Annotated in this window: 216 protein-coding genes, 1 tRNA gene and 1 riboswitch (2 of these 218 cut by a window edge); of the genes, 65 read left to right on the forward strand and 152 right to left on the reverse strand. The window is 70.7% G+C overall.

Annotated features, from left to right (window positions below; genetic code table 11):
- The 21 genes from IFU40_RS09310 to infC form a co-directional block, all read right to left on the reverse strand.
- A protein-coding gene (locus IFU40_RS09310; protein WP_191926149.1) for a DUF4184 family protein crosses the window boundary here: on the reverse strand, window positions 1-628 show its 5' portion. 161 nt of this gene lie to the left of the window's left edge; the window shows 628 of its 789 coding nt (coding positions 1-628); its start codon is at window positions 626-628; its stop codon lies beyond the left edge, outside the window.
- 1 nt (window position 629) lies between these two features.
- Window positions 630-1,943, reverse strand: a complete 1,314-nt coding sequence (gene tyrS / locus IFU40_RS09315; protein ID WP_191926150.1) for a tyrosine--tRNA ligase — start codon at window positions 1,941-1,943, stop codon at window positions 630-632.
- 116 nt (window positions 1,944-2,059) lie between these two features.
- Window positions 2,060-2,770 carry a hypothetical protein gene (locus IFU40_RS09320; protein WP_191915366.1) on the reverse strand — a complete coding sequence of 237 codons (711 nt, stop codon included), beginning with the start codon at window positions 2,768-2,770 and terminating at the stop codon, window positions 2,060-2,062.
- Entirely contained in the window at window positions 2,767-3,414 is a 648-nt protein-coding gene (locus IFU40_RS09325) for a SatD family protein (protein WP_191926151.1), read from the reverse strand. Before IFU40_RS09325 ends, IFU40_RS09320 begins: the two co-directional genes overlap by 4 nt.
- A gap of 51 nt (window positions 3,415-3,465) precedes the next feature.
- On the reverse strand, window positions 3,466-4,896 hold the full coding sequence (gene argH / locus IFU40_RS09330) for an argininosuccinate lyase (RefSeq protein ID WP_191926152.1): 1,431 nt from the start codon (window positions 4,894-4,896) through the stop codon (window positions 3,466-3,468).
- 22 nt (window positions 4,897-4,918) lie between these two features.
- Complete coding sequence (locus tag IFU40_RS09335; protein ID WP_191926153.1) at window positions 4,919-6,043, reverse strand: heparan-alpha-glucosaminide N-acetyltransferase domain-containing protein; 1,125 nt, start codon at window positions 6,041-6,043, stop codon at window positions 4,919-4,921.
- A complete protein-coding gene (argF, locus tag IFU40_RS09340) occupies window positions 6,022-6,945 on the reverse strand; it encodes an ornithine carbamoyltransferase (RefSeq protein ID WP_055835270.1) in 924 nt (307 codons plus the stop codon). The genes IFU40_RS09335 and argF overlap by 22 nt, the downstream gene beginning before the upstream one ends.
- On the reverse strand, window positions 6,942-8,159 hold the full coding sequence (locus tag IFU40_RS09345; protein ID WP_055835267.1) for an acetylornithine transaminase: 1,218 nt from the start codon (window positions 8,157-8,159) through the stop codon (window positions 6,942-6,944). Before IFU40_RS09345 ends, argF begins: the two co-directional genes overlap by 4 nt.
- Window positions 8,156-9,058, reverse strand: coding sequence for an acetylglutamate kinase (gene argB / locus IFU40_RS09350; protein ID WP_191926154.1), 903 nt, complete (start codon window positions 9,056-9,058; stop codon window positions 8,156-8,158). Before argB ends, IFU40_RS09345 begins: the two co-directional genes overlap by 4 nt.
- Window positions 9,055-10,212 (reverse strand): bifunctional glutamate N-acetyltransferase/amino-acid acetyltransferase ArgJ, encoded by a 1,158-nt coding sequence (argJ, locus tag IFU40_RS09355; protein WP_191926155.1) that lies wholly within the window; start codon window positions 10,210-10,212, stop codon window positions 9,055-9,057. The genes argB and argJ overlap by 4 nt, the downstream gene beginning before the upstream one ends.
- Window positions 10,209-11,258, reverse strand: coding sequence for an N-acetyl-gamma-glutamyl-phosphate reductase (gene argC / locus IFU40_RS09360; protein ID WP_191926156.1), 1,050 nt, complete (start codon window positions 11,256-11,258; stop codon window positions 10,209-10,211). The genes argJ and argC overlap by 4 nt, the downstream gene beginning before the upstream one ends.
- Window positions 11,259-11,605: 347 nt before the next feature.
- Window positions 11,606-14,116 (reverse strand): phenylalanine--tRNA ligase subunit beta, encoded by a 2,511-nt coding sequence (pheT, locus tag IFU40_RS09365; protein ID WP_191926157.1) that lies wholly within the window; start codon window positions 14,114-14,116, stop codon window positions 11,606-11,608.
- Entirely contained in the window at window positions 14,116-15,156 is a 1,041-nt protein-coding gene (gene pheS, locus IFU40_RS09370) for a phenylalanine--tRNA ligase subunit alpha (RefSeq protein WP_055835237.1), read from the reverse strand. The genes pheT and pheS overlap by 1 nt, the downstream gene beginning before the upstream one ends.
- Window positions 15,157-15,211: 55 nt before the next feature.
- Window positions 15,212-16,111, reverse strand: a complete 900-nt coding sequence (locus tag IFU40_RS09375; protein ID WP_191926158.1) for an amino acid ABC transporter permease — start codon at window positions 16,109-16,111, stop codon at window positions 15,212-15,214.
- Complete coding sequence (locus tag IFU40_RS09380) at window positions 16,108-16,758, reverse strand: ABC transporter permease subunit (protein WP_191926159.1); 651 nt, start codon at window positions 16,756-16,758, stop codon at window positions 16,108-16,110. Before IFU40_RS09380 ends, IFU40_RS09375 begins: the two co-directional genes overlap by 4 nt.
- Before the next feature lie 78 nt (window positions 16,759-16,836).
- On the reverse strand, window positions 16,837-17,754 hold the full coding sequence (locus IFU40_RS09385; RefSeq protein WP_191926160.1) for a glutamate ABC transporter substrate-binding protein: 918 nt from the start codon (window positions 17,752-17,754) through the stop codon (window positions 16,837-16,839).
- Window positions 17,755-17,887: 133 nt separating this feature from the next.
- Window positions 17,888-18,646 carry an amino acid ABC transporter ATP-binding protein gene (locus IFU40_RS09390; RefSeq protein WP_055835228.1) on the reverse strand — a complete coding sequence of 253 codons (759 nt, stop codon included), beginning with the start codon at window positions 18,644-18,646 and terminating at the stop codon, window positions 17,888-17,890.
- 76 nt (window positions 18,647-18,722) lie between these two features.
- Entirely contained in the window at window positions 18,723-19,520 is a 798-nt protein-coding gene (locus tag IFU40_RS09395) for a TrmH family RNA methyltransferase (protein WP_055835225.1), read from the reverse strand.
- Between the two features lie 102 nt (window positions 19,521-19,622).
- Window positions 19,623-20,006: a 50S ribosomal protein L20 gene (gene rplT / locus IFU40_RS09400; protein ID WP_055835222.1), complete on the reverse strand. Its 384-nt coding sequence runs from the start codon at window positions 20,004-20,006 to the stop codon at window positions 19,623-19,625.
- Window positions 20,007-20,035: 29 nt separating this feature from the next.
- Window positions 20,036-20,230 carry a 50S ribosomal protein L35 gene (gene rpmI / locus IFU40_RS09405; RefSeq protein ID WP_055835219.1) on the reverse strand — a complete coding sequence of 65 codons (195 nt, stop codon included), beginning with the start codon at window positions 20,228-20,230 and terminating at the stop codon, window positions 20,036-20,038.
- A 47-nt stretch (window positions 20,231-20,277) separates the two neighbouring features.
- Window positions 20,278-20,928 carry a translation initiation factor IF-3 gene (gene infC / locus IFU40_RS09410; RefSeq protein ID WP_374754282.1) on the reverse strand — a complete coding sequence of 217 codons (651 nt, stop codon included), beginning with the start codon at window positions 20,926-20,928 and terminating at the stop codon, window positions 20,278-20,280.
- A 245-nt stretch (window positions 20,929-21,173) separates the two neighbouring features.
- On the opposite strand from infC, the gene IFU40_RS09415 reads away from it, so the two are divergent.
- Window positions 21,174-21,599 (forward strand): DUF1844 domain-containing protein, encoded by a 426-nt coding sequence (locus tag IFU40_RS09415; RefSeq protein ID WP_374754276.1) that lies wholly within the window; start codon window positions 21,174-21,176, stop codon window positions 21,597-21,599.
- Between the two features lie 309 nt (window positions 21,600-21,908).
- Here IFU40_RS09415 and IFU40_RS09420 read toward each other — a convergent pair whose 3' ends face one another.
- Genes IFU40_RS09420 through IFU40_RS09445 form a run of 6 tightly spaced genes read right to left on the reverse strand, consistent with a single transcriptional unit; the run spans window position 21,909 to window position 26,288 of the window.
- Window positions 21,909-22,763, reverse strand: coding sequence for an SseB family protein (locus tag IFU40_RS09420; RefSeq protein ID WP_191926161.1), 855 nt, complete (start codon window positions 22,761-22,763; stop codon window positions 21,909-21,911).
- Window positions 22,747-23,493, reverse strand: a complete 747-nt coding sequence (priA, locus tag IFU40_RS09425) for a bifunctional 1-(5-phosphoribosyl)-5-((5-phosphoribosylamino)methylideneamino)imidazole-4-carboxamide isomerase/phosphoribosylanthranilate isomerase PriA (protein ID WP_055835208.1) — start codon at window positions 23,491-23,493, stop codon at window positions 22,747-22,749. The genes IFU40_RS09420 and priA overlap by 17 nt, the downstream gene beginning before the upstream one ends.
- A gap of 46 nt (window positions 23,494-23,539) precedes the next feature.
- Entirely contained in the window at window positions 23,540-24,190 is a 651-nt protein-coding gene (gene hisH / locus IFU40_RS09430) for an imidazole glycerol phosphate synthase subunit HisH (protein WP_191926162.1), read from the reverse strand.
- Window positions 24,187-24,801 (reverse strand): imidazoleglycerol-phosphate dehydratase HisB, encoded by a 615-nt coding sequence (gene hisB, locus IFU40_RS09435; protein WP_055937123.1) that lies wholly within the window; start codon window positions 24,799-24,801, stop codon window positions 24,187-24,189. The genes hisH and hisB overlap by 4 nt, the downstream gene beginning before the upstream one ends.
- A complete protein-coding gene (locus tag IFU40_RS09440; RefSeq protein WP_191926163.1) occupies window positions 24,798-25,892 on the reverse strand; it encodes a histidinol-phosphate transaminase in 1,095 nt (364 codons plus the stop codon). Before IFU40_RS09440 ends, hisB begins: the two co-directional genes overlap by 4 nt.
- Window positions 25,893-25,937: 45 nt before the next feature.
- A complete protein-coding gene (locus IFU40_RS09445; protein ID WP_191926164.1) occupies window positions 25,938-26,288 on the reverse strand; it encodes a LysM peptidoglycan-binding domain-containing protein in 351 nt (116 codons plus the stop codon).
- A 257-nt stretch (window positions 26,289-26,545) separates the two neighbouring features.
- Between IFU40_RS09445 and lexA the strand changes: the two genes are divergently transcribed.
- From lexA to IFU40_RS09460, 3 genes are read left to right on the forward strand one after another with little or no spacing between them, the layout of a single operon-like run.
- A complete protein-coding gene (lexA, locus tag IFU40_RS09450) occupies window positions 26,546-27,235 on the forward strand; it encodes a transcriptional repressor LexA (protein WP_191926165.1) in 690 nt (229 codons plus the stop codon).
- A gap of 38 nt (window positions 27,236-27,273) precedes the next feature.
- The gene (locus IFU40_RS09455) at window positions 27,274-28,305 is read left to right on the forward strand and encodes a hypothetical protein (protein ID WP_191926166.1); all 1,032 of its coding nucleotides are present in this window, start codon (window positions 27,274-27,276) and stop codon (window positions 28,303-28,305) included.
- Window positions 28,305-30,191, forward strand: coding sequence for a S9 family peptidase (locus IFU40_RS09460; protein WP_191926167.1), 1,887 nt, complete (start codon window positions 28,305-28,307; stop codon window positions 30,189-30,191). Before IFU40_RS09455 ends, IFU40_RS09460 begins: the two co-directional genes overlap by 1 nt.
- Window positions 30,192-30,366: 175 nt before the next feature.
- Here the strand turns inward: IFU40_RS09460 and hflX are convergent, their stop codons facing one another.
- Complete coding sequence (hflX, locus tag IFU40_RS09465; protein ID WP_055835183.1) at window positions 30,367-31,884, reverse strand: GTPase HflX; 1,518 nt, start codon at window positions 31,882-31,884, stop codon at window positions 30,367-30,369.
- Window positions 31,885-31,983: 99 nt separating this feature from the next.
- Between hflX and IFU40_RS09470 the strand changes: the two genes are divergently transcribed.
- Window positions 31,984-32,628, forward strand: coding sequence for a class I SAM-dependent methyltransferase (locus tag IFU40_RS09470; RefSeq protein WP_191926168.1), 645 nt, complete (start codon window positions 31,984-31,986; stop codon window positions 32,626-32,628).
- 85 nt (window positions 32,629-32,713) lie between these two features.
- Here the strand turns inward: IFU40_RS09470 and dapF are convergent, their stop codons facing one another.
- Window positions 32,714-33,568 carry a diaminopimelate epimerase gene (gene dapF, locus IFU40_RS09475; RefSeq protein WP_055835177.1) on the reverse strand — a complete coding sequence of 285 codons (855 nt, stop codon included), beginning with the start codon at window positions 33,566-33,568 and terminating at the stop codon, window positions 32,714-32,716.
- 138 nt (window positions 33,569-33,706) lie between these two features.
- On the opposite strand from dapF, the gene IFU40_RS09480 reads away from it, so the two are divergent.
- On the forward strand, window positions 33,707-34,369 hold the full coding sequence (locus tag IFU40_RS09480) for a pentapeptide repeat-containing protein (protein WP_191926169.1): 663 nt from the start codon (window positions 33,707-33,709) through the stop codon (window positions 34,367-34,369).
- Between the two features lie 77 nt (window positions 34,370-34,446).
- Here IFU40_RS09480 and IFU40_RS09485 read toward each other — a convergent pair whose 3' ends face one another.
- Genes IFU40_RS09485 through miaB form a run of 3 tightly spaced genes read right to left on the reverse strand, consistent with a single transcriptional unit; the run spans window position 34,447 to window position 37,372 of the window.
- Complete coding sequence (locus IFU40_RS09485; RefSeq protein WP_342343509.1) at window positions 34,447-34,896, reverse strand: GNAT family acetyltransferase; 450 nt, start codon at window positions 34,894-34,896, stop codon at window positions 34,447-34,449.
- The gene (miaA, locus tag IFU40_RS09490) at window positions 34,893-35,828 is read right to left on the reverse strand and encodes a tRNA (adenosine(37)-N6)-dimethylallyltransferase MiaA (RefSeq protein WP_191926171.1); all 936 of its coding nucleotides are present in this window, start codon (window positions 35,826-35,828) and stop codon (window positions 34,893-34,895) included. Before miaA ends, IFU40_RS09485 begins: the two co-directional genes overlap by 4 nt.
- Window positions 35,825-37,372, reverse strand: a complete 1,548-nt coding sequence (gene miaB / locus IFU40_RS09495) for a tRNA (N6-isopentenyl adenosine(37)-C2)-methylthiotransferase MiaB (protein WP_070408220.1) — start codon at window positions 37,370-37,372, stop codon at window positions 35,825-35,827. The genes miaA and miaB overlap by 4 nt, the downstream gene beginning before the upstream one ends.
- A gap of 267 nt (window positions 37,373-37,639) precedes the next feature.
- Between miaB and IFU40_RS09500 the strand changes: the two genes are divergently transcribed.
- Window positions 37,640-40,204 carry a helix-turn-helix transcriptional regulator gene (locus IFU40_RS09500; protein ID WP_191926172.1) on the forward strand — a complete coding sequence of 855 codons (2,565 nt, stop codon included), beginning with the start codon at window positions 37,640-37,642 and terminating at the stop codon, window positions 40,202-40,204.
- Window positions 40,205-40,413: 209 nt separating this feature from the next.
- Here IFU40_RS09500 and IFU40_RS09505 read toward each other — a convergent pair whose 3' ends face one another.
- From IFU40_RS09505 to IFU40_RS09555, 11 genes are all read right to left on the reverse strand, one after another.
- Window positions 40,414-41,376 carry a regulatory protein RecX gene (locus tag IFU40_RS09505; RefSeq protein ID WP_191926173.1) on the reverse strand — a complete coding sequence of 321 codons (963 nt, stop codon included), beginning with the start codon at window positions 41,374-41,376 and terminating at the stop codon, window positions 40,414-40,416.
- Window positions 41,376-42,431: a recombinase RecA gene (gene recA, locus IFU40_RS09510; protein WP_055835155.1), complete on the reverse strand. Its 1,056-nt coding sequence runs from the start codon at window positions 42,429-42,431 to the stop codon at window positions 41,376-41,378. The genes IFU40_RS09505 and recA overlap by 1 nt, the downstream gene beginning before the upstream one ends.
- A 250-nt stretch (window positions 42,432-42,681) precedes the next feature.
- The gene (locus IFU40_RS09515; protein WP_055835152.1) at window positions 42,682-42,906 is read right to left on the reverse strand and encodes a DUF3046 domain-containing protein; all 225 of its coding nucleotides are present in this window, start codon (window positions 42,904-42,906) and stop codon (window positions 42,682-42,684) included.
- 21 nt (window positions 42,907-42,927) lie between these two features.
- On the reverse strand, window positions 42,928-43,236 hold the full coding sequence (locus IFU40_RS09520; RefSeq protein WP_055835145.1) for a helix-turn-helix domain-containing protein: 309 nt from the start codon (window positions 43,234-43,236) through the stop codon (window positions 42,928-42,930).
- A gap of 202 nt (window positions 43,237-43,438) precedes the next feature.
- Complete coding sequence (locus IFU40_RS09525) at window positions 43,439-43,966, reverse strand: CinA family protein (RefSeq protein ID WP_055835141.1); 528 nt, start codon at window positions 43,964-43,966, stop codon at window positions 43,439-43,441.
- A complete protein-coding gene (gene pgsA, locus IFU40_RS09530; protein ID WP_191926174.1) occupies window positions 43,963-44,550 on the reverse strand; it encodes a CDP-diacylglycerol--glycerol-3-phosphate 3-phosphatidyltransferase in 588 nt (195 codons plus the stop codon). Before pgsA ends, IFU40_RS09525 begins: the two co-directional genes overlap by 4 nt.
- Complete coding sequence (locus IFU40_RS09535; protein WP_191926175.1) at window positions 44,550-47,285, reverse strand: FtsK/SpoIIIE family DNA translocase; 2,736 nt, start codon at window positions 47,283-47,285, stop codon at window positions 44,550-44,552. Before IFU40_RS09535 ends, pgsA begins: the two co-directional genes overlap by 1 nt.
- Window positions 47,286-47,335: 50 nt before the next feature.
- A complete protein-coding gene (locus IFU40_RS09540) occupies window positions 47,336-47,827 on the reverse strand; it encodes a GNAT family N-acetyltransferase (RefSeq protein ID WP_070408222.1) in 492 nt (163 codons plus the stop codon).
- A 100-nt stretch (window positions 47,828-47,927) separates the two neighbouring features.
- Window positions 47,928-49,604, reverse strand: a complete 1,677-nt coding sequence (locus IFU40_RS09545; RefSeq protein ID WP_055835128.1) for a ribonuclease J — start codon at window positions 49,602-49,604, stop codon at window positions 47,928-47,930.
- A 76-nt stretch (window positions 49,605-49,680) separates the two neighbouring features.
- The gene (gene dapA, locus IFU40_RS09550; RefSeq protein ID WP_055937074.1) at window positions 49,681-50,658 is read right to left on the reverse strand and encodes a 4-hydroxy-tetrahydrodipicolinate synthase; all 978 of its coding nucleotides are present in this window, start codon (window positions 50,656-50,658) and stop codon (window positions 49,681-49,683) included.
- Window positions 50,659-50,766: 108 nt separating this feature from the next.
- The gene (locus IFU40_RS09555) at window positions 50,767-51,567 is read right to left on the reverse strand and encodes an endonuclease domain-containing protein (RefSeq protein ID WP_206754872.1); all 801 of its coding nucleotides are present in this window, start codon (window positions 51,565-51,567) and stop codon (window positions 50,767-50,769) included.
- 275 nt (window positions 51,568-51,842) lie between these two features.
- Here IFU40_RS09555 and IFU40_RS09560 point away from each other — a divergent pair, with 275 nt between their 5' ends.
- Window positions 51,843-52,379, forward strand: a complete 537-nt coding sequence (locus IFU40_RS09560) for an NUDIX domain-containing protein (protein ID WP_191926177.1) — start codon at window positions 51,843-51,845, stop codon at window positions 52,377-52,379.
- A 51-nt stretch (window positions 52,380-52,430) separates the two neighbouring features.
- On the opposite strand, the gene IFU40_RS09565 is transcribed toward IFU40_RS09560, so the two are convergent.
- From IFU40_RS09565 to IFU40_RS09575, 3 genes are read right to left on the reverse strand one after another with little or no spacing between them, the layout of a single operon-like run.
- Window positions 52,431-53,186 (reverse strand): SDR family NAD(P)-dependent oxidoreductase, encoded by a 756-nt coding sequence (locus tag IFU40_RS09565; protein WP_191926178.1) that lies wholly within the window; start codon window positions 53,184-53,186, stop codon window positions 52,431-52,433.
- 1 nt (window position 53,187) lies between these two features.
- A complete protein-coding gene (locus IFU40_RS09570; protein ID WP_191926179.1) occupies window positions 53,188-53,688 on the reverse strand; it encodes a dihydrofolate reductase in 501 nt (166 codons plus the stop codon).
- Complete coding sequence (locus IFU40_RS09575; protein WP_249404162.1) at window positions 53,685-54,545, reverse strand: thymidylate synthase; 861 nt, start codon at window positions 54,543-54,545, stop codon at window positions 53,685-53,687. Before IFU40_RS09575 ends, IFU40_RS09570 begins: the two co-directional genes overlap by 4 nt.
- 93 nt (window positions 54,546-54,638) lie before the next feature.
- Between IFU40_RS09575 and IFU40_RS09580 the strand changes: the two genes are divergently transcribed.
- From IFU40_RS09580 to IFU40_RS09595, 4 genes are all read left to right on the forward strand, one after another.
- On the forward strand, window positions 54,639-55,076 hold the full coding sequence (locus IFU40_RS09580) for a TlpA family protein disulfide reductase (protein ID WP_055835104.1): 438 nt from the start codon (window positions 54,639-54,641) through the stop codon (window positions 55,074-55,076).
- Window positions 55,069-55,602: a DUF4395 domain-containing protein gene (locus tag IFU40_RS09585; protein WP_070408226.1), complete on the forward strand. Its 534-nt coding sequence runs from the start codon at window positions 55,069-55,071 to the stop codon at window positions 55,600-55,602. The genes IFU40_RS09580 and IFU40_RS09585 overlap by 8 nt, the downstream gene beginning before the upstream one ends.
- 105 nt (window positions 55,603-55,707) lie before the next feature.
- Window positions 55,708-56,133, forward strand: coding sequence for an OsmC family peroxiredoxin (locus IFU40_RS09590; RefSeq protein WP_055835097.1), 426 nt, complete (start codon window positions 55,708-55,710; stop codon window positions 56,131-56,133).
- On the forward strand, window positions 56,126-57,046 hold the full coding sequence (locus IFU40_RS09595) for a TIGR01777 family oxidoreductase (RefSeq protein ID WP_191926180.1): 921 nt from the start codon (window positions 56,126-56,128) through the stop codon (window positions 57,044-57,046). Before IFU40_RS09590 ends, IFU40_RS09595 begins: the two co-directional genes overlap by 8 nt.
- A 72-nt stretch (window positions 57,047-57,118) precedes the next feature.
- Here IFU40_RS09595 and IFU40_RS09600 read toward each other — a convergent pair whose 3' ends face one another.
- The 5 genes from IFU40_RS09600 to IFU40_RS09620 form a co-directional block, all read right to left on the reverse strand.
- Window positions 57,119-57,571 carry a hypothetical protein gene (locus IFU40_RS09600; RefSeq protein WP_055835091.1) on the reverse strand — a complete coding sequence of 151 codons (453 nt, stop codon included), beginning with the start codon at window positions 57,569-57,571 and terminating at the stop codon, window positions 57,119-57,121.
- The gene (dapB, locus tag IFU40_RS09605) at window positions 57,568-58,380 is read right to left on the reverse strand and encodes a 4-hydroxy-tetrahydrodipicolinate reductase (protein WP_070408229.1); all 813 of its coding nucleotides are present in this window, start codon (window positions 58,378-58,380) and stop codon (window positions 57,568-57,570) included. The genes IFU40_RS09600 and dapB overlap by 4 nt, the downstream gene beginning before the upstream one ends.
- 65 nt (window positions 58,381-58,445) lie before the next feature.
- Window positions 58,446-59,048 (reverse strand): histidine phosphatase family protein, encoded by a 603-nt coding sequence (locus tag IFU40_RS09610; protein WP_055835084.1) that lies wholly within the window; start codon window positions 59,046-59,048, stop codon window positions 58,446-58,448.
- A 78-nt stretch (window positions 59,049-59,126) separates the two neighbouring features.
- Window positions 59,127-60,152, reverse strand: coding sequence for an aldo/keto reductase (locus IFU40_RS09615; RefSeq protein ID WP_055835081.1), 1,026 nt, complete (start codon window positions 60,150-60,152; stop codon window positions 59,127-59,129).
- 225 nt (window positions 60,153-60,377) lie between these two features.
- Window positions 60,378-62,675: a polyribonucleotide nucleotidyltransferase gene (locus IFU40_RS09620; protein WP_191926181.1), complete on the reverse strand. Its 2,298-nt coding sequence runs from the start codon at window positions 62,673-62,675 to the stop codon at window positions 60,378-60,380.
- Between the two features lie 301 nt (window positions 62,676-62,976).
- Here IFU40_RS09620 and IFU40_RS09625 point away from each other — a divergent pair, with 301 nt between their 5' ends.
- Window positions 62,977-64,302, forward strand: a complete 1,326-nt coding sequence (locus IFU40_RS09625) for an aggregation-promoting factor C-terminal-like domain-containing protein (RefSeq protein WP_191926182.1) — start codon at window positions 62,977-62,979, stop codon at window positions 64,300-64,302.
- 109 nt (window positions 64,303-64,411) lie between these two features.
- Here the strand turns inward: IFU40_RS09625 and IFU40_RS09630 are convergent, their stop codons facing one another.
- On the reverse strand, window positions 64,412-66,376 hold the full coding sequence (locus IFU40_RS09630) for a glycosyltransferase (RefSeq protein ID WP_342343510.1): 1,965 nt from the start codon (window positions 66,374-66,376) through the stop codon (window positions 64,412-64,414).
- Between the two features lie 133 nt (window positions 66,377-66,509).
- Here IFU40_RS09630 and IFU40_RS09635 point away from each other — a divergent pair, with 133 nt between their 5' ends.
- Both IFU40_RS09635 and IFU40_RS09640 read left to right on the forward strand, forming a co-directional pair.
- On the forward strand, window positions 66,510-67,121 hold the full coding sequence (locus tag IFU40_RS09635) for a DedA family protein (RefSeq protein WP_191926183.1): 612 nt from the start codon (window positions 66,510-66,512) through the stop codon (window positions 67,119-67,121).
- A 114-nt stretch (window positions 67,122-67,235) separates the two neighbouring features.
- Window positions 67,236-68,018: a DNA/RNA non-specific endonuclease gene (locus IFU40_RS09640; protein WP_191926184.1), complete on the forward strand. Its 783-nt coding sequence runs from the start codon at window positions 67,236-67,238 to the stop codon at window positions 68,016-68,018.
- A 108-nt stretch (window positions 68,019-68,126) separates the two neighbouring features.
- Here the strand turns inward: IFU40_RS09640 and IFU40_RS09645 are convergent, their stop codons facing one another.
- The 3 genes from IFU40_RS09645 to IFU40_RS09655 all read right to left on the reverse strand — a co-directional run bounded on the left by IFU40_RS09645 (window position 68,127) and on the right by IFU40_RS09655 (window position 70,825).
- Window positions 68,127-68,729 (reverse strand): class I SAM-dependent methyltransferase, encoded by a 603-nt coding sequence (locus tag IFU40_RS09645; RefSeq protein ID WP_191926185.1) that lies wholly within the window; start codon window positions 68,727-68,729, stop codon window positions 68,127-68,129.
- Window positions 68,730-68,976: 247 nt separating this feature from the next.
- On the reverse strand, window positions 68,977-69,621 hold the full coding sequence (locus IFU40_RS09650) for an FMN reductase (protein ID WP_055835059.1): 645 nt from the start codon (window positions 69,619-69,621) through the stop codon (window positions 68,977-68,979).
- 1 nt (window position 69,622) lies between these two features.
- The gene (locus IFU40_RS09655; protein ID WP_191926449.1) at window positions 69,623-70,825 is read right to left on the reverse strand and encodes an LLM class flavin-dependent oxidoreductase; all 1,203 of its coding nucleotides are present in this window, start codon (window positions 70,823-70,825) and stop codon (window positions 69,623-69,625) included.
- 180 nt (window positions 70,826-71,005) lie between these two features.
- Here IFU40_RS09655 and IFU40_RS09660 point away from each other — a divergent pair, with 180 nt between their 5' ends.
- Complete coding sequence (locus IFU40_RS09660; RefSeq protein ID WP_191926186.1) at window positions 71,006-72,058, forward strand: acyltransferase family protein; 1,053 nt, start codon at window positions 71,006-71,008, stop codon at window positions 72,056-72,058.
- A 45-nt stretch (window positions 72,059-72,103) separates the two neighbouring features.
- Here IFU40_RS09660 and efeB read toward each other — a convergent pair whose 3' ends face one another.
- The 3 genes from efeB to efeU are packed head-to-tail and all read right to left on the reverse strand — an operon-like array spanning window position 72,104 to window position 75,641.
- Window positions 72,104-73,408 (reverse strand): iron uptake transporter deferrochelatase/peroxidase subunit, encoded by a 1,305-nt coding sequence (gene efeB, locus IFU40_RS09665; protein ID WP_342343520.1) that lies wholly within the window; start codon window positions 73,406-73,408, stop codon window positions 72,104-72,106.
- Between the two features lie 2 nt (window positions 73,409-73,410).
- Window positions 73,411-74,640 carry an iron uptake system protein EfeO gene (gene efeO / locus IFU40_RS09670; protein ID WP_191926187.1) on the reverse strand — a complete coding sequence of 410 codons (1,230 nt, stop codon included), beginning with the start codon at window positions 74,638-74,640 and terminating at the stop codon, window positions 73,411-73,413.
- Complete coding sequence (gene efeU / locus IFU40_RS09675) at window positions 74,637-75,641, reverse strand: iron uptake transporter permease EfeU (RefSeq protein ID WP_191926188.1); 1,005 nt, start codon at window positions 75,639-75,641, stop codon at window positions 74,637-74,639. Before efeU ends, efeO begins: the two co-directional genes overlap by 4 nt.
- Window positions 75,642-75,892: 251 nt before the next feature.
- Here efeU and IFU40_RS09680 point away from each other — a divergent pair, with 251 nt between their 5' ends.
- Window positions 75,893-76,909, forward strand: a complete 1,017-nt coding sequence (locus IFU40_RS09680) for an isopenicillin N synthase family dioxygenase (RefSeq protein WP_191926189.1) — start codon at window positions 75,893-75,895, stop codon at window positions 76,907-76,909.
- Between the two features lie 511 nt (window positions 76,910-77,420).
- Here the strand turns inward: IFU40_RS09680 and rpsO are convergent.
- Window positions 77,421-77,690 carry a 30S ribosomal protein S15 gene (gene rpsO, locus IFU40_RS09685; RefSeq protein WP_055835040.1) on the reverse strand — a complete coding sequence of 90 codons (270 nt, stop codon included), beginning with the start codon at window positions 77,688-77,690 and terminating at the stop codon, window positions 77,421-77,423.
- A 179-nt stretch (window positions 77,691-77,869) separates the two neighbouring features.
- Between rpsO and IFU40_RS09690 the strand changes: the two genes are divergently transcribed.
- The 3 genes from IFU40_RS09690 to IFU40_RS09700 all read left to right on the forward strand — a co-directional run bounded on the left by IFU40_RS09690 (window position 77,870) and on the right by IFU40_RS09700 (window position 80,532).
- Window positions 77,870-78,091, forward strand: a complete 222-nt coding sequence (locus IFU40_RS09690; protein ID WP_191926190.1) for a DUF167 family protein — start codon at window positions 77,870-77,872, stop codon at window positions 78,089-78,091.
- A complete protein-coding gene (locus IFU40_RS09695; protein ID WP_055835034.1) occupies window positions 78,088-79,389 on the forward strand; it encodes an MFS transporter in 1,302 nt (433 codons plus the stop codon). The genes IFU40_RS09690 and IFU40_RS09695 overlap by 4 nt, the downstream gene beginning before the upstream one ends.
- A 222-nt stretch (window positions 79,390-79,611) precedes the next feature.
- Window positions 79,612-80,532, forward strand: a complete 921-nt coding sequence (locus IFU40_RS09700; protein ID WP_082509310.1) for a DMT family transporter — start codon at window positions 79,612-79,614, stop codon at window positions 80,530-80,532.
- A gap of 123 nt (window positions 80,533-80,655) precedes the next feature.
- On the opposite strand, the gene IFU40_RS09705 is transcribed toward IFU40_RS09700, so the two are convergent.
- The 3 genes from IFU40_RS09705 to IFU40_RS09715 all read right to left on the reverse strand — a co-directional run bounded on the left by IFU40_RS09705 (window position 80,656) and on the right by IFU40_RS09715 (window position 83,038).
- Window positions 80,656-81,216, reverse strand: coding sequence for a YceI family protein (locus tag IFU40_RS09705; protein ID WP_055835027.1), 561 nt, complete (start codon window positions 81,214-81,216; stop codon window positions 80,656-80,658).
- Window positions 81,217-81,366: 150 nt separating this feature from the next.
- Window positions 81,367-81,732, reverse strand: coding sequence for an FKBP-type peptidyl-prolyl cis-trans isomerase (locus IFU40_RS09710; RefSeq protein WP_055835024.1), 366 nt, complete (start codon window positions 81,730-81,732; stop codon window positions 81,367-81,369).
- A gap of 145 nt (window positions 81,733-81,877) precedes the next feature.
- On the reverse strand, window positions 81,878-83,038 hold the full coding sequence (locus IFU40_RS09715; RefSeq protein ID WP_055835021.1) for a PrsW family intramembrane metalloprotease: 1,161 nt from the start codon (window positions 83,036-83,038) through the stop codon (window positions 81,878-81,880).
- A gap of 83 nt (window positions 83,039-83,121) precedes the next feature.
- Between IFU40_RS09715 and IFU40_RS09720 the strand changes: the two genes are divergently transcribed.
- Window positions 83,122-83,988: a fumarylacetoacetate hydrolase family protein gene (locus tag IFU40_RS09720; RefSeq protein WP_070408244.1), complete on the forward strand. Its 867-nt coding sequence runs from the start codon at window positions 83,122-83,124 to the stop codon at window positions 83,986-83,988.
- Window positions 83,989-84,136: 148 nt separating this feature from the next.
- Here the strand turns inward: IFU40_RS09720 and IFU40_RS09725 are convergent, their stop codons facing one another.
- The 4 genes from IFU40_RS09725 to IFU40_RS09740 form a co-directional block, all read right to left on the reverse strand.
- Entirely contained in the window at window positions 84,137-85,600 is a 1,464-nt protein-coding gene (locus tag IFU40_RS09725; RefSeq protein WP_055835015.1) for an aspartate ammonia-lyase, read from the reverse strand.
- A 159-nt stretch (window positions 85,601-85,759) separates the two neighbouring features.
- Window positions 85,760-86,659, reverse strand: a complete 900-nt coding sequence (locus tag IFU40_RS09730) for a phosphodiesterase (protein WP_055835012.1) — start codon at window positions 86,657-86,659, stop codon at window positions 85,760-85,762.
- A gap of 78 nt (window positions 86,660-86,737) precedes the next feature.
- Window positions 86,738-87,067, reverse strand: coding sequence for a peptidase (locus IFU40_RS09735; protein WP_191926191.1), 330 nt, complete (start codon window positions 87,065-87,067; stop codon window positions 86,738-86,740).
- A complete protein-coding gene (locus tag IFU40_RS09740; protein ID WP_191926192.1) occupies window positions 87,064-88,278 on the reverse strand; it encodes an inorganic phosphate transporter in 1,215 nt (404 codons plus the stop codon). The genes IFU40_RS09735 and IFU40_RS09740 overlap by 4 nt, the downstream gene beginning before the upstream one ends.
- A gap of 195 nt (window positions 88,279-88,473) precedes the next feature.
- Between IFU40_RS09740 and IFU40_RS09745 the strand changes: the two genes are divergently transcribed.
- Together IFU40_RS09745 and IFU40_RS09750 are read left to right on the forward strand one after the other, a co-directional pair.
- Window positions 88,474-90,588 carry a prolyl oligopeptidase family serine peptidase gene (locus tag IFU40_RS09745; protein ID WP_191926193.1) on the forward strand — a complete coding sequence of 705 codons (2,115 nt, stop codon included), beginning with the start codon at window positions 88,474-88,476 and terminating at the stop codon, window positions 90,586-90,588.
- A gap of 386 nt (window positions 90,589-90,974) precedes the next feature.
- Window positions 90,975-91,868, forward strand: coding sequence for a hypothetical protein (locus tag IFU40_RS09750; protein ID WP_191926194.1), 894 nt, complete (start codon window positions 90,975-90,977; stop codon window positions 91,866-91,868).
- 239 nt (window positions 91,869-92,107) lie between these two features.
- Here the strand turns inward: IFU40_RS09750 and IFU40_RS09755 are convergent, their stop codons facing one another.
- From IFU40_RS09755 to IFU40_RS09765, 3 genes are all read right to left on the reverse strand, one after another.
- Window positions 92,108-93,136, reverse strand: coding sequence for a 6-phosphofructokinase (locus IFU40_RS09755; RefSeq protein ID WP_055834994.1), 1,029 nt, complete (start codon window positions 93,134-93,136; stop codon window positions 92,108-92,110).
- 156 nt (window positions 93,137-93,292) lie between these two features.
- A complete protein-coding gene (locus tag IFU40_RS09760; RefSeq protein ID WP_070408250.1) occupies window positions 93,293-95,452 on the reverse strand; it encodes a DEAD/DEAH box helicase in 2,160 nt (719 codons plus the stop codon).
- 276 nt (window positions 95,453-95,728) lie between these two features.
- Complete coding sequence (locus IFU40_RS09765) at window positions 95,729-98,233, reverse strand: heavy metal translocating P-type ATPase (protein WP_191926195.1); 2,505 nt, start codon at window positions 98,231-98,233, stop codon at window positions 95,729-95,731.
- Between the two features lie 199 nt (window positions 98,234-98,432).
- Here IFU40_RS09765 and IFU40_RS09770 point away from each other — a divergent pair, with 199 nt between their 5' ends.
- Window positions 98,433-99,800, forward strand: coding sequence for an MFS transporter (locus IFU40_RS09770; protein WP_191926196.1), 1,368 nt, complete (start codon window positions 98,433-98,435; stop codon window positions 99,798-99,800).
- Window positions 99,801-99,904: 104 nt separating this feature from the next.
- Here the strand turns inward: IFU40_RS09770 and IFU40_RS09775 are convergent, their stop codons facing one another.
- The 5 genes from IFU40_RS09775 to IFU40_RS09795 all read right to left on the reverse strand — a co-directional run bounded on the left by IFU40_RS09775 (window position 99,905) and on the right by IFU40_RS09795 (window position 103,230).
- The gene (locus IFU40_RS09775; protein WP_191926197.1) at window positions 99,905-100,849 is read right to left on the reverse strand and encodes a bifunctional riboflavin kinase/FAD synthetase; all 945 of its coding nucleotides are present in this window, start codon (window positions 100,847-100,849) and stop codon (window positions 99,905-99,907) included.
- Entirely contained in the window at window positions 100,846-101,265 is a 420-nt protein-coding gene (locus IFU40_RS09780; RefSeq protein ID WP_055936972.1) for a hypothetical protein, read from the reverse strand. The genes IFU40_RS09775 and IFU40_RS09780 overlap by 4 nt, the downstream gene beginning before the upstream one ends.
- A gap of 203 nt (window positions 101,266-101,468) precedes the next feature.
- The gene (locus IFU40_RS09785; RefSeq protein ID WP_191926198.1) at window positions 101,469-101,837 is read right to left on the reverse strand and encodes a hypothetical protein; all 369 of its coding nucleotides are present in this window, start codon (window positions 101,835-101,837) and stop codon (window positions 101,469-101,471) included.
- Complete coding sequence (gene truB / locus IFU40_RS09790; RefSeq protein ID WP_070408255.1) at window positions 101,834-102,727, reverse strand: tRNA pseudouridine(55) synthase TruB; 894 nt, start codon at window positions 102,725-102,727, stop codon at window positions 101,834-101,836. Before truB ends, IFU40_RS09785 begins: the two co-directional genes overlap by 4 nt.
- Window positions 102,727-103,230, reverse strand: a complete 504-nt coding sequence (locus IFU40_RS09795; RefSeq protein ID WP_191926199.1) for a hypothetical protein — start codon at window positions 103,228-103,230, stop codon at window positions 102,727-102,729. Before IFU40_RS09795 ends, truB begins: the two co-directional genes overlap by 1 nt.
- A 194-nt stretch (window positions 103,231-103,424) precedes the next feature.
- Here IFU40_RS09795 and IFU40_RS09800 point away from each other — a divergent pair, with 194 nt between their 5' ends.
- Window positions 103,425-104,303, forward strand: a complete 879-nt coding sequence (locus IFU40_RS09800; RefSeq protein ID WP_191926200.1) for an A/G-specific adenine glycosylase — start codon at window positions 103,425-103,427, stop codon at window positions 104,301-104,303.
- 91 nt (window positions 104,304-104,394) lie between these two features.
- Here the strand turns inward: IFU40_RS09800 and rbfA are convergent, their stop codons facing one another.
- From rbfA to IFU40_RS09835, 7 genes are all read right to left on the reverse strand, one after another.
- Complete coding sequence (gene rbfA / locus IFU40_RS09805; RefSeq protein ID WP_191926201.1) at window positions 104,395-104,895, reverse strand: 30S ribosome-binding factor RbfA; 501 nt, start codon at window positions 104,893-104,895, stop codon at window positions 104,395-104,397.
- Window positions 104,896-105,112: 217 nt separating this feature from the next.
- Window positions 105,113-107,926 (reverse strand): translation initiation factor IF-2, encoded by a 2,814-nt coding sequence (gene infB / locus IFU40_RS09810; protein WP_181015974.1) that lies wholly within the window; start codon window positions 107,924-107,926, stop codon window positions 105,113-105,115.
- A gap of 93 nt (window positions 107,927-108,019) precedes the next feature.
- Window positions 108,020-108,271 (reverse strand): YlxR family protein, encoded by a 252-nt coding sequence (locus IFU40_RS09815; protein ID WP_082509308.1) that lies wholly within the window; start codon window positions 108,269-108,271, stop codon window positions 108,020-108,022.
- Between the two features lie 33 nt (window positions 108,272-108,304).
- Window positions 108,305-109,294, reverse strand: coding sequence for a transcription termination factor NusA (gene nusA / locus IFU40_RS09820; protein ID WP_055834956.1), 990 nt, complete (start codon window positions 109,292-109,294; stop codon window positions 108,305-108,307).
- A 256-nt stretch (window positions 109,295-109,550) separates the two neighbouring features.
- On the reverse strand, window positions 109,551-110,153 hold the full coding sequence (locus IFU40_RS09825; protein ID WP_055834953.1) for an HD domain-containing protein: 603 nt from the start codon (window positions 110,151-110,153) through the stop codon (window positions 109,551-109,553).
- Window positions 110,154-110,351: 198 nt separating this feature from the next.
- Window positions 110,352-112,847, reverse strand: coding sequence for a glycogen/starch/alpha-glucan family phosphorylase (locus IFU40_RS09830; RefSeq protein ID WP_191926202.1), 2,496 nt, complete (start codon window positions 112,845-112,847; stop codon window positions 110,352-110,354).
- Window positions 112,848-112,959: 112 nt separating this feature from the next.
- Complete coding sequence (locus IFU40_RS09835) at window positions 112,960-114,798, reverse strand: lipase family protein (RefSeq protein WP_191926203.1); 1,839 nt, start codon at window positions 114,796-114,798, stop codon at window positions 112,960-112,962.
- 189 nt (window positions 114,799-114,987) lie between these two features.
- Between IFU40_RS09835 and IFU40_RS09840 the strand changes: the two genes are divergently transcribed.
- On the forward strand, window positions 114,988-115,797 hold the full coding sequence (locus tag IFU40_RS09840) for a DUF1206 domain-containing protein (protein WP_191926204.1): 810 nt from the start codon (window positions 114,988-114,990) through the stop codon (window positions 115,795-115,797).
- Between the two features lie 3 nt (window positions 115,798-115,800).
- On the opposite strand, the gene IFU40_RS09845 is transcribed toward IFU40_RS09840, so the two are convergent.
- From IFU40_RS09845 to IFU40_RS09855, 3 genes are all read right to left on the reverse strand, one after another.
- The gene (locus IFU40_RS09845) at window positions 115,801-116,622 is read right to left on the reverse strand and encodes an aldo/keto reductase (RefSeq protein ID WP_191926205.1); all 822 of its coding nucleotides are present in this window, start codon (window positions 116,620-116,622) and stop codon (window positions 115,801-115,803) included.
- Window positions 116,623-116,722: 100 nt separating this feature from the next.
- On the reverse strand, window positions 116,723-118,519 hold the full coding sequence (locus IFU40_RS09850; protein ID WP_191926206.1) for a proline--tRNA ligase: 1,797 nt from the start codon (window positions 118,517-118,519) through the stop codon (window positions 116,723-116,725).
- Between the two features lie 37 nt (window positions 118,520-118,556).
- On the reverse strand, window positions 118,557-119,147 hold the full coding sequence (locus tag IFU40_RS09855; RefSeq protein WP_070408265.1) for a TetR/AcrR family transcriptional regulator: 591 nt from the start codon (window positions 119,145-119,147) through the stop codon (window positions 118,557-118,559).
- 63 nt (window positions 119,148-119,210) lie between these two features.
- Here IFU40_RS09855 and IFU40_RS09860 point away from each other — a divergent pair, with 63 nt between their 5' ends.
- Window positions 119,211-119,774 carry an NAD(P)H-dependent oxidoreductase gene (locus tag IFU40_RS09860; protein ID WP_191926207.1) on the forward strand — a complete coding sequence of 188 codons (564 nt, stop codon included), beginning with the start codon at window positions 119,211-119,213 and terminating at the stop codon, window positions 119,772-119,774.
- A gap of 194 nt (window positions 119,775-119,968) precedes the next feature.
- The gene (locus tag IFU40_RS09865) at window positions 119,969-120,274 is read left to right on the forward strand and encodes an antibiotic biosynthesis monooxygenase (protein WP_249404189.1); all 306 of its coding nucleotides are present in this window, start codon (window positions 119,969-119,971) and stop codon (window positions 120,272-120,274) included.
- 185 nt (window positions 120,275-120,459) lie between these two features.
- Here the strand turns inward: IFU40_RS09865 and IFU40_RS09870 are convergent, their stop codons facing one another.
- The 4 genes from IFU40_RS09870 to IFU40_RS09885 all read right to left on the reverse strand — a co-directional run bounded on the left by IFU40_RS09870 (window position 120,460) and on the right by IFU40_RS09885 (window position 123,051).
- On the reverse strand, window positions 120,460-120,849 hold the full coding sequence (locus IFU40_RS09870) for a type II toxin-antitoxin system VapC family toxin (protein ID WP_342343511.1): 390 nt from the start codon (window positions 120,847-120,849) through the stop codon (window positions 120,460-120,462).
- Complete coding sequence (locus IFU40_RS09875; RefSeq protein ID WP_070408268.1) at window positions 120,846-121,082, reverse strand: type II toxin-antitoxin system Phd/YefM family antitoxin; 237 nt, start codon at window positions 121,080-121,082, stop codon at window positions 120,846-120,848. Before IFU40_RS09875 ends, IFU40_RS09870 begins: the two co-directional genes overlap by 4 nt.
- A 326-nt stretch (window positions 121,083-121,408) precedes the next feature.
- Entirely contained in the window at window positions 121,409-122,524 is a 1,116-nt protein-coding gene (locus IFU40_RS09880) for a hypothetical protein (protein WP_191926210.1), read from the reverse strand.
- The gene (locus IFU40_RS09885; protein ID WP_191926211.1) at window positions 122,521-123,051 is read right to left on the reverse strand and encodes a sigma-70 family RNA polymerase sigma factor; all 531 of its coding nucleotides are present in this window, start codon (window positions 123,049-123,051) and stop codon (window positions 122,521-122,523) included. The genes IFU40_RS09880 and IFU40_RS09885 overlap by 4 nt, the downstream gene beginning before the upstream one ends.
- A 169-nt stretch (window positions 123,052-123,220) precedes the next feature.
- Between IFU40_RS09885 and pcp the strand changes: the two genes are divergently transcribed.
- On the forward strand, window positions 123,221-123,859 hold the full coding sequence (gene pcp / locus IFU40_RS09890; RefSeq protein ID WP_070408271.1) for a pyroglutamyl-peptidase I: 639 nt from the start codon (window positions 123,221-123,223) through the stop codon (window positions 123,857-123,859).
- A gap of 21 nt (window positions 123,860-123,880) precedes the next feature.
- Here the strand turns inward: pcp and IFU40_RS09895 are convergent, their stop codons facing one another.
- Both IFU40_RS09895 and ispG read right to left on the reverse strand, forming a co-directional pair.
- A complete protein-coding gene (locus tag IFU40_RS09895) occupies window positions 123,881-125,065 on the reverse strand; it encodes a benzoate/H(+) symporter BenE family transporter (protein WP_191926212.1) in 1,185 nt (394 codons plus the stop codon).
- Window positions 125,066-125,140: 75 nt separating this feature from the next.
- Window positions 125,141-126,292: a flavodoxin-dependent (E)-4-hydroxy-3-methylbut-2-enyl-diphosphate synthase gene (ispG, locus tag IFU40_RS09900; protein WP_191926213.1), complete on the reverse strand. Its 1,152-nt coding sequence runs from the start codon at window positions 126,290-126,292 to the stop codon at window positions 125,141-125,143.
- A 207-nt stretch (window positions 126,293-126,499) separates the two neighbouring features.
- On the opposite strand from ispG, the gene IFU40_RS09905 reads away from it, so the two are divergent.
- Window positions 126,500-128,440 carry an anthranilate synthase family protein gene (locus IFU40_RS09905; protein WP_191926214.1) on the forward strand — a complete coding sequence of 647 codons (1,941 nt, stop codon included), beginning with the start codon at window positions 126,500-126,502 and terminating at the stop codon, window positions 128,438-128,440.
- 114 nt (window positions 128,441-128,554) lie between these two features.
- Here IFU40_RS09905 and IFU40_RS09910 read toward each other — a convergent pair whose 3' ends face one another.
- Window positions 128,555-129,871 (reverse strand): M50 family metallopeptidase, encoded by a 1,317-nt coding sequence (locus IFU40_RS09910; RefSeq protein ID WP_070408274.1) that lies wholly within the window; start codon window positions 129,869-129,871, stop codon window positions 128,555-128,557.
- 87 nt (window positions 129,872-129,958) lie between these two features.
- On the opposite strand from IFU40_RS09910, the gene IFU40_RS09915 reads away from it, so the two are divergent.
- Window positions 129,959-131,623, forward strand: a complete 1,665-nt coding sequence (locus IFU40_RS09915) for a Mur ligase family protein (protein ID WP_191926215.1) — start codon at window positions 129,959-129,961, stop codon at window positions 131,621-131,623.
- A 107-nt stretch (window positions 131,624-131,730) separates the two neighbouring features.
- Here the strand turns inward: IFU40_RS09915 and dxr are convergent, their stop codons facing one another.
- Entirely contained in the window at window positions 131,731-132,813 is a 1,083-nt protein-coding gene (gene dxr, locus IFU40_RS09920) for a 1-deoxy-D-xylulose-5-phosphate reductoisomerase (protein WP_191926216.1), read from the reverse strand.
- A 9-nt stretch (window positions 132,814-132,822) separates the two neighbouring features.
- Complete coding sequence (locus IFU40_RS17195; protein ID WP_191926217.1) at window positions 132,823-133,785, reverse strand: FKBP-type peptidyl-prolyl cis-trans isomerase; 963 nt, start codon at window positions 133,783-133,785, stop codon at window positions 132,823-132,825.
- A 211-nt stretch (window positions 133,786-133,996) separates the two neighbouring features.
- On the opposite strand from IFU40_RS17195, the gene IFU40_RS09930 reads away from it, so the two are divergent.
- From IFU40_RS09930 to dhaM, 4 genes are all read left to right on the forward strand, one after another.
- A complete protein-coding gene (locus IFU40_RS09930) occupies window positions 133,997-134,698 on the forward strand; it encodes a lysophospholipid acyltransferase family protein (RefSeq protein WP_194717045.1) in 702 nt (233 codons plus the stop codon).
- Window positions 134,699-134,785: 87 nt separating this feature from the next.
- The gene (gene dhaK, locus IFU40_RS09935) at window positions 134,786-135,781 is read left to right on the forward strand and encodes a dihydroxyacetone kinase subunit DhaK (protein WP_191926218.1); all 996 of its coding nucleotides are present in this window, start codon (window positions 134,786-134,788) and stop codon (window positions 135,779-135,781) included.
- Complete coding sequence (gene dhaL / locus IFU40_RS09940; RefSeq protein WP_191926219.1) at window positions 135,778-136,416, forward strand: dihydroxyacetone kinase subunit DhaL; 639 nt, start codon at window positions 135,778-135,780, stop codon at window positions 136,414-136,416. Before dhaK ends, dhaL begins: the two co-directional genes overlap by 4 nt.
- On the forward strand, window positions 136,413-137,177 hold the full coding sequence (gene dhaM, locus IFU40_RS09945; RefSeq protein WP_191926220.1) for a dihydroxyacetone kinase phosphoryl donor subunit DhaM: 765 nt from the start codon (window positions 136,413-136,415) through the stop codon (window positions 137,175-137,177). Before dhaL ends, dhaM begins: the two co-directional genes overlap by 4 nt.
- A 10-nt stretch (window positions 137,178-137,187) precedes the next feature.
- Here dhaM and IFU40_RS09950 read toward each other — a convergent pair whose 3' ends face one another.
- Entirely contained in the window at window positions 137,188-138,153 is a 966-nt protein-coding gene (locus IFU40_RS09950) for a sugar-binding transcriptional regulator (protein WP_055834901.1), read from the reverse strand.
- A 109-nt stretch (window positions 138,154-138,262) separates the two neighbouring features.
- On the opposite strand from IFU40_RS09950, the gene IFU40_RS09955 reads away from it, so the two are divergent.
- The 3 genes from IFU40_RS09955 to glpK all read left to right on the forward strand — a co-directional run bounded on the left by IFU40_RS09955 (window position 138,263) and on the right by glpK (window position 142,467).
- Complete coding sequence (locus IFU40_RS09955) at window positions 138,263-139,981, forward strand: glycerol-3-phosphate dehydrogenase/oxidase (RefSeq protein ID WP_191926221.1); 1,719 nt, start codon at window positions 138,263-138,265, stop codon at window positions 139,979-139,981.
- A gap of 123 nt (window positions 139,982-140,104) precedes the next feature.
- Window positions 140,105-140,860: an MIP/aquaporin family protein gene (locus IFU40_RS09960; protein WP_055834894.1), complete on the forward strand. Its 756-nt coding sequence runs from the start codon at window positions 140,105-140,107 to the stop codon at window positions 140,858-140,860.
- A gap of 95 nt (window positions 140,861-140,955) precedes the next feature.
- Window positions 140,956-142,467: a glycerol kinase GlpK gene (gene glpK / locus IFU40_RS09965; protein ID WP_055834891.1), complete on the forward strand. Its 1,512-nt coding sequence runs from the start codon at window positions 140,956-140,958 to the stop codon at window positions 142,465-142,467.
- Window positions 142,468-142,716: 249 nt separating this feature from the next.
- Here glpK and IFU40_RS09970 read toward each other — a convergent pair whose 3' ends face one another.
- Window positions 142,717-143,196, reverse strand: coding sequence for a hypothetical protein (locus tag IFU40_RS09970; protein ID WP_070408282.1), 480 nt, complete (start codon window positions 143,194-143,196; stop codon window positions 142,717-142,719).
- Window positions 143,197-143,240: 44 nt separating this feature from the next.
- On the reverse strand, window positions 143,241-143,711 hold the full coding sequence (locus tag IFU40_RS09975; RefSeq protein WP_055834885.1) for an OsmC family protein: 471 nt from the start codon (window positions 143,709-143,711) through the stop codon (window positions 143,241-143,243).
- A gap of 145 nt (window positions 143,712-143,856) precedes the next feature.
- Between IFU40_RS09975 and IFU40_RS09980 the strand changes: the two genes are divergently transcribed.
- Window positions 143,857-144,840 (forward strand): asparaginase, encoded by a 984-nt coding sequence (locus tag IFU40_RS09980; RefSeq protein ID WP_055834882.1) that lies wholly within the window; start codon window positions 143,857-143,859, stop codon window positions 144,838-144,840.
- A 127-nt stretch (window positions 144,841-144,967) separates the two neighbouring features.
- Here the strand turns inward: IFU40_RS09980 and IFU40_RS09985 are convergent, their stop codons facing one another.
- The 17 genes from IFU40_RS09985 to prmC form a co-directional block, all read right to left on the reverse strand.
- Window positions 144,968-146,500, reverse strand: coding sequence for an APC family permease (locus IFU40_RS09985; protein WP_191926222.1), 1,533 nt, complete (start codon window positions 146,498-146,500; stop codon window positions 144,968-144,970).
- A 46-nt stretch (window positions 146,501-146,546) separates the two neighbouring features.
- Window positions 146,547-147,320 (reverse strand): protein phosphatase 2C domain-containing protein, encoded by a 774-nt coding sequence (locus IFU40_RS09990; protein WP_191926223.1) that lies wholly within the window; start codon window positions 147,318-147,320, stop codon window positions 146,547-146,549.
- A gap of 100 nt (window positions 147,321-147,420) precedes the next feature.
- The gene (locus IFU40_RS09995) at window positions 147,421-148,401 is read right to left on the reverse strand and encodes an aldo/keto reductase (protein WP_055936902.1); all 981 of its coding nucleotides are present in this window, start codon (window positions 148,399-148,401) and stop codon (window positions 147,421-147,423) included.
- Window positions 148,402-148,555: 154 nt separating this feature from the next.
- Window positions 148,556-149,251: a large exoprotein gene (locus IFU40_RS10000; protein WP_191926224.1), complete on the reverse strand. Its 696-nt coding sequence runs from the start codon at window positions 149,249-149,251 to the stop codon at window positions 148,556-148,558.
- A 102-nt stretch (window positions 149,252-149,353) separates the two neighbouring features.
- Window positions 149,354-150,103, reverse strand: coding sequence for a YaaA family protein (locus IFU40_RS10005; protein WP_191926225.1), 750 nt, complete (start codon window positions 150,101-150,103; stop codon window positions 149,354-149,356).
- 72 nt (window positions 150,104-150,175) lie between these two features.
- On the reverse strand, window positions 150,176-150,436 hold the full coding sequence (locus IFU40_RS10010) for a F0F1 ATP synthase subunit epsilon (RefSeq protein ID WP_055834867.1): 261 nt from the start codon (window positions 150,434-150,436) through the stop codon (window positions 150,176-150,178).
- A 1-nt stretch (window position 150,437) separates the two neighbouring features.
- On the reverse strand, window positions 150,438-151,886 hold the full coding sequence (atpD, locus tag IFU40_RS10015) for a F0F1 ATP synthase subunit beta (RefSeq protein ID WP_055834865.1): 1,449 nt from the start codon (window positions 151,884-151,886) through the stop codon (window positions 150,438-150,440).
- Between the two features lie 21 nt (window positions 151,887-151,907).
- On the reverse strand, window positions 151,908-152,807 hold the full coding sequence (locus IFU40_RS10020) for a F0F1 ATP synthase subunit gamma (RefSeq protein ID WP_055834862.1): 900 nt from the start codon (window positions 152,805-152,807) through the stop codon (window positions 151,908-151,910).
- Window positions 152,808-152,830: 23 nt separating this feature from the next.
- Window positions 152,831-154,462 carry a F0F1 ATP synthase subunit alpha gene (atpA, locus tag IFU40_RS10025; protein WP_055834859.1) on the reverse strand — a complete coding sequence of 544 codons (1,632 nt, stop codon included), beginning with the start codon at window positions 154,460-154,462 and terminating at the stop codon, window positions 152,831-152,833.
- Window positions 154,463-154,523: 61 nt separating this feature from the next.
- A complete protein-coding gene (locus IFU40_RS10030; protein ID WP_055834856.1) occupies window positions 154,524-155,315 on the reverse strand; it encodes a F0F1 ATP synthase subunit delta in 792 nt (263 codons plus the stop codon).
- Window positions 155,315-155,869: a F0F1 ATP synthase subunit B gene (locus tag IFU40_RS10035; RefSeq protein ID WP_070408289.1), complete on the reverse strand. Its 555-nt coding sequence runs from the start codon at window positions 155,867-155,869 to the stop codon at window positions 155,315-155,317. Before IFU40_RS10035 ends, IFU40_RS10030 begins: the two co-directional genes overlap by 1 nt.
- A 29-nt stretch (window positions 155,870-155,898) precedes the next feature.
- On the reverse strand, window positions 155,899-156,138 hold the full coding sequence (atpE, locus tag IFU40_RS16815) for a F0F1 ATP synthase subunit C (RefSeq protein WP_055834851.1): 240 nt from the start codon (window positions 156,136-156,138) through the stop codon (window positions 155,899-155,901).
- Between the two features lie 43 nt (window positions 156,139-156,181).
- A complete protein-coding gene (atpB, locus tag IFU40_RS10045) occupies window positions 156,182-156,988 on the reverse strand; it encodes a F0F1 ATP synthase subunit A (protein WP_194716997.1) in 807 nt (268 codons plus the stop codon).
- A 153-nt stretch (window positions 156,989-157,141) separates the two neighbouring features.
- Window positions 157,142-157,603, reverse strand: coding sequence for a hypothetical protein (locus tag IFU40_RS10050; RefSeq protein ID WP_055834849.1), 462 nt, complete (start codon window positions 157,601-157,603; stop codon window positions 157,142-157,144).
- The gene (locus IFU40_RS10055) at window positions 157,600-158,754 is read right to left on the reverse strand and encodes an MraY family glycosyltransferase (protein WP_055834846.1); all 1,155 of its coding nucleotides are present in this window, start codon (window positions 158,752-158,754) and stop codon (window positions 157,600-157,602) included. The genes IFU40_RS10050 and IFU40_RS10055 overlap by 4 nt, the downstream gene beginning before the upstream one ends.
- Complete coding sequence (locus IFU40_RS10060; protein ID WP_191915291.1) at window positions 158,751-159,536, reverse strand: L-threonylcarbamoyladenylate synthase; 786 nt, start codon at window positions 159,534-159,536, stop codon at window positions 158,751-158,753. Before IFU40_RS10060 ends, IFU40_RS10055 begins: the two co-directional genes overlap by 4 nt.
- Window positions 159,537-159,575: 39 nt before the next feature.
- The gene (gene prmC, locus IFU40_RS10065) at window positions 159,576-160,463 is read right to left on the reverse strand and encodes a peptide chain release factor N(5)-glutamine methyltransferase (RefSeq protein ID WP_191926227.1); all 888 of its coding nucleotides are present in this window, start codon (window positions 160,461-160,463) and stop codon (window positions 159,576-159,578) included.
- Between the two features lie 98 nt (window positions 160,464-160,561).
- Between prmC and cysK the strand changes: the two genes are divergently transcribed.
- From cysK to IFU40_RS10080, 3 genes are read left to right on the forward strand one after another with little or no spacing between them, the layout of a single operon-like run.
- Window positions 160,562-161,500 carry a cysteine synthase A gene (gene cysK, locus IFU40_RS10070; RefSeq protein ID WP_191926228.1) on the forward strand — a complete coding sequence of 313 codons (939 nt, stop codon included), beginning with the start codon at window positions 160,562-160,564 and terminating at the stop codon, window positions 161,498-161,500.
- A gap of 1 nt (window position 161,501) precedes the next feature.
- A complete protein-coding gene (gene epsC, locus IFU40_RS10075; protein ID WP_191915289.1) occupies window positions 161,502-162,071 on the forward strand; it encodes a serine O-acetyltransferase EpsC in 570 nt (189 codons plus the stop codon).
- A gap of 16 nt (window positions 162,072-162,087) precedes the next feature.
- Window positions 162,088-163,491 carry an amidase gene (locus IFU40_RS10080; protein WP_191926229.1) on the forward strand — a complete coding sequence of 468 codons (1,404 nt, stop codon included), beginning with the start codon at window positions 162,088-162,090 and terminating at the stop codon, window positions 163,489-163,491.
- 120 nt (window positions 163,492-163,611) lie between these two features.
- Here IFU40_RS10080 and prfA read toward each other — a convergent pair whose 3' ends face one another.
- The 6 genes from prfA to lysA form a co-directional block, all read right to left on the reverse strand.
- Window positions 163,612-164,688 (reverse strand): peptide chain release factor 1, encoded by a 1,077-nt coding sequence (gene prfA, locus IFU40_RS10085; protein ID WP_191915381.1) that lies wholly within the window; start codon window positions 164,686-164,688, stop codon window positions 163,612-163,614.
- Window positions 164,689-164,720: 32 nt separating this feature from the next.
- Window positions 164,721-167,030, reverse strand: a complete 2,310-nt coding sequence (gene rho, locus IFU40_RS10090) for a transcription termination factor Rho (protein ID WP_191926230.1) — start codon at window positions 167,028-167,030, stop codon at window positions 164,721-164,723.
- Between the two features lie 153 nt (window positions 167,031-167,183).
- Window positions 167,184-168,116: a homoserine kinase gene (thrB, locus tag IFU40_RS10095; RefSeq protein ID WP_191915286.1), complete on the reverse strand. Its 933-nt coding sequence runs from the start codon at window positions 168,114-168,116 to the stop codon at window positions 167,184-167,186.
- Window positions 168,113-169,195, reverse strand: a complete 1,083-nt coding sequence (gene thrC / locus IFU40_RS10100; RefSeq protein ID WP_055834824.1) for a threonine synthase — start codon at window positions 169,193-169,195, stop codon at window positions 168,113-168,115. The genes thrB and thrC overlap by 4 nt, the downstream gene beginning before the upstream one ends.
- 2 nt (window positions 169,196-169,197) lie before the next feature.
- Entirely contained in the window at window positions 169,198-170,523 is a 1,326-nt protein-coding gene (locus tag IFU40_RS10105) for a homoserine dehydrogenase (RefSeq protein ID WP_055834822.1), read from the reverse strand.
- A complete protein-coding gene (gene lysA / locus IFU40_RS10110) occupies window positions 170,520-171,950 on the reverse strand; it encodes a diaminopimelate decarboxylase (RefSeq protein WP_191926231.1) in 1,431 nt (476 codons plus the stop codon). The genes IFU40_RS10105 and lysA overlap by 4 nt, the downstream gene beginning before the upstream one ends.
- A 436-nt stretch (window positions 171,951-172,386) precedes the next feature.
- Here lysA and IFU40_RS10115 point away from each other — a divergent pair, with 436 nt between their 5' ends.
- From IFU40_RS10115 to IFU40_RS10125, 3 genes are all read left to right on the forward strand, one after another.
- Window positions 172,387-175,101, forward strand: coding sequence for a hypothetical protein (locus IFU40_RS10115; RefSeq protein WP_191926232.1), 2,715 nt, complete (start codon window positions 172,387-172,389; stop codon window positions 175,099-175,101).
- Window positions 175,102-175,250: 149 nt separating this feature from the next.
- On the forward strand, window positions 175,251-176,360 hold the full coding sequence (locus IFU40_RS10120; RefSeq protein WP_191926233.1) for an ATP-binding protein: 1,110 nt from the start codon (window positions 175,251-175,253) through the stop codon (window positions 176,358-176,360).
- A 151-nt stretch (window positions 176,361-176,511) separates the two neighbouring features.
- Window positions 176,512-177,660 carry a hypothetical protein gene (locus IFU40_RS10125; RefSeq protein ID WP_191926234.1) on the forward strand — a complete coding sequence of 383 codons (1,149 nt, stop codon included), beginning with the start codon at window positions 176,512-176,514 and terminating at the stop codon, window positions 177,658-177,660.
- A 64-nt stretch (window positions 177,661-177,724) separates the two neighbouring features.
- Here IFU40_RS10125 and IFU40_RS10130 read toward each other — a convergent pair whose 3' ends face one another.
- From IFU40_RS10130 to IFU40_RS10160, 7 genes are all read right to left on the reverse strand, one after another.
- Window positions 177,725-181,975, reverse strand: a complete 4,251-nt coding sequence (locus IFU40_RS10130) for an RCC1 domain-containing protein (RefSeq protein WP_191926235.1) — start codon at window positions 181,973-181,975, stop codon at window positions 177,725-177,727.
- Window positions 181,976-182,196: 221 nt separating this feature from the next.
- Window positions 182,197-182,967: an LmeA family phospholipid-binding protein gene (locus IFU40_RS10135; RefSeq protein WP_191926236.1), complete on the reverse strand. Its 771-nt coding sequence runs from the start codon at window positions 182,965-182,967 to the stop codon at window positions 182,197-182,199.
- A gap of 3 nt (window positions 182,968-182,970) precedes the next feature.
- Window positions 182,971-184,635: an arginine--tRNA ligase gene (gene argS, locus IFU40_RS10140; protein ID WP_191926237.1), complete on the reverse strand. Its 1,665-nt coding sequence runs from the start codon at window positions 184,633-184,635 to the stop codon at window positions 182,971-182,973.
- 116 nt (window positions 184,636-184,751) lie between these two features.
- The gene (locus IFU40_RS10145; RefSeq protein WP_070408301.1) at window positions 184,752-185,561 is read right to left on the reverse strand and encodes a transglutaminase-like domain-containing protein; all 810 of its coding nucleotides are present in this window, start codon (window positions 185,559-185,561) and stop codon (window positions 184,752-184,754) included.
- A gap of 185 nt (window positions 185,562-185,746) precedes the next feature.
- Complete coding sequence (locus tag IFU40_RS10150; RefSeq protein WP_191926238.1) at window positions 185,747-186,280, reverse strand: hypothetical protein; 534 nt, start codon at window positions 186,278-186,280, stop codon at window positions 185,747-185,749.
- Window positions 186,277-187,401 (reverse strand): serine/threonine-protein kinase, encoded by a 1,125-nt coding sequence (locus tag IFU40_RS10155; RefSeq protein ID WP_191926239.1) that lies wholly within the window; start codon window positions 187,399-187,401, stop codon window positions 186,277-186,279. The genes IFU40_RS10150 and IFU40_RS10155 overlap by 4 nt, the downstream gene beginning before the upstream one ends.
- A gap of 34 nt (window positions 187,402-187,435) precedes the next feature.
- Entirely contained in the window at window positions 187,436-187,690 is a 255-nt protein-coding gene (locus IFU40_RS10160; protein WP_055834791.1) for a DUF6458 family protein, read from the reverse strand.
- 207 nt (window positions 187,691-187,897) lie between these two features.
- Between IFU40_RS10160 and IFU40_RS10165 the strand changes: the two genes are divergently transcribed.
- Window positions 187,898-189,019, forward strand: coding sequence for an ATP-binding protein (locus IFU40_RS10165; RefSeq protein ID WP_191926240.1), 1,122 nt, complete (start codon window positions 187,898-187,900; stop codon window positions 189,017-189,019).
- 336 nt (window positions 189,020-189,355) lie between these two features.
- On the opposite strand, the gene IFU40_RS10170 is transcribed toward IFU40_RS10165, so the two are convergent.
- From IFU40_RS10170 to IFU40_RS10190, 5 genes are all read right to left on the reverse strand, one after another.
- On the reverse strand, window positions 189,356-189,940 hold the full coding sequence (locus tag IFU40_RS10170) for a hypothetical protein (protein ID WP_191926241.1): 585 nt from the start codon (window positions 189,938-189,940) through the stop codon (window positions 189,356-189,358).
- Between the two features lie 2 nt (window positions 189,941-189,942).
- The gene (locus tag IFU40_RS10175) at window positions 189,943-190,515 is read right to left on the reverse strand and encodes a helix-turn-helix domain-containing protein (RefSeq protein WP_055834781.1); all 573 of its coding nucleotides are present in this window, start codon (window positions 190,513-190,515) and stop codon (window positions 189,943-189,945) included.
- Between the two features lie 547 nt (window positions 190,516-191,062).
- Window positions 191,063-191,138 (reverse strand) — tRNA-Arg (locus IFU40_RS10180).
- A 90-nt stretch (window positions 191,139-191,228) separates the two neighbouring features.
- On the reverse strand, window positions 191,229-191,402 hold the full coding sequence (locus IFU40_RS10185; protein WP_191926242.1) for a hypothetical protein: 174 nt from the start codon (window positions 191,400-191,402) through the stop codon (window positions 191,229-191,231).
- Window positions 191,403-191,486: 84 nt separating this feature from the next.
- Complete coding sequence (locus tag IFU40_RS10190) at window positions 191,487-191,936, reverse strand: hypothetical protein (RefSeq protein WP_191926243.1); 450 nt, start codon at window positions 191,934-191,936, stop codon at window positions 191,487-191,489.
- Window positions 191,937-192,047: 111 nt separating this feature from the next.
- Between IFU40_RS10190 and IFU40_RS10195 the strand changes: the two genes are divergently transcribed.
- Complete coding sequence (locus IFU40_RS10195) at window positions 192,048-192,443, forward strand: DUF5684 domain-containing protein (protein WP_191926244.1); 396 nt, start codon at window positions 192,048-192,050, stop codon at window positions 192,441-192,443.
- Window positions 192,444-192,520: 77 nt separating this feature from the next.
- On the opposite strand, the gene IFU40_RS10200 is transcribed toward IFU40_RS10195, so the two are convergent.
- The 5 genes from IFU40_RS10200 to IFU40_RS10220 form a co-directional block, all read right to left on the reverse strand.
- On the reverse strand, window positions 192,521-192,808 hold the full coding sequence (locus IFU40_RS10200; RefSeq protein WP_206754873.1) for a hypothetical protein: 288 nt from the start codon (window positions 192,806-192,808) through the stop codon (window positions 192,521-192,523).
- A 234-nt stretch (window positions 192,809-193,042) separates the two neighbouring features.
- On the reverse strand, window positions 193,043-194,212 hold the full coding sequence (locus IFU40_RS10205) for an RtcB family protein (RefSeq protein WP_191926246.1): 1,170 nt from the start codon (window positions 194,210-194,212) through the stop codon (window positions 193,043-193,045).
- A 340-nt stretch (window positions 194,213-194,552) separates the two neighbouring features.
- Window positions 194,553-194,912 (reverse strand): hypothetical protein, encoded by a 360-nt coding sequence (locus tag IFU40_RS10210; RefSeq protein WP_191926247.1) that lies wholly within the window; start codon window positions 194,910-194,912, stop codon window positions 194,553-194,555.
- 70 nt (window positions 194,913-194,982) lie between these two features.
- Complete coding sequence (locus IFU40_RS10215) at window positions 194,983-195,162, reverse strand: hypothetical protein (RefSeq protein WP_055834758.1); 180 nt, start codon at window positions 195,160-195,162, stop codon at window positions 194,983-194,985.
- A complete protein-coding gene (locus tag IFU40_RS10220) occupies window positions 195,159-195,713 on the reverse strand; it encodes a MarR family transcriptional regulator (RefSeq protein WP_191926248.1) in 555 nt (184 codons plus the stop codon). Before IFU40_RS10220 ends, IFU40_RS10215 begins: the two co-directional genes overlap by 4 nt.
- Window positions 195,714-195,824: 111 nt before the next feature.
- Here IFU40_RS10220 and IFU40_RS10225 point away from each other — a divergent pair, with 111 nt between their 5' ends.
- The 3 genes from IFU40_RS10225 to IFU40_RS10235 all read left to right on the forward strand — a co-directional run bounded on the left by IFU40_RS10225 (window position 195,825) and on the right by IFU40_RS10235 (window position 196,850).
- On the forward strand, window positions 195,825-196,208 hold the full coding sequence (locus IFU40_RS10225; RefSeq protein ID WP_191926249.1) for a DUF7882 family protein: 384 nt from the start codon (window positions 195,825-195,827) through the stop codon (window positions 196,206-196,208).
- A 1-nt stretch (window position 196,209) separates the two neighbouring features.
- Entirely contained in the window at window positions 196,210-196,551 is a 342-nt protein-coding gene (locus tag IFU40_RS10230; RefSeq protein WP_055834749.1) for a hypothetical protein, read from the forward strand.
- A 149-nt stretch (window positions 196,552-196,700) separates the two neighbouring features.
- Window positions 196,701-196,850, forward strand: coding sequence for a hypothetical protein (locus IFU40_RS10235; RefSeq protein WP_156458740.1), 150 nt, complete (start codon window positions 196,701-196,703; stop codon window positions 196,848-196,850).
- Between the two features lie 133 nt (window positions 196,851-196,983).
- Here the strand turns inward: IFU40_RS10235 and IFU40_RS10240 are convergent, their stop codons facing one another.
- From IFU40_RS10240 to IFU40_RS10255, 4 genes are all read right to left on the reverse strand, one after another.
- Window positions 196,984-197,808 (reverse strand): Fpg/Nei family DNA glycosylase, encoded by an 825-nt coding sequence (locus IFU40_RS10240; protein WP_191926250.1) that lies wholly within the window; start codon window positions 197,806-197,808, stop codon window positions 196,984-196,986.
- Window positions 197,809-197,810: 2 nt separating this feature from the next.
- Window positions 197,811-199,292 (reverse strand): phytoene desaturase family protein, encoded by a 1,482-nt coding sequence (locus IFU40_RS10245; protein ID WP_191926251.1) that lies wholly within the window; start codon window positions 199,290-199,292, stop codon window positions 197,811-197,813.
- Window positions 199,289-199,792: an SRPBCC family protein gene (locus IFU40_RS10250; RefSeq protein WP_070408313.1), complete on the reverse strand. Its 504-nt coding sequence runs from the start codon at window positions 199,790-199,792 to the stop codon at window positions 199,289-199,291. The genes IFU40_RS10245 and IFU40_RS10250 overlap by 4 nt, the downstream gene beginning before the upstream one ends.
- A 132-nt stretch (window positions 199,793-199,924) precedes the next feature.
- Complete coding sequence (locus tag IFU40_RS10255; protein ID WP_070408314.1) at window positions 199,925-201,106, reverse strand: sensor histidine kinase; 1,182 nt, start codon at window positions 201,104-201,106, stop codon at window positions 199,925-199,927.
- A gap of 110 nt (window positions 201,107-201,216) precedes the next feature.
- On the opposite strand from IFU40_RS10255, the gene IFU40_RS10260 reads away from it, so the two are divergent.
- Window positions 201,217-201,507, forward strand: coding sequence for a hypothetical protein (locus tag IFU40_RS10260; RefSeq protein ID WP_191915250.1), 291 nt, complete (start codon window positions 201,217-201,219; stop codon window positions 201,505-201,507).
- Between the two features lie 69 nt (window positions 201,508-201,576).
- Here the strand turns inward: IFU40_RS10260 and IFU40_RS10265 are convergent, their stop codons facing one another.
- The 5 genes from IFU40_RS10265 to IFU40_RS10285 all read right to left on the reverse strand — a co-directional run bounded on the left by IFU40_RS10265 (window position 201,577) and on the right by IFU40_RS10285 (window position 206,028).
- A complete protein-coding gene (locus tag IFU40_RS10265; protein WP_191926252.1) occupies window positions 201,577-202,812 on the reverse strand; it encodes a hypothetical protein in 1,236 nt (411 codons plus the stop codon).
- Window positions 202,813-203,019: 207 nt separating this feature from the next.
- A complete protein-coding gene (locus tag IFU40_RS10270) occupies window positions 203,020-203,343 on the reverse strand; it encodes a DMT family transporter (RefSeq protein ID WP_055834729.1) in 324 nt (107 codons plus the stop codon).
- A gap of 10 nt (window positions 203,344-203,353) precedes the next feature.
- A riboswitch (guanidine-III (ykkC-III) riboswitch) is annotated at window positions 203,354-203,418 on the reverse strand.
- A gap of 86 nt (window positions 203,419-203,504) precedes the next feature.
- Window positions 203,505-204,371 (reverse strand): CPBP family intramembrane glutamic endopeptidase, encoded by an 867-nt coding sequence (locus IFU40_RS10275; protein WP_191926253.1) that lies wholly within the window; start codon window positions 204,369-204,371, stop codon window positions 203,505-203,507.
- Entirely contained in the window at window positions 204,368-205,090 is a 723-nt protein-coding gene (trmB, locus tag IFU40_RS10280; RefSeq protein ID WP_070408316.1) for a tRNA (guanosine(46)-N7)-methyltransferase TrmB, read from the reverse strand. The genes IFU40_RS10275 and trmB overlap by 4 nt, the downstream gene beginning before the upstream one ends.
- A 104-nt stretch (window positions 205,091-205,194) precedes the next feature.
- The gene (locus IFU40_RS10285) at window positions 205,195-206,028 is read right to left on the reverse strand and encodes a DUF3097 domain-containing protein (protein WP_191915246.1); all 834 of its coding nucleotides are present in this window, start codon (window positions 206,026-206,028) and stop codon (window positions 205,195-205,197) included.
- 123 nt (window positions 206,029-206,151) lie between these two features.
- On the opposite strand from IFU40_RS10285, the gene IFU40_RS17050 reads away from it, so the two are divergent.
- The 4 genes from IFU40_RS17050 (at window position 206,152) to IFU40_RS10305 (ending at window position 210,410) form a co-directional block, all read left to right on the forward strand.
- Window positions 206,152-208,233, forward strand: a complete 2,082-nt coding sequence (locus IFU40_RS17050; RefSeq protein WP_191926254.1) for a TPM domain-containing protein — start codon at window positions 206,152-206,154, stop codon at window positions 208,231-208,233.
- Between the two features lie 92 nt (window positions 208,234-208,325).
- A complete protein-coding gene (locus tag IFU40_RS10295) occupies window positions 208,326-209,078 on the forward strand; it encodes a PspA/IM30 family protein (protein ID WP_055834714.1) in 753 nt (250 codons plus the stop codon).
- 67 nt (window positions 209,079-209,145) lie between these two features.
- Window positions 209,146-209,958, forward strand: a complete 813-nt coding sequence (locus IFU40_RS10300; protein WP_191926255.1) for an arginase family protein — start codon at window positions 209,146-209,148, stop codon at window positions 209,956-209,958.
- Window positions 209,955-210,410 carry a Fe-S oxidoreductase gene (locus IFU40_RS10305; RefSeq protein ID WP_191926256.1) on the forward strand — a complete coding sequence of 152 codons (456 nt, stop codon included), beginning with the start codon at window positions 209,955-209,957 and terminating at the stop codon, window positions 210,408-210,410. Before IFU40_RS10300 ends, IFU40_RS10305 begins: the two co-directional genes overlap by 4 nt.
- A gap of 61 nt (window positions 210,411-210,471) precedes the next feature.
- Here the strand turns inward: IFU40_RS10305 and IFU40_RS10310 are convergent, their stop codons facing one another.
- From IFU40_RS10310 to IFU40_RS10320, 3 genes are all read right to left on the reverse strand, one after another.
- Window positions 210,472-210,936 carry an SIP domain-containing protein gene (locus IFU40_RS10310; protein WP_191926257.1) on the reverse strand — a complete coding sequence of 155 codons (465 nt, stop codon included), beginning with the start codon at window positions 210,934-210,936 and terminating at the stop codon, window positions 210,472-210,474.
- A gap of 97 nt (window positions 210,937-211,033) precedes the next feature.
- A complete protein-coding gene (locus IFU40_RS10315) occupies window positions 211,034-211,777 on the reverse strand; it encodes a tyrosine-protein phosphatase (RefSeq protein WP_191926258.1) in 744 nt (247 codons plus the stop codon).
- Window positions 211,774-212,304: a carboxymuconolactone decarboxylase family protein gene (locus tag IFU40_RS10320; RefSeq protein ID WP_249404164.1), complete on the reverse strand. Its 531-nt coding sequence runs from the start codon at window positions 212,302-212,304 to the stop codon at window positions 211,774-211,776. The genes IFU40_RS10315 and IFU40_RS10320 overlap by 4 nt, the downstream gene beginning before the upstream one ends.
- Window positions 212,305-212,460: 156 nt before the next feature.
- Here IFU40_RS10320 and IFU40_RS10325 point away from each other — a divergent pair, with 156 nt between their 5' ends.
- The 8 genes from IFU40_RS10325 (at window position 212,461) to IFU40_RS10360 (ending at window position 220,066) form a co-directional block, all read left to right on the forward strand.
- Window positions 212,461-213,378 carry an alpha/beta fold hydrolase gene (locus IFU40_RS10325; protein WP_191926259.1) on the forward strand — a complete coding sequence of 306 codons (918 nt, stop codon included), beginning with the start codon at window positions 212,461-212,463 and terminating at the stop codon, window positions 213,376-213,378.
- Between the two features lie 170 nt (window positions 213,379-213,548).
- Complete coding sequence (locus tag IFU40_RS10330) at window positions 213,549-215,060, forward strand: ABC transporter substrate-binding protein (RefSeq protein WP_191926260.1); 1,512 nt, start codon at window positions 213,549-213,551, stop codon at window positions 215,058-215,060.
- Window positions 215,057-216,007, forward strand: a complete 951-nt coding sequence (locus IFU40_RS10335) for an ABC transporter permease (protein WP_070408325.1) — start codon at window positions 215,057-215,059, stop codon at window positions 216,005-216,007. The genes IFU40_RS10330 and IFU40_RS10335 overlap by 4 nt, the downstream gene beginning before the upstream one ends.
- Window positions 216,004-216,873 (forward strand): ABC transporter permease subunit, encoded by an 870-nt coding sequence (locus IFU40_RS10340; protein ID WP_191926261.1) that lies wholly within the window; start codon window positions 216,004-216,006, stop codon window positions 216,871-216,873. Before IFU40_RS10335 ends, IFU40_RS10340 begins: the two co-directional genes overlap by 4 nt.
- The gene (locus IFU40_RS10345; protein ID WP_191926262.1) at window positions 216,870-217,772 is read left to right on the forward strand and encodes an ATP-binding cassette domain-containing protein; all 903 of its coding nucleotides are present in this window, start codon (window positions 216,870-216,872) and stop codon (window positions 217,770-217,772) included. The genes IFU40_RS10340 and IFU40_RS10345 overlap by 4 nt, the downstream gene beginning before the upstream one ends.
- Window positions 217,769-218,557 carry an ABC transporter ATP-binding protein gene (locus IFU40_RS10350; protein WP_191926263.1) on the forward strand — a complete coding sequence of 263 codons (789 nt, stop codon included), beginning with the start codon at window positions 217,769-217,771 and terminating at the stop codon, window positions 218,555-218,557. The genes IFU40_RS10345 and IFU40_RS10350 overlap by 4 nt, the downstream gene beginning before the upstream one ends.
- A 137-nt stretch (window positions 218,558-218,694) precedes the next feature.
- Window positions 218,695-219,753, forward strand: a complete 1,059-nt coding sequence (locus IFU40_RS10355; protein ID WP_191926264.1) for a M4 family metallopeptidase — start codon at window positions 218,695-218,697, stop codon at window positions 219,751-219,753.
- On the forward strand, window positions 219,740-220,066 hold the full coding sequence (locus IFU40_RS10360) for a protealysin inhibitor emfourin (protein WP_191926265.1): 327 nt from the start codon (window positions 219,740-219,742) through the stop codon (window positions 220,064-220,066). Before IFU40_RS10355 ends, IFU40_RS10360 begins: the two co-directional genes overlap by 14 nt.
- A gap of 30 nt (window positions 220,067-220,096) precedes the next feature.
- Here IFU40_RS10360 and IFU40_RS10365 read toward each other — a convergent pair whose 3' ends face one another.
- From IFU40_RS10365 to IFU40_RS10375, 3 genes are all read right to left on the reverse strand, one after another.
- The gene (locus IFU40_RS10365) at window positions 220,097-220,708 is read right to left on the reverse strand and encodes a GNAT family N-acetyltransferase (protein WP_055835940.1); all 612 of its coding nucleotides are present in this window, start codon (window positions 220,706-220,708) and stop codon (window positions 220,097-220,099) included.
- A 62-nt stretch (window positions 220,709-220,770) separates the two neighbouring features.
- Window positions 220,771-221,457, reverse strand: coding sequence for a uracil-DNA glycosylase (locus tag IFU40_RS10370; RefSeq protein WP_191926266.1), 687 nt, complete (start codon window positions 221,455-221,457; stop codon window positions 220,771-220,773).
- Window positions 221,454-221,939 (reverse strand): phosphoribosyltransferase, encoded by a 486-nt coding sequence (locus IFU40_RS10375; RefSeq protein ID WP_055834678.1) that lies wholly within the window; start codon window positions 221,937-221,939, stop codon window positions 221,454-221,456. The genes IFU40_RS10370 and IFU40_RS10375 overlap by 4 nt, the downstream gene beginning before the upstream one ends.
- 157 nt (window positions 221,940-222,096) lie before the next feature.
- Here IFU40_RS10375 and IFU40_RS10380 point away from each other — a divergent pair, with 157 nt between their 5' ends.
- Window positions 222,097-223,596, forward strand: a complete 1,500-nt coding sequence (locus IFU40_RS10380; RefSeq protein ID WP_191926267.1) for an MFS transporter — start codon at window positions 222,097-222,099, stop codon at window positions 223,594-223,596.
- A 199-nt stretch (window positions 223,597-223,795) separates the two neighbouring features.
- Here the strand turns inward: IFU40_RS10380 and IFU40_RS10385 are convergent, their stop codons facing one another.
- Complete coding sequence (locus IFU40_RS10385; RefSeq protein WP_191926268.1) at window positions 223,796-224,584, reverse strand: SDR family oxidoreductase; 789 nt, start codon at window positions 224,582-224,584, stop codon at window positions 223,796-223,798.
- Window positions 224,585-224,719: 135 nt separating this feature from the next.
- On the opposite strand from IFU40_RS10385, the gene IFU40_RS10390 reads away from it, so the two are divergent.
- Window positions 224,720-224,821, forward strand: partial view of a bifunctional o-acetylhomoserine/o-acetylserine sulfhydrylase gene (locus IFU40_RS10390; RefSeq protein WP_055936764.1) — the start only. Its footprint extends 1,221 nt past the window's final position; only the first 102 of its 1,323 coding nucleotides appear in the window; its start codon is at window positions 224,720-224,722; its stop codon lies off the right edge, out of view.

Below are 224,821 nucleotides of genomic sequence, written 5' to 3' on the forward strand. Positions count from 1 at the left end.
TGGACGCGACGACCAGCGCGGCCGGCAGCGACAGCCACCACGCGACGCGCACGGCATCCGGAAGCACGCGGTCGACGGGCGTCGCCGCGCGCCGCGACCACCACCACAGCCCGAACGCCGCCAGACCCGCCAGCCCGAACACCCCCGAGCCGTACTGCAGCCACTTCACGCCGAGCAGCGGCCCCCACTGCTGCTCCAGCGCGGGGAGCAGCGCCTCGCCCGCCCGTCCCTCGTGCGTGAAGAAGTCCCAGACGACGTGCGTGACGACCCCGATCGTGAGCGAGAGCACGAGCCACAGGATGCCGCGCACTCCCCCGCTCAGCGTCTCGCGGGCGGCGGCGCGAGCCCCGGCATCCCACCCGTCGGGAAGACGATCCGCGACGACGCGGGGTGTCAGCTCCCGCGTCGCGGGACGCAGGACGCACCTCCACACCAGCAGCAGCACGAACGCCATGACCACCGTCACCGGTAGCCACGCGAGATCGTGCGTCACCGCGTACGGGGGCACGATCCCGCGCAGGAACAGCGGAAGGTCGGGCGTCATCGCGCCGATCGCGATGGCCGCCGGCACGAGCGGTGTGCGCACGAACGGCAGCGCGACGACGGCGTGACTGACCGTGAACGGCATGTCAGTCGAGGAACAGGCCGGCGAGCGTCTTCTTGCCGCGCCGCAGCACCGAGACACCGCCCGGGAGCGTCCCCTCGACGACGGCGTCGTCGGAGGTCACCTTCTGGCCGTCGAGCGACACCCCGCCCTGCGCGATCGCGCGGCGGGCCTCGCTGAGGCTGCCCGACAGCTCGGTGGCGGTGAGCGCCTCGACCACGGTCGTGCCCCGGGCGACGGTCGCGTGCGGCAGCTCCTCGAGCGCGGTGCGCAGCACGGCGGCGTCGAGGGCGGTCACATCGCCCTGACCGAACAGGGCCTCGGTGGCGGCGATGACGGCCACGGTCGCCTCGTCGCCGTGCACGGTCGTGACGACCTCGCGGGCGAGACGCTTCTGCGCCGCGCGCCGGAAGGGCTCGGCCTCCACCTGGGCGGCGTACTCCTCGATCTCGGCACGCGTGAGGAACGTGAACACCTTGAGGCGCTCGAGCACGTCGCGGTCGTCGGTGTTGAGCCAGAACTGGTACATCGCCCACGGGCTGCACATCTCGGCATCCAGCCATATGGCGTTGCCCTCGCTCTTGCCGAACTTCGTGCCGTCGCTGTTGGTGATCAGCGGCGTGCCGATCGCGTGCACCGAGGCGCCCTCGGCGCGACGCACCAGGTCGGTGCCGCTGGTGAGGTTTCCCCACTGGTCGCTGCCGCCGGTCTGCAGCACGCAGCCGTAGGCGCGGTACAGCTCGAGGTAGTCGAGCCCCTGCAGGATCTGGTAGCTGAACTCGGTGTAGCTGATGCCCGCCTCGGAGTTCAGGCGCGCGCTCACCGCGTCTTTCTTGAGCATCGTGCCGACGCGGAAGTACTTGCCGATCTCGCGCAGGAAGTCGATGGCGCTCAGCGGCGCCGTCCAGTCGAGGTTGTTGACGATGCGGGCGGCGCTGTCGCCCTCGAAGCTCAGGAAGCGCTCGACCTGCGCCCGCAGGCTGGCGACCCATTCGGCGACGGTCTCGCGCGTGTTGAGCGTGCGCTCGGCCGTGGGGCGCGGGTCGCCCACCAGACCGGTGGAGCCGCCGACGAGGCCCAGCGGGCGGTGACCGGCGAGCTGCAGGCGACGCATCGTGAGCAGCTGCACGAGGTTGCCCAGGTGCAGGCTCGGCGCGGTCGGATCGAAACCGCAGTAGAACACGATCGGGTCTCCGCCGAGCAGTTCGCGCAGCTCGCCCTCGTCGGTCGACACGTGGATCAGCCCCCGATAGACCAGCTCGTCCCAGACGTTGTCGAAGGTCGGGTCGTTGGCGGGGGTGAGGGCGCTCACGGGCGCCGCGTCGATCGGTGCAGACACCGGCCCAGGGTATCAGCGGGGTCGTGGGACTCCGGATGCCGAGACCCCGCCGCCGCCGCGCTCACCCCGCGCTCGTCACCTGCCGCTCGGTCCGCACGCGCGGCCGCACGCCGCCGTCAGCCCGCGTGCACGCCCCACCACACGAGGAACGCCGCCGCCAACGACGTCACCCAGCTCACGAGGCTGCCGATCAGGAAGTACTCCGCGCGGTCTCCCCCGTCGCCGTCGCGCGAGATCTCGGGGAAGCGCACGATGCCCTTCGCGGCGAGCACCGCGGCGATGAGCGTGTACGCCCCGGCGAGCGTCAGCACGAAGACCAGGATGCGCTCCAACGGTCCGATGAGGCGTCCACCCTTGAGCGTCGGCGTCGCCGTCTCGTCGGGGGCGACGCGGCCACCCATCTCGGAGCGGAGCGCGATGCGCACGACCGCGTTGCCGGACTCGAGCAGGAACACCAGGCACCCGACGACCAGCACGATCACGTCGACCGACACGGCGTCGGCCGGTCGGTAGGTGGTCCACATCTCGCCCAGCATGCCGGGGCGGACGCGGCCCGGGGCGATGACCACGCAGGCCGCCGCGGCGAGCGCCAGCAGGGCCACGGGCCAGAGGCCCGCGCGCGCGGGACCGTGCTCGGGCACGACCCACGTCCAGATCGCGGCGACGGCGACGGCGAGCAGGCCTGCGATCACGGCATCCAGTCCCGCCGACACCACGACGAGCGCCACCGCCGCCGCAGCGAAGGCGATCCAGCGGCGGGAACGGATCATCTGGCGCACCAGGTCGACCGACCCGACGGCCAGCAGCAGGAGTCCCGCGGCGATCACGAGCGCGCTCCGCGGGTGAGGGCGGCGAAGCCCTCGACGATCGCGGCGGAGCCGGCGGAGGCCAGGGCCTGCGAGACGGCCGACTGGCTGACGCCCTCGGTCTCGGCCAGTTCGCGCTGCGAGCGACCCAGGCACCGGCCGTAGGTGAGGCGGCGCGTGCGTTCGCTCATCGTCGAGACCAGTTGGTCGCGGCTGAGCGCGTAGGCGTTGGCGAGCGAGATGGTGTCGACCATGGCGGCATCCTCTCCCTCGGCGGCCTCGATCCACGTGCGCGCGAACGGCGCGGCGCGTTGCTGCAGTCGTGCGGTTCTCTCGATCGCGGCACGGGCCGCCCACCAGGCCGGCCCCTCGGGCACGGTGCGTCCGTCGAGCTCGATGGGTCGTACCGCGCCGACACCGAGACCGAAGCGGCAGTCGATCCCGTCGGGGAGTGCCAGACGCACGAGTAGCAGCGACCCCAGCGCGTCGCCGAGTCGGTCGTACTCCCCCTGCAGTTCATCGCCCACGACGGCCTCGAGGGGCTGCCTCGCGACCGGCAGGTCGCGGTCGGCGTCGCCGACGACCCGCGCGATGCGTCGCTGTGCGGCGGCGCGGTCGGCGAGCTGCCTTGAGGCGACGATGTCGGCGATCACGGCGATACTCATGACATAAGCGTATCGCTTATCTTTACGGTTTGATAAGCGAAAAGCTGATACTCAGTCGATGAGTGTGCGAGCGGCGGCCTGCGCGCGCGAGACGAGCTCGTGACGCTGCTCGCTCACGCGTGCGGGCGCCGTTCCCCCCACGCCCGTGCGGCTCGACACCGACCCCTCGATCGAGAGCACCTCGCGCACCGCCGGAGTGAGACGGGGCGAGACCGAGGCCAGCAGAGCGTCATCGGCGTCTTCGAGGCCGATCTCGCGCTCCTCGCAGGCGCGCACGAGCTCCCCCGAGATCTCATGCGCGTCGCGGAAGGCCACGCCCTGACGCACGAGCCACTCGGCCACGTCGGTCGCGAGCGAGAACCCCTGGGGGGCGAGCTCGGCCATGCGCTCGGTGTGGAACCGCAGCGTCGCGATCATGCCCGAGAAGGCCGGCAGCACGAGCTCGAGCGTGCGCACCGAGTCGAACACGGGCTCCTTGTCTTCTTGCAGGTCGCGGTTGTACGCGAGCGGAAGACCCTTGAGAGTGGCCAGCAGGCCCGACAGGTTGCCGATCATGCGGCCGGCCTTGCCGCGCGCGAGTTCGGCGATGTCGGGGTTCTTCTTCTGCGGCATGATGCTCGAGCCCGTCGAGTAGGCGTCGTCGAGCGTGACGAAGCCGAACTCGCGCGTGTTCCACAGGATGACGTCTTCGGACAGGCGCGACAGGTCGACGCCGATCATGGCGGTGATGAACGCGAACTCGGCCACGACGTCGCGCGACGCGGTGCCGTCGAGGGAGTTCTCGGCAGGTCGGGCCAGGCCCAGGTGATCGGCGACCAGCTGCGGGTCGAGGCCCAGGGTCGCCCCGGCGAGCGCCCCGCCGCCGTAGGGCGACACCGATGCGCGCACCGACCAGTCGCGCAGGCGCTCGATGCCGCGCGTGAAGGCCCAGCCGTAGGCCTGCAGGTGGTGGGCCAGCAGCACCGGCTGCGCGTGCTGCAGGTGGGTGCGGCCCGGCATGATCGCGGTGTCGTGCGCCTCGGCCTGGGCGACGAGCGCGTCGATGAGGCGCAGCACCTCGCGGGTGATCGTGCGCGCGTGATCGAGCAGGTACAGCCGCACGAGGGTGGCGATCTGGTCGTTGCGACTGCGGCCGGCGCGGAGCTTGCCCCCGAGCGCGGGCCCCACGGTCTCGATGAGCACGCGTTCGAGGGCGCCGTGCACGTCTTCGTCGCCGGGAGCGGCGATCAGGGTGCCCGCGCGCAGGCGCACGGCCAGGTCGTCGAGACCGGCGTGCATGGCCGCGGCCTCATCAGCGTCGAGGTAGCCCGCCGCCTCGAGGGCGGCGGTGTGCGCGTGCGAGCCCGCGATGTCGTACAGGGCGAGATCCCAGTCGAAGTGCGTGGAACGGCTGAGGGCCGCCAGCTCGGGAGAGGGGCCGCCCGAGAATCGGGCCCCCCACAGGGCGCCCTCGTTCGTCGACTGACCGCTCTCGTGACTCATGCCCCCAGCCTACCGAGGCGTCTCAGCGAACCGCGGCCGGGGTCGTGGCATCCCGGCCCACGACGAAGCGCACCACGGCGTCGATGAGCGCCTCGAGGGGCCCGCGCCCCACCGTCAGCGCCCACGCGGTGCAGCCGACGACCAGGCCGAGGGTCAGCGGCCCGAAGAGGCCCAGGGCGCGGATCCCCCAGAGGTCCGACGTGTCGCCCAGCACCGCGAGAGCGACGAACGCCCACACGACCAGCTGCAGCACGTAGGCCGTGAGCGGCATGGAACCGACGGCGCGGAGCGGGATCGCGAGCCACCGCACCGGCGTCCGGCACAACAGCAGGCACAGCCCGATCGTCGCGATCGCGAAACCGCCCGATCCGATCACCTCCCACAGCCCCGCCGAATGGTCCTCGGCGGTGAGGACGGTGGACAGGTACCGATCGTCGGCGACGGCGGGTTCCGTCACCAGTGCCAGGCCGTAACCCGCGAGCATGAGAGCGCCACCCGACAGCAGCATCAGGGTCTGCTCGGGCAGCAGACGCAGGTCGAGGCGTCCGAGTCCCATGCCCGCCAGCAGGAACGCGATCCATACCGGGAACGGGTAGTTCCAGCCGAGCGCGGCGGAGATCTCTTCGCCGAACCGGCCGCTCCAGAGGGGGGCCGCATCGAGCACGGGTTGGATCCACGGCATGACGAGGGCGACGGCCCCCGCCGTGAGGAACAGCCCGCGAGGACGCATTCCCAGGAACGGCAGCGACAGCGCGAACAGCAGCGCGTACGCGGGAAGGATCACGTACACCGGCACCCCGGTGAACACCAGCAGCATGCCGATCACCCACAGCAGCGCCCCGCGCAGCGCCAACCGCGCGGCCGCGCGAGCGCGCCGGGGTCCTTCGAGCGGACGGGGACCGCCGGTCACCAGCGCGATCGACACGCCCGCCAGCACCGCGAAGAGGATGGACGAGCGCCCGTTGACCACGTCGAGCCACGACGACGGGTCGCGCGCGACGAAGTTCTCGGTGTCGAGCAGGTGCGCGGCCAGCATGCCCAGGACCGCGAGGCCCCGGGCCAGGTCGACACCGACCAGCCGCCCCGGCCCGTCGAAGCGGGTCCAGGTGCGGCCGATCCGCGTGGTCAGCCCTGGCGCAGAAGCCACACCAGCAACGCCTTCTGGGCGTGGAGCCGGTTCTCGGCCTCGTCCCACACCACGCTCTGGCGGCCGTCGATGACCTCGGCGTCGACCTCGTAGCCGCGGTCGGCGGGCAGGCAGTGGATGAAGATCGCCCCCTCGTCGGCGCGCGTCATGAGCTCGCTCGTGACCTTGAAGTCGCCCAGGTCGCGGATGCGCGCGAGCTTCTCTTCTTCTTTGCCCATCGACACCCACGTGTCGGTGACGACGACGTCGGCTCCGGATGCCGCGGCCTCGGGGTCGCTGGTGAGCGTCACCGATCCGCCGGTGGTGGCGGCGATGCGCTCGGCATCGGCGATGACGTCGGCGCGGGGCGCGTAGTCGGCGGGAGCTGCGACACGGACGTGCATTCCGGCCGTGACGCCGGCGAGCACGTACGAGTGGGCCATGTTGCTCTGCCCGTCGCCGAAGAACGACAGCGTCAGCCCCGCGAGCTCGCCCTTGTGCTCACGGATGGTCAGCAGGTCGGCGAGCAGCTGGCACGGGTGGAAGTCGTCGCTCAGCGCGTTGACGACGGGAACGCGCGTGCCGCGCGCCATCTCTTCGAGGCCCGCCTGCGCGTAGGTGCGCCAGACGATCGCCGCGACCTGACGCTCCAGCACGCGGGCGGTGTCGGAGGGGGTCTCCTTGCCGCCGAGCTGGCTGTTGGCCGTCGAGATGATGAGCGGCGAGCCGCCGAGGTCGGCGATGCCCACGGCGAACGACACGCGCGTGCGGGTCGACGACTTGTCGAAGATCACCGCGACGGTCTGGGGGCCGGCGAGCGGCTTCTGCGCCCAGCGGTCCTTCTTCAGCTCGATGGCGAGATCGAGGATCTCGGCCTGTTCGGCCGGGCTCAGGTCGTCGTCGCGCAGCAGGTGGCGGGTCACGCGGGGGCTCCTTCGAGGATGAGGGCGTCGGAAACGGTGGCGAGCGCGGCGCCGAAGAGCGAGAGGAACTCGGCCACTTCGGCATCGCCGATCGTGAGGGGCGGCGCGATGCGGATGGTGTCGTCGTTCGCCGCGTTGATGATGAGCCCGTGCTGCTGGGCCGCGGCGACGACGGCCTTCGCGACGGGGCTGGTGAGACCGATGCCGAGCAGCAGGCCACGCCCGCGGACGCCGGCGACCAGGGGCGAGCCCAGCCCGGCGATGCCCTCGCGCAGCTCGGTCTCGCGACGCGCGGCGTTCTCGACGAGGCCGGACGACTCGATCTCGTGCAGCACGGCGCCGCCGACGGCGGTCCCCAGCGCGTTGCCGCCGAAGGTCGAGCCGTGCGTACCGGGGAAGAACAGGTCGCTGGCCGCCCCGAAGGTGATGAGTGCGCCGATCGGGAAGCCGCCGCCGATGCCCTTGGCCACGGTGATGGCATCCGGAACGATCCCGGAGTGCTGGAAGCCGAACCAGGCACCGGTGCGGCCGGCGCCCGTCTGGATCTCGTCGATGATCAGCAGCGCGCCGTGGCGGGCGGTGATCTCGCGGGCCGCCTGCAGGTAACCCTCGGGCAGCTCGACGACCCCGGCCTCGCCCTGGATGGGCTCGACGAGCAGGGCGGCGACACGGTCGTCGACAGCGCTCTCGAGGGCCTCGATCGTCGCGTCGATGTGCTCGACCCCCGGGACCATGGGCAGGAAGTCGGCCTGCAGCGCGGGCTTGCCGGTGAGCGCGAGGGCACCCATGGTGCGCCCGTGGAAGCCGCCCTTGAGCGTCAGGATGCGGGTGCGTTCGGTGCCGCGACCATGCAGACGCGCGAGCTTGAGCGCCGCCTCGTTCGCCTCGGCACCCGAGTTGCCGAAGTACACCCGGCCCGATTCGCCCGTGCCCGCGAGACGCTTCAGACGCGCGGCGAGCGCGAGCTGCGGCGGCGTGGCGAAGTAGTTCGACACGTGCGCCAGGGTGGATGCCTGGGCGGTCAGCGCCTCGACGAAGGTGGGGTGCGCGTGACCGAGGGCGTTGACGGCGATTCCGGCCAGGAAGTCGAGGTACTTCGTGTCGTCGGCGTCCCAGACGTAGGCCCCCTCGCCGCGCACGAACAGCGCCATGCGGTCGCCGAAGCTACGGACGAGGTCGCGTCCGGCGTCTTCTTGCCAGGTTGCGGTGGTCATGCCACCACCTCCGTTCCGATTCCCTTGCTGGTGAACAGTTCGACGAGCACCGAGTGCGGCACACGACCGTCGATGATGGCCGCGGAGGGCACTCCCCCGTCGACCGCGTCGAGGCAGGCCTGCATCTTGGGGATCATGCCCGATTCCAGACGCGGCACCATCTCGCGCAGCTCGGTCGAGGTCAGGTGCGACACGAGCGAGTCGCGGTTGGGCCAGTCGGCGTAGAGACCGGGCACGTCGGTCAGCACCACGAGCTTCTTGGCGTTCAGCGCCACCGCGAGCGCCGCGGCCGCGGCATCCGCGTTCACGTTCAACGACTCGCCGGGGTGGTCGAGGTCGGGCGCGATGCTCGAGACGATGGGCACGCGGCCCGCGGCGAGGTGATCGAGCACCGGCTGCGGGTCGACCGTGACGACGTCGCCCACGCGGCCCAGGTCGTGCTCGACGCCGTCGACGACCACACCGCGACGACGACCGCCGAACAGGCCGGCATCTTCACCGCTCAGTCCCGTGGCCAGCGGACCGTGGGCGTTGACCTTCGCGACGAGCTGCGGGTTGATCTGTCCCGTGAGCACCATGCGCACGACGCCGATGGCCTCGGTGGAGGTCACGCGGTAGCCGCCGCGGAACTCGCTCGGAATGTCGAGGCGGTCGAGCATCGACGAGATCTGAGGTCCGCCACCGTGCACGACGACCGGCTTCACCCCGACGTAACGCAGGTAGGCGATGTCGGCCGCGAAAGCGTCCTGCAGCTCGTCGCTGACCATCGCGTTTCCGCCGTACTTCACCACCACGACCTGGTCGCGGTACTTGCGCACCCACGGCAGCGACTCGACGAGCGTGACCGCCCGGTCACTGGCCTGGGCGGGATCGGTGTCTTGAAGGTCGATGTGTGTCATGAGGAGTAGGCGCTGTTCTCGTGGACGTAGTCGTGCGTCAGGTCGTTGGTGCGGATCGTGGCCTCGGCCGAGCCGGCACGGAGGTCGACGACGAGGTCGAGCGCGCGCGGAGTGAGGTCGACGTCTTCGCGGGGGCGGTCGGGGCCGCCCGCCGTGCACACGCGCACGCCGTTCATCCACACGTCGACGTCGTACGGGTCGAACCGGGCCGAGGTCGTGCCGATCGCCGCGAGGACCCGCCCCCAGTTGGGATCGTTGCCGAACACGGCAGCCTTGAACAGGTTGTTGCGCGCGATCGAGCGGCCCACCTCGACGGCCTCGTCCTCGGAGGCGGCCTGGGTCACCCGAATCGTGATGTCGTGACTCGCCCCCTCGGCGTCGCCCTGCAGCTGCGCGGCGAGGTCGTCGCACACCGCGGCCAGCGCCGTGGCGAACTGCCCGGCGGGCACCCGGATGCCACTGGCTCCGCTGGCGAGCAGCGTCACCTGGTCGTTGGTCGACATGCAGCCGTCGGAATCCAGGCGGTCGAAGCTGACGCGCGTGGCCGCCCGCAGGGCCGCGTCGGCTTCGGCGGCGTCGAGCACGACGTCGGTGGTGACGACGACGAGCATGGTGGCGAGGCCCGGAGCCAGCATGCCGGCGCCCTTCGCCATCGCGCCGATGCTCCATCCGTCACCGACGTGCACGGCGCGCTTGGGGCGGGAGTCGGTGGTCATGATCGCCAGCGACGCGTCTTCTCCCCCGTCGGTCGAGAGAGCGGCGATACCCGTGTCGACACCGGCGAGCACCTTGGCGCGGAAGACCTCGTCGCCCGTGCCGATCAGACCGGTCGAGCAGACCACCACGTCTCCGGCGCCGACACCCAGCAGCTCGGCGGCACGCTCGGCGGTCTGGTGCGTCGTCTGGAACCCGAATGCGCCCGTGAAGCAGTTCGCCCCGCCCGAGTTGAGCACGACGGCCTCGATGACACCGTCCTTCACGACCTGCTCCGACCAGAGGATCGGATTGGCCTTGGCGCGGTTCGACGTGAAGACGGCCGCACCGACCTTGAGAGGGCCGCGGTTCACGACGACGGCGACATCGCGCGCACCGGTCGACTTCAGGCCCACGGCGACTCCGGCCGCCTCGAATCCTGCGGGGACGGTCACGCTCACGGGGCGACTCCGTTCAAGGGAAGGGCGGTGGTCTCGGCGAGGCCCAGCGCGATGTTCATGGATTGCACGGCGGCACCGGCGGTGCCCTTGACGAGGTTGTCGACGGCGGCGACCACGACCACGCGCTTCGCCGCGCGGTCGATGGCGAGACCGAGCGAGGCGACATTGGCGCCGAGCACGTCGGCGGTGCGCGGGAACACACCCTCGGGAAGCAACTCGACGAAGGGCTCGTCGGCGTAGGCCTGCTCCCACGCGGCGCGGATCTCGGCATCCGAGACCCCCTCACGGATCGGGGCCGACGACGTCGCGAGGATCCCGCGCGCCATGGGAACCAGGACGGGGGTGAACGAGATGCGGATGCCAGCGGCGGGCGTCCCCGCGGCGGCCAGCGCCTGGCGGATCTCGGGGATGTGACGATGTGTGCCGCCGACGGCATATGGGTTGGCGGTCCCGAGGATCTCGCTCGCGAGGAGGTTCGTCTTGGCCGACTTTCCTGCCCCGCTCGGGCCCACCGCGAGCACCGAGACGATGTCGCCGGGCTCGATGACCCCCGCCGCGATCCCCGGCGCGAGCGAGAGGGCGACGGTCGAGGCATTGCATCCCGGTGCGGCGATACGTGCGGCGCCCCGCAGCAGCTCACGCTGCTTGCGGCCCCCGACGGGCAGCTCGGGGACACCGTAGGCCCACGGCTCGGGGTGCGCTCCGCCATAGAACTCCGCCCAGTCGTCCGGCGAGGTCAGGCGGTGGTCGGCACCCGCGTCGATGACGAGCGGGGTGTCGGCAAGCGCGTCGGTGTACTGCGCGGACTGGCCGTGCGGGAGGGCGAGGAAGACGACGTCGTGACCGGCGAGCACCTCGGGTGTCGTCGGCTTCAGTTCGAGATGCGCGAGGGAGCGCAGGTGCGGCTGATGGGCGACGAGGGGCTGGCCGGCACTGGAGTGCGCCGTGACCGTTCGCACCTGGACGTCGGGATGATCGGCCAGCAGACGGAGGATCTCGCCGCCCGCGTAGCCGGAAGCGCCGGAAACGGCGACCGAGAGGGTCATGTGTCCACCTTAGGAGTCGGGGCTGGTGCTGAACTCAGCGATAACCGGGGCGGCGACGCCCGCATGCCCGACCGTCGGCGGGTTACGAGGTCGCCGAAACTCGGCGTGCGACCCGACGTCGACGCACGGCAACGGGGCTCACGGAGAGCTCCTCGGTGCACACGACGGTCGACGACATGAGGCGAGGTTATCCGCCGCGCCCGGGCAAGGGCAAATCAGCGACCGTGTGCACGCCCGCGTGAGAGCAGCGAATGACCGGCCGCGCGAAGGCGTCGCGTTCGCGGAGCCCGCCGAGACGACGAAGCGCCGCGCGGCGTGAGCCGGCGGCGCTCCGTTCGATCAGGGCGTCAGTCGCGAATGGCCGCGCCGAAGCGCTCGGCGGCCACCGCGACGCCGGCGAGCTTGGCCTCCGTCGCCTCGGCGGCGGTCAGGGTGCGGTCGTCAGCGCGGAAGCGCAGGGCGAACGTCAGGCTCTTCGTGCCGTCGGTCAGCCCGGGGCCGCGGTAGTCGTCGACCAGACGCGCCCCCTCGAGCAGCGGGGCTCCACCCTCGATGAGAGCGGCACGCACCGATCCCGCCGACACCTCGACCGGGACCGTCAGCGAGACGTCCTGCGTCGCCGCCGGGAAGCCCGAGAGCGATGCCGCGACCACGCGCGCCTGCGCCAGCTCGAGCATCGCGTCGAGGTCGAGTTCGGCCACGAGCACCCGGCCCGGCAGGTCGGCGTCGGCCGAGACGGCGGGCAGCAGCTCGCCGACGTAGCCGATGTCCTGTCCCGCGGCCAGGACGCGTGCGGTGCGGCCGGGGTGCAGGGCTGCGCGCTGGGCCTGCACGAGCTCGATGTCGAGGCCCGCCGCCGAGGCCAGCACGCGCACGGCGTCGACCGCATCGGCCAGGTCGGCCGCGACGGCCGGCTGCCCGGGCTGCTTGGCGACCGTGTTCCCGGCCAGCAGCACGGCGACGTGCCGGCGCTGCGGCGGGATCGAGGCGTCCAGAGCGGTGAGGGTCGCGGCATCCGGTCGCACCGCCAGCGGCGGAACCGACGTGGTGCCGTACTGCACGCCCGGCTTCGGCAGGAAGACGGTGCCCATCTCGAACAGCGCGAGATCGACGATGCCGCGCGAGACGTTGCGGTGCGCGACCTGCAGCAGCGCGGGCACGAGTGAGCGACGCAGGTACGGCGCGAGACCGTCGAGCGGATTGGCGAGCTTCACGCTCGGCAGCGCGTCGCCCGAGGGCGAGCCGTGCAGGGCGTTCTGCTCGTCGGTGGTGAACGGGAACGACGGCGTCTCGACGAAACCGGCCGCGGCCAGCGCGTTCGTCACCCGACGACGACCCTGCTGCGCGGCGGTGAGGCCCCGGCCCGAGGGAGGCGTCGGCAGCACCGAGGGGATGCGGTGGTATCCCTCGATGCGGGCGACCTCTTCGGCCAGCGTCCACTTGTCGGTGAGGTCGTGGCGCCACGAGGGGGCGACGACCGACCAGCCCGACTCGCGCTCGTCGACGGTGCATCCGATGAGCCGGAGCGCCGAGACGATCTCGTCGTCGGTGTACTCGACGCCGATCAAGCCCGAGACGAACCCGGCCGGCAGGGTGATCGCGTCGCGACGGTACGCCGACGAGAGCGAACCGCCGAGCTCGGTGTCGAGCGTGCCGCCGGCGAGCTCGACCATCAGCGACGCGACGCGCTCGGCGGCGACGTACGGCACGAGCGGGTCGACGCCGCGCTCGAAACGGCGCGACGCTTCGGAGGGCAGCTTGTGCCGCCGCGCGGTACGCGCGATCGAGACCTGGTCGAACGTCGCCGCCTCGATCAGCACGTTGCGGGTGGCGTCGCTCATCTCGGTGGGGCCACCGCCCATGACACCGGCCAGGCCGATGGGGCCCGACTCGTCGGTGATGAGCAGATCTTCGGCGTTCAGGGTGCGCACCTGGCCGTCGAGGGTCTCGAGCTTCTCGCCCGGCGCGGCGCGGCGCACCGTGATGCCGCCCTGCAGGCGGTCGAGGTCGTAGCCGTGGATCGGCTGGCCGAGCTCGAGCATGACGTAGTTCGTGATGTCGACCAGCACGCCCAGCGACCGGATACCGGCGAGCGAAAGCCGCGTGATCATCCACGGCGGAGTCGGACGCGAGGGGTCGACGTCGCGCACGATGCGCGCCACGAACTCGGTGGCGCCGTGACGACCTCGGATCGGCGCCTGATCGTCGACGGTGATCGCGAAGCCCGAGGGCGTGCGGGAGACGGCCTCGTCGTGACCGGCACCGGGGTCGCGGAAGTCCGCCCCCGTGGCGTGCGAGTACTCGCGGGCGACCCCGCGCAGCGACAGGGCGTAGCCGCGGTCGGGGGTGACGTTGATCTCGACCGCGAGGTCGTCGAGCCCCAGCAGCGCGATGGCATCCGTTCCCACGGGCGCGTCGATGCCGAGGTCGATCAGACGCAGGATGCCGGAGTGCTCACTGCCGAGCCCCAGCTCTTTCGCCGAGGCGATCATGCCGTCGGAGACGTGGCCGTAGGTCTTGCGCGCGGCGATGGGGAACGGGCCGGGCAGCACCGAACCGGGCAGGGTCACCACGACCTTGTCGCCCTCGAAGAAGTTGCCGGCACCGCAGACGACGCCGCGCACTCCCCCGTTGTCGGCACCGACGTCGACCTGGCACCAGCGGATGGTCTTGCCGTTGGACTGCGGTTCGGCGGTGAACTCCTTCACCTCGCCGACGACGATCGGGCCCGACAGTTCGAAGCGGTGCACGTTTTCTTCTTCGAATCCGACCGAGACCAACGCCGCGAGGACGTCTTCGGGCGTGGCCGTCGCGGGTACGTCGACGTACTCGCGCAACCAGGAGAGCGGGACGCGCATCAGACCACCATTCCGAACTGCTCGCTGAAGCGCACATCGCCCTCGGCCATGTCGCGCATGTCCTGCACGTCGCTGCGGAACATGAGCGTGCGCTCGATGCCCATGCCGAAGGCGAAGCCCGAGTACTCCTCGGGGTCGATGCCGGCGGCGCGCAGCACATTGGGGTTCACCATTCCGCACCCGCCCCACTCGATCCAGCGCGCCCCGCCCTTGAAGGTGGGGTGCCACAGGTCGAGCTCGGCGCTCGGCTCGGTGAACGGGAAGAAGTTCGCGCGGAAACGCGTCTTGGCCTCGGGCCCGAACAGCACGCGCGCGGCGTGGTCGAGGGTGCCCTTGAGGTGGGCCATCGTGATGCCCTTGTCGATGACGAGGCCCTCGAACTGCGTGAACACCGGCAGGTGCGTCGCGTCGAACTCGTCGGTGCGGTACACGCGGCCGGGGCACAGCACGTAGATCGGCAGATCGCGCTCGAGCATGGAGCGCACTTGCACGGGGCTCGTGTGCGTGCGCAGCACCAGGTGCCGCGCGACCGGGTCGACGAAGAACGTGTCCTGCATCTGGCGCGCCGGGTGGTCGACGTCGAAGTTGAGGGCGTCGAAGTTGAACCACTCGTGCTCGAGCTCGGGCCCCTCGGCGATCTCCCATCCCATGCCGACGAAGATGTCCGACACCTGCTCCTGCAGGAGCGAGATCGGATGCCGTGCCCCCACGCGCGCGCGCTGCGGCAACGCCGTGACGTCGATGCGCTCGGCTTCGAGCTGGGCGGCGGTCTCGGCTTCGGCCAGCTCGGCCTCGCGGGCGGCGAGCGCCTGAGTGACCTGGCCGCGGGCCTGACCCACGAGCTTGCCGAAAGCGGCCTTGTGCTCGGGTGCGACGGCGCGCATCTGGGCGTTCAGTCGCGCGAGGGAGGATTGCTCCCCCGTGTGCGCGGAGCGGGCGGCTTTCAGGTCGGCCGTGGTCGCGGCCGCGGCGATGGCCGCAAGTGCGGCTTCGACGGCGGAGGCGACGGCCTCGGGGGTGATCTCGGGTGCGTCGGACACGAGATGAGAGTCTACCGACGGGCGGGGACACTCCCCCGCCCGTCGGCGGATTCGATCAGATCGCCGGACCGCCGCGCTGGGCGACGATGAGTTCGGTGTCGGTGCCCGTCTGGCCCGCCGGCTCCGCCGGAGCGACGTTCCCGCCCTTGGGCGAGCGGCGCAGGCCGATTTCGACGCGGTGCGCCGCGTACGACAGGACCAGGCACATCGCGACGTAGATGACACTCGCGACCAGCGCGGCCTGGATCAGCGGCGAGCCGTATTCGCCGTTCGAGCCGAGGAGCCGCGCGAAGTAGAGCAATTCGGGGTAGGTGATGATGAAGCCGAGGGCGGTGTCTTTCAGCGTCACGACGAGCTGGGCGATGATGACCGGCAGCATCGCGCGGATTGCCTGCGGCAGCAGGATGAGCCGCATCACGCCGGCCTTGCGCAGACCCACGGCGTAGCCGGCCTCGCTCTGTCCTCGGGGCAGTGCCTCGATGCCGGCGCGGATCACCTCGGACAGCACTGACCCGTTGTAAAGGATCAGCGCGATCACGACGGCCCAGTACGACGACATCCTGATCCCAATGACGGGCAGACCGTAGTACAGCAGCAGCATGAAGACGAGAACGGGCACGGCGCGAAGGATTTCGACGACCCAGCCGACAGGAAGGCGTACCCACCGGTGGTCCGACATGCGGCCGACGGCCAGAATGAAGCCGAGGGCGATGGCGCCAACAGCCGCGACGGCGAAGGCCGCAAGGGTCGCCAGGGTCGCCTGGCCGAAACGCTCCCAGATCGCGCTGTAGCTGAAGACGTTCCACTTCGCCGCCGAGAACTGGCCAGTCTCGAAGAAGCGCCAGACGACGAAGCCGATGACGGCGGCGACAACAACGAGAGTGATGGCGCCGAGGATGCGATTGCGCAGCTGTGCGCGGGGGCCCGGCACGTCATACAGGACGGAGGAGCTCATCGGACGACCTTCCACTTCTTCTCAGCGGCGTTCTGCAGCGCGGCCAGCAGCAGCACCAGCGCAATGAAAACGGCCATGACCAGAACGATCGTGACGAGCTGGTTCTCGCCGTTCTCACTCATGGTGGCGCGGATGTTACCGAGGTTGACGACTGAGAACCCGGCGGCGACGGTGGTGTTCTTGAGCAGGGCAATGAAAACGCTCATCATTGGGGGGATCACAGATCGCGTGGCCTGAGGGAGGACGACGAGCGTCATGACCTGGCCGAAGCCGAGGCCGAGTGCTCGCGCTGCCTCCGCTTGTCCGACGGGCACGGTGTTGATACCGGAACGGAGCGTCTCAGCGACGTAGGTCGCGGTGTAAATGCCGAGGCCCGCGACAGCGAGCTGCAGAAAGCTCCCGCGCGGAACGTCGACGAGCAGGGGCACGCAGAAGGCGAAGAAGAACAGCACCAGCGTGAGCGGGGTGTTGCGGATCCAGTTGACGTAGACCGCGCCCACGGCACGCGCGATGGGTACCGGCGAGACGCGCATGGCCGCAACGATGAATCCAAGAACGAGGGCGATCACGCCGCCGCCCACGAAGAGGACCACCGTGCCCCACAGTGCCTGTGCCCACAGGTCGGGGTAGTCGAAGATCTGATTCACCGCGTGATGTCCGTTCTCTCTCGTGATCGCGGGGTGTGGTGCGGGCGGCGGCGTGCAACCGCCGCCCGCACCCGAGTGTCAGCTGACGGGGTCGACCGCGGGCTGCTCGCCGGAGACGCCCGAGGCGCCGAGGTTCGCTTCGAAGATCGCCTGCCAGGTGGTGCCGCCGTCGGTGAACATCGTGTTCACGAACTCCTGGAAGGCGGTGTCGCCCTTGGCGATCCCGACGCCGTAGCGCTCCTCACTGAAGGGCTCACCGGCGATCTTGAGGTTGTCGGGGTCCTGCGCTGCGTAACCGAGCAGGATGGCCTCGTCGGTGGTCACGGCATCCACTTCACCGTTCTTCAGCTTCTCGACGCACTGCGAGTAGGTGTCGAACTCGACGACCTGCGCGGGAGTCTGTTCGCGGATGCGCTGGATGGGGGTCGAACCGGTTACCGAGCACACGGTGGTTTCGGCGGTCAGCGAGTCCTTGCCCGTGATGGTGTCGTTGTCGGCGGCGACGAGCAGGCCCTGGCCCGTGAGGAAGTAGGGGCCAGCGAAGGCGATCTGCTCTTTGCGCTTGTCGGTGATGGAGTACGTGCCGACGTAATAATCGATGTCGCCGTTGATGATGGCCTGCTCGCGGTTCGCGGAGGCGATCGCCTTGTACTCCACCTTCGAGGAGTCGGCGGGGTCGAAGCCGAGTGAGGCGGCGATCCACCGCGCCACGTCGACGTCGAAGCCCTTGCGCTCACCGGAGACGGGGTCGAGGTAGCCGAGACCGGGCTGATCTTCCTTCACCCCGACGACGATCTTGCCGTCCGAGGTGATCTTGTCGAACGTGGGGCTGCCCTCGATGGTGACGTCGGTCGCGACCGCGCCGTAGACGGGCTCGGTGTCGGTGCCGCCCTCGGCGCCGGGAGCCGCGCCCGGGGTGCCGCTGTTACAGGCCGTCAGGGCCAGAAGGCCGGCGGCGACGATGCTCGCGCCGGCGAGAAAACGTGTCTTACGCATGTGATGTCTCCTTGGTTACGTGTGCTGTGCGGATAAGGGTCGTCGGTGACGGCGCGCGAGATAGACCGGGGGGAACGGCAACCAGGCGGTCGGCGGGAGAACCTCCTCGTTCATCGCCGTCAAGGGAAGAGCGTCAGTGGGTGATGAGCTTCGACAGGAAGTCCTTCGCCCGATCGGATTCGGGCTTCGTGAAGAACTGCTCGGGCGTCGCCTGCTCGACGATCTGCCCGTCGGCCATGAACACCACGCGGTTCGCAGCCTTGCGCGCGAAGCCCATCTCGTGCGTCACGACGATCATCGTCATGCCGTCCTTGGCGAGACCGACCATCACGTCGAGCACCTCGTTGATCATCTCGGGGTCGAGCGCCGAGGTGGGCTCGTCGAAGAGCATGACCTTGGGCTTCATGGCCAGAGCACGGGCGATCGCGACACGCTGCTGCTGACCGCCCGAGAGCTGGGCGGGGAGCTTGTCGGCCTGGTGACCGACGCCCACGCGTTCGAGGAGCGCGCGCGCCTCTTTCTCGGCATCCGCCTTCTTCATCTTGCGGACCTTGAGGGGGCCGAGCGTAACGTTCTCGAGGATCGTGAGGTGGGCGAACAGGTTGAACGACTGGAACACCATGCCGACGTCGGCGCGCAGTTCGGCCAGGCCCTTCCCCTCTTTGGGAAGCTCCTTGCCGTCGATGGTGATCGTCCCGCTCGTGATGGTCTCGAGGCGATTGATGGTGCGGCACAGCGTCGACTTGCCCGAACCCGAGGGTCCGATGACGACGACGACCTCGCCGCGGTCGACGGTGAGGTCGATGTCTTTCAGAGCCTGGAACTGTCCATAGTGCTTCTGGACGTCGCTGACGACGACCAGGGGCTCGGTCTTCGGGGGAACGGATGCCATGTCAACACCCTATGAGGATGCTGGGCGCCCGACCACATTCCGGCGCGCGCCTTAACCGATCTGTAACAGCAGGGGTTCAGCGATCGCGCTGCGCGAACGCCGTCTCGTAGAGGCAGACGCTGGCCGCGGTGGCGAGGTTGAGCGACTCGGCCCGCCCGTAGATCGGCAGCCGCAACGCGATGTCGGCGTGCGCCAACGCCTCGTCGTCGAGACCGCGCGCCTCGTTCCCGAACAGCCACGCCGTCGGTTCGGCGAGCATGTCGCGGGATGCCAAGAAGTCACCGCCTTCGACGTCGGCGGCCACCACCCGCATCCCCGCCTCGTGCACCCGCGCGACGACGTCGGCCAGTTCGAGGTCGACGGCGACGGGCAGGTGGAAGAGCGACCCCGTGGTCGAGCGGACCACCTTGGGGTTGTACGGGTCGACCGTGCGGCCGGTCAGGATCACCGCGTCGGCTCCCGCCGCATCGGCCGCGCGGATGATGGTGCCGAGGTTGCCGGGGTCGCGCACCTCTTCGCAGATGGCGATGAGGCGGGGGCCCGCTGCCAGAACGTCTTTCAGGGCGGTCGGCGACTGGCGGGCCACGGCGACGATGCCCTGCGGCGTGACGGTGTCGGCCATGGCATCCAGGACCGCTTCGGTCGTGTACTGCAGGTCGACGCCCGCGGCCTCGGCGGCCTCGCGCAGGTCGCCGTGCTTCTCGAGGGCTGTCGGGGTCGCGTACATCTCGATCACCGTCTCGGGTGCCCACGCCAACGCCTCGCGGGCTGCCTGCGGTCCCTCGAGGAGGAACAGACCGGTCTCTTGACGGGCGGCGCGCTTGCTGAGTTTTGCCACGGCGCGCACCCGGGGCGAACGGGGGTTCTCGAGCACGTCCTCAGTGTATGGCGTCTGCGGTATGCGCTCCGGACGCCGCGCAGGAACGACGAACGGGCGCCCTCCGAGGAGGACGCCCGTTCGACGAGGAACTGCGTATTACGCGGTCTTCGCGGCGTTGACGTCGCTGGGCAGCGCCGCCTTCGCGGTCGCGACGAGCGAGGCGAACACGGCCGGCTCGTTCACGGCGAGCTCAGCGAGCATACGACGGTCGACCTGCACACCCGCGAGGCCGAGGCCCTGGATGAAGCGGTTGTACGTCATGCCGTTCTGGCGGGACGCCGCGTTGATGCGCTGGATCCACAGACGACGGAAGTCGCCCTTGCGCTTGCGACGGTCACGGTACGCGTAGACGAGGGAGTGGGTGACCTGCTCCTTGGCCTTGCGGTACAGGCGCGAACGCTGACCGCGGTAACCGGACGCGCGCTCGAGGATGACGCGACGCTTCTTGTGGGCGTTTACTGCCCGCTTGACTCTAGCCATTTCTTCTTCTTCCTAACGTGCGTCGGCGCTCAGAGGCCGAGGAGCTTCTTGGCGACCTTGGCGTCACCCTTTGCCAGGACCTGCTCCTGGTTCAGGCGACGGGTGCGCTTGGACGCCTTGCCCTCGAGGTTGTGCCGCATGCCGGCCTGCTGCTTCATGAGCTTGCCGCTGCCGGTCAACTTGAAACGCTTCTTGGCACCGGAGTGGGTCTTCTGCTTCGGCATGTCTCTTCCTTCGTTGTGTTTCCCGCCGGGCGGGAGTCTGGGGGGCCTTACTCGGCGGGGGCCGAGGTGGGCTGGTCTGCGGGAGCCGCGGTGGGCTCGCCCTCGGAGTCCGAGTCGCCGCGGGCGGCGCTGCGTGCTGCTTCACGGTTCGCCGTGCGCTGCGCGTTCTGCTCGGTCTTGACCTCGGACTTGTTCTTGTGAGGCGCGACCACCATGACCATGTTGCGACCGTCGATCGTGGGGCTGGACTCCACGGTGCCGAACTCGGCGACGTCTTCCGCGAACTTGCGGAGCAGACGCACACCCTGGTCGGGACGCGACTGCTCGCGACCACGGAACAAGATCATGGCCTTGACCTTGTCGCCCGCCTGGAGGAAGCCCTCGGCGCGCTTCAGCTTGGTTATGTAGTCGTGCGCTTCGATCTTCAGGCGGAACCGCACCTCTTTGAGCACGGTGTTGGCCTGGTTGCGGCGCGTCTCTTTGGCCTTCTGGGCGGCCTCGTACTTGAACTTGCCGTAATCCATGATCTTGACCACGGGCGGCTTCGAGCTCGGCGCAACCTCGACCAGGTCGAGGTCCGCTTCCTGGGCCAGGCGCAGCGCAGCTTCGATGCGGACGATGCCGACCTGCTCGCCGTTGGGTCCGACGAGACGGACCTCCGGGACTCGGATGCGCTCGTTGGTGCGGGGATCGCTGATGCGGAACTCCTCTTGTCTACGGATGACGGCCGCCGCGATTCGAGGGAATCGCGGGCGAAGAGGAGAAACACGCCACCCGGCACAGTGCTACGAGCACCGGCTTCTGCACCCAGACGACCCCGTGGGAAACGGAGCGGAGTGCGGGAACCCGGTAGCCTGGAGCGGCAAGCGCGGGTGGGATGTCATCCTCTTTCGTCCGGAGTGAAGCACTCCGAAGCCCGCCATAGTCTAGCAGAGAGATTCACGTGGACACGATCCCCCCCGACCAGCCCGCCGACGACAGCGCCGCACACCGCCACGGAGCCGAAGACGAGCGCCTCGCCCGCTGGGAAGAGCAGGAGCGCGCCTCGGCCTCCGCCACCCGCGACATCGCCGACGTCCCCGCCGTCGAAGTCATCACCACCGCCGCCGTGCACCTCATGAGCGCCGCCGCGGTGAAGACCGGCCTGGCCGACAACCCCGCGCAGCAGCTCGACCTCGACGAGGCCCGCAAGCTCATCAACTCCCTCGCCGGCCTCATCACCGCCGGAGCCCCCGAGATCAGCGACATGCACGCCCGCTCCCTGCGCGACGGCCTCCGCTCCCTGCAGCTCGCGTTCCGCGAGGCGTCGGTGATCCCCGACCCCATCGGTAAGGGGCCGGGCGAGAAGTGGACGGGGCCCGTCACGTAGGTCGTTCGTTCTGGGGGGTACCGGGCTCCGGGATGCCATCCTCCCGAGGCAAGAACGGGGCCCCTTCCCCGATTGCCTCGGGAGGATGGCATCCCTGCGCCCTGCGCCGCAGGCCGACTCCACCGTGACACCCGTAGGGGTATGAGGTGGGGCCCCGCCCCCGATTGCTTCGGGAGGATGGCATCCCTGCGCCCTGTGCCGCAGCCCGACTGCACCGTGACACCCGTAGGGGTAGGGGGCAGTGGGCCCCTCCCCCGATGGACGACGCCGCCCACTCCCGGCAGGCAGGCTCCCGGAAGAACGCGCGACTCAGGCCTCGGTGCTGCGGTGCAGCTTGACCGTCAGGGAGTCGACGAGCACGGCGATGCGGTCGTCGGCGGCCCAGCGGCGGGCGACGCGGGCGAGCACGGCATCCAATTCCTCCTGCGCGAGACCCGACATCAGCTGCAGATGCACCACCAGCTCGGGACCCCGGAGGCGTCCGGTCGGGTCTCCCGCTTCGACGGCCAGATCGAGCACGGCCAGCTCGCCCGAGATGCTCTCCTGCAGGCCGGTGAAGATCGTGGGCGACGTGTGCGCGGGCTCCCACGCCTCACCCTGTGCGATCGCCCAGACGGCGGGGCGGCGGATGACGAACTCCGTCTCCGAACCCGGATCGACGACGATGAGCTCGGTGTCCTCGGAGGCTGCGGCCAGGGCCGTGCGTCGCCCGTCGGCGGGAACCGGTCGGGCCAGGGCGTCCCAGGTCTGCAGGGCCGTCACCGACGTGAACACCGGCAGCACCTTGCGGCCGTCGGGAGCCGCGACCGTCACGATCGACAGCTCCTGCGTCTTGTCGACCTCGAGGCCGTGCGCGCCGATGCCGTGGTCGCCCTTCTCGGCGACGAGCGGGATCAGCAGGCGCGCCTCGCGGTAGGCGTCGACCACCGCACGCGCGTCGCCCTCACCGGCGCGGAACGCCAGGAGAGCCGCGAGCAGGGCGGGGTCGGCAGAACCGTCGTCACCCGAGTGCGGGTTGGACTGGAAGCTGCGCCCCTCCCAGGGGACACCGGCGGAATCCGCGTTCGCGGCGTCCGAGTGGAGGGCGTCCGTGTGCGGAACGTGCGCGCGCTGGTCGTGCCCGTGCGCGCCGTGGCCGTGCGGACCGTCAGTGTCCGGCGACATCCAGTGCCTCAGCGAGGGTGAACTGCCCCGCGTACAGTGCCTTGCCGACGATCGCGCCTTCGACGCCGAGCGGCACCAGGTCGCGCAGCGCCGCGATGTCGTCGAGGCTCGACACCCCGCCCGACGCGACGATCGGCTTCGGGGTGCGCTGCGTCATCTCGCGCAGCAGCTCGATGTTCGGGCCGCGGAGCGTGCCGTCTTTGGTGACGTCGGTGACGACGTAGCGGCTGCAGCCGGCGTCTTCGAGCCGGTCCAGGACGGTCCACAGGTCGCCGCCGTCGCGGGTCCAGCCGCGCGCGGCGAGCGTGGTGCCGCGCACGTCGAGGCCGACGGCGATCGCCTCACCGTAACGGTTGATGACATCGGCGGCCCACTCGGGGTTCTCGAGTGCGGCCGTGCCGAGGTTGATGCGGCTCGCGCCGCTCTCGAGGGCGGCCTCGAGGGAGCGGTCGTCGCGGATGCCGCCCGACAGCTCGACCTGCACACCCTTGACCTGCTTGATGACCTTGCGCATCACGGCGGCGTTGTTGCCGCGACCGAAGGCGGCGTCGAGGTCGACGAGGTGGATCCACTGCGCGCCCTGGCGTGCGAAGTCCGCGGCGGCGTCGACGGGGTCGCCGTAGCTGGTCTCGGTGCCGGCCTCACCCTGGGTCAGGCGGACGGCTTTGCCGTCGGCCACATCGACCGCGGGAAGCAGGACAAGTTCGGGCGTCGACGCGAAATCGTTCATGGCTCCTCGCACCCGTCAGCGCACTTCGCCGAGCCTGGGCACGAGGTCACACAGTAGTCGTGCGCAGCCCGTCGATCCAATTGGCCAGGAGCCGGATGCCGGCTTCGCCCGACTTCTCGGGGTGGAACTGCGTCGCCGACAGCGGACCGTTCTCGACCGCCGCGAGAAACGGTGCGCCATACGTGCACCACGTCAGCACGGGCTCCGGGAACGGCGGCGTGACCTCGAGCGACCACTGCTGCGCCGCATACGAGTGCACGAAGTAGAAGCGCTCCTTCTCGATGCCCTGGAACAGGCGCGACCCGTCTCCGGACGCCACGGTGTTCCAGCCCATGTGCGGCAGTACGGGCGCTTCGAGCTCGTCCACCGTGCCCGGCCACTCACCGAGCCCGGGGGTGTCGGCACCGCGCTCGACTCCCCGCTCGAACATCACCTGCATGCCGACGCAGATACCGAGCACCGGGCGGCCTCCGGCGAGCCGCCGGTCGATGATCTCTCCCCCGCGGCTGGCGTTCAGGGCGCCCATGACCGCGCTGTACGCACCCACACCGGGCACGAGGAGCCCGTCGGCGTCGAGGAGCAGCGCGCGGTCGGAGGTCAGTCGCGCATCGGCACCGGCTTCGATGAGCGCCTTGACGGCCGAGTGGACGTTGCCGGAACCGTAGTCGAGGACCGCGACGACGGGCTTGCGCGTCACAACGCGCCCTTGGTGCTGGGGATGCCGTCGACCAGCGGGTCGAGGGCCTTGGCCTGACGGAAGGCGCGCGCGAACGCCTTGTACTCGGCCTCGGCGATGTGGTGCGGGTCGCGCCCACCCAGAACGCGCACGTGCACGGTGAGGCCGCCGTGGATCGAGATGGCCTCGAACGTGTGACGCACGAGCGAACCGGTGAAGTGTCCGCCGATGAGGTGGTGCTCGAAGCCCACGGGCTCACCGGTGTGCACGAGGTACGGGCGACCGCTGATGTCGACGACCGCCTGGGCCAGCGCCTCGTCGAGGGGAACGAGCGCGTCGCCGTAGCGGGCGATGCCCGACTTGTCGCCCAGGGCCTGACGAATCGCCTGACCGAGCACGATCGCGGTGTCCTCGACCGTGTGGTGGGCGTCGATGTGGGTGTCGCCCGTCGCGCGCACCCGCAGATCGGTCAGCGAGTGCTTGGCGAAGGCCGTGAGCATGTGGTCGAAGAACGGCACCGTGGTCTGGATGTCGCTGACCCCGCGACCGTCGAGGTCGAGTTCGAGTTCGATGCGCGACTCGCTCGTCTCGCGCGTGATCGAGGCGGTACGGGGCGTGGCGGGGCCGGTCATGACCGCGATCCTACCGAGGCGAGGGCGTCGAGGAACGCGGTGGTCTCGTCGTCGGTACCGGCCGTGACACGCAGGTGGTGCGCGATGCCGACGTCGCGGATGAGCACACCGCGGTCGTACAGCGCCTTCCACGTGGCGGCGGGGTCGTCGACGCCGCCGAAGAGCACGAAGTTCGTCCACGACTCGTGGGCGGTGTACCCGAGGGCGGCCACGGTGGCCGAGATGCGGTCGCGCTGCGCGACGATCTCGTCGACCATCGACAGCATCGTCTCGGCGTGCACGAGGGCCGCCGTCGCGGCGGCCTGCGTGAGCGCGCTCAGGTGGTACGGAAGACGGACGAGTCGCAGCGCGTCGACCAGCGCAGGATCGGCGGCCAGGTACCCCACGCGTGCGCCGGCGAAGGCGAAGGCCTTGCTCATGGTGCGCGACACCACCAGACGCGGGCGACCGGGCAGCAGCGACACGGCCGAGGGCTCGTCACGCGGAGCGAACTCCTGGTAAGCCTCGTCGACGATCACGATGCCGTCGGTCTCGGCGTATACGGCCTCGATGACATCGAGACGCAGCGGGGTACCCGTGGGGTTGTTCGGCGCGCAGAGGAAGACGATGTCGGGGCGGTGCTCACGCACCTGGGCCGCGGCGGCTTCGGCGCTCAGCGAGAAGTCGTGCGCGCGTTCCCCGGCGATCCATCGCGCGCCCGTCGCGCGGGTGAGGATCGGGTACATCGAGTAGGTGGGCGCGAAGCCCACAGCCGACCGGCCCGGTCCACCGAACGCCTGCAGGATGTGCTGGAGCACCTCGTTGGAGCCGTTGGCCGCCCAGATCTGCTCGCGCGTCAGGCCGTGACCGAGGTACGCGGCGAAGCTCTCTCGAAGAGCGGTGAACTCGCGATCGGGATACCGGTTGACGTCGCGCAGGGCCCGAGCCACGGCGTCGAGGATGTCATCGGCCACCTCGGGCGGAACCGGATGCGTGTTCTCATTCACGTTGAGAGCCACGGGCAGGGCGGCCTGCGGGGCTCCGTAGGGGGTCATCCCCCGCAGATCGTCGCGAAGAGGCAGGTCGTCGAGGCGTACGGTCACCCGACCCATCGTAGGCGGCGTGCCGGGGAGAGGCTCATCGCGCACCCGCGGAGGTCAGCCGGCCTGGATGTACTCGGTGGGGATCGCGATGCGCTGACCGGCCGCGAGCGAGCCGCCCTGGAGGGCGTTCAGACGCGTGATCTCGGCGACGACGTCGCGCGGATCGGCCGCGGGGGCGATGTCTTCGGCGATCGACCACAGGGTCTCGCCGCTCATGACGGTGATCTCTGTGAACGAACCGGCCGGTGCGCCGGCGTCGCCCGAGGCGAGCGCTGCTCCCCCGCCGACGGCGGCGATGCCGAGGGCGACGGCGAGCGGGAGGGCGACGACGAAGGCGACGACACGGCGCCCGCGGGCGGTGATGCGCAGGCGGGTCGTGGAGGCGGTGGAGGTGATGCTGCTCATGGTGTGCTCCTTGGTGGGGAGAGATTCGCACCCCGCCCTCGGCCGGGAGGGCGGCGTGCGAATCTGTATTCCGAATCTATCTTCGATACTGCGACGGTGTCAACACACCGGTTGTCGGAAACGAATCGAACGCGACACGCGTGCGGCTCCGTGTCATTCGTGTCCTCTACCGGATACGGTTTCGACACGGAGACCTCATCACCAACCTCCGACATTCGAATTTCCGCCGCCCTTCCCGCGGCGCGAGGGGAGCACAGATGACCGACGCGACGACCGCCTCCGGGCGCGAACGACCGCAGACGCGACGGCGCAAGAACCTCAGCGACAAGCAGCTCGCGATCCTCGAAGTCATCCAGCGATCGATCGCGCGGCACGGTTATCCGCCGAGCATGCGCGAGATCGGCGACGCCGTCGGCCTGAAGTCGCTGTCGAGCGTCACGCATCAGCTGAACCAGCTCGAGCTCAGCGGCTACCTGCGCCGCGACCCGGGTAAGACCCGCGCCATGGAGGTGCTGATCGACCTTCCCGGCACCGCCGCCGAGAACCCCGCCGACACCGCCCCCGCGGTGGGCGACGCCGCCCTCGTGCCCCTGGTGGGCCGGATCGCGGCGGGCGTGCCCATCACCGCCGACCAGCACGTGGAGGAGATCTTCCCCCTCCCCCGCCAGCTCGTCGGCAAGGGCGAGTTGTTCATGCTCAAGGTCTCGGGCGACTCGATGATCGACGCGGCGATCTGCGACGGCGACTGGGTGGTCGTGCGCTCGCAGGCGAACGCGGAGAACGGCGAGATCGTGGCCGCGATGCTCGACGGCGAGGCCACGGTGAAGACCTTCCGTCGCCGTGACGGCCACACCTGGCTTCTCCCCCGCAACAGCGCGTTCGAGCCCATCCTCGGCGACGAGGCCGTCGTGCTCGGGCGCATCGTGGCGGTGCTGCGCGCGGTGTGAACCGTGCGTCGTGGTGGCGGGCGCGCCACAATGGCGCCATGACCGCCGGCCCGCCCTCGACCGCATCGACCTCGACCAAACGCGTCGCGAAGCCGTCCGTCGTGGTGCGCGTCACGGCATCCGTGGTGGTGCTGATCGTGGTGGCCCTGCTCACGCCGCTGGCCCTCGTCGCCTCGTGGGCGCGCGTGCAGCTCGTCGATGAGGACTCCTTCGTCGCCACTCTCGCTCCCCTCTCGTCCGACCCCGCCGTGCAAGACCTCGTCATCGCCGAGTCGACGAGCGCCATCTCGGCGTCCGTCGACTTCTCGGCGATCGCGGGCGCGGGCGTCGACGGTCTCGTCGCCCTCGGCGTGCCGCAGGAAGCGGCGCGTGTCCTCGGCCTGGTCGCGCAGCCGTCCGCCGACTCGCTGCGCTCGATCACGCAGCAGGCGGTGACCGACGTGGTGCGCTCCGATCGGTTCTCCGACGTCTGGTCGGGGGTCGTGCGCACCGCGCACCGCGCCTTCGTCTTCGGAGCCACCTCCGACGGTGGCGGCATCATCGTGCAGACTCCGGACGGCCTGGGCGTGCAGATCGGCGGGGTGGTCTCGGCGATCGTCGCCGAGCTGGACCTGCAGGGCTCGCCCGTGGCCGCCCTGGTCCCCCCGATCGACCGGATCGTGGTCCTCGGCGACGGAACGACGCTGCAGGCCGTGCGGTCGGCGTACGCGGCCGCCACCACGGCGGGAGTGGCGGCACCCCTGCTCGTGGGCGTGCTCCTGGTCGGCGGGGTCGTCGTCGCTCCCCGTCGACGGCGCGCGCTGATCGGCGCCGGCATCGCGGTCGCCGTCGGCGCGGCCACCCTGCTCGTGGCGGTCGCCGTGGGCGCGGCGCAGGCGCACCGCACCGCCGTTCTGCGGGGCTTCGACGCCGCGGGGATCGACGCCGTGGTGCGGCAGCTGTCGTCCGGTCTCGTGGGCACGGCGAGCACGGTTCTGGGCATCGGCCTCGTCGCGGGCATCGCGGGCGTCCTGCTCGTCCGGCGTGCCCGACCCCGACGGATGTCGGAGCCCCGGCCTACGCTGGAGTGATGGCAGACACCCTCCCCTACGGTTCCTGGCCCTCCCCGATCACTCCCGAGTCGGTGGCGCAGTCCTCCCCTCGCATCGACGGCGCGCTGTTCGTCGGCGATGAGGTGTGGTGGGCGGAATCCGTGCCCGCCGAGGCGGGTCGCGTCGCGGTGAAGCGGCGCCGCACCGACGGTGCGGTCGAGACGGTGCTGCCCGCACCCGCCAACGCCCGTTCCGCCGTTCACGAATACGGCGGCGGGGCCTGGACCGCCTCCGACGACGGGGAGCTGTTCTATGTCGAGAAGACCGACCAGCGCGTCTACGCCCTTCGCCCGGGCGGCGAGGCGCGCGCGCTGACGCCGGCCGACGACACGGTGCGCCACGGCGGGTTGCGGTTCGAGCACGGCACCCTGCTCGCCGTCCGCGAGACGCACGGGAGCGCCCGCGTTCCCGCACGCGCCATCGTGCGCATCTCGCTCGACGGCGCCGTCGACGTGCTCGCCGAGGGCAGCGACTTCGTCGCGCAGCCCGCGCTGTCGCCCGACGGCCGGTCTCTCGCGTGGGTGGCGTGGAACCACCCCGACATGCCCTGGGATGCCACGACCCTGCGCGTGACCGAGATCGGCACCGGCGAGGTGCGCGAGATCGCCGACACCCCGCGCCAGGCCCCGCTGCAGCCCGTGTGGCTCGGCGACGACGAGCTGTTGTACGCCGACGACCCCGACGGCCGGTGGAACCTGTTCCGCCGTCCCCTCGACGGCGAGCCGCAGCCGGTGTCGCCGGTCGACGCCGACACGGGCGGCGGGCTGTGGGTGCTCGGGACGCGGTGGTTCGGAGCGACCGACGACGGGCGCATCGTCGCCGTCCGCACCGACGGTGCCGACGAGATCGTCGAGATCGCGCCGTCCGGCGTGCGCCCGGTGGACGTGCCCGTCGTGGCCGGCGCGGCGATCGATGACGTGCGCGGGCACCGCGTGCTCGTATCGGGCTCCGACGCCGGCGGCCGCTCGGGGCTGTGGGCGGTCGACCTCGACGCCGGCACCGTCGACCTGGTGACCGGTGGATCCGGGGCCTGGGGCGACGAGTGGATGCCGACGGCCCGCGCCCTCGAGACCGAGGGGCCGCACGGACCCGTGCACGCTTTCGCCTACGCGCCCACGAACCCCGACGTCGCCGCGCCCGAGAACGAGCGCCCGCCCTACGTCGTGCTCGTGCACGGTGGCCCCACCTCGCACGTGGGTCCGGCGCCGTCAGCCAAGACGGCGTTCTTCACGAGCCGCGGCATCGGCGTGCTCGACGTGAACTACGGCGGTTCCACCGGATACGGTCGCGACTACCGTGACCGGCTGAAGGGTCAGTGGGGCGTGGTCGATGTCGATGACGTCGCCGCCGCGGCCTCCGCCCTCGCCGAGGCGGGTCTGGCCGACCCCGAGCGCCTGGCGATCGCCGGCGGCTCCGCCGGCGGATGGACGGTGCTCGCCGCCGTGACGAACACCGACGTGTTCTCGGCCGGGATCTCGCGCTACGGCGTGGGCGACGCCCGTGCCCTCGCCGAAGACACTCACGACTTCGAGGCCCGGTATCTCGACGGCCTGATCGGACCGCTGCCCGAGGCCGAAGCGGTGTATGTGGAGCGCTCGCCTCTGAGCCATCCCGAGCGCTTCCGCGTTCCCCTGCTCATCCTGCAGGGAAGCGAGGACCGGGTCGTGCCGCCGTCGCAGGCCGAGGCGATCCGTGACGCCCTCGCGGCGCACGAGGTTCCCCACGCGTACGTCCTGTACGAGGGCGAGGGTCACGGCTTCCGCCGCGCCGAGACGGTGATCGACTCCCTGCGACGCGAACTGGGCTTCCTCGGGGCGGTCTTCGGCTTCGAGACCCCCGGTATTCCGCCGCTGGAGCTGAGCTGAGACTGTCGCGCGGCTGAAGCGGGCGAAGCAGGCTCTCGGTGCGGAAGAAGCCGAGGCGTCGGCGCGCGCGTCGGGAGAGCGTCGAGGGCGAGGTCGGCGTCGACGGTGCGCGCCCCCGAACCGCACGCCGACGGGCCCCCACCGCGATCGGAGGGGGCCCGTCGTGCGACGGCCGTCAGGCCGCGAACTGCTCCAGCTCGGCCGCCAGGCGCGCCCCCACGTGAGCGTGAAGGAACGTCCCCGTGTCGCGGTGCTCCTGCGCCACGATGAGTCCGCTCTCGTGCACGGCCGACACGAGATCACCACGGTCGTACGGGACGACCGCCTGCACTTCGACGGCGGGCAGGGGCAGAGCGTCCTCGATGGCGGCGCGAAGCTCCTCGATCCCCTCGCCCGTGCGCGACGAGACGAACTTCGCGTTCGGGGCGAGGCCGCGCAGCACCAGGCGTTCGTCCTCGGTCACGAGGTCGGCCTTGTTGAAGACGACGATCTCCTGACCGAAGTTCGCGTCGACATCGCCCATCACGTCGCGCACCGTCATCAGCTGCGCGGCCGGATCGGGATGCGACGCGTCGACGACGTGCAGGATGACGTCGGCGTCGCCGACCTCTTCCAACGTCGAGCGGAACGCCTCGACGAGCTGGTGCGGCAGGTTGCGCACGAAGCCGACCGTGTCGGTCAGCGTGTACACGCGCCCGTCGGTCGTCTCGGAACGGCGGACCGTGGCATCCAGGGTCGCGAACAGCGCGTTCTCGACCAGCACGCCCGCGCTGGTGAGGCGGTTGAGCAGGCTGGATTTTCCGGCGTTGGTGTACCCGGCGATTGCGACCGACGGGATGGTGTGGCGCTTGCGCTCGGCACGCTTGGCCTCGCGCGCCGGGGCGAAGTCGCGCAGCTGCTTGCGCAGCAGAGCCATCTTCGTGCGGATGCGACGACGATCGAGCTCGATCTTCGTCTCACCCGGACCGCGCGAGCCCATGCCCGCGCCTCCGGCACCGACCTGTCCACCGGCCTGGCGCGACATCGAGTCACCCCAGCCGCGCAGACGCGGCAGCAGGTATTCGAGCTGCGCGAGCTCGACCTGCGCCTTGCCCTCGCGGCTCTTGGCGTGCTGGCTGAAGATGTCGAGGATCACCGTGGTGCGGTCGATCACCTTCACCTTCACGACGTCCTCGAGCGCGCGACGCTGGCTGGGGGCGAGCTCGGTGTCGGCGATGACGGTGTCGGCGCCGACGGCGGCGACGATGTCGCGCAGCTCCGCCGCCTTACCCCGACCGACGTAGGTCGCGGGGTCCGGATGCGGCCGGCGCTGCAGAACGCCGTCGAGCACGACGGCCCCGGCGGTCTCGGCGAGCGCCGACAGCTCGCGCAGGGAGTTCTCGGCATCGGCCTGCTCGCCCTGCGGGTGCACGCCGACGAGAACGACGTTCTCGAGGCGCAGCTGGCGGTACTCGACCTCGGTGACGTCTTCGAGCTCGGTCGACAAACCGGCCACGCGGCGCAGCGCTGCGCGTTCCTCGCGGTCCCACTGGTCGCCGTCGGCGTCGCCGCCGTACGCCGTGGAGGCGTCTTGAAGCGCCTGCGCTGCACCGAAGACCCGGACCCCGCGGTGCGCTTCGGCGCGCGACAGCACGCGGTCCACCGGGTCGACCGGCGTCGCGTCCGTGCTCGGGGGTGTGGTCTGTTCGGTCATGTGTTCCTTCCGTCCGCGGGTGTTCCCGCGGTTTCTCCTGGTGTTCTCGCACTTTAGCCGCCCGCGGCGTCGCGCGGCCGGGTCGGATATTCTGTGGGGATGGGGAGCGAGCACTACTTCAGCGCGTCGCCGTCGAGTCCCGAACAGCTCCGCCGTATCCGAGTGACACTCGCGGGGCGCGAATTCGAGGCCGTGACGGCGGGTGGCGTCTTCAGTCCCGATCACGTGGATGCCGGAACCTCGGTGCTGCTGCACAACACCCCTCCCCCTCCCGCCGGCGGGGACTTCCTCGACCTGGGGTGCGGGTGGGGTCCGATCTCGTTGTCGCTCGCGCTCGCTTCACCGCACGCGACCATCTGGGCGGTCGACGTCAACGAACGTGCTCTCGATCTCGTGAGGCGGAACGCACAGTCCCTCGGCCTCACCAACATCAACGCGGTGCGACCGGAAGATGTTCCCGACGACGTGTCGTTCCGGACGATCCGGTCGAACCCGCCGATCCGCGTGGGCAAGAGCGAACTGCACGGCATGCTCGAGCACTGGATCCCTCGGCTCACCGAGCGCAGCGACGGGTGGTTCGTCGTGCAGCGCAACCTCGGCTCCGACTCGCTGCAGCGCTGGCTGTCCTCGACGTTCGAGAACGGCTACGGCGTGCAGCGGGCCGCCACCGGGCGCGGCTTCCGTGTGCTCCGGGTGCGCCGTCACGGCTCGCCGCCGAGCGAGCCGATCGACATCATCGCCTGAGTCGCCGTCGTTCAGGCGCAGCGACGATCCCGACCGTCGGCCCGATGCCCCTCGGCTCGCGCCGGACCGCGGCCCATCGACGGGCTCAGGCCAGTGCGACCTCGCCGGTGAACACCAGCGATGCCGGCCCCGACAAGAACACGCGCCCCTCGGCGACCCGCACCCCGAGCGTGCCGCCGGGGGTGTCCACGACCCACGAGTCGGGAGCAGCCGCCCCCGCCCAGTGCCGCACGGCCAGAGCGGCGGCCGCGACGCCGGTGCCGCAGCTGAGCGTCTCGCCGACGCCGCGTTCGAAGACGCGCAGGCGGATCGCGCCGACGCCGTCACGCACCAGCGGATCGGCGGGAACGACGAACTCCACGTTCGCCCCGTGCCGCGGCGCGGGATCGAGCACCGGCTGGAAGGCGAGCTCGAGGCCGTCGAGCTCGGCCTCGGACGACAGCGCGACGACGACGTGCGGGTTGCCCACGTCGATGCCCACGCCCGGTCGCGCCACCGGAAGCCCCTTCGCGCGGACGAGGGTCTCTTCCGCCTCGATCGCGTAGGCCCCCAGATCGACCTCGAAGCCGCGATCGCTGCGGGTGAGGGTCTTGACCCCCGCGCGGGTGCCGATGCGCAGGCCCCCCTCGATCGAGGCGAGGCCGGTGTCGGTGAGGTAGCGGGCGAACACGCGTGTGCCGTTGCCGCACATCTCTGCCGCGGACCCGTCGGCGTTGCGATAGTCCATGAACCACTCGGCGCCGGATGCCATGGCATCCGCCCCCTCGTCGATCGCCGAGGAGCGCACCACGCGCAGCAGACCGTCGGCACCGATGCCGAAGTGGCGGTCGCAGAGCGCGGCGATCTGCGCGGCGGACAGGTCGAGCTCGCCGTCGGGGTCGGCCACGACCACGAAATCGTTGCCGGTGCCGTGGCCTTTGGTGAACGCGAGAGTCGCCATGCGACCAGTCTAGGAGCGGGCGTCGGGGTCGCTTCCCGGGGCGTCTGCGAAACGGCACCGCGCGGGTGACGGCACGCGCTCCTCGCGGCGGTCGCTAGGCTGTCCCAGCCCTCCGCCCCGTCCGTTTCGAGGAGACCCATGCCCAAGCCCCCCGCCCTGGTCGCGCCCTCGTTCGATCGCCCTCCGCTGGACGATCTCGATCCGGGAGAGCCCGCGGCCCTCGCTCCCCGGGCGGCCCTGGAGGGGCTGTCGTTCCGCGACCTCCGCATCGACGGTCTCGACCTCGAGAGCGCGGAACTGACGCTGTGCCGCATCGAAGGCCTCCGCGCGCCCGAGGTCACGCTGCGGTACGCGCACCTGTCCGAATCCGCGCTGTCGGGCTGGGACGTGCCGATCGTCCGGTCGGCGCGGACCACGTGGCGCGACGTCGAGATCGAGGGTTCGCGTACGGGATCGCTCGAGGCCTACGAGTCGACCTGGAACGGCGTGCATTTCGTCAACTGCCGACTCGGATTCGTGAACCTGCGCGGGGCGCACCTGCAAGACGTCGCCTTCACCGACTGCACGATCGACGAACTCGACCTGGGGCAGTCCCGGGTCACCCGCTTCGCCGCGAACGGCACCCGGATCTCGCAGCTCATCGTCGAGCAGGCGACGCTGCAGCACACCGACCTCCGCGGCGCCGAGCTGGAAGGCCTCGCGGGTCTGTCGGCGCTGCGAGGCGCGACCATCTCGTCGATGCAGCTGCAGCAGCTGGCCCCGCTCCTGGCCGCGGACCGCGGCATCACCGTCCGGGACTGACACGAGCGGGCGCGGGTCGGCGATAGACCCGTGGGCCCGACGCGTGAGGCCCGCGCCGGGAACGCAGACCGCCGCGCTCAGCCGGGTGGCGGCGGTCCGCCCGGTCCGTCGACGACGAGCCTCTTCCCGGTGGCCCACGTCTCGAACGGTTCGTACCCCAGAGCGTCGTAGAAGCCCCGGGCGCCCGTGTTCTCGGGACGCACCATGAGCTGCACCTTCGGACAGCCGAGCGCCTCGAGCAGCCGCTCCGCCTCGGCCACGAGCAGGCGACCGACACCTCGACCGCGGTGCGACGCCGCCGCGGCCAGGTAATAGAGCCATCCGCGATGGCCGTCGTAGCCCGACATGACGCTGCCGACCACCGTGCCGCCGTCGACGGCCACGAGGAACAACTCCGGCTGCACCGTGAGCTTGCGGCGGATGTCGGCTCGGGGGTCGTTCCACGGTCGGGTGAGACCCGCCTCCTCCCAGAGGGCGACGACGGCGTCCTCGTCGTCGAGCTCGAAGCTCCGCACGACGATGCTCACTCCCCCACCTCCCCCGCGGACACCAGGGTCATGGCATCCACGGTGCGGGCGTCGACCCACCGAGCCTCGGCGTAGCGGCGGAACCATGACACCTGTCGCCGCGCGTACCGACGAGTGAGGGCTTGCGTCTCGGCCACCGCCTCGTCTCGTGTCAGGTCGCCGCGGAGCTGGGCGAGGGCCTGTGCGTACCCGATCGCCCGTGCGGCGGTGACCCCGCGCTCGAGCCCGTCGCCGCGCAACCGCTCCACCTCGTCGAGCATCCCGGCCGCCCACATGCCCTCCACGCGGGCGTCGAGGAGCGGCACGAGCTGCTCGCGGTCGACGGTCGTCGCGATGATCCGGGTATCGGGATGCCAGAACTCCGGCGCGGAGGGAAGGGCGCCGCCGTGCGTCTCGCCGCCCTGCGCCAGCACCTCGAGTGCCCGCACCACCCGGCGACCGTTGCGCGGATCGATGCGCTCGGCGGCAGCCGGATCGGCCTCGCGCAGGCGCGCGTACAGTGCACCCGCGCCGAGACGGTCGAGCTCCGCCTCGAGCCGCGCCCGGACGGCCTCGTCGCGCGGGGGGAACCGGAAGTCCCACAGCACTCCCGAGACGTACAGGCCGGAGCCGCCCACGAGGATCGCGTCGGCTCCGCGCCCGTGGATCTCGGTGATCGCCGCGCGGGCGGCATCCTGATACCAGGCCACCGCCGCCTCGTCGGTCACGGCGAGAGCGTCGAAGAGGTGATGCGCGATGCCGCGTCGGTCACCGACCGGGAGTTTCGCGGTCCCGATGTCCATGCCCCGGTACAGCTGCATGGCGTCGGCGTTCACGATCTCGGCCGCGCGTCCGCGGGCGGCGAGGGCCTCGGCGAGATCGAGGGAGAGCCCCGTCTTGCCGGTGCCGGTGGCCCCGACGACGGCCCACAGGCGCGGCGCGGCGGAACTCACACTCCGACGCGCAGGGACGGCAGACCGAGCGAGACCGCGCGCGGGGTCGCGGCGTCGCCCGCCGGCGCCGGGACGCCGCAGGACTCCGCCTGCGAACGGTCCCAGGCATCTCCCGCGCGCGTCCGACGGATGCGCAGGGGGGCGGCATCGGGCGCGTCGGCCAGCAGGTGGAAGGGCGCGGCGTGCGTCACGGTGACCGAGACCACGTCGCCGGGGCGTGGGACGGGAGAGCCCGCCGGCACCTCGAAGTGCACGAGACGATTGTCTTCGGCGCGACCGGTGAGGCGGTGCGTCGCGGCGTCCTTCTTGCCCTCGCCGGCCGAGACGAGCACCTCGAGCGTGCGTCCGAGCTGCTTCTGGTTCTCTTCGGCCGCGATGCGGTCCTGCAGCGCCATGAGCCGCTCGTAGCGCTCCTGCACGACGGCCTTCGGGACCTGGTCGGGCATGGTGGCCGCCGGCGTCCCCTCGCGGATGGAGTACTGGAACGTAAAGGCGGTCGCGAACCTCGATGCCTCGACGACCCGCAACGTCTCGAGGAAGTCCTCCTCGGTCTCGCCGGGGAAGCCCACGATGATGTCGGTCGTGATGGCCGCGTGCGGCATGCGCTCGCGCACCCGGTCCAGGATGCCGAGGAACTTCTCGCTCCGGTAGGACCGGCGCATCGCCTTGAGCACGCGGTCGGAACCGGACTGCAACGGCATGTGCAACTGCGGCATGACGGCGGGCGTCTCGGCCATCGCCGCGATGACGTCGTCGGTGAACGCGGCGGGGTGCGGGCTCGTGAACCGGATGCGCTCGAGGCCCTCGATCTCGCCGGCCGCGCGCAGGAGCTTGCCGAAGGCGAGACGATCGCCGAATTCGACGCCGTACGAATTGACGTTCTGGCCCAGGAGGGTGACCTCGATGGCACCGTCGTCGACCAGCAGGCGGATCTCGTTCAGGATGTCGCCGGGGCGACGGTCTTTCTCTTTGCCGCGCAGGCTCGGCACGATGCAGAACGTGCAGGTGTTGTTGCATCCCACCGAGATCGACACCCAGCCGCTGTGCACCGAGTCGCGCTTGGTGGGCAGGGTGGAGGGGAAGATCTCGAGCGACTCGAGGATCTCGAGCTCGGCCTCGCCGTTGTGGCGGGCGCGCTCGAGCATTCCGGGCAGCGATCCCATGTTGTGCGTGCCGAAGACGACATCGACCCACGGCGCCTTCTGCTGCACGGCGTCCTTGTCCATCTGCGCCAGGCACCCGCCGACCGCGATCTGCATGCCCGCGTGGGCGTCCTTGCGGGACTTCAGGTGCCCCAACGTGCCGTACAGCTTGCCGGCGGCGTTGTCTCGCACGGCGCACGTGTTGATCACGACGACGTCGGCCTCGGACCCGACATCGGCGCGGACGTATCCCGCGCTCTCGAGCGATCCCGACAGGCGCTCCGAATCGTGGACGTTCATCTGGCATCCGAAGGTGCGCACCTCGTAGGTGCGGGCGCCCGTCTCGCCCTGTGCGGCGGGAGAGGGAGCGATGAGCGTCGGGGAGGAAACGGGGGTCGTCATGATGCGAGCAAGTCTAAGCGCCGGGGCGGGACGAGCCTCGGGCGGGATCTCGGCGCCACGAGGACAGGATCGGAGCGACCTTCGTCGCCGGAGACTACTGGGGGGCACTACTGGTCTCGAGAGATGGGGACTACCTGTCTGCCGCCTTCGGCGCAAAAGGCGCAATACGCTGCGGATAGAGGCCGGAAGATGCTGCGCTCAGTAGGTAGCCTTTCGGTCTTACGCCATAACCCGTCCGCCTGCGGGTTTTTCCGGGGGGAGATGGGCATGCGGAAAGAACGATCGAGGGAGTGGGCGAAAGCCCTCGTGGGGGCAGACAGGAATGCCGGCGCGCTGGCATCCCGACTGCGAGAGGGGACCTCTCTCGTGGTGGCGGGGCCACGAGGAAGTGGACGGAGCTACCTGCTCCGCACCGTCGCCGCCGAGCTCGAACGCTGGGGGTCTGCGCCCGTCGTGCTGCGTCCGTCCACCCTCCTGAGCGACATCCCGTTCGGCGCGATCGACGCCAGCGACGATCCTCGGGCGGCCGCTCTGCGGGACGGCCCGCCACCCGACTCCGCCCGCACCATCGTGATCGTCGACGACGTCGACGCGCTCGATACCGCCTCCACGACCGCGATCGTCCGCGCGGCGGCCGCGCGGCGGGTCACCGTCCTCATCGGCGTGCGCACCGCGCGGGCACGGGCAGCCCGCCCCACCGCAGAATCCGACGCGCAGCGCCTCGCCCTGGGGCTGTGGCACGACGGCTTCGCGAAGCGGATCGATCTCGGCGAACTCACCTCCGTCGACGCCGAGGAGCTCGTGGCCCTCTTCCCCGGGAGCGAGGCTCTCGACAGCGCCACCCGCGCGGGGCTCGTGTGGCGCGCCGACGGCTCCCGCACGCTTCTGCGGCACCTCCTTCTCGAGGCCCTCTCGGCCGTGGCCGCGGGACGTGATCCCCTCCGCGCGCTCGAGAACATCGCACCGCAGAGCCGCCTGGCCGTCGCTGTCGAGAGTCACGTCGCCGACATCGCCCCCGACGACCTCATGTGCCTCGCCGTCGTCCACCGACTCCCCCACCTCGAGCTCAGCGTGGCGACACGCCTGTTCCCGGCCGACACCGTCGACGGTCTGGTGGCCGGCGGACTGATGCACGCCGACGGCACTCCGGCTCGGCGCCTCACGGCGAACGATCTCATCGCGCGCGAGGGCGAACGCCAACTCGGGTCGGCGTGCGTGCGCGCGGTCATCGACGCCGCCTGTGAGCGCATGCTGGCCGAGGCAGACGAATGGTGGAGCCTGCCGATCTCGCTCCACGTCGCCGAGAAGTGGCACCGTGACGGTTCCTCGTCGGCCGACGCCCCGCAGGTCGATCCCCTCGTCCGCGCACGGATCGCGCTCGACGCGGCGAGGATCGCCAACGATCGAGGCGATTCCGCTCACGCGGCCGCACACGCCGCACGGGGCCTGCGCGCCTACGATCACCCCGACCTCCGACTGGAGGCGGTGCTGGCCAGCGGCGGATGGAGCGATTCCGAGTCCGGCGTCGACGCGTCGGATCGCGACGTCCTTCGGCGACTCGCCCGGCTGCGCGCGCGACGGCGCGCGAGCGCCCCGGACTCCGCAGCCCCGCGTGCCGAGGGTGACGCGGACACCCGGATCGAAGTCTTGCTCGTGCGATCCGGCCAAGCGGGCGACGCCCTCGACTGTGCTGCGGCCGCCGACCTCGCGGCTCAAGCCGTGGCGGTGCAGGCCGCGTCGTCCGAGGCGCGTCTGCGCGCACTCATCACCGCCGGAACCTCGGCGGCCTTTCGCGGCGGGTGGAGCGCCGCCTACCGGTACTACCGCGCCGCGGAAAGACTCTTGGATTCCCGCCAGAAGGTCACGGGGATCTCCGCCAAGGACCGATTGTCAGCCGTGATGTTCATGCTCGCCGGATACCAGGTGGCGGGGGCCGATGGAAACGACGTGCGCCAGCGGCTCGACGAAGAGCTGCACACCGCGGCACGTGAGGGCGGGGCCGCCGAGCTGACGCTCGCGGGGGCTGCGGCCTCCATCGCCTTCGCCGGCGAGGGCCGACCGGTGGAGTCGCAGCGGGAGTTGGAGGCGGCGCTCGGCCGGCAGCCGCTCGCCGTCACGGATTCGAACGCCGCGATGATCGAGCTCGGCGTCGCCGAAGAACTCGCGATGAGCGGGCGCACGAAGGAGGCACGCGCCTCTTTGGCGAGTCTGGACCTGGAAGCCAGCCCGATGCTCCTCCACGGCATGCGGTACGTCGAAACGACCATCCTCGCGGCCGAAGGGCGAGACGAGGAGGCACGGGCGACCGCTCGCGCGGCGGCCGAAGTGACCGCCGGGACGACCGCCGCGGCGCTGCGGATCCGCGACCTCTTCCGCCTGTCGACCCTGGGAGCAGCCACCCGGGAAGAGACCGACGAACTGATCCAGCTCGCCGCCACCACAGACCTCCCCCTCGCCGCCGAGGCGGTGCGGCGGTTGTCGGCCCGTTCGGCGGAAGAGGAATCGACTCCCGTCGACGAGTTGCGCCTGCACAACCTGTGGACCGCGGATCACGGCGAGCGGTCGGCGGAACCGGGAGGGATCGAGCGGCTCCCCGCGCACTCCCCAGCCCTGGCCTCGGGCGAGGAACTGACCCGACGCGAGCACGAGATCGCCGTGCTGGTCGTCGAGGGCCTGACGAACCGGGAGATCGCGACGCGACTGTTCCTGTCGGTACGCACGGTCGAATCGCACGTGTACCAGGCGCGCTTGAAGGTGGGGGCAGCGAGTCGACGCGATCTGGGCCGCATGGTGGCCGCCGGCGTGGTGCCTGTGCCGCCCGGGGTGCGGTGAGCGGGCACGCCCGGGGGGGGGGGGGGGTGCGGTGTGCGGGCCCGCCCGGGGTGCGGTGAGTGGGCCCGCCGGCGGTGCGGTGCGCAGACCCGTCGGGAGTTTGGTGAGCAGACCCGCCGGGGGTTCGGTGAGCGGACCCGCCCGTGGGGGTGCGGTGAGCGGGCCCGCCGACACCCCGCGCCTGGGACCCGTCCGGCGACGGGCAGGGCTCAGTCGTCGGGTGTGAAACGAACGCTCGTGGACGGCGAAGACCGGAACGTCGAACGACCGCGACCCAGTCCGGCCTCGTCGAGCGCCGTCCGCGCCGCCGTCAACGCCACCGATGACGGGTAACCGCGTCGCGCGAGCTGGCCGACCAGGCGACGCAGATCGGTGTCGAAGTCTTTGCCGCCCACCGACCGCACCTTCGATCGCGCGAAGTCCAACGCCCGCTCGGCGTCGTCGTCGGGCATCTCGGCGATCGTCGCCTCGGCGACATCGCGCGAGATGCCGCGCTTGCGCAGAGTCTCGGCCACGGCACGACGACCCTGCCCGCGGCGTTCGGTCGCCGACATGGCCAGCTGCTCCGCGAACGAGGCGTCGTCGAGATAACGGAGGTCGAGGAAGTGATCGATGATCTCGGCCGTGATCGCGTCGTCGACACCGTCGACACCGCGCAGAACCGTCCGCGCCTCGGACAAGGACAGCGAGCGGGAGTTCAGCTTGCGCAGCAACACGGATTCGGCGCGCTCGCGGATCTCGTCGGGGCTCGGCGCAGCCTCTTCGGGGGCGAGCCCCTCGTCGGCGCCGCCGGGGTCGTCGACTCGTGACAACCCTCGTTTCGATCCTCGTGAGCCGCGCTGCGCCGGGTGCTCGTTCCGGTCGCGCCAGGACGACGATCCGGCGGGAGCGTCGTCCGATGCGCCTCGCGAGGGGTGCGGAGCCGATTTCGCTCCGCCGTTTCCGAAGAGCGGGATGACGGGAGCGAGGGTGTCGTCGTCCAGGGCGCGCAGCGCGGGCCGCGCACCCCGTGCGTCGTCGACGCCGAGCGAGGCCTCGTCGCTCGACGCGACCTCACCGACGGAGCCCGAGTCGACGGCGCCGAGCCCTCGGTCGTCGATATCGTCGGGGTTCTGGTCGCCGCCCGCCCGTCTGAACGGACGAAGACCAGAACCCGATTCGTGTTCCGTCATCAGGCCGGGCGGCGGGCAGCCAGCTCGTCGTCAGCGGGAGCTTCGGCAACAACGGGAGGTGCGCCGATGCCCGTCTTGTTCTTGATCTTCGTCTCGATGTCTCCGGCGATGTCGGGGTTCTTGATCAGGAAGTTTCGGGCGTTCTCTTTACCCTGACCCAGCTGCTCGCCGTCGTAGGTGTACCAGGCCCCGGACTTCTTGACGATGCCGTGCTCGACACCGAAGTCGATCAAGCTGCCCTCTCGCGAGATGCCCACGCCGTACAGAATGTCGAACTCTGCCTGCTTGAACGGCGGAGCCATCTTGTTCTTCACGACCTTGACGCGCGTGCGGTTTCCGACTGCCTCGGTGCCGTCCTTGAGCGTCTCGATACGACGGATGTCGAGGCGAACCGACGCGTAGAACTTCAGCGCCTTACCCCCGGCGGTCGTCTCGGGCGAGCCGAAGAACACACCGATCTTCTCGCGCAGCTGGTTGATGAAGATCATGGTCGTGTTGGTGGTGTTGAGCCCACCCGTGAGCTTGCGCAGCGCCTGCGACATCAGTCGAGCCTGCAGACCGACGTGCGAGTCGCCCATCTCGCCCTTGATTTCGGCCTCGGGCACGAGAGCGGCGACCGAGTCGATGACGACGAGGTCGATGGCTCCGGAACGGATCAGCATGTCGGCGATCTCGAGCGCCTGCTCACCGGTGTCGGGCTGCGAGACCAGCAGCGCGTCGATGTCGACGCCGAGCTTCTTGGCGTACTCGGGGTCGAGCGCGTGCTCGGCGTCGATGAACGCGGCGATGCCGCCGGCGCGCTGCGCGTTGGCGATCGCGTGCAGGGTCAGCGTGGTCTTACCCGAGGACTCCGGGCCGTAGATCTCGATGATGCGACCGCGGGGCAGTCCGCCGATCCCCAGAGCGACGTCGAGGGCGACGGAACCGGTGGAGATGGTCGCGATGGGCGCACGGTCGTCGCTGCCCAGGCGCATGACCGAGCCTTTTCCGAACTGCCGGTCGATCTGGGCAAGGGCTGACTCGAGGGCCTTTTCGCGCTCTGCGGGTGAGGGCATGACGTCTTCTTTCTGCTCGCGTTCCGGTCGCCTATAGGCTGTCGCGCTCCCCATCGACGATGGGGCTGCCCGACAAGGCGTTCAGAGTGTCGTTCGACGTTGTCCACGTTAGGGAGGGCCTCCGACATTGGCGGAGGAGAACCTCCCCGATGGGGATGAACGCGTCGCAATCGCTCTTGTGAAGAAGCCTACCGACAATCGAACGAAGATTCGATGACCGCCGCGCCCGGCGTGTCCGACTCCCGAAACCTCAGTGTCGTCGCGGCTCGAGGCGTCCGACGCCGTACCGACGGTCGGCGGGCACGTCGGTCTCGGCACACAACGCCAGCCAGACGTCGCGCGGGTCGACTCCCGCCGCCAATGCGTCGACGCTCGTGCGGCCGCCGACCGCGGACAGGACGAGGTCGGTCAGCAGAGAGCCGCCGCGTGCGCCGAATTCATCTGCCACGGCGCGATCGAACTCGCTACGACGCATGGAAGACGACGAGTCGGCTGCTCAGCGCAGCGAGAGCTCGGGTTCGACCGATGCGACGAGCTCGTCGGGAACGACGTCGGGGAACGTCTGGAGCCCCTCGAGGACGGAAAGTCGGTCTCCGACTTCGCGCATGATGGTGGAGATGGGAACGTCGAGGGCCTCGGCCACCGAGGCGAGGATCTCGCTCGACGCCTCTTTCTGGCCACGCTCGACTTCGCTGAGGTACCCGAGGGCCACGCTCGCGCGGCTCGCGACCTGGCGGAGGGTGCGACCCTTCTGCTGGCGGAGGTCACGCAGGACTTCGCCGATCTCTTGACGAACCAGGATCATTTCGGGCCCTCCTCACTGCTGATTCCGTCGCTGTCCGGGTGGACAACTGTAAACACCGTCTGTGTCACCCTAATGCCGCGCGCTGTGCACCGGATGGGAATCGATAGACGAAACCGGGATGTGCGACCATTTGTTCCCGCGAATTCGGGCGGGTTCTCGCGACGGCTCGCAGACGGTCTCGGCGTCCGGTCGCGAGTCGCCGTCACAGCGCCGCCAGAGCCCGTCGGATCGCCTGGTGGGCCGTCTCGTGACGGATGCGATCACGATCTCCCGCGATCACGAGCGAGTCGACTCGCGTTCCCAGGGGCGTGGAGACGGCGATATGCACGGTACCCACCGGTTGTCCGTCTTGCTCGTCGGGACCGGCGACGCCGGTGGTCGCGATCCCCACCTGAGCCGCCGCGCCATCGATGCCGAGCACGTCACGGACACCGCGAGCCATCTGGCGCGCTACGCGGGGATGCACGGCCCCGTGCGCCTCGAGCAGAGCCGCATCGACGCCCAGCACGCTGTGCTTCAGATCGGTCGCGTACGCGACGACTCCGCCCCGCACGACGCGTGACGCCCCCGGCACATCGACCAGCGACGACACCACGAGCCCACCCGTGAGCGACTCGGCGACCGCGACGGTCCACCCCAGCTCCACCAGCCGCTCGATCAACGACGCCGCACTCTCACGAGGGTCTCGGACGAAGGTCTCGTCGAAGTCCTCGGGAACGCCGTCGATCATCGGGCGACTCGGCCCTTGCGCGCCGCTCTGATCTCGGTGACGACGTAATCGAGGCCCGAGGCGATGGTCAGCACGACCGCGATCGTCATGGTGATCACGCTCACCCACCAGACGGTGTCCTGCCACGCGCTCGCGTCGGACAGACCGGCGAACGGAACCAACGCGATCGAGAGCGCCACGGCCTGGGCCACGGTCTTCAGCTTGCCCATCCACGCGGCCGCCAGCACGTGGTCGCTGACGACGATGAAGCGGTAGATCGTGATGCCGACCTCTCGGATCAGCACGATGATCGTCACCCACCAGGGCAGTTCGCCGAGCAGAGACAGACCGACGAAGGCCACGCCCGTCAGGGCCTTGTCGGCGATCGGATCGAGGAGTTTGCCGAGATCGCTGACGATGTCGTACCGACGGGCGATGTACCCGTCGATGCCGTCGGTCGCGATCGCCACGATGAAGACGACCGCGGCCCCCCACCGGAGTCCTCCGCCCCGTCCGTCATCGGCCAGCAGCAACCACAGGAACACCGGCGCGCACAGGATGCGCGCGATGGTGATCGCGTTGGGGAGTTGGGGGTGCACTGCCATCAGTCGCGTCCTGTCAGCTGCCAGGCGTCTTCCGAGCCTTCGTCGTCGTCGCTCTCGACGACCGGGAGGCCATCGTACTGAGACGCGATGGCATCGGTACCGTAGCGGTCGTCATCGGCGAGGGCCGATGCCGCCGACGGAGCCGCTGCCGCCGCGGGTGCCGACGGGGCGTCGTCGCCGCGCAGACGAGCGATCACCGCGGGAAGCTGCTCGTTGGTGACGAGCACGTCGCGGGCCTTCGATCCCTCGGACGGTCCCACGATCTCTCGGGATTCGAGCAGGTCCATCAGGCGGCCGGCCTTCGCGAAGCCGACGCGGAGCTTGCGCTGCAACATCGAGGTCGACCCGAACTGCGTCGAGACCACGAGCTCCGCCGCAGCGAGCAGCAGCTCGAGGTCGTCGCCGATGTCGGCGTCGATCTCTTTCTTCTCGGCGGCCACCTGCACGTCGGACCGGTACTCGGGCCGCGCCTGCTGGGTGACGTGCGCGACGACCTTCTCGATCTCTTGCTCGCTGACCCACGCCCCCTGCACGCGGACGGCCTTCGAGGCCCCCATCGGCAGGAAGAGCCCGTCGCCCTGACCGATGAGACGGTCGGCGCCCGGCTGGTCGAGGATGACGCGGGAGTCGGTGACGCTCGTCACGGCGAACGCGAGACGCGAGGGCACGTTGGCCTTGATGAGACCGGTGACCACGTCGACCGACGGACGCTGTGTGGCGAGCACGAGGTGGATGCCGCTCGCGCGGGCGAGCTGCGTGATGCGCACGATGGAGTCCTCGACGTCGCGGGGCGCCACCATCATGAGGTCGGCGAGCTCGTCGACGACCACGAGCAGGTACGGGTACGGCTTGAGCACCCGCTCGCTGCCCGCGGGCAGCGTGATCTCGTTGTTGACGACGGCCTTGTTGAAGTCGTCGATGTGACGGAAGCCGAACGATGCGAGGTCGTCGTAACGCATGTCCATCTCTTTCACGACCCACTGCAGCGCTTCGGCGGCCTTCTTGGGGTTCGTGATGATGGGCGTGATGAGGTGCGGAACGCCGGCGTACGAGGTCAGCTCGACGCGCTTGGGGTCGATGAGCACCATGCGCACGTCGGAGGGCTTGGCCCGCATCAGCAGGCTCGTGATCATCGAGTTGACGAAGCTCGACTTTCCGGATCCGGTGGAACCGGCCACCAGGAGGTGGGGCATCTTCGCGAGGTTCGCCACGACGAATCCCCCACCGACGTCCTTGCCGACGCCGATCGTCATCGGGTGCGTGGACGACGTCGCCGCATCGGAGCGCAGGATGTCGCCGAGCGTGACGATCTCGCGGTCGGCGTTGGGGATCTCGACACCGATCGCGCTCTTGCCGGGGATGGGGGCGAGGATCCGCACTTCGTTGGAGGCGACGGCGTAGGCGATGTTGTTGGTGAGCGCGGTGATGCGCTCCACCTTCACACCGTGTCCGACCTCGATCTCGTACTGCGTGACCGTGGGGCCGCGCGAGAAGCCCGTCACCCGGGCGTCGACCTTGAACTGCTCGAGGACGCTCTCGATGGCCTTGACGACCGCGTCGTTGGCGGCCGAACGGGCCTTCGGCGGGGTTCCGGCGGCCAACGCGGTGACCGCCGGCAGACGGTAGTTCGCCGCGGGCGGGGCCCCCGCATTGTCGCCGCCGAGGCCCGAGATGCCGGGCAGATCGTGGTCGGGTGCGTCGTCGACGGGCGAGTCGTCGTGCAGCCCTCGACCAGCCACGGCTCCGGCCAGGGCGCGCGCGTCGAACACCTCGGTGAGGGCATCGGGCGCGGGGGTCGACGGGACGGGCGGACGAAGGGGGGCGGTGACGGGCTCAGGTGCCACGACGGCGGATTCGAAGCCGCCCTGCGTGGTGCCGGGGCTGAGCAGGGTGGTGAGGTCGTCCGACCCCAGGGCGCCGTCGGCGTCTTCTTCGCGACCGGACTTGTTGCGCCGCCACCAGGGCAGCGACTTCTCGGCCGGCTCGTCGTCGTGGTCGTCGACGGGGAGCGCCTTGGTGGTCGTGTCGCGCTCGACGCGCTCGGCGCCGAACATCCAGGCGTAGAGGTCGCCGAGGCGGCGGCCGATGCGGTTGGGCGGTGTCTTGGTGAGGATGAGGATGCTGAGCACGGCCAGCAGGGACAGCGCGATGAACGCCCCCACCTCGGTCAGCAGGGTGAGCGGTTCTCCGACGATCCAGCCGGCGATCCCCCCGGCGCGGCTGAGGACCGGCGGTCCGCCCTCGTTGGGGGCTGGTCGGCCACCCGCGACGTGACAGAAGCCCGACACGGTGACGACGAACAGGCCGAAGCCGATGCCGACCCGGCCGTTGTCGTGGACAGAGGAGGGATGCCGGAAGAGCCATCCCGCCAGAAGCAGCAACAGCACGGGGAGCACGAAGGCGACACGCCCGAAGAGGAGCCCGAAGCTGTACGCGCTGATCAGCGCCGCCGCCTCGGTCCCGATGAAGAACCATTCCACGACGGCACCGACGACGGCGAGCACGACGAGGAAGAACGGGAAGCCGTCTCGACGCTGATCCCGCTCGAGGTTCTCGGGGCCGAAGGTGCGGAACATCCCGCCCACCCCGTGGGCGAGCGCCATCCAGGCGCGGACGGCGGCCGAGGGCTTCTCGGGCTCGTCGACGTAGCGCTTCGGCGCCGGAGCCGAGGCTTTCGATCGCGGAGACCCCTTCGCGGGGGCGCGACCGCCGGTGGGGGACGAACTGCGAGCCATGCCTCCACGGTAGGCGGGACCCCCGACATTCGCCCGCACCGACGCGGGGTTCAGCCCAGGCGCTTCACCATCACGTCGCGTCCGATCCCGGGGCGCGTGACCGCGAAGCCCTCGGATCGGTACAGGCTGACGGCGTAGTTCCCGCGCTCGACGCTGAGGCTGATCCGGGCGTAGCCCTGCGCACGGGCCTGATCGACGAGGCGCTGCAGGAGCGCGCGCCCGACGCCGTGGGCACGCCAGACCGGCCGGACGCCGATGATCAGCTCGGGCACCCCGGTGCCCACCCATCCGAATCCGGGTTCGTCGCGCGGCAGCATCCGGTACCAGGCCGCGCCGACGGCTTCTCCCCCGGGCGACTCGGCGATGAAGCCGGCGTCTCCGGGACGCATCCATCCCGCGATGTACCGGCGGTACTCGGGGCTGCTCACGATCTCGTGACGAGCACGTGCCGCTCCCGCGCGCCACAGGGCGGCCTCGACCGTCATGTCGGCGAGGAAGGCGCCGTCGGAGGCGACGGCCGCGCGGATCGGGAGACCGGGCATGCCCGAATGATAGCGGCGGCGCGCCGCTCCCGCGCCGGGTGAATCGACGAAGCGCCGCCGGCGAACCCGAGGGTCGTCCGGCGGCGCTTCGGAATGCGGATCAGGCCTCGATGACCATCGGCACGATCATCGGCCGACGGCGCAGCGACTGGTTGACCCAGCGACCGATCGTGCGGCGCACGACCTGCTGCAACGCGTGGTTGTCCCGGACGCCCGACTTGGCGGCTTCGGCCAGGGCCGCGGCGATCTTGGGCTTGACGCTGTCGAAGACCTTGTCGTCTTCCGCGAAACCACGGGCGTGGATCTCGGGACCCGAGATGATCTTGCCGGTCGCCGAGTCGACGACGACGATCACCGAGATGAAGCCCTCCTCGCCCAGGATGCGACGGTCCTTGAGGTCGGCATCCGTGATCTCGCCCACCGACGAGCCGTCGACGTAGACGAAGCCGATGTCGATCTGACCGACCACGCGGGCGACGCCGTCGCGCAGGTCGACGACCGTGCCGTTCTCGCCGAGGATCGTGTTCTCTTCGGGGATCCCGGTCTCGCGCGCGAGCTTCGCGTTGGCCATGAGGTGGCGGTACTCGCCGTGCACGGGCAGGACGTTCTTGGGCTTGAGGATGTTGTAGCAGTACAGCAGCTCGCCCGCGGCGGCGTGACCCGACACGTGCACCTTGGCGTTGCCCTTGTGCACGACGGTCGCGCCGAGCTTGGTCAGCCCGTCGATCACGCGGTAGATCGCGTTCTCGTTCCCCGGGATCTGGCTGGATGCCAGGATGATCGTGTCGCCCTCGCCCGGCTCGATCGCGTGGTCGAGGTTGGCCATGCGGCTGAGCACGGCCATGGGCTCGCCCTGCGAACCGGTCGACATGTAGACGATCTTGTCGTCGGGCAGGTCGCGGGCCTTCTTGTAGTCGATCAGCACGCCGTCGGGGACGTTGAGGTACCCGAGGTCGGCGGCGATGCCCATGTTGCGCACCATGCTGCGACCCAGCAGCGCCACGCGCCGACCGTTCGCGTGCGCGGCGTCGAGCACCTGCTGCACGCGGTGCACGTGGCTCGAGAAGCTGGCGACGACCACGCGGCGCGGAGCGCGCGCGATGACCTGATCGAGCACCGGACCGATGGCCCGCTCGGTGGGCGTGAACCCGGGGACGTCGGCGTTGGTGGAATCGACGAGGAACAGGTCGACGCCCTCTTCGCCCAGGCGGGCGAACGCGCGCAGGTCGGTGATGCGGCCGTCGAGCGGAAGCTGATCCATCTTGAAGTCGCCGGTGGCGAGCACGAGGCCGGCGGGCGTGCGGATCGCCACGGCGAGCGCGTCGGGGATGGAGTGGTTCACCGCGATGAACTCGAGGTCGAAGGGCCCGACCTTCTCGTGCTGCCCCTCTTTCACCGTCAGGGTGTAGGGGCGGATGCGGTGCTCTTTGAGCTTCGCCTCGATCAGCGCCAGCGTGAGTCCCGACCCGATGAGGGGGATGTCGCCCTTGAGCTTGAGCAGGTAGGGAACCGCGCCGATGTGGTCTTCGTGTCCGTGCGTCAGGACGACGCCGACGATGTCGTCGAGACGGTGCCTGATCGGCTCGAAGTCGGGCAGGATCAGGTCGACGCCGGGCTGGTGCTCCTCGGGGAACAGCACGCCGCAGTCGACGACGAGCAGCTTGCCCTCGTACTCGAAGACGGTCATGTTGCGTCCGACCTCGCCGAGACCGCCGAGCGGGACCACGCGCAGCGTGCCGGGCGCGAGTGCGGGGGGATCGTAAACAGTCGTGGGCATAAGTGCCTCCTCGGATGCCACCGCGTGGCATCCCCTCGTGTGGCGTCCCAGGCCGCGGATCGGCGGACGCCCATGTCTATCTCGTGGTGCCGTGCACCTTCGGCAGGGCACCGCCGGCGGCCGCGTTGCGGTCGGGGCGGAAGTTTGAGAAGTCGGCACCCGCGACGTCGGCGACCAGGGCGAGCTCGTCTTCGATCACCGCGGCCTCCCACTCTTCGGGACCGACCAGGGGCAGGCGCACGCGCGGGCTGGCGATGCGCCCGAGGCCGTGCAGGATGTACTTCGCGGCGACCGTGCCGGGCACGTGCGTCATGACGGCGCGCACGAGCGGCTCGAGGCCCCGGTGTGCGGCGGTGGCCGTGGCGAGATCGCCGGCGTTCACGGCATCCACGATCGTGCGGTAAGGCGCGGCGGCGATGTTGGCCGTCACGCCGATGAGCCCGCTCGCACCGATCGACAGGTGCGGCAGCACGTTGGCGTCGTCACCCGAGAAGTACATGAGGTCGGTCTGATTGAGCACCCGGCTGACCTCGCTGAAGTCGCCCTTGGCGTCTTTGATCGCGAGGATGTTGGGGTGCTTCGCCAGGCGCAGGATCGTCTCGTACTTGATGGGCACACCGGTGCGGCCGGGGATGTCGTACAGGATCACCGGGAGGTCGGTCGCGTCGGCGACGAGACGGAAGTGCGTCAGGATGCCGGCCTGGGTGGGCTTGTTGTAGTACGGCGTGACGATCATGATGCCGTCGGCGCCGGCCTTCTCACTGGCCTTGTAGAGCTCGATCGCGTGCGCGGTCTCGTTGGACCCGCCGCCCGTGAGGATCTTGGCGCGGCCCGCCGAGACGTCTTTGCCGACCTCGACCAGACGCAGCTTCTCGGGGTCGGTCAGGGTGGAGGTCTCACCGGTGGTGCCGGTGACGACGATGCCGTCGGCGCCCGCGGTGATGACGTCGTCCATGTGCTTCTCGACGGCGGGCCAGTCGACTTCGCCGTCGGCGGTCATCGGGGTGATGAGCGCGACGAGCACCTGACCGAAGGGATTGCCGGAGTGCGTCATGCACCCAGGATATCGGTTCGCGGCCCGCTCTCCGCGGCGTCCATCTGCATGATCGGTGGGGCAGCAGTGAACATCGGGCGTCGAACTGCCCCTGCTGCATGATGCCGGTCATGCATACCGACCACCGCGCGCGTGTGCGCGGCGCGCCAGGACCGCCGCCTCCACCAGATGCCATTCGTGCAGCACCATCGCGTAGTCGAAGCGCAAGGTCTCGAAGCCCTGCGCCGCGGCAATCGCGTCCCGGCGCAGATCTTTGTGCCGCAGCGACACCCCGTCATGATTCTCGCGGCCATCGACCTCCAGGATGATCCGCCCGTCGAGCAGGAAATCGACCACGCCGACGCCGGGAATGCGTACCTGACTCTCCAGGCGGATGCCGAGACGACTCAACCGCAGCCGAAGGATCGACTCGAGGCCGCTGTCGGCATCGGAACGCGCGAGATCGACGAGCCATCGTCGTCCAGCGCGCAGTCCCGCCCTCACTTCGGCCCGTTGTGCACGATCGATCAGCCCCTTGCGCCATGCGGACTCGAAGGCGGCGAAGAAGACCTCGTCTCCGAGGCAGGTCGCCACTTGCACGAGAGCCTGAACGATCGACACGACACCGAACGAGGCAGTCCCGGCATCGTGGTGGTTGACGCACCGGCATCCGGGATGACCGTGGCGGCGACCCGAGGTGCCCAGCCACACGTGGACGCGCGCATCGTCCTCCCACAACCAGACCCCGTACCGGCGGAGGGCGGAGGCGCACGCGACGGATCCGCCGTGCATCGCCGCCGTCGCGACGAGCGGATCGGTCTCGGGCAGGGCGAGCACGCCGTCGCGCAGGCGTTCGAACACCTCGCCTCGCACGAAGCGGCGGACGTCGGCATGCGTGGCACCGCAGCGGATCAGGTCGGCACGCCGCATCACGCCCCCGGCTCGCGCCACGAGTTCGATGGCCGTGGATGTGCGCACTCGTGCAGCGTGCCCGAGCGCGACCCGCGCTCGCGCACCTCCGGGCGCGGCTGTGGATAACAGCCCGCCCGCCCGCCCCGTCTGCCCGGCGGGCGGGGGGGGCGCGGTGGGCGGTCGATATGCATGATCGCTGGTGCGCGTGCGCACAGGTGTGGCGAATGGAGCCGTCGCTCTCAGCCCGCTCCTGCACCTGAACCACGACACGAGCCGCGCCGTAGGGTGACCTCATGGCCTGGACCACCCGCGCATCGCGCACCGTCTACGAGAACCGCTGGATCCACGTGCGCGAAGACGAGGTGACGGGTCCCCACGGCGACGGCATCTACGGGGTCGTCCGCGTGCAGCACCCGGCGGTGTTCGTGATCGCCCTCGACGACGACGAGCGCGTGTGCGTCATCGAGCTCGAGCGCTACACGACCGGGCGTTCGCTCGAAGTGCCCGCGGGCGGCTCCGACGGCGAGGATCCGCTCGAGGCCGCGAAGCGGGAACTCCTCGAGGAGACCGGGGTCACGGCATCCGAGTGGCACTACCTCGGCCGCATGAACGCCCTCAACGGCATCGCCGACGCCCCGGAGCATGTGTACCTCGCGCGGGGTCTCGAGACGACGGATGCCAAGGCGTCCCAGCACGAGGAGGGGATCGACCAGGTGCGATGGATCCCGTTCGCGGAGCTGCTGGCCCTCGTGGCCGACGGCACCGTCTCGGACGGCGAGACGATCGCCGCCCTCGCGTTCGCCGGCATCCACCTGGGACGCTTCCGCTGAGCAGCGACCCGGCCGTCGCGGTGGCCCGAGCCGGCCGCGGCTCAGGGAGTTTCAGCGCCCTCGGGCGGCGGCGCGCACGACCAGCCCGTCGGGCAGCAGCCGCGACGCGGCGACCAGCGCCTTGTACCGCAGCGACGGCACCGACACCGCGCGTCCGCGCGCGGCATCGCGGAGTCCTTCGCGCACGACGTCTGTGGCCGTCAACCACATTCCCGGCGGCACCCCCTCTTCGCCGGGAGGCAAGCCCAGACGCTCGTGGAAGTTCGTGTGCACGAACCCCGGGCACACCGCGGTGACGCTGACGCCCCGCTTACGGTAGGCGACGTTGGCCCAGCGGCTGAAGGAGATCAGCCACCCCTTCGCCGCGCCGTAGGTGCCGCGCGGCACGAAACCCGCCACCGAGGCGACGTTGACGATGCGTCCACTCCCCCGCGCGAGCATCGCCGGCAGCGCGGCGTGCGTGAGACGCAGGGCGACCTCGACGTGCAGACGCAGGTGACGCACCTCGTCGTCGACGGCGTTCTCGTCGAACGCGAGGTCGAGTCCGAAACCGGCATTGTTGACGAGGATGTCGACGCCCGCGGCCACCCGCCTCTCGACGAGGGCCACGGCGTCGTCGTCGAGAAGGTCGGCGACGACGACCTCGACCCCGACGCCGTGCGCGGCACGCACGTCGGCGGCGACGGCCTCGAGTGCCTCGCGATTGCGGCCCACGAGCACGACGTCGGCGCCGCGCGCGGCGAGCTGACGGGCGAACTCCGCGCCCAGACCGGAGCTCGCGCCCGTGATGAGAGCGGTGCGCGTCATCTCAGGCGCCCCGGCGCTCGTAGGTCTCGAAGCGGTACCGGATGCCGCTGCGCGACACGTGCCATCCCTCGACAGGGGTGGCGGCGGCCAGCGACCATCCGTCGAGGCTCGGAGCGTGGGTGTCCCCGTCGACGGCGACGTCGAGACGGGTGAGCTCGATGCGGTCGGCGTGGCCGATCGCCTCGGCGTAGAGCTGCCCGCCCCCGATGACCCACGCACGCTCTCCCTCGGCGCGGTCGAGTGCTGCGTCGAGCGACCCCGCGCGATCGGCACCCTCGGCGGACCAGTCGTCGGAGCGCGTGACCACGATGTTGCGCCGGCCGGGCAGCGGCCGGAAGCGCGGCGGGAGCGATTCCCACGTACGCCGACCCATGATGACGTCGGACGACCCGGTGACCTCGCGGAAGTGCGCGAGGTCTTCGGGGACGTGCCAGGGCATTCCTCCGTCGGCGCCGATGACGCCGCCGTGGGCCTCGGCCCAGACGAGCCCGATCGAGGTCATACCGCGACGGCTCCCCTGATGGCGGGGTGGTGCTGGTAGCCCTCGACGATCACGTCGTCGTAGCGGTAGTCGAAGATCGAGTCGGGCGTGCGAGCGAATCGCAGCGTGGGCAGGGCGTACGGCTCCCGCGTGAGCTGCTCCTGCACCTGCGCGCGGTGGTTGTCGTAGACGTGGCAGTCGCCGCCCGTCCAGATGAACTCGCCGGGCTCCAGGCCGGTCTGCTGAGCGACCATCAGGGTCAACAGCGCGTAGGAGGCGATGTTGAAGGGCACCCCCAGGAACATGTCGGCGCTGCGCTGATAGAGCTGGCACGACAGCTTGCCGTCGGCGACCGAGAACTGGAACAGCGCGTGGCACGGCGCGAGAGCCATGTCGGGGATGTCGGCGGGATTCCACGCCGACACGATCAGGCGACGGGAGTCGGGGTCCCGCCGGATCTGCTCGACGACCTGTGCGATCTGATCGATCGTGCCGCCGTCGGCGGTGGGCCAGGAGCGCCACTGCACGCCGTACACGGGTCCGAGCTCGCCGTCGGCGTCGGCCCATTCGTCCCAGATCGAGACGCCGTTCTCTTTCAGCCAGCCGACGTTGGACTCACCGCGCAGGAACCACAACAGCTCGTACACGATCGACTTGAGGTGCACGCGCTTGGTCGTGATGAGAGGGAACCCGTCGGCGAGATCGAACCGGATCTGTCGGCCGAAGACGCTCGTGGTGCCGGTGCCGGTGCGATCGGACTTGTGCGTGCCGTTCTCGAACACGTCGCGCAGCAGGTCTTCGTACGGGGTGAGGATGTCGGCGGTCACGCGCTTCACGATACCCGCGCGGGGCCCGCGACGACCCTGCCCGTACGGCATCGCGGACATCCGCTATCTGGGGAGGAGGGGTACTCCCGTCACGCGACGACTCATCCGCCCCGGTGTCGGTGGCGGCGGCTACCGTTGACGATCGTGGACCTGACCCTCGCCCTCGTGATCGCCGCCGCGCTTCTCGCGGCGACCGCCGCGGTGGGCCTGCTCCTGCGGCGCGGTCAGGGGCGCGTCCGCGCCGTCGACTCCGCCGAGTCGATCGACCCGCGCACGCTCGGCACGGGCCCCCTGGGCGAGGACGCGACCCTTCTGCAGTTCAGCACCGAGTTGTGCTCGCGCTGCCCGGGCGTCCATCGCCTGTTGTCGGCGGTCGCCGACGAGCGCACCGGTGTCCGCCACCTCGACGTCGATCTCACCCATCGCCCCGACCTCGCCCAGCGGTTCCGCGTGCTCCAGACCCCCACGACCCTCGTGCTCGACCGCACCGGCACCATCCGCACCCGTATCGCCGGCGCACCGACCCGCGCCGTCGTCGAAACCGAACTCGATCGTCTGCACGAAGAGGCCCCGCATGTCTGAGAACGCCCGCATCGACGTCCGCGGCCCCCGGTTCGCCGCGTCGATCACCGCCGTCCTGTTGCTGATCGCCACGGTGCTCAGCCTGATCGGCGTCGCGACGGCGCACGAGACGTCGTCCCCCGGCACCTGGCTGCTGCCGCAGGTCTCGGTCGGCGCGCGGATCGTCGACCCCGGCTTCCTCCTGCTGCTCGTCATCGCCCTGCTGTTCGTCTGGGGGGTCGCCTCCCCGCGCACCGCCCCCTGGGGTGTGCTCTTCCGCCGGGTCGTCCGACCGCGCCTGTCGCCGCCGACCGAGTTCGAAGACCCGCGTCCCCCGCGGTTCGCCCAGGGCGTCGGCCTGTTCGTCACCGCGGTCGGTCTCGTCCTGCACCTCGCCGGGGTCCCCTGGGCCCTGCCGATCGCCGCCGCCATGGCCTTCGTCGCCGCCTTCCTCAACGCCGCGTTCGGGCTGTGCCTCGGTTGCCAGCTCTACCTCGTTCTGCAGCGCGTCGGCCTCATCGGGCGCCGGGGCACGGCATCCGCCTGACAGCCACCTTCGCGGAGGCTGTCAAGACCCGAGCGGTGTGACAGACCCTCGTTAGGCTGGCCGCGTCGCGGTCGCTCCGGACCGCGCGTGATGATGGAGGTCCCCATGGCCGTCACGAGCGAAGCAGCCACCGCCTGGAAGGGCAGCCTGTTCGAAGGTTCGGGTGAGGTGACGTTCACCTCGTCCGGCATCGGCACCTTCGGTGTGAACTGGAAGGCCCGCAGCGAGGGGTCGAACTCGGTCACGACCCCCGAAGAGCTTCTCGCCGGTGCGCACTCGGCGTGCTTCAGCATGGCGCTGTCGAACGCCCTCGCCGAGAACGGCACCCCTCCCGAGTCGGTCGACGCCACCGCGTCGATCACGTTCAAGCCCGGCACCGGCATCACCGGCAGCCACCTGAACGTCAACGCCGTCGTGCCCGGTCTCGACGCCGCGACGTTCGAGAAGATCGCCGCCGATGCGAAGGCCAACTGCCCCGTGTCGCAGGCGCTCGCGGGCATCGACATCACCCTCGAGGCCACGCTTGCCTGAGTCTTCGGCCCGACGCGTCGTCATCGCCGGCGCGTCGGGCCTCATCGGCTCCGCTCTGGCCGATTCGCTGCGCTCCGACGGCGTCGAGGTCACCGCTCTCGTCCGACACGAGCCACGCGACGCGAACGAGGTGCAGTGGCTCCAGAACGCCGCCCCGCTCGATCCCGACGTGCTGGCCGGAGCCGACGCGGTCGTGTGCCTGAACGGCGCATCGATCGGGCACTTCCCCTGGACGCCGTCGTACAAGAGCCAGCTGCTGTGGTCGCGCGTCACGCCGACGCGCACCCTCGCCGCGGCCGTACGCGCGTTGGGCGACGACGCTCCGGCCCTGATCAACGCGAGTGCCACCGGGTTCTACGGCTCGCAGCCCGGCGTCGTACTGACCGAGACCTCTCGGTCGGGTCGGGGTCTGCTCGTCGACATCTGCGTCGAATGGGAGGCCGCGGCGCGCGGAGCGGGCGACAAGGCGCGCGTCGCGTTCCTGCGCACGGCTCCCGTCGTGCACGAGCAGGGGGTACTCAAGCCCCTGCTGCTGCTCACCAAGCTCGGCATCTCGGGTCCCATCGGCCGCGGCACTCAGGTGTGGCCGTGGATCACGCTCGAAGACGAGGTGCGCGCCATTCGGCACGTCATCGACTCCGACCTCGACGGCCCGGTCAACCTCACCGGTCCCACGCGGGCGACCGCCAACGATCTGGGGTTCGCCCTCGCCCGACGCATGAACCGGCCCTACGCCCTGCGCGCCCCGATCTGGGGCGTCAAGCTCGCTCTCGGCGCCGACGCCACCGAGGCGCTGCTGACCTCTGACGCCGACGTGCGTCCGACCGCCCTCGAGAACGACGGCTTCACCTTCACGCACCGCACGGTCGACGAGGCCGTCGCCTCGGCCGTCCCCGCCCACGACGCCGCCTGAGACGCCCGCGCCGGGCAGTGCTTCTCGCCCGGCGCGGTGCGGTCGCGGCGCCGTCGGCGCCCCGGCTGCGACTCAGCGCGCGCGGCGCTCCACGCCCTCGAGTCGGATCGCCGTGCGCACCGACTCGCGTGCACGGCGTCGATCACCTGCCGCGTCGTAGGCGAGGGCCAGGCGGTATCGGGCCCGCCAGTCTTCGGGGTGCGCCTCGACGTCGGCGCGGTACTGCGGAAAGAGGGCGTCGCCGTCTTCGCGCTCGATGCGCCCGCTGGGACGCACCGGCAGGTCTTCGTCGGGCAGCCCGCCCTCGGCATCGAGACGCTCCCCCAGGCGCTGCGCGCCCACGCCGAACCACAGCTCCCGGCCGATGGCCCAGAGCGCCAGCAGCGGAAGCACGAGGAGCGCGACGCCCATCGCGATCCCGACCCCGTCGCCGCTCGTGAGCAGCACGATCGCCCGCTGTCCGGCCAGGACCACGTACAGCAGGAGCAGCACCGTCATCACGGCGACGGCGATGCGCGTTTTCATGCGCTGGTGGCGCCCGCCACCTGGCCCGAGACGTCGCCGTCGGCGATCGGGGCCCCCGGCTCGATCGGGCGGGTGCGCACGCCGATGTCGATGAAGCTGTCGAGCCCGACGATGACGCCCCGCGCCTCGCGCGCCGCCGCGAGGGCGATGCGGATGCCGGGGGCATAGGCGGTGGCGGGCTCCACCGTGTCGTGCACGATCGTGAGCGACTCACCGGCCCCCGACAGCACGGTCTCTTGGCGAGCGACCACGCCCGGTCGCCGCAGCGAGTGGATCGGCACGGAGGCCACCCGCTGACCCCGTGCGCGCTGGTCGACGTGCGGCGAGTCGACGGGACCGACCTCGGCGCGCGCCGCGGCGATGAGCTCGGCGGTGCGTACGGCGGTTCCACTCGGCGAGTCGATCTTGGTCTCGCGGTGGGCCTCGACGATCTCGATCGACGGGAAGAACGGGGCGGCCGCGGCCGCCAGGGCGCTGCCGATGACGGATCCGAGCGAGAAGTTGGGGATGAACACGGCACCCGTGCCACTGGCTTCGACGAGCGAGCGGACGAGGGCGATGCGCTCGTTCGACCAGCCCGACGTTCCGACGAGTACGTTGATGCCGCGCTCGATCGCGGCGCGCACGACATCGATCGAGACGGCGGGGGTCGAGGCATCGACGACCAGGTCGGCGCCGTCGAGTTCGCTGAGGTCGGAGGTGGACGTCAGGATCGCCGAGACCTCGTACCCGTTCTCGGCCTCGACGACCTCGCGGATCACCCCGCCCAGTTTGCCGGTACCGCCCACGATGGCCACACGCGTCGTCATGCGTCCAGCCTAGGCGGCGCGCACACGTTCGACGCGCTGTCCACAGATGTACGGTGCGCGGTCCGTCAGACCGGGAGCGGGTCCATCAGCCCCGTGCGCAGCTCGACCGGCAGGTGCGCCAGGTCGTTGTGCGAGAGCAGCGTCCAGGGCCGGCCCTTCTTCTGCGCGATGACGGTCAAGCCGCAGTAGGCCTGATTGATCGTCATCCAACGCCAGTCCGGGGCCTGCAGCACCTCGCGGACGAACCACGAGATGACGAAGTTGTGGGTGATGACGAGCTCGTGCACCTCCCCCGCCTTGCGGGCGAGGAACTCGGCGGTGGCGTCGGCCATCTGCGCGCGGCCGGCCTCGATCTCGGCCTCGGAGACCGACCCGAAGAACGACTCGTATGCCGCGGGCGTTTCGGGCGTCATCCCCGTGGGCACGCAGTCGAACAGCAGGGCCGACGACTCCGGAGCCACCGACGGCAGACGCTCGGCGACGGCTCGCGCCGTCTGCGCCGCACGCTCGAGCGGAGAGTGCCACACCGCGTCGAGCGGAAGCCCCGACAGCCGGTCGGCGAGCAGGGCCGCCTGACGCTGACCACGCGGAGACAGGGGGCCGTCGGTGAGCCCGTGCTCGGCATCCTGGTGCTCGCCGTGGCGCACCAGATAGATGTAGTGCGTCACGTCAGCTCACCTCGTCGTCGATCTGCCGTCCCCCGGCCCCGTGTTCCAGCCTACGTCACGCTCTCGCGCGCGGACCGGTCACTCGGCGGCGCGTGCGATATCCGCCAGTTGGGCCCGGCTGAGGCGCACGCCCACGGCGCGCATGCATTCGACGACGTGACGAGGCGCGAAGGCGTTGACGATGGGGGCGGTGACGATCTTCTGCGCGAGCAGCCAGGCGACGGCCACCGCGGCATCCGGGATGCCGAGCTCGGTGCCGACGGTGTCGAGGGCGCGCAGCACACGAGTCCCCCGGCGGTTCAAGTTGGCGGCCAGTTGGAACCCCCGCACCGACTGCGACGACTGGTCGCGCGTGCGGGTCTCGCCGGAGAGGAAACCGTGCGCCAGGGCGTGCGACGGCGTCACGGCCATCCCCTGCGCCGACGCGATCAGTCGCAGGTCGCCGTCGAACTCGTTCCGGCGCAGCACGTTGTAGGGAACGTCGAGCACCGAGATGCGCGGGTAGCCCGCCGACGACAGGATGCGGGCCTCGACGAGCTGCGCGGCGGTGTACCCGTGCGCACCGATCGCCCGGACCTTGCCCGAGTCGACGAGCCACTCGCTGGTGGCGAGCGTGTCTTCGAGCAGGGCCGTGTCGCCGCGGGCGGCGTCGAGCGACAGCACGTCGATACGGTCGGTGCCCAGGCGCGTGAGCGACGCCTCGACGGCACGCACGAGGTTGACGGAGTCGAGCCCGGGGTTGTCGGGGTGTCCTCCGATGCGCACGGTGACCACGGCCTCGTCGCGCATGCGCCGGGTGCGCAGCCACTCGCCGATGATGAACTCGCTGCGGCCGGCCGCGTAGCTGTCGGCGGTGTGCAGCGCATTCCCACCGAGCTCGGCGTAGGCGTCGAGGATGTCGTGGCTGGCGCCGGCGTCGACGTTCCAGCCGAACTCCCCCCCACCGAGGAAGAGCGGGAAGACCTCGAAGCCGGTCTCACCGAGCGGAACCCGCACGTGGGAGCCCAGACCGGGCCCCTGCAGGGTGATCGGAGAAGAGGGGTGCGACGCGCGATCACGACGCAGGCGTGGCGAGGCCGTCTCGTCGACGCCCGGGCCGCTCATGGTGAATCCCCTCGATGCCGGGCGACGGTACGGCGAACCCGTAACTGCACGCCCCCCGACGTACTTCGAGGCTAAAGCTTCGCCCGCGGTGGGCCGCCGATTCGCCCGCCCCGGCGATAAACATTGCGTAACGCTTGTGCACCGATCACCCCATGCGTCACACCCGTCACACGACGGATGCCCGCCCCGCGAGAAGCGGGACGGGCATCCGATCAGACGAGAGGATCAGCCTTCGGCGGGAGCCTCGGGACCCTCGCTCGCGGCGGCCGAGCTCTGCGTGTCGGCCGGCTCGGTCGCGTCAGCGGCCTCGTCGACGACCGGCTCGAGCGACAGCTTGCCGCGGTCGTCGATCTTCGTGATGCGCACGAGGATCTTGCGACCGACCGACAGCACGTCTTCGACGTTCTCGACGCGCTTGCCACCGGCGAGCTTGCGGACCTCGCTGACGTGCAGCAGTCCGTCCTTGCCGGGCAGGAGCGAGACGAACGCACCGAAGGTCGCGATCTTGACGACCGTGCCCAGGAACTGCTCGCCGACCTCGGGGTTGGTCGGGTTGGCGATCGCGTTCACCTGCGCACGGGCAGCCTCGGCCGAGGGGCCGTCGGTCGCGCCGATGTACACGGTGCCGTCGTCTTCGATCGAGATCTGGGCGCCGGTCTCGTCCTGGATGGAGTTGATCGTCTTGCCCTTGGGTCCGATGAGCTCACCGATCTTGTCGACCGGGATCTGAACGCTGATGACGCGGGGCGCGGTGGGCGCCATCTCGTCGGGGGCGTCGATGGCCGAGTTCAGGACGTTGAGGATCGTCAGACGAGCCTCCTTCGCCTGGGTGAGGGCAGCGGCGAGCACCGACGACGGGATGCCGTCGAGCTTGGTGTCGAGCTGGATCGCCGTGATGAACTCCGACGTACCCGCGACCTTGAAGTCCATGTCGCCGAGGGCGTCTTCGGCGCCGAGGATGTCGGTCAGGGCGGCGTAGCGCGTCTGTCCGTCGACCTGGTCGGTGACCAGGCCCATGGCGATACCGGCGACGGGAGCGCGCAGCGGCACACCCGCGTTCAGCAGCGACAGGGTGGAGGCGCAGACGGAGCCCATCGAGGTGGAGCCGTTGGACCCGAGGGCCTCGGACACCTGACGGATCGCGTACGGGAACTCCTCGCGGCTGGGCAGCACGGGCACGAGCGCGCGCTCGGCCAGGAAGCCGTGCCCGATCTCGCGACGCTTGGGGCTGCCCACGCGACCGGTCTCACCGGTCGAGTACGGCGGGAAGTTGTAGTGGTGCAGGTAGCGCTTGCTCGTGATGGGCGACAGCGAGTCGATCTGCTGCTCCATCTTGAGCATGTTCAGCGTGGTGACGCCCAGGATCTGGGTCTCGCCGCGCTGGAAGATCGCCGAGCCGTGAACGCGCGGGATGACCTGCACCTCGGCGTCGAGCGGACGGATGTCGGCCAGACCGCGGCCGTCCATGCGGACGCCCTCGGCGAGGATGCGACCGCGGACGATCGTCTTGGTGACCGACTTGTACGCGGCGCTGAACTCGAGCGTCGCGACGGCGGGCAGCTCACCCGACTCGACGGCGGCGACGAGCTCGGCCTTGACCGAGGTCTTGATCTCGTCGTCGGCGTTCTGACGATCCTGCTTGTCGGCGATCTGGTACACCGGCACGAGGCGGTCGTAGGCGCGACCGGCGACGAAGTCGTACGTCTGCTGGCTGTAGGCCGGGAAGACGGGGAACGACTGGATCTCCTTGGCCGCCGTGCGGGCGACCTCGTTCTGCGCGTCGACCAGCTGGCGCAGGAACGGCTTGGCCGCTTCGAGGCCTTCGGCCACGACCTGCTCGTTGGGCTTGGTGGCGCCGCCCTTGATCATGTTCCAGCTGCCCTCGGTGGCCTCGGCCTCCACCATCATGATGGCGACGTCGCCGTCGTCGAGCACGCGGCCCGCGACGATGAGGTCGAAGACGGCCTCTTCGAGCTGCGTGACGGTCGGGAACGCGACCCACTGGTCGGCGTTCTCACCGTGGCCGGGAATGAGCGCGAGGCGCACACCGGCGATGGGACCCGAGAAGGGCAGACCCGAGATCTGGGTCGACAGCGACGCGGCGTTGATCGCGAGGGCGTCGTAGAACTCGCCGGGTGCGATCGACAGCACGGTGACGACGATCTGAACCTCGTTGCGCAGGCCCTCGACGAACGAGGGGCGCAGCGGGCGGTCGATGAGGCGGCAGACGAGAATGGCCTCGGTCGAGGGGCGACCCTCGCGGCGGAAGAACGAGCCGGGGATCTTGCCGGCGGCGTACGAACGCTCTTCGACGTCGACGGTCAGCGGGAAGAAGTCGAAGCCTTCACGCGGGTGCTTGCCGGCGCTGGTGGCCGACAGGAGCATGGTCTCTTCGTCGAGGTAGGCGGCAACGGCGCCCTGGGCCTGCTGAGCGAGGCGTCCGGTCTCGAAGCGGATGGTGCGGGTGCCGAAACGGCCGTTGTCGAGAACGGCTTCAGCGGCGGTGATTTCTGGACCTTCCAAGAGGTCCCTCCTTCTTTGTTTAGGCTCGCCGCCCCGTGTGGGCGACGAGCTGCATGCGAAGGAGCAGGAACAGGCAGAAAGGGCGCGCCGACGTGTCGGCCCGGAAATCCCGGCGACTGGCCACCAGTAGACGACCACCCGGCAAACGACGGGGAGTCCACCACAGGGGACCAGCGTCTGCCGGCCTGCTCCGTGAGCTCATGTGTAATTGAGCGGATGCCAAGACGGCATCGTGCTCACCCTACCAGCGCCGCGCGGAACGGGGTGGTCACCGCACGGCTTCGTGCTTTAGCGTGACCTCATGGGCATCATCCGTCGCAGCAGTCACACGCTCCTCGTGTGCGTGCTCCTCGGCGCGGCGATGGCCCCCCTGTCGGCCGCCGCCGCCTCACCCGCCTCCGCGACGAGGGCCGTGACCGCCGCCGTCGATGAGGCGGCCGTCGCCCAGGTGAAGCAGGCGCTGGATGCCGCGGAGCAGTCCGCCGCGTCGGCGTCGCGTCGCGCGCTCGACACCTCGGCGACCGCCGAGCGCACCCGACTGCTCGCGGAGTCCACCGCCGCCCGCGCGGAGACGCTGACGGCGCAGAGCACCGCCGCCGACGCGCACCTCTCGTCCACCCGCACCCGGGCGGGCGCCAGCGCCTCACGCCTCTACCGCACCACCGGGAGCGGCCCCCTCGTGGCGCAGCTGCTGACGGGCGCCGATCCCGACTCCCTGCTGTCGCGTCTGGGCATCCTGGATCGGATGGCGACCGTGGCGGCGCGCACGGCCGGCCAGGCCCGCAGCGCGGCCGACGTCGCCACGTCTCTGCGCACCCAGGCAGAGCAGGCCCGCGCCGAGGCCGCACGCCTGGCAGCCGAAGCGCAGACGACGGCGGCCACCGCCGCCGCCGAGGCCGCGACCGAGACGGCGACCGTCGCCGCCGCCCAGGCCCAGCTGAACGACCTGTACGCGCAGCTGGCCGAGTTGCGGCGCACGACCGCCGAGCAGGAGCGCGCAGCGCGCGAGCGCGAGAAGGCCGAACGCGACGCCGCCGAGCCCGGCGGATCGACCGGCGGCGGTCCGGGCTCCGGGGGCGAGGGCGGTGGGTCCGGCGGCGGCTCGGGCTCGGGCGGCGGCGACTCGGGCGGCGGGTCCACTCCCGGCGGCGGGTCCGGCGACGGCGGCGGCTCCGGGAGCGGGTCGAATCCCGACGGGAACGGCAACGGCTCCGGAAGCGGCGGCGGGAACTCCGGCGGAGGCGGGAACTCCGGCGGAGGCAGCGGCGGAAACGGCGGCGGCTCGGACGGCGGCACGACGGCCCCCGCCGGCCCGGTGATGAGCCCGAGCGAGGCGCGCACCCATGCGCGCGGAGCGATCAGCGGCTACGGCTGGGGTGACGACCAATTCTCGTGCCTCGTGTCGTTGTGGAACCGCGAGTCGGGCTGGCGGGCCGACGCGCTGAACCCCTGGAGCGGTGCCTACGGCATCCCCCAGGCCCTTCCCGGCGAGAAGATGGCCTCGGCGGGTCTCGACTGGCGCTCGAACGCGGCGACGCAGATCTCGTGGGGCCTGCGCTACATCGCCGACCGCTACGGCAGCCCCTGCGGCGCATGGGCGCACTCGGAACGCACCGGCTGGTACTGACGCGGCCCCGCCGCCCGCTAGCTCACGAGACCACCCGTCCTTCGCGAACGCACGGGTCGTGGCGTGTGCTCTCGACGACGCCACGACGACGTCCGCGACAAGGCAGTCGTCAGACGGCGCGGGTGCGCTCGCGATCGCCGCGGGTGGGCAGCTCGACGTAGCCCGCGTGCTTCGCCCGGATGCCGTCGCCCGCGGTGCGTCCGCGGACGCGGCGCCACACCCACGGCAGGGCGTCGCGCGTGAGCCAGGCGCCGTGCGGGGCGTCGTCGTCGGCGTGCAGCGCCTCGTCGAGTCCGAGCAGCGCCGACGCGTCGGGCACCCCCAGGGCCTCGGCCGCGCGATAGGCCACGAGGCGATGCCCGGCCGAGCGCAGGTGCACCAGATCGTCGGCCCAGTGCGGCAGCTCGCCGAGGTCCGCGACGGCCTCGAGGTCGAGCAGGATCGCACCCTGCTCCTGCGCGATGCGCCGCAGCTCGACGTTGTACGTCGCGAAGCGTCGCGCGAAGATGCGGGCCGCCGCGCGTCGCGGCAGGAAAGTCGTCACCAGGAGCACGTCGGCGCCCGTCCGGCGGATCGCGCGCACGGCGGACTCGACCTCGGCGACGATGGCCGGGATGACGGGCGCCGGTCCCACGAGGTCGTTGGCGCCGATGAGGATCGACACGAGGTCGGGCTCGAGGGCGAGCGCCGCGGGGACCTGCCCGTCGATCAGGTGACGCACCCGACGACTGCGCACGGCCAGGTTGGCGTAGCGGAAGGGACCCGCGTCGCTGGTGTGCGCCAGCAGCTCGGCTAGGCGATCCGCCCACCCGCGGTACTGCCCCGCCGGCATGCGCGACGCGTCGCACAGGCCCTCGGTCAACGAGTCGCCGAGCGCGACGAAGCGCGTCCACCGCCCCCGGGTGCGGGATGCCGACAGGGCGGCCGGTCGGGTTCCCCCACGCAGCAGCATGCTGTCGTCGACGGCGCGGAGGGCGACGGCATCCTGGTAGTGCCCGACCAGGTCGCGGGTGAGGGCCTGCCAGGTGCGCCCCTGCACCGCCTCGCGCGCGGCGCGGGCGAACGCGCGGCGCTTCGACTCGTCGCCGACGAGATCGGCGACGCGGGCGCGCAGGTCGTCGAGGTCGCCGGGACGGTACAGCCAGCCGTCGACGCTGGAGCGCACCAGGTCGAGCGGCCCGCCCACGCCGGTCGCCACCACGGGAACACCGCTGGCGAGGGCCTCCTGGATGGTCTGGCCGAACGTCTCGCTCTCACCCGGGTGCACGAACACGTCGAAGCCGGCCATGGCCTGCGCCAACGCCGCACCCGACAGGTGCCCGGTGAAGACGGCATCCGGAATCGCCCTCTCGAGCGCGGGCCGCGAGGGGCCGTCGCCGACGATCACCAGGCGCGTGCCGGGTACGTCGGCGAGCGCGCGCAGGTCGTCGACCTGCTTCTCGGGCGCGAGGCGCCCGACGTACCCCACGATGCGCTCGCCGTTCGGGGCCACCTCGGCCCGCCACGCGTCGTCGCGGTGCTCGGGCGCGAAGCGGACGGCATCCACTCCCCGACCCCAGCGGCGGATGCGGTCGACGCCCAGACCCTCGAGCTGGCGCGTCGACGCCGACGACGGCGCGAGGGTGAGCGTGGCGCGGCGGTGCAGGCGGGCGACGTGCCCCGCGACGAGCGCCGTGGCGTGGGGCAGGCCGTACTTCTGCGAGTAGGCGACGACGTCGGTCTGGTAGACCGCGACCGAGGGGATCCTCAGCGCGTCGGCGGCGGCGAGCCCCTGCCAGCCGAGCACGAACGGGGATGCCAGGTGCACCACGTCGGGATCGAAGTCACGCAGAAGGGCCCCGAGGCGGGCCGCCCGGGCGAACACCACGCGCACCTCGGGGTACGACGGCAGCGGCACCGAGCGCAGCAGCTCGGTGCGGGCGCCGTGCAGATCGGCGGTGACATCGCCCGACTTCGGAGCGATGACCAGGGTCTCGTGCCCCGCTTCGGCCAGATGGCGCAGCACATGCAGAACGGAACCGGTGACCCCGTTCATGTGGGGAAGGAAGGATTCGGCCAGCAGCGCGACTCTCACGCCTCCAGGGTGGGACCTCGGGCGGGCCGGTGGGGGCCGGATCGGGGCCAGGTTCGCGATGTTCACCCGATGCTCCGCTGGGCGTCACCGCCGCGTGGGCGGGGCGTCTCGATCGGCGGCGGAGAGTGACGGAATGGACGGTGTCGACGCGTGGCTGCAGGCGATCGCCGCGAGCCCGTGGGCCCTGCTCGGCATGGCGGTCCTCGTGTTCGCCGACGCTTTCCTCGTCGTCATCCCGGGCGAGGCGGCCGTCACCGCCTTCGGGGCACTGGCGGTGTCGCACGGCACGCCGCCGCTCGTCGGGGTCGTGCTCGTCGCCGCAGCCGCGGCCTTCGCGGGCGACGCCTGCTGCTACCTGGTCGGTCGCACGGTCGGCGTCGAGCGCTGGGCGTGGATGCGCCGCCCCCGCGTGCGCGCCGCCCTCGACTGGGCGCGGGCGCGCCTGGAACGCAACGCCGCGGTCGTGCTGTTCACCGCGCGGTTCGTGCCCTTCGCTCGCCTCGCGGTCAACCTGGCCGCGGGCGCCGCGCGGGTGGCTCCGGCGCGCTACCTCGGGGTGGCGGCGGTCGCGGCGTTCGCCTGGGCGGCGTACCAGGCCGTGATCGGCGCGATCGTGGCCGCGGTGGTGCCGGGCGGGCCGGTCGTCGCGGTGGTCGTGTCGATCGTCGTGGCGGTGGGGATCGGCGTGGGGATCGATCTCGTGCTGGCGCGTCGTGCGAAGCGCAGGGTGGCGTCGCGGGGCTGATCGTCGGCGGCGGATGCCGGACCCCGGGCGCGACGCCGACGCGGGCCGGGTCTTCACACGATGTTCTCCGCGCGCGTCTGTCGCGATGTCGGAGGCCCCGGGCAGCATGGGGGCATGAGCGACGGCTACGACCCGGACTTCCTCGGCATCCCCCTGCCCCTCCCCTCCCCCACCGTGCCGGTCACCCGGCTCGACTACCCGCGGTTCTCGGTGCTTCTCGACGAGGAGCGTCGGTTCGCCGCCGTCACCGGGGTGGTCATCGACGGGGCGACGCTGCGCGAGCAGCCGCGCACGGGCGAGTGGCGGCTCGATCCGCGCGTCTCCGCCGACGCGCAGGCGGGACCCGAGGTCTACAGCCGCAATGACCTCGACCGCGGCCATCTCGTGCGGCGGCGCGATCCGGGCTGGGGCTCGGCGTCCGAGGCTCGAGCTGCCACCGAGGCGACGTTCTTTTACACGAACGCCGCTCCCCAGGCTGCGGGTTTCAACCAGTCGAAAGAGCTCTGGCTGGGCCTCGAAGACCACGTGCTCGCCTACGCCGAGACGACCGACCAGCGTCTTGCGGTGTTCACCGCCCCGGTGCGGGGCGACGACGACCCGCCGTATCGCGGCATCCGCGTGCCCCTGCGGTTCTGGAAGATCGCCGCCTGGCGCGACGGCGACGCCCTGGCGGCGGCGGGCTTCGTGCTCGACCAGAGCGCGCTCGTCGACACGCGGCAGGCTCTGACGGTGGCACCGCTCGGGGCGTTCCGCACATTCCAGGTGCCCATCGCCGACATCTCGGCCGAGGCGGGGGTCGACGTGGGGCCGCTGCAGGCCGCCGACACGTTCGTGCGGCGGGGGCTGCGCCCGGTCGCGGCGCGCGAGCTGCGCAGCGCCGACGACATCGTGCTGTGAGGCGAGCGCTCGCGCCGACGCCTCGCTCCCCCGCGCAGCACGGCGGCTCGCCCGTCGACGCCTCCGCGAGCGACGACTCCACGAGATCGGGGCCGCCGACCCGGCGCGTCAGCCCACCCGCACCGCGTGCAGAAGGGTGTCGATCGCCGCGGAAGCGTGCCCGCCCCGCAGCTCGGCATCGGCGCTCGTGCGCGTGATGCGCTCGCAGCGCTCGATCCGGAACCTCTCGTTGAGCGCGCTGCGCAGCAGTTCGGGCGTGTACAGGATCGCGGGGTCGGTCGGTCCGTGACCACCGGCGGCGATGTTGTCGACATCGTGACCGATCACGACGAGCGACCCCCCGGGTGCGACCCACTCCGCGATCCGTGCGACGGCGGCAGCGCTGTCGGGCAGGTGCAGGTAGCACGACACCACGAGGTCGACGGGAGTCGCGGGCTCCCACTCGTGCACGTCTGCACGTGTCCAGGTGACCGCGTCGCCCCCGGGCCGTGCCGCGGCGAGCGCGAGACCGGCGCCCGAGAAGTCGACTCCCGTGCAGGTCCAGCCGCGCCCGGCGAGCCACAGCGCCGTGCGCCCGTCGCCGGTCGCGACGTCGATGGCGGTTCCCGGCGGCAGCGTCGCCGCGATCTCGCGCACGGCGGCGGGCGGCTGGGTGGCCCACACTCCTCCGGCCGAGGCGCGGTATCGCTCGTCCCACTGCGCGGCATCCATCGCGGCTCCTTCTGCTCGCCCCCACCCTAGGGCGGGTCCGCTCCGGGCCGGGTGCACGGGCTCAGCGATGCGCCGTTCCTCGAACGCGCGCGGCCGCCCACTCCCACGCCACAACCTCAGCGATGTGCACAACCTCAGCCCGAACGGGCCCCTCCCGGCTGAGGTCGTGCGCATGACCGAGGTTGTGCTCGACCCGGCGCACGACGACGCCCCGCCGCCCGCGAGGGCGACGGGGCGTCATACGGGGTCACTCCCCCGACAGACCACCCAGCAGGTGGCCGAACGAGCGGCCCTCGCCGAGGTACGACGACGGATCGAACGGATCGGCGTCGCGCACCGGCTCGCGCGCGGCGATCGCGTCGGCGAACTCCCGGGCTCCGCGGTCGACGCGCGAGCCCAGCGGGGCGACCTCGTCGGCGTTCGATCCCCAGTCGCTGGATGCCGCGAACACCCCGGTCGGCACGGGATTGGCGTGCAGATAGGTGAACAGCGGCCGAATGGCGTAGTCGATCGCGAGCGAGTGACGCGCCGTCCCCGCGTTCGCGCCGATCAGCACGGGAGTGCCGTTCAGCGCCTGCGGGTCGAGCACGTCGATGAACGACTTGAACAGGCCCGAGTAGCTGGTCGAGAAGATCGGCGTCACGGCGATGATGCCGTCGGCCGACACGACCGTGTTGATCATCTGCTCCAACGCCGGGGGTGCGAAGCCGGTGAGCAGGTTGTCGGTGAGGTCGTGCGCGTAGTCGCGCAGTTCGAACACGTCGCTGGTGGCGTCGATGCCGCGCTCGCGCAGCTCGGCCAGAGCCGCGTGGGCGAGGCGGTCACCGAGCATGCGCGTCGACGACGGCGTGGACAGTCCCGCGGTGATCACCGCGATGCGGCGGGCGGCCACGTCAGGCCCCCACGCGCGTCGCGGCGGAACCGAAGGCGCTGCCGGCCTTCGCGGCATCCTGGTACGGGCTGCCCGCGGTGAGGTTGTCGCCGCGGTTCGCGGCGGGAACGGCCTGGCGCGGAGCGGCACCGGCGTACGCCTTCTCGACCATGTTGGCGTGCGTGGGCGCGTCGGGCACCTCGGCGGGGCGGTTCTTCTGCAGCTCCTTGCGCAGCACCGGCACGACCTCGGAGCCCAGGATGTCGAGCTGCTCGAGCACGGTCTTGGTGGGAAGTCCCGCGTGGTCGATGAGGAACAGCTGGCGCTGGTAGTCGCCGTAGGTCTCGCGCATCGACGCGTAGCGGTCGATGATCTGCTGCGGCGAGCCGACGGTCAGCGGGGTCATCTCGCTGAAGTCCTCGAGGCTCGGGCCGTGGCCGTAGACGGGGGCGTTGTCGAAGTAGGGGCGGAACTCGCGCACGGCGTCCTGCGAGTTGGAGCGCATGAACACCTGGCCGCCGAGCCCGACGATCGCCTGCTGGGGCGTGCCGTGGCCGTAGTGGGCGAAGCGCTCGCGGTACAGCGTGATGAGGCGCTGGTAGTGCTCCTTGGGCCAGAAGATGTTGTTGGCGAAGAACCCGTTGCCGTAGTACGCGGCCTGCTCCGCGATCTCGGGGGTGCGGATCGAGCCGTGCCAGACGAAGGGCGCCACACCGTCGAGGGGACGCGGGGTCGAGGTGAAGCCCTGCAGCGGGGTGCGGAACTTCCCCTCCCAGTCGACGACGTCCTCGCGCCACAGCTTGTGCAGCAGGTCGTAGTTCTCGATGGTCAGCGGCAGGCCCTGGCGGATGTCCTTGCCGAACCAGGGGTACACGGGTCCGGTGTTGCCCCGGCCGAGCATGAGGTCGGCGCGGCCCCCCGACACGTGCTGCAGCATGGCGAAGTCTTCGGCGATCTTCACCGGGTCGTTCGTGGTGATGAGCGTCGTCGAGGTCGTGAGGATGAGGCGCTCGGTCTGCGCGGCGATGTACGCCAGCGTCGTCGTGGGCGACGACGACCAGAACGGCGGGTTGTGGTGCTCGCCGAGGGCGAAGACGTCGAGGCCGACCTCTTCGGTGTGCTTCGCGATGGTCAGCGTGTCCTTGATGCGCTGCGCTTCGCTGGGCGTCTGACCGGTGGTCGGGTCCTGGGTGATGTCGCTCACCGTCATGACGCCGAACTGCATCCCGGGCCAGTTGTTCGTCTCGTTCACCGTGCTCATCTGAATCAGTGCCCCTCTTATTTGTATGCAACTGAATATACATGCTCCAACGTTCGAGGCCGAGCTTTATTCCGCGTTACCCCATCGGCATCCGGAATCCACCCCCGTGGACCGCCGCTCCCGGCGCGGATATCGTCGCTGGCGATGACGACACCGACCCGTGTGCCCTTCTGGGACAACGCCCGCTTCGCCGCGATCGTGCTCGTCGTGTTCGGTCACGCCGTGCAGCGACTGACCTACGATTCGGATGCCGCCGAGGCGCTGTACCTGCTCGTCTACGCGTTCCACATGCCCCTCTTCGCCCTCGTGGCGGGCTACTTCTCGTCGTCGGCCGAACCGACCCGCCGGCGGATGGCGCGACTGTTCACCGACCTCATCGCGCCGTACCTGATCTTCGAGACGCTCTGGACGATCACGCAGCTGCTCGTGACCGGCCGGACCAACCTCGATCCGGCGCAGCCGTCGTGGACGCTGTGGTTCCTGCTGGCGCTGGCGCTGTTCCGACTCGTGCTGCCGTACCTCGCGCTGTTGCGCGCGCCCGTGCTGTGGGCGCTGGCGATCTCGATCGTCGCCGGGTACCTCCCCGGCATCGACTCGACCCTCTCGCTCTCGCGCTTCCTCGGCCTGCTGCCGTTCTTCACCCTCGGGTGGTGGCTGCGCGAGCGCGACGTCGTCGCGCGCCGGGGGCTGCTCGACGCCCGACCGGTGTGGCTGCGCGTCGTCGCCGCCCTCGTCCTGGCCGGAGCCGGGGCGATCGCGTTCGCCTTCGTCGACGTCTGGCGCGACGTGCGCCTGGGCACGTGGTTCTTCTTCGTCGACACGTACGCCGACCTGGGCGCCCCGCACTGGTGGGCGGGCGGGGTACGGCTCGCGATCATCGCGCTCGCGCTCGTGCTGATGACGGCGTTCCTGCTGCTCGTCCCGCGCCGCGAGACGTCGTGGACGCACCTCGGCCGGTACACGATGTACGTCTACCTGCTGCACACGTTCGTGCTGCACACGTTCCGCCAGTCGGGCGTCCTGCGGGGTCTCGAACCCGCGGCGCTGTGGATCCCCCTCATCGCCGTCGCGAGCGTGGCGATCGCCGTCGGCCTGTCGAGCCGCCCCGTGCGTCGGCTCACCCGCCCCCTGGTGGAACCCCGGATGCCGTGGCTCTTCCGCGACCGGGAGCTGGGGGCGGGTCGCGGGTCGCGGTAGGTGTCCCTCAGCGCCCCGCGCGCGTCACGCAGGCGTCGGCTCCCCTCACGCGCCGAGCAGCCCCGCCCCCACCGACTCCCCCGCGGCCGGCGCCGGCGGTACGGCCCACAGCCCCGACCCGACGTGACGGACGTACTCGTTCATCGCATCGGTCGACAGGGACCGCTGCAGGGTGACGTAGCGGTCGGGGGCCTTCTGGAACGACAGGAAGAAGAGCCCGGCGTTCAGCCGTCCGAGGTCGGTCGTCCCGTCGACGAAGTTGTACCCGCGGCGCAGGATCTGGATGCCGCCGTTCGTGTCGGGGTGCGCTAGGCGCACGTGGCTGCGCGGGTCGATGCGCGGTTGCCCCGCGGCATCCGTCGCCTGGAAGTCGGGCTTCGTGAACTCGTCGCCACCCGAGAGCGGCGCCCCCTGGCCCTTGTCGCGGCCGATCACGCGGTCCTGCTCGCCGAGGCGGGTGCGGTCCCACGTCTCGATGAGCATCGCGATGCGCCGCGCCACGAGGTACGACCCGCCGACCAGCCACGCCGGGCCCTCGGATGCCGACACCCAGACGTTGTCGTCGAGGGCGGCGGTGTCGTCGGCGAGCACGTTGGCCGTGCCGTCCTTGAACCCGAAGAGGTTCCGCGGGGTGGCCTGCGCGGCCGTGGTCTTGGACGTGCGACCGAAGCCCAACTGCGACCACCGGATCGTCGCCCGCCCGAAGGCGATGCGGCTGAGGTTGCGGATCGCGTGCACGGCCACCTGCGGATCGTCGGCGCAGGCCTGGATGCACAGGTCGCCGTCGGACCGCAGCGGGTCGAGGTCGTCACCGAGGAACGCCGGCAGCCGCTCGAGCCCCGCCGGACGCTGCCCCTCGAGGCCGAAGCGCGCGTCGAACAGGGTCGGACCGAAGCCGAACGTGATCGTGAGGTTGCTCGCCGGGAGCCCCACCGCCTCGCCCGTGTCGTCGGGCGGTGCCTGCGGCGACCCGCCGACCGCCCCCGTCGCACTGACGTCGAGCCCCTGCATCATGCGGGTGGCCGCGTACGTCCAGTCCGACAGCAGCTCGGCGAGATCGTCGCGGGTGGTGCGGGCCATCATGTCGTACGAGGCGAAATGCAGGTGGTCCTGCACCGGTGTCGTGATGCCGACCTGGTGGATGCCGGAGGCCGGGGCCGTGGCATCCATCGCCCGCCGCGCCTGATCCTGACCGTACGCGGCCCCGCCCGCGAACCCGCCGCCGGCGCCGACGGCGAGGCCGGCCGCACCCGCCCCGATCGCGAGCCCCATCAGGCCGCGTCGGGACAGGCCGGTGGCCTCCGGGTTCGGGTCGGAGACCGTGGTCGGGGTCTGCTCTTCGTCGGTCACGCTCACTCCAGAACGGTCACCGTGAGCTGCGAGAGCGGCTCGGCCAGCGCATTGATGAGATCGGTGAACTGGCGCTTGTCGGCGTCGGTCAGCTGCGAATAGGTGACGAAGCCCGCGTCGGCCGAACCGTGCGCGGCCAGGGCCGCTTCGAGGTCGGCGTACCCGGTGTCGATGCGGGTGACCAGGGTCGTGCCCTTGTCGCCCTTCGATTCGGCGAAGTCCCGCACGAGCGAGAAGGCCATCTTCGACCCCTCGACGTTGGCGGCGAAGTCGTACAGGTCGGTGCCCGACCACCAGTCCTCTTCGCCGCTGATCTTGCCCGTGGCGACCTCGTCGAGCAGCGCGATCGCACCGTTCGAGATGCCCGCGACGCCCTGCGCGTCCAGCGCCTGCACGAACTCGTCGCCGTGCACGTAGTCGTACAGCTCCTGCGTGTCGGCGATGAGCTTGTCGCCGTAGGTGGCGCGCTCGGCCGGGGTGGACGGCGCCCAGTCCTTCCACGCCGGCGTCTCGCCGTCGGCGTTCAGCGCGTCCTGCGCGGGAACCCACAGGTCCTTCTCGATGCGGTGGAAGCCGGTCCAGTCCAGGCCCTCCGCCACGGCGTCGACCTCGCGGTAGTCGATGCGCGGGTCGAGATCGCCCAGGGCCTCGGCGATCGGCTCGATGCGCTCGTAGTAGGCCCGCACGCGCGGGAACTGCGTCTGCGCAGCCGCGTCGTCGCCGGACTCGTAGGCGGCGGCGAAGGTCTGCACCGCGGGGAGCAGCTGACCCACCTGGTCCTTCACGAAGGCGGCGTACAGGTCGACGGCCTGCTGCTTCTGCTCGGCATCCGGTCCCGTCACGGCCACGGCGTCGCCGGTGACCGAGAAGCTCGCCCGGCCCACGCCGTCGCCCACCATGCCGGGCTTGCAGAGGGTGAAGTAGTCGCCGGGCTGCGCGACGACGGTGAGGTTGCGCGAGGCACCGGGGGCGATGTTCTCGACCTCGCCGACGATGCGCAGGCCGTCGGAGGCCAGCAGGTAGAACTCCGTGGTCTGGTCTCCCTTGTTGCTCACGTCGAAGGCGACGGTGCCGCTGGGGGCGGATCCCGCCGACACGGCGCACCCGTCACCGGTCGAGGTGACCGTGAGGGCACCGGAGGCAGCCGCGTCGGTCTTGGCGACGCAGCCCGAGAGGACGAGGACGGCCGCGCCGGCGACGGCCGTGGCCGCGAGGAGGCGAGTCGAGGTCATGATGCTCCATTCGGATGGGTGGATGCCGCGGCGTCGGGTACGCGAGCGGCGTCGAGGGTCTGTGGGGTGGGGTTCCCGCTCGCGTCCGGGGCCGCGTCGGCGGCGCGGGGCTTCGGTCGCCGGTTCGCGCGCACTCCGCGCACGAACAGCGGGACGACGATCGCGATGTACAGGGCCCAGGCGATGACCTGCAGCCAGGTCATGGCGGGCATGAATCCGACCGTGGCCTGCAGCAGCGCGGCGAGCGCCTCACCGGGGGCGATGGTGTCCGAGACGTCGAACGCCCAGCCGAAGGGGAACCCGCTCCAGCCCGTCGCCACGAGGCCGGTGACGGGATCGAGGGGGGCGGCGCTGCCGAAGGGGCCGGGAAGGGCACCGGCTTCCTGCAGGTCGTGCAGCGCGTAGGCGAGCACCCCGGCGGCGACCACGACGAGGAAGCCGCCGGTCCAGGTGAAGAAGCGACCGAGGTTCAGACGCAGCATCCCCCGCGCGATCAGCCAGCCCAGCAGAACGGCGGCGATCAGGCCGACGAGCGCACCGAGAAGGGCAGCGGGCGTGTCACCGAACGACTGCACCATCGACCACAGCAGCAGCGTCGTCTCGACCCCCTCGCGCGCCACCGAGACGAAGCCGATCACGATGATCGCCCAGACGCCGCCGCGGAGCGCCCTGTCGACGCCCCCCTCGAGACCGGCCTTGAGCGTGCGGCCGGCCCGCTGCATCCAGAAGATCATCCACGTCACCATCGCCACCGCGAGCAGCGACAGCCCACCCCCGAGCAGCTCCTGCGCCTCGAACGTGAGCATGTACGCGCCGAAGGTGAACACGGCGCCGACCGCGAGGGCGAGGGCGATCGCGAGCCCCACGCCCATCCAGAGCCGCGGGAGGGCGTCGCGACGCCCGAGGCGCGTGAGGTAGGCCACGAGGATGCCCACGACGAGCGCGGCCTCGAGGCCTTCGCGAAGGCCGATGAGGAAGGTGGCGAAGAAGCTGGCAAGCACGGGCGGGGTTCCGACTCTCGGGTTTCGGGTGGGGCGCCGCGGCACTGCGGGAAGGTAAGGACAGCCTCACCTGACCAGGACACGATACGCATCTCCCTGGCCGGTTCGCACCCCGCCGATCGGCGGGGTTTGCCCCGGGAGTGCAATCGACCCGCCCTCGCGCCCCCTCGGTTCCGCCGTCCACCGAGGCTCCTTCGGTAACCATCGGCAACATTCGCGCGACGCCACGCGGATCGACCTAGCCTCGTCGCATGTCCGACCTCACTCTCCCCGTGCTCGATTTGTCGCTCCTCGACCAGGGTCCGGATGCCGCCGCCCGCTTCCGAGACGAGCTGCGCGCCGCGACCCACGACGTCGGCTTCTTCTACTTGACCGGCACGGGGGTGAGCCCCGCGCTCGAGGCGAGCCTGCTGGCGGCCGCGAAGGGCTTCTTCGCGCTGCCCGAGGCCGACAAGCTCGCGATCGAGAACGTCACGAGCCCGCACTTTCGCGGATACACGCGGGTCGGCGGCGAGCGCACGCAGGGCCGGGTCGACTGGCGCGAGCAGATCGACATCGGGCCCGAGCGCGAGGCCATCACCGACCCCGACGCTCCCGGGTACGACCGGCTGATCGGTCCCAACCTGTGGCCGGCGGCGCAGCCCGAGCTCAAAGAGGTCGTCACCGAGTGGCACGACCACCTCACCGGCGTCGCCCGCAAGCTCCTGCGCGCGTGGGCCCTCGCCCTGGGCGCCGAGGAGCAGTACTTCGACCGCCACTTCGGCGACCCGCAGACGCTCATCAAGATCGTCCGCTACCCCGGCAAGGACGACCCCACGCCCCAACAGGGTGTCGGTGCGCACAAGGACTCGGGCGTCCTGACGCTGCTCTGGGTCGAGCCCGGCAAGGGCGGCCTGCAGGTCGAGCGCGACGGCGAGTGGGTCGACGCCCCTCCGGTGTCGGGCGCTTTCGTCGTGAACATCGGAGAGCTTCTCGAGTACGCCACGCAGGGCTACCTCCGGGCGACGAACCACCGCGTGATCTCGCCGCGGTTCCCCGACGAGCGCATCTCCGTGCCGTTCTTCTTCAACCCGGCCCTCGACGCGCGCCTGCCGATCATCGAGCTGCCGGCCGACCTCGCGGCCGAGGCCCACGGCGTCGAAGACGACCCCACCAACCCCATCCACGCCACCTACGGCGAGAACGCGCTCAAGTCGCGCCTGCGCGCGCACCCCGACGTGGCCGAGCGGTGGCACTCCGACCTGGTGGCCGCGCGCGCGGCATCCTGAGTCCGCGTCTCTCGAACGCCCGTCGTCGGTCCGGCCGGCGGCGGGCGTTCGCCGTGCTGGGCGGGGGCGGGGCGTGTCCGGAGTGCCGCGGCCACGGGCGCCGACGAGGCAGCGGGTCTCGTCCCGCCCGACGCCGCGAGACGCCCCGGCACGCATAAACGCCGTTCCTCCGCATAAACGCTCAGACACCGCGTTTATGCGCAGGAATGGCGTTTATGGGGACCTAGGCGGGCGGATCGCGCAGCCCAGCCGGCAGAGCCCCGGCCACGGGGCCCGACGATGCATCGGGTCACGTCCTGCCCGACGCCGCGCTCCCTCCGGGCACGCATAAACGCCATTCCTTCGCATAAACGCTCAGACACCGCGTTTATGCGCAGGAATGGCGTTTATGGGGACGAGGCGCGGGCGTCGGCGCCAGACCCCGGATGCCGGGCCCCGGCATCCAGGAACAGCGAAGGCCGCCCCACACCGTGGGACGGCCTTCGAGAAAGCGATATACGCGGGGTCGCGCTTAGCGACGGAGACCCAGGCGCTCGATCAGCGAGCGGTAACGCGCGATGTCGATGTCCTGGAGGTAGCCGAGCAGACGGCGGCGCTGACCCACCATCAAGAACAGACCACGACGCGAGTGGTGGTCGTGCTTGTGCTCCTTGAGGTGCTCGGTGAGGTCCTTGATGCGCTGCGTCAGCATCGCGACCTGCACCTCGGGGGATCCGGTGTCACCGGGGTGCGTCGCGTACTGTTCGATGATCGCCTTCTTGGCGTCAGATTCGAGTGGCATAGATGGGATCCCCTTTCTCTCATTGCGCGGCGCCCGACGCCTGATACGTGGGCTCTCTTTATCCGCGGCCGATCAAACGGCAACCGCATGAGTCTACAGCACGGCTCACCCGTTCACACACGCCCGATGCTCTGTGCCTGCGGCGACGCGATGTCGGAGGGCTGGCGTAGCCTCGATCCGTGCAGCTCACCGTCTTCGTCAAGCCGGGTTCCCGCCGCGGCCCGCTGGTCGAAGACGGGCCCGACGGCCTGGTGGTACACGTCCGCGAACGCGCGGTCGACGGGGCCGCGAACGCCGGCGCCGCGCGAGTGCTCGCGGCGCACTTCGACGTCGCCCCGAGCCGCGTCCGCGTCGTGCGCGGCCACACCGCTCGCATCAAGCGTTTCGAGGTCGACGAGTGAGCCGTCAGAGCGCGTTCATCGACCTGCGGCCCCTCACCACGTCGCCCGCCTTCGCCCGTCTGTGGATCGGCTCCACCCTGTCGGGGCTCGGCGGGCAGCTGACGGTCGTCGCGGTCATGCTGCACGTGTTCGAGCTGACCCAGAGCACGCTGGCCGTGTCGATGATCGCCGTGGCGGGACTGGTGCCGATGGTCATCGCGGGCCTCTACGGCGGCATGCTCGCCGACGCGTTCGATCGCCGCACGGTCGCCCTGCTCGCCGCCCTCGTCACCTTCGCGTCCACCGGCCTGCTCGCCGCCCTCGCGTGGTCGGGGCTCGAGACGGTCGGATGGTTGTTCGTCCTGAGCGTCGTGAACTCGGCGGCGAACTCCATCGTCATGGCGACGAAGTCGGCGATCACCCCACGCCTCATCCCCCGCGACCTCCTTCCCGCCGCCGCGGCCCTGCAGGGCGTGACGGTCGGCATCATGGTGATGGCCGGACCCGCCCTCGCCGGTGTGCTCGTCGCCGTCGCGGGGTACGCGTGGACCTACTCGCTCGACGTGCTGCTCATGAGCTCGCTGTTCCTCGGGCTGTGGTCGCTCCCCCGGCTCCGCCCCGAGGGCGTCGTGGTGCGCCCGGGCCTCGAGTCACTGCGCGACGGTGCGCGGTTCTTGAAACGCGCGCCCAACATCCGCCTGCAGTACGTGCTCGACATCATCGCCATGACCTTCGGCCAGCCGGTGGCGCTCTTCCCCGCCATCGGAGCGGTGCTGCTGGGCGGCGGTGCGATCACGACCGGGGTGCTGACCGCGGCGGTCGCGGCGGGGGCGTTCCTCTCCAGCCTGTTCTCGGGGCCGATCGGCCGCGTCCGTCGACAGGGGCTCGGCATCGAACGCGCGATCCAGGTCTACGGCCTCGCGATCGGCCTGTTCGGTCTCGTCCTCCTCGCCGCCAGCCTGGGCTGGCTGCGCCCCGACGTCGTCGACGAGACGCACGCCGCGGTCGCGCTGATCGCCCTCGCCGCCGTGGTGCTGGCCGTCTCGGGGGCCGCCGACAACGTCAGCGCGATCTATCGCTCCACCATGATGCAGGCGGCCGTCCCGGATGCCATGCGCGGGCGCCTGCAGGGCATCTTCATCGTCGTGGTCGCCGGCGGCCCGCGCGTGGGAGCCCTGTACGCGGGCACCCTCGCGACGGCCACGGCCCTCTGGGTGCCGCCGCTGTTCGGCGGCATCGTGATCCTCGGCCTCGTCGGCACGCTGGTGCGCTTCACGCCCCGGTTCCGCGCGTACGACGCGCTGAACCCGCAGCCCTGACCCCCAGCGCGACGAGAGCCGCGGTGCAGCGCATCGCGCGCACCCCGCTCCGCGGAGGGCACCCGTCCCCGGGTCTTCTCCGCGAAGGGGCCCGGGACGACCCTCGTGTCGCGGCTCCGTGCGAGCACCGCCCCGCACACGCACTGCCGACCGTCGGCGGATTTCCGCCGTCGCATCCGCTTCGCCCGCGCGATGTCGGCGCTCGGGCCTAGGGTCGGGATCGTGGCATCCGGTTCCTCTCCCTCCCCCGTCTCCATCGCCGTGCAGTTCGTGCTCACGGGCATCGTGTGGGGCTCGAGCTTCCTCTTCATCGCGATCGCCCTCACCGGCATGACCCCGGCGCAGGTCGCCGGCGGGCGGCTGCTGTTCGGTGCGCTCGCTCTCGCCGCGATCGTCGCGATCCGACGCGAACGCCTCCCCCGCAGCCGACGGGTGTGGGGTCACCTGTGCGTTCTGGCGGCCACGTTCTGCGTCGTGCCGTTCCTGCTGTTCGCCTGGGCCGAGCAGCACGTCTCGTCGGGGCTGGCGAGCATCTTCAACGCGACCACGCCGATCATGACGGCGATCATGGCGTGGGCGGTGTTCCGCGTCGAGAGCCTCAAGCCGGGCCAGCTGCTCGGCATCGCCGTGGGCATCGCCGGGGTCGTCGTGATCATCGCGCCGGGCGCGGTCGCCGACGTGGGCGACAGCACGGTCGCGCAGATCGCGCTGCTGGGCGCCACCGCCTGCTACGGCTTCAGCCTCGCGTACATGCGTCGGTTCCTCGGCGACACCGGACTATCGGGCATCGCCTTCGCCTTCGGCTACATCGGCCCGGCGGCGGCGTTCATGGTGCTGCTGTCGCCCGTGATCCTCGCCGAACCGATGGACCTGACGACCCCGGTGGTGCTCAGCATCGTCGCCCTGGGGGTACTCGGCACCGGCATCGCCTACGTCTGGAACCAGAACACTCTGCGCGCATGGGGGCCCACCCGGGCCTCGACCGTCACGTACATCACCCCCGTGGTCGGGGTGGCTCTCGGCATCCTCGTGCTCGGGGAGCGCATCTCGTGGAACGAACCCGTGGGGGCGGCCGTGGTGTTCGTCGGCATCCTGCTCGTGCAGCAGAGGCTGCGCCTCCGGCGTCGCGTCACCGCGGGGTAACGCTCCGCGGGCGGCTTCCGCGCACGACGGAGAAACCACAACGATCCCGGATGCCGAGCACTCGGGGCCACCCCAGACACGACGAAGGCCCCGGATGCCGAGCACCCGGGGCCTTCACGAAGATCACGCCTGGAGCGCGAGCTGCAGGTCGAGCTCGATGGTGACGTCCTTGCCGACCAGCACGCCGCCGGTCTCGAGGGCGGCGTTCCAGGTGAGGTCGAAGTCCTCGCGGTTGATGACCGTCTTGGCGGTCGCGCCGGCCTTGTAGTTGCCCCACGGGTCGGTGCCGAAGCCGCCGAAGTCGAGCGAGAAGGTGGCGGGCTTGGTGATGCCGCGGATGGTGAGGTCGCCGTCGACGAGGAAGTCGCCCTTTTCGACGCGCACGCCGGTGGAGCGGAAGTCCATCGTCGGGTAGGTCTCGATGTCGAAGAACTCGGCCGAGCGCAGGTGCTGGTCGCGGCCCTCGTCCTTGGTGTCGACGGAGGTCACGTCGACGGAGGCCTCGACGGTGGCCTCGAGCGGGTTCTCGGGGGCGACGATGGTGGCGCTCTTCACACCGAACGTGCCGCGCACCTTCGAGATCATCATGTGGCGCACCGAGAAGGTGACCTCGCTGTGCGACGGGTCGAGGACCCAGGTGCCGGTCTTGTAGCCGGGGATGTCGAGGGCGGTGGTGTCAGTCATGTCACTCCTAGAGGTCTGGGGAGCCGCTTCGGCGTCCTGCCGGGATCCAACTCCCATTCACACGAATGTATTCCACGATCGAGGAAAATAACGAACCCGAGGGAGCCGCAGCCCCCTCGGGTTCGTGAACGTTCCGTGAAGAACGGCCGGTCAGCCGACCTTGAGCAGGTCGATGATGAAGATGAGGGTCTTGCCACCCAGGAAGTGTCCGCCGGCGGGACCGTAGGCCAGGTGCGGCGGGATCACGAGCTCGCGGCGACCGCCGACCTTCATGCCCGGGATGCCGTCCTGCCAGCCCTGGATGAGGCCACGGAGGGGGAACTGGATGCTCTCGCCCCGGCCCCACGAGGAGTCGAACTCTTCGCCCGACTCGTACTCCACACCGGCGTAGTGCACGGTGACGGTGTCGCCGGGCTTCGCCTCGGCGCCGTCGCCGACGGCGATGTCGCGGATGACGAGGTCGGAGGGGGCGGGGCCGCTGGGAGCGTCGAACTCCGGCTTGGTGCGATCAGTCATGTCTCCATCCAAGCACGGCCCGGCGGTCGATGACGGCCCCTGGACAAAGACTCAGCGCCCGGTGCCGCGGCGATGCCTGCGTGTCTACCGGGCGCTGAGTTGGCCTACATCGATGGTGCTCCCGCCTCGCCGCGCTGTCAAGACCTCACGGCGCGAGCAGCGCCGCCCGCGCGTCGGTGGTGCGCTCGAGCAGGTACCGCTCGGTGGCGACCGCCTGCGGATCGCGCCCCGACAGGGCGCGCTGGCGCGCGGCGGCGAGTGCCGTGGCATCCGCGATGAAGGCCTTCATCACCGCCGTGCGGTCACCGGGCAGCGTGCGCGCCCACGCGAGGGCCGAACGGCGCCCGGGGCGGGTGGCGAGCATGTCGACCTCTTGCGGCGTGAACCACCCCGCGACGGCGTACTCGCCCAGCCGTGCGCGGGTGAGACGCGTCTCTTCGCGCCGCAGGGCCAGGATGCCGGCGATGAACGCCAGGAACAGCGGCACCTGCAGCGTGGCGTACACCTCGAAGAAGTTGGCGAACGTGGCCGAGCCGTTCCACAGTCCGTGCAGAACGATCGCGGCGAGCACTCCGGGGATTCCGTAGGCGAGGGCACCGCCCCCGCGCAGTCCGCGACGCGCGGCGAGGCCGAACGCGAAGCCGGTGAGGCTGGTGAACATCACGTGCGCGAACGGCGACAGCACCGCGCGCAGGAAGAAGGTCGTGGCGACCTGGCCCGGGCCGCCCTCGAGATAGCTGATGGCGAAGTACTGCACGTTCTCGGTCAGGGCGAAGCCTGCACCGATCAGCGCGCCGTAGACGATCCCGTCGACCGGGCCGTCGAAGAACCGTCGGGCGAACACGAAGATCAGGAGCACGCCGAGGCCCTTCGCGAGCTCTTCGACGATCGGTGCCTGCACGACCGAGCTGAACTCGGCCGGCAGCCGGCCCACCGCCAGGGTGAGGACCAGGTCCACCCCCAGCGCGAGGGCGACGGCCGCCACCGCGCCCCAGGCCACGGCGAACACGAGCAGTCGTCTCGGTTCGGGCTCCCACCGGTCGATGTAGCGCACCGCGAACCAGACGATGACGAACGGGATCACCGCCAGCACGAGCCCGATGAACGAGGCCGCCGTTCCCAACACGCCCGTGAAGTAGCGGACGAGCAGGGCGAGCACCGGCACCAGCAGCACGGCCACCACCCACAGGGCGATGCCCCCGCGGCGCCGGCGCGGAGGCGCGGCCGAGCCGGCCGCCTGCGGTGCCGGGGAGATGCGGGCGGGCTCGGCGGAACCGGGCTGCGCCAACGGCGAGGGGTAGCTCATGCGCACAGCCTAGGGGCGGCCGGCGACACGGCATCCCGGGCTTGCGACGACTCCCCGCCGGTGCGGCCCGGTAGCGTGGAGGCATGCGATTCGCCCACGTCCGTTCCCCGGAGGGGGCGGAGTCCCCCCGTCTCGTCAGCGTCCACGATGACGAGTTCTCGTTCGTCGACGAGTTCTTCGAGGGCGCCCCCCGCCAGCTCGAACAGCTCATCGCCGGCGGTGACGCCCTGCTCGAGCGCGTGCGCGCGGCGTCCGCCGGTGCACCGCGGCATCCGCTCTCGGGCGTCGCCTTCGCCTCGGCGGTGCTCGCTCCCCCGGCGATCCTCGCGGTCGGCCTGAACTACGCCGCCCACTCGGGCGAGCTGGGGCTGAAGACCGACACCGGGCCCACCGTCTTCGTGCTGTGGCCCAACTCCCTCACCGCCCACGGTGCGACGACGACGTGGCCGCGACAGCTCAGCGAGGCCGTCGACTACGAGGCCGAACTCGGCGTGATCATCGGGCGCCCCGGGCGCGACGTCGCCGAGCCCGACGCCCTCGACCACGTGTGGGGCTACACCGTCGTCAACGACATCACGGCGCGCAACATCCAGTTCTCGGAGGCGCAGTGGTCGCGGTGCAAGTCGTTCGACGGCTTCACCCCGACGGGCCCGTTCGTGGTGACCGCCGACGAGATCCCCGACCCGCAGGACCTGCACATCTGGACCGTCGTCGACGGGCACACGGTGCAGGATGCCAGCACCGGCCAGATGGTGCGCACGGTGGCGACGCTCATTCACAAGCTGTCGGAGTCGGCGACCCTGCTGCCCGGCACGCTCATCTCGACCGGCAGCCCCGGCGGAGCGGGCTACTCGCGCGACCCGCAGATCTTCCTGCGCGACCGCTCGACGGTGACCGTGGGGATCGACGGGATCGGCGAGCTGACCACGCACTGCCGGATCGTCGACTGAGCCACGCCCCGCGCGGCGACGGTGCCGCCGGACCGCCGGTGACGGCCGCCCGGTGACCGACGCCCGCCCCGGGCGGGCGACTCGGCGCTCGCCCTCGACACGACGATGGGGCCGCGACCACTGGTCCCGGCCCCGTCGTTCGTTCGTGTCAGCCTTCGACGACGTCCTCGACGGCACGGATGACCGGGATCGCCTCGGTGATCGGGTGCAGGCCCGACAGGCGCGCCGGAGAGAGCTGCTTGATGACCTCGTCGCGCGTCATCAGCCCGGCCTCGACGACCAGGTCGGCGACGTTGCGGTGCGTCAGCAGGGCCGTCTTGGCCAGGGCCGCCGACGCCGCGTAGCCGATGAAGGGCGTCAGCGCCGTCACGACGCCCACAGAGGAGCCGACCATGGCTCCCAGGCGCTCGCGGTTCGCGGTGATGCCGTCGACGCAGTTGACCCGCAGGGTCCACATCGCCTGCCGCATCCACGTGATCGACTGATAGATCGAGTGGGCGATGACGGGCTCGAAGGCGTTGAGCTGCAGCTGCCCGCCCTCGACCGCCATGGTCACCGTCATGTCGGCCCCCACGACCGAGAACGCGACCTGGTTCACGACCTCGGGGATGACGGGGTTGACCTTGCCGGGCATGATGCTCGAGCCGGCCTGGCGCGCCGGAAGGTTGATCTCGCCGAGGCCCGCCTGCGGACCGCTGGAGAGCAGGCGCAGATCGTTGCAGATCTTCGACAGTTTGACGGCGTTGCGCTTGAGCGACGACGAGAACGACATGAACGCGCCGGTGTCGCTCGTGGATTCGACCAGGTCGGTCGCGGTCTCGAGATCGAGCCCGGTGATCTGGCGCAGGTGCCGCAGAACAGCGGCCCCGTACCCGGCGTGAGCGGTGATGCCCGTACCGATGGCCGTGGCGCCCATGTTGATCTCGTACAGAAGGTAGGCGTTCTCGGTCAGACGGCTGTAGTCCTCGCCCAACGTCGTGGCGAACCCGTGGAACTCCTGTCCGAGCGTCATGGGCACGGCATCCTGCAGCTGGGTGCGGCCGACCTTGAGGACGTCGTGGAACTCCTCGGACTTCGTCAGGAAAGACTGACGCAGCAACGCGAGCTCTTCGAGCAGGCTCTGCAGGGTGAGCGCCAGCCCGATCTTGATGGCCGTCGGGTAGACGTCGTTGGTGGACTGGCTGCGGTTGGTGTCGTCGATGGGCGAGAGGAAGCCGTAGTCGCCCTTCTCGCGGCCGGCGAGCTCGAGGGCGATGTTGGTGATGACCTCGTTGGCGTTCATGTTGGTCGAGGTGCCGGCCCCGCCCTGGATGACGCCCACAGTGAACTCGTCGTGGAACTCGCCGTCGATCACGCGCTGGGCGGCGCGGTCGATGAGGTCGGCCTTCGCGGCGTCGAGCACGCCGATCTCGCGGTTGGCGCGGGCCGAGGCCTGCTTGACCATCGCGAGGGCTCGCACGAGATCGGGGTAGACCGAGATCGGCCGCTTCGCGATGGGGAAGTTCTCGAGCGCGCGGGCGGTGTGGATGCCCCAGTACGCCTCGAAGGGGATCTCGAGGGATCCCAGGGAATCGGTCTCGGTACGGGTGCGCGTCATTGCGTCCAAAGCCATGTGGTGTCCTCGTGGGTTGTCACGGCGAGCAGGGATGCCACGAGCCTAGCCACCGGTCCTGTCGCGGTCGTTCGACGCCGCGGCCTGTCGCCCGACCGACACGCTCCTGCGCGTATAGCGAACGCCGCGGCCGGCGCACGGCGGCATCGCGCGGCGGCGTCACCGCTTGCGCGAGAACGCCTCGAGTCGCTCCTCGGGGCTCAACGCCGCCATGCGCGCCGTCCACTCGGGCGTGAAGAAGCCCGTGGCCTGCGCGTCGACGACCGGGACCACCGCGTGGGTGATCGTGTCGTCCCACACGTGCACGAGGTGGAACGCGCGCCCGGCGTCCATTCCGTTGACCTCATCGGCGGGGCGGGCGAGGTCCATCGTGTAGCAGGAGGCCGCGGCCACGCTCACCGGCACCCCGGCGAAGGTCCCCGACGTCGAGTAGTGCAGGTGGCCCGCGAGGATCGCGCGCACGTCGGTGCCCGCGATCGCGTCGGCGAGACCGCGCTGGTCGCGCAACTCGAGGATGTCGAAGAACGGGATGTGCGAGGGCAGCGGCGGGTGGTGCAGCGCCAGGATCGTGCCCCGCGGCGCCGGCTCGGCCAGCTCGGCGCGCAACCACGAGAGCTGGGCGGCGTCGAGGTCGCCGTGGTGCCACCCCGGCACGGTCGAGTCGAGCGCGATGAGCCGGAGTCCCCCGAGGTCGTACACCCCGGTCACGGGCTCCTCGCTCGGCTCGCCGTCGAGCAGCTCGGCGCGCAGCGCGGGCCGTTCATCGTGGTTGCCGGCCACCCAGACGACCGGCGCCCCCAGACGCGCCGCCCACGGTTCGACCTCGGCGCGCAGCGCCCGGTAGGCCTCGGGCTCGCCGAGGTCGGTCAGATCGCCGGTGAAGACCACGGCATCCGGTCGTACCCCGGTCGCCTCGGCGGCCGCGAGCGTGCGGCGCAGGTGCTGCGCCGTGTCGTAGCGATCGCCGAGCAGCCGGTCACCGCCCAGCAGGTGCGTGTCGCTGAGGTGGAGGATCACGCGCGCGGCGGGCGCATGCTGACCGAACTGCACGGATGCCATGCCCCCAGCCTACGAGGGGCCTCCGACACCGCTCCCCGGGCGCCTCCGTGGGCGAGCAGGATCAGTGGTTGAGCAGGATCAGTGGTTGAGCAGGATCAGCAGCAGCGCGCCGAGCACGACTGCGGCGCACACGGCGAAGCAGAGGTACGCGGCGACCAGCGAGAGGCGCTTCTGCCCCTCGCTCAGCGGGTTGCGCGCGGCGGCCTTGGCGACCGCCCTCTCGGCGCGACGCTTCTGCTTGTCGGTGAGCACGGTGATGGCGTCGGTGAACTCGGCCGGTGCCACCAGCGGCGGACGGCCACCGCGCACCAGCAGGCGCAAACCCAGGGCGTAGAACGTCACGACCACCGTCGCCCCGAGCAGGGCGGCGACGAAGACGTGCAGGAAGGCTTCCCAGTCGATGCTCACGCGCGGTCCTTCCTCGCGTCGTCGTGGCGGCGCTGGCCGCGCGTGGGCTCGGGCTTGCGCGGCACCTTCACGGCGGCGCCGGAGTCGGCGACCTCGCTCATCGCGTTGGCCGAGGTCACCGAGTCGCGCCGGGAGCGCAGGAACAGACCGAGAACGATGACGACCGCGATCACGGCATCCACCGCCACGCCCCATCCGCCGAGCCAGACCACGATCAGGGCCGCGGCGGCGCCCACGGCGCCGGCGGCGGGCAGCGTGAGCACCCAGCCGATCATGATGCGGCCCACGGTGTTCCACCGCACGGTCGAGCCGCGGCGGCCGAGGCCCGAACCGATGACGGATCCCGAGGCCACCTGCGTCGTCGACAGCGCGAAGCCGAGGGCGCTGGATGCCAGGATCGTGGCCGCCGTGGAGGTCTCGGCCGAGAAGCCCTGCGCGGGCTTGACGTCGGTGAGCCCCTTGCCGAGCGTGCGGATGATGCGCCAGCCGCCCATGTAGGTGCCGAGCGCGATCGTGATCGCGCAGGCGAAGACGACCCACAGCTGCGGGTCGGGGTTCGCCGACGACTGCCACCCGACGGTGATGAGGGCGAGGGTGATGACGCCCATCGTCTTCTGCGCGTCGTTGGTGCCGTGCGCCAGAGCCACGAGCGACGAGGTGAAGATCTGGCCCCAGCGGAAGCCGTCGCGCCCGTCGGCCTTCATGTCGTACCGGCGCGTGATGCCGTAGGCGATCTTGGTGACGGTGAAGGCGATGACGCCGGCCGTCAGAGGGGCGATCAACGCCGGCAGGATCACCTTGCTCAGCACCACGCCCGTGTCGATCGCCGAGGCGCCGACGCCCACGAGCGTCGCGCCGATCAGGCCGCCGAACAGCGCGTGCGAGGAGCTCGAGGGGAGCCCCAGCAGCCACGTCAGCATGTTCCAGGTGATCGCGCCGATCAGACCGGCGAAGATGATGGGCGGGAAGATGTCGGGACTCAACTGGTCTTCGCGGATCATGCCGCCCGAGATCGTCTTGGCGACCTCGGTCGACAGGAACGCGCCCACCAGGTTGAGCGAGGCCGCCAAGAGGACGGCGACCTTCGGCTTCAACGCACCGGTGGCGATGGGGGTGGCCATCGCGTTGGCGGTGTCGTGGAATCCGTTGGTGAAATCGAAGAACAGTGCCAGCGCGATGACCAGCACGATGATGAGGGCTGCGCTCTCCACCGTTCGCTTTCCGTGAGAAGGAAGAAGGGATGCCGACGGGATCGGCGCGACGAACGAAGAGTTCACCTGGAGTTCGACACCCGTTCACCGGGGTCGCGTCCACATCCTGTCATCGGGGACCCCGGGGGTCAAACGCGCGCGGCTCGCTGAGCGTTCTCCGAAGCCCGCGTCGGAGGAGCGCACTACCGTGGAACGGTGACCGACCTCGACCCTCAGCCCACCCCACCCGTCGCCGCCCGCCGGCCCGTCTCGCGCTCGCACCACGGCGACACCTTCGACGACCCGTACGAGTGGTTGCGCGCGAAAGACGACGCCGAGGTCGTCGGGCACCTCGAGGCCGAGAACGCCTACACGACGGCCCGCACCGGGCACCTCGCGGGCCTGCGCGACACGATCTTCGGCGAGATCAAGGGCCGCACCCTCGAAACCGACCTCTCGGTCCCCGCGCGCCGCGGCGACTGGTGGTACTACGGCCGCACCGTCGCGGGCGCGCAGTACGGCATCCAGTGCCGGGCGCCCCTGGACTCCCCCGACGACTGGACCCCGCCCACTCTCTCGCCCGGCACCCCCGTCGCCGGCGAGCAGGTGCTGTTCGACGGCAACGTCGAGGCCGAGGGCACCGACTTCTTCTCGCTCGGCAGCTTCGAGATCTCGAACGACGGCACCCGCATGCTCTACGGCGTCGACGTCGCCGGCGACGAGCGGTACACCGTGCGCGTACGCGACCTGACCACCGGCGAGACGCTGGCCGACGAGATCCCCGACACCTTCTCGGGGGCGACCTTCTCGCCCGACGGGCGCTTCATCGTCTACACGACCGTCGACGACGCCTGGCGTCCCGACACCGTGTGGCTGCACGAGATCGGCACCCCCGTGGATGCCGACGTGAAGCTGTTCCACGAGCCCGACGACCGCTACTGGGTCGGTGCCGACTTCACCCGCAGCGATCGCTTCCTCGTGATCGAGATGGGCTCCTCGATCACCTCCGAGGAATGGCTGCTCGACGCCGACGACCTCCGCGGCGAGCCCCGCGTGGTGTGGCCGCGACGCGAGGGCGTCGAGTACTCCTCGTCGCACGCCGTCGTCGACGGCGACGACGTGCTCTACGTGCTCCACAACGACGGCGCCCTCGATTTCGAACTCGTGCGGGTCTCGGCATCCGATCCCCAAGGCCCCCGCGAGACGGTGATCCCCCACCGCACCGGTCAGCGGCTGCTCGGCGTCGACACGTTCCGCGACTGGGGCGTGGTCGGCTACCGTCGCGACGGCCTCGCGCGCCTGGGGATGCTGTCGTACGCCGATGGCGCGGTGACCGAGATCGCCTTCGACGAGCCGCTGTACAGCGTCGGCACCGGCGGCAACCCCGAGTACGCTCCCCCGGTCCTGCGGCTGGGCTACGGCTCGTTCGTCACCCCCGGAACCGTGTTCGACTACGTCGTCGCCACCGGCGAGCTGCTGCTGCGCAAGCGCCAGCCCGTGCTCGGGGGCTTCGACCCCGACGACTACGGTCAGGCACGGGTGTGGGCCCCCGCCGACGACGGCACGCAGGTGCCCGTGTCGCTGGTGTGGAAGCGCTCGTTCGGCGAGCCCGGTGCGGCTCCGCGTCCGGTGCACCTGTACGGCTACGGGTCGTACGAGCACTCCATCGAGCCCGGCTTCTCGGTGCCGCGTCTCTCGCTGCTCGACCGCGGCGTCGTCTTCGCCGTGGCGCACGTGCGCGGTGGCGGCGAGATGGGTCGGCAGTGGTATGAAGACGGCAAGATGCGCGCCAAGCGCAACACGTTCACCGACTTCGTCGCCGCCGCCCGTCACCTCGTCGATGCCGGGTACACCACGCCCGACCGCATCGTCGCCGAGGGCGGCAGCGCGGGCGGACTGCTCATGGGCGCCGTCGCCAACCTCGCGCCCGAGCTGTTCGCCGGCATCCTCGCCGATGTGCCCTTCGTCGACGCGTTGACGACCATCCTCGACCCCTCGCTCCCCCTCACCGTCATCGAGTGGGACGAGTGGGGAGACCCGCTGCACGACGCCGACGTCTACGCGTACATGAAGTCGTACTCGCCGTACGAGAACGTGCGCGAGGGCGTCGAGTACCCCCGCATCCTGGCGGTCACGTCGCTCAACGACACCCGCGTGCTGTACGTCGAGCCCGCCAAGTGGGTCGCGCGCCTGCGCGACGTGGGCGCCGACGCGCTGCTGAAGTGCGAGATGGTCGCCGGCCACGGCGGCGTCAGCGGCCGCTACAACGCCTGGCGCGAGCGCGCCTTCGAGATCGCGTGGCTGCTCGACGTGCTGGGCCTGGCGGAGTAGGCCGAGCCGCCGCGGGACGCCTCGGTGCTGGACGCCTCGTCGCTTCGTGCGGCGGGGCGTTCGGCGTTGTGGGCTGCAGGGCGTGTCCCACTTTGTGCGACTATCGCGCCTGAATCTCGCACGAAGTGGGACACGGGCTCACGGCGACCGCTCGCCGTCGACCGAGGCGGTGGCCGCCTGCCGTCGCCCCCGTGGGCATGTCCCAGTTTGTGCAGCTATCGCGCCTGAATCTCGCACGAAGTGGGACACGGGCTCACGGCGGCCGCTCACCGCCTGCTGATCACCGTCGGGCGGGGACGGTCCTCCCCGCGCGCCGATCCGCGCAACCATCCACAGAACGCCCCTCGTACTCGTGACCGCAGTCGCGGTGCCTGCATCCTCGAGTGATGGTCGACGATCCGCTGATCTTCTCCGTCCGCGATGCCGTGGCGTCGGGGCGCTCGCGCTTCGCTCTGCGCCACGTCGGCATGCGGATGCCGTACCGCGGCGTTCGTTCCATCGCTGCGCCTGCGCCTCCCGACGATCTGCGCGCCCGCGCCGCCGAGTACGCGCCGCGCCTTCGCGACGGACAGTTCTTCAGCCACGAAACCGCGCTGGGGTTGCTCGGCGTTCCGTTGCCTCCGTTTCCCTGGCATCCCGGCATCCATGTGTCGGCGCATCGCCCGAAACGCGAGCCGCGCATCGGCGGCGTCCGCGGCCATCGACTTCAGACGCGCGACGCGGCCACCGCGCACACACCGGAGGGCTGGCCCGTCGAGGACCCCGTCAGGGCATGGCGACAGTGCGCGACTCTCTGGCGCATCGACGACCTCGTCGCAGCGGCCGACTTCCTGCTCACCGAACTGCGCCCGCGGGTCGATGCCGATGACCTTCGCGCCGAGATCGCCCGCATGGGCGATAGCGAGGGTAAGGCGCTCGCCCGCGCGCTCGCGCTCAGCCGTCACGGACCGCGTTCGGCGGCCGAAACCCGCCTTCGCCTGGTGCTCGTGCGCAACGGTCTGCCCGAGCCGGAGATCTCCTGGATGCTGCGCGATACCGAAGGCCGCTTCGTCGCCGAGCTCGACCTGGCCTATCCCCAGTGGAAGGTCGGCGCCGAGTATGACGGCCGCGTCCACGCCGAAGACATGCGGCAGTTCGCACGGGATGCCGATCGATGGGACGCCATCCGAGCCTGCGGCTGGGAGCACGTGCGCATCCTCTTCCACCACATGCGGTCCGACGGTGCTCCGGCGGTTCAAAAGGTACGGGAGGCGCTCGAACGCGCGGGCTGGCGTGAGTGACAGCTCGCATGTCCCACTTCGTGCAGGTTTCCTCCGCCTCAACTGCACAAAGTGGGACATGGCCGGTAGGCGGCCAGATCACCGTCTCCGCAGATCGTGAGGCGTGTCGCCTCGCGACGGGCATGTCCCACTTCGAGCAGGAAGGCGACCGTAAAGCTGCACGAAGTGGGACACGCGCCTCGACGAAACGCAGTCGCCCCGCCCCGCGCGAGCGGGACGGGGCGACGAACGAGCGCGGCTCAACCGAACAGCGCGGCGGCCTCTTCGTAGCGGTACAGGGGCACGCTGTTCAGCTCGCCGAGGGCGTCGGCGAACGGCACGCGCACGATGTCGGTGCCGCGCATCGCGACCATCTGACCCCAGGCGCCTTCGTTCAGCGCGTCGGCGGCGTGCAGGCCGAGGCGCGTCGCGAGAACGCGGTCGAAGCCCGACGGCGAGCCACCGCGCTGGATGTGGCCGAGCACCGTGGAGCGGGTCTCGATGCCGGTGAGGCGCTCGATCTCGGGCGCGAGCAGCTCGCCGATCCCGCCGAGGCGGGGACGGTTGAAGGCGTCGAGGCCCTTGTCGCTGAACGCTTCGTCCATGCCGGTGAGCTTGAAGCCCTCCGACACGACGACCAGCGGCGCGCGGCCGCGGTCGTGGGCGCGGGTGACCTGCTCGACGATCTCGTCGATCGACATCGGCACCTCGGGGATGCAGATGACGTGCGCGCCCGCGGCGATACCCGCGTGCAGCGCGATCCAGCCGACGTGGCGACCCATGACCTCGGCCACCATGCAGCGCTGGTGCGAGTCGCCGGTCGTGCGCAGGCGGTCCATGGCATCCGTCGCGATGTTCACGGCGGTGTCGAAGCCGAACGAGTAGTCGGTCGCGCGCAGGTCGTTGTCGATCGTCTTGGGGACGCCGAGCACGTTGATGCCGTCCTTCGACAGGCGGTCGGCCGCCGCGAGCGTGCCCTCGCCGCCGATGGCCAGGATGCCGTCGATGCGGTGCCCGTACATGGTCTTCGAGATGTTCTCGGCGCCACCGCGCGCGCCCTCGTAGGGGTTGGTGCGGCTGGTGCCGAGGATGGTGCCGCCGACCTTGGACAGCCCCTTCACCTCGTGACGCGTCAGGGGGAAGAAGTCGCCGTCGACGACGCCGCGCCACCCGTCTCGGATGCCGACGAATTCGATGTCGTAGTTGGTCGTGCCTTTGAGCACGACGCCACGGATGACCGCGTTCAGCCCGGGGCAGTCGCCGCCGCTGGTCAGGATGCCGATCTTCATGGGCAGAGTCCTCAAGTGCTGTGGTTCGGGTGGAGGTCGGCGCCGTTGCCGTCTCCGACCCTATCGCCGCAGACGGGAGCGGTGCCACACGGCGGGGGCGCCGCCGCGCACGAACGCCCCGAGGCCGAAGCCCCGGGGCGTGCGAGAAGCGACGGCTCAGGCCGCGCCGAGCGCCTGACGCAGCAGGTGCATGAGCGCCGAGAGCTGCACGGAATCGCTGGAGCCGGCCTCGACCGACTGCCCGTCGAGGGCGCGCTGGGCGAGTCCCTCCTTCGAGTCGATGAGCTCGGCGATCTTCGTGTCGATCGTGTGCGCGGCGATGATGCGCCACGCGGTCACGGGCTCGCCCTGACCGATGCGGTGCACGCGGTCGATCGCCTGCGTCTGCTCGGCCGCGGTCCACGACAGCTCCGCGAGCACGACGTTCGACGCCGCCTGCATGTTCAGCCCCACGCCGGCGGCGGTGAGCGAACACACCGCGATGCCGACGCTCGGGTCGGTGTTGAAGGCGTCGATCGCGGCCTGGCGGGCCGTCGACGTCTGCTCTCCGCGCACCGACACGGCTTTGAGCCCGGATGCCTTGAAGTGGGCCTCGGCGGCATCCATCACGTCGATGTGCTTGGCGAAAAACACCACCTTGCCCACCGAGCGCTGCAGCTGGACGGCGTAGTCGGCCGCGAGGTGCGCCTTGGCCTGACCGATGCGGCGGACCATCGTGAAGACGTTCTCGCTGCCGGAACCGGCGGCCTTGGCCTCTTCGAGCTCGCCGTGGGCGACGAGGCGCACGATGTCGTCGTCGATCTCGCCGGCGGCGAGTCCGCGATCGCCGCGGGCCTCGATGATGCGGCGGTACTTCGCCGCGAGGCGGGCACCGAGCTCGCGCTCGGCCTGGCGGATCGAGCGACCGAATTCGTCGTCGAGCTCGACGGGCAGATCGGCCACGAGCTTGTCGGGCAGGTCGGCGGCGACGTCTTTCTTCTTGCGCCGCACGATGCCCATCGAGATGACGGCCTCACGCGCTTCGGGGTAGAACGCCTTGTCGGCGGGCGTCAGGCCCGTGGCATCCAGCTTCTCCATGAGCTCGGGACCGGGCTTCTCGCCGTTGGTCCAGCCGAGGAACCGCCAGATCGCGTCGAAGTCCTCGACGTCGTTGATCAGCGGCGTACCCGTGAGGGCGAGCATGAGCGGGTCCCGCGTCTGCTGACGGACGCGCGAGGCCAGGGCCAGCACGTTCTGCGAGCGCTGCGACGTGAGGTTCTTGATGAAGTGCGCCTCGTCGACGACGATGCCCTTCAGGCCGATCGACGACAGCCACGACAGGTGACGGTCGAGGATCTCGTAGTTGACGATGAAGACGTCGGCGAAGGCGTCGATGTCGGCTCCACCGCCCGAGATGACGGTGGCCCGACGCTGCGGAGTCCAGCGCTGCACCTCGCGGGCCCAGTTCATCTTGACGACGTTGGGCACCACGACGAGCAGCGGGTACGCGTCGGCCACCGAGGCCGCGAGCACCGACTCGGCCGTCTTGCCGAGGCCGGGCTCGTCGGCGAGCAGGAAGGAGCGGTGCCCCTCGCGCACGGCCTCGAGGAAGCGCGACTGGTGCGGCATGACCTCGAGTCCGCGCGGCGAGAGCCGGTCGAACTCGGGCACGGGCGGCAGCTCCATGCTGGCGGCCGAGCCACCGGCGCCGATCTCGAACGCCTTGTACAGCGGGCCCATGAGCTCCCAGCCGTCGAGGCGGCGCCGCGGGGCGTCACCGGTCGCGCGGGGGGTGAGGTCGGGGGCGAGGAACGGGTTCGCCATCTGGCGCGCCTCGATGGATGCCGGCACGACCTGCTTCTCGGCGAGAGCCGCCGAGACCATCGGCGTCACCTGCGGGGCGGTGTCGGTGATGATCAGCTCGTCGGGCGGCAGCTCGGCGCCCGACTCGATCAGCCAGTCGCGGCGCATGCGCCGGGCGACGGGCGAGGTGGTCTGGTCGACCTCGAGCAGCTGGATCAGCGAGGTGTCGCGCGCGGCGGTCTTGGCGAGGATCGTCGCCACACCGTCGAGCCGCTTGAGCAGCTCGGCGCGCGCGGCGTCGGTGATCTCGGTGTCGGCCTTGACCCGGGCGCGCTCTTCGCGCACCAGGAACGCGATGACCTGGAACTTGATGCGATTGGTCGGCCCCAGCTTTCCGCGCTGGGCCTTGGCCTCGATCTCGCGCACCTTGCGGGCGAGGATCGGGATGACGGGGGCTTCTTCGTCGCGTCGGGATGACGTGGTCTTCCTGCGCCGCTGGCTCGAGCCTCGGGCGGCGGTTGCCGTGGTCGGCATGCTCCTCCTGAGCGTGTCGTCCGGATGACAGTCCGGAGCGTCCGGCGAATGCCGGTGGATCAGTGACCCCGGGAATCGTCGCGCGAACCGCCGCCGAAGAGGCGGTGTCGGCGACCCGCAACGCGTCTACGGCCGGAACGGCTCGCGAGAAAGCGGATGACGAGGTCATCGATATTCTAGCGGTCCCGACCGCCTCCTCGCGTGAGGTGCCGATATTCGTCGCCTCGGAGCCCGCTGAAGCGACGAATATGGGCACCCCACGCGAGTGGCCTCGGCTCAGGACGCGCGGCGCAGGCGCAGGCTGTTGAGCACCACGAAGACGCTCGAAAACGCCATCGCCGCCCCGGCGACCATGGGGTTGAGCAGTCCGAGCGCGGCGAGCGGCAGAGCGGCGACGTTGTACGCGAACGCCCAGAACAGGTTGCCGCGGATCACGCGCATCGTGCGACGGCTGAGCGCGACGGCGGTGACGATCCCGCGCGGGTCGTCGCGCATGAGGGCGACGTCGCTGGCGTGCAGCGCGGCATCCGTTCCCCCGCCCATCGCGATCCCCAGATCGGCAGATGCCAGGGCGGCGGCGTCGTTGACCCCGTCACCGACCATGGCGACGGTGCGTCCCTCGGCCTTCAGCGCCGCGATCTCGGCGACCTTGCCCTCGGGAAGCACCCCGGCGCGGACGCGCTCGATGCCGAGTTCCGCGGCGACCGCGCGCGCGATGTGCGGGTTGTCGCCGGTGAGAAGTACCGGTTCCAGACCCATCCGGCGCAACTCGGCGACGGCCTCGGCGCTCTCGGGGCGCACGGTGTCGGCGACCTCGATCACGGCGCGGGCGTGCACGACGCCCAGATCGTCGGGCCATCCGGCCACGATCACCGTTCCGCGCTGCTCGCCCGCCTCGACCGCCGCGGCGAGCGCCGGCGGCAGCGCGGCACCGAGGTCGGTAGCCAGCGCGGGACGCCCGGCGAACACGCGCACCCCGTCGACGACGCCGACGATCCCCCGACCGGGGAGCGCCTCGAGGTCGCCGGCGACGGGTCCGTCACCGGCGGCCGCCACGATCGCGTGGGCGACGGGGTGCTCCGACCCGCGCTCGACCGCCGCGATGCGCCGCAGGGCCTCGGCGGCATCCCCTCCGTCGACGACCGTGACGGTCGTGACGCTCATGCGGCCCGAGGTCAGGGTGCCGGTCTTGTCGAGAACGATCGTGTCGATGCGCTCGGCCGATTCCAGTGCCGCCGGACCCGTCACCAGGATGCCGAGCTGCGCGCCCCTCCCCGTGCCGACGAGGATGGCGATCGGGGTCGCCAGACCCAGCGCGCACGGGCAGGCGATGATGAGCACGGCCACGGCCGCGGTGAATCCGGCGGCGACCGGCTGGCCGGCGACGAGCCACGCCACGAGGGTGAGCACCGCGAGCACGATGACCACGGGCACGAAGACGCCCGAGATGCGGTCGGCGAGGCGCTGCACGCGGCTCTTGCCGAGCTGGGCGTCTTCGACGAGGCGCGCGATGCGGGCGAGGCGCGTCTGCTCGCCGACACCCGTCGCGCGGACGACCAGGCGACCGCCCGCCGCGATCGTGCCGCCGGTGACCCGCGACCCGGGCCCGACCTCGACGGGAACCGACTCGCCGGTCAGCATGCTCTCGTCGACCGAGGCGCGCCCCTCGAGCACCTCGCCGTCGGTGGCGACGGTGGCGCCCGGGCGCACGACGAACTCGTCGCCCACGGCGAGCGCGTCGACGTCGATGCGGCGACCGTCGGCCAGCTCGGCCTCACGGGCACCCAGGTCGAGCAGAGCGCGGAGCGCCGCCCCGGCGCGACGCGTCGATCGCTGCTCGATCACGCGACCCAGCAGCAGGAACACCGTCACGGCCGCGGCGACTTCGAAGTAGACGACCGAGGTGGAGTCGTGCACGGGACCGAACAGCATCACCTCGTGCCGGATGCCGATGCGCCCGGCCGTCCCGAACACGAGCGCCCACACGCTCCACAGGTAGGCCGCGAACGTGCCGAGGGTGATGAGCGTGTCCATCGTCGCCGCGCCGTGGCGCGCGTTGCGCAGGGTCGCGCGGTGGAAGGGCCACCCGCCCCAGAGCACGATCGGCGTGGCAAGCACGAGCGAGACCCACTGCCAGGCGGGGAACTGCCACGCGGGCACCATTCCGAGGGCGACGACCGGAACCGCCAGGCCGAGCGAGACCCAGAGGCGCACGCGCAGGGGCGTGGTGCCGGCGGCGTCGGCGTGGTCGTGGGCGTGAGCGCCGGGGGCGCCGTGATCGTGAGCATCGGGGCCGGCGGAGGCATCGGGGCCAGCGTGGTCGTGAGCGTCGGGGCCGACGGTGGCGGCGTCGCGGGCGGTCTCGACTCCGGCAGGGGTCGACGCCGCGTGACCGTGCGGCGCGACGATGTCCCGACCGGTGACGGCGTCGATCTCTCCCCCCGGGGCGGGCACGGCAATCGCCGCAACGGGGGCGGTCGCTGCCGTCACGACGGGGGTGGGCGCCGCCCCCGCCACAGGGGCCGGTGCTGCCGTCGCGCCGCGCGTGCGCACCCGGGCGTCGTACCCGGCCGCCCGCACGGCGTCGACCAGCGCGGCGGGGTCGAGCTCGGCCGGGTAGCTCACGCGCGCCGTCTCGGTCGCGAGGTTCACCGCCGCCTCGACGCCGTCGACGCGGCGCAGGCGCTTCTCGACGCGTGCCACGCAGCTCGCGCACGTCATGCCGTCGATGTCGAGCACCGCTTCGGCGGTGGGTGCGGTGGCATCCGTGTTCTCGCGCATGGCTCCTCCTCGTGTCCCCCGGGATAACAGGATACCCCCTGGGGGTATTCCGCGGGGTCGCTCAGACACGATGCGGCAGTTCGCCCCGCACCCCGAGCCCACCCGCAGACGGGCACTCCCACACGAGGCTCCTTCCCCCGGCCGCCCGCCACGCGGCCGAACCGGACCCGCCCCGGCCGCGCGACCCTACGCTGGAGCCATGGCCGAGCCGATGACACGCGAGCAGCGCACCGTTCTCGCGATCGCGGTCCTGGCCTCGTTCGTGTCGTTCCTGGACGGAACGGTCGTCAACGTCGCCCTCCCCGCCATCGCCGGTGAGCTGGGCGGGGGCTTGTCGACCCAGCAATGGGTGGTCGACGCGTACCTGGTGACCCTCGGCGCGTTCATCCTCGTCGCGGGTTCGCTCAGTGACGTCTTCGGCCGCGTCGTCGTGCTGCGCGTCGGCCTGATCGGCTTCGGCATCACGTCGGTGGCGATCGCCGCGGCTCCCACGGCCGAGTTCCTCATCGTGGCGCGGGCCTTGCAGGGCGTGGCGGGGGCCCTGCTCGTGCCGAGCTCTCTCGCCCTCATCACCTCGACCTTCCGCGGACCCGCGCAGTCCCGCGCGATCGGCATCTGGACCGGGGCCACCACCGTCGCCATGATCGCGGGTCCCCTGATCGGCGGCGTCTTCGTCGACACCCTGTCGTGGCGCCTGGTGTTCCTGGTCAACGTGCTGCCGATCGCGGTGACGATGTGGCTGCTCACCCGTCTGGGCCGGCGGGACCATCGTCGCCCCGGCGCCCGCGTTGACATCCTCGGCGCGGTGCTCTGCGCAACGGGTCTCGGCGGGGTCGTCTTCGCCCTCATCGAACAGCCGAACCTCGGGTGGACCTCACCGGTGATCTGGATGCCGGGGGTGATCGGCGCCGCAGCCTTCGTCGGCTTCCTCGTGCGTCAGCGCGTGGCGCGCGATCCGATGATGCCGCTCGATCTGTTCCGCGCCCGCAACTTCTGGGCCGGGAACCTCGCCACCGCGTTCGTGTACGCGGCCCTATCGCTGAACGGCTTCGTCGTGAGCGTCTACCTGCAGCAGGGCGCGGGCCTGCCCGCCACGCTCGCGGGTCTCGCGTCGCTGCCGAGCACGCTGCTCATGATCGCGCTGAGTTCCCGGATGGGCGCTCTCGCCGGACGCTTCGGACCGCGCCTGTTCATGACCCTGGGCCCGCTCGCGATGGCCGCCGGCTCGCTGCTGCTGCTCACCGTGGGCGAGGACTTCGACTACTGGACGCAGGTGCTGCCCGGGATCGTCGTGTTCGGCCTGGGGCTGACCGCCACGATCTCGCCCCTCACCGCCGCCGTGCTCGGCGCGATCAACACCGAGCGCTCGGGCATCGCCTCGGCGGTCAACAACGCCGTGTCCCGCGTCGCCGGTCTCCTCGCCATCGCGGGCGTGTCGGCGGTGGTGGGCGGCGCGCTCGATCTCGGCGGCTTCCACCGGGCGGCCGTCGTCACCGCCGCACTGATGGTGCTGGGCGCCACGGCCGCGTTCCTCGGCATCCGCAATCACCTGTCGCGACAGGACTGACGGCCGGATCCGCTCGGTTGTGGGTGGCCGCGCGGCCCTACCCCACACCCCGGGGCCACACCCGGCGCTCACGTCCGCAGCGCGCCGCCCCGACCCCGGCCGCCTCACGCGAGGATCGCGCGCGTCCGTTCCACGTCGTCGGCCATCTGCACGAGCAGCGCGTCGATGCCGTCGAACGCCGTCATCTCGCGCACCCGCTCGACGAACCGCACCTCGACGTGGTGTCCGTAGAGGTCGAGGTCGGTTTCGTCGAGCACGTACGCCTCGACCTGGCGGGAGTGCACGTCGTCGAACGTCGGGTTGGTGCCGACGCTGATCGCGGCGGGGTAGCTGATGCGCCGGCCGCCCTCGACATCGACGAGCCATCCGGCGTAGACGCCGTCGGCGGGCACGAAGCCCTCGAGGTCGCTCGACAGGTTGGCCGTCGGATACCCCAGCTCGCGCCCGCGCTTCAGGCCGTGCACGACCTCGCCCCAGACCGACGGCGCACGGCCGAGCAGTCGAGCCGCGGTGGTCACGTCTCCGGCCGACAGCGCCTCGCGGATCCAGGTCGACGACACCCGTCGGTCGGCGTGCACCGCGCGCACGTCGTCCACGACGTCGACGCGGAAGCCGTACTCACCCCCCAGGCGCGTGAGCAGTGCGGGGTCGCCCGCTCCCCCGGCGCCGAAGCGGAAGTCGCTGCCGACCAGCACCGTCCGCGCTTGCAGGGCGTCCACGATGATGCGGCGGACGAACTCCTCGGCGGGAAGGGCGGCGAGCGCCTCGTCGAAGGTCAGCAGCAGGGTGGCATCCACCCCCGCGCGCTCGAGCAGCTCGAGCTTCTGGTGCGGACCGATCACGTCGGTCGGGCACAGATCGGGTCGCAGCACGCGGAGCGGGTTGCGGTCGAAGGTGACGGCGACGACGCGGGCGCCGTCGGACGCATCGACCCGCGCGCGATCGATGACGGCCCGGTGCCCGGTGTGGACGCCGTCGAACTTGCCGATCGCGACGACCGAGGGGCCGAACCCCGCCGGCACCTCCGCCGGATCGCGGAAGACGATCACGGTGCCATCCGGCGGTGGCGCGTGAGCCACCACAGGCCGAGGAAGGGCAGGACGAGCGGGATGAAGAGGTACCCGTAGCCGTACACCGACCACACCGTCGGGTGCTGGAACAGCGCCGGCAGCACGAGGCTGAGCGTCCCGACGACGAGCACGCCGACGAGCTCGAAGCCGATCGCGATCCAGGCGACGCGGTACCACGCGGGCCGCGCCGAGAAGATGAGGGCGAGGGTGGCGAGGATGTACACGACCGCGGCGAGCGCCGACAGCGAGTACGCCAGCGGGGCGTCGTCGAACTCGCGCACGATCTGCACGAACGATCGGCCCGTGGCGGCGAGCGCCATGATGCCGTAGACGACGACGAGGACACGGCCGATGCCGGTCATCCCCCGGGAGCGGGTGGGAGTGGTGGATGCCATGACCCCACGATTCTAGTTCGCTCGCGCCGCCGTCGAGCGGCGCTCCCCCGCCGCGGCCTGCTCGAGCCCGTCGAGGGGTCGCGCCGCACGGCTCCGCCGCCGGCATGGATGCGCTCCGCGCGAGGTCGCCGAGCCCGTCGGGCACCCTGATGGCGCGATGCCTGGTGCGCGCGGCGGCTCGGCCGGATCGTCGGCCAAGGCGCTCAGGCGATCTGCACCGTCCAGATGACGTGCATGCGCCACACCATGACCGCGACGGCGAGGGCGGCGACGCCCATGATCACCGTGCTCCAGCGGCTGCGCTCGATGAGCGCCCACGCGGCGCCGGCCACGGGGACGAGAGCCGCCGACACGAGGTAGGTCCAGAACTCGAGCAGACTGCCCGACGGCGGGTTTCCCGCGAACGGCGCGATGATCGCGACGACGATCTGCACGATGAGCAGCAGCTCGATGAGGGCGAGGGAGCCGACCGTGACGTCTCCCGGGCGGCGACCGGCGAGCCCCGCCACGACGGCGACGAGGCCGGCGAGCACGGCGATGCCGACCTGCGCGAGGGTGAACCACAGGATCATCGGGCGGCCTCCGTCGGCATGTTCATGACGCTCTTCAGCTGCGCGCCGCGCTTCTCGACGACGCCGATCAGCTCTCCGTCGGGGTCGATGGCCGCGGCCACGGCTCCGGTGAGGCGCCCGCCGCCGTCGATGCGCTTGCCGTGTCGCAGGTCGCGGGCCTCGTCGGCGCCCACGGCCAAAGCCCCCATGACGACGGCCGCGGCGGTCGCGGGGGGCACGAGCTCGTTCTCGGCGATGTCGTCGACGGGTGCCGCGACGGCGACGTCGAAGGAGCCGATCCGCGTGCGGCGCAGCATCGTCAGGTGCCCGCCCACCCCGAGGGCCGCACCCAGGTCGCGGGCGAGGGCGCGGATGTAGGTCCCGCTGGAGCAGTCGACGACGACGTCGAGCTCGATCGTCGCCTCACCCCGGCGGGTCTCTCGAACGGCGAAGCGCGACACCGTCACGCGCCGGGCCTTCAGCACGACCTCTTCCCCCGCGCGGGCCAGGTCGTAGGCGCGGCGCCCGTCGACCTTGATGGCCGACACCGTGCTCGGTACCTGCTCGATCTCGCCGGTCAGGTCGGCGATGCCCGCGGCGATGGCCGCGTCGGTCACGGCGGCCAGGGCCGTGGCATCCGCTCGGGCCGTCTCGATCCCGTCGGCGTCGTCGCTGTCGGTGGCGACACCCAGCAGGATGGTGGCCTCATAGGTCTTGTCGGCGCCCACGATGTAGGTCAGCAGGCGCGTCGCCCCCTCGACGCCCAGCACGAGAAGGCCGGTCGCCATCGGGTCGAGGGTGCCGGCGTGCCCGATCTTGCGGGTGCCGAGCGCCTTGCGCGCCCGCGACACGACGTCATGGCTGGTGATGCCTCCCGGTTTGTCGACCAGGAGGATTCCGGGGCGCACCATCAGCAGAAGTCTCCGAAGACCTGCACGGGGTGGGCGGGGTCGGAGTTCTCGACGATGACGGATGCCGCAGCCTTCGGTCGCGCCGTGCGGAGGTAGTGCTTCTCGGCCTCGGGCAGTTCCGGACGGGGCGTGCCGATGGGCGGGTTGCTCTCGAGCCAGATCGAGAAGTTCCAGAGTCCGCGCACCTCGGAGGCGTGGAGGAAGCGTCCGGAGACGACGAGCACCGCGTCGGCGGGGGCGACCTCGCCCGGCCCGAACGACTCGCCCGCTCGGAAGGGCGCGATCAGGCGCTCACGGGCGCGCGGCGCCCCATCGGCGAGGCCGACGCGGAAGATCGCCGTGCCCTCCTCGTCGACAGCCGCCGCGAACGCATCGGCGAAGGCGCCCGCCGCCTCGGCGTCGAGCCCGTCGACGGCGACGACGACGCGCCCCGCGCGGTTGTTCTGCCGCATCAGATCGCGCAGGCTCCGCGGCAATTCGGGGGCGGTGTTCTCGGACGACATGCCTCCAGCCTACGGTCGACCACCGACATCGCACCCCCGCCCGAGGCTCTCACCCCCGGCGTATCCGGCCCGCGCGTGGCGAGAAACGCGGATCCTCCCGAGACACGGCGCGACACCGCGTGTCTCGGCACGATCGGCGTTTCTCGCGACCTCCCCGCACGCTCCGCCCGCCCGCGGCGTTCTAGGCTGAACGGATGCCCGCACTCGCCGCCCCGCTCATCGAGTGGTATCGCGACGCAGCGCGCGATCTTCCGTGGCGCCGCGAGGGGTTCGGCGCGTGGGGCACGCTCGTCAGCGAGTTCATGCTGCAGCAGACCCCGGTCGCACGGGTCATCCCCCACCTCGAAGCATGGCTCACCCGATGGCCGACGCCCTCGGACCTGGCCGCTGCTCCCCCGGCCGACGCCGTGACGCAGTGGGCCAATCTCGGCTACCCGCGGCGGGCCCTGTGGCTGCACCGCGCGGCGGTCGAGATCCGCGATCGTCATGACGGCGTGGTTCCGCGCGACGTCGACGCGTTGCTGGCCCTCACCGGTATCGGTGACTACACGGCGCGCGCGGTCGCGGTCTTCGCGTACGGGGATCGGCATCCGGTCGTCGACACGAACACGCGGCGCGTCCTCGCCCGAGCCGTCGAGGGGCGCGCGCAGCCGGGATCCCCGAACAAGGCCGACCTGGCGCGGATGGATGCCGAGCTGCCCCACGACATCGTCGAGTCGGCCATCGTCAACGCGGCGGCGATGGAGCTGGGCGCGATCGTGTGCACGGCTCGGTCACCGAGATGCGAGGTCTGCCCGCTGGCGGCGCAATGCGCCTGGCGCGCGGCTGGATACCCCGAGTCGGAGGACCGCCGCCGACGTCAGGCGAAGTACGAGGGCAGCGACCGGCAGGCGCGCGGCGCGGTGTTGAGGGTGCTGCGCGAGGCCGCCCCCGCGCCCGTCGCCCTGTTCGCCGTCGTCCCCGACTGGCCTGATGCCGTTCAGCGCGACCGCGCGATCGACTCGCTCATCGCCGACGGCCTCGCCGAGGCATCGGACGGCCTTCTGCACCTGCCGGGCCACCCGGCATCCTGAGTCCCGCCCGGGAGTTCGGCACGCGAGCGACACGAGAAACGGCCGGACACCAGCCCCGAGGGGCGGCGTCCGGCCGTGTCGTCGCGCGGGCTCAGGCCCGCGGTGCGTCTTCGTCGTCGGGGGCGTCGTCGTCGGCGTCCTCGTCAGTTCCGTCGAGCTCGTCGTCGGCGTCGTCTTCGCGCGGCTTGACGTACGGATCGGCGTCGCCGGCGTACGTGGCCGCGGCGGCGAGACCCGCGACCGACTGGTCGCGCTCGCGCGCTTCGCGCAGCAGCGCCGAGATGTGGTCGGCGTTCTCGGGAATGGCGTCGAGGATGAACTCCAGCGACGGGGTGAGGCGCGTGTTGAGGTTCTTTCCCACCTCGCTGCGCAGCAGTCCGGTCGCCGACTTCAACGCCGCCGCGGTGTCGTTGCGGTGCGCTTCGTCGCCCATGACGGTGTAGAACACCGACGCGTGCTGCAGGTCGCCCGTGACGCGTACGTCGGTGATCGTCACGAAACCGAGCCGCGGGTCGCGCAGCCCCTTCTCGAGACGTTCGGCGAGCACCACGCGGATCCGGTCCGCCACTCGTGCCTGTCGCTCTCCTGCCACTGCCTTCTCCTTTGTTTCACTACCGCCGCGAGTCGAGCGCCCCGTGGCTCATCCGCCGGGTGAGGTGGCGCCGTTCGCCGCTGCACCCAGCGTAGGCCGGAGGGGGTGTGCATTCTCCCGAGCATCGGGGTAGGGGCCCCGCTCTGCTCGGGGGAATGCACACCCCCGCAGGCCGAAGCGGGAGCCGCGCCGAACAGCGCGACCCCCGCCCCGTGGATCAGCCTCGCGGCTTCTCGATGAGTTCCGTCGTTTCGATCTCATCACCGATCTGGATGTCGTTGAACTTGCCGAGACCGATACCGGCCTCGAAGTCCGTACGCACCTCGGTGACGTCGTCCTTGAAGCGACGCAGCGATTCGATGGCCAGGCCGTCGGCCAGCACGACACCGTCGCGGATGACACGAGCCTTGGCGTTTCGCGTGATCGTTCCCGATCGCACGATGACACCGGCGATGTTGCCGAACTTCGAGGAGCGGAACACCTCGCGGATCTCGGCGACACCCGACTGCACTTCTTCGAACTCCGGCTTGAGCAGGCCCTTGAGCGACTGCTCGACATCGTCGATCGCGTTGTAGATGACCGAGTAGAACCGCACGTCGACACCCTCACGGGCGGCACGCTCGCGGGCCTTCGTGTCGGGACGGACGTTGAAGCCGATCACGATCGCGTTGTCGATCGTGGCCAGGTTGATGTCCGACTCGGTGATCGCCCCCACACCGCGGTGGATGATGCGCAGCTGGACGCTGTCGTCGACCTCGATCTTGAGCAGCGATTCCTCGAGCGCCTCGACGGCACCCGACACGTCACCCTTGATGATGAGGTTGAGCGACTCGACCTTGCCCTCTTCGAGAGCACGGGTGAAGTCTTCGAGCGAGATGCGCTTGCGGGCCTTGGCCAGCTGGGCGTTGCGCTCGGCGGCTTCACGCTTCTCAGCGATCTGACGCGCGGTGCGGTCTTCTTCGGTGACGATGAAGACGTCGCCGGCGCGGGGAACCGAGTTGAGGCCCTGCACCGAGACGGGACGCGAGGGGTAGGCCTCGTCGACCGCGTCGCCGTTCTCGTCCATCATCGCGCGAACGCGGCCGTAGGCCGTTCCGGCGACGATCGCGTCTCCGACGCGCAGCGTTCCCGACTGGATGAGCACCGTGGCGATCGAGCCGCGGCCCTTGTCGAGCCTCGCTTCGATCGCGACACCGCGGGCCGCCTTGTTCGGGTTGGCCGTGAGGTCCAGACCCGCGTCGGCGGTGAGCAGCACGGCATCCAGCAGAGCCTGGATGTTGAGGTTCTCGCGAGCCGACACGTCGACGAACATGACGTCTCCGCCGTACTCCTCGGCGACCAGACCGTACTCGGTGAGCTGCTGGCGCACCTTGGCCGGGTTGGCGTCGGGCTTGTCGACCTTGTTGACCGCGACCACGATCGGCACATTGGCCGCCTGGGCGTGGTTCAACGCCTCGACCGTCTGGGGCATGATGCCGTCGTCGGCCGCGACCACGAGGATCGCGATGTCGGTCACCTGCGCACCGCGGGCACGCATGGCGGTGAACGCCTCGTGACCCGGGGTGTCGATGAAGGTGATTGCGCGCTCGATTCCGTCGTGCTCGGTCCAGATCTGGTACGCACCGATGTGCTGCGTGATGCCGCCGGCCTCGCCCGCCACGACGTTGGTCTGGCGGATGGCGTCGAGCAGTCGCGTCTTACCGTGGTCGACGTGGCCCATGACGGTGACCACGGGAGGACGGATCTCGAGATCGTCCTCGCTCTCGGCTTCGAGTTCGCCGTCGAGGTCGAGACCGAAGCCCTCGAGGAGCTCTTTGTCCTCGTCCTCGGGCGAGACCATCTGGATCTTGTAGCCGAGCTCGGCGCCGAGAACCTCGAAGGTGGCCTCGTCGAGCGACTCGGTCGCGGTGGCCATCTCGCCCAGGTTGAACAGGATGGTCACGAGCGTGCCGGGCTGCACGTTGTAGCCGCGCAGGGCCTCGAGCTTGTCCGCGAAGTCGGAAATCGATGCGCCGCGACGAAGGCGGATGATCTCGCCGTTACCCTTCGAGACGTTGACGCCGCCGACGACCGGCGCCGACCGCATCTCGAATTCCTGCCGCTTCGCCCGACGCGACTTACGCTGCTTCGACTTGCCGCCGCCCTTACCGAAGGCACCTGCGGTACCACCGCCGGGACCACGGCCACGACCGCCACCACCGCCGGGACGACCGGCGAAACCGCCGCCGCCCGCACCGGGTGCGCCACCGGGACGCTGGAAGCCGCCACCGGCACCGCCGGGACGACCGGGGCCGCCGGGACGCTGCTGGAACGGGGCGCCCGGACGACCGGCACCGCCGGGACGACCGGCGCCGCCGGGACGGGGAGCGCCGGGACGCGGGGCACCGGGACGCGGAGCCTGCGGGCGCGGGATGTTGCCGGGCGTCGGGCGCTGGCCCATGCCCTGCGCCGACGCGAACGGGTTGTTGCCCGGACGGGGACCGGCGGGACGCTGGCCCATGCCCTGCGCCGACGCGAACGGGTTGTTGCCCGGACGCGCGCCACCCGGACGCGGGGGCGAGCTCGGGCCGGGCTTGGGGGCACCGGGGGTCGCCGACGACGACGCCTCGGCGTCACCGGACGCGGGAGCTGCGGGAGCGGGGGTCGCCGCGGCCGGGGCGGAGGCCTCGGGAGCGGATGCCGCGGGGGTCGCTGCCGCGGGAGCGGCCTCGGCCGGAGCCGGGGCGGCGGCGGGAGCTGCGGGCTTGGCGGGGCCCGGAGTCGGACCCGACGGGCGGGCGCCCGGGGTCGCTGCCGGACGAGCGGGGCCGGGACGGGCGCCGGGGCGCGCCGCAGCGGCGGCGGGCTTGGCATCCGAGGATCCGGAGGAGCTCTCGGCCGCGAGGGCGGCGCGGAGCTTACGAGCCACGGGGGGCTCGATGGTGGATGAGGGGCTCTTGACGAACTCGCCGAGCTCCTTCAGCTTCGCAAGCGCGACCTTGCTGTCGACGCCGAGCTCGGAAGCGATCTCGTGCACGCGTGGTTTTGCCACAATTCTCCTGTCTGAGGGCCTACCCCGGACAGGGCAGACCGTTACTTGCGGACGGGTCTCATTTCGAGCCGTTCACTTCGTGTCCATAGCCGTTCAGCCTTTTCGCTGGTGGTGTGATTCGAAGGTCTGCGTGTCAAGCGGGCTTGACACACGCAATGCTCGTACGAAGGCGCGACGCGCGAGAGCTTTTCTCACGCACGCGTCCGTCTCGTGCACCCACGCACCCCGGCCCGGCAGGACCGCCCGCTCGTCGGGGACGAGCTGAGATCCGTCGGCGACCACACGCAGAAGCGAGGATCGGGGGGCGCGTGCGCGGCATCCGACGCACGTTCGTACTGGTTCCATCGTACACCTCGCCGTCGCCGCAGCGACGGACGCTCAGTTGTCTTCGAGGATGCTGTCGGGCTGGATGTCGATCTTGGCGCCGGTCAGCTTGGCGGCCAGACGCGCGTTCTGCCCCTCTTTGCCGATCGCGAGCGACAGCTGGTAGTCGGGCACGAGCGCGCGGACGGCCTTGGTCGTGGCGTCGAGAACGAAGCTCGAGGTGACCTTGGCCGGCGACAGCGCGTTCGCGACGAAGCGCGGCAGCTCGGCGTCGTAGTCGATGATGTCGATCTTCTCGCCCGCGAGCTCTTCGGTGACGGCGCGCACGCGGCGGCCGAGCTCACCGATGCAAGCGCCCTTGGCGTTGACTGTCGGGTCGTTGGCCTTGACGGCGATCTTCGAGCGGTGACCGGCTTCGCGGGCCAGCGACACGATCTCGACCAGGCCCGCGGCGATCTCGGGCACCTCGAGGGCGAAGAGCTTGCGGACCAGGCCCGGGTGCGTGCGCGACACGGTGATCTGCGGCCCCTTGTTGCCCTTGGACACGCTCGTCACGTAGACGCGCAGACGCGAGCCGTGCGCGTAGGTCTCGCCGGGAACCTGCTCTTCGGGCGGGAGGATCGCCTCGACCGTTCCGAGGTCGACGTGCACCATGCGCGGGTTCGGGCCCTGCTGCACGACGCCGGCGACGATGTCGCCCTCTTTGCCGCGGAACTCCCCCAGCACCGCGTCGTCGGCGATGTCGCGCAGACGCTGGCTGATGACCTGCTTGGCGGCGAAGGCGGCGATGCGACCGAAGTCGTCGGAGGACTGCTCCTCTTCGCCGATGACGATGTCTTCGTCGTCGGTCACGGGCGTGAAGACGCCGACGTGTCCGGTCTTGCGATCGAGTTCGACGCGGGCGCCGGCGGGGATCTCGCCGGTGGGCGAGATGTGCTTGGCGTAGGCGGTCAGGATCGCCTGCTCGATGATGCGCGCGAGTTCATCGAAGGGGATCTCCTTCTCGCGTTCGATCGTCTTCAGAAGTGCGAGATCGATGTCCACAAGGGCCCTCCGTTATTCAGCTCTCGTCGACGCGACCGGCGCCGACAACCCCCCTACGATACCCGGGATGCCACCCGCCCCGCGACCCGGCGAGCGATTCGGCCGACGCCCGGGCTGCGCACGACTCCTGTGATCCGCCCGCCGCCTCCCCGCCGACACGCGGGATCTCGGCACCTCAGCCCGCGCGACGTCGCGAAGTTCAGGAGTTCTGCACGGGAGGGCCGGTGGCGGGCAGCCCGACGCACGGGAGCCTGCGTCACAGGCGCTCGAGCGGGTTCGCGGCCAGCTTCGCGACCACTCCCCCCTCCGCCAGTCGGCGCGCCGCGGTGTCGGGCTTTCGCGCGGCCTGGTCGAGCACGCAGGCGCCGAACTCGGCGGCGAGCGTTCCCCGCGGATGGGCGCGGAGCACCTCGCGGCGGAAGTCCTCGGGCAGCGCGTCGGGGCGGGCGCCCGAGATGTCGAGCGCCGTCGCCGTCTCGAGCAGGTGGCCCTCGGCATCCATCGCCGGGTCGACGCTCGGCCAGTTGTGCCGCACGATCACCTCGAGCACGCGCTGGCGCCGCGCGGGCTCCCACCCCGCCCCCGTGGTCAGAGCGATGCCGACGTGGCCGCCCGCGTGCTCGTACGAGAGGGTGTGGTTGTCGTACTCGGCGACCGTGCCGACGTCGTGCAGCACGGCGGCGACGTACAGCAGCTCGTGGTCGATGCCGGTGATGCCGTCGACGCGCGCGAACGCCTCGGCCCAGAGCCAGGAACGCAGGGCGTGCGCGGTGATCGCGGGCGACTGGTACTGCGTCGCCAGTTCGAGGGCACCGCGCGCGGCGAGAGTGTCGGGCACGGGGATGTCGGCGATCTGCACGGGGCCTCCGGGGTCGGGTGAATCCTCACTCTTCCGCCGCGCGCCCGGCGCCGACAGACCCGCTCCGGTCAGCGACCGAAGGCATCCTGCCAGAGCGGGGCACCCCGCGGGGCCCCGAGCGGCACGCCGGTCGTGCGTCGCGCACACGTCACGGAACGCGGATGCCGCGACCGAGGGGGCCGCGGCATCCGGAACCGCTCAGCTCACGGGCGACGCGTGCCAGATGCGCTCGAGGTAGTCGCGCATCGCGCGGTCCGACGAGAAGTACCCGCTGCGCGCGACGTTGAGGATCGCCGAGCGCACCCAGCCGTCCTGGTCGGCGTAGGCGGCGTCGACCCGCTCCTGCGCGTCGAGGTACGACGAGAAGTCGGCGAGGGCCATGAACCGGTCTTCGTACAGCAGGTTCGACACGAGCGGCTCGAACACCGTGCGGTCGCCGTCCGAGAACGCTCCCGAGGCGATGAGGTCGATGGCGCTGCGCAGCCGCTCGTCGCCCTGGTAGTGGTCGGCGGGGCGGTAGCCCTCGCTCCAGAGCGCCTCGACCTCGGGCTCGCTCATGCCGAAGAGGAAGAAGTTGTCGTCGCCGACCAGGCGGCGGATCTCGACGTTCGCTCCGTCGTCGGTGCCGATGGTGAGCGCTCCGTTGAGCGCGAGCTTCATGTTGCCCGTGCCCGAAGCCTCTTTGCCCGCGAGCGAGATCTGCTCCGACAGGTCGGCGGCGGGGATGATGCTCTCGGCCAACGTCACGTTGTAGTTCGCCGGGTACAGCAGCTGGAGCTTGCCCTCGACGCGCGGGTCGGCGCTGACGACCTCGCCCACGGCGTTGATGAGGTGGATGATGCGCTTGGCCATGCCGTACCCGGGTGCGGCCTTCGCCCCGAACAGGAACGTGCGCGGCTGCACCTCGTCGATCGGCAGGCGCCCCGACACGATCCCCTCGTACGTGCTGACGATGTGCAGCACCTTCAGCGTCTGCCGCTTGTACTCGTGCAGGCGCTTGATCATCACGTCGAGCATGTGGGTGTCGTCGAGGGGCGCGTCGCCGCGGGACTCGAGCACCCGCCCGAGGCGCCGCTTGTTGGCGAGCTTCACCGCGGCGAAGCGCTCGCGGAAGTCGCCGTCGTCGGCGAGGGCCTCGAGCCCCCGCAGCCGCTCGAGGTCGACCGTCCAGCCCGCGCCGAGGGCCTCGGTGATGAGGGCCGACAGGTCGGGGTTCGCCAGGCGCAGGAACCGGCGCGGGGTCACGCCGTTCGTGACGTTGGTGAACTTGTCGGGCCACATCTGGGCGAAGTCCTTGAGCACGTTGTCGCGCAGCAGCTGCGAGTGCAGCTCGGCGACGCCGTTCACCTTGGAACCGGCGACGGTGGCGAGGTAGGCCATGCGCACCGAGCGGGAGGGGTGCTCGCCGATGATCGACATGTTGCGGATGAGCATCTCGTCGTCGCCGAAGCGCTCGCGCACCTCGAGCAGGAACTCGTCGTTGATGCGGTAGATGATCTCGAGGTGGCGGGGCAGCAGGCGGCCGAGCAGGTCGACCGGCCAGACCTCGAGCGCCTCGGGCAGCAGCGTGTGGCAGGTGTAGGCGAAGCATTTCTGCGTGATGGCCCAGGCGGCATCCCACTCGAGCTTCTTCTCGTCGACGAGCACGCGCATGAGCTCGGGCACACCGATGACGGGGTGGGTGTCGTTCAGCTGGAAGATGACGCGCTCGGGCAGTGCCTCGATGTCGAAGTCGTCGGGCAGCACGTTCTCGATGAAGTCGGCGATCGAGGCCGCGACGAAGAAGTACTGCTGCTGCAGGCGCAGCTCCTTGCCCTGGGGCGTGGAGTCCTCGGGGTAGAGCACCTTCGAGATGTTCTCGGCGAACGTCTGCGCGCGCACCGACTCGACGTAGTCGCCCGAGTTGAAGGTGTGCAGGTCGAAGGCGTTGGTGGCCACCGCACGCCACAGGCGCAGGGTGTTGACGCGGCCGTTGTGATAGCCCGGGACCATCATGTTGTAGGGCACCGCGAGCACGTTCCACTCGGGGACCCAGCGGGTGCGCTCGACGCCGTCGTCGTCGTACGTCTCGGTCGTGCCGGCGAACGAGACGGTCTGCGCGGCCTCGGGGTGCGGGAAGTCCCACGGCGAGCCCATGCGCAGCCACGCGTCGGGCTGCTCGATCTGCTGCCCGTCGGCGAACGCCTGACGGAAGATGCCGTACTCGTACCGGATGCCGTACCCGATGGTCGGCACGCTCATCGTCGCGAGCGAGTCGATGAAGCAGGCGGCCAGACGACCCAGGCCGCCGTTGCCGAGGCCCGGCTCGATCTCGACCGCGCGCACGGCGTCGATGTCGATGCCGCACTGGGCGAGCGCCTCGGTGGCGATGTCGGTGAGGCGCGCCGCGAGCAGGTTGTTGTCGAGCTGACGGCCCAACAGATACTCGGCCGAGAGGTAGCAGACGGTCTTCGCCTGCAGCTTCTTCTGCTGGGCGCGATCGTCGAACCAGCGCGCCATGAGGTAGTCGCGCACCGTGAACGCCAGCGCCAGGTACTGGTCGTTGACGTCGGACGCCGACAGGGTCACGCCCTGGTCGAAGTTCAGGTTCTGCAGGAACTGTTTCGTGAAGCCGTCGACCGAGGCTGCGGGCGCCACGACGGGCGCGATCGCGAGCGGGTGGGTGGGACGAAGCTCTGAGGTGTTCTCGGGCACCCTCCGACCGTAATCAGAACGACCCCGTCCTGCCAGGATTCACCGAGAACGACACATGATCTTCACCACCGCGCCGCACGACGACCGGGGGCTGGATGCCGGATGCCGGCGGTCAGCGCAGACCGCACCCGTCGACGACCTGCGTCTTGCGTTCGATGAGATTCTTCGTCCAGGTGTAGAGGACCGGCAGGAAGCGCGACTTCGGCAGGATGGGGCGCAGGTGGTCGTAGCCCGCGTACGTCGCCCACCGCACCGGCTGCCCCTCGGCGCAGAGCTTCTGCACGTAGTCGCGCTGCAGGCTCGGCGGGATGACCTCGTCGTCGGCTCCCCAGGCCACGAGCATCGGCGTGCCGAGCGGCTCGGTCATGGCGTTCTCGGCGAGTCGGCGTCCGAGGGCGCCGTCGGTGAGGTCGGCGTTGTACAGCGGGCGGTCCTCCGACACCCCGAGCGCCGTCAGCACCGAGACGACGACGCCCGGCTCGGTGGGGCATCGCTGGGTCATCTCGAGCACGATCGAGCGCGAGCCCTCGGCGATGTAGTCGTCGAGGTGCACGTCGGCGTAGGTCTGCGCGTACGGCACCAGCACCCACGAGGTGATCACCGAGAGCATGGCGTTCGGCGGTCCCGACAGCAGCTCGCGCGCCAGGGCGGGCGGGTCGGCGACGGGGGCGACCACGGCCGTGCCGAGCACGTCGATCCCGGGGGCGTAGTCCTCGGCGATCGCGGTGGTCCACAGCGCTGCGTGTCCGCCCTGCGAGTGGCCCCAGACCACCGTGTCGGGCGAGAGCGTCACATCGGTGCGCAGCTCCGCCGTCGCCAGCACCGCGTCCAGCGACGAGCGCGCCTCGCCCCGGCCGATCAGGTAGGGGTAGGTGCCGGGTGCACCCTGGCCGGAGAAGTCCGAGGCGACGACCACCCAGCCGGCCTTGAGCGCCTGCTCGAGGGCCGGGATCGACCACCGGGTCGCCGAGGCGTCGCGCAGGCTCGGTGCGCACCCCTGGGCCACCCCCGTCGTGCCGTGGTTCCAGATGATGACGGGACGGGGTCCCGGGGGCGGGTCCTTGGGCATGATCACGAGGGCGCTCGCCACGGCGGGCCGGCTCACGGCATCCCTCGTCGTGTAGAGGATGCGCGTGACGTCGCCGTTCTGGGGAAGGCGGCCGAGGTAGGCGTCGGAGCGGATGAGACGGCCGTGACCGCTCGGCACCTCGGCCGGGGCGTCGTAGAAGGCGTCGACGACCGGGGCGCCGTCGTTGAGCCAGTCGTTCAGCCACCACCCGCCCGCGGCGGTCGCGACCAGCACGAGAGAGAGGGCGTAGCGGCCGGCGGCGGCCCAGCGCAGCCGCGTCCGGCGACGTCGAACGGCCCGCGGCGCGTCGAACGGCGTTCGCGGCGCGTGCGGACGACGGATGCCGCGGACTCCGCGGGCGAACACCCCCACGCCGAACACGATCGTGCGCACCCCGAACACCACCGCGAGCACCAGGACCGTGACATCGGGCCAGGTGAACGACAGCAGTCCGAGGGCGATCTGGGCGACACCCCAGGCCAACGACAGCACGCGGGCGCTGACCTCACCCGACGAGACGGCACGTCCCACCGACGCGAGCCCCCCGATGACGAGCAGCACCGCGAGCACGGGCGGCAGCAGTTCGAGGCTGCGCCCCAGCCAGACCAGGACAGCGACACCGGCGACGATCCAGGCGGCGGCCACCGACCGCGCCCACCATCCGGCGGGGCGCGCGACCAACTCGACGATGCCCATCACCACGGCACTGGCACCGACGTAGATGCCGAGCAAGACCAGCGAGGTGAGCGGCCGCGACACGATCAACGCCCCCAGCACCACCACGACGATCCCGACGATCAGCAGCACGCGCGGCGGGGCGTGGCGGGTGAGCACCGGGAGCGCATTCCACCGGCGCGGGCGCGGGCGGCGGGGTGCGGGCATCAGGCAATCCTAGGCAACGTGGCACCGCGCGAATCGGGCGAGGGGCTCGCGCCTCCGCGGATGCCGCGAGACGACGCGCGACGGGCGCGGCCACGCGGGCGCGCGGGCGAACGCACGGCGCTGCACACGACGCAAGGGACACGGCACACGCGATTACCGGATTCCCGCACCGCGGCATACGGTTCGTCCGTGCCGTCTTCCGCCCGAACAGCCGCGCGCGATGCCGAGGCCAACCCCGCCTTCCGCGTCGCGGCGCGCACGGGATACGTCGCCAACGGCATCCTGCACCTGCTCATCGGCGGCCTCGTGCTCGCCGTCGGCTTCGGTGCGGCCGAAGACACCGACCAGACCGGGGCATTCCGAGCCCTCGCGGCGGTGCCGCTCGGTGCCGTGGCCCTCTGGGCTCTGGCGATCGGCCTGGTCGCCCTGGGCTGCTGGCACCTGCTGCAGGCCGTCGCTCCCCGTCACCTGTCGGGATGGCGCCGCCTCGCGCGGATCGCCGCCGAGGCGCCGCAGGGCCTCGTCTTCGTCGTCATCGGGATCCTCTCGGCCTCAGTCGCGCTCGGCGCGCGCCCCCGCGCCGAGCAGGCCGCCGAAGACGCCAGCGCCGCCGTGCTCACCCTCCCCCTCGGCGGGCTGCTGCTGGGCACCACCGGAGTCGTCGTCGCGAGCGTCGGCATCGGCTTCGTGTGGATGGGACTGCGCCGCTCGTTCCACTCCAAGGTGCGCATCCCCGACGGACCGGCGGGCCACGCCCTCAGCGCGCTCGGGGTGGTGGGCTTCCTCGCCAAGGGCGTCGCGCTCGGGATCGTCGGGGTGCTGCTCGTGGTGGCCGCCGTGACCGTCGAGCCCGATACCGCGGGCGGCCTCGACGGCGCGGTGTCGGCGCTGATCGCGCTTCCCACCGGGCCGGTGCTGGCGTTCCTCGTGGGCCTGGGCTTCATCGCCTACGGCGTGTTCACGGTGTTCCGCGCCCGCTACGCGCGGCTCGACGTCTGAGCGTCAGTCCAGCGCGGGGTCGCGCCCGGTGCGCTCCCCCGTGTCGAGCGTGGCGATCGCCGCGTGGTCGTCGGCGTCGAGGGTGAAGTCGAAGACGTCGCCGTTCTCGCGCAGACGCGCGAGCGACACCGACTTGGGGAACACGACCAGGCCGCGGTCGAGGTGCCAGCGGACGACGACCTGGGCCGGAGTCTTGCCGTAGCGCTCGGCGATCCGCCTGAGCACGGGCTCGTCGAGCAGCCCGCCGCGCGCCAGCGGCGCCCACGACTCGGTGACGATGCCGTGCGCGGAGTCCCAGTCGACGAGGTCGTTCTGCGGGAAGCGCGGGTGCAGCTCGACCTGGTTCACCGCGGGGAGCACGCCCGTCTCATCGCGCAGCCGCTCGAGGTGCGGGATGGCGAAGTTGCTGACGCCGATCGAGGTGGCCCGGCCCTCGTCGCGCAGGCGCAGCAGGGCGCGCCAGGTGTCGACGTAGCGGTCCGCGCTGGGGATGGGCCAGTGGATCAGGTACAGGTCGACCCGGTCGAGGCCCAGCCGTGCGCTGCTGGCGTCGAACGCGCGCAGCGTCTCATCGAACCCCTGGTCGTCGTTCCACACCTTGGTCGTGACGAACAGGTCGTCGCGGTCGAGGCCCGACGCGCGCAGTCCCTCGCCGACCTCGGTCTCGTTGCCGTAGAGCGCGGCCGTGTCGACGTGACGGTAGCCCGCGGCGAGCGCGCCGGCGACCAGGTCGGCGGTGACGTCGGCGGGCACCTTGTAGGTGCCGATGCCGAGCTGCGGGATCGTGGAGCCGTCGGACAGCGACAGGCGGGGGGCGGCGATCATGGCATCCACGCTACCGGCGCGCGCACCTACCGGGTCGGTCAAAGGCGGAACGGCACCCCGGTCGACTTCGCGTCGGCGGGGTGCCGTTCCGGCACATCGATCAGCGGGTGAGCGCCGCCACCGCGTCGGCGACCGCGAGCGTCTCGCGCTCGCCCGTGCGGCGGTCCCACAGCTCGACCTGGCCCTCGGCGGCGCCACGGCCGACGATGAGGATGCGCGGGATGCCGACGAGCTCGGCGTCGCCGAACTTGACGCCGGGCGAGACCTTGGGGCGGTCGTCGTAGAGCACGTCGCGCCCCGCAGCCTCGAGCTGGGCGGCGACCGACTCGGCGAGCTCGAACGCCGCCGCGTCGCGACCGGTGGCGACGACGTGCACGTCGAACGGGGCGACCGACTCGGGCCAGATCAGGCCCTTCGCGTCGTTGTTGAGCTCGGCGATGATCGCGAGGATGCGGGTGACGCCGATGCCGTACGAGCCCATCGTGACCGTGGCGAGCTTGCCGTTCTCATCGAGCACCTTCAGGCCCAGGGCCTCGGCGTACTTGCGACCGAGCTGGAAGACGTGACCGATCTCCATGCCGCGCGCGAGCTCCACGGGGCCCGAGCCGTCGGGAGCGGGGTCTCCGGGGCGCACGGTCGACACCTCGACGAAGCCGTCGCCGACGAAGTCGCGGCCGGCGACGAGCGAGTGCACGTGCTTCTGGTCGACGTTGGCGCCGGTGATCCACGCGGTGCCGTCGACGACGCGCGGGTCGAGGACGTACCGGATGCCGGTGGCCGATTCCTCGCCCAGCACGGCGCCCGTCGGCGACCAGGGGCCGATGTAGCCCTTGACCAGCAGGGGGTGCTTGGCGAAGTCGGCTTCGGTCGCGGCTTCGACCTCGGCGGGCGCGAAGGCGACCTCGACGCGCTTGTCGTCGACGTCGCGGTCGCCGGGAAGACCCACGACGACGAGCTCGCGCGTGCCGTCGAGGTGGGTGAGGGCCATCACGACGTTCTTCAGCGTGTGGGCGGCGGTCCACTCGGTGGCCCCGTCGGTCGCCGGGCCGGCGATACCGGGGGCGGGCGCGTCGAGGTGGGCGTTGCTGTGGTCGACGAGGGTCGCGATGGTGGGGGTGTTCGGGGAGTCGAAGATCACGGCATCCGGGCGGCCCTCGATCGGCAGCGCCTCGGGCACGACCGTGGTGAACGCCTCGACGTTGGCCGCGTAGCCCCCGGCGGAGCGCACGAAGGTGTCTTCGCCGATGGGGGTCGGGTGCAGGAACTCCTCTGACTTCGAGCCGCCCATGGCACCGGCGTCGGCGGCGACGATGACGTACTCGAGGCCCAGGCGCGTGAAGATGCGCTCGTAGGCGTCGCGCTGCGCCTGGTACGAGACGTCGAGTCCGGCGTCGGTCGCGTCGAACGAGTACGCGTCCTTCATCGTGAACTCGCGGCCGCGCAGCAGGCCGGCGCGGGGGCGCGCCTCGTCGCGGTACTTGTCCTGGATCTGGTAGAGCGTCAGCGGCAGGTCCTTGTACGACGAGTACAGGTCCTTCACCAGCAGGGTGAACATCTCTTCGTGCGTGGGAGCGAGCAGGTAGTCGGCGCCCTTGCGGTCCTGCAGGCGGAACAGCGCGTCGCCGTACTCCTCCCATCGACCGGTCTGCTCGTACGGATCGCGGGGCAGGAGCGCCGGGAAGTGCACCTCGAAGGCACCGGCGTTCGCCATCTCTTCGCGCACGACCGCCTCGATCTTGGCCTTGACCTTCAGGCCCAGCGGCAGCCAGGCGAAGATGCCCGGCGCGTTACGGCGGATGTAGCCGGCCCGCACGAGCAGGCGGTGGCTGGCCACCTCGGCATCGGAGGGGTCTTCACGGAGCGTGCGGAGGAAGAAGTTCGACAGACGGGTCACCACGAGAGTCGAGTCTAGGGCGGCGGATGCCGCGGCTCGCTCACGCCGTGGGCATCTGTCGGACGAAAGCGACGAGCGCATCGAGGCCGGATACGACGGCGTCCTGCGGCAGGTGGCCGGCGACGACGAGGGTCGCCATGCCGTGAGCGAGCGACCAGGCGCCCGCGACCGTGGCCTCCAGACGCTCTCCGCTCAGAGTCGGATCGACGGCGACGATCGCCTGGGCGATGAGGTCCTCATTTGCACGGATGAGCGGGGCCATCTCGGCGGACGGTGCACCAGGGATGCAGATCTCGGGGTCGAAGACCAGCGCGAAGCCTTGCGGGTGAGCGACGGCGTAGTCGACGTACGCGCTGGCGATGGCGCGAATGGCCGGCGCTCCGGGCGTCACCTCGGCGACGGCGCGTCGTTGGCCTTCGAGGAGCTGCGCCATATGGCGCTCCGACAGGCGCTTGAGGAGCGCACGTCGGTCGGCGAAGTGGTGGTAGGGCGCGTTGTGGCTGACCCCCGCGCGCCGCGCGACTTCACGGAGGCTCAAGACGCCGACACCGCTCTCGGCGAGGAGTTCGTCCGCAGCGACGAGCAAAGCGGGGCCGAGATCGCCGTGGTGGTATTTCGACGATGTTGACACGGGCAAGATTCTAGCTATGTTGATATCGTCCAGATTCTGGACACTGTCCACATTAGGAGACCCATGACCGCGCTCGTCCTCGACGGACACCCTTCCGCCGACTCGCTCACCTCCGCCCTCGCTCGGCGTTACGCCGACGCGCACGGCGACGCGCGGCTCCTCGCCGTGCGCGACCTCGACTTCGACCCGGTCCTCCAGCGGGGATACCGGCAGAGGCAAGACCTGGAGCCCGACCTTGCCGACGCCCTCGACGCGTTGCTGGCCGCGTCGCACGTCGTCGTCGCGACGCCGGTGTGGTGGGCCTCCACCCCCGCACTGCTGAAGGGCTTCTTCGATCGCGTTCTCCTCCCGCAGCGCACCTATCGCTACGGGGCGAACGGCGTGCCGCAGGGCTTGCTGAACGCCCGCACCGGGCGACTCCTGCTCACCAGCGACTCTCCGCGATGGTTCCTCGCGTACACGGGAGACCCGACCCTCCGACAGGTCCGTAATCAGACGTTGCGCTTCTGCGGCATCCGTTCGGTGCGGACGACGCACTTCCCGTCGGTGCGCAGGTCCGACGACGCAGAGCGTCGCGCGTGGCTCGACCGAACCGCCGCCATCGCGCAGCGCGATGCGCGCCGCTGAGCGAGCGACACGGCCCGTACGGGCGGTGCAGTGTCCGTCACCGGCCGTGCAGAGCCCGGCGGCGGTGTCGCCCCGTGCGGAGACCTACGATTACCGCGCGCCGGCGCTGAGTCGGATCGGGCTGTCAGTCCTGGGCAGCATCGTTGGCAGGTACTCGACGGCGGCCACGAGGAGCGGCAGCTACCGTGATCGACATGATCGTTCGTGTGTCGGAGGCCCGCCTTCATGCGGGGCTGCAAGCGGAGTTCCTGACGCTCCTGGTGAACATGGTGGCCGAATTTCCCCAGCGCTACCGAGGCCTTGTTCGCCATGAGGTTCTCATCGATCGAGGCGATCCACTCCGGGTGCAATATCTGAGCGTCTGGTCCGACGAGGCGGCACTTGTGAACTATGCCGGTGAGAGGTGGCAATCGGATCCTGTGACGTTCCCAGAAGAAGACAGGTTCCTCACGCACCCTCTGACTCTCCACCATTTCGAGACGGTCCCGATCACTGCGTAGAACGTGCCTGTGTCGGTGGCGAGGAGCCGGCGCACGTGCGGGGCGACGATCGGAGTCGGGTAACGGCTCAACCCCCGGCCATCCGAAGACGCGCCGCGGAGCCCATGGCGGCCACCACCGTCACTCCGCGCGACCCGCGCCCGTGCGACGATGCGTCGAGAGGAAGAGGGGTCAGCCGAGACGCATCACCAGAGCACCGCCAACCCGGCGAGACCGGCGAAGGCGGCGTCGTCGGTGATGAGCGTCAGCGACTCGACCATCGCCTGCGCCGCGAGCATCCGGTCGAAGGGGTCGCGATGGTCCCACCGCATCGAACCCGCGAGAAGCGCGTGCGTCTCGTCGATGGCAAGCCGTTCGACGCCGAGGCGGTCGAGATGACGTTCGTAGCCGCCCACGAGCGCGTCCGCCTGGGGTAGCTTTCCGATCCGGTTCTTTGTGGCGATCTCCCAGGCCGACACCGCCGAGACAGTCAGTCGGGATGCCGGATCGGCGATCACCGACGACGACTGCGGTCCGAGTCGCTCGGGAGCGGTCAACGCCCACAACAGAGTGTGCGTGTCGAGAAGAAACCTCACGCCCCGTCTTCCCATGCGGCGAGCTCGTCGTCGGGGAGCGCATCGGCGAAGCCGGGAGGCACCTGGTAAGCGACGAACCCGAGTTCTCGACGGGACGGAGCATCGACGGCGACGAGCTTCGCCGCCGGCGTGTCGCCGCGCGCGATGACGACCTCGTCACCGCGCTGCACCGAGGCGATGAGAGCCGAGAGATGCGTTTTGGCGTACTGCACCTTCACGTGGGAGGTCTTCATGCCGGAATCCTCTCACCGCCGTGCGAGCTTGGTCAACCAGACCTGGTCACTGGTCTCTCCCACCGAGTGGGAGCACGGCATCCGCCGACGCCCCGCCCGTCAGCGGCGCCCCACGTGCAGCACCGCGCGTGTGACGAGACTCGCCACGAGCGCCCGGAAGGCCGCGCTCATCCCGAACACCGTGCCTCGTGCCGATCGAACAGCGCGGCGAGCGCGAGCTCGTCGCCTCGGCATACCCGGGGCCAGAGCCCGGCGTCGTCGTCCACCAACCCCTCCGGCGATGCGGTGCGTGCCGTCGCGGCGGGTGGGAGGTGGATGCCGAGAGCTCAGCCGAGAGCGGAGATGATCGCCGCGGTCACAGCTCGCAGCTGTTCCCTCGACAGATTCTCGCCGCTGACGTCGACGACCCCTCCGGCGGCGTTCGCGAGAAGGCGCCCGCCGTTGCCGTCTGCTGCGGGCATCCACCAGGCTGTCTGCGCTCCGCCGACCTCGACGGGGCTGCCGCCCGACTGCTCCCCCTCGCCCGGATCGGATCGCGCACCCGCGGCGAGGCTGACCCGCAGGCTGGGAGGATTCGTCTCGTCGTACGAGACCGGGACGAACGTGCACCAGGATGCCGCGCCCCGGGCCGTGAGAACCTCCCAGGCCTGACCTTGCGGCACGTTATCGGTTCCGAGCGGTCCGAGATCGTCACGCCCGAGTGCCCCCTCCACCGCCCCCTCAAGCTGCTCGCCGCAGTCGGCGAGGCGCCACGCGCCGGGCGAGAGGGGCCGCTCGGTCCCCGGCGACACGGCTGCGCGCGCACCCGCCTCCGCGACCGCACGTACCGCGGTGGCGCCGTCGTCGGAACCGACGACCACCCACGCGTCGCCGAACCGCTCCGAGTAGTCGCAGGGCCCACCCCCGTCGCAGACGGGTGCCGCGCCGACCCGCGACCGGACCTCGTCCGGCACGACGGACCACGGCAGAACGGTGAGGTTCACCACCTGCCATTCGGCCGGGTCCTGGGCGCGCCACTGGCACGAGATCCCGCCGAGCCACCTCGCATCCCACACGATCGGCTCCCGCGACAGCCGCATCTCCACGCCCGCGTTAGCCGAGACCGTGCTGTCGTCGAAGACGGTCGAACAGTCGCCGCCGAAAGCCAGAGCCGGCGCGGTCGGGGTCGGCGAGGGAGCGGTCGGGCTCAGGGTGGGCGTCGGCGTCGCGGTGAAGCGGGGCGTCGGCGCGGTCGCGTTCGGCGACGGCGAGGTCGCGATCTCGGGCGCGCTCAGCGTCGACGTCGCCGCCACTCCCCCGGCGATCGCGACGATCAGAGCCGCCGCCACCGATCCCGCGATCCAGGTGCCCCGGTGGGCGCCCGTCGGGGTGATCCCCCGCGCACCGCCGAGGATGCGTGCGCGCATCGCCGCTCGCTCATCGGGCGTCAGCTCGTCGTTCATGCCCGTGCTCCTTCCGGCGCGAGGTCGTCGCGCATCTTCGCCTTCGCGCGGGCGAGACGCGACTTGACCGTTCCCGCGGGGATGCCGAGGGCTTGGGCCACCTCGCGTTCGGCGTAGCCCTCGAGCACCGCCAGCACGACGACGGCCTGCTCCCGTTCGGGGAGCCGTTTCAGGGCGCCCAGCACGGCGCCGTCGTCGACGTCGGGCGCCGGAACGGGCGGTGCCGCGGGCACACGCTCGAGCAGGGTGCGGTACCGCCTCCCCGAGCGCTCGAGGTTGCGTGCGCAGTGCGCCACCGCCGTCAGCAGCCACGGCAGCGGAGACCCGTCGACCAGACGCACCGACGCGCGTTTGCGCCAGAGTTCGAAGAACGCCACCGTCACGGCATCCTTCGCGTCCTCGCGGTGCGTGAGCAGTCTCGTGGCGTGGCGGAACAGCCGCGCTTCGTGCCGATCGAACAGCGCGGCGAGCGCGAGCTCGTCCCCTCGGCATACCCGGGACCAGAGCCCGGCGTCGTCGTCATCCACACTCAGTAGTGTCCACATCCCGCCCATCGGTTCCCTCGCGGGGAATGTTTTCGATGTCGAATCGGTAACGACATCGCCGATCGGCGTCGACGGGCGCGCCGGATGCCGGGTGTGCGGCGCCCGCGCCGCGGGCATCGTCGACGCAGCCCCCGCGCCGTAGCCTGGAACGATGACCACGGTGCTTCTCACGGGCTTCGAGCCGTTCGCCGGTGACGCCACCAACCCCTCCGGTGATGCGGTGCGCGCCGTCTCGGCGGGCTGGAGCGGCCCCGAGGAGCTGATCGTCGAGGTGCTGCCGGTCACCTTCGACCGGGCGGACGCGCAGCTGCGGGCCCTCATCGACCGGTATCGACCCGACGTGGTGATCGCCACGGGACTCGCCGGCGGTCGCACGCAGGTCACCCCGGAGCGCGTGGCCATCAACCTGGCCGATGCCCGCATCCCCGACAACGACGGCGCCCAGCCCGTCGACCGCCCGATCGTCGAGGGCGCGCCCGCGGCGTACTTCGCGACCGTCCCGGTCAAGGCGATGGCGGCGGCGATGGGCGAGGCCGGCATTCCCGCCGCGGTGTCGTACTCGGCGGGCACGTTCGTGTGCAACCAGGTGATGTTCGCCGCCCTGCACGCGACGGCGTCGACGCCGGGGGCGCGCGCGGGGTTCGTGCACGTCCCGTACGCGAGCGAGGACGCCCCCGTCGGCGCCCCGTCGCTCCCGCTGGCCGACATCGTGCGCGCGCTCGAGAGCGCGGTGCGCGCCGCGATCGACGTGCCGACGGATCTCGCCGTGTCGGCCGGCACCCTGCACTGAGGCCGCGCGCAGCCCCCGGGCTCAGCCGGCGCGGCGCCCCAAGTGCAGCACCGCGCGCGTGACGAGGCCCGCCACGAGCGCCCAGAAGGCCGCGCTCACCCCGAACACCGCGATCCCGGATGCCGCGACCAGGAACGTCACCACGGCGGGGAGCCGCTCGCCGGGATCATCGATGGCCTGCTGCACCGCCGAGCCGAAGGCGCCGAACAGCGCGACGCCCGCCACCGCCGGGATGACGCCTGCCGGGGCCAGCAGCACGATCGCGGCAAAGGCCGCCGACAGCGCGCCCAGCACGAGATAGGTGCTGCCCGCCGAGACGCCCGCCACCCAGCGCTTCTTCGGGTCGGGGTGGGAGTCGGGGCCGGCGGCGATCGCCGCGCTGATGGCCCCCAGGTTCATCGCGTGTCCGCCGAAGCCCGCCGCGGCGGCCGATCCGAGGCCGGTGACCAGCATCGCGGGGCGCCACGGGATCGTGTAGCCGAGGCTGCGCATCACGGCGACGCCGGGGACGTTCTGCGACGCCATGGTCACCACGAACAGCGGCAGCGCGATGCCCACCACCGATCCGACGGTGAGCGTGGGGACGGTGAACTCCAGCCGCGGCAGCAGGGTCGCGGCATCCGCGTCGACGCCGGTGCGCGCCAGCTCCACGGCGACCACGACGATGGCGGCCAGGAAGGCCAGCGGCACGGCCCAGCGGGGCAGCAGACGCGAGGCCACGAGCCAGACGATCAGCACCGGCGCCACGCCCCACGGGTCCTGGATCAGGCCGAGGAACGGGGCCACGCACAGCGGCAGCAGCACGCCGGCCAGCATCGCCTGCGCGATCGAGGCGGGAATGCGGGCGATCAGGGCCCCGAGCGGGGGGAACAGCGCCGTGCAGAGGATGAGCGCCGCCGACACGAGGAAGCCGCCCACCACCGCTGGCCATCCGCCGTCGACCGCGCCGGTGGCGGCGAGCAGTGCGACGCCGGGGGTCGACCACGCGACGGTGATCGGAATGCGGTAGCGCCCCGCGAGAACGATGCACCCGACACCGACGACGAGGGTGATGGCGAGCAGTCCGCTGGCCGCCTGCTCCGCCGTCGCCCCGACGGCCCGAAGACCGGTGAGGACGACCGCGAAGGTGCTGGTGAAGCCGACGAGGGCGGTGACCACCCCGGCGATGAGCGGACGGGTGAGGGAGGCGGCGGGATTCTCGGTCATGACGATGCCGACGCTAGCGGAACCCCACAGCGCGCCGGCGACGCCGTTGCGCGCGGCGGCCGGGTGAGCGCCGCGTCAGGCCGTGATGACCTGCGCGGTACCGGTGGCGGCGTCGGGGCCCATCTCGGCGGCGAGGCGGTTGGCCTCGGCGATGAGGGTCGCCACGATCTCGGACTCGGGGACGGTCTTCACGACCTCGCCCTTCACGAAGATCTGGCCCTTACCGTTGCCGGAAGCGACGCCCAGGTCGGCGTCGCGCGCCTCACCGGGGCCGTTGACGACGCAGCCCATGACGGCCACGCGCAGCGGCACGGTCATGTCCTTGAGGCCCTCGGTGACGTCGTCGGCGAGCGTGTAGACGTCGACCTGCGCACGGCCGCACGAGGGGCACGAGACGATCTCGAGCTTGCGCTCGCGGAGGTTCAGCGACTGCAGGATCTGGTGGCCGACCTTGACCTCTTCGGCGGGCGGGGCCGAGAGCGAGACGCGGATCGTGTCGCCGATGCCCTCCGACAGCAGGATGCCGAAGGCCGTGGCGCTCTTGATCGTGCCCTGGAACGCGGGGCCCGCCTCGGTGACGCCGAGGTGCAGGGGCCAGTCGCCCCGCTCGGCGAGCAGTCGGTAGGCCTTCACCATGACGATGGGGTCGTTGTGCTTGACCGAGATCTTGAAGTCGTGGAAGTCGTGCTCCTCGAACAGCGAGGCCTCCCACACGGCGCTCTCGACGAGCGCCTCGGGCGTGGCCTTGCCGTACTTCTCGAGCAGGCGGCGGTCGAGCGACCCGGCGTTGACGCCGATGCGCAGCGACACGTTCGCGGCCTTGGCCGCCTTCGCGATCGCGCCGACCTGGTCGTCGAACTTGCGGATGTTGCCCGGGTTCACGCGCACCGCGCCGCAGCCGGCGTCGATCGCCTGGAAGACGTACTTCGGCTGGAAGTGGATGTCGGCGATGACCGGGATCTGGCTCTTCTTGGCGATGATGTGCAGCACGTCGGCGTCGTCTTGCGACGGCACGGCCACGCGCACGATCTCGCAGCCGGATGCCGTGAGCTCGGCGATCTGCTGAAGGGTGGCGTTGATGTTGGTGGTGGGAGTCGTGCACATCGACTGCACGCTCACGGGGGCGTCACCGCCCACGAGCACCTTGCCCACCTTGATCTGGCGGGTCTTGCGACGAGGCGCGAGGACCTCCGGCACGCGGGGCATCCCGATGTTCACTGCAGGCACGGACTCAGCCTACGCCGTGGTACCCGGACGGGGGCTGAAGGTGCCCTGTGGTAGGTTCGGCGCCATGCGCGCGCACACATCCTGGTGGCACACCGTCTAGGCGGTGCGCTCGCATGCAACAGACCGCCCTCCCCCTGGGGAACCCGGGCGGTCTTCGTGTTTTCGGCGGCCGCTTTGGACCCTCGCTCACAGACGGAAGTTATCTCGATGACCGGGCCCGACCCCTCCTCCCTGCTCCTCGACCTCGCCGCAGGTTCTGCTCCCTTCGCCGTGATCGCCCGTGACGGCGTCACGGTCGAAGTCCTCACGGGCGACGTCGTCGACGTCGACCTGCTGGCCGACGTGCCGCTCGTCGACGACGCCGGCACACCCCGCGAAGTGCTCGCGCTCGTGCCGTACCGCCAGGTGCGCGAGCGCGGCTTCGTCTGCCACGACGACGGCGCGCCGCTGCGATGCCTCGTCATCGACCAGCGCGTCTCGCTCCCCCGCGCCGAGGTACTGGCATCCCTGCCGACGACCGCGATCCCCCTGCACGACGCCGGCTTCGACATCACCGACGAGGACTACGCCGACATCGTGCGCGAGGTCATCGCCGATGAGATCGGCCGCGGCGAGGGTGCCAACTTCGTCATCCGTCGCGACTTCGTCGCCGGGGTCGACGTCGACCCGCGGATCGCCGCGCTCACCTGGTTCCGCGCGCTGCTCGAGCACGAGAAGGGCGCCTACTGGACCTTTGCCGTCGTCACCGACGGGCACATCGCCGTGGGCGCGAGCCCCGAGGCGCACGTCAGCGCCCAGGGCGGCATCGTCACGATGAACCCCATCTCGGGCACCTTCCGCCACCCGGCGGGCGGGGCGACGGCCGAGACCCTCGCGGAGTTCCTGCGCTCGACCAAAGAGACCGAAGAGCTCTTCATGGTCGTCGACGAGGAGTTGAAGATGATGAGCGCCGTCTGCAGCGACGGCGGACGCATCACCGGTCCCCACCTCAAAGAGATGTCGCGCCTGACGCACACCGAGTACATGCTGCGCGGGCGCAGCGACCTCGACCCGCGCGACATCCTGCGCGAGACGATGTTCGCGCCCACCGTCACCGGCTCGCCCATGCAGAACGCGTGCACGGTGATCGCGCGCCACGAGACGACCCCCCGCGGCTACTACTCCGGGGTCGCCGCCCTCTTCACACCCAACGGCGCCACCGAGGGACCCACGCACGATCTCGACGCGCCCATCCTCATCCGCACGGCCTATCTGGTCGACGGGCGGCTGCGCGTGCCGGTCGGTGCGACGCTCGTGCGCCACTCCGACCCGTACGGCGAGGTCGGCGAGACCCACGGCAAGGCCGCTGGCGTGCTCGGCGCGATCGGCGCGATCCCCCGCGACACGACGCCCGCCGCTCCCGCCGACGCCGATCCCGACGCACCGGCGGCCCCGCGCCGTCCCCTCGGCGAGGATCCCGCGATCGCCGAGCTGCTGGCATCCCGCAACGACCGCCTCGCACCGTTCTGGATGAACCCGCAGGATCCCGACGGCTCCGGTCCCTTCGCGGGCCGCACGGCGCTCGTCGTCGACGCCGAGGACCGCTTCACCACGATGCTCGCGCACCAGCTGCGCCACCTGGGTCTCGACACCCGTATCGTGCACTGGTCCGGGGTCTCCGACGACGACCTCGACGCCGCCGACCTGGTGGTCTCGGGCCCCGGCCCCGGCGACCCGCGCGACGACAGCCCGCGCATGAGCGCGATGCGCCACGTCGTCGGACGCCGCCGCGCCGCATCGACGCCGTTGCTGGCGGTGTGCCTGAGCCACCAGATCCTCGCCGACTCGCTGGGGATCGACCTCGAACCCCTCGCCCGGCCGCACCAGGGCCTGCAGAAGAGTGTCGAGCTGTTCGGCGAGTCCGCCTCGATCGGGTTCTACAACACGTTCACGGCGCGGGTGGCTGCCGGAGACACGCAGCGCGGCCTCGCCGTCGGCTCCGCGGGCGGCACGACGCAGACCGTCACCGACGTCGCGGCGGATGCCGAGACGGGCGACGTCTACGCGCTCCGCGGCCCGGGCTACGCCTCGGTGCAGGGTCACCTCGAGTCGATCCTGTCGCGCGACGGCATGCGCACGCTGGAGCGTCTCATCGCCCACGTGCTCTGAGGCCGGAGGCGAACGGCACGCCTCCTGCATGAGCGACAGCGGCCGCCCCCGTTCCGGGTGCGGCCGCGTCGATGTGCCGGAGCACTGCGCCGGCGACGAGAGCGCCGCGTCCGCCTAGAGCAGCTTCACCGGGTTGAAGATGTCGGCGAGGAACAGCACGCCGCCCATCCCGACGAGCAGGATCACCACCACGAAGGTCACCGGCACCAGGCGGGTCGCGTCGACCGGCTTGGCGATGCGCCCGCGAGCGCGCGCGAGGACTTTCTTCAGACCGTCCCAGAGGGCGACGACGATGTGGCCGCCGTCGAGCGGCAGCAGCGGGATGAGGTTGAAGACGAAGAGAGCGACGTTCAGACCCGCCAGGAGGGCGATGATCGACTGCACTCGGTCGAGGATCGGCGCGTCCACCGCGGCGATGTCGCCCGCGAGGCGGCCCGCACCCACCACGCTCATGGGGCTGGTGGGGTCCCGGGGCTGACCGGTGAGGGTGTCGACCGCGGTGTCGTAGATGCGCACGGGCAGGGTCGCCACGATCCGGCCGACCGCCTCGATCTGGGTGATCGTCGCCTGGGGACCGCTCCACAGGGGCTGCGGCACGAGGGACTGCTGCGCGGTCACGCCGGCGAAGCCGACGGTCTCGAACTCGGGGGCACCCGACGCGTCGACGACCGGGCGACCCTGGGCGTCGGTGACGGCGCGATCGGTGGTCTGCGGGGTGAACTGCACGGTCTGCTGCGCCCCATCGCGTTCGATGACGACCGAGAGCGGCGTGCCCGGCGAGCGCTGGATGATCGCCGCGGCGTCGGCGAACGTCGCCACCGGCGTCCCGTCGATCGACACGATCGTGTCGCCCGGCTCGATGCCCGCGGCGGCGGCGGGGGCGACGGGATCGGCCGACGTGCACGCGTCGCGCTGCTGGCTCGCCGGGATCACGCACTGCGAGACCGACGCGACGGTGGTGGTGCCCTGCTGCACGCCGATGCCGCTCAGCGCGATCGAGAACAGCACAACGGCGAGCACGAGGTTCATCAGCGGGCCGCCGAGCATGACGATCACGCGCTTCCAGACCGGGAGCTTGTAGAAGACGCGATCGTCGGCGGCGACGAGCGTCTCGGCGTTGGCGTCGCGGGCGTCCTGCACCATCGTGGCGAAGAAGCGCGACCGGCGGGTGCCGGGCTCGTCCTCGTCGGGGGCGGGCGGATACATGCCCGCCATCGAGATGTACCCGCCGAGCGGCAGGGCCTTGACGCCGTACTCGGTCTCGCCGATGCGCTTCGACCAGAGCGTGGGCCCCAGGCCGATCATGTACTGCCCGACGCGCACGCCGAAGAGCTTGGCGGGCACCAGGTGCCCGACCTCGTGCAACGCGATCGAGACGGCCAGGCCGAGCACGAGCACGATGACGCCGAGGAGGAACGCGATCGCAGTCACCCGCCGACGATACCGCCGCATCCCTTTGAACCGCCCGTGCGGCCGCGATGCGGTGTCTGTGCGACACCGGATGCGACAATGGACGAGATGCCGACCCACGCGCCCTCGAACCTCCCGCCCGTGCTCCGGCCGGAGCGTCCGCCCCGCCGCGACCTCGCGGAACTCGCCCGCCGCTTCGGCGTGCGCAGCTCCGGCGACGTCGACGGCACGACCCTCACCGGCATCACGCTGGCCACCGCCGATCTGCGCGCGGGCGAGGCCTTCGTCGCGATCCGCGGAGTCAACCGCCACGGTGCCGAGTTCAGCGCGACCGCCGCCGAGCGCGGTGCGGTCGCGGTGATCACCGATGCCGACGGCGCCGAGATCGCAGGCCCCGCGGGTCTTCCGATCGTCGTGGTCGACGATCCCCGCGCCCTGCTGGGCGACCTGTCGGCCTGGGTCTACGGCACCGGTCCCGACGACGAGCTCCCCCAGTTGCTCGCCACGACCGGCACGAACGGCAAGACGAGCGTGTCGCACCTGCTCGAGGGGATCCTGGGGCAGCTCGGGGTCGTCACGGGTCTGTCGTCGACGGCCGAGCGTCACATCGCGGGCGACGTCATCGTGTCGCGGTTGACGACTCCCGAGGCCTCGGAGTTCCACGCCCTGCTCGCCCTCATGCGCGAGCGCGGCGTGCAGGCCGTCGCAGTCGAGGTCAGCGCGCAGGCGCTCACCCGGCACCGCGTCGACGGTCTGGTCTTCGACGTCGCCGGCTTCACCAACCTCACCCACGACCACCTCGACGACTACGCCGACATGCGCGAGTACTTCGAGGCCAAGCTCCCGCTGTTCCGTCCCGACCGCGCACGACGGGGGGTCGTCTGCCTCGACTCCGCCTCGGGTGCCGAGATCGCGGCCCGCGCCGAGATCCCGGTCGTGACCATCGCGACACCGGCCATCGCCGACGACGCCGCCGCGGCGGAACACGCCGACTGGGTCGTCGAGATCGTCGACGAGCGTCAGGAGGGTACCGAGTTCACGCTGCGCGATCGCGCGGGCCGCTCGCTCACCACCGTCGTGCCGGTGATCGGCCGGCACATGGCCGCCAACGCGGGTCTGGCGATCGTCATGCTGCTCGAGACCGGCTACACGTGGGAGCACCTGTTCAGCACCCTCGACGGCGAGCGCATCGAGGCCTCGCTCCCCGGCCGCACGCAGCTCGTCTCGGGCCCCGAGGGACCCGCGGTCTACGTCGACTTCGGGCACTCCCCCGACGCGTTCGAGAAGACCCTCGCGGCGGTCCGCCGCGTGACGCCCGGAAAAGTCGTCATGGTCTTCGGCGCCGACGGCGATCGCGACGCGACCAAGCGTCTCGACATGGGCCGCACCGCCGTCCTGGGCAGCGACGTGCTCATCGTCACCGACCACCACCCCCGTCACGAGAACCCGGATGCCATTCGCACGGTGCTCGTCGAGGGCGCACGCCGTGCCCGTCCCGACGCCGAGGTCCACGAGTTCACCCCGCCCGAGCGCGCGATCCTCGAGGCCGTGAAGCTCGTCGGCGAGGGCGACGCCATCCTGTGGGCCGGCCCCGGCCACCAGGATTACCGCGACATCCGGGGCGTTCGCACCCCGTACTCGGCGCGTGAGCTCTCGCGCCGCGCGCTGCGCGCGGCCGGCTGGGCCGTGCCGGATCCGCAGTGGCCCGTCCCGTACCCCGCCGACCGGACGCCGTCGTCGGATCCCGAACGCCCGGTCGACTTCCCGGCCTGACGCCCGCCCGTCCCGCGGATCCGCGGGCCGACGCCGCCCGGCGCGTGAGGACGGCGCTGCCACCCCGCGCGCGAAGCCCCGCGGGAGCGGGCACCCGCGAGCCGTCGTCAGCGCGCGGCGATGATCTCGTCGGCCGTGCGGCGTGCCCAGGCCTCGGCCTCGGCCAGCGACTCCCGCGTGAGCGTCGACGGCGGCTCGTGCTGGTCGACCACGCGCTCAATGAGGTCGACGATGTCCAGGAAGCTCAGCCGCCCCTCGTGGAACGCGTCGACGGCCTGCTCGTTGGCGGCGTTGAACACGGCGGGGTAGGTCGCCCCCGCGCGTCCGACGCGCTTGGCCAGGGCGACCGAGCCGAAGGCCTCCTCGTCGAGGGGCTCGAAGGTCCACTGCGACGCGCGCGTCCAATCCAGGGGAGCGCCGACGCCGGCGACGCGGTGCGGCCAGTCGAGCCCGAGCGAGATGGGCAGTCGCATGTCGGGCGGCGACGCCTGGGCGATCGTGGAGCCGTCCACGAACTCCACCATCGAGTGCACGATCGACTGCGGGTGCACCGTGACGTCGATGCGGTCGTAGGGCACGTCGAACAGCAGGTGCGCTTCGATGACCTCGAGGCCCTTGTTGACCAGGGTGGCGGAGTTGGTGGTGACCACGCGGCCCATGTCCCAGGTGGGGTGCGCGAGCGCCTCGGCGGGGGTGACGTCGGCGAGCTGGGCCCGCGAGCGCCCGCGGAACGGACCTCCGGATGCCGTGAGCACCAGCCGGCGCACCTCGTGCGCCTCACCGGAGCGCAGCGCCTGCGCGATCGCGGAGTGCTCGGAGTCGACCGGCACGATCTGGCCCGGTGCGGCGAGCGCGGTGACGAGCGAACCGCCGACGATCAACGACTCCTTGTTGGCGAGGGCGAGGGTGCGGCCCTCTTCGAGCGCGGCGATCGTGGGGCCGAGGCCGACCGAGCCGGTGATGCCGTTGAGCACCACGTCGGCCTCGACGTCGCGGACGAGCTGCTCGGCGTCGGTCGCGCCGAGCGCCGTATGCTCCACGCCGAACTCCTCGGCCTGCGCGTGCAGGCCGGCGCGGTCGGTGCCGGCGGCGAGGCCGACGACCTCGAAGCGGTCGGCGTTGGCACGGATGACGTCGAGCGCCTGCGTGCCGATCGAACCGGTGGAACCGAGGATGAGGACGCGGCGCATCCCGTCAGCCTACTGAGCGGCTGCGGGAGCGTGCTGGACGCCGAGGATGTCGACCACGAAGACGAGGGTCGAGTTCGCCGGGATCGCTCCCTGCTCCTGGTCGCCGTAGCCGTCGGCGGGAGGGATGACGGCGAGCACCTGCGAGCCGACCGTCTGGCCCTCGAGTGCCTGCCGGAAGCCCGCGACGACACCCGTGGTCGGGAACTCGGTGGGCATGCCCTTGTCCCAGCTGGAGTCGAACACGGTACCGCCGTCGTAGAGCACGCCGGTGTACTGCACGATCACCTGGTCGCCGGGGTTGACCACGTCGCCGTCGCCTCGGCGCAGGTTCTCGATGCGCGTCTCGGTGGGAGCGGGCGTGGTCGGCACGGTGATGGTGGGAGCGCCGTTGTCGGCCAGCGTGACCGTGGGCATGCCGTCGACGGGCGGGACCTCGGTGCCGGTGGCGCGCGTGGGCAGCTCTTCGATGGCGTCGGCCACGAGCACGTAGGCCGGCGACCCGTCGCCGAGAAGGCCGGCGGGGAAGGTCGACACCGTGCGCGAGCCGATCGGCACGCACGACAGGGCCGCGCCGAAGATCTGCTGCGCGTTGACGACCATGTCCATGCCCGCGGGATCGGTCGTCAGGGAGTCGAGCGCGACCGCGCCGCTGGCGGCGTCGATCACGGTGTAGTTCGCCTTGACGATGTCGCCGGGGGCGATCTCGGCGCCCGAGCCCTCGATGAGGGTGGTGCGCTGCACGTCGGTCGGCGTGAAGCCGTCGGGACGCGTGACGGTGACGGGGCCCTGGAAGTCACCCGACACCTCGAGCCCGGCGGGGACCTCGCCGGTGAACGGGGTCTGGCACGCTCCGGCATCCGGGGTCGCACTGGCATCCGGGGTCTGCGCCTGATCGGGCGAACCGGTGCATCCGGCCAGCAGCAGCACCGCGGCGGCGGCGACGGACAGGGAAGCGATCGGGCGGAAGCGCACGGGAGACCTCTCGAGAAGAACGGGGAACGTCCATCCTGGCGCACCCGGCTTTGTCGATCCTGGGAGTCCCCGCGCGCACACCGTCGCGCCCGGGCACGTAGACGCGGGTGCGCACACGCGGGCGGGCATGCGCGACCCGGCATGCGGCGGCGAGTAACCTCGACGGGTGAGTTCCGACGCCGCCGAGACCCCCGCCGCCGCGCCGCAGCAGATGGGTGCGGCCTACGGCCTCGGCCGATTCCTGATCGCCCCGCTGGCGCGGGCCGTGTACCGCCCGCGCATCGAGGGCCGTGAGAACGTGCCGCGCACGGGCCCGGTGATCTTCGCCAGCAACCACCTGTCGTTCATCGACTCGATCGCCATTCCGGTCGCGGCTCCCCGCCCCGTGCACTTCATGGCGAAGTCGTCGTACTTCGAGAAGTGGGCCTCGCGGCAGTTCTTCACCGCCATCGGCGCCATCCCCGTCGAGCGCGGCGCCGGTCAGAAGGCCCTCGACGCGCTCGATCAGCAACGCGCCCTGCTCGACGACGGCCGCGCGGTGGCCCTGTACCCCGAGGGCACGCGGTCTCTCGACGGCCGGTTGTACAAGGGGCGCACGGGGGTCGCGTTCCTCGCGCTCCAGACCGGGGCCCCCGTCGTTCCGGTCGGTCTCATCGGCACCGACAAGGTCATGCCCGTGGGCGCGAAGATCCCGACGACCCAGGAGCGCATCACGGTGCGCTTCGGCACGCCCCTCGACCTCTCCCCGCACGGCCCCGCGTCCTCGGGCCGCGCCCGTCGACTCGCGACCGACGAGATCATGGCCGCGATCCACGCGCTCAGCGAGCAGCAGCTCGCGAACGCGTACAACGAGGCTCCGGCCCAGAACCCCCTCGAGCGCATCAAGCAGGTCTTGCCGCACGAGCGCCTCTGAGCCTTTGCCGCTTGACGCGGCGACGCACGGCGAGCAGGGTCGGGAGTGACGGCCCCGAGCCGTCGACGCCACGACGAGGAGGCACCCGTGAAGAAGTTCGTGAACGACCCGGCCGACGTTCTGGCCGAAGCTCTGCGAGGGATCCAGGCCGCGCACCCCGAGGTTCGGGTGGATGCCGAGAACCGGGTGATCCTGCGGGCGGAACCCACGCGCGCGGGCAAGGTGGCGCTGGTGTCGGGCGGAGGGTCCGGTCACGAGCCGATGCACGGCGGGTTCGTCGGGCAGGGCATGCTCGACGCCGCCGCCGCGGGCGAGGTCTTCACCTCCCCCACCCCCGACCAGGTCCTCGCCGCCACGCAGGCGGTCGATGCGGGAGCCGGCGTGCTGCACATCGTGAAGAACTACACCGGCGACGTGCTGAACTTCGAGATGGCGGCCGAGCTCGCCGCCGCCGAGGGCGTCGAGGTCGAGTCGGTCCTCGTCGCCGACGACGTGGCCGTGCAGGATTCGACCTGGACAGCCGGACGCCGCGGGACCGGCACCACCGTCATCCTCGAGAAGATCGTCGGGGCACGGGCCGAAGAAGGCGCCGACCTCGCCGCCGTGGCCGATCTCGCCCGACGTGTCGCCGCCGCCGGGCGTTCGATGGGCGTCGCCCTCACGAGTTGCACGGTGCCCGCCGCCGGTCGCCCCACGTTCGAGCTGCCCGACGACGAGATGGAGGTCGGAGTCGGCATCCACGGCGAACCGGGCCGCTCGCGCGTGAAGCTGGCATCCGCGCACGAGATCGCCGCCCTCCTGGTCGACCCGATCGTCCACGACTTCGGCGAGCCGGTGGGACCCGCGATCGTGCTGCTGTCGGGTCTGGGCGCAACGCCCCTCATCGAGCAGTACCTGCTCTACGGCGAGATCGCTCCGCTGCTGGCCGCGGCCGGCGTCGAGGTGCAGCGGGTCCTCATCGGCGACTACATCACGAGTCTCGACATGGCCGGCGCCTCGCTCACCGTCGTGAAGGCCGACGACGAGATGCTGCGCCTCTGGGATGCGCCGGTCGTGACCCCGGGCCTGCGGTGGGGCGCATGAGCGGCACCGTCGCGGTCGACGACCTCGTGTCGTGGATCCGGGCGTTCCGCGACACCGTCCAGCAGCACAAAGACGAGCTGACGCAGCTCGACTCGGCCATCGGCGACGCCGATCACGGCTCGAACATGGCGCGCGGTCTCGATGCCGTCGTCGCGCGGCTCGACCCCGTTCCCGCCAACCCGACCGACCTCTTCAAGACCGTCGGAATGACGCTCGTCTCGTCGGTCGGCGGCGCGAGCGGTCCGCTGTACGGCACCCTCTTCCTGCGCATGGGGCCCGCGCTGAGCGAGGGAGAGGTGGATGCCACCACCCTCGGCGCCGCCCTGCGCGCCGGCGTCGAGGGGGTCGTCGCCCGGGGCAAGGCCGAGCTCGGCGACAAGACGATGATCGACGCGCTCTGGCCCGCCGTGGACGCCTGGGACACCGCCGCGGCCGCCGGGGCGACACCCGCCGCCGCCGCGCGGGCCGCGGCCGAGGCGGCGGCCCGCGGTCGCGACGCGACCGAGCCGCTCGTGGCCCGCAAGGGCCGCGCGAGCTACCTCGGCGAGCGCAGCGCCGGCCACCTCGACCCCGGGGCGACCTCGGCGACGATGCTGCTCGAGGCCCTGCGCGACACGTTGGCGGCGGCCGAGTGATCGGGATCGTCGCGGTCTCGCACAGCCGGGCGCTGGCCGATGCCGCCGTGCACCTGGCCCTGCAGATGGGCGGCGAGCAGCCGCCCGGGGTGCGCGTGGCCGCGGGCGGTCCGGACGGCGATCTGGGCACGGATGCCGTCGCCATCGCCGCCGCGATCGACGACGCCGACTCCGGCGACGGGGTGCTCGTGCTGATGGACCTCGGTTCCGCGATCCTCAGCGCCGAGACCGCCCTCGAGTTCGTCGCCGCGCCCGACCGGGTGAGGCTGAGCTCCGCGCCGTTCGTCGAGGGGCTCGTGGCCGCGGTGGTCACCGCGGCCGGCGGCGCCGATCTCGACGCCGTGGCCGCCGAGGTACGGGGCGCGGGCGCGGCGAAGCAGCGTCAGCTCGGCGAGGACGAGGCCACGGCATCCGCGGATCACGACGACGAACCGACGGCGCACGGCACCGACTCCCCGGCCTCGGAACCCGCTGACGACCGGAACGCGATCTCGTTCGAGACGGTGGTCGTCAACCCGTCGGGCCTGCACGCGCGCCCGGCGGCCACGTTCGTCAAGGCGGCGTCGCGGTACGACGCCGAGGTGCGTATCGCCGACCTCGACGCGGGCTCCGACGAAGTGTCGGCGCGGAGCCTCCTCGCCCTCATGGCGCTCGGCGTCCGGCAGGGTGCACGGGTGCGGGTGAGCGCGAGTGGCCCGCAGGCCCGTCAGGCCCTCGACGAGCTCCGCGCCCTGATCGACGAGGGCTTCGGCGAGCGCTGACCGAGGCGGGTCAGCGGGTCACGCTCAGCAGGCGGCGCGCCAGCGACTCCTCGACGACGAGCTCGGTGATCAGACCGGCGGCGAGGGCCCCGCGCAGGCCATCGAGCTTCGAGAGGCTCGACACGACGCAGAAGCGGCGCGGAATGCGCCGGACCGTGTCGAGGTCGGGCCCGCTGGAGCGCGCGTTCAGTTCGGGGACGTCGCTCGAGCCGTCGGCGCGGTAGAACACCGTCGCGCAGTCCCCCACGATGCCCTCGCGTTCGATGACGGCGCGGTCGCGCTCGTCGAAGTAGTCGCCGCTGTAGACGTGCGAGGGCACGTCGGCGTGCGGCGAGCCGAGTCCGAAGACGAACAGGCCGACGCGCTGCTGGATCTCGAGCACGGAGCGCACCGAGCGCTCCCGCCACATCGCCTGCTTGGTGCGCGGGTCGTCGAACAGCGCGGGCACCGGGAATTGGTGCACCGACGACGACCAGGCGGTGCCGAACTTCGACAGGATCTCGCCGGCGTACGGGATGCCGGAGGTGCGCACGTTCGCGGCTCCGTTCATCTGCACGATGTGGGTGTCATGCACGTCTTTCAACGGCACGTGACGGGCGACGGCCGAGAGGGTCGACCCCCAGGCGACGCCGACGGTCATCGACGACTCCACCCGCTCGGCGAGGATGCGCGCCGCGGTCAGCGCCGTGCGCTCCAGGCGCTCAGCCTCGGAGGTGCGGGCCGGGGTCGGCACGACGTGCGCGGTGATGCCGAATCGATCGGCGATGCGCTGTGCCATCTGGCCCCGGGCGTCGTCGGGCGGGCTGATCGAGATCGTGACGAGACCCACGTCGCGGGCGTGCTGGAGCAGGCGCGACACCGACGAGCGTGACACGCGCATCTCGTGCGCGATGGCGTCCATCGTCAGGTCCTGCATGTAGTACAGCTGCGCCGCGCGCAGTGCGTCACGGGACCGCTCTTCCGCCTGCGTCACCATGGTTGCGTTCCCATGAACACCATTGTGCACGTTTGTTCAAGGGGCTTGCAACAACGTGCAGACAGGCGCATTGTGACTTTCGTACCAACAACGAAAGGTCGCAGTCGACATGTCGTCCCCCGCAACACAGCTCCGCGCCGACGTCCAGGCGCTCCGCGACGCCGAGAACCTCGACGTCCTCATCATCGGCGGGGGCATCAACGGCCTCGCCACCCTCCGCGATCTCGCCCTGCAGGGCGTCAGCGTCGCCCTCGTCGAGCGCGGCGACTTCGTGTCGGGCGCCTCGTCGGCGTCGAGCCACATGGTGCACGGCGGTATCCGTTACCTCGAGAACGGCGAGTTCCGCCTCGTCAAAGAGGCCGTGACCGAGCGCAACGACCTGCTCAAGACCGCGCCCCACTACGTCAAGCCGCTCGAGACGACGATCCCGATCTACAAGACGTTCTCCGGCATCCTGTCGGCGCCCTTCCGCCTGCTCGTCACCCACGGCCGCGGAAAGCCCAACGAGCGTGGTGCGCTGCTGATCAAGGTCGGCCTCATCATGTACGACACCTTCTCGCGCGACGGTGGCTCCGTTCCCCGCCACAAGTTCCTCGGCAAGAAGAAGTCGCTGACCGAGCTCCCCCAGCTCAACCCCGACCTGGCCTACACGGCCACGTACTTCGATGCCTCGATGCACGACCCCGAGCGCATCGCGCTCGACGTGCTGCGCGATGGCATCGAAGCCGGCGCCGGTCGCACCCAGGCCGTCAACTACGTCTCGGCCGTCGGCGCCGACGCGAACGGCGTTCGCGTGCGCGACGAGGTCTCGGGCGAGGAGTTCTCGGTCAAGGCGAAGGTCGTGCTCAACACCGCCGGCCCCTGGACCGACCTCGCGAACTCCGCCATGGGGCTCACGACGCAGTTCATGGGCGGCACCAAGGGCTCGCACATCGTGCTCGACAACCCGGAGCTGTTCGCGGCGACCGGTGGGCGCGAGATCTTCTTCGAGCACTCCGACGGCCGCATCGTGCTCATCTACCCGCTCAAGGACCGCGTCCTCGTCGGCACGACCGACATCGACGCCGACCCGTCGAAGCCGGTCGTGTGCACCGACGACGAGATCGCCTACTTCTTCGACCTGATCGGCCATGTGTTCCCCCGCGTCGCCGTCGACCGCTCGCAGATCGTGTACACCTTCTCGGGTATCCGTCCGCTCCCCCGCCACGACGACACCGCGCCCGGCTTCGTGTCGCGCGACTACCGCATCGTCGAAGACGAGGTCGCCGGTGTCCCCTCGATGAGCCTCGTCGGCGGCAAGTGGACCACGTTCCGCGCGCTGGCCGAGCACTTGAGCATGAAAACGCTGCAGAAGCTGCGTCGTCCGCACCGCATCAGCACGCAGGGCCTGCCCATCGGCGGCGGCGCGGGCTTCCCCTCGACCCCCGAGCAGCGGCGCCGCTGGATCGCCACGCGCACGAATGCGCACTCGGCCGAGCTCGTGGATGCCATGCTCGAGCGGTACGGCACGCGCGCCGACGCGATCCTCGCGGTTCTCCCCGCCGAGCCCACCGCCCTGGCGGACGCGGCCGGTTACTACCGCGAAGAGCTGGTCTGGATCGCCCAGAACGAGCAGGTCGTGCACCTGATCGACGTGCTGCTGCGCCGCACCCACCTCGCCTTCGTGGGCGGGATGACCGAGCGCACGCTGCGAGAGGTCGCCGAGACGATCGCGGAGCCCCTCGGTTGGGACTCCGCCCGTGTCGACGAAGAAGTGAACCGTACGACCGAGATCCTGCGCTCCGCCCACCGCGTCGACCTGGCGTCGGCCGGCGTCGCGCGAATCTGAGAGAACGTGCGGGCGCGCCGCCTGTTGCGCGCCCGCACGCTCGCCGTAGGTTCGGAGCACCGAGCCGCATAACACCACCCGTGCCGAAGTTGTCCGGGTGACAGAAGAAAGGTCGATGACGACATGCAAGAAGTCAACTTGGGGCTGTACTTCCTCTCGGAGGTGGTCGGCACCGCGATGCTCATCCTGCTGGGCTGTGGCGTGGTCGCCAACGTGGCCCTGGCCAAGACCAAGGGCAACGCCGGCGGCACCCTGATGGTCAACTGGGGATGGGGCCTGGCGGTCTTCGCCGGTGTCATCGTCTCGGCGTACTCCGGTGCGCAGCTGAACCCGGCCGTCTCGATCGGCCTCCTCGTGGCCGGCAAGATCGCCTTCGTCCAGTTCCTCGTGGCCGTGGCCGCGCAGCTGGTCGGTGCCATCATCGGCGCCGTGCTCGCGTGGGCGTCCTACAAGCAGCACTTCGACGACGAGCCCGACCCGGCCGCCAAGCTGGGCGTGTTCTCGACCGGCCCCGCGATCCGTTCGTACGGCTTCAACTTCCTCACCGAGGTCATCGCCACCTTCGTCCTGGTCTTCGTGATCTTCGGCTTCGGTGACTACGGCGTGGCCGACATCGGCGTTCCGGGTGGCATCGGCGGTCTCGCGGCCGTTCCCGTCGCCCTGCTCGTGGTCGGCATCGGCGCCTCGCTCGGTGGTCCCACCGGTTACGCCATCAACCCGGCCCGTGACCTCGGCCCCCGCATCGCGCACGCGATCCTTCCCATCAAGGGCAAGGGTTCCAGCGACTGGGGCTACGCCTGGGTGCCGGTCGCCGGTCCCCTCGTCGGTGGTCTGCTCGCGGGTCTGCTGGCCCCCGTGCTGCTCAGCCTCGGCAACTGACACTCCCGCGGGGGCGACTCGCCCCTCGACTGCGCGTCGCCCCCGCACCCGTCTTCACCCCTTCCTCACACTGAACTAGACAAAGGAGTCCTTCCATGGCCGACTACGTCCTCGCCATCGACCAGGGCACGACCTCAACGCGCGCGATGATCTTCGACAAGTCCGGGAGCGTCGTCTCCGTCGGGCAGAAGGAGCACGAGCAGATCTTCCCGCGCGCGGGATGGGTCGAGCACGACCCCCTCGAGATCTGGCGCAACACCCAGGAGGTGATCGGCCTGGCCCTCAGCCGCGCCGACATCACCCGCCACGACATCGCCGCCGTCGGCATCACCAACCAGCGCGAGACCGCGGTGGTCTGGGACAAGAACACCGGCAAGCCCGTCTACAACGCCATCGTGTGGCAGGACACCCGCACGCAGTCGATCGTCGACCGTCTCGCCGACGGCGACCCGGAGCGCTACAAGAGCGTCGTCGGTCTTCCCCTGGCGACGTACTTCTCGGGCACGAAGATCGTCTGGATCCTCGAGAACGTCGACGGAGCCCGCGAGAAGGCCGAAGCCGGCGACCTCGTGTTCGGCACCACCGACACCTGGGTGCTGTGGAACCTCACCGGCGGTATCGACGGCGGCGTCCACGCCACCGACGTGACCAACGCCAGCCGCACCCTGTTCATGGACCTCGAGACCCTCGAATGGCGCGACGACATCCTCGCCGACTTCGGTGTGCCGCGCTCGATGATGCCCGAGATCCGCTCCTCGTCCGAGGTGTACGGCGCCGTCGAGTCCTCGTCGCTGCTGCGCGAGACCCCGATCGCCGGCATCCTGGGCGACCAGCAGGCCGCGACCTTCGGCCAGGCCGCCTTCGACCCGGGTGAGAGCAAGAACACCTACGGCACCGGTAACTTCCTCATCTTCCAGACGGGTGAAGAGATCGTCCGCTCGAAGAACGGGCTGCTGACCACCCTCGGATACAAGCTCGGCGACCAGCCCGCGCACTACGCACTCGAGGGATCGATCGCCGTCACCGGCTCGCTCATCCAGTGGCTGCGCGATCAGCTCGGCATCATCTCCTCGGCTCCCGAGGTGGAGGCCCTGGCCCGCACCGTCGACGACAACGGTGGGGTGTACTTCGTCCCGGCGTTCTCGGGTCTGTTCGCGCCGTACTGGCGCCCGGATGCCCGCGGTGCGATCGTCGGCATGACCCGCTTCGTCAACAAGGGCCACATCGCCCGCGCGGCCCTCGAGGCCACGGCCTTCCAGACCCGCGAGGTGCTCGAGGCCGTCAACGCCGACTCGGGCGTCGACCTGACCGAGCTCAAGGTCGACGGCGGCATGACCGCCAACGACGAGCTCATGCAGTTCCAGGCCGACATCCTCGGCGTGCCGGTCGTGCGTCCCGTCGTCGCCGAGACGACGGCCCTCGGTGCCGCCTACGCCGCGGGCCTCGCCGTCGGCTTCTGGAACAACCTCGACGACCTCCGCGCCAACTGGCAGGAAGACAAGCGCTGGGAGCCCGACATGGACTCCGACGAGCGCGACCGCGAGCTGCGCCTGTGGAAGAAGGCCGTCACCAAGTCGATGGACTGGGTCGACGACGACGTGCGCTGAGCACCCTCTTCACGAAACGGACCCCGTCGGCCTCGCGCCGCCGGCGGGGTCCTTTCCGTTGTGCGACCGAGCGCCCCCGACGTCGCCGGCGGCGCCCACCGTGTCGGGGCTCCCGGCGGCTGCACGCACGACTCCTGCACAGCCCTCGCTCGGAGCGCGAAGGGCCCCTCGCGAGGTCACGATGCCGGAGGCGTGCTCGCCGCGGTGCCCGCGATCACGCCAGGTTTCCGGCATCCGGATGCCGAGAACTCAGCGTTCCGGTTTCGGATACGCCGCCCGCATGACATCGGACTGCAGGTAATCCGACACCCCGATCAGCAGCACCGCGAAGAGGATCTGCTCGGTGACGACCCAGAACGGGTACAACCCGGGGATGGCCGCGAGCACCAGGGCCACGATGGGGAAGATCCGACTGAACAGCTGCAGGCGGCGGAACGCCCAGTACCACCCGGCCCGGGCGCGCCAGAGGAAGTAGAACAGCGTCGTGGTGATGGCGAGCACGACGAGGCAGCGCATCCACACCGCGAAGCCGACGTCGGCCCCGTTGAGCGTCATGACCAGCGCGACGACCACCGTGGCGATCCCCAGCACGAAGCCGATCGCCAGCAGGACGGTGACCGAGCGGAACGCCCGGACCACGCGGGGGTCGTCGGAGACGGCGACGCGATGATCGGCGTGGCGTCCGCCGGCGATCCGGTCGAGGCGGCGGAGGGCCGGTTCGAACTGCATGCGCTCACTGTACGACGCCGCCGCGCGCCGCCGCAGCGGACGGCTCAGCCGACGGTGATCTCGGGTTCGTGACGCACGGGGAAGTTCACCGAGTTCGCGATGAAGCACCACTCGCGCGCCTGCCGGTGTGCGGCGCGGGCGGCCTCGACCATCGACTCCTCCGCGACCTGCACGCGAGGACGAAGCACCACCTCGGTGAACGCCCCGCCGCTGTTGCCATCCTCCTGCATCGTGCCCGACGCGTCGTCGACGTACGCGGTGACGACGACACCGGTGGTGACGCAGGCGTGCAGGTACGACAGCAGGTGGCATTCGCTCAGTGCCGCGAGCAGCAGCTCTTCGGGGTTCCACTTGCCGGGGTCGCCGCGGAAGGGCGTGTCGGCGGATGCCGCGACCTCGGGCTTGCCATCGACGTGGAGCGTGACGGAGCGGTCGTAGTCGCGGTAGCCGCTCGTCCCGCTCCCCCGGTCGCCGGTCCAGGTCGAGCGCAGGCGGTAGTGGTGTTCTCCGTTCATGCTCTCCAGTCTGCCGCCCCCCGCTCCCCTCGGGCGTGAGGTGCCAGGATGTGTCGCTTCGGCCGCGGCCGAAGCGACGAATACCGGCACCTCACGCGGGTGGCGGGCCCGGGATACGAGGGGGCCGCGGGGATACGATGGAGGGATGCCCGCCACGCCCCCCGCCTCCGTCGAGCTCGCCGTCATCGAACGCAGCGGATTCGTCGAGTCCCGCCACTACGGCGTCGCCGTCGTGCTCGCCCCCGACGGTTCCGAGAAGCTGACTCTGGGCGAGGCGTCCGCGTCGTTCCTCCCGCGTTCGAGCATGAAGCCGCTGCAGGCGCTGGCCTGCCTGTCTGCGGGCGCCGACCTGTCCGGTGAGCGTCTGGCAATCGCGATGGCCAGCCACTGCGGCACCGAGCGTCACGTCGAGGTGGCCCGTGGCATCCTGCAGTCGGCCGGACTGACCGAAGACGACCTGGGCTGCCCCGCCGCGTGGCCGAGCGACACCGCCGCGCGCGACGAGCTCGTCCGCGATCACGGTGCCCCCTCACCCCTGCGGATGAACTGCTCCGGCAAGCACGCGGCCATGCTGCTCACGTGCGTGGCGAACGGCTGGCCCACCGCCGACTACCTCGACGAACAGCACCCCCTGCAGGTGCACATCCGCGAGGTGCTGGAGCGACTGGTCGGCGAGCGCATGACCACGACCGCGATCGACGGCTGCGGCGCCCCGGTCTACGCCATGAGCCTCATCGGCCTCGCGCGCGCGATCCAGCGCATCGCGACCTCGTCGGAGCGCTCCCCCTTCGCCCTGCACCGCAGCGCCGGCACCCTCGTGCGCGCCGTGCGGGAGCACCCGTGGACGATCGACGGCCCGGGTCGCCCCGACACCGTGGTGATCGAACGTCTCGGCGTCTTCTCGAAGATGGGCGCCGAGGGCGTGCAGGTCATGACGGCCCCCGACGGCACCACCGTGGCGTTGAAGATGCTCGACGGTTCCAACCGCGCCGGCCATGCCGTCGCGCTGCGCCTGCTCGAGCGCGCCGGAGCCCTGTCCCCCGAGGCCGTCGCCGACACGCTCGCCCTGCTGCCCCTGAGCATCTCGGGCGGTGGCCGCGAGGTCGGCGCCATCCGCTCCGCGGTCTGACCCGCCCCGCGGCGCGATCGATCCGTCGCGAGACCAGACGCGCAACGTGTGCTCTCGTGGGTGCGCGCGCCCGGCCGGCACGACGCCACGTCTCCCCGACGCGCGGCCCGGCCGAGCGGAACGCGGCCTAGATACCGCCGTCGACCGAGCGCGGGTACGCGATCGGCTCGTCGGGCACGAGCACCTCGGTCTCGCGGTTGAGGCTCTCGCCGCGGAAGAACGGCTTCGACGCGGGGACGAGGAACCACGCGACCATCAGCACGACGCCGATCGCCAGCGCGCCGATACCGACGACGAAGGTGCCACCGATGCCGAACAGCACGGTGTTGCCGTACTCCGGGTCCCACATGTCGATTGCCGACTGCACGAAGGCGTAGGTCAGCATGAGCGCGCCCAGCAGGGGCAGGATGCCGCGGTACACGAGGTTCTTGCCCGAGCGGAACAGCTCACGTCGGTAGTACCAGACGCAGGCGTAGCCGGTCATGGCGTAGTAGAACGCGATCGCCAGCCCGAGCGACAGGATCGAATCCTGCAGGATGTTGTCGCTGATGAGCGTCATTCCGACGTAGTAGACGCTCGCGACGATACCCATCACCAGCGTCGAGAACGACGGCGTGTGGAAGCGCGGGTGCACGGTGCGGAACCGCTCGGGCAGCGCCTTGTACGCCGCCATCGCGAGCGTGCCGCGCGCCGTGGGCAGAATGGTCGTCTGCGTCGACGAGACCGCCGAGATCAGCACGGCCACGATCAGCACCCACGCGAAGGGGCCGAAGAGGTCGTCCTTCAGCGCCAGGAACACGTCGTCGGCGTTCTCGGCGTTCGCGAGTCCCGCGCCGTCTTCGCCGACCCCGGCGTACATCATGGCGGCCACCGTGACGGTGACATAGGTCGCGAGCAGGATGACCGTGGTCAGCAGGGCGGCGCGGCCCGGGATGCGCTTCGGGTCCTTGGTCTCTTCGTTCAGGGCGAGGCAGGTGTCCCAGCCCCAGTAGATGAACAGCGCCAGCAGCACGGCCTCGGTGAAGCCGCGCCAGTCGGTGAACCCCAGCGGGTTGAACCACGCCAGGTCGAACGGCGTCGGGTTGGGTGCGGTGCCGTCGAAGAACTTCCACAGGGCCACGACGACGAACAGCACCAGCACGAGGTACTGCACCGCGAGCAGGATGTTCTGGATCCGCTCGCCGATCTCGACCCCGCGGTAGCTGATGTAGGTCATCGCGGCGATGAACGCCACGCCCGTCGCCGTCACCAGGGGCACGTTCTCGGCGAGCGAGCCGTCGCCGATCAGCGACCAGAGGTAGATGCCGGCGATCTGCGAGAGGTTCGCCAGCACGACCATGCCCGCCACGGCGACGCCCCAGCCGCCCATCCACCCGATCCAGGGGCCGAAGGCCTTGGTCCCCCACGTGAAGGTGGTGCCGCAGTCGGGCATCTCGTTGTTCAGCTCGCGGTAGGCGAAGGCGATGAACAGCATCGGGATGAACGCGAGCACGAAGGCGATCGGCGCCGAGGCGCCGACGGCGAGCACGACGAAACCGAGGGTGGCGACGAGGGAGTAGACGGGAGCAGTGGAGGCCAGTCCGATCACGGTCGAACCCCAGAGTCCGAGCGTCCCGCTGGCCAATCCCTTGCCCGACGTCCGTTCGGGAGCGGAGGTCATATGCCGAACGTAGAATCCGCGGGTCACCGCGGTCAAGAGGAGATTCTCAGGCGGAGCGGCGGGCCACGTCGAGCACGACGATCGTGATGTTGTCGCGACCGCCGTTTTCGAGTGCCGCCGCCATCATGGCTTCGACCGCTGCGGCCGGATCGGCGTTGGCCTCGAGGAAGTGCCGGATGCCGAAATCGGTCAGCTCTTTCGTGAGCCCGTCGGAGCAGATGACGAAACGGTCGCCGTCGAGAACGTCGAGGCGCAGGTAGTCGGGCTTGACGGTTTCGCTCGGGCCGACGGCGCGCGTGATCACGTTGCCGTAGGGGTGGTTCTCGGCCTCTTCGGGGCTGAGACGTCCTGCAGCGATGAGTTCCTGCACCACGGAATGGTCGGTGGTGACCTGCACGATCTCTTCGTCGCGCAGCAGATAGACGCGTGAATCGCCGATGTTCAGGGTGACCCAGTGCGGCTCGTCGGTGTGCGTCTCGAGATACAGGCCGGTGAGCGTCGTGCCGGTGCCCTCGTCGGTGGTCTCGGGGTGGGCGATGATGTCCTTCACCGCGCGCGACAGGGCCTTCTCGATGCTCTTCGACGAGACGGATCCGGTGGCGACGACGGCGCTCAGCCGGTCGACGGTACTCGCACTGGCGATCTCACCGCCCAGGTGTCCGCCCATGCCGTCGGCGACGACGAACAGCGGATACTCGGCGAGCACGGCGTCTTGATTGACCTCGCGACGGCGGCCCGTGTCGGTGCTCGCCGCCCACGACAGCTCGACGTCGCCCGCGCCGAGGGGAACGGTACGCGTGTGGGTGGTCACCTCGGGCACGAAAGATCCTCCGGTTGGCCGACAGCTGCGCCGGCGGAAACGCACGGCTCTGTCATCTTAGTGGACACCCCGGCATCGCCCGGGGACGCGCCGCGCCCCATCATCCCGCCGCGGGATCGGCGGGGAGGGCGAAGATGCCGTCGATCTCGTCGAGGTCGGCGGCGGCGGGGGTCCAGGCCGTGGCGGCCGCGGCGTTGGCCCGCACCTGGTCGGCGCTGGTCGCCCCGGCGATGACGCTCGCCACGTGGGGGTTCGCGAGGAACCAGGCGAACGTCGCCTCGAGCATGCTGATGCCGCGCGCGTCGCAGAAGGCCTGGTAGCGCTCGAGGGCGTCCCACGGCGCGTCGCGCCACAGGTGGGGACGCTGACGCATGATGCGGCTCCCCTCGGGACCGCCCTCGCGCGTGAACTTGCCGGTGAGCAGTCCGTTGTGCAGTGGGAAGAAGGGCAGCAGCCCGAGCCCGAAGCGCTCGGCCGCGGGGAGCACCTCGCGCTCGGCCGCGCGCGCCAGCAGGCTGTACTGGTTCTGGGTCGAGACGAACCGCACTCCGGATGCCGCGTACTCGGCCTCGGCGATCTGCCACCCCGCGAAGTTGGAGTGGCCGATGTATCGCACCTTGCCCTCGCGGACGAGGTCGGCCAGGGCGTCGAGCGTTTCGTCGATCGGCGTGGAGTCGTCGGGGGTGTGCAGCTGGTACAGGTCGATCCAGTCGGTGCGCAGGCGCCGCAGCGAGCCCTCGACGGCACGACGGATGTGCGCACGAGAACCCTTGGACCCGCCGGGGAGCGCGGGCGCCAGGTGCGAGTGGCCGAACTTCGTCGCGAGCACCACCTCGTCGCGGCGCCCCTCGAGCGCCTCGCCCATGAGGGTCTCGGACAACCCGAACTCGCGGCCGTACACGTCGGCGGTGTCGAGGAACGTGACCCCCGCGTCGATCGCGGCGCCCAGCACGGCGCGCGTGCCGTCGAGGGTCTCGGTGGCGGTGCCGGCTCGGCCGAAGTTGTTGCAGCCGAGCCCGACGGCCGAGACACGCAGACCGGAGCGACCGACGGAGCGAAGGGGAAGCGCGGGGGATGTCATCCCTCCACGCTATCCCCGACCGACGACACCGGGACCCGAACCCCGCGTGCTCCGGCCGGGTGAAGGCTCTCGGCATCCCGGCGCACCGCGAAGGAGCAAAGCGAAGGGCCCCCCGCCGAAGCGGAGGGCCCTCTGCGAAATCAGACCTGCGGCATCAGGCCTGCGGACCGGCCGGCGGAGCCGGGGGCGGCGGCGTCGGGCCTGCCGCGGGCGGGGTCTGCGGGGGCGTGTAGCCCTGCGCCGGAGGAGCGGTGGGCGGCACGTAGCCCGGCCCCGCGGCGGGCGAGCCGTAACCGGCACCGCCTGCGCCACCCGAGACGTCCTGGTAGGGCTGAACGGGGATGCCGTTCCAGACGGTCTTGTCTGCCAGGAACGTCTTCGCCCACGGCGAGGGACCGACCTCGGGGTTCCAGCGGTTGCTGCTGAAGGCGACGATCGCCAGCCAGATCAAGCCACCGATGCCCGGGATGAGCCAGAGGAACAGCAGGGGCCAGTCCTTACCCAGCTTGAGCCCGATGCGGTATGAGTACATGAGACCCGCGGCGAGGGGCACGAGCGACAGGATCCAGCCGATCACCGGGATGTTCGAGAGGACGCTGGAAGCGACGACGGCGATGAGGAAGACCCACGGCGAGAGATCGCCGAGCTTCGCGGCGACCAGGGTGTTGTAGATCGGCACCCACGCGCGCCACTTGCCCTGCACACCCGCCTTCTCGAAGATCTTCATGTAGAGGAACGACGAGACGACGTAGGCGATGGCCACGAAGAAGAGCAGGATGGGGATCAGAATGGCCAGGAACGCCAGCGCTGCGAAGCCGCCGTCGTCTGAGTAGTAGTAGGAGTCATCCATTGCGGATTCCTTTCCAGGCGAATGCGCGGCGGAGCGTCCGTGCGCCCCGTGCGAGTCACATGCTAGCGAAGCTGAGACTTTCCTGACAGGGCCACGCCGGGCTCAGACCACAAGCTCCATCTCACCCGCCGGCTTTTCCCGGACGATCCACCCCGCGCCGCCCGCCCACGCGAGGAAGTCGGCGCGCGTCGCGCTGTCGGGGCCCGACAGGGCCAGCGCGCGCACGAGATCACCCTTGGCATGTTTGTTGAAGTGGTTCAGCGCGCGCACCGCGCCCCCCTCGCCCTCGGTCACCACGCGCACGTACGCCGCGTCGACCCCCGTCGGCACCGGCCCGAGTGCCACGTACGCCTCCGAGCGCAGGTCGAGCACGAACGACGTGCCCCGCGCCGACAACGCCGTCGTCACCGCCTCGGCCCAGACCCGGCGCAGCGCCGGCAGCCCCGGCACCGACGTCCCCGCGGCCAACCGGTACGCCGGAATGCCGTCGAGGGCGCCGACCGGCCCGAAGGGCGCCGAGTGCACCAGCACGTGCGCGCCGAGCCAGGAGCGCTGCTCGGCGTTCAGGGTCCCGGCATCCAGCGCATCGAAGAGCACGCCGGTGTACCGGTCGATCGCCGGCAGGGTCGGCGCCGAGCGCAGGGCCGCATTGTCGGCGACCTCGTGCCGGCGCTTCGCGCTGAGCTTGAGCACGCGGGCGGCCTCGTCCTCGTCCGACGACAGAGCCACGAGCGCGTCGACCACGGCCGCACGGTGCGGTCGCAGCGACGGCAAAGCGAGCGCCCCGAGGTCGAGCGGGGTGCCGTCACCGCCCGGGCGCTTGGTTTCCGACGGGGGAAGCAGGACCAGCATGAACACCCTTGCACGGGAAAGACGCGCGCCGCCCGGCGAACCGGGCGACGCGCGTCGTGATCGAAAAAGTCGTCAGGAGACGAGGGCGGCGTTACCGGCGACGATGGTGAGTTCGTCGTCGGCCATCGACAGGAAGCCGTCCTTGGCGTTGGCCAGGATCTTCGTGCCGTCGGTCCGCGTGATGCGCACCTCACCCTGAGCGAGGATCGCGAGCACCGGCTCGTGACCCTGCATGAAGCCGATCTCGCCCTCGACGGTCTTGGCCACGACGAGAGAGGCTTCTCCCGTCCACACCTCGGCGTCGGCCGAGACCAGGCTCACACGCAACGACATGTCAGCCGTTCTCCTTCTGGATCTGCGCCCACTTCTCTTCGACGTCGCCGATGCCGCCGACGTTGAAGAACGCCTGCTCGGCGACGTGGTCGAAGTCACCCTTGACGATGGCGTCGAACGACTCGATGGTCTCCTTGATCGGGACCGTGGAGCCCTCGACGCCGGTGAACTTCTTCGCCATGTAGGTGTTCTGCGAGAGGAACTGCTGGATGCGGCGTGCACGCGACACGACGATCTTGTCTTCCTCGGAGAGCTCGTCGACACCGAGGATGGCGATGATCTCCTGGAGTTCCTTGTTCTTCTGCAGGATCTGCTTCACCGAGGTGGCCACGCGGTAGTGGTCGGCACCGATGTAGCGCGGGTCAAGGATGCGGCTGGTCGAGCTCAGCGGGTCGACGGCGGGGTACAGACCCTTCGACGCGATCTCACGCGAGAGCTCGGTGGTGGCATCCAGGTGGGCGAACGTGGTCGCCGGCGCCGGGTCGGTGTAGTCGTCGGCGGGCACGTAGATGGCCTGCAGCGAGGTGATCGAGTGGCCACGCGTCGAGGTGATGCGCTCCTGGAGCACACCCATCTCGTCGGCGAGGTTGGGCTGGTAACCCACGGCCGAGGGCATGCGGCCCAGCAGCGTCGAGACCTCGGAACCGGCCTGCGTGAAGCGGAAGATGTTGTCGATGAACAACAGCACGTCCTGCTTCTGCACGTCGCGGAAGTACTCCGCCATCGTCAGCGCCGACAGGGCGACGCGCAGACGCGTTCCCGGCGGCTCGTCCATCTGGCCGAACACGAGGGCGGTCTTGTCGAAGACGCCCGCCTCTTCCATCTCGTGGATCAGGTCGTTGCCCTCACGGGTGCGCTCACCGACACCGGCGAACACCGACACGCCACCGTGGTCCTGCGCGACGCGCTGGATCATCTCCTGGATGAGGACGGTCTTGCCGACGCCGGCACCACCGAACAGGCCGATCTTTCCACCCTGCACGTACGGGGTGAGAAGGTCGATGACCTTGATGCCGGTCTCGAACATCGTGGTCTTCGACTCGAGCTGGTCGAAGCTCGGCGCCTTGCGGTGGATGCCCCAGCGCTCGGTGATCTCGACGGTCTCGCCGGGCGCTGCGTTGAGCACCTCGCCGGTGACGTCGAACACCTTGCCCTTGGTGACATCGCCGACGGGCACCGAGATGGGGCCGCCGGTGTTGCGCACTTCCTGGCCGCGCACGACACCGTCGGTCGGCTTCAGGGCGATCGCGCGAACGAGGTCGTCACCGAGGTGCTGGGCGACCTCGAGCGTGATCTCGTTGGAGACGCCGTCGATGACGATCGTCGTCTTCAGCGCGTTGTAGATCTCGGGGATCGAGTCGTGGGGGAACTCGATGTCGATGACCGGGCCGGTGACGCGCGCGACGCGCCCGACGACGGTCGCGTCGCTCTTCTCGGCGGTGAGGCTCATGGCTTCTTCTCTCCTTGGGACTTACTTGCCGGATGCCAGAGCATCGGCGCCGCCGACGATCTCGGCGATCTGCTGCGTGATCTCCGCCTGACGCGCGTTGTTGCGCAGGCGGGTGTAGTCGGTGATGAGCTTGTCGGCGTTGTCGCTGGCCGACTTCATGGCCTTCTGCGTGGCGGCGTGCTTTGCCGCCGACGACTGCAGGAGGGCGTTGAAGATTCGGCTCTGCACGTACACCGGCAGGAGCGCGTCGAGAACGGTCTCGGCGTCCGGCTCGAATTCGTAGAGCGGGTAGACGGTCGCGGGGGCCGCGGCGGTATCTGCTTCGACCACCTCGAGAGGAAGCAGGCGCACCGTCTCGGGCGACTGCGTCATCATGCTGACGAAACGGTTGTAGACGAGGTGGATCTCATCGACGCCGTCGTTCTCGCCGGAGCGGCGGTACGACTCCAGCACGGCGGCCGAGATCTCTTCGGCCGTCGAGAACTGGGGCGTGTCCGTGTCGCCGGTCCACTGGGCCTTGCTGGCCATGCGTCGGAACTGGAAGTAGCCGACGGCCTTGCGACCCACGAGGTAGTACTCCACCTCTTTGCCCTGCGAACGCAGCAGCTCGCTCAGCTCGAGACCCTCACGGAGGATCTGCGAGTTGAACGCGCCCGCGAGTCCGCGGTCGGAGGTGAAGATCACCACGGCGGAGCGACGGATGGTCTCACGCTCGGTGGTCAGCGGGTGGTCGACGCTCGAGTGCGTCGCCACCGCCGACACCGCGCTGGTCACGGCACGCGCGAAGGGCGACGCCGCGCGCACACGCGCCATCGCCTTCTGGATGCGCGACGCAGCGATGAGCTCCATCGCCTTCGTGATCTTCTTGGTCGTCTGAGCAGAACTGATCTTCTGCTTGTAGACCCGTAGTTGTGCGCCCATGATTCCGTTCTCGTGTCGTCGCTTTAGCGACGGCCCTTGACGATCCGCTCCTGGTTGACGTCTTCGGCCTCGGCGGCCTCGACCTTCTCGGTGCCGACCAGAGCCTGGTCGTCGCCCGCCTGGAACTCGAGGATGAACTGGTCGACCTTCTGCGTGAGCTCGGCGACGGTGTCGTCACCCAGCACGTTGGTCTCGCGCAGCGTGTCGAGCACGGTCGAGTTGCGACGCAGGTAATCGAGCAGCTCGCGCTCGAAACGCAGCACGTCGGAGACCTCGATCGTGTCGAGCTTGCCGTTCGTTCCGGCCCAGATCGAGACGACCTGCTCCTCGACGGGGTACGGCGAGTACTGCGGCTGCTTGAGCAGCTCGGTCAGGCGCGCACCGCGGGCGAGCTGACGACGCGACGCCGCGTCGAGGTCGCTGGCGAACATCGCGAACGCCTCGAGCGAGCGGTACTGAGCGAGCTCGAGCTTCAGCGTTCCCGAGACCTTCTTGATCGACTTCACCTGGGCGTCACCACCGACGCGCGAGACCGAGATACCCACGTCGACCGCGGGACGCTGGTTGGCGTTGAACAGGTCGGACTGCAGGAAGATCTGGCCGTCGGTGATCGAGATCACGTTGGTCGGGATGTACGCCGACACGTCGTTGGCCTTGGTCTCGATGATGGGCAGACCCGTCATCGAACCGGCGCCGAGCTCGTCGGACAGCTTCGCGCAACGCTCGAGCAGACGCGAGTGCAGGTAGAAGACGTCGCCGGGGTACGCCTCGCGGCCCGGCGGGCGGCGCAGCAGCAGCGATACGGCGCGGTAGGCCTCGGCCTGCTTCGACAGGTCGTCGAAGATGATCAGGACGTGCTTGCCCTCGTACATCCAGTGCTGGCCGATGGCCGAACCGGTGTAAGGAGCGAGGTACTTGAAGCCGGCGGGGTCCGACGCGGGGGCCGCGACGATGGTGGTGTACTCCATCGCGCCGGCTTCTTCGAGCGCGCCCTTCACCGAAGCGATGGTCGAGCCCTTCTGGCCGATGGCGACGTAGATGCAACGCACCTGCTTGTTGACGTCGCCGGACTCCCAGTTGGCCTTCTGGTTGATGATCGTGTCGATCGCGATGGCCGTCTTACCGGTCTGGCGGTCGCCGATGATCAGCTGACGCTGGCCACGGCCGACGGGGATCATGGCGTCGATGGCCTTGATACCGGTCTGCAGGGGCTCGTGCACGCTCTTGCGCTGCATGACGCCCGGAGCCTGGAGCTCGAGGGCACGACGGCCGGAGGTCGCGACCTCGCCGAGGCCGTCGATCGGATTGCCGAGCGGGTCGACCACGCGGCCGAGGTAGCCCTCGCCGACGCCGACCGAGAGCACCTCGCCGGTGCGGGTGACCGGCTGGCCCTCTTCGACGCCGGAGAACTCGCCGAGCACGACGACACCGATCTGGTTCTCGTCGAGGTTCTGCGCCAGGCCGAGCGTGCCGTCCGCGAAGCGCACGAGCTCGTTCGCCATGACACCGGGGAGGCCTTCGACGTGAGCGATGCCGTCACCGGCATCCACGACCGAACCGACCTCGTTCGCCGCGGCGCCAGTGGCCTCGTAGGCGTTGACGAAGTCCTTCAGCGCGTCACGGATGACGTCGGGGCTGATAGAGAGGTCTGCCATTGTCTTCCTTCGTTCGTGGGGCCATCGGCCCCCAGATCTCCGCCCGTTCAGGCGGGAAGTCTTAGCCTGCGATCCGCTGCCGCAGGTCGGCGAGACGCGCCGAGACGCTCGCGTCGATGACGTCGTCGGCGATCTGCACGCGCAGTCCACCCACCACCGTCGGGTCGATGACCGTGTTGAGGGTCACGACGGCGCCGTACCGGGCGCCGAGGGCGTTCTGCAGACGGGTCGCCTGCGCCTCGCTGAGCGGGGCGACGGCGTGCACCGTGGCCACGACGCGACCGCGCTGCTCGGCGACGAGTCGCTCGGCCCACCGCAGGAGCGAACGCACGCGACGCTCACGGGGCTGCTGCACGAGCGACGAGGCGACCAACACCGTGGCGGCGCTGACGCGACCCTCGAGAAGCGACGCGACGAGCGCGCCCTTCGCAGCGGGCTCGCCCACACGGCTGCCGAGCGCGAGCTCGAGTTCGCCGTTGGCGGCGACGGTGCGCGAGAACTGGAACAGCTCCCCCTCGACGTCGCTCTGCGTGTCGGCCACGGCGGCGGCACGGATCGCGAGCTCTTCGAGCCCGTCGATCAGGTCGCTGACGCTCGACCAGCGCTGCTCGACGACGGAGCGCAGCAGCGCCACCGTCGTCGGAGCGAACGACGGGCCGAAGACGGCCGTGACCACGTCGGCCCGCGCCGAGGCGGGCGCCGACGAGTCGGCCAGCGCGCCGCTCAGGTGCGACGACGAGTCCACGGTGCGTGCCGCGGCGAAGAGCTCGCGGGTGACGTCGAGGTCGACACCGCTCGCGGCGCCGAGGGCGCCGGCGACGGTTGCCCGCGCCTGAGTGGTCGCGCTGCCCATTACTTGGCCGCCTTCTCGGATGCCTCGAGGTCGGCCAGGAAGCGGTCGACCACGGCCTGCGCCTTGGCGTCGTCGGAGAGGGACTCCCCGATGACGTTGCCGGCGAGGTCGACGGCGAGCGTGCCCACCTCGGCGCGCAGCGACACCAGAGCGGTCTGACGCTCGGCCTCGATCTGCGTGTGCGCCGCGGCGGTCAGACGAGCCGCTTCGAGAGACGCGGTGTCCTTGGCCTCGTTGACGATCTTGCGACCGTCTTCACGAGCGGACTCGCGGATCTCGCCGGCCTCTTTACGAGCGGCGGCGAGCTGCGCGGTGTACTCCTCGAGAGCGGCCTCGGCCTTGCGCTGAGCCTCGTCGGCCTTCGCGATGTTGCCCTCGATGGCCGTGCTGCGCTGGTCCAGCACCGCGCCGACGCGCGGAAGCGCGATGCGCCACACGACGAAGGCGATGATGATGAAGCAGACGAGCGACCAAACGATGTCGTAGACAGCGGGCAGCAGCGGGTTACCGCTGGAGCCTTCCTCGGCTGCGACCGTGACAAGAGCCTGAAGCATCCTGTCTCCTTACTCGGGGATCGGGTGGATCAGAGCGCGCCGAAGATGAAGGGCGTGGCGATGCCGATCAGCGCGAGGATCTCGATGAAGGCGACACCGATGAACATGGTGGTCTGCAGGCGGCCGGCGAGCTCGGGCTGACGGGCGGTCGACTCGATGGTCTTGCCGATCATGATGCCGAGACCGATGGCCGGGCCGATGGCAGCGAGACCGTAGCCCACGGTCGCGATGTTGCCCGTGACCTGAGCGAGAATCGTCGTTGCGTCCACTGAGGGTTTCCTTTCGTAGGGCGAACAGCCGGGCGGCTGGTCGTCAGTGCTCTTCCGCCACCGCGAGCTGGATGTAGACCGCGGTGAGGATCGTGAAGACATAGGCCTGCAGCAGCGCCACGAACACCTCGAAGAGGGTGAACGCGAACCCGAGGGCCAGCGTTCCCGCAGCGAGAGGCGTGAGCAGGTTGAAGCTGAAGAAGAAGAACTGGGTGGCCGAGAAGAACAGGACGAGCATGAGGTGCCCGACGATCATGTTCAGCAGCAGTCGGAGGAAGAGCGACACGGGCCGCGCGATGAAGACCGAGATCAGCTCGACGATCGCGATGATCGGCACGAGGTAGACCGGCACACCGCTCGGCACGAGCGAGTTCTTCAGGAAGTGACCCACACCGTGGCGCCGGATGCCCGCGTAGACGAAGGCGACGTACGCCGTCAATGCGAACACGAGGGGCGCACCGGCCACCGACGTTCCCGGGATGTTCAGGAACGGGATGACACCGGTGAGGTTGAGCGCGAGGATCGTGAAGAACATCGCGGTCAGCAGCGGAAGGAAGCGCTTGCCGTCCTTCTCGCCGAGGACCTGGAAGGCGATCTGCTCGCGGATGAATCCGAAGCCGAGCTCCATCACGCTCTGGAAGCGACCGGGCACGACGGTCATGCGGCGCGTGCCGACGACGATGATGAGAACCATCACCGCGGTGGCGAGCAGCTGCACGACGGTGATGCGCGTGACCGCGAACGGCGTCCCGGCGAACAGCAGTTCGGGCGGGAAGAAGTCCGAGATGGACGGGGGGTGGAATGTGTTCGCGTCAGCAACGATGTGCGCGATCGTATTCGCCTGAGTCAACGGGGTGGCTCCAGCTTCTCGAGCCGCAACGAAGCGGTTCGGGGAGGGTGGGAAACGTCTCTCCCCGGGGCCTCGGCGTTACCGCCGCACACCGGCCGAGGTGCGTATGAACACAGTATCAAAGATCGGTGGATTTGCGGCATCCGAGTGTGGTCAGACCTCATTGGGATCGCTGTGCGTCGGCAGGACGGTCTCGGAGACCGCGGGAAGACGCATGCGCGAGATGACCACGAGGTCCACGACGAGCGAGCTGACGGCCGTGGCCAGCAGCGCGAAGAAGAACACCGGCGCCACCACCCACTCCAGGCGCAGCAGCACCAGGAAGGCCACGATGACGAGCACGAACTTCAGCAGCCACCCGCCCAGCACGACGCCGAAGAAGATCTGCAGCCACGACGGGTGGCCGTAGAAGCGGTTGGCGACCAGGATGCTCACGGCCGTCAGCGCCGGGAAGATGGCGCCCACCGCGGCTCCCACTCCCCCGCTGAGCGCTCCGTCACCCCCGGCGACGAGAGCGCCGACCCCGACGGCGACGACGAGCACGACCACCGCGACCACCGCCGACCAGATCAGGGCGGCGCGCAGAACGGGGGTGCTGGAGAGCGGGGCGGTCATGACGGTTCCTCACGGACGGGGCGACGCGCGAAGCGCCGGGACGGAAGCAGAGTGAGCACCACGCAGGCGGCGACGCCGACGATGCCGAAGACGATGCCGAAGGCGTAGTCGCCGGGCCAGCTCTGCTGGGTGCCGATGTACATGAGCAGGAACGCCAGGCTCACCACGGCGGTCCAGCTGTAGAAGATGAGCACGGCATCGCGATCGGTGTGACCCATGTCGAGCATGCGATGGTGCAGGTGTTTGCGGTCGGGCGAGAACGGCGAGCGTCCAGCCCACTGGCGCCGCGCGACGGCGAGCCCGAAGTCGAGCAGGGGAAGCAGCACGATCACGACCGGCAGCAGGATGGGGATGAACGCACCCAGCAGCTGCGATCGCCCGATCTTCTCGGGGTCGAGCACGGCGGGGTCGAGCTGCCCGGTGATCGCGATGGCCGAGCTCGCCATGAGCAGACCGAGCATGAGCGCCCCGGCGTCGCCCATGAAGAGCTTGGCGGGCGTCCAGTTCATCGGGAGGAACCCGAGACAGGCCCCCACCAGCACCGCCGCGATGAACGACGCCAGGTTGAAGTAGGTGCTGGCGCCGGTGTCGCGCACGAGCAGGTACGAGTACGCGAAGAAGACCCCGTTGGCGATGAGGCAGACCCCCGCGACCAGACCGTTGAGCCCGTCGATGAAGTTCACGGCGTTCATGACGACGACGAGGGCGAAGACGGTGAGCAGGAAACTCACCCAGCTTGACCCGACCGTGAGGGCGCCGATCGGCAGCGAGAGGATCTGCAACTGGCCGAACCAGGCGATGATCCCGGCGGCGATGAACTGCGCGCCGAGCTTGATCATCCAGTCGAGGTCCCACAGGTCGTCGGCGACACCGACGAGGACGATCAGCAGCACCGCACCCAGCAGCGAGAGCACCGGAACCGGGTCGGTCCAGAAGATCGAGAAGTAGGGGTTGCGGCTCGACAGTGCGAAGGCGGCCACGACGCCGAGGAACATCGCCACCCCGCCCAGGCGCGGAGTCGGCGTCTTGTGCACGTCGCGATCGCGGATCCCGGGGTACAGCTTGAACCGCAGGGCGAGCTTCCACACCACCCACGACAGCGCCAGCGTCACCGCTGCCGTGAAGAGGATGGTGAGAAGGTACTGGGTCACGGACCCGGCGCCTCGGAATCCGGGGTCTCGTGAGCGTCGGCCCGCGGCGCGGGGTCGGACGACGAGGGGGTGTCGAGCGACACGGGAGCGGACGGGGTCACGTCGCGGTCGTCGACCGGGTCGGGCTCGAGCAGGTCTCCGAGCACTTCGCGTAGGCGCTCGCGCGAGATCGCCCCTTCGCGCAGCACGCGCACCCGGGGCTCCGCTCCCCCGACCAGGGTGGTCGCGTCGACGATGGTCGAGGCGATGCCGGTCTCGCTCACCCCGGCGTCGAGGTAGGCCGCGACGCTGTCGCCGAGCATGTCGCGCGCGGAGTCGATGTTCACCGCGGCGGGCATGCCGGTGCGGTTGGCGCTCGAGACGGCGAGGGGACCGGTCTCTTCGAGCAGTTCGAGGGTGAGCTTGTGGGCCGGCATGCGCACGGCGACGGTGCCGTGGGTGTCGCCGAGATCCCACGAGAGCGAGGGCTGCGCGGGCAGCACGATGGTCAGACCCCCGGGCCAGAACTCGCGCACGAGGTCGTCGACCGCGGGCGGGATCTCGGCGACGAGGGCGCGGAGCGTCCCGACGCCGGCGACGAGCACGGGCGGCGGCTGCTGGCGGCCGCGGCCCTTCGCCTCGAGGAGTCCCGCGACGGCGCGCGCATTGAACGCGTCGGCGGCGATTCCGTAGACGGTGTCGGTGGGGAGCACGACGAGTTCGCCTCGGCCGATCGCCTGACGCGCGTGGCGCATTCCGGGAAGCAGCTGCGACTCGTCACGGCAGTCGTAGACGGGTGACATAACGCGCGCCAGTCTAGTCGCGCGCGCGGCCGATCATGGTCAGGGGCGTACGGCCGTCGTCGCGCGGTCCCGGGCGGTGAGGTCGGGGTGCGTCGCCGCCGCGCGCCAGCCGTCGGCGGTGAGGATGTCGCGGATGGCCGCTCCCTGCCACTCGCCGTGCTCGATGACGATCGAGCCGCCGGGATGGGCGAGACGCATACCCACGCGGCTCAGCTGCCGCACGGCATCCAATCCGTCGGGTCCGCCGTAGAGCGCCGCCGGCGGATCGAACAACCGCACCTCCGGGTCGCGGGGAATCGCGTCGTCGGGCACGTAGGGCGGGTTGGATGCCACGACCGACACCGTGCCGTCGAGCTCGGGGAACGCGTCGGCGAGGTCGATGAAGGCGAGCGTGACGTTGCGCGCGCCGATGCGGGCGACGTTCTGCTTCGTCCAGATGTAGGCGTCGACCGAGTTCTCGGCCGCGAAGACCCGCGCGTGCGACACCTCGGTGGCCATCGCGAGCGCGATCGCGCCGCTGCCGGTGCCGAGGTCGACGGCGATCGGACTCTCGGATGCCACGGAGCGCAACGCATCGATCGCCAGTTGCGCCACCATCTCGGTCTCGGGTCGCGGCACGAAGACGCCCGGCCCGACCGCCAGTTCCAGGGAGCGGAAGGGCGCGAGACCGGTCAGGTGCTGCAGCGGTTCGCGCGCGCAGCGTCGGTCGACGAGCGGCGCCAGGGCCGCGACGGCGGGGGGTGGCATCCGATCGCCCCGGATGGCGGCGGCCTGCACTCCCCCGCGAGAGGAGTCGAGCACGTGCGCGACGAGCAGCTCGGCGTCGACCTGCGGGTCGGGGACTCCGGCTGCACCGAAGCGCCGGGCGGTGTCGCGGACGAGGTCGGCGACCGACGACGGGGCGGGGGCGGGGACGGTCTCTGGCATGACGGGAGCCCAGCCTAGTCGCGCGGCGTCATACGGCCGGAGATGTCGGTGGCCTCGCCTAAAATGAGGGGGTTCTGATCGACGGCGAAAGGCAAGCCATGCCCGGCATCCACTCCGACATCACCTCTGCGTTCGGCGACACGCCACTCGTACGACTGAACCGCGTGGCGGAGGGTACCGACGCGCAGATCCTCGCCAAGCTCGAGTTCTACAACCCGGCCTCCAGCGTGAAGGACCGCCTGGGCATCGCCATCGTCGACGCGGCCGAAGCCTCGGGCGAGCTGAAGCCGGGCGGCACGATCGTCGAGTCCACCAGCGGGAACACCGGCATCGCCCTCGCGATGGTGGGCGCCGCCCGCGGGTACAAGGTCGTCCTGACGATGCCGGCGTCGATGTCGAAAGAGCGTCGCATCCTGCTCAAGGCCTTCGGCGCCGACCTCGTGCTGACCGACCCCACCAAGGGCATGTCGCACGCCGTCGACGAGGCCAAGCGCATCGTGGCCGAGACTCCGGGAGCCGTCTGGGCCCGCCAGTTCGAGAACGAGGCGAACCCGGCGATCCACCGCAAGACGACGGCCGAAGAGATCCTGCGCGACACCGACGGCAAGGTCGACTACTTCGTGGCCGGCATCGGCACGGGCGGCACGATCACGGGCGTCGGCCAGGTGCTCAAAGAGCGCGTGCCCGGCGTGCAGATCGTCGCCGTCGAGCCGGCCGACTCCCCCGTCCTCACCAAGGGCCACCCCGGCCCCCACAAGATCCAGGGCATCGGTCCCAACTTCGTGCCCGCGATCCTCGACCGCGACATCATCGACGAGGTCATCGACGTCGAGTTCGACGACGCGATCCGTCTGGCCCGCGAGACCGCGGCCAAAGACGGCATCCTGGTCGGCATGTCGTCGGGTGCCGCCATCTGGGCGGCTCTCGAGGTGGCCCGCCGCCCCGAAGCCGCCGGCAAGAACATCGTCGTGATCATCCCCTCGTACGGCGAGCGGTACCTCTCGACGGCCCTGTACGAGCACCTGCGCGAAGACTGACGTGGGGGCCATCTCCCGCATCCGCGAAGACGTCGCCGCCGCCAAACTCCGTGATCCGGCAGCCCGGAGCGGGCTCGAGATCGCCCTGCTGTACCCGGGCCTGCACGCGGTGTGGATGCACCGCGTCTCGCACCGCCTGTGGCGACAGGGCCTGCGCTTCCCGGCGCGGGCCCTGTCGCAGGTGACGCGGTGGCTCACCGGGATCGAGATCCACCCGGGCGCCACGATCGGCCGACGCTTCTTCATCGACCACGGCATGGGTGTCGTCGTCGGCGAGACGGCCGAGGTCGGCGACGACGTCATGCTGTATCACGGGGTCACGCTCGGCGGTCGTCAGCGCGAGGGGGGCAAGCGGCATCCCACCCTGCACGACGGCGTCGCCGTCGGAGCCGGAGCGAAGGTCCTCGGCCCGATCACCCTGGGTGCGCGCAGCGTCGTCGGGGCCAACGCCGTCGTGACGCGCGACGCCCCCGCCGACAGCGTGCTGGTCGGTGTTCCCGCCACGGCGCGCTCGCGACGGGGCGGCGAAGACACGCGCGCCCTGCTGACCGCGCCCGAGTACTCGATCTGACGCGGTGCCTCCACTCATGACGCGGCTGCACGATCTCTCCCTCGCCGCGCAGGTCGCAGCGCTGCGCGCGGGCGATCTCTCGCCCACCGACCTCGCTGCCCACTACCTCGCCCGCATCCGGCGGTTCGCGGATCTGGGGGCGTTCGCCGAGGTGACCCCGGATGCCGCGCTCCGCCGAGCCGGAGAGGTCACGGCCTCCCCCACCCGGGGTCCGCTGTGGGGAATCCCCCTCGCCGACAAGGACCTCGTCGCCCGCGCCGGGGTGCCGACGCGGTACGGCTCGCGCTCCCGCGCCCATCTCGTCCCCTCGACGTCCGATCCGCTGGCCGAGGCGCTCGACGCCGCGGGCGCGGTGAACCTCGGCAAGACGAGCACGTCCGAGTTCGGCCTCACCGGCTTCACCGAACCCCTCATCCACGCGCCGGCCCGCGATCCCTGGCGCCTCTCGGCGGGCGCGGGCGGTTCGAGCGGCGGGGCCGCCGTCGCGGTCGCCGCGGGGCTGCTGCCCGCCGCGGTGGGGTCCGACGGCGGCGGATCGATCCGTATCCCGTCGGCGACGACGGGCGTCGTCGGGCTCAAGCCCTCGCGCGGACGGCTGCCGATCGGCTCGGGCTTCGATTCCCCCGACGGGCTGTCGGTCACCGGCCCGATCGCGCGGAGCGTCGAAGACGCGGCACTGCTGCTGGACGCCCTGGTGGGACTCGGTCCGTTCACCTACGCCACGGCCGCCCCCGGCACGGGTCCGTTCGTCGACGCCGCACGTCGCGATCCGGGCACATTTCGCATTGGCGTCACCACGGTCTCGCCGTGGGACGACGACGAGAACATCACCCTCGATCCCGCTGCGCGCTCCGCCTACGACACGGCCGCCGCGTGGCTCGCCGACGCCGGGCACGACGTCGAGGGCGGCGACTGGCATCCGTTCGGCTACGCGTCGCTCTTCCACGTGCTGTGGCGCGCGAGCGCCGCGCGCATCCCCCTCAGCGACGACGACATGACACTGGTCGAGCCGCTGACGGCCTGGCTCGTGCGCGAGGGGCGCCGACTGTCGTCGCTCGACCTGCTGGGAGGTCTCGCCTCGGCGCGCGCCTTCGAACGGCGCACGATCGCCGACTTCGCCGCGTTCGACGCGGTGCTCACCCCCGCGTTGGCGCAGGCTCCCCAGCCCGTGGGCTCCTACGCGGGGCACGATCCCGAACGCACTTTCGCGATGCAGGTCGAGTACGCGCCGTACTCGAGCTTCGTCAACGTCGCAGGGCTCCCAGCCCTGACGCTGCCGGTGACGACGGACGCCGCCGGGCACCCCGTCTCGGTGCAACTCGTCGGTCGCCCCGGCGGCGAAGCCGCGCTGCTGTCGCTCGCCGCTCAGCTCGAGGGCCGCCGCGGAGCGCTCCCCCACCCGCCGGTGTGGGAGGCCTGAGCGTCTCGGGGCCCGCGGGCGAGCCGGACTCCTGAGACTCTCGTCTCGCACCAGCGCCCGGCGGGAGCGGAGTCGCCAGATCGCCGATTCGTCAGGAGTTCGGGCCGCGACGCGGTGGCGTCACTCGCCGGCCAGCGCCGTCAGACGCGCCTCTTCGTCGGCCGTGATGGCCGACTCGATGATCGGGCCGAGGGCACCGTCCATCACCTGGTCGAGGTTGTAGGCCTTGTACCCGGTGCGGTGGTCGGCGATGCGGTTCTCGGGGAAGTTGTAGGTGCGGATGCGCTCGGAGCGGTCCATGCCGCGGATCTGCGACTTGCGCGCGTCGGCGGCGACCGCGTCGCGCTCCTCCTGCTGCTTGGCGAGCAGGCGGGCGCGCAGGACGCGCATGCCGGCCTCACGGTTCTGCAGCTGCGACTTCTCGTTCTGCATCGACACGACGATCCCCGTCGGCACATGCGTGATGCGCACGGCCGAATCGGTCGTGTTGACCGACTGGCCGCCCGGTCCCGACGAGCGGAACACGTCGATCTTCAGATCGTTGGGGTCGATGCCGACCTCTTCGGGCTCGTCGACCTCGGGGAACACCAGCACGCCGGTCGTCGAGGTGTGGATACGCCCCTGCGACTCGGTCGCCGGCACCCGCTGCACGCGGTGCACGCCGCCCTCATACTTCAGGTGCGCCCACACACCCTGCGCGGGATCGCTCGACGACCCCTTGATCGCGACCTGCACGTCCTTGTAGCCGCCGAGGTCGGACTCGGTGCGCTCGAGCATCTCGGTCTTCCACCCCATCGATGCCGCGTACTGCAGGTACATGCGCAGCAGGTCGGCGGCGAACAGGGCGCTCTCGGCCCCGCCCTCGCCGCCCTTGATCTCCATGATCACGTCGCGGGCGTCGTCGGGATCGCGCGGGATGAGGAGGCGCCGAAGACGCTCCTGCGTCTCGACGACGCGCTCCTCCAGTGCCGGCACCTCGTCGGCGAACGCCTGGTCCTCACGCGCGAGTTCCCGGGCGGCTTCCAGATCATCGGATGCCGTGACCCAGGACTCGTACGCGTGCACGATGCGGCTGAGCTCGGCGTAACGCCGGTTGACCCGTTTCGCGCGCACCGCGTCGGCGTGCACGGCCGGGTCGGAGAGCTCCTCCTGAACGGCTTTGTGCTCGTCGAGCAGGCTGCGCACCGACTCGAACATCGCGGGTACCGACATCGCGACTCCCGGTCGGATCAGCGGATGCTGTTGTCGTCACCGCCGCGCGCGGGCGCGGGGATCGACTTCTGCATCTGCACGAGGAACTCGACGTTCGACTGGGTCTCTTTGAGCTTGCCGAGCACGACCTCGAGGGCCTGCTGGGGCTCGAGACCGGCCAGCGCGCGGCGGAGCTTCCAGGTGATCTTGACCTCGTCGTTCGACAGGAGCATCTCTTCGCGACGCGTGCTCGACGCGTTGACGTCGACCGCCGGGAAGATGCGCTTGTCGGCGAGCTGACGGTTCAGGCGCAGCTCGCTGTTGCCGGTGCCCTTGAACTCCTCGAAGATCACGTCATCCATCTTGGAGCCGGTCTCGACGAGCGCGGTGGCGAGGATCGTGAGCGATCCGCCGTTCTCGATGTTGCGCGCGGCACCGAAGAAGCGCTTCGGCGGGTACAGCGCCGACGCGTCGACGCCACCGGAGAGCACGCGGCCCGAGGTGGGCGCGGCCAGGTTGTAGGCGCGGCCGAGACGGGTGATCGAGTCGAGCAGCACGACCACGTCGCGACCGAGCTCGACCAGACGCTTGGCGCGCTCGATGGCGAGTTCGGCGACCGTGGTGTGGTCTTCGGCCGGGCGGTCGAACGTCGAGGCGATGACCTCGCCGCGAACGGTCCGCTGCATGTCGGTGACCTCTTCAGGACGCTCGTCGACGAGCACGACCATGAGGTGGACCTCGGGGTTGTTCGTGGCGATCGCGTTGGCGATCTGCTGCAGAACGATCGTCTTGCCGGCCTTGGGCGGCGCCACGATGAGACCGCGCTGGCCCTTGCCGACCGGGGCGACCAGGTCGATGATGCGCTGGGTGAGCTTCTCGGGGCCGGTCTCGAGGCGCAGGCGCTCCTGCGGGTAGAGCGGCGTGAGGTTGTTGAACTCGACGCGCGTCGCGGCGTCTTCGACCGAGAGGCCGTTGATGGAGTCGACCTGCACGAGCGCGTTGTACTTCTGGCGCCCCTGCTGCTCACCCTCGCGGGGCTGCTTGATCGCGCCGACGACGGCGTCGCCCTTGCGCAGGTTGTACTTCTTCACCTGGCCGAGCGAGACGTAGACGTCGCTCGGGCCCGAGAGGTAGCCGGTCGTGCGCACGAAGGCGTAGTTGTCGAGCACGTCGAGCACACCGGCGATCGGGACGAGCACGTCGTCCTCGCCGATCTCGGTCTCGAACTCGTCGCCAGTGGTGTTCTGGCCGCGGCGCTTGTTGCGCTGACGGTTGCGGTTGCTCGTGCCGTCCTGCTGCTGCTGGGCCTGCTGGCCGTTCTGACGGTTGCCGTCACGCTGCGCGGCGTCACGCTGGTTGCCGTCACGCTGGTTCGAGTCACGCTGGTTGTCGCGCTGCCCCGCCTCGCGCTGGTTGTCACGCTGGTTCGAGTCGCGCTGGTTGTCGCGCTGACCACCGTCACGCTGGTTGTCGCGCTGGCCACCCTGCTGCGGGGCCTCGGCCTCGTCGGCGGGGGCGGCCGCGGTCTGCGCCTCGGGCTTGTCCGCGGCGTCGGGCTTGTTGCGGTTGCGGTTGCGCGACCGGCTGCGGCCACGGCCGCGGGCGGGGGTCTCGTCGGCCTGGTCTGCGCCGTCGGCGTCGGAGGCGGACGCGTCAGCGGCCTCGTCGGCGGCCGGGGCGTCGACGGCGGGTGCATCGGCGACGGGCGCGTCAGCGGTCGGGGCGTCGGCCTCGACGGTCGAGGTCGCCTCGGCGGCGGCCACCTCGTCGGCGACATCGGCCGCGGTGGTCACGGGAGTGGTCGCGGCGTCGTCCGAGACGGACTCGGCGGCGGGCGCCTCGGCGGCCGCAGCGTCGGCTGCGGCCTCGTCGGCGGCGGGGGCTTCGGTGGCTGCAGCGTCAGCCGCGGCCTTCTCTTCGGCCGCAGCGGCCTCGGCGGCAGCCTTTTCTTTGGCGGTGGCCGTCGTCGCGCGGCGAGGTGCGCGCTTGCGCGGTGCCCGGGCGGGTTTCTCGACCGGTGCGGGCTCCTCGGCCGGCGCTTCGGCGGCGGGCTTCGCGGCGGCGGGCTCCGCGGCGGCGGGCTCCGCGACGTCGGACGCGGCCTCGGCGGCCGGTGCATCCGAGGCGAGCGCCTCGTCGGTGAACAGCGCCTCGGGCTGCGCCGCGTCGGTCGCGGCGGCGGAGGCGGCGGCATCCGGAGCGTCGACGCCCTCGGCATCCGTCGTCTCGGCGACGGCCTCGGCCTGCGCGGTGTCGGTGCCCGGCGTCGCAGCCGTGGGCTGCTCTTCGGCGGGGGTCTCGGCGCCCTCGGGCGCGTCGATGGGCTGGGTCTCGGAGATGGACTCCACGAGTGCTCCTCTGAAGTGCTACGTGATCAGATCGCGCTTCGCCGTGCAGAACGCAGACGAAGAGACACCAGCGGTTCGGGAGACTGCAGCCGATACCGGGTTCGCGATGTGTTGCGGATTTCGCAGGTGGTGCAGAGGCTCAGATTCGCGAAGTTACGCGGAACCCTCTGCGTTTTTCACTGTACCACCCTTGACGTCGACGGCGAGCATGAGCGCCTGCCACGGGGTGTCGACCACGGATGCCATAAGATCCGCCGCGGCGAGTCGCTGTCCGGGACCGTCGGCGAGCACGAGCACGCTGGGCCCCGCACCTGACACGACCGCCGCGTAGCCCTCTGCCCGCAACGCCCGCACGAGGCGGTCGGTTTCGGGCATGGCCTGCGCGCGGTAATTCTGGTGCAGCTTGTCTTCGGTGGCGGCCATGAGCAGCTCGGGGCTCTGCGTCATCGCGGCGATGAGCAGCGCCGAGCGAGAGACGTTGAACACGGCGTCCTCGCGGGGCACCTGCAGCGGCTGCAGACTGCGGGCGACCGCGGTCGACATGGTGAAGCTCGGCACGAACACCAGGGGCGACACTCCGCGGTGCACGATGAGCTGCTTGTGCTGCGGGCCTTCGGCGTCCATCCACGCGATGGTGAGCCCGCCGAACAGGCCCGGCGCGACGTTGTCGGGGTGCCCCTCGAGCTCGGTGGCCAGGCGCAGCAGGTCGACGTCGCTGAAGTCGGCCTCGCCCTCGAGCAGTCCCTTCGCGGCGAGGATGCCGGCGACCACGGCGGCCCCCGACGATCCCATGCCGCGCCCGTGCGGGATCACGTTGCGCGCCGTCAGCCGCAGCCCCGGCAGGGCGCGCCCGACGGAGGCGTAGGTGTGCGCCATGGCCCGCACGACGAGGTGCGAGGCGTCGCGCGGGACGTCGGCGACGCCCTCGCCCTCGACCTCGATCTCGAGGCGGTCGCCGTCGAGCTGTTCGACGACGAGCTCGTCGTACACGCTGAGCGCGAGGCCGAGCGTGTCGAAGCCGGGTCCGAGGTTCGCGCTGGTGGCGGGAACGCGGACCGCGACCCGACGGCCGGGGCCTGCAGTCACGCGCTCACCGGCCGCAGGTCCAGGACGGATGCCACCTCCGAGGTGGTGGCGTCGACGACGGTGGGCTGCACGTCGGTGCCGTCGGGCTGGCGGAGGGCCCACTGCGGGTCCTTGAGTCCGTGCCCGGTGACGGTGAGGACGACCTTGGCGCCGGCGGAGATGACCCCGGCCTCTGCCCGGTCGAGCAGTCCCGCGACGCTGATCGCCGAGGCGGGCTCGACGAAGATGCCGACCTCACCGGCGAGGATCTTCTGCGCTTCGAGGATGCGGGCATCGTCGATCGCGCCGAACCATCCGTCGGTGGCGTCGCGCGCTTCGAGGGCGAGATCCCACGAGGCGGGGTTGCCGATGCGGATGGCGCTGGCGATCGTCTCGGGGTTCTTCACGACCTCGCCGCGCACGAGCGGGGCGGAGCCGGCGGCCTGGAAGCCGAACATGCGGGGCACGGTCGTGGCGGCGCCGCGGGCGGCCTCTTCGCGGTAGCCGCGCGAGTAGGCGGTGTAGTTGCCCGCGTTGCCGACGGGGATGAAGTGGAAGTCGGGGGCGTCTCCCAGAACCTCGACGACTTCGTAGGCGGCGGTCTTCTGCCCCTCGATGCGGTCGGGGTTGACCGAGTTGACGAGGTGCACCGGGTAGTGGTCGGCGAGCTCGCGGGCGATCTCGAGGCAGTCGTCGAAGTTGCCGCGGATCTGGATGAGGCGGCCGTTGTGCGCGACGGCCTGGCTCAGCTTGCCCATGGCGATCTTGCCCTCGGGCACGAGCACCGCGGCGGTGATGCCGGCGTGCGCGGCGTAGGCCGCCGCCGACGCCGAGGTGTTGCCGGTCGAGGCGCAGATGACGGCCTTGGCGCCGTGCTCGACGGCGCGCGAGAGAGCGACCGTCATGCCGCGGTCCTTGAAGGAGCCGGTGGGGTTCATCCCCTCGAACTTCACCCAGACGTCGGCGCCGGTGCGGCGCGACAGCGACGGGGCGGGGAGGAGCGGCGTGCCGCCCTCGCCGAGGGTGACGACAGTGGAGGCGTCGGTGACGCCCAGACGGTCGGCGTATTCGCGGAGGACTCCGCGCCAGAGGTGTGCCATGTTCAGTTCCCTTCCACGCGCAGCACGGAGACCACGCGCTCGACGACGCCGCTCGCGGCGAGACGCTCGACGGTCTCGCTCAGGTCCTGCTCGCGGGCCTTGTGTGTTCCGATGACCAGACGGGCGGAGCCGCCGGTCTGAGTGTTCTCGTCGGCCTCGATGACGGTCTGCTCGACCGTCGCGATCGACACGCGACCCTCGCTCAGGATGCCGGCGACGGTGGCGAGAACGCCCGGTTTGTCGTCGACCTCGAGCGTGATCTGGTACCGCGTGATGACGTGACCGATGGGCACGGCGGGGAGGTTCGCGCGGGTCGATTCGCCCACGCCCACTCCCCCGGCGATGTGGCGGCGCGCGGCCGACACGACGTCGCCGAGCACGGCCGACGCGGTCTGCACGCCACCGGCGCCCGCGCCGTAGAACATGAGGTCGCCGGCGGCTTCGGCCTGCACGAAGACGGCGTTGTTCGCGCCGTGCACGCTCGCGAGGGGGTGGCTGCGGTCGACGAGCGCCGGGTACACGCGCACCGAGATCGACTCGGTGCCGCCCTCTTCGGCGGCGAGACGCTCGCACACGGCGAGCAGCTTGATGACGTAGCCGGCGTGACGCGCCGATTCGATCATCGCGGCGTCGACCGAGGTGATGCCTTCGCGGTACACGGCATCCAGCGGCACGGTGGTGTGGAAGGCGAGACTCGCGAGGATCGCGGCCTTCTGGGCTGCATCGTAGCCCTCGACATCGGCGGTGGGGTCGGCTTCGGCGTAGCCGAGGGCCTGCGCCTGGGCGAGCACGTCGGCGAAGTCGGCGCCCTCGGTGTCCATGCGGTCGAGGATGTAGTTCGTCGTTCCGTTGACGATGCCCATGATGCGCACGACGCGGTCGCCGGCGAGCGAGTCGCGCAGCGGTCGGATGATCGGGATCGCGCCGGCCGCGGCGGCTTCGTAGTACACCTCGGCGCCGACCTGGTCGGCGGCCTCGAACACCTCGGAGCCGTGGGTCGCGAGCAGCGCCTTGTTGGCGGTGACCACGTCGGCCCCCGAGGCGATCGCGTGCAGCACCTGGGTGCGGGCCGGCTCGATGCCGCCCATCAGCTCGATGACGATGTCGGAGCCGACGATGAGCGTCTCGGCATCGGTGGTGAAGAGTTCGCGGGGCAGGTCGGCCTCGCGCTTGGCGTCGAGGTTGCGCACGGCGATGCCGGCGAGTTCGAGCTTGGCGCCCGCGCGGTCGGCGAGCTCGTCGCCGTGCTTGAGCAGCAGGTCGGCGACCTGCGAGCCGACGGCGCCGGCGCCGAGGAGCGCCACGCGGAGCGTGCGGTAGTCGGTCATTCGGTGTCTCCGTGGGGTGTGTCGATCAGGGTGGATGCCGGAACGCCGACGTCGCGAGAGAGGAGGTCGTCGATGCTCTCGCCGCGCACGATCACGCGGGCGGCACCGTCGCGCACGGCGACGACGGGCGGACGCGGCGTGTAGTTGTAGTTGCTCGCGAGCGAGAAGCAGTAGGCGCCGGTCGCGGGCACGGCGAGCAGATCGCCCGGGGTGACGTCGCCCGGCAGGTATTCGGCATCCACGACGATGTCGCCCGACTCGCAGTGCCGCCCGACGACGCGTGACAGCACCGGGGTCTCGGCACTGCTGCGCGACACGATGCGGGCAGAGAAATCGGCGCCGTAGAGCGCCGGGCGGGCGTTGTCGCTCATGCCGCCGTCGACGCTGACGTAGGTGCGGTCGAGGTTCTCGCCCGCGGTGACGGTCTTCACGGTGCCGACCTCGTACAGGGTGACGCCGGCCTGACCGACGATGATGCGTCCGGGTTCGCACGCGACGTCGGGCATGGGGATGCCGCGCACCGCGCACTCGTCGGCGATGGCGTCGAGGATGCCGTCGGCAATCGCTTCGAGGGGCTTCGGGTCGTCGACCGAGGTGTACGAGATGCCGAAGCCGCCGCCGACGTTCAGCAGGGGGATCTCTCCCCCGGCGAGCAGGTCGGCGTGCAGGTCGACCAGGCGGGCGGCGGATTCGCGGAAGCCGGAGGAGTCGAAGATCTGCGAGCCGATGTGCGCGTGCAGGCCCACGAAGCGCAGGCTGGGAAGCTCGCGGATGCGGGCGACCGCGTCGGCCGCGCCCTCGAGCGAGAAGCCGAACTTCTGGTCTTCGTGCGCGGTGGCGAGGAAGGCATGGGTCTCAGCGTGCACGCCGGTGCGCACGCGCACGAGCACCGACTGCACCGCACCGCGACGGTCGGCGAGGGCAGCGAGACGCTCGATCTCGATGGGGCTGTCGACGACGACCGAGCCGACACCGACCTCGACCGCGCGCTCGAGTTCACCCACGCTTTTGTTGTTGCCGTGGAACCCCAGTCGCGCGGGATCGGCGCCGCCGGCCAGGGCCACCTCGAGCTCACCGCGCGTGCAGACGTCGACGGCGAGTCCCTCGTCGACCACCCAGCGCACGACCTCGGTCGACAGGAACGCCTTGCCCGCGTAGTAGACGCGAGCCCGGATGCCATGACGAGCCGCCGCGGCCTCGAACGCGTCGCGTGCGCGTCGCGCGTGGGCACGCACCTCGTTCTCGTCGAGGACGTAGAGCGGGGTGCCGAAGCGGTCACGGAGGTCGAAGACCGAGACGCCGCCGATCTCGACGGAACCGTCGTCGACGCGGCGAGCGGACGACGGCCAGACGGGGGCAACGAGTTCATTCGCTTCGGCCGGGGCGGTGAGCCACTCGGGCACGAGCGCGGAGTGCGAGGCGGACACAGGAGAACCAATCGGGTTTTGCGGCGACGCGACGGCCGCGGATCACGGCTCCCACCCGCGCGGAGAGTCACGCGGCGGGTAGTCCCTGCAGTCTAGGGCACCGGGGTACGAACCCTCGCGCGATGCGCCGCCATGCACGCCGAGCGAGGAACGTTCGCGCGAGAACCGGGTGACGACGAGCGGACGGTGGGGCCGCGGGCGGATGCCACTCGGATGCGGTGGCGTGTCGCGATTCTCCATCGAACCCGGGGCGCTTCATCCAGCTCGGCGCCGCGCCGAGAGGGCAAGGCACGCCGGACCATTTCTCGTGCCCCAGCGGGTGAATCCCCCATTGCGCGCGTGGGTGGCCCTTGTCCGGGCACGAGTGTGGAGAACTCCACTCCTCTCTCGCATCCCCGTGTCGCAGTTTCGTCTTTCACCTCCCCAAGGAGTCGCCATGGTCGTTCCCTCGCCGCCCGCCCCAGCCCCGCCCTCCGTCCTTCAGCCGTCGCGTCGCACGGTGGTCGGGGCCGGTCTGATCGCCGTACCGGCCGTCACGATGCTCTCCGCCGCTCCCGCGTACGCGGCTGCCTCCGATGCGCGCACGTTCACCATCACGACCCCCTCGGGCACTGTTCCGGCGAACGGACAGGTGATCGTCACGGTGAGGGTGCTCGCCCCGAACGGCACCCCCCTCACCGCTCGTCCCATCTCGCTCGTCGGCCCGAGCGGGTCGACGTTCACCCCGGCCGATGGCGTGACCAACGGCGCGGGCACGTTCACCACGAGGTTCAGGTTGAACAAGCTGTGGGCGGCCCCCGGCTCATCGACGGTGATCACCGCGGTCTCGGAATCCGGCTCGGGATCCGCCACCTTCACGGTGTTGGGGGCGAACATGCTGATTCAGCAAGGGACGTTGTCCACGCAGACAGTGACGCAGTTCTCGTCATCCATCGTCCGCGCTCAGAATGGCCCCGGAATCGAACTGGTGCTGCTGCAAGACGGCACCCTCTGGAGACGCAACACCGGCTCCAACAATCCGTACACGCAAGTCGCCGGTATCAGCGACGGCGCCGACCTCGCCGTCTCCAGCGGCTCAGGCGGAACGTTCTACGTGCTGAAGAAAGACGGAACCGTCTGGGCGTGGGGCGCCAATGAAGGAGGCCAAGTCGGCGACGGGACGACGGCCAACCGGTCGACGCCTGTTCAGGCGCAAATCTCGGGGGTGACCAAGATCTCTGCGGCCAACGGCACGCTGTTTGCGGTGACGTCAGACAAGTTGCTGTGGGCCGTCGGGTATAACAACTTCGGCGGAATGGCCGGTATCGGCGCGGCCAGCGGCCCCATTCCCTTCACCCAGGTCAGCGACGGAACGGATGTCGTCGATGTCGTGGGAAGACAGGGCGGAGGGGTACTCGTCAAAACCGATGGAACCGTCTGGGCGTGGGGCCAAGGATCCTCCGGCTACAACGGCGACGGCACCACCGCCGACCAACCCGCCCCCGCCCAGGTCAACAACCTCCACAACATCACCTCTCTCGCCGGCGGGATGACCGCCACGGGTGGGCTTGACTGGACGCTGTTCGCGATCAGCGACACCGGGGCCGTCTACGTCTGGGGCTCAAACGCCCGCGGCGCCTACGGCAACAACACGACCACCGCCAGCCCCACCCCTGTCCAGATCAGCGGCACCTCCGGCGTCGCCCAGATCACCACCTCGAACAACGGCGATGTCTACGCCCTCAAGAACGACGGCACCCTTCTCGCCTGGGGCGGCGGAGCCTCCACCCCCACCCCCTACACCGCCAGCCGACCCGTCGCCCGCCTCGGCAACGCCAACAACGAGGGCTCCACCGCAGCCCGCGCCTACCTCATCACGGCGACAACGACGTTGTCGGTGGAGGTGCTGCAGCCGGTAGACACCCCCGCAGGCGTCGCCGCCGGCACCGCGGCCGTCGTGGGCGCCACGGTCGCGACCGAATCGTCCGGTGTCGCCGGCGCCAACGTCACCCTCACCACCAACGTCGGCACCCTGGCCGCGACCTCGGGGACGACAAATTCGTCGGGTGTGTTCCAGACGACCGTCACTCCCGACGCCTGGACGACTCCCGGCACAGTCGCCCGCGTCACCGCCGCCGATGAGACGGGCACCAGCTTCGACACCTTCACGGTGTTGGGGGCGAACATGATCATGGAGAACGGAGGAGCCACGCAAGCGCCCAGACAGTTCTCCTCACCCATCGTCCGCGCACAAACTAGTCCCTACGACGAACTAGTGCTCCTGCAAGACGGCACCCTCTGGACGCGGGCCCGGGGCTCCAATGGTCCTTACACGCAAGTCGCCGGTATCAGCGACGGCGCCGACCTCGCCGTCGCCGTCCTCGAGGCGTTCTATGTGCTGAAGAAAGACGGAACCGTCTGGGCATGGGGCAACAACCTCTACGGCCAGCTCGGCGACGGAACGACAACGGACCGGCAGACGCCGGCTCCGGTGCTAAACCTCTCCGGGGTGACCAAGATTTCCGCCGGAAACGGCGCGCTCTTCGCGTTGAAGTCAGACAGGACGCTGTGGGCTGTCGGCGGAAACGGCGGCAGCGGAGCTTGCGGTGTCGGCTCGACCACCCTCGTTATTCCCCTCACCCAAGTCGTCAACGGAACGGATGTCGTTGATGTCGCGGGAAAGGAAGGCGGAGGATTACTCGTGAAGACCGATGGAACCGTCTGGGTGTGGGGCAGAGGAGCCTACGGCTACAACGGCGACGGCACCACAACCGATCACCTCGTCCCCGTCCAACTGACCACCCTCGCCAACATCTCCTCCGTCACCAGCAGCGTCAGTGGCGCCAGCTCGCCCAGCTACACCATGTTCGCGATCAGCAGTAGCGGAACCGTCCACGCCTGGGGCTACAACGGCGGCGGCGCCTACGGCAACAACACCACGACCAGCAGCCTCACCCCCATTCAAATCAGCGGCCTCTCCGGCGTCACCCAAATCACCACCTCGTCAAACTCCCGTGTCTTGGCGCTCAGGGGCGACCGCACCGTTCTCACCTGGGGCGGCGGAGCCTCCACCCCGAACCCCTACACCACCGCCCGACCCATCACCCGCCTCGGCAACCCCGACCGCGATATCTACAACTTCATCGGCCGCTGCTACATCATCACGGAGTAACCACACCATTCCGGTCGGAAGTGCGGCGAGGGTTAGGGTCTCCCGCCCGCGCCGCACTTGCCATTGTGTCCACGCCGCGGGCGGCGCTCAGTATCGAGGATCGAACCCCGCCGCGCGTCACCACGACAGCAGAAGGACTACCCCCCTCCGTGGACCCACTGACCACCGACCACCATCTCGACGTCGACGCCCTCGGGGTGACCGTGCGCATCGATGTGAAGGCCCTCGCACCCGACGACCGCGCGACGCTCCGCGAGATCTGGTCGGACGCCCGCTCCACCGGCGCGCCGATCACGCCCGTGGAGCGGGTGACTCTGCAGCTCACCGAGCCACCCGACCTGGCATTCGCCGACCTATCGACGCGAGTGACGCTCGCGGCTCTTGCCGCTCAGCGCGGTGCGCTGTGGATGGTGCACGCGGGTGCGATCGCCGACCGCGACGGACGGGTCGTGCTGTTCGCCGGACCGTCGGGAATGGGCAAGACGACCCTGATGACGCGCCTCGCACGCACCTATGCCTACGTGACCGATGAGAGCGTGGGGATCGCTCCCGACCTCTCCGTGCTGCCGTACCGCAAGCCGCTCTCGATCATCACGCCCCGAGGGCTCACCAAGACGCAACGCTCCCCCTCGTCGCTGGGGCTCGGGCGCCTGCCCTTTCACCCGTTACGACTGCACGCGGTGGTGGTGCTCGATCGACGCGACGACGCGCGTCCCGGCATCGAGATCCTCGACGACGCCGAGGCGCTCAGCGCCCTCGCACCTCAGAGCAGCTACCTCGCTGAGATCCCCCATCCTCTGACGACGGTGCGTACTCATCTGGCCGCCGTCGGCGGCGCCGTGCGGATGAGCTACCGCGACGGCGCCGAGGTGGAACACCTCGTTCACGAGCTGTTCGCCCCCAGGCCCCCGCGCCCCGCGCCGACGAGACGAGCGGGCGTGACGAACCTTCCTGCCGCGCCCACGGCCACCGACCTGTACACGCGCACGTCGGTCATCGACGCCGTCGAACTCGACGACGGTCGCATGCTCCTCCTGCGTACGGGCGACGACGAGAGCACGCTGTACGTTCTCGACGGTATCGGCCCCGCCCTGTGGCGCGCGGCCGAGAACGCAGACCTCGAGACGTTGACCGAGGTCGCCCGCCGGTCACACGCGAACGCGGCCGTGATCGACGCACGCACCGCGGTCTCTCTCGCAATGGAACAGCTGCGTCTCGCCGGCCTCGTGACCGGTCCGACCGTCTCTCTCGATGGGTGACCGCGGGCGAAAAGCGAGCGCGAGCGTCAGATCGCCGTGGGCGGCCCCGGACGAGGCGCAAGGTGAACTTTCCGCGGCCCGCGTCTGTTCTCGCGCCGGAGGGCGCACGGTGGGGCCGGGCGTCTCGGCATCCGTCGTCTACGGTGAGGCGGTGTCGCACCTCGCACCCGCCCCCGGAACGAACGCGGTCACGGTGGATGCCATCGGCGTGCGCATCGCCATCGATCTCACTCTCCTCGACCCACCGGAGCGCGTGGCCGTGCGCTCGGCCTGGCGGAGCGCCGTCTCGGCCTCGCCGGCGCAGCCGGATCGCGTCATCGCGCCGCAGCGCTTCGCCGAAACCGGAGAGACGCTCGCGCACCTCTCCGGCGCGGTGACACGCGCCGCCGTGACCGCCGCCCCCAGCGACCGATGGATGCTGCATGCCGCCGGACTCGCACGCACCGACGGCGGCGTGGTGGTGCTGGTCGGTCGCTCGGGCGCCGGCAAGACCACCGCCACCAGGTTCCTCGCACGGACGTGGGGCTACGTCTCAGACGAGACGGTCGGCATCGACGCGGACGGCACCGTGCACCCGTACAGAAAGCCGCTCTCGGTCATCACCGACGGCTACGGCTTCAAGGTGCAGCGCGCGCCCGAAGACCTCGGCCTGCAACCCGTGCCCGACGCTCCCCTGCGCCTGTCACGCCTCGTGCTTCTGGATCGGCAACCCGGGCCGTCTGCTGCGCGGCTGATTCCGCTTGCCGACGTGGACGCACTCGCCGACCTCACCGGCCACTCGAGCGCCCTCACCTCGATGACCCGCCCCCTGCAAACCATCGTGCGGCTCCTCGCTCGAACGGGGGGCGCCGTGCGCGCGCAGTACACCGAGGCGCGTGACCTGGTGGCCCTCCTCGACGAACACCACGCCCCTCGCGCCCCCTCACCGCCAGGTGCCGACGCCAGCGAGGCTCACGTGCCGGTCGCCCGCCCCGAGGCGAGCACCCTCGCGCGGGGCGACGACGAGGGCGGTCCGACGGTGTACTCGGCGACCCAGCTCTTTCGACGGGCGCCGGCCACGGACTGGTGTCGCCTCGACGACGGGCTCCTCGCCGTACTCACGGCCGAGACCAGCGGCGAAGGCACACTGCGGGTTCTCGCGGGAGTCGCCCCCCAGCTCTGGTTGGCAGCCGACGACACCCCCCTCGACGATCTCGTCGACGCGGTCGCCCGGCGCCACCGGGTGCCCGATGCGACGTCGGCGACGCGCTCCGCGCTCGCCGCGCTCATCGAGGCCGGCCTGGTGACGTTCACCGCCTGACCCGACGAAAGCCCCGCGACCCGCACATGCGCAGGTCGCGGGGCTTTGTCAGGCCGTTCTGCGACTACGAGGTGACGACGTAGCACCCCGAAGCCGAAATGCCGGCGTCGACGCGGACGACGGTGTGCCCGTCGATTCCGGTCATCTGCACGGGGGCCTTGCCCAGGGCCGTGGTGCCGTCGGCGAGCTCGCCGCTGCTGTTCTGACCCCAGCCCCACACCTGCCCGTTGGCGAGGAGGGCGTAGCCACCGCTGCGGCCGTTGGCGATCTGAGACACACCGGCCAGCCCCGACAGCGGAGTCGGACTCAGCACCGGCGGCGACGCATAGGTGATGCCGAGCTGCGCGGCGTCGTTCGCGCCCCACCCGACGACGGTGGCATCCGACCGCAGCGCGTGGAAGAACCCGAAACCGAAGCCGAGAGCCGACACGTTCGACAGGCTCGCGACCCGCACGGGCGACGCGCTGGTCGCCGAGGTGCCGTTTCCGAGCGTTCCGCTGGTCGAACTGCTCGTCCAGACGGTTCCGTCGGTACGCAGCGCAACGGTTTGCTGGTTGTCGCCACCGATGTCGCTGACGCTGCCCCAGGCGGGGACTGCGATCCGGGTCAGCTCCTGGGGCGAGGCATGACCGAGCCCCAAAGACCCACTGCCGTTGCCGCCCCACGCCACGACCGAGTCGTCCGCCATGATCGCGAACGCCGAACGATACGCCCCGCAGATCTTCTTCACGCCCGTCAGACCAGAAATCTTGAGAGCGCCGATCTGGTCAACGGAGCTGCCGTTACCGACCTGTCCATCGCCGTTCCAGCCCCACGCATACACGTCGCCGCCCGCCGTCCGGGCGTACACCGTCGATCGACCACCGGAGATCTGAACGATGTTCGACGGAAGCCCCGGCACGCGACCCCACGTCGAGCGTCCCTGCATCGACGGGCCCGAGGACGCACCCCCGTCATAGACGGGGATGGACGGATCGCCGAGCTGGCCGTAATCGTTGCGCCCGACCGACCACACCGACCCGTCGGCGAGCAGCGCCACCGCGAAGATGAAGCCCGTGTAGACCTGCACCACCGGGGAGGGGAACTGCCGCAACGACTGCGTCGCCACGAGGTGGTCGTCCCAGGTGCCGTCGCCACCGGCGGCCCAGAGCGAATACCCCGCGTGCAGCACGTTCGCCCCGAGCACGGTGTACGTGTCGGACCCCGAACCGAGGTCGCTGTTCGCGGTGACCCGCAGCACGGAACCCGGCGTCGTCCAGCTGTCGGGGGTGACCGTCGTCTGGTACCCACCGGCGGCGCTGGTCGATCCCGAGGCCGAGCCGAGCACCGCACCCCCCGTCGCCGACAATGTCAGCGACGTGTTCGGCACGGGCGCCGACGACGACGTCACGGCGACCTGCACGACCCCCGCCGATCCCGCCGACACCTGGGCATCGACGTCGACCGACACCGTGGCATCCGCGGTGATCGCGTACACCTGCTGGTTCGCATATGCGACGTAGGTCTGCTCGCTGAGATCGACGACCGGCCGCCCGAGATCGATCGTGCCGGGGGTCGTGACGTCTCCGATGGTCGAGATCGCGGTGAGACCGGATGCCGCCAGAGTCGTGCGATCGGACTTCAGGGCATAGACCGCCTTGGTGGATGCCGCGACATCGACGTAGCCGTCGCCGACCTTCACCGGGGCTGTTCGAGTGACCTTGCTGCCGTCACCCAACTGGCCGTAGGTGTTGACCCCCCAGGACCACAGCGCGCCCGCCGAGGTCAGCGCGTACCCGCTGGTCTCGCCGTATCCATCGGAGCACCCACCCTGCACCTTCTTCACACCTGACAGACCCGGGATCTGCGTGGGGGTGGCCCGGTCGGTGGTGGTGCCGTCGCAGAGCTGCCCCTGCGCGTTGCCGCCCCAGGCCCAGACCGTCCCGTCTTTCTTGAGCGCGAGCCCGCCCATGAGGAACCCTCCCGACACCCGCTCCACGTTGTCGAGTCCTTCGATCTTCGCGAAGCTCGTTCGGTCGCCGCCCGTAGTGCCGAGCTGGAAGTTGGAGTTCCATCCCGTCGACCACACCGACCCGTCGGATTTCCACGCAAACGTGACCAATCGTCCCGTCGACACCCCCGCGAATCCGCTGAGATACGGCACTCTCGTCGGCACGCCGACGCTGACCGTGTCTCCCAGCCCGAGCTGCCCCCGGCCGTTGTCCCCCCACGCCCAGATCCCGCCGTCATCCGTGAGGGCGACGACGTGCGTGAAGCCCATGCAGAGGTCGACGACGTTCGAGAGCGACGGCACCGGTCCCCACGCGTCTCGAGCGGCGGTGGAACCGTCGCCGAGAAGATTGCCGGCGCCCCGCGTCCAGACCGAGCCGTCGGCCAAGATCACCGCGGCCCCGTTGTGGCTCATCGTCACCCTCGTGACCGGATGAGGGAAGACGCGGTCGTCCTGAACCGGCAAAGGTGCAGACGTACGAGTACCTCCCTGCCCCAGTCGCAGCAGGTTGGCGCCCAAGACAGTGGACGTGTCGGAAGCCGTCCCGGCGTCGCACGACGCGGTCACCCGCAAGACCGCGCCCGGCCGCGTCCACACGTTCGGGGTCACCGTGGTGCGGAAGATGCCCGCGCCGTCGGTCGTTCCCGACGTGGCACCCAGCACGGCGTTCCCGCTCGCCGACAACATCAGCGGAGTGTTCACGACCGCGCTCGACGGAGAGACGACCGAAGCGATGACGGCGCTCATGGCACCGGCGGTCACCTGCGCGCCGACATCGACGGATACCGTCGCCGCCTCGGCGGCGAAGTACGCCGCCGTCATGCTCGCGCCTGACGAGATCGCGCTGATGAACCGCCCCGAGAGCCCGGCGACGGGCGTCGGGGTGTTCCGGTCGTTCGTGTCGCCGGTGCCGAGTCGACCGTTCGCGTTAGCGCCCCACGCGAACACCGTGGAGTCGGCCTTCTTGGCGTAGGCGCTGGAGACACCGGCGCCGAAGAGGACGGTGTTCGTCATGCCCTGCACCAGGAGAGGGCGAATCTCGAACGATGTGCCCGTGGCCCCCACCTGACCCGAGGAGTTACTCCCCCAGGCGACGACCGCCTTGTCGTCCGCGCGGATGGCGTACCCGGTGTCTCCACCGCGCGCGATCGCCGAGTACGGCATCTGCTGCACCTGCAGCACCTGCGACGGCGTCAGACGCGTGATCGTGGTGCCGTCTCCCACCTGGCCCCGGTCGTTCGCCCCCCACGCCCACACCGTCCCGTCTGCGCGCAACGCGGAGTGGGTGTCCGCCCCTCCCGCTACCTGCACGATGTCGGACAGCCCGGTCACCGTCACGGGGGTGAGCTGGTCGGTCGTGCTGCCGTTGCCTACCTGCCCGCTCTCGTTCGCGGCGCCCCACGCCCGCACCGTCTTGTCGGCGAGGATCACCAGTCCGTTCACCCGGCCCGCGGCCAGGTATGTGACGTCTGACAGACCACTGACCAGGGTCGGGCGGTCCCGATCCACCGTCGTCCCATCACCGACCTGTCCCCAGTTGTTCCACCCCCACGCGTAGACCCGACCCGAGACGAGTGCGTAGCCGCCGTTCCACTGTGCGGCGATCTGCGTCACACCCGACAATCCGGGCACCTGACCGAACTGCGTGTACGGCACCGCGGACGTGTCGCGGCCCAGGCGCCCGTTGGCGGGGTTGCCCACCGTCCACACCGTCCCGTTGGCCAGCAGCGCCACCGTGTGCTGCTCACCGCTGGCCACCTGGACCACCGGGCTGGAAAACACGGGGAGCGTCTGCGCCGGCGTCGTCCATCCTCCGCCGGGGGCCCCGGTGCCGAGTTGACCCCACGTGTTCGGGCCCGTCGCCAGCACGTTGGAGCCGACCACCGTGAACGCCTGTGACGCACTCGTTCCGGTGGAGACAGCGGTGATCGTGACCGTCGTTCCGGGGGTGATCCACGGCTTCGCCAGCCAGAAGGTCGTCGTGAACCGACCCGAGCCGTCGGTGGTTCCATCGCTCGAGGCGAAGTTCGAGTCGGGCGGACCCGTCAGAGAGACCACCTGCCCGGGTAGCAAGGCGCCCGCAAGCGAGCGGACGGTCACCGTGATGGCGACGGGTCCCGCGGCCGGAATGACGCCCCCGGCCGCCTCGATCGCGACCTGGGGCAGAACCGAGTTCGCCAACGCGGGGGACTGGCTGAGGAGGGTGACGGCCGGAACGGCGAAGACGCCGGCCGTCACGACGGACCGGCGCGAGAGACCCGCGCCGGCGGGTGACCCTGCCGGAGGGGATTCCAGGATCGAAGAAATCGAACTGGTGTCGTTCATGAGGTGGGTGCTCCCGTACGTGACGACGCGCCGTGACGGCGACGTGGACGATGAACGTCGCCGACCCGACTCGAGCCGAGGCCAACGACGTCGTCACGCTACGACGAGCACTCCCCCATCGATCGCGAAAGGCACGCTCACATGCGCAGGTGAAATATGGGTACGGGAGAGTGAACCGCGCGGGTCCGCCATCGCGGTGGACGACGCGTCGCCGGGCGGCGTCAGCCGCAGGAGCCGTCGTGCTGCAGAGCCGCGTCGTTGAGAATGCCGCCCGCGATGTCGAAAGTGGCGACCAGATCTTGTCCCTGCACGGTCGCCGACGTGAGGGTGAGTCCCGCGGGCAGACGGTCAGCGATGCAGAGGGTCGATGTCTGCAGCAACCCGTCGGCGACGCCCCCGAACTGGCCGCGCAGCGTGTCGGCGTCCAGCGCGTTGCCCGCCACCGCGAACGACGCGGGCGTGAGCGTGAGGTCGCCGTCGGCGGCACCGGGAGTCACGGCGACGCCGACGGGGATCGCGATCCCGAACAGCGACAGCGACGTCTCGAAGGTCACGTCGGGAGCGGCGACCGTGACCGTCCCCACGGGGATGTCGGGTATCTGACCGAGCAGAGACCGCAGTTGATTCTGATCGAGCCGGACAGATGCCACTCCGCCGTCCGCGGCGGAATCGCCCGACACCGGAACGCCTCGCAGCTCGACGAACACGTCGCCGGCGAGCGGACCGAGTTCCACGTCGTCCGAGGCGACGGTGACGTCGTCGAGACGGCCGCCGATCACCTGCGGGAGGACGAGACCTGACACCTGCACATCGACGTCTTGGTCGTCGGGAATACCGACGTTCTCCACCACGAGCGAGCGCACCGTCCCGGTCACGACCGAGCGCGCGATGAACTCCGCCGCGACCACGGCCGCCACCAGCAGCACGATGACCACCACGATCACCGCGATCCGGCGACGGGGCCGACGGCTTTGCGTCGTGGCATCCGTCATCGCTTACATCCGCTCCGGAGCGCTGACGCCCAGCAGCGTCAGGCCGTTGCGCAGCACCTGGCCGGTGGCGTCGTTCAGCCACAGGCGCGTGCGGTGCACCGACTCGACGGGCGCATCGCCCAGCGGGATGACGCGGCAGTTGTCGTACCAGCGGTGATAGAGACCCGCGAGCTCCTCGAGGTACCGCGCGACGCGGTGCGGCTCGCGCACCTCGGCGGCGAACGACACGATGCGCGGGAACTCCTGCAGAGCACCCAGCAGAGCCGACTCGGTCTCGTGGTCGAGCAGTTCGGGCGCGAACTCGGAGCGGTCGACCCCGGATGCCGCGGCGTTACGCGCCACATTGTGCGTGCGGGCGTGCGCGTACTGCACGTAGAAGACCGGGTTGTCGTTCGTGCGCTTCTGCAGCACGTCGAGGTCGATGTCGAGGTTCGAGTCGGCCGAGCTGCGCGTGAGGGCGTAGCGGGCGGCATCCACCCCGACGATCTCGACGAGGTCTTCGAGAGTGACCACGGTGCCGGCGCGCTTGGACATGCGCATGGGCTGACCGTCGCGCACGAGGTTGACCATCTGGCCGATCAGCACCTGGAGGTTGACGTTCGGCTCGTCGCCGAAGGCCGCGCACATCGCCATCAGGCGCTGGACGTAGCCGTGGTGGTCGGCGCCGAGCATGATGATGCAGCGGTTGAAGCCGCGCTCGCGCTTGTCGAGGTAGTACGCCAGATCGCCCGAGATGTAGGCGGGCTGCCCGTCGGACTTGATGATGACGCGGTCTTTGTCATCGCCGAACTCGGTCGAACGCAGCCACGTCGCCCCGTCGGCTTCGAAGATGTGGCCGAGTTCGCGCAGGCGAGCGACCGCGCGCTCGACGGCGCCCGAGTCGTGCAGGTCGTTCTCGTGGAAGTACACGTCGAAGTCGACGCCGAACTCGTGCAGCGACTGCTTGATCTCGCCGAACATGAGGTTGACCCCGAGCTCGCGGAAGGCCTCTTGCTTGGCCTCGGCGTCGAGGGCGTCGATGTCACCGTCGTACGCCTCGACCACGCGCTGCGCGATGTCGCCGATGTAGGCGCCGCCGTAGCCGTCTTCGGGCGTCGGGTCGCCCTGGTGGGCGGCGACGAGGCTGCGGGCGAAGCGGTCGATCTGCGCGCCGTGGTCGTTGAAGTAGTACTCGCGCGTCACCTGGGCGCCCTGCGCCGACAGCATGCGGGCGAGGGCGTCGCCGGCGGCGGCCCACCGCGTGCCGCCGAGGTGGATGGGCCCGGTGGGGTTGGCGCTGACGAACTCGAGGTTGATGATCTCGTCGGCGCGGGAGTCGTTCGTCCCGAAGGCCGCGCCCTGGTCGACGATCGTCTTGGCGAGCGCACCCGCGGCAGCCGCGTCGAGGCGGATGTTGATGAAGCCGGGACCGGCAACCTCGACGCTGGCGATGCCGTCGACGGCCTCGAGACCCGCGGCGATGTGGGCGGCGAACTCCCGCGGGTTGGCGCCGACGACCTTCGACAGCTTCATCGCGGCGTTGGAGGCCCAATCGCCGTGGTCACGGTTCTTCGGGCGCTCGAGCGGAAGGTCGGCGGCCGTGATCCCCGCCGAAGAGCCCTCTCGTCGCGCCTCCGCGAGCGGGGCGATGACGGCGAGCAGGGCAGCAGAGAGGGCAGCGGGATCCATAGCCCTGCAATTCTAGGCCGAGCCGGCTGCACGCTCCCCGCGCGCACGATGCGAGAGTCGCGGCCGTGGGCGACGACGCGCGGAGTCCGACGCCGTGTCTGCGGTTGCGCGGGGTCTCAGGCGATCTGCACCAGGGCTTCGTGGTCGTCGGGGGTCGCGGCATCCGGGACCTCGTTCTCGAGCACCGCGTCGACGTGCAGGCGATCGAGGCCGACATAGCCGCCGTAGAAGCTCAGGAACGCGCAGTCCGACGCGTCGCGTCCGGTCGCGATGCGCACGAGCGAGCGCCGGTCGGCGAGGCGGGTGGCGTCGATCACGTACCAGGCGCCGTCGAGGTAGGCCTCGGCGACGGCGTGGAAGTCCATCGGTTCGAGTCCCGGCGCGTAGCACGCGGCGTAGCGGGCGGGCATGTCCATGGCCCGCAGCAGCGCGATGACGACGTGCGCGTAGTCGCGGCAGACACCCTGGCCGGTCATCAGCGTGGTGACCGCGCTGTCGGTCCCGAGGCTCAGCCCGGGGGTGTACGTGACGGTGGACGCCACGAAGCTCGAGACCGCCGAGACCAACTCCGCGCCGGTGAGCCCGCGGAACTGACGGCGAGCCTGGGCGAACACCTCGTCGGACTGGCAGTACCGACTGGGGCGCAGGTACGTGATGGTCTCGAGGTCGCTCGTGCGGGGGTTCTGCGACGGGCCGTTCGCCCGCGCTTCGTACCGAACGGACAGCGGGCCCTGCTCCCCCGTGAGACGGTGCAAGCGACTGCCCGACTGGTCGACGATCTCGGTCGGCGTGTACACGCGATCGCCCTGCGAGAAGGTCAACGTCTCGCTCACGAGGGGCACCCCCTGGGCGGCGGTGATCTGGAAGATCAGGTCGACGGACGACCCCAGATCGAGGTCGAGTTCAGCGGTCACTCGGCGCGGCACCGGGCCATCCTCGCACGCCGCACGGGGACGACGGCTCGCGACCGGCGAATGCGGATGAATGGATGCCATTCGGCGGCCGCGCGAGACGATGGGGCGTCGTCGTCCGGGGTCGAGATCGTTGCGTGGCCGACTCCCGCGACCGTCCTCTATGCGGGCACGGCCGCCGCCGCGGTCCTCACGCGGACTCAGCCGTCTTTCTTGCCCGGTCCGCCCCCGCTGTCTTTTCCGTTCCCGTTGTTGCCGTTCCCGTTGTTGCCGTTCCCGCTGCCGTTGCCGTTGCCGCCCGGAGCCTGGTCGGACGGCGCGTTGCCCGGATCCTGCTCGCCCGGGTCGACCTCGGTGCCGTCATCGCTCGATTCGTCTTCTTCCGGCACGGACGGCTGCTGCTGCACGGGCTCGCTCGTCTGCGCCGGCTCTGGCTCCGGCGTCGGGGTGGGGATGAGGGAGGTGAGATCAGCGCGCACGGTGGCGATGCGGCTGAGGATCGCCTCGGCCTCGTCTGCGGGGAGCTCTCCGGCGTCGCGACGAGCGATGACCTCGGCCTCGAGAGCATCGAGCGTCGCCAGGGCGGCGGCGTAGTCACCGCCGGACGCCTGCGCGGCGACCGTCTCGACCGTCGACTGCCACGCGGTCGGCTCGGCCGCGGGCGGCGTGCACGCCGAGAGGGTCAGGACCGCAGCCAAGACGAGACCGGCGGCGGGAGCGATACGGCGCCTCATGGAGCGACTTCCTTCCAGAGGTCATCGACGTGTTGGTCGAGCGGCTGCGGGAGCGACGGGAGCTCGGGCTGCACGCTCGATCCCGCGCTCGACACGGCGACGGCCGCCGTCACCGCTCCGGCGGCGAGGAGCACCGCGAGCACGGACGCCACGATCACGAGCCGACGCGAGGGGCGACGAGACGTCGACGCGGGTGAGTCGAGGATGCGCGTGGGCCCGGTCGCGTCGGGCAGCGGCGCGGTGCGCGGAGAGGACGCGGCCGGCGACGTCTCGAGGTCGGACAGGGGGCGCAACACAGCGATGAGGCCCGCGGCATCCGGTCGCTTCGCCGGGTCGACGGCCGTCATGTCCTGCAGCACCGTGCGCCAGCGGTCGGGGATCGACGGCGGGATCTCGGGGGCCGCGACCAGACGCGCGGCGAGCGCCTCGTGCGGCGTGCGGCCGGCGAAGGCGCGCGTTCCCGTCAGCGCCTCGAGCAGCACGAGGCCGAGGGCGTACACGTCGCTGGGCGGGGCCGCCGGCATGCCCCGCGCCTGCTCGGGGCTGAGGTACGCGGCGGTGCCGATGACGGTGTCGGCGCGTGTCAGGCGCGTCGCGCCCACCAGCGACGCGATCCCGAAGTCGGCCAGCGTCGCGCGGGGGCTCTCGCCCGCGTGGGCGGCGGGGCGCACGAGGATGTTCGACGGCTTGACGTCGCGGTGCACGATGCCGCGGGAGTGGATGACGGTGAGCGCCTCGGCGATCTCGCGCCCCGTGCGGGCGACGTCGGGGCCGGGGAGGGGGCCACGGGCGATGAGCTCGCTGAGCGTCGGGCCGGCGATCAGCTCCATCGACAGGTAGGCCGGTTCGGCGGCGAGACGCGCGTCGTAGAGCGTGACGAGCGAGGGATGCGACAGCGAGGCGAGCAGGCGGATCTCGGAGCGCACGCGCGCGGCGTCTGACGGGTCGGCGCTGCCTGCGTCGATCACCTTCAGCGCGACGGTGTGCCCGAGACTCGTATCCACAGCCTCGTACACGCGGGCGTACCCACCCTGTCCGAGCACGCGGCCCAGACGGTACCGACCGTCGAAGAGGCCGCCGACAGCGGAATCGTCGGCGACGGTGGGAGGGGGTTCGGTCATGGCGGGTCCCTCGGGGTGATGCCCCCGAGAGCGATCAGACGAGGTCGTCGTTCGAGGAGCGGGTGGTGGAACGGGTGACCTGCGCGCCGCCCGCGGCCTCGGTGCGGGTGACGGTGTCAGTCTGACGGCGGCGAACGAGCAGCACGAGCCCGATCACGAACACGACCGCCCCCGCGCCCATCATGATGTACCCGATCATGCTGAGGTCCACGAATTCGTTCGGCAGGTTCACCGCGAACGCGAGGATGGCGCCGATGACGAAGAGCGCAATGCCGGCTCCGATACTCATGACAGACCCCTTTCCAAGGTGGGTCCAGCATCGCAAGCGGTGACGAATGCGTCGACCGGTCTTGACAAAGGGCCGGCGCGCGCGATTCCGCCGCGGGCGCCGACGGTTTCACCCGGTCGGCCATCGCGCTCGGCGAACACTGCCGGTATCGACCACCTCGCACACTCGGTAGCCGTGTCGCCCCCGCAACGGCACGGGGAGGGCCTCATGTCCGTGCCGACCACCGCCGACGCCGATCTCGACATCGAGGCACTCGGGGTCGTCGTGCGCATGGCGATCGCAGGGCTCCCCCCGTCCGACCGCGATCTGCTGGGCGAAGCCTGGTCGGGCACTCGCCCGGCGCATCCGCGGTCGCCCGTCGCCACGGTGGCTCCCCGGGCGCATTTCCACTTCGACGCGACCGTCGCCGATCTGACGACCCAGGTGACCCACGCCGCGCTCTCTGCCCGACGCGGTCACCTCTGGATGGTCCACGCGGGAGCCATCGCCGATGACCGGGGCCGCGTGATCCTCTTCTCCGGTCGGTCCGGCATGGGCAAGACCACGCTCATGTCGCGTCTCGCACGCGAGTACGCCTACGTCAGCGACGAGAGCGTCGGCGTCACCGCAGAGGGCGGGGTGCTGGCCTATCGCAAGCCGCTGTCGATCATCGACGATGTCGCGCGGGCCAAGCGACAGCTGTCTCCGCGCAGCCTGGGGCTGCGGGATCTGCCCGACGCACCTCTGCGGCTGCACGCCATCGTGGCTCTCGATCGCCTGAGCGACGACGCGCCGCCGCGACTCGTCGAGCTTCCCGTCGACGAGGCCGTCGCCGCCCTCGCCCCGCAGTGCAGCTATCTCGGCGAGCTCACGGCGCCCCTGCAGACCCTCATCGGCCACATCCAGGGGACGGGAGGCGCGCTCGGCCTGCGCTATCGCGAGGCCGAAGAGGTACTCCCCCTCGTGCGAGCCCTATTCGACACCGAGCGGGCGGCCCTGCCGGGTGCCATCGCGCTGAATGTTCCCCTCGCCCGGAACAATCGCCATCGCACCGACGTGCACCCCTTCCGCCGGACGCCGGTTCAGGATGCCGTCGAGCTCGACGGGCGTCTGGCGCTGCTGACGAGAGCTCCCGACGACCAGACCACCGTGCACCTCCTCGACGGGATCGGCCCCACCGTGTGGCTCGCCGCCGACGGCGCCTCGTTCGACGAACTCGTCACCGCCGCCGTGGAGACCCATGGGGCACCGGACGGGGGCGACGCGCGGGCGTCGGTTCGGCAGACTCTCGACTCGCTGCTCGACGTGGGGCTGCTCACGGGGCCGCTTCATACCGAAGATCCCGGCTGAGCACCCGCCGCGCGACCACGCCGGGCGGCCATTCACCCTCGACCGACGACGGATGGCGCTCACCGCCGATGCGGGTGAATTTGCCTTACGACCGGGTGAGTCGCCGGGTGTGCACGCGTCGGCGAACGAGAAGAGGGCCGCGGAGTCTGAACGACTCGCGGCCCTCTGCTGACACGTGCCCCCGACGGGAATCGGACCAGCGACCGGCACGTGCGGTTGGTGAGCGCAGCGCGGAGCGCGAAGTCTGAAAAGAGCGAGCGATGGGAACGGAGCCGCGCTCGACCACTATCGCCTTGCCGTCGGAGCACTAATCGAGGTGTGTTCCTGATCGCGTCGCTAGAGTTCGATCGGCCCCGGCGAGGGGACCTCGTCTGGCAGCCCGCCCTCGAGGATGGCGGCGACCATATTCACGGCGCGGTCCGAGAGCGCATCCCCCGGGTAGAAGTCCTCGTAGAGTTCCTCGGCGTCGTTGAGTGTGGTGACGTCGCACAGTCGTAGAAGCTGCCGGATGTCGTTCGTATCGCGGCCGGGCCGGTTGGCGCGCAGCTTCATCGCCAGCATCGCTTCCTGAGCGGCGACGTGGATAACGATGCCGTCGTGGTCGTAGATGGTCTCCCACTCGACGGATCTACGACCGAACGTGGGAAGCGCATCGGCCTTCTCGACGCCGAAGTTCAGCCAGCCCGGATCCCACCCGCGGGACTGGGCTACCTTCGCCGCGGCTGCTGCGACTTCGGCGTCACTTCCCGGCTCGATGTGGAGCGAATCGAGATCCTGCGTCGTGCCACGGTCGAAGTAGCGGAGCGCGAGAGCTGCTCCACCGACGATCCGGATACCCGCGACCTGGTGTGAGTCGTGCAGCTCAGCGATGAGGGCCCTGAGCCCGTCGAGGATGTCCTCTCTGTCGAGCGTCGTCGCCACGCTCACACGCTCGCGAAGGTGTCACGCCAGACGAGCACACCGCGCTCGGCGAACTCGTCTGGCACCTCCGACGGGGGCGGAGTCGGGTCGGCCGGGTCGACGTCGAGCGTCGCGGGCGCACGGAGATACCGGCTCGGATCTGAAACCCACTCGGGTGCGGGGAGTCCTCCCTCTCGCAGCCGCCAGGCGACGAGACCCGCGAGCGCAGCATCCCACGCTCGATCCAGCGTCGATGCAGGCTCGGCCAAGCCGAGAATCCCTCGCACCAACCCTCGCTCGGCGAGAAGATTGTCGTTGAGTTGCAGGAGCGCGCGAAGAGCGCGGTCCCTCTGCCCTTCCGCTAGCCGATGCCGAATCTCTTCAGCCGCAGTCGCCGCGTCGTCACGCTGGGTCGGTGCGGAGTACAGCCGATGCCCTGCGCCGGCGAGCAGTCGCTCCACCGTGCCGAATTCGGTATCTCGCCCGCCCTCTGACCGGGAAACGCGGCTCTGGTCGATCTGAGTGCGGTCTGCGAGTTGCTTCTGAGTGAGTCGCTGGCTCTTGCGGGCGGCGCGGATGAGCGTCGAGGCAGTCATTGCACCCTCCATCGCAGTATGATTTCAGAGTCATATTCTACGTCAATCCGTCGCTCCGTTCCAGAGCTGTCGAATCTGGACGGCGCAGGAACTTCCAGCCGACAAACCGGGCCGGCGATGACGCGTGGCTCCCTATCTGTCGGCGCCGACAACGCGCTCACTCAGCGCCTGGCGGCTGAGGCCCGTGCGCATCCCCAGAGAAGACCACGGCACGCTCTGATCGCGCAGATCTGCGATGAGGGAGTGGCGCTCCCGGAGTAGCGCAGAGCCTCCATCGGGCCGCTGCTGCTCGACGATTCGCTCGGACCGGCGTCTCTGGTGAAGGACAGCATCGCCGCACGCGGGCTGGCAGCGGCGTCACGTCGCACGGCGCGACGGCACACGCCCGGCGCGAACGCACACGTTACGCACGACATCACGCCACATAGCGTGTGATCTCGCCACGAACGCGTGATCTCACCCGGCGCGAACGATGACGCTCCGACGAGGCCCGCCGCTAGACGAAAGGGACCGCGGGTCTCAATGACCCGCGATCCCTTGTCTCGCCTGGTGCCCCCGACTGGAATCGAACCAGCGGCCTTTGGTACCGGAAACCAACGCTCTATCCCCTGAGCTACGGAGGCGGACCGGTCCAGGTTATCACCGCGTCCGCGGCATCCCCGACGCCGTGGGGCGGGGGCGAGGACTCGCGCTCCGACCCCACGGCATCCGGTTCACTCGACGTCGATGATCCCGATGCCGGTGGCCTGGTGGTCGGCGTTCGGGTCGTCCTTGGTGGGGGCCTTCGAGCCCTCGTCGGGGTCGGTCTCCTGGCTCGGCTTGACCGTCGGGTCGTCGCCGAGGTCGGTTGCGGCGTCGGCCGGGGCGGAGTTCTGCGGGTCGCTCATGGTGTTCCCTTCGTCGCGTACCGGTCCAGCCTCTCAACGAGGGGGCCTCGGCCCCAACGGCTTGACCGCGGAGGCGGCGGAGGCCTAGCGTCCGAACATCCCGCGCACGCGACGACCGAGCGGCTGCGTCAGGACCACGCGTCGGCCGTCGATGTCGAGGGTCACGGTCGACCCCCCGAACCCGTGCCCCTGCGCGGGCACCGCATCGCCGCGGACGTAGGCCTCGGCGACGTCCACGTACGCGGCGAGCAGGCGCGCGCTCTCGTCCTTCGACGACGTCGCGTCGATGAGCTCCGTGCGGTGACCGGTGTCGGTCTCGACCGAGAACCACCGCGAACCGGGGGTCGAGACGACGGCCCACCGCGCGCCTCGGGCGAATCGCGCGCGGGCGGCGCCATCGCGCAGCTCGGTGGACACCTCGAGGTCGGTGTGCGCGATCGCCAGCACCTCGAGCATCGCGAGGGCCTCGGGCGCGGTGACGAAGTCGCCCCGGCCGGCGCTCAGGCCGCCCCACTCGAATCGGCTCTCGCCCATGCCGTCCGCCTCCGCCATCGCTCGACCTGCACCGAGCGTAATCCCGGCGGCGTGTTCCGGCGCGGGGACGCCGACCCTGAGAACTCCCTGGCAACGCCCTACGATGAGCCCATGCTGACTTCGAGCCCGTCCTCCATCACCGAGCAGACCTCGCTCTTCGCGCTCAGCGCGACCAACTCGCTCCTCGCCATCGCCGTGTACGTCGTGCTGGTCGTCGCGCTCTGGCGTGTCTTCACCAAGGCGGGGTATGCCGGGTGGCTGGCGATCATCCCCCTCGTGAACGTCGTCTACCTCACCAAGATCGCCGGGTTCTCGGGCTGGTTCGCGCTGCTCTACCTGGTGCCGATCGTCGGTTTCGTCTTCCACATCATCGTGTCGCTGCGGGTGGGCCGCGCCTTCGGCCACGGGTGGTTCTTCTCGCTCGTTCTGCTCGTGGTGTTCCACGTCATCGGCTACCTCATCCTCGGCTTCAGCGGCGACAAGTACCGCGCCGAGCGTCTGAGCTGACCCGGGTCGGATGCCACCACGGGGCCCCGGCGAGCGCACACGGCGCGTGCTCGCCGGGGCCCTCGCGTGTGTCCGCGCTACACCGACCTCAGGCGCTCGTCAGGGTGAAGACTGCGAAGCCGGACCGACCCGTCGACGATCGCGCGCAGCGCCCGGGGGCTGAGTTCCAGTTCGGCCGAGACGCGCTCGACGCCCGCGCCCGACGACACGGCAGCACGCAGCGCCGCCTCCGCCTCGCCGGCGACCTCGTCGACATCAGCAGCCGTACTGGCGATGAATGCCGCCAGACGGGCCTGCGCCGCGCGGATGCGGGCTCTCTGCCGCTCGAGCGTTGCGGTGTCGACGGGGCGCTCGACGGTCGGCACGGGAGCCGAGTCGGCGGTCGGGGGCATGGGTTCTCCGCTCCGGGGGCATTCGACGCCTGCGCGGTGCGGCAGACGTTGACCCCATGCTGTCGAACCGAGGGAAGTGGCCGCATCCTCCCAGAGGTGTATCTCCCCCCGCTGGTCGGTGGAATCACCCGCCGAGAGCGACCCCGCGAACGCCACCGGCCGGAGCAGGATGCCACGGGCACGTCGGCCGCGCCCGTGGCATCCTGTTCAGTCGCCCTTCACGTTGACGATCTGCCGCAGCGTGTGTCGCACGCTCACCAGGTCGGCGGCGTCCGCCATGACCCGATCGATCGGCTTGTACGCCTGCGGGATCTCGTCGATGAACGCGTCGGTGTCGCGATACTCGATGCCCGCCATCGCGTCACGCAACTGCTCGTGCGTGAAGGTCTTGCGGGCCGCCGAGCGCGAGTACTCCCGGCCTGCTCCGTGCGGTGACGAGTTCAGCGCGACAGGATTTCCGCGCCCCTCGACGACGTACGACGCGGTGCCCATCGACCCGGGGATGAGTCCCGGCCGACCTTCGTCGGCCATGATGGCACCCTTCCTCGAGACCCACACGCGCTTGCCGAAGTGCCGCTCGGACTCCGTGAAGTTGTGGTGGCAGTTGATGCGCTCCCGCTCCTCGACGGTCGTGTCGAGGAAGCGTCCGAGCTGATTCGCGACGCGATCCATCATCTCCTCACGGTTCAGGAGGGCGAAGTGCTGTGCCCACCGGAGCTCGCGGATGCAGCGCGTGAACTCCGGGGTCCCCTCGACGAGGTACGCCAGGTCGGGATGCGGGAGCTCGATCCACCACTGCTTCGCCAGACGCTGCGCGACCTTGATGTGGTGCTGCGCGATGCGGTTGCCGACACCCCGGGAGCCGGAATGCAGGAACATCCACACGTCGTCGTTCTCGTCGAGCGAGATCTCGATGAAGTGGTTGCCGCTGCCCAGCGAACCGAGCTGGTGCCGCCAGTGACCGGCGTATTTGGCAGGGTCGAATTCGGCCTTCTCGGCGAGCGACTCGAGCTCGGCCACGCGCGGCTCGGCGGTGGCGACGATCTTGCGGTTGTCGCGACCGGCCGACAGCGGGATGGCCCGCTCGATCTGCTGCCGCAGCTCCGCGAGGTCGCGGCCGGCCAGGTCGGCAGCCGTGAACTGCGTCTTGACCGCGATCATGCCGCAGCCGATGTCGACCCCGACGGCCGCGGGCATGATCGCTCCGAGAGTCGGGATGACCGACCCGACCGTCGCGCCCAGGCCCAGGTGGGCGTCGGGCATGAGGGCGAGGTGGGGGTAGATGAACGGCATGCGCGACGAGGTACGGGCCTGCTCGATGGTCTTGTCATCGATCAGGCTCGCCCACGACACCAGTCGTTCGGTGAGCTTCTGCATGGATCCTTTCCTTCGTGTGGTGCGCGGATGCGCGGTTGGGGTGAGCTCCGGTCGGAGCACTCCCCCACACGGTGGAAAGAGAAAAGCCCCGACCTGACGGGCGGGGCGCGAGAGAACGAGGTCTAGGCGGCCGGCACCGGAGGGTACGACGAAAGCAGGAACGGCAGGTATGCGTCCTGCTGCTCCTGACGAAGATCGCGCATCGCGGTCATCGTGTCGTCCCCTCGGCTCATCGTGCCGGTCGGCACGGACTTGCGAACATAGCGGACGCCGCGAACCCGACGCAAGGCTCGCGGCGTGACTCCCACCCTGCGGAGCCCGGGCCTCACCCGTGGAGGCGTCAGGCCTGTGTCGGCTGGTCGAAGTCCCAGTCGATGGGCTCGTCGTCGCCCTCGTCGGATTCCGCGGGCTCGACGGCGCGCAGGTGCGCTCGCGGGAAGAAACGGTGGTCCTTCAGCTCCTGGGCCGCGTGCGAGAAGTCCGGCTCCTCGTCGGTCCAGTCCACCGGTGCCGACAACACGTCGTTGCCGACCCCGATGACGAGTTCCGCCTGGGCCACCTTCTTGTCGTCGGTGACGATCGGGATACTGACGGCCTCGGCTTGGCCTTCCTTCGCCACCGCCGCCGTCAACAGGATCAGTGACGACGCGACGTCGTCGGTGGTGAGGACGGTTTCTCCGGCGTAGGTGACACAGCGCATGCTGACAGACTGCGGGTCACCGTCGCCCGAAGGGGGGCGGGTTGCCGGGCTTGCCGACGTGAGGTACCGATCAGTCGCGTCGCTGCACCGTGCGGAACATCGCCTCGTCGAGCTCGAACCAGACGGCTCGAACCGTCTCGAACTCCCCGAAGGGTTCAGGTTGCGGGTCGCTCAGAGACAGACGGTAGCCGCGCGGCAGATCATCCACGTGCTGTCCGTCGCGGGGGCCGCCGACCAGCACGTAGATCACGGGGAGTCGACCGCCGGGGTCTCGACCGCGACGCCGTCGACCGCGTCGCTCATCCGCCGGAGGAAGGCGACGACGCTCGCTGATTCTTCGGGTGTCATGTCGATCACCGCGGCCAGCATGCGGTCGTGCATGGTGCCCAGGGTCTGCCGCACCTCTGCATCGGCGCGCGGTGTCGCCTGCACGAAGATGCTGCGGCGATCGTCGGGATTGGCGGCGCGGGTGAGGTGCCCGGATCGCTCCAGCCGGTCGAGGATGGCCGTGGTGGACGCCGTCGATAGACCCAGGTACTTCGTCAACTCCCCCGGTCGTACGCGGCGGGCGGAATCGCGCAGCAGGTAACGCAGGACGAGGAGCTCGTTCTCACCCATCGACATCGAGTCGCGCGTGCGGCGACGCATCGCGACCTCGGCCGCGCGGTACAACCGGAGCGATTCGAGGACGGCCTTACTGCGCAGGCGGCGGTCGGCGGGTTCGTCGCCGTACCAGTAGCTCGGCTCGGCGGAGTCGGCCGGAAGGGCGCTTGCGCGAGGCGCGACGTGGACATCGGTCACGACACACTCCTCCCTGATGGAGAAACTATATCGCCAAACCAATAGTTAGACAAACTAGTTACTAGTCGAGTATGTTTGTGAACCAGCAAACCGCTGCGAGAGGAGAACCCCATGGGGCAGTTGTTCTACGGCACGACGAGCGAGTCGATCCAGATCCCCGATCGCCTGCTGTCGCACCTGAAAGTCGTTGCGACCACCAAACTCCGCCGCAGCGAGAGCTTCACTCTGAGCTGGGCCCACGTCGACGGCACCCCGGGACGATCGACGATCTGGCTGCAGCCGGCGATCGCGATGCGCTTCGTCTTCGATTCGGCCGAGCCCGAGTCCCTGAACCCCCGCGTTCTCAAGGACATGGCCGACATGGCGAACTCGTCGGCCGGTCTGGTCGTCGATCTGGACGCCGAGATCCCCACGGCCGAGGCACCCGCCCGTGCCACAGCGACGCGCGGAACAGCGCCCGCTGCTCGGCGCCCCAGCCTGTCGGTGGCGGCGTGACATGAGCACCGCTTCCCTCGCGCCTCTCAGCGCGCTCGCCTCCACCCGTGTCCTCTGGGCGAAGGTCGACACCGGCTTCTGGGTCGCCCATCGAGGCGGCGAGTACTTCGGTTGCGTCGACCAGGTCACCGGCGGATACGTCTCGCGCGACGCGCACGGCATCCCCGTCGGTCGCTACGACGAGCTCTCCGCCGCGAAATCCTCTCTGCGTTCGACGACGCACCCGGCCAACACGGCCCGGCGTCACCGCGCCGAACGTGCGACTGCCACCGCGGCCACGGTCGTCGGCGGCACGGCCCTGGCGTTCGCGCTGACGGCTGGCGCCCTCGCCCCGTTCCTGTGAGTGAAACCGGGCTCCCCCGCCATGCCCGTGTCTGCATGCCGCGGCGCGCGCAGGGGCGCCCGGCCCTCGTCGACCCCCTGGACATGTACGTCGACGCGTGACAGCGTCGGCCCGGGTCGACACGACGACCCCTGACGGATGGAGATGACATGACCGACATCGACGGACGCACCGACGACGCCCCCGACCAGGACTCGAACGGCGCGGGAAGCGAATCCCCCGAAGAGGGGGCGGCGGCCCAGAAGGACGCCGACGACGCCTCGAACACCGCGGACTCCCCCACCGGCGACATCTCCTGATCGCGTACCGCACGCGACGGTCCGGCGGCTCCTCGGCGACGAGGGCCGCCGGCGTCGCGACAGCCCCGGCGTTCGGCGGTACCGACACCGCGCCGTGACGCGCAGCCGGTTCTCGTTCTCGGCGGCCGCTGTTCTACCCCGGTGATCCGACCTCGGCGCCCGAGGGCACCGGCTGGCACCGCGGGCACCACCAGGTGCGCCGTCGCTCGGGGTCGTCGGCCACCTCGGCGCGCACGTGGACCCGGGTACCGCACCGCAGACACGGGCGCCCCGCACGGCCCGCCACCCAGTGCGACGAACCACGGCGTCGGTCGCCCGTCGTCACCTGGTACATCCCCGGCACGGTCGCCGACGTCCGCAGGCACCGCGCGGCGAGGGCCACCAGCGCGGGCAGATCCGTCGCCCCGATCGGCGCGAAGGGATGGATGCCGCGCAGGAAGGCGAGTTCGTTCACCCACAGGTTGCCGAGACCGGCGATGCGCGTCTGGTCGAGCAGGGCGGCGACGAACGTGCGCTCCGGCCGCACCGACAGCCGGCGCACCGCCTCGGCGGCATCCCAGTCGTCGCGCAGCGGATCGGGGCCCAGGTGACCGATCACGTCGCGCTCGCGAGCCGTGGCGACGAGCTCGACGACGGGGAGGTCGATTCCCCACATCTCCCGGCCGTCGTCGAACCGCAGACGCACGCGCGCCCGCTCGCGCTCGGCCGTCGGCAGGGGGCGACCGGCGCGCGTGATCGTCCAGCTGCCCTGCATGCGCAGGTGCGTGTGCAGGGTCGTGGCATCGTCGAACCGGGTGAGCAGGTGTTTGCCGTGGGTGTCGTACCCCTCGATCCGCAGCCCCGCGAGCGACCTGCCGGCCGCCGAACCGGAGCGCAGCTCGCCCTCGACCACGCGCGCCCCGCGCGTCGCGGCATCCAACCGCCGACGCAGGCGCAGAACACTGTCACCCTCGGGCACCGTCAGGGCGCCGAGGTGAAGACCTGGTCGGCGCGCGGGGCGAGGTCGGGCCGCAGGCGCGTGCCGAACTCGTGCCGCAGGGCGCTGAGGGCCGCCTGCCACCCGGCGAGGCCGTGCACCCCCGGCCCCGGACTCGTCGACGAGGAGCACAGGTACACGCCCTTCATCGGGGTGCGCCAGGGGTCGGGGCTGTACACCGGCCGCCCCAGCAGCTGAGGGAGCGTCGGCGCGCCCGCCGAGATGTCGCCGCCGGGGAAGTTCGGGTTCCACGCGGCGATGTCGACGGCCGTGCGCGACGACGAGGCCAGAACCGTGTCGCGGAAGCCGGGCGCGAAGCGCTCGATCTGGCGCACCACCGCCTCCTCACGGTCGGCGGGGCTTCCCGCCGGCACATGCGTGTACGCCCAGAGCACGTGCTTGCCCTCGGGCGCGCGGGTGGGGTCGAAGAGCGTCGGCTGCGCGGCGAGCACGTACGGCGCGTCGGGCAGATCGCCGCGCGCGACGGCGTTCTCGGCCGCGGCGATCTCGGCTCGTGTCCCGCCGATGTGCACCGTTCCGGCGTCGCCGATGTCGGGATGGGTCCACGGCACGGGGTCGCTCAGCGCGAAGTCGACCTTCGCGACGCCCCCGCCGTAGCGGAACCGCTGCAGGGCGCGGCGGTACCCCGCCGGCATCCGGTCACCGGCCAGGCGGATCAATGCCCGCGGCGTCGTGTCGAGCAGCACCGCCCGCGACGGCGGCAACTCCTCGAGAGCGGTGACCTCGACGCCCGCGTGCAACACGCCCCCGTGCGCGCGGATGTCGGCGATCATCGCGTCGGCGATCGACTGGCTGCCGCCGACGGGGATCGGCCATCCGCGGCCGTGCCCGTAGGTGGCGAGCACGAGACCGGCGCCGCCCGCCGCGAGGCTCGGCTGGTGCAGGATCGTGTGCGCGGAGACACCGGTGGCCAGCGCCGGCGCGACGTCTTCGCGGAACCGCGCGTTCCACCAGGGCCCGCCCTGCTCGAGAGAGCGGATGCCGAAGAAGAAGGCCGCGAGGGGGTCCCCCGGCACACGCAGGAGGGCGTTGCCGGTGAAGTCGGCGACCCCGCGCAGGTGATCGACGAGGGGACGCATGAGGCGTTCATAGGCGGGACCGTCGACGCCCAGGCCCTCGGCCGCGCGGGAGAGATCGCGGTAGGCGAGCCCGGCGCGTCCGCCGTCGAGGGGGTGCGCGTACGAGATCTCGGGAACGATGAGCGGCACGCGCCGATCGAGACCGAACTCGCGGAAGAACCACGATTCGAGGGCGAGGGGATGAACCGCCGAGCCCACGTCGTGCCGGAAACCCGGCAGGGTCAGTTCGGCCGTTGAGGCGGCGCCCCCGAAGGTCGTCGAACGCTCGTACACCGCGACCGACAACCCCGCGCGCGCCAGGGTGACCGCCGCGGCCAAGCCGTTGGGTCCGGATCCGACGATGATCGCGTCGTAGGTCTCGCTCATCGGTCGATCGGCTCCCTCTGAGCGGTGGATTCGTGCCCGAGGGCCGACGCTCCGCCCTGTGTTCCGGGGGCGCCCCCCTCCGCCAAGTAGGCGAGGCGGTGCAGGGTCTCGGCGTTGCGCCAGCGCGTGATCGCGTCGAAGACCGTATCGGGAAGCAGGGTCGTCGGACCGGTGACCGGCTCTTCCTGAATACGGACGACGCACATGTCACCGCGCGCCTTCACGTCGATCGCCACGCGGGCGACACCGATGGGACCGCCGTGCGGTTCGAGCACCGCGCGATACGGCGGCTCCCACACGCGCATGGTGGTGGTGTCGTTGATCAGGGCGGGCCACGACCCGAAGGAGTGGTGAAGCGTGGAGCCCTCGGCCGGCCAGGCCTCGGAGACGTCGCGCATCCGCGAGGTCCCCACCACCCACAGGGGGTAGAGCCACCCGTTCGCCAGAACGCGGAAGACGTCGTCGGGGGTGCAGCGCATCAGTCGCACATTGCGGGCCATGGGACGCTCCTCCTCGGCGGCGGGGTTCGGGCGAGACGGATGACGGGGCCGCCGCGTCTCGATGGGCCCACGCTACGGCTCACGCGGCACCGTGTCGCGATGGTTGCGTCCGACGGCTGCGGCCGGTATCGGTCAGGCGGCGTCTTGCAGAGGGAGCACGAACCAGGCCCGGGTACCTCCGGCGGGCGAGGCGTCGAGTCCGATCGATCCCCGATGTGCGTCGACGATGCGCCGGCACGTCGCCAGGCCGATGCCGATGCCCGGGACCTCGCCGCCGTGGCCGCGTTGCATGGGCTCGAACACGCGTTCGCGCAGCTCGGGCTCGACCGCCTCGCCGTTGTCGTCGACGCTGATGCGCCAGCCGTCGGGCAGGACCTCGACGCTCACGCGGATGGTCGGCGTCTTCTCGGCGGCCACCGTGAACTTCACCGCGTTGGCGATGAGGTTCTGCAGCAGCACGCGGAGCAGAGTGTCATCGGCGATCACCCGGGCCGAGGCGTCGACGGTCACCTCGGCGCCGGTGCGCACGAGAGCGCCGTCGAGGTCTTCGAGCACCGCATCGACGGTGTCGGCGACGTCGACCTCGACGAGGTGGGGGCGCGTGCCCCCCATGCGCGCGAAGTCGAGCAGGTCGGTGACCATCGACGTCATGCGTCCGGCGGCGGCCTCTGCGCGGACGAGCGACTGCGCCGCGCGCGGCGCGGCCGCCATCTCGGGGCTGTCCGAGGCGAGCTCGATGAAGCCCGTCAGCGCCGTCAGCGGGTTGCGCAGGTCGTGACTGACCTGCACGGCGAAGTGCTCGAGCGACGCGTTCGATTCGATCAGGTCGCGCTGCACGCGACGCAGCTCGAGCACGTCGATCACCTGGTGGGCGAGCAGATCGAGGGCGCGGCTGCTGGCATCCGAGAGTTCTCCGACCACGTCGTCGAAGACGCACAGCGTTCCGATCGCGACACCGGCCGGGGTGATCAGGGGGCTCGACGCGTAGAAACGCACGTGGGCAATCTCGCCCGTGACGAAACCACTCCGCGCGAACCGTTCGTCGAGACGCGCGTCGGGCACGACGACGCGTCCGGGCGTGCTGATGACCGCGGCGCACATGGAGTCCTCGCGGGCGCACGACGCCGCCTGGATGCCGACCGCCGCGATCTGGTGCTGCATGCGATCGTCGATGATGTTGATCACCGCGGTGGGAACCCCGCAGATGGTCGCCGCGAGCTCGACGAGCCCCTGAAGATCGGGCTCGGATGGTTCGCCGACAAGTCGGTACTGCGCGATCGCCTCGCGTCGCGTCACATCGTGCGCCGTGGACACGTCTTTCCCTTCACGTCGTTCCCCCGTCGTCGAGCCTAGCGCCGGTACACCCCGCGGGGTCCGGCGGAAAGGGGGTCGCCCGATCGGCACGCGGCACCCAGAGTGGGGGCATGAGCACCCCGACCCCCCTCCCCCAGGCTCCCTCCGACCCGGGAACCCCGTCGATTCCCGACGAACCGCTCGCTCCGACCCCGTCGGAACCGACGGTCCCGACCCCCGCCGAACCCACGGTGCCGCTCGCTCCCGAGACCGCGCCCGCACCGGCCGGTCACGACGACGACTCCGCGGGAGCCTTCGCCGACGACGAGAGCGGCGCGGTCGGCACCGCCGAGATGGATGCCGACAACGCCGTCGAGCAGGACATGATCGACGCCATCGATCCGGCCGGCCGACCCGACTGACGCCCGTGAGAACGACGAAGGGGCGACGCCGTCACGGCGTCGCCCCTTCGTCGTTCAGAGGTCAGCGGATCACGGGTTGCCGCGGGTCCACAGCAGCAGGATCGCCACGACCTGCAACACGAGGCATCCGACGAGGATCGCCGTGCGACGCCGGGGCGTCGACGACCACCGTTCGTCGCCCATCAGGGGCGCCATCGGCATGAGCAGTCGGAACGTGCTCTGCTGCGGGAGGAACACGGCCAGGATGTAGATGCCGTAGCTGAAGCCGTAGGTGACGACCATGAGGCCCATGCGGCGAACGGGACGCGACCACATCAGGGCCAGGAAGGCCACGATCAGGGCGACGACCAGGATGATGCCCACGACGCCCAGGTGCGTTCCCGCCTGACGGAACCACGGCGTGAACGGGGTGAACTCGTCGTTTCCGACGTAGTCGAGCCACCATCCGAGCTCGGTGCGGATGTAGGCGTTGTGCGTGCCCGTGAAGTGCTGCGCGATGTGGTTCCACGACAGTCCCGCGGCGGCGATGACGAGCCCGCTCGCCATGAGCGAGGCCCACTCGCGCACGGGGAACGGGTCGACCCGGCGTCGGAAGAACCGCACCAGGAAGACCATGCCGAGCGCCAACCCCAGGGCCAGAACCCCGGGACGCGTGTACGCCGTCATCAGACCGATCGGCAGGATCCAGAGGTAACGCCGTTTGATCGCCAGCAGCATGCCGGCGAACATCAGCAGCATGAACAGGCCCTCGCTGTAGCCGATCACGAAGAGGAACGACATCGGGGCGAAGGAGAAGAACACCACGGCCCACCACGCCGGCTGCGGCTTGGTGACCGTGCGCAGCAGCAGGAAGAGCAGCCAGGTCGCACCCAGGCTCGCGCCCAGGCTGAGCAGGATCGCGACCGGCTGCCACCCCAGGCCCGTCGCGCCCGAGAGCACGCGCACCATCGTGGGGAACACCGGCAGGAACGCCCAGTTGTTCGGAAGGATGTCGCCCGAGACGTTCATCGGCAGCGAGGTGGGGTAGCCCTGCGCGGCGATCTGGCCGTAGCGGTCGGCGTCCCACCCGGTCAGGTAGTCGAAGAACGTGCCGAGGCGCTCGCTGTCGGGACCGAAGCCCCACCGCGCCGCCTTGGCGATCGAGTAGAAGCCCCACAGGAAACCGAAGTTGACCGCGCGGGCGATGGCCCACAGCAGCAGCACGCGCGTGAACGCGCCGCGCTCGACCGGGACGATGCCCTCGGGTGTACGCAGCACGTCGTGCCCGTACTGACGCAGTGCGCGACCCACTCGGGAGTCGCGCAAGCGGTCGAGTCGACTCGGTCGCTCGATGACGCGCGACGGACGCGTCGGGGAGGCAAGCTCGCTCGGCGGTGCGCTCACTCGGAACCTTTCACAGGGGAAGATGTGGGCGAGTGACGACGGTGTCGGGCCCGGACAGGTGCAGTGAAGCCAGATAGTAGCGGATCAACCCGAACGTTCCCTGCGGTTGACTTTCAGGAAATGCCCTGGTCAGTGGGCGTCGCCCACCAGTTTCAGGCCGATCACGCACCCGACGAGGCCCAGCACGAGCAGCACCTTCACGACCGAGATCGCCTCGGCGCCGCTGATCATGGCGACCACCACCGTCAGTGCGGCGCCGATGCCGACCCACACCGCGTACGCCGTGCCGGTGGGGATGTCCCGCATCGCATAGGCGAGCCCGCCCATGGATGCCACCAGCGCGACGCCGAAGACGACGCTCGGCCAGAGCTTGGTGAAGCCCTCGGAACGCCCGAGGGCGGTGGCCCAGACGGCCTCGAGGACACCGGACACGATGAGGACGATCCACGACATGGCTGTGCTCCTTGGCCAGTCTTGTCGCAGTCCGGGTACTGATCCGTCGTCCGGGGACGCGGGAGGCGTCCGACCCTCAGGTTAGCGAGCGCGCCTGGGCAGCACCCGTGCACGGGTCGGACGACGCGAACGACGCCGGGGCCCGGCATCCGGGATCGACCTCAGATGAGGAAGATCGATGCCGCGCCGGGGTTGTGGGCGTGCACCAACACCCCGAAGACGACGGCGTCGAACAGCAGGTGCACCGTCACGACGTACCAGAGCGAACGGGTCTTCAAGAAGAGGAAGCCCTGGATGAGGGCGAACGGGATCGTCAGCGCCGGACCCCAGGCCTGGTAGCCGAGCTCCCATAGGAACGACACGAACACGATCGTCTGCAGCAGGTTGGCCGTGAGGTCGGGGAAATGCCGGCGCAGGAGCACGAACACCGTGCAGATGAAGAACAGCTCGTCCCAGATCCCCACCGCGCCCACGCCGACGAACAGGCGCGCGATCATCTCGGGGGTGTTGACGACCGGCCAGTTCATGTAGACGCCGGAGGTGATGAAGTAGAACGGCAGGATCAGGTAGCCGAGCACGATCACGCCGCCCAGCCACGCCCACTGCCACCACGTCCACCGCCCGCCGCCCCGCCACGGGAAACGGATCGCGTGGTCGCGGTAGACGAACCTCGAGATCACGTACGGCACGAGCACGGCCCCGCCCAGCGCGAGCGTGAAACGCAGGAAGGCGGCGTTGTCGAGCTCGGCCTGCAGCGGGATGAGGCTGACGATGAACTGACCGAGGGCGACGAGGGAGACGTCGCGGGCGATGCTCGGCTCGGGGTCGCGACCGGGGAGGACGGCGACGCCGGCGCGCCGGTCGACGAGGATTCCGGATGCCACGGCCAGAGCCAGCAGCAGCCAGCCGAGCCAGATGACCTGTACGACGAACAGCGCCGGGGCGGCGAGGCAGACCAGCAGCGCCGGCACGAGTTTCAGCGAGAGCGTGGAGCGCTCGCGCTCGGCGACCGCGGCGTGCGCGGTCACGGCGCCACCCGCGTGTACGTCAGGTCGCGGATGTCGCGACCCACCCGCAGCCCCTTCTGCTCGAACGCGGTGAGCACGCGGCCCTCGAAGCGTTCCGCCCAGTCGCCCGAGAAGGCCCGCGAGAACTCGGGCGCCTCGTCGAGCACCTCGCGCATCTGGTCGGCGTAGTCCTGCCAGTCGGTCGCGAGGCGCAGCGTCGCCCCGGGCCGCAGCGCCAGGGCGGCTACGCGGACGAAATCGGGGGCGATCAGTCGCCGCTTGGTGTGCTTGTTCTTGTGCCAGGGATCGGGGAAGAACACCCACAGCTCGTCGACGGAGCCGGTCGGCAGCAGGTGCTCCAGCGCCTCGGGGGCGTTGGCCTCGGCGAGTCGGAGGTTCTTCACCCCCGCGCGGTCGGCGTCGAGCATGGTGCGGGCGAGGCCGGCGGTGAACACCTCGACCGCGAGGAAGTCGTTGTCGGGATCGGCGGCGGCGGCCGACACGATCTGGTGCCCCTGGCCCGAACCGATCTCGACGGTCAGGCGGGCCCGACGGCCGTAGACCTCGACCGGGTCGATCGCCGATCCCTCTTTGACGCTCGTGGTGGCCGCGCCCCGCTCGACGGGGAGCAGGTAGGTCGGCGAGAACTCCGCCCAGGCGCGGTCCTGCGCCTCGGACATGCGTCCGCTGCGCCGGACGAACGACACGGGCTTGTCGCGGAAGACGGGCGCGGCATCCATGGCACCCAGGCTATCCGCCGCGCGAGTCGCCATATTCTGTCGCTTCTCGTCGGCGGGAGCGACAGATTCCGGCGACTCTCGCGAGGTGGCACGCTTGCGGCCGCTCACGGGACGGTCACGAAGTCGATGAGTTCCTCGACGCGGCCGAGCAGGGCCGGTTCGAGGTCGCGGAACGTGGTGACGCGCGACAGGATGTGCTGCCAGGCGCGGGCCGTGTCGGCCTGCTCCTCGGCGGGCCAGCCGAGGGCGCGGCAGACGCCGACCTTCCACTCGATGCCGCGGGGCACCTCCGGCCACGCGGCGATGCCGAGGGCGCGGGGCGTGACGCACTGCCAGACATCGACGAAGGGGTGGCCGACGATCCGCACGTGCGCGCCGTGGCGGCCTCGGGCGATCTTGTCGGCGATCCGCGACTCCTTGGAGTTCGGCACGAGGTGGTCGACGAGAACGCCGTAGCGACGCTCGGCGGTGGGGGGCTCGGCATCCAGTGCCTGCTCGAGCAGGTCGACGCCCTCGAGGAACTCCACGACCACGCCCTCGGCGCGCAGGTCGGCGCCCCAGACCTTCTCGACGAGCTCGGCGTCGTGCTTGCCCTCGACGAAGATGCGGCTCGCGCGGGCCGTGCGGGCGCGCTGATCGGCGACGGCGAACGAGCCCGAGGCCGTGCGCGTGCGTCCCTTCGGGGCCGCCGCCGGCGCGTCGAGCACGACCGGGGCGCCGTCGACGAGGAAGCCGCCGCCGAGGGGGAACAGGCGTCGCTTGCCGAAGCGGTCCTCGAGCTCGACGTTCATGCCGTCGACGCGGGTCACCGCCCCGCAGAATCCGTCGCCGACCACTTCGACGACCAGGTCTGCGGATGCCGCGACGCGGGCGGGCGGGGTGCGTCCGGCGTCGCGCCAGCCGCGGGCGAGCACATCGGTGCCGTAACGGTCGTCCATGGGTACCTCCGAACGCTCGAGCCTAGGCGGCGCGATTGTGCGCTGACAGCGGACGCGCCGGTCCTTCCCCGGTGTCGGCGGTCGTTTATAGGCTGGGGACTTCGAGTCGTCGAAAGGGGAGGCATGCGAAAGCCGAAGGCGGCACACGTGCTGGCGACTCTGCTGCTGGCCGTGGGGGGAATCCTCGGCGGGCCTCTCGCGGCCCTCGCCGTTCCCCCTCCCTCGCTGGGCTCCAGCTACGTCGTCGACCAGGCCGACGTGCTCACCGATGCGCAAGAGGCGCAGGTGCAGTCGCGCATGATCACGCTGTCCACGCAGACGGGGCTCGACCTGTGGGTCGTGTACGTCGACGGGTTCACCGACCCGCCCGCCGCCGAGGACTGGGCGAACGAGACGGCCAACCGCAACCAGCTCGGACCCCACCAGTACCTGCTCGCCGTCGCGATCGAAGACGGCGCCGCCACGTTCTACCTCTCGGGCGACGTCGACGACGGCGCATTGAGCGCCGCTCAGCTCGGCGCCATCGAACAGGAACGCGTGCAGCCCCTGCTCGCCGCGGGCGACGACGCGGGGGCGGCGATCTCGGCGGCCGACGGCATCCGCGCCGCCTACTCCGAAGCGGGGGGCAACCAGCCCGCTCCCCCGCCCACTCCCGCCACGCAGAGCGGACCGGCGATCGGACCCATCGTGGTGGTGGGCCTGCTCCTCGTGGCCATCGCGGGCGGACTCGTGTGGTTCGGCCTGCGCCGTCGGCGCGCGACGGCGGGCGCCGCGGGAGGCCCCGCCGAGAGCATCGACGACCTCTCCCGGCGCGCGGGGTCGGCGCTGGTCGCCACCGACGACGCCGTCAAGACCAGCGAGCAGGAGCTCGGCTTCGCCCGCGCCCAGTTCGGCGACGCCGCCGCCGCACCATTCGTCGAGGTGCTGGCCAAGGCCAAGGCCGACCTCGACGCGGCCTTCTCGATCCAGCAGCAGCTCGACGACGAGACCCCCGAGACCCCCGAGCAGCAGCGCGCCGGGTACGCCGAGATCCTGCGCCTGTGCGCCGCCGCCGACGCGGCACTCGATGCCAAGACCGCGGCCTTCGACGAGTTGCGGGCGCTGGAGGCCGACGCCCCCGCCGCCCTGGCCGCCACGACGCAGCAGCAGACGGCCGTCGCGGCGGCCCTGGCTGCGGCCGAGGCGGATCTCGCGCGTCTGCGTGCGCAGTACGCCGACGACGCCCTGACCACCGTCGCCGACAACCCCGTGCAGGCGCGCGCCCGACTCGACCTCGCCGCTGAGCAGACGGCCGCGGCGCAGGCGGCCCTCGGCGCCGGGCGCACGGGCGAGGCGGCGGTCGCCATCCGCGCCGCCCAAGCCGCGGTCGCCCAGGCCGACGTGCTGGAGCGCGCGATCACCACCCTCGGCACCGACCTCGCCGACGCGCAGCAGCGGGCGAGCGCACTCGTCGCCGAGATCGAGGGCGACCTCGCGGCGGCGGCGCAGCTCACCGACACCGACGGACGCATCGCCGGGGCGGCCGCCTCGGCGCGATCGCAGCTCGACGCCGCCCGCGCGACTCTGGCTCCCCCGCGCCCCAGTCCCCTGCGCGCCCTCGAGGGGTTGCAGCAGGCCAACGCGACCATCGACGCCGTGCTCGACGAAGCCCGTGACGCCGCCGAGCGACGCCGCCGCGCCGAGAGCCAACTCGACGGCACGCTGGCCCAGGCCCGCGCCCAGGTGTCGGCGACCGAGGACTTCATCTCGGCACGGCGCGGAGCCGTGGGGCCCACCGCACGCACGCGCCTGGCCGAGGCCGGCGCCGCCCTCGTGCAGGCGGAGCAGACGCGCTCCACCGACCCGGCGGCGGCGCTGTCGCTCGCCCAGCGCGCCGCGCAGCTGGGCTCGCAGGCGGGGTCGCTCGCCCAGAACGACGTCGGCGCCTTCGGCGGCGGCGGGGGTCAGGGCGGGGGCGGCGACATGATGGGCGCTCTGCTCGGCGGGATCGCGATCAACTCTCTGCTCGGCGGCGGTGGCCGACGCGGCGGCTTCGGCGGCGGCGGCCTGGGTGGCCTCGGCGGCTTCGGCGGCGGCGGACGGAGCGGCGGCTCGGGCGGGTTCGGGGGCTTCGGCGGCGGCGGGCGCTCCCGCAGCGGAGGCGGCAGGGCCGGGGGCGGCGGCGGACGCAGCCGTTCCGGCGGAGGACGTGTCAATCGACGCTGATCCACCCCTATCGGCGACCGGGCCGATCACAGAGAATTCGTAGCATCCGACACCAGACTCGACATCGTCGCCCTCAGGAAGGAACACCCCGCATGGCCAAGCAGTCCATCTTCGGTCGCATCTCGACCCTCGTTCGCGCGAACATCAATTCGCTCCTCGATCAGGCCGAGGACCCGCAGAAGATGCTCGACCAGCTCGTGCGCGATTACTCGAACTCGATCGCCGACGCCGAGTCGGCCATCGCCGAGACCATCGGTAACCTGCGTCTGCTCGAGCGCGACCACCAAGAAGACGTGCAGGCGGCCGCCGAGTGGGGCAACAAGGCCCTCGCCGCCAGCCGTAAGGGCGACGAGCTGCGCGCCACCGGCAACGCGAGCGAAGCCGACAAGTTCGACAACCTCGCGAAGATCGCCCTGCAGCGTCAGATCACCGCCGAGAGCGAGGCGAAGTCGGCCGCGCCCACGATCGCGTCGCAGACCGAGGTCGTCGACAAGCTCAAGGACGGCCTCAACGGCATGAAGGGCAAGCTCGAGCAGCTGCGCTCCAAGCGCAGCGAGCTGCTGGCCCGCGCCAAGGTCGCCGAGGCCCAGAACAAGGTGCACGATGCCGTCAAGTCGATCGACGTGCTCGACCCCACCAGCGAGCTCGGCCGTTTCGAAGACAAGATCCGTCGCGAAGAAGCCCTCGCCGCCGGCAAGCAGGAGCTCGCCGCCTCCAGCATCGACGCCCAGTTCAACGCGCTCGACGACGTGGGCGAGCTCACCGAGGTCGAGGCACGTCTCGCCGCGCTGAAGGTCGGCGGCCCCCAGCGCGCCGCGATCGACGCGCCCAGCCCCGACCTCTGATCGACACCGAGAGTGCATCGCCCGGCCCGCCGGGCGATGCACTCTCGTCTCTTCGCGAGGAACACCCATGACGCGTTTCATCGTCGCCCCGCAGTGGCAGGGCTCGTCGTCGTCGCGGGCGATGCAGCTCATCGACGGCGCCGATGCCATCGCCGGTGACCTGCCCCGCGCCTCGACGACGGTGCTCGAGGCCCCGACCGAGGCCGGAGACGCCCAGGGCACGCGCATCCACCGGCTCACCGCCCTCTGGCGCATGCGCGAGCGCATCGAAGACGCCGTACGCGGTTCCGCCGAACCGGCGATCGTGGTGGGCGGCGATTGCGGCGTCGCCCTCGGCGCGGTGGCGGCCGTGGCCGACGACGACCTCGCCGTCGTGTGGATCGACGCGCACCCCGACCTCCACACCCCCGCCTCCTCCCCCAGCGGCGCGTTCACCGGCATGGTGCTGCGCGCGATCACGGGCGAGGGCGAAGACCCTCTGCGCCTGCACCCCGGCATCGCCGCCTCGCGTCTCGTGCTGGCGGGCACCCGATCGCTCGACGACGAGGAGCAGCGCTACGTCGACGACAACGCCGTGCGCGTCGTCTCGGCCGACGCGTTGGCCGACCCCGACACCCTGGCCGACGCGGTCGTCGCCACCGGGGCCTCGCGCGTCTACGTGCACGTCGATCTCGACGTCCTCGATCCCGCCGAGATCTCCGGCGTCGCCCACCCCGTGCCTTTCGGTGCGCGCACGGCCGACGTCGTGGCATCCATTCGTCGTCTGAGAGAACGGACGCCGATGGCGGGGGCGACCCTGACCGAGTTCTCGCCGTCGTCGCCCGCCGCCGCCGTGGACGACCTCGGGACGATCCTTCGACTGATCGGAGCCCTGGCATGAGCCCCCTCCCGCCCCCTCCGGCCGGCTGGCGCGAGCGCGCGGACCGCGCCGTCGCGCGCGGTCGCGTCTGGGACCGCTTCATTCCCCCCGTGCTGCTCGACTCCCCCGTCAGCCGCGTCGGCTACTGGTACGGCTGCACGGTCGGGTGGGTGTGGGGATCGCTGTGGAGCACCGGCCGCATCGAGAAGCGGCAGGGCCTCTGGGTGTTCCGCGGCCTGCCCTCGTGGGCGTTCCCGCGCGGCGGAGTGTGCGTCGGGGGCTGCTTCCTCACCGGAGACGTGCGGCCCACCGACGTCGTCCTCGGACACGAAGCCGTACATCACCGCCAGTGGCGTCGCTACGGCTTTCTCATGCCCGTGCTCTACGCGCTCGCAGGCCGCGATCCCCTGGGCAACCGCTTCGAGATCGAGGCGGGCCTGATCGAGGGCAACTACGTGCCGCGGGGCAGCTGAACCTGCCCGTCACCGTCGGTGTCGACGGCCGCGGGGTCCTCGCGACGCCGCGAGGCCCGCTTCAGCGTGCGGTCGCCAGACCGAAGCGCTCGGGCGTGTGGATCGACTGCGCGTCGACGCCGTGACGCGCGACCAGGTCGTCGACGATCTCGGCGGTACCCAGGTAGCCGCCCAGCAGGAACACGCGCGTGGCGTCGTCGTCGCAGCACAGCATCTCGCCGGACCAGCCGGCGACGGCCCGTGCCAGGGCCTCGCCCGGAGCGCAACCGCGGCCGGTGCCGGGGGCGCCGCCACGGCGCGAGCGATCGAACCACGAGAGCGTCATGCGCGCGGGGGCGGCGATGCGTCCGATCCACGACTCATCGGGCACCTCGACGAACACCCGCCCGGTCGAGCAGATCGGCAAGGTCGCGAGCAGAGCTTGGAGCTCGACGAGAGAGGTCTCGTCGGCGGTCACCAGGTGCTGCACGCGGGTGTGCCGCGACGTGCGGCACGCGGCGTCGTTGTGCTCGGTGGAGGTGGTCATGATGGCTCCCACTATACCGCGAGTGAAGGGTTGCCTAACCTGAGTTCCCCCTTTGTATCTCGACGTCGACGAGACGGCGGGCTTAGGCCCCCGCGGTTCAGCCCACCAGCACCGCACGCAGCCGACGCAGCTCGTCGTCGCTCAGCCCGTGCGCCCGCAAGTAGCCCGCCGGCGAGCCGTACTCGCGGTCGAGCCGGTCGAGCAGTGCACGCATCACCGGCGCCGGAGACCGGGTCGCCAAGTCCTCGACGTGCACGTTGCCGGGATGCACCGCGCGGATCGCGGCGAGCACGGCGGCGTTGCGTTCGACGGGCAGCAGAGCCTCGGTGCGCGCGTAGTCGGCGATGACGGCCTCGCGATCCACCCCCGCCGCGGCGAGCGCGATCGCGACCGTGACCCCCGTGCGGTCCTTGCCGACGGTGCAGTGCACGAGCACGGGCTGGGCGTCGAGCAGGCCGCGCACCACCTCGACGACGCGGTCGGCGGAGTCGTCGACGATGCCGTCGTACATGTCGGCCAGGCTCAGATCACGCGCGAAGAACGACGCCACCGATCCGAGGAACAGCGGGGTGTGCTGCACGTCGACCGGCACGTCGTCGAAGCGGCTGGGCGCGTGGGCCACCTCGGCCTCGTCGCGCAGGTCGATCACGCGCCGGATGCCGAGCTCACGCAGCGTCTGCACCCCGGCGTCGTCGAGGTGCACGAGGTTGCCGGAGCGGAACAGCACCCCCTCACGCGTGCGTCCCTCTCGGGTCGGCAGACCTCCGACGTCGCGGAAGTTCGTCGCACCCGACACGAGCGATCGCGACGCGGACGATCGCGACGCGGACGACCCGGTCACGCGGGGTCCTCGCCGTGGAGGTGGGCGGCGGGGGCGGGGCCGTCGACGACGCCCCCGGCGGACCCCCCGCGCGGGGGAACGGGGTACCGACCCGCGATCGCCACGCGGTTGAAGGCGTTGATCGCCACGAGCACCCAGCTGAGAGCGACGTACTCCTGCTCGCTCAAGATGCCGCCGGCCTGGTCGTACACCTCGTCGGGAATGCCGTCTTCGTGGATGAACGTGAACGATTCGGTCAGTTCGAGCGCCGCCCGCTCCCGCTCGTCGAAGACCCCCGACTCGCGCCAGGTCGCGATCTGGGCGATGACGTCGGCGTCGAGGCCGGCCTTCACCGCCGCGTCGACGTGCACGCGCACGCAGAAGGCGCAGCCGTTGAGCTGCGACGCATGGATCTGCACGATCTCGCGCAGCCGCGCGTCGATGCCGGCTTCGGCGGCGATCCGGCCGACCGTGGTCGAGAACGACCGCAGGGCCGCATAGGCCTCGGGAGCCTTCTTCGACAGGTGCACGCGCTGTTCCTCGCCCATGGCGACAGCCTACGGCGGGCGGGTGCGACCGGTGCCGCGTTCGCCGACCCACCGGTCGCGTCATGCCGTCGATCCGGCGCCGACCGTGACGCCCACCGTGACGCCGCGAGGCGCCGAGGTGGCGGCATCCGCGCCCTCGATGACAGGGTGGCTGTCATGCCCGAGGTCGACGAGTTCTCGTTCCTTCCCGCGCAGGCCGACGATCTCGGCCTCGACGTCCCCTCCGTCGAGCGGGTGCAGCTCACCCTGCCCGACGGACGCACGCTGAGCGGCCTGCGGTGGGGCGATGCTCCGCCCGAGGTCACCCTGCTGCACGGCGCCGGGCTGAACGCCCACACGTGGGACACGACGCTGCTCCACCTGGGGATCCCCGCCCTCGCCCTCGACCTGCCGGGCCACGGCGACTCCTCGTGGCGCGACGATGCCGCCTACGTGGCGCGCGTGCTGGCCCCCGACGTCGCGATCGCCCTCGAAGCCTGGACCGAGGGCCCGCAGACGCTGGTCGGACACTCGCTCGGCGGGCTCACGGCGGCCGCCGTCGCGGCGTCCCGTCCCGAGCTCATCGCGCGTCTCGTGGTCGTCGACATCACCCCGGGGGTCGATCCGAGCGCCGGACCCGCGCAGATCCGCGCGTTCTTCGCCGGCCCCACCGACTGGGCGTCGCGCGACGAGCTGGTCGACCGCGCTGTGTCGTTCGGGCTCGGCGGCACGCGCGACGCCGCGGAACGCGGGGTCTTCCTCAACTCCCGCGTGCGGGACGACGGCCGCGTCGAGTGGAAGCATCACTTCGCCCACCTCGCCGCAGCGGCGGCGAACGCCGGTGCCGACGCGACGACCCCGGATGCCGTTCGCGCGGTGCTCTCGAGCACCGGATGGGACGACGTGGCCGGTGTCGTCGCCCCGATCACGCTGATCCGCGGGGAACGCGGTTTCGTCACCGCGGCCGACGCCGACCAGTTCGTCGAACGGGTGCCCGGTGCCGCCGTGCGCGTGCTCCCCACCGGCCACAACGTGCAGGAAGAAGACCCGGCGGCGCTCGCCGACATCATCCGCGACGCGGCCGCCCCCGCCTGAGCCTCGGCGCGGCCCGCGGGGCTCACCCGAAGGCGGGTTCCTCGTCATACGGCGTCGCGCACCGTCATGAAGGACGTGGAGGGAATGCGGGTGAAAGTAGGCTGTTCCCACCCCATGCACGGCATCCACAGCACTCGGATGCCCTCGGCCTGCGAAAGGACATCCCCGCAATGCTGCGCCGCACCGCCCTCGCCACGAGCGCGCTCCTGATCGGAGCCCTCCTGCTCACCTCCTGCACCGGACCCGGCACCTCACCCGCCCCGACCGGTGACGTCAACCCCGACGCCACCCTCACGGTGGGTCTGTCGCTGGAACCGTCGAACCTCGACATCCGCCACACCAGCGGAGCCGCCCTCGAGCAGGCCCTCGTCGACAACGTCTACCAGGGTCTCGTGACCCGCAACGGCGACGACGACAACGCGATCGTCCCGGCCCTGGCCACGGAGTGGACCATCTCGCCCGACGGGCTGACCTACACCTTCACCCTGCGGGAGGGCGTGACCTTCCACGACGGCACCGCGATGACCGCCGACGACGTGGTCACCTCGCTGCAGACGGCGAAGGACGACGCGACCATCCAGAACAGCGCCGACCTCGCCAACGTCGCCTCGATCGCCTCGCCCGACGCGTCCACCGTCGTGCTGACGCTCGCGCAGCCGAACATCGACTTCCTGTTCACCCTGACCGGCCGCGCCGGACTCGTGTTCAAGAACGCCGACACGACGAACTTCCAGACCGCCGCGAACGGCACCGGGCCGTTCACGGTGGCGTCGCGCAACACCGGTCAGAGCCTCACGCTCGCGCGATACGACGGGTACTGGGGCGACAAGGCCGGCGTCGCCGAGGTCGTCCTCGACTACATCCCCGACCGCAGTGCGGCCGTCAACGCCGCCGTCAGCGGCGACCTCGACGTCGCCCTCGAGGTCGACCCCGAACTGCAGAGCCAGGTCGAGGGCACCGGGAACTTCACCATCGACACCGGCCTGACCACCGACAAGGCGACTCTGGCGTTCAACAACCAGCGCGCCCCCCTCACCGATCAGCGGGTGCGCGAGGCCCTGCGTCTGGCCATCGACCACGACGCCCTCGTCGAGACGGTCATCGCCGCGCAGACCCTGAACGGTCCGATCCCCCCGCTCGACCCCGGGTACGAAGACCTCACGGGCAGCGTGTCGTACAACCCCGACCGCGCCCGCGACCTGCTCGCCCAGGCCGGTGCCGAAAACCTCGAGCTGACGCTGACGATCCCCAACGTCTACCCCACGTCGATCCCGACGTTCCTCGTGTCGTCGTTCGCCGACGTGGGCGTCACCCTGAAGGTCGAATCGGTGGACTTCTCGACCTGGCTGCAAGACGTCTACACGAACCACGACTACGACCTGAGCTTCGTGCGTCACGTCGAGGCGCGCGACTTCGGCAACTGGGCGAACCCCACGTACTACTTCGGGTACGACAACGCGACGGTGCAGAGCCTGTACGCGCAGGCCCAGGCGACCACCGACGAACAGCAGTCCTCCGACCTGCTCGCCGAGGCCGCCCGCATCGTCGACGACGAGGATGCCGCCGACTGGCTGCTCCTGGCCACCCCGCGCACCGCGGTCGGCACGAACGTCGCGAACTTCCCGAAGAACTCGCTCAACGTGCGCCTGCCCCTCGCGGGCGTGACGGTCTCATCGGAGTGATCCGCTACGCGCTGACACGGCTGGGCCTGCTTCTCCTGGGCCTGGCCGTGGCCAGCGCGCTGATCTTCCTGTCGCTGCGGGTGCTCCCCGGCGACGTCGCGCAGCTGATCGCCGGAACGCAGTCGACCCCCGAGCAAGTCGCCGCCCTGCGCGAGAGCCTGGGCCTCGACGTGCCGCTGTGGACGCAGTACTTCGATTGGATCGGCGGGCTGCTGCGGGGCGATCTGGGTACCTCCCTGGTCACCGGCGAGTCGGTCGCGGCCGAACTCCTCGATAAGGCGCGGGTCACCGTGCCCCTCGCGGTCATGTCACTCACGGTCGCCCTGCTCATCGGCATCCCGCTCGGAGTGCTGTCGGCCCTCGGCCGGCGCACCGCCGGGGGGACCGCCCTCAGCGTCGCGTCGCAGGCCCTGGCCGCCGTGCCGGTGGTGTGGGCGGGGATGCTGCTGGTGGTCGTGTTCGCCGTCTGGCTGGGCTGGCTGCCGCCGCAGGGGTTTCCTCGCGCCGGGTGGAACGACCCCGGGGCGGCGTTCCGCGCCCTCGTGCTCCCCGCGCTCACCATCGGCGTGGTCGAGGGCGCGATGCTCCTGCGGTTCGTCCGCAGCGCCACCCTGCAAGCCCTCGGGCAGGACTACGTGCGCACGGCCGCGGCGAAGGGACTGACCCGCACGCGGGCGTTGGTGCGCCACGGACTGCCGAACGTCGGACTGTCGGTGATCACGGTGCTCGGACTGCAGATCGCCGGCATCATCGTCGGCGCCGTCGTGATCGAGCAGCTGTTCACCCTTCCCGGCGTCGGCCGCATGCTCGTCGCCGACGTCGCGGCGCGCGACCTCCCGAAGGTGCAGGGCGAGCTGCTCGCCCTCACCGGGTTCGTGCTGCTCGTCGGCTTCGTCGTCGACCTCGTGCACCGCCTGATCGATCCCCGCCAGCGGGAGGCCTCGTGAGCACCCTGAAACGCCTGTGGAATCTGGGCACCGGCCGGTTCGGCATCCTGATCGTCGTGCTCCTGGTGATCACGGCCGTGGTGTCGCTGGTGTGGACGCCGTTCGATCCCGCCGCCGTCGACGCGCGTGCGCGCTGGTTCTCCCCCTCGTGGCCGCACGTGCTCGGCACCGACAACAACGGTCGCGACATCGCGAGCCTGCTCATGGCGGGGGCCCGCACGACGATCGTCGTCGCCGTCGGGGCCGGAATCGTCGCGTCGGTGCTCGGCCTCGCCCTCGCCGCCCTCGGCTCGCTCACCGCGCGGTGGATCCGCGAGAGCATCGCCGTGCTCGTCGACATCCTGATCGCGTTCCCCGTGCTCATCATCGCCATGATGATCTCGGCCGTCTGGGGCGGCTCCCTCGCCGTGGTCATCTGGTCGGTGGGGATCGGCTTCGGCGTCAACATCGCCCGCGTGACGCGCCCGGAACTGCGTCGCGTGCTGCACAGCGACTTCGTGCTCGCGGGGCGTGCCAGCGGCCTGACCCCCTGGCAGAACCTCACCCGGCACCTGCTGCCCAACGTCGCCCCCGTCTTCATCGTGCAGCTGTCGTGGGGCATGGCGGTCGCCGTGCTCGCCGAGGCCGGACTGTCGTACCTGGGCTTCGGCGCCCCGGTCACCCAACCGTCGTGGGGGGTCCTGCTGAGCGATCTGCAGTCGTACATCTCGGTGCACCCGCTCACCGTCGTCTGGCCGGGGCTGGCGATCACCCTCACCGTGCTGGGGCTCAACCTGCTCGGCGACGCCCTGCGCGAAGCCGCCGACCCGACGCTCGCCCAGCGTGCACCCGCCGCCCGCACCCACGTTCCGGGAGTGGTCGCATGAGCCTCGTCGTGAAAGACCTGCGCATCGAGATCGGCGGCCGCGCCGTCGTCGACGGCGTGTCGTTCGAGGTGCCCGACGGCGCGCGGGTGGGCATCATCGGCGAATCGGGCTCGGGCAAGTCCCTCACCGCCCTGGCGATCCTGGGGCTGCTGCCCGACGACGCCCGGGCCTCGGGAAGCGTGAGATGGAACGACCGCGAGATCCTGGGTCTCGACGACCGCGAGCTCGCGCGCCTGCGCGGCGACGACATCGGCATGGTCTTCCAGGAGCCGCGGACCGCCCTCAACCCCATCCGCACGGTCGGACGCCAGATCGGCGAATCGGTGCGCATCCACGAGGGCGTCTCCCGCCGCGAGGCGGCCCGCCGCGCCGTGCTCGAGGCGGAACGCGTCGCCCTTCCCGACCCGGAGCGCATCGTCGCGCGCTATCCGCACCAGCTCTCGGGCGGTCAACGCCAGCGGGTCGCGATCGCGATGGCGCTCGCGTGCCGTCCCCGTCTGCTGATCGCCGACGAACCGACCACGGCCCTCGACGTCACCATCCAGGCCGGGATCCTGTCGTTGCTGCGGTCCCTGGTCCACGACGCCGGGATGTCCCTCGTCTTCATCACCCACGATCTCGCGGTGCTGGCGCAGGTCGCCACCCACGCCGTGGTCCTCGAGCACGGCCGCGTGGTCGAGCACGGAGCGGTCGCCGACCTGCTGCGGGCACCGTCGTCGCCGGTCACGCGAGCGCTGTTGCGTGACGCGACGGCGACGCTCTGGCATCCCGAGACCGCGGGACAGGATGCCGCGGCCCCGGCCGGCGTGCCGGTCGAGCCCACGCAGCGCGACGCGGGCGGGTCCGGCGCGACCGCCGCCGCCTCCGACGCCGCGCCGACCGGTGGGGAGACGCCATGACCGAGACGCTCATCCATGCGCGCGGGCTCTCGCGCACCTATCCCGCACCGCGGAAGGGCTTCGCCCGGCCCGAACGCACGACGGCTCTCGACGACGTCGACCTGTCGGTGCTCGCGGGCTCGGCGGTGGGGATCATCGGCGAGTCGGGATCGGGCAAGTCCACGCTCGTCCGGCTGCTGCTGGGCCTGGACACCCCGTCGGCGGGCACCGTGGAGGTGACGGGGCGCCCCGTCGTCGCCGGCGGCTCCGCCCGCTCGCTGCACTGGCTGCGCCGCACCACCGGGATGGTTTTCCAAGACCCGTACGCGTCGCTCGATCCGCGCATGGACGTCGGTCGCATCGTGGGCGAACCCCTCTGGGCCCTGGGCGTCGACGGCGACCGGCGCGCCCGGGTGCGCGACGTGCTCGTGCAGGTCGGCCTCGATGCCGACATGGCTTCGCGCTTCCCCCACGAGTTCTCGGGCGGTCAGCGCCAGCGCATCGCGCTCGCGCGCGCCATCGTGCACCGCCCGCGGATCCTCGTCGGCGACGAGCCGCTCTCGGCCCTCGACGTGACCGTGCGCGCGCAGATCCTGCGCCTCATCGCGCGCCTGCGCGCCGACAAAGACCTGACCCTCGTGCTCGTCTCGCACGACATCGGCGTCGTGCAGAGCGTGTGCGACCAGGTCATGGTGATGAAGGACGGCAAGGTCGTCGAGCAGGGCCCGACCGAGAAGGTGCTGCTGCAGCCCCAGGCGTCGTACACGCGGCAGCTGTTGGCGTCGATCCCGACCCTGCCGCGCTGAAGTTCGCCGCCGCCGCGAGAACGGGCCTCGGCGTGGCGGTCTTCGCGCGGATGGCCCCATCCCGTGCGCTGCGGAGCGCCGTCGTGCGGGTGAGCAAGGGATGCCGCGATGTCGGAGGTCGGCGCTAACCTCGGCGCATGTACCCCGGCATCGTTCCCCCGTTCCTGCTCGATCGGCTCGCGTCCACCGACGACCCGCGGCTCGCACGCGCGGCCGCCGCGGCACGCAAGACCCTGGCGATACCGCGGCCGCCGCGGCCCACCCGCACCCGGCTCCGGCTGTCGATCGACGGCGACGCGCTCGTCGCCGAGGCGGTTCCCGCCCCCGATCGCATCATCTCCGACGCGCAGAACAGCGAGAATCTGCCCGGTCGACGCGTGCGCAGCGAAGACGAAGAGCCCGTCGGCGACGCCGCCGTCGACGAGGCCTACGACGGTCTCGGTGCCACGTACGACTTCTTCTGGGACGCCTTCGCACGCGACGGCATCGACGCGGCGGGCGGTTCGCTGCTGGCCACGGTGCACTTCGGCGACGACTACGACAACGCGTTCTGGAACGGCGAGCGCATGGTGTTCGGCGACGGCGACGGCGAGGTGTTCGTCGGGTTCACCCGCTCGCTCAGCGTCATCGCGCACGAGCTCGGCCACGGGGTGACCGAGGCCGCCGGGGGTCTCGAGTACCAGGGGCAGTCCGGCGCCCTGAACGAGTCGTTGTCCGACGTGTTCGGCGCCCTCGCCGAGCAGCATCGGCTCGGCCAGAGCGCCGACGAAGCGTCGTGGCTGATCGGCGCGGGCATCTTCGCGCCCGACGTGCAGGGCGAGGCGCTGCGGTCGATGAAGGCACCCGGTACCGCCTACGACGACGACGTGCTCGGCACCGACCCGCAGCCCGGGCACATGCGCGACTACGTCGAGACCGACGACGACAACGGGGGCGTGCACATCAACTCCGGCATCCCCAACCGCGCCTTCCACGTCGCCGCGACGACACTGGGCGGCTTCGCCTGGGAGCGCGCCGGACTCATCTGGTACCGCACCCTCACCGCGGGCACCCTCTCCCCCACCGCCGACTTCGCCGCCTTCGCCGCCGCCACGCGCGCCACCGCCGCCAGCGAGTACGGTGAGGAGTCCGAGGAGGTCGCCGCCGTCCGCGCCGCATGGGTCGCAGTCGGCGTCGAGGAGGATGCCGCAGCCTGACGCCGCGAACGACGAGCGCTTCGCCGTGGTCGTCGTGCGCTCGGGCGGCCTCGCCGGGCTGCAGAAGCAGTGGCGGGCCGAGCCCGACCCGGCGCGTCTTGCTCAGTGGCGCGAACTCGTCGAGAGCTGCCCGTGGGATGCCGCCCCCTCGGCGTCGCCGGGTGCCGACCGCTATCAGTGGCGCATCGAGGTGCATCGCGGAGGCATCGCCGTGCGGCGAGCGCGGTTGGGCGACGGTCAGGTCGACGGTCCCTGGCGCACGCTCGTCGACGAGGTGCGCCGGGCCGCGCCGTCGACGCCGCGGCGGCGCTGACCCGAGAGGCGCGGGGGCGCGCGGCTCGCGTCAGCCGAACAGCCTCCGACGCTTCTTCTTCGACACGATGCTCTTCTGCAGGTACACGACTCCGAGCCAGCGGCCGAACTTGAAGCCCACGCGGCCCATGCGACCCACCTCGGTGAACCCCAGCTTCTCGTGCAGGGCGATCGACGCGTCGGCTCCCTTGTCGCTGATCGCGGCGACCATCTCGCGGATGCCGAGCTCCTGGCACGCGGAGATCAGCGCCTCCAGCAGGGCGCGGCCGAGTCCCTTGCCCGCCGCGGCCTGACCGAGGTAGATCGAGTTCTCGACCGTGTACCGGTACGCCGACTTGGACTGCCAGGGCTGCACCAGCGCGTACCCGAGCACTTGACCGCTGGGCGACTCCGCCACGAGGAAGGGCAGTCCGAGCTTGTTCAACGTGGCGAACTTGTCGCGCCACTTCGCGATCGTCCAGGCCTTCTCGTCGAAGGTCACGACGGAATTGCGCACGTAATAGTTGTAGATCTCGCGGATGTGGGGGATGTCGGCCTCGGTGGCCGGGCGGATCTCATACGTGAACGGTCGTTCGGGCTCCGGCGCACGCCGCAGGTGCGTGGGCAACCGACGGCGGGCCTTCTCGTACTCCTCTTCCAGCACGCTCGACACTTTACGCACAGCGGCGTTTCGAGCGTGTGACCCCGGGCCGCGCGGCGCTGTCGTCAGGCCGGGAGACGCCAATCGACGGGGTCCGCGCCCTGCTCCTCGAGCAGGGTGTTGACCCGCGAGAACGGCTTCGAGCCGAAGAACCCCCGGCTGGCCGACAGGGGCGACGGATGCGGCGACGACACGATGGCGGTGTCACCGAGCAGGGGGGCCAGGTTCATGGCATCCTTCCCCCACAGCACCGCGACCAGCGGCGCCTCGCGGGCGACGAGGCTGCGGATGGCGTGGTCGGTCACGCGCTCCCACCCCCACCCCCGATGGGATGCCGGGGAACCCGGCGCCACGGTGAGCACGCGGTTCAGCAGCATGACGCCCTGCGCGCCCCAGGCCGAGAGGTCGCCGTGCGACGCGGGGGCGATCCCCAGGTCGTCGGAGAGCTCGCGGTAGATGTTCGACAGGCTCCGCGGCACGGGCCGCACGTGCGGGTCGACCGCGAACGACAGGCCGATCGGGTGCCCCGGGGTGGGGTACGGATCCTGGCCGACGATCAGCACGCGCACCGCGTCGATCGGCGTGCGGAACGCACGCAGCACGAGGTCACCGGCGGGGAGGTACGGCTGCCCCTCGGTGCGCAGGCGCTCCCCGAGCGCCGCGATGTCGTCGGCGACGGGGGCGAGGGGCGTCACCCACGACGCGTCGATCAGGCCGGCATCGGCGAGCTGCGCGAGAGTCTTGCCGCTCACGCGGCGTCTTCTTCGTGCACCGACCCTTGGTGCGACCAGGGGAAGTCGATCCAGAGATCGGTGTCCTTCCACGCGTAGTCGGGGGTGATGATCGTCGACGGCTTCGTGTAGATCACGGCGGAACGGGTCTCGGCGCCGTGCCGGCCGAGGAGCTTCACGGCGAGGTCGAGGGTGCGACCGCTGTCGGCGACGTCGTCGACGAGGAGCACCCGTCGTCCGGTGAGGTACGACAGGTCGAGCTCGGGGGGCAGCAGTTCGGGCGCATCGAGGACGGTGCCGACGCCGGTGTAGAACTCGACGTTGAGAGCGCCGCAGTTCTTCACACCCAGTCCGTACGCGATGGCGCCGCCCGGCAGCAGTCCGCCTCGGGCGATCGCGACGACCACCTCGGGGTGGAACCCGTCGGCGACGATCGCCCGGGAGATGTCGCGCGTGGCGACCCCGAAATCGTCCCAGCTCAACCGCTCGCGCTCGTCCGTCACACCGGACTCCTCTCGTCGACTCGTCTCACCCTAGGGCGTGATCGAGACGCCGCCGCGCCCGATGCCGCCTCATCGCGGGGTGCCCGGTGCGATCGTGGCACCCCGGCGGGGAGTCGATTGCGGATGCCGAGGACGGCGGCGGTGCTATCGTCGCGCCATGTCGCGCATCTCGGGTGCGGTCGGACGGGTGCGCACCTCGGCGCTCGGGGTGACCGCGGGGCTCATCGGGTGGTTCGTGCTGGTGGAGCTCGCCAGCGGCATCCTTCAGGGGTTCTACGTCCCCCTGCTGCCCGACATCGTCACGCACCTGGGGATCCGCGACGCCGACGTCAACTGGTTCGAAGCCGCGCAGCTTCTGCTGTCGGCGCTCGTGCTGCCGGTGCTGGCCAAACTCGGCGACATGTTCGGGCACAAGCGCGTGCTGCTGTTCTCGGCGATCGCGACCGCGGCGGCGAGCTGGTGGCTCGTCTTCGCCGACTCGTTCACGACGTTCCTGCTGGCCTGGGCCCTGCAGGGCTTCTACGTCGTGTGGCTGCCGCTCGAGATCGCCCTGATCTTCGACCGTGGACGCCGGCAGCAGCGGGGGGTGTCGCAGACCCGCCGCGCCGCAGGTCTGCTCGTCGTGGGATTGCAGGCCGGCGCGATCATCGGCGCCCTGGCCGCGGGGCGCCTCTTCACCGCGACCGGGGGCGATCTGCGACTCTCGCTCGCCGTCCCCGCGATCGTCGTGACGCTCATCTGCCTGGTGATCTGGTGGGGCGTGCCCGAGTCCGAGCCGTCGACGAGCGACCGCCGCCTCGACCTCGGCGGCTTCACGATCCTCGCCGGCGCCCTGCTCTGCGTCACCGGCGCCCTGTCGTTCGTGCGGCTCCCCGACGGCCCGGGTCCGATCGCGATCGTCGGGCTGCTGGCCGCGGGCCTCGTGCTGGGCGTGGTCTTCGTGCTGTTCGAGCTTCGCCAACGCGACCCGGCCATCGACATCCGCGTGCTGCGCCGGCCCGAGATGTGGCCGGTGCAGGCCACGGCCTTCCTCGTGGGCATCAGCCTGCTGGGAGCGCAGGGCCCGCTCGCGACCTACGCCGGCACCGACCGCGCGCTCGGCTACGGCCTGGGACTCGACGCCGCGGACCGGTCGAACGTCATCGGCGTCTATCTCGTCTCGCTCATCGTCGGCGCCGTGCTGTTCGCCGTGACCTCGCGGTGGGCGAGTCCGCGAGCGATGCTGATCGGGGCGGCGACGCTCGTGGGCGCGGGATACGCGCTCCTGCTCCCCCTGCACGTCGAGCTCTGGCAGGTGCTGCTGTGCCTCGCGATCGCCGGGATGGGCTCGGGCGCCCTCGTCGCGGCGATGCCCGCGGCCGCGGCCGCCGCCGCTCCTCGCGGGCAGACGGGGGTGGCATCCGCCCTCACCAACACCACCAAGACCGTGGGCGGAACGATGTCGTCCGCCGTCTTCGGCGTGGTCCTCGCCGGTGGAGCCGGGGCGGCCGTGGCCGCCACCGCCGCACCGCTCGCGGGCTACCTGACGGTGTGGGCGATCTGCGCGGCGGGCGGATTCGCCGCGGCCGTGCTGCTGTTCTTCGTGCCGAAAGTGGCGTTCGCCGACAGTGCCGAGACCGAGACCGCCGCCCACGCCGCACGCGGCGAGGTGGCCTGAGCGACGACCTCGGGTTCGAACGGCCGGGGATCGACGGGCCGGCGGTGATCGCGGCGGAGAGACCGACGGTGACGGCCTTTCGGCTGCTCCTTGCGTTCGCTCCGACGTGGACGGCCCCTCGGCGACACGGGCGCTCGCCCTGCCGGGCACGGACCCTCGGCTACTCCGGGCGCCAGCTCTGCCGGGAACGGCCTCTCGGCTACTCCGGGCGCTCGCTCTGACGGGGGCGCAGCGGCCCCCGCGCGAGCAGGTGCTGCGCCGACTGCGCGACGGGGCGCATCGTCACGAGGTCGAGGTTGACGTGCCCCGGTGCATCGAGCGCGTAGGCGATGACGTCGGCGACGTCGTCGGCGACCAGGGGGGCCTCGACGCCCTCGTAGAGCTTGTCGACGGCATCGTGGTCGCCGCCCACGCGGTTGAGGGTGAACTCCTCGGTGCGCACCATGCCCGGCGCGATCTCGATCACACGGATCGGTTCGCCGTTGAGCTCGAGCCGCAGGGAGTTCACGAGCATGGCCTCGCCCGCCTTGGCGGCGTTGTACCCCGCCCCGCCCGGGTACGCCGTCTGCGCGGCGGTGGAGGTGACGAACAGCGCGTCCGCGTGCCCGACGCGCGTCGCGGCCTCACGGAGGAGCGGGAGAAGGGATGCCACGAGCCGCTGCGACGAGAGCACGTTGGCCTCGAACATCCAGCGCCAGTCGTCGGCGTCGCCGTCTTCGACCCGGTCGGTGCCGCGCGCCCCACCGGCCACCTGCACCAGCGCGTCGACGCCACCGGTCTCGGCGAGCCAGGCCGACAGGTCGGCGATGTCGTCGGCGACGGTGAGATCGGCCGCGCGGGCGACGACACCGGTCTCGGCCTCGAGCGCAGCGAGCCGCTCGGCCCGGCGGGCGACGCCCACCACGTCCCACCCGCGCGAGCGCAGCAGTCGCGCCGTCGCCTCTCCGATACCCGAACTGGCCCCGGTCACCACTGCACGTCGCGTCATGGCATCCACGCTACCGGCACCCTCCGACACGGGTGTTACGGCCCGTGTCCGCCCCTGTTGTCGGTGCCGGAGGCGGTGTCTACGCTCGCATCAGGCCACGGCGACCGCCCAGGCCACCCGAGCTGAGGAGCGGCCATGTCGGCATCCGAGAACTGGCGTTTCGAGACCAAGCAGATCCACACCGGTGCCCAGCCCGATCCGGTGACCAAGGCCCGAGCCACGCCGATCTACCAGACC

Source organism: Microbacterium sp. CFBP 13617, from assembly GCF_014839445.1.
GTDB lineage: Bacteria > Actinomycetota > Actinomycetes > Actinomycetales > Microbacteriaceae > Microbacterium.

What these genes read in the sequence shown, in the direction of transcription:
- IFU40_RS09800 (WP_191926200.1), top strand. Translation starts at nt 103,425, where the DNA reads ATGCCCGCACTCGCCGCCCCGCTCATCGAGTGGTATCGCGACGCAGCG.
- hflX (WP_055835183.1), bottom strand. Translation starts at nt 31,884, where the DNA reads ATGACCGAACAGACCACACCCCCGAGCACGGACGCGACGCCGGTCGAC.
- prfA (WP_191915381.1), bottom strand. Translation starts at nt 164,688, where the DNA reads ATGTTCGAGTCGGTGCGCAGCCTGCTCGACGAGCACAAAGCCGTTCAG.
- IFU40_RS17050 (WP_191926254.1), top strand. Translation starts at nt 206,152, where the DNA reads ATGCGAAAGCCGAAGGCGGCACACGTGCTGGCGACTCTGCTGCTGGCC.
- thrC (WP_055834824.1), bottom strand. Translation starts at nt 169,195, where the DNA reads ATGGCACACCTCTGGCGCGGAGTCCTCCGCGAATACGCCGACCGTCTG.
- IFU40_RS09345 (WP_055835267.1), bottom strand. Translation starts at nt 8,159, where the DNA reads ATGACCACCGCAACCTGGCAAGAAGACGCCGGACGCGACCTCGTCCGT.
- IFU40_RS10295 (WP_055834714.1), top strand. Translation starts at nt 208,326, where the DNA reads ATGGCCAAGCAGTCCATCTTCGGTCGCATCTCGACCCTCGTTCGCGCG.
- IFU40_RS09975 (WP_055834885.1), bottom strand. Translation starts at nt 143,711, where the DNA reads ATGAACGGAGAACACCACTACCGCCTGCGCTCGACCTGGACCGGCGAC.
- IFU40_RS10310 (WP_191926257.1), bottom strand. Translation starts at nt 210,936, where the DNA reads ATGACCACCTCCACCGAGCACAACGACGCCGCGTGCCGCACGTCGCGG.
- IFU40_RS09950 (WP_055834901.1), bottom strand. Translation starts at nt 138,153, where the DNA reads ATGGTGACGCAGGCGGAAGAGCGGTCCCGTGACGCACTGCGCGCGGCG.
- IFU40_RS09960 (WP_055834894.1), top strand. Translation starts at nt 140,105, where the DNA reads ATGCAAGAAGTCAACTTGGGGCTGTACTTCCTCTCGGAGGTGGTCGGC.
- IFU40_RS10130 (WP_191926235.1), bottom strand. Translation starts at nt 181,975, where the DNA reads ATGAACGACACCAGTTCGATTTCTTCGATCCTGGAATCCCCTCCGGCA.
- IFU40_RS09680 (WP_191926189.1), top strand. Translation starts at nt 75,893, where the DNA reads ATGTCCGACCTCACTCTCCCCGTGCTCGATTTGTCGCTCCTCGACCAG.
- IFU40_RS09640 (WP_191926184.1), top strand. Translation starts at nt 67,236, where the DNA reads ATGAGCGACGGCTACGACCCGGACTTCCTCGGCATCCCCCTGCCCCTC.
- atpA (WP_055834859.1), bottom strand. Translation starts at nt 154,462, where the DNA reads ATGGCAGACCTCTCTATCAGCCCCGACGTCATCCGTGACGCGCTGAAG.
- IFU40_RS10305 (WP_191926256.1), top strand. Translation starts at nt 209,955, where the DNA reads ATGAGCCCCCTCCCGCCCCCTCCGGCCGGCTGGCGCGAGCGCGCGGAC.
- IFU40_RS09875 (WP_070408268.1), bottom strand. Translation starts at nt 121,082, where the DNA reads ATGAAGACCTCCCACGTGAAGGTGCAGTACGCCAAAACGCATCTCTCG.
- IFU40_RS09540 (WP_070408222.1), bottom strand. Translation starts at nt 47,827, where the DNA reads ATGCCCGGTCTCCCGATCCGCGCGGCCGTCGCCTCCGACGGCGCCTTC.
- IFU40_RS09795 (WP_191926199.1), bottom strand. Translation starts at nt 103,230, where the DNA reads ATGTCGTCCGAGAACACCGCCCCCGAATTGCCGCGGAGCCTGCGCGAT.
- IFU40_RS09470 (WP_191926168.1), top strand. Translation starts at nt 31,984, where the DNA reads ATGGGGAGCGAGCACTACTTCAGCGCGTCGCCGTCGAGTCCCGAACAG.
- IFU40_RS10380 (WP_191926267.1), top strand. Translation starts at nt 222,097, where the DNA reads ATGTCGCGCATCTCGGGTGCGGTCGGACGGGTGCGCACCTCGGCGCTC.
- IFU40_RS10160 (WP_055834791.1), bottom strand. Translation starts at nt 187,690, where the DNA reads ATGAGTATCGGAGCCGGCATTGCGCTCTTCGTCATCGGCGCCATCCTC.
- IFU40_RS10010 (WP_055834867.1), bottom strand. Translation starts at nt 150,436, where the DNA reads ATGTCGTTGCGTGTGAGCCTGGTCTCGGCCGACGCCGAGGTGTGGACG.
- IFU40_RS09880 (WP_191926210.1), bottom strand. Translation starts at nt 122,524, where the DNA reads ATGAACGACGAGCTGACGCCCGATGAGCGAGCGGCGATGCGCGCACGC.
- IFU40_RS09445 (WP_191926164.1), bottom strand. Translation starts at nt 26,288, where the DNA reads ATGAGCAGCATCACCTCCACCGCCTCCACGACCCGCCTGCGCATCACC.
- pheT (WP_191926157.1), bottom strand. Translation starts at nt 14,116, where the DNA reads ATGCGCGTCCCGCTCTCCTGGTTGCGCGAGTACGTCGACGTACCCGCG.
- IFU40_RS09815 (WP_082509308.1), bottom strand. Translation starts at nt 108,271, where the DNA reads ATGGAACCAGTACGAACGTGCGTCGGATGCCGCGCACGCGCCCCCCGA.
- IFU40_RS10115 (WP_191926232.1), top strand. Translation starts at nt 172,387, where the DNA reads ATGGTCGTTCCCTCGCCGCCCGCCCCAGCCCCGCCCTCCGTCCTTCAG.
- IFU40_RS10325 (WP_191926259.1), top strand. Translation starts at nt 212,461, where the DNA reads ATGCCCGAGGTCGACGAGTTCTCGTTCCTTCCCGCGCAGGCCGACGAT.
- atpD (WP_055834865.1), bottom strand. Translation starts at nt 151,886, where the DNA reads ATGAGCCTCACCGCCGAGAAGAGCGACGCGACCGTCGTCGGGCGCGTC.
- dhaL (WP_191926219.1), top strand. Translation starts at nt 135,778, where the DNA reads ATGAGCGGCACCGTCGCGGTCGACGACCTCGTGTCGTGGATCCGGGCG.
- IFU40_RS10020 (WP_055834862.1), bottom strand. Translation starts at nt 152,807, where the DNA reads ATGGGCGCACAACTACGGGTCTACAAGCAGAAGATCAGTTCTGCTCAG.
- IFU40_RS09525 (WP_055835141.1), bottom strand. Translation starts at nt 43,966, where the DNA reads ATGATCGACGGCGTTCCCGAGGACTTCGACGAGACCTTCGTCCGAGAC.
- IFU40_RS09535 (WP_191926175.1), bottom strand. Translation starts at nt 47,285, where the DNA reads ATGGCTCGCAGTTCGTCCCCCACCGGCGGTCGCGCCCCCGCGAAGGGG.
- IFU40_RS10175 (WP_055834781.1), bottom strand. Translation starts at nt 190,515, where the DNA reads ATGACTGCCTCGACGCTCATCCGCGCCGCCCGCAAGAGCCAGCGACTC.
- IFU40_RS09705 (WP_055835027.1), bottom strand. Translation starts at nt 81,216, where the DNA reads ATGACTGACACCACCGCCCTCGACATCCCCGGCTACAAGACCGGCACC.
- IFU40_RS09590 (WP_055835097.1), top strand. Translation starts at nt 55,708, where the DNA reads ATGGCCGTCACGAGCGAAGCAGCCACCGCCTGGAAGGGCAGCCTGTTC.
- truB (WP_070408255.1), bottom strand. Translation starts at nt 102,727, where the DNA reads ATGGTGCGCCCCGGAATCCTCCTGGTCGACAAACCGGGAGGCATCACC.
- IFU40_RS10030 (WP_055834856.1), bottom strand. Translation starts at nt 155,315, where the DNA reads ATGGGCAGCGCGACCACTCAGGCGCGGGCAACCGTCGCCGGCGCCCTC.
- IFU40_RS10185 (WP_191926242.1), bottom strand. Translation starts at nt 191,402, where the DNA reads ATGAGCGACCCGCAGAACTCCGCCCCGGCCGACGCCGCAACCGACCTC.
- IFU40_RS09725 (WP_055835015.1), bottom strand. Translation starts at nt 85,600, where the DNA reads ATGGCTTTGGACGCAATGACGCGCACCCGTACCGAGACCGATTCCCTG.
- IFU40_RS09845 (WP_191926205.1), bottom strand. Translation starts at nt 116,622, where the DNA reads ATGATCGCCGCCCCCCGCCTGTCGCTGTCCGACGGCTCCACGATCCCG.
- IFU40_RS09390 (WP_055835228.1), bottom strand. Translation starts at nt 18,646, where the DNA reads ATGGCATCCGTTCCCCCGAAGACCGAGCCCCTGGTCGTCGTCAGCGAC.
- IFU40_RS09375 (WP_191926158.1), bottom strand. Translation starts at nt 16,111, where the DNA reads ATGAGCTCCTCCGTCCTGTATGACGTGCCGGGCCCCCGCGCACAGCTG.
- IFU40_RS10260 (WP_191915250.1), top strand. Translation starts at nt 201,217, where the DNA reads ATGAGCACCCCGACCCCCCTCCCCCAGGCTCCCTCCGACCCGGGAACC.
- IFU40_RS09710 (WP_055835024.1), bottom strand. Translation starts at nt 81,732, where the DNA reads ATGACTGATCGCACCAAGCCGGAGTTCGACGCTCCCAGCGGCCCCGCC.
- IFU40_RS09660 (WP_191926186.1), top strand. Translation starts at nt 71,006, where the DNA reads ATGACGACACCGACCCGTGTGCCCTTCTGGGACAACGCCCGCTTCGCC.
- IFU40_RS10190 (WP_191926243.1), bottom strand. Translation starts at nt 191,936, where the DNA reads ATGGGCGAGAGCCGATTCGAGTGGGGCGGCCTGAGCGCCGGCCGGGGC.
- cysK (WP_191926228.1), top strand. Translation starts at nt 160,562, where the DNA reads ATGCCCGGCATCCACTCCGACATCACCTCTGCGTTCGGCGACACGCCA.
- IFU40_RS10285 (WP_191915246.1), bottom strand. Translation starts at nt 206,028, where the DNA reads ATGGACGACCGTTACGGCACCGATGTGCTCGCCCGCGGCTGGCGCGAC.
- IFU40_RS09860 (WP_191926207.1), top strand. Translation starts at nt 119,211, where the DNA reads ATGACCGCGCTCGTCCTCGACGGACACCCTTCCGCCGACTCGCTCACC.
- IFU40_RS10165 (WP_191926240.1), top strand. Translation starts at nt 187,898, where the DNA reads ATGTCCGTGCCGACCACCGCCGACGCCGATCTCGACATCGAGGCACTC.
- IFU40_RS09325 (WP_191926151.1), bottom strand. Translation starts at nt 3,414, where the DNA reads ATGAGTATCGCCGTGATCGCCGACATCGTCGCCTCAAGGCAGCTCGCC.
- argS (WP_191926237.1), bottom strand. Translation starts at nt 184,635, where the DNA reads ATGGATCCCGCTGCCCTCTCTGCTGCCCTGCTCGCCGTCATCGCCCCG.
- rpmI (WP_055835219.1), bottom strand. Translation starts at nt 20,230, where the DNA reads ATGCCGAAGCAGAAGACCCACTCCGGTGCCAAGAAGCGTTTCAAGTTG.
- IFU40_RS09770 (WP_191926196.1), top strand. Translation starts at nt 98,433, where the DNA reads ATGGCCGAGCCGATGACACGCGAGCAGCGCACCGTTCTCGCGATCGCG.
- efeO (WP_191926187.1), bottom strand. Translation starts at nt 74,640, where the DNA reads ATGACCTCGACTCGCCTCCTCGCGGCCACGGCCGTCGCCGGCGCGGCC.
- IFU40_RS09500 (WP_191926172.1), top strand. Translation starts at nt 37,640, where the DNA reads ATGCGGAAAGAACGATCGAGGGAGTGGGCGAAAGCCCTCGTGGGGGCA.
- recA (WP_055835155.1), bottom strand. Translation starts at nt 42,431, where the DNA reads ATGCCCTCACCCGCAGAGCGCGAAAAGGCCCTCGAGTCAGCCCTTGCC.
- IFU40_RS10050 (WP_055834849.1), bottom strand. Translation starts at nt 157,603, where the DNA reads ATGACCGCCCCGCTCTCCAGCACCCCCGTTCTGCGCGCCGCCCTGATC.
- IFU40_RS10345 (WP_191926262.1), top strand. Translation starts at nt 216,870, where the DNA reads ATGAGCCTCGTCGTGAAAGACCTGCGCATCGAGATCGGCGGCCGCGCC.
- IFU40_RS09460 (WP_191926167.1), top strand. Translation starts at nt 28,305, where the DNA reads ATGGCAGACACCCTCCCCTACGGTTCCTGGCCCTCCCCGATCACTCCC.
- IFU40_RS10080 (WP_191926229.1), top strand. Translation starts at nt 162,088, where the DNA reads ATGACGCGGCTGCACGATCTCTCCCTCGCCGCGCAGGTCGCAGCGCTG.
- IFU40_RS09385 (WP_191926160.1), bottom strand. Translation starts at nt 17,754, where the DNA reads ATGCGTAAGACACGTTTTCTCGCCGGCGCGAGCATCGTCGCCGCCGGC.
- IFU40_RS10270 (WP_055834729.1), bottom strand. Translation starts at nt 203,343, where the DNA reads ATGTCGTGGATCGTCCTCATCGTGTCCGGTGTCCTCGAGGCCGTCTGG.
- IFU40_RS10320 (WP_249404164.1), bottom strand. Translation starts at nt 212,304, where the DNA reads ATGGGCGAGGAACAGCGCGTGCACCTGTCGAAGAAGGCTCCCGAGGCC.
- IFU40_RS10230 (WP_055834749.1), top strand. Translation starts at nt 196,210, where the DNA reads ATGAGCACCGCTTCCCTCGCGCCTCTCAGCGCGCTCGCCTCCACCCGT.
- IFU40_RS09765 (WP_191926195.1), bottom strand. Translation starts at nt 98,233, where the DNA reads ATGCGCGAGAACACGGATGCCACCGCACCCACCGCCGAAGCGGTGCTC.
- IFU40_RS10225 (WP_191926249.1), top strand. Translation starts at nt 195,825, where the DNA reads ATGGGGCAGTTGTTCTACGGCACGACGAGCGAGTCGATCCAGATCCCC.
- IFU40_RS09785 (WP_191926198.1), bottom strand. Translation starts at nt 101,837, where the DNA reads ATGATCCTGTGGTTCACCCTCGCGCAGGTCGGCATCGCCGTGCTCGCC.
- IFU40_RS10135 (WP_191926236.1), bottom strand. Translation starts at nt 182,967, where the DNA reads ATGACGGATGCCACGACGCAAAGCCGTCGGCCCCGTCGCCGGATCGCG.
- priA (WP_055835208.1), bottom strand. Translation starts at nt 23,493, where the DNA reads ATGAACGATTTCGCGTCGACGCCCGAACTTGTCCTGCTTCCCGCGGTC.
- IFU40_RS10210 (WP_191926247.1), bottom strand. Translation starts at nt 194,912, where the DNA reads ATGCGCTGTGTCACCTACGCCGGAGAAACCGTCCTCACCACCGACGAC.
- IFU40_RS09565 (WP_191926178.1), bottom strand. Translation starts at nt 53,186, where the DNA reads ATGACGCGCACCGCTCTCATCACGGGCGCGAGCTCCGGTCTGGGCGCG.
- pgsA (WP_191926174.1), bottom strand. Translation starts at nt 44,550, where the DNA reads ATGGCAGTGCACCCCCAACTCCCCAACGCGATCACCATCGCGCGCATC.
- miaB (WP_070408220.1), bottom strand. Translation starts at nt 37,372, where the DNA reads ATGACGACCCCCGTTTCCTCCCCGACGCTCATCGCTCCCTCTCCCGCC.
- IFU40_RS09625 (WP_191926182.1), top strand. Translation starts at nt 62,977, where the DNA reads ATGGGCATCATCCGTCGCAGCAGTCACACGCTCCTCGTGTGCGTGCTC.
- IFU40_RS09520 (WP_055835145.1), bottom strand. Translation starts at nt 43,236, where the DNA reads ATGATCCTGGTTCGTCAAGAGATCGGCGAAGTCCTGCGTGACCTCCGC.
- IFU40_RS10205 (WP_191926246.1), bottom strand. Translation starts at nt 194,212, where the DNA reads ATGCAGAAGCTCACCGAACGACTGGTGTCGTGGGCGAGCCTGATCGAT.
- IFU40_RS09420 (WP_191926161.1), bottom strand. Translation starts at nt 22,763, where the DNA reads ATGTCGCCGGACACTGACGGTCCGCACGGCCACGGCGCGCACGGGCAC.
- IFU40_RS09560 (WP_191926177.1), top strand. Translation starts at nt 51,843, where the DNA reads ATGGCCTGGACCACCCGCGCATCGCGCACCGTCTACGAGAACCGCTGG.
- IFU40_RS10035 (WP_070408289.1), bottom strand. Translation starts at nt 155,869, where the DNA reads ATGCTTCAGGCTCTTGTCACGGTCGCAGCCGAGGAAGGCTCCAGCGGT.
- IFU40_RS10060 (WP_191915291.1), bottom strand. Translation starts at nt 159,536, where the DNA reads ATGTCACCCGTCTACGACTGCCGTGACGAGTCGCAGCTGCTTCCCGGA.
- IFU40_RS10350 (WP_191926263.1), top strand. Translation starts at nt 217,769, where the DNA reads ATGACCGAGACGCTCATCCATGCGCGCGGGCTCTCGCGCACCTATCCC.
- IFU40_RS09895 (WP_191926212.1), bottom strand. Translation starts at nt 125,065, where the DNA reads ATGACCGAGAATCCCGCCGCCTCCCTCACCCGTCCGCTCATCGCCGGG.
- IFU40_RS09575 (WP_249404162.1), bottom strand. Translation starts at nt 54,545, where the DNA reads ATGCCGTACGGGCAGGGTCGTCGCGGGCCCCGCGCGGGTATCGTGAAG.
- IFU40_RS09760 (WP_070408250.1), bottom strand. Translation starts at nt 95,452, where the DNA reads ATGCCGACCACGGCAACCGCCGCCCGAGGCTCGAGCCAGCGGCGCAGG.
- glpK (WP_055834891.1), top strand. Translation starts at nt 140,956, where the DNA reads ATGGCCGACTACGTCCTCGCCATCGACCAGGGCACGACCTCAACGCGC.
- IFU40_RS09980 (WP_055834882.1), top strand. Translation starts at nt 143,857, where the DNA reads ATGCCCGCCACGCCCCCCGCCTCCGTCGAGCTCGCCGTCATCGAACGC.
- IFU40_RS09780 (WP_055936972.1), bottom strand. Translation starts at nt 101,265, where the DNA reads ATGGCATCCACCACTCCCACCCGCTCCCGGGGGATGACCGGCATCGGC.
- IFU40_RS09555 (WP_206754872.1), bottom strand. Translation starts at nt 51,567, where the DNA reads ATGCGGCGTGCCGACCTGATCCGCTGCGGTGCCACGCATGCCGACGTC.
- dapF (WP_055835177.1), bottom strand. Translation starts at nt 33,568, where the DNA reads ATGGCGACTCTCGCGTTCACCAAAGGCCACGGCACCGGCAACGATTTC.
- IFU40_RS09905 (WP_191926214.1), top strand. Translation starts at nt 126,500, where the DNA reads ATGACCGGGCCCGACCCCTCCTCCCTGCTCCTCGACCTCGCCGCAGGT.
- rplT (WP_055835222.1), bottom strand. Translation starts at nt 20,006, where the DNA reads ATGGCTAGAGTCAAGCGGGCAGTAAACGCCCACAAGAAGCGTCGCGTC.
- IFU40_RS09750 (WP_191926194.1), top strand. Translation starts at nt 90,975, where the DNA reads ATGGTCGACGATCCGCTGATCTTCTCCGTCCGCGATGCCGTGGCGTCG.
- IFU40_RS09955 (WP_191926221.1), top strand. Translation starts at nt 138,263, where the DNA reads ATGTCGTCCCCCGCAACACAGCTCCGCGCCGACGTCCAGGCGCTCCGC.
- IFU40_RS10355 (WP_191926264.1), top strand. Translation starts at nt 218,695, where the DNA reads ATGTACCCCGGCATCGTTCCCCCGTTCCTGCTCGATCGGCTCGCGTCC.
- IFU40_RS09970 (WP_070408282.1), bottom strand. Translation starts at nt 143,196, where the DNA reads ATGCAGTTCGAACCGGCCCTCCGCCGCCTCGACCGGATCGCCGGCGGA.
- rpsO (WP_055835040.1), bottom strand. Translation starts at nt 77,690, where the DNA reads ATGCCACTCGAATCTGACGCCAAGAAGGCGATCATCGAACAGTACGCG.
- IFU40_RS09835 (WP_191926203.1), bottom strand. Translation starts at nt 114,798, where the DNA reads ATGCCCGCACCCCGCCGCCCGCGCCCGCGCCGGTGGAATGCGCTCCCG.
- IFU40_RS10105 (WP_055834822.1), bottom strand. Translation starts at nt 170,523, where the DNA reads ATGACCGACTACCGCACGCTCCGCGTGGCGCTCCTCGGCGCCGGCGCC.
- IFU40_RS10385 (WP_191926268.1), bottom strand. Translation starts at nt 224,584, where the DNA reads ATGACGCGACGTGCAGTGGTGACCGGGGCCAGTTCGGGTATCGGAGAG.
- IFU40_RS10360 (WP_191926265.1), top strand. Translation starts at nt 219,740, where the DNA reads ATGCCGCAGCCTGACGCCGCGAACGACGAGCGCTTCGCCGTGGTCGTC.
- IFU40_RS09645 (WP_191926185.1), bottom strand. Translation starts at nt 68,729, where the DNA reads ATGGATGCCGCGCAGTGGGACGAGCGATACCGCGCCTCGGCCGGAGGA.
- hisB (WP_055937123.1), bottom strand. Translation starts at nt 24,801, where the DNA reads ATGACCGGCCCCGCCACGCCCCGTACCGCCTCGATCACGCGCGAGACG.
- IFU40_RS09570 (WP_191926179.1), bottom strand. Translation starts at nt 53,688, where the DNA reads ATGACCTCGATCGGGCTCGTCTGGGCCGAGGCCCACGGCGGCGTCATC.
- IFU40_RS09995 (WP_055936902.1), bottom strand. Translation starts at nt 148,401, where the DNA reads ATGACATCCCCCGCGCTTCCCCTTCGCTCCGTCGGTCGCTCCGGTCTG.
- lexA (WP_191926165.1), top strand. Translation starts at nt 26,546, where the DNA reads ATGACCGACGCGACGACCGCCTCCGGGCGCGAACGACCGCAGACGCGA.
- IFU40_RS10235 (WP_156458740.1), top strand. Translation starts at nt 196,701, where the DNA reads ATGACCGACATCGACGGACGCACCGACGACGCCCCCGACCAGGACTCG.
- IFU40_RS09455 (WP_191926166.1), top strand. Translation starts at nt 27,274, where the DNA reads ATGACCGCCGGCCCGCCCTCGACCGCATCGACCTCGACCAAACGCGTC.
- dapB (WP_070408229.1), bottom strand. Translation starts at nt 58,380, where the DNA reads ATGACGACGCGTGTGGCCATCGTGGGCGGTACCGGCAAACTGGGCGGG.
- IFU40_RS09545 (WP_055835128.1), bottom strand. Translation starts at nt 49,604, where the DNA reads ATGCCCACGACTGTTTACGATCCCCCCGCACTCGCGCCCGGCACGCTG.
- IFU40_RS09480 (WP_191926169.1), top strand. Translation starts at nt 33,707, where the DNA reads ATGCCCAAGCCCCCCGCCCTGGTCGCGCCCTCGTTCGATCGCCCTCCG.
- trmB (WP_070408316.1), bottom strand. Translation starts at nt 205,090, where the DNA reads ATGGATGCCGCGCCCGTCTTCCGCGACAAGCCCGTGTCGTTCGTCCGG.
- IFU40_RS10195 (WP_191926244.1), top strand. Translation starts at nt 192,048, where the DNA reads ATGCTGACTTCGAGCCCGTCCTCCATCACCGAGCAGACCTCGCTCTTC.
- IFU40_RS09600 (WP_055835091.1), bottom strand. Translation starts at nt 57,571, where the DNA reads ATGAAAACGCGCATCGCCGTCGCCGTGATGACGGTGCTGCTCCTGCTG.
- IFU40_RS09720 (WP_070408244.1), top strand. Translation starts at nt 83,122, where the DNA reads ATGCGATTCGCCCACGTCCGTTCCCCGGAGGGGGCGGAGTCCCCCCGT.
- IFU40_RS10300 (WP_191926255.1), top strand. Translation starts at nt 209,146, where the DNA reads ATGACGCGTTTCATCGTCGCCCCGCAGTGGCAGGGCTCGTCGTCGTCG.
- IFU40_RS09755 (WP_055834994.1), bottom strand. Translation starts at nt 93,136, where the DNA reads ATGAAGATCGGCATCCTGACCAGCGGCGGCGACTGCCCCGGGCTGAAC.
- IFU40_RS10245 (WP_191926251.1), bottom strand. Translation starts at nt 199,292, where the DNA reads ATGAGCGAGACCTACGACGCGATCATCGTCGGATCCGGACCCAACGGC.
- IFU40_RS09930 (WP_194717045.1), top strand. Translation starts at nt 133,997, where the DNA reads ATGGGTGCGGCCTACGGCCTCGGCCGATTCCTGATCGCCCCGCTGGCG.
- IFU40_RS10250 (WP_070408313.1), bottom strand. Translation starts at nt 199,792, where the DNA reads ATGGCCCGCAATGTGCGACTGATGCGCTGCACCCCCGACGACGTCTTC.
- dapA (WP_055937074.1), bottom strand. Translation starts at nt 50,658, where the DNA reads ATGACGCACTCCGGCAATCCCTTCGGTCAGGTGCTCGTCGCGCTCATC.
- IFU40_RS10155 (WP_191926239.1), bottom strand. Translation starts at nt 187,401, where the DNA reads ATGACCGAACCCCCTCCCACCGTCGCCGACGATTCCGCTGTCGGCGGC.
- IFU40_RS09655 (WP_191926449.1), bottom strand. Translation starts at nt 70,825, where the DNA reads ATGCAGTTCGGCGTCATGACGGTGAGCGACATCACCCAGGACCCGACC.
- argH (WP_191926152.1), bottom strand. Translation starts at nt 4,896, where the DNA reads ATGAGTCACGAGAGCGGTCAGTCGACGAACGAGGGCGCCCTGTGGGGG.
- dxr (WP_191926216.1), bottom strand. Translation starts at nt 132,813, where the DNA reads ATGCGCCGCGTCCTCATCCTCGGTTCCACCGGTTCGATCGGCACGCAG.
- IFU40_RS09715 (WP_055835021.1), bottom strand. Translation starts at nt 83,038, where the DNA reads ATGAGCTACCCCTCGCCGTTGGCGCAGCCCGGTTCCGCCGAGCCCGCC.
- IFU40_RS09585 (WP_070408226.1), top strand. Translation starts at nt 55,069, where the DNA reads ATGTCTGAGAACGCCCGCATCGACGTCCGCGGCCCCCGGTTCGCCGCG.
- argC (WP_191926156.1), bottom strand. Translation starts at nt 11,258, where the DNA reads ATGACCCTCTCGGTCGCCGTTTCCGGCGCTTCCGGCTACGCGGGCGGC.
- IFU40_RS09440 (WP_191926163.1), bottom strand. Translation starts at nt 25,892, where the DNA reads ATGGGTCGGGTGACCGTACGCCTCGACGACCTGCCTCTTCGCGACGAT.
- IFU40_RS09730 (WP_055835012.1), bottom strand. Translation starts at nt 86,659, where the DNA reads ATGGCATCCGTGCAGTTCGGTCAGCATGCGCCCGCCGCGCGCGTGATC.
- argB (WP_191926154.1), bottom strand. Translation starts at nt 9,058, where the DNA reads ATGACACACATCGACCTTCAAGACACCGATCCCGCCCAGGCCAGTGAC.
- IFU40_RS10330 (WP_191926260.1), top strand. Translation starts at nt 213,549, where the DNA reads ATGCTGCGCCGCACCGCCCTCGCCACGAGCGCGCTCCTGATCGGAGCC.
- prmC (WP_191926227.1), bottom strand. Translation starts at nt 160,463, where the DNA reads ATGCCAGAGACCGTCCCCGCCCCCGCCCCGTCGTCGGTCGCCGACCTC.
- IFU40_RS09615 (WP_055835081.1), bottom strand. Translation starts at nt 60,152, where the DNA reads ATGAGCGGCCCGGGCGTCGACGAGACGGCCTCGCCACGCCTGCGTCGT.
- IFU40_RS09985 (WP_191926222.1), bottom strand. Translation starts at nt 146,500, where the DNA reads ATGACCTCCGCTCCCGAACGGACGTCGGGCAAGGGATTGGCCAGCGGG.
- IFU40_RS10005 (WP_191926225.1), bottom strand. Translation starts at nt 150,103, where the DNA reads ATGCTGGTCCTGCTTCCCCCGTCGGAAACCAAGCGCCCGGGCGGTGAC.
- IFU40_RS09635 (WP_191926183.1), top strand. Translation starts at nt 66,510, where the DNA reads ATGGACGGTGTCGACGCGTGGCTGCAGGCGATCGCCGCGAGCCCGTGG.
- IFU40_RS09505 (WP_191926173.1), bottom strand. Translation starts at nt 41,376, where the DNA reads ATGACGGAACACGAATCGGGTTCTGGTCTTCGTCCGTTCAGACGGGCG.
- IFU40_RS10150 (WP_191926238.1), bottom strand. Translation starts at nt 186,280, where the DNA reads ATGAGGCGCCGTATCGCTCCCGCCGCCGGTCTCGTCTTGGCTGCGGTC.
- IFU40_RS09515 (WP_055835152.1), bottom strand. Translation starts at nt 42,906, where the DNA reads ATGCGTCGTAGCGAGTTCGATCGCGCCGTGGCAGATGAATTCGGCGCA.
- IFU40_RS10000 (WP_191926224.1), bottom strand. Translation starts at nt 149,251, where the DNA reads ATGGATGACTCCTACTACTACTCAGACGACGGCGGCTTCGCAGCGCTG.
- pcp (WP_070408271.1), top strand. Translation starts at nt 123,221, where the DNA reads ATGACCACGGTGCTTCTCACGGGCTTCGAGCCGTTCGCCGGTGACGCC.
- IFU40_RS09915 (WP_191926215.1), top strand. Translation starts at nt 129,959, where the DNA reads ATGCCGACCCACGCGCCCTCGAACCTCCCGCCCGTGCTCCGGCCGGAG.
- IFU40_RS09865 (WP_249404189.1), top strand. Translation starts at nt 119,969, where the DNA reads ATGATCGTTCGTGTGTCGGAGGCCCGCCTTCATGCGGGGCTGCAAGCG.